General features: G+C 54.3%; 204 protein-coding genes, 2 tRNA genes, 1 pseudogene and 1 other annotated feature (1 of these 208 cut by a window edge). Of the genes and pseudogenes, 105 read left to right on the top strand and 102 right to left on the bottom strand.

All coding sequences use genetic code 11. The annotated features are described in order from the left end of the window. The 4 genes from FHW71_RS01040 to FHW71_RS01025 all read left to right on the top strand — a co-directional run. Nucleotides 1-458, top strand: the 3' portion of a protein-coding gene (locus FHW71_RS01040; protein WP_179450667.1) for an NAD(P)H nitroreductase. Its footprint begins 94 nt before the window's first position; the window shows 458 of its 552 coding nt (coding positions 95-552); its start codon lies beyond the left edge, outside the window; the stop codon is at nucleotides 456-458. A 153-nt stretch (nucleotides 459-611) separates the two neighbouring features. After that, complete coding sequence (selD, locus tag FHW71_RS01035) at nucleotides 612-1,655, top strand: selenide, water dikinase SelD (protein ID WP_179450668.1); 1,044 nt, start codon at nucleotides 612-614, stop codon at nucleotides 1,653-1,655. 21 nt (nucleotides 1,656-1,676) lie between these two features. After that, nucleotides 1,677-3,599 carry a DNA topoisomerase III gene (locus FHW71_RS01030; RefSeq protein WP_061718760.1) on the top strand — a complete coding sequence of 641 codons (1,923 nt, stop codon included), beginning with the start codon at nucleotides 1,677-1,679 and terminating at the stop codon, nucleotides 3,597-3,599. Then, nucleotides 3,599-3,895 carry a YnjH family protein gene (locus FHW71_RS01025; protein WP_008110345.1) on the top strand — a complete coding sequence of 99 codons (297 nt, stop codon included), beginning with the start codon at nucleotides 3,599-3,601 and terminating at the stop codon, nucleotides 3,893-3,895. The genes FHW71_RS01030 and FHW71_RS01025 overlap by 1 nt, the downstream gene beginning before the upstream one ends. Before the next feature lie 32 nt (nucleotides 3,896-3,927). Here FHW71_RS01025 and xthA read toward each other — a convergent pair whose 3' ends face one another. The 5 genes from xthA to FHW71_RS01000 all read right to left on the bottom strand — a co-directional run bounded on the left by xthA (nucleotide 3,928) and on the right by FHW71_RS01000 (nucleotide 6,702). Continuing rightward, a complete protein-coding gene (xthA, locus tag FHW71_RS01020) occupies nucleotides 3,928-4,734 on the bottom strand; it encodes an exodeoxyribonuclease III (protein ID WP_179450669.1) in 807 nt (268 codons plus the stop codon). A 125-nt stretch (nucleotides 4,735-4,859) separates the two neighbouring features. Beyond that, nucleotides 4,860-4,944: transfer RNA gene (locus FHW71_RS01015), tRNA-Tyr, on the bottom strand. Between the two features lie 42 nt (nucleotides 4,945-4,986). After that, nucleotides 4,987-5,071 (bottom strand) — tRNA-Tyr (locus tag FHW71_RS01010). A gap of 144 nt (nucleotides 5,072-5,215) precedes the next feature. Beyond that, nucleotides 5,216-6,064, bottom strand: coding sequence for a formyltetrahydrofolate deformylase (gene purU, locus FHW71_RS01005; RefSeq protein ID WP_036648946.1), 849 nt, complete (start codon nucleotides 6,062-6,064; stop codon nucleotides 5,216-5,218). A gap of 182 nt (nucleotides 6,065-6,246) precedes the next feature. After that, the gene (locus tag FHW71_RS01000; RefSeq protein WP_179450671.1) at nucleotides 6,247-6,702 is read right to left on the bottom strand and encodes a YchJ family metal-binding protein; all 456 of its coding nucleotides are present in this window, start codon (nucleotides 6,700-6,702) and stop codon (nucleotides 6,247-6,249) included. A 96-nt stretch (nucleotides 6,703-6,798) separates the two neighbouring features. On the opposite strand from FHW71_RS01000, the gene rssA reads away from it, so the two are divergent. From rssA to FHW71_RS00975, 5 genes are all read left to right on the top strand, one after another. After that, nucleotides 6,799-7,704 (top strand): patatin-like phospholipase RssA, encoded by a 906-nt coding sequence (gene rssA, locus FHW71_RS00995; protein ID WP_008106599.1) that lies wholly within the window; start codon nucleotides 6,799-6,801, stop codon nucleotides 7,702-7,704. 102 nt (nucleotides 7,705-7,806) lie between these two features. Next, the gene (gene rssB / locus FHW71_RS00990) at nucleotides 7,807-8,823 is read left to right on the top strand and encodes a two-component system response regulator RssB (protein WP_179450673.1); all 1,017 of its coding nucleotides are present in this window, start codon (nucleotides 7,807-7,809) and stop codon (nucleotides 8,821-8,823) included. A gap of 193 nt (nucleotides 8,824-9,016) precedes the next feature. Further along, the gene (galU, locus tag FHW71_RS00985) at nucleotides 9,017-9,925 is read left to right on the top strand and encodes a UTP--glucose-1-phosphate uridylyltransferase GalU (protein WP_008106595.1); all 909 of its coding nucleotides are present in this window, start codon (nucleotides 9,017-9,019) and stop codon (nucleotides 9,923-9,925) included. Between the two features lie 23 nt (nucleotides 9,926-9,948). Then, a complete protein-coding gene (locus FHW71_RS00980) occupies nucleotides 9,949-11,292 on the top strand; it encodes a UDP-glucose/GDP-mannose dehydrogenase family protein (RefSeq protein WP_008106593.1) in 1,344 nt (447 codons plus the stop codon). Between the two features lie 10 nt (nucleotides 11,293-11,302). Next, the gene (locus FHW71_RS00975) at nucleotides 11,303-12,310 is read left to right on the top strand and encodes an NAD-dependent epimerase (protein ID WP_179450675.1); all 1,008 of its coding nucleotides are present in this window, start codon (nucleotides 11,303-11,305) and stop codon (nucleotides 12,308-12,310) included. 95 nt (nucleotides 12,311-12,405) lie between these two features. On the opposite strand, the gene hns is transcribed toward FHW71_RS00975, so the two are convergent. Beyond that, nucleotides 12,406-12,813 (bottom strand): histone-like nucleoid-structuring protein H-NS, encoded by a 408-nt coding sequence (gene hns / locus FHW71_RS00970; protein ID WP_179450677.1) that lies wholly within the window; start codon nucleotides 12,811-12,813, stop codon nucleotides 12,406-12,408. A 412-nt stretch (nucleotides 12,814-13,225) separates the two neighbouring features. Here hns and tdk point away from each other — a divergent pair, with 412 nt between their 5' ends. Continuing rightward, nucleotides 13,226-13,846, top strand: a complete 621-nt coding sequence (gene tdk / locus FHW71_RS00965; RefSeq protein ID WP_061718768.1) for a thymidine kinase — start codon at nucleotides 13,226-13,228, stop codon at nucleotides 13,844-13,846. 55 nt (nucleotides 13,847-13,901) lie between these two features. Here the strand turns inward: tdk and adhE are convergent, their stop codons facing one another. Then, nucleotides 13,902-16,577, bottom strand: a complete 2,676-nt coding sequence (gene adhE / locus FHW71_RS00960; protein ID WP_179450679.1) for a bifunctional acetaldehyde-CoA/alcohol dehydrogenase — start codon at nucleotides 16,575-16,577, stop codon at nucleotides 13,902-13,904. 446 nt (nucleotides 16,578-17,023) lie between these two features. Here adhE and FHW71_RS00955 point away from each other — a divergent pair, with 446 nt between their 5' ends. The 7 genes from FHW71_RS00955 (at nucleotide 17,024) to oppF (ending at nucleotide 25,636) form a co-directional block, all read left to right on the top strand. Next, a complete protein-coding gene (locus tag FHW71_RS00955; protein WP_008106584.1) occupies nucleotides 17,024-17,671 on the top strand; it encodes a YchE family NAAT transporter in 648 nt (215 codons plus the stop codon). A 636-nt stretch (nucleotides 17,672-18,307) separates the two neighbouring features. After that, nucleotides 18,308-19,879, top strand: coding sequence for an ABC transporter substrate-binding protein (locus tag FHW71_RS00950; RefSeq protein ID WP_286176071.1), 1,572 nt, complete (start codon nucleotides 18,308-18,310; stop codon nucleotides 19,877-19,879). A 159-nt stretch (nucleotides 19,880-20,038) separates the two neighbouring features. Further along, nucleotides 20,039-21,679: an oligopeptide ABC transporter substrate-binding protein OppA gene (oppA, locus tag FHW71_RS00945; protein WP_179450683.1), complete on the top strand. Its 1,641-nt coding sequence runs from the start codon at nucleotides 20,039-20,041 to the stop codon at nucleotides 21,677-21,679. Nucleotides 21,680-21,759: 80 nt separating this feature from the next. Further along, the gene (oppB, locus tag FHW71_RS00940) at nucleotides 21,760-22,680 is read left to right on the top strand and encodes an oligopeptide ABC transporter permease OppB (RefSeq protein WP_007892378.1); all 921 of its coding nucleotides are present in this window, start codon (nucleotides 21,760-21,762) and stop codon (nucleotides 22,678-22,680) included. 15 nt (nucleotides 22,681-22,695) lie between these two features. After that, nucleotides 22,696-23,604 (top strand): oligopeptide ABC transporter permease OppC, encoded by a 909-nt coding sequence (oppC, locus tag FHW71_RS00935; protein WP_008106577.1) that lies wholly within the window; start codon nucleotides 22,696-22,698, stop codon nucleotides 23,602-23,604. An 11-nt stretch (nucleotides 23,605-23,615) separates the two neighbouring features. Beyond that, a complete protein-coding gene (locus FHW71_RS00930) occupies nucleotides 23,616-24,635 on the top strand; it encodes an ABC transporter ATP-binding protein (protein ID WP_061718771.1) in 1,020 nt (339 codons plus the stop codon). Then, complete coding sequence (gene oppF / locus FHW71_RS00925) at nucleotides 24,632-25,636, top strand: murein tripeptide/oligopeptide ABC transporter ATP binding protein OppF (RefSeq protein ID WP_154156320.1); 1,005 nt, start codon at nucleotides 24,632-24,634, stop codon at nucleotides 25,634-25,636. The genes FHW71_RS00930 and oppF overlap by 4 nt, the downstream gene beginning before the upstream one ends. A 43-nt stretch (nucleotides 25,637-25,679) precedes the next feature. Here oppF and FHW71_RS00920 read toward each other — a convergent pair whose 3' ends face one another. Then, a complete protein-coding gene (locus tag FHW71_RS00920) occupies nucleotides 25,680-26,009 on the bottom strand; it encodes an HI1450 family dsDNA-mimic protein (RefSeq protein ID WP_196761379.1) in 330 nt (109 codons plus the stop codon). 37 nt (nucleotides 26,010-26,046) lie between these two features. Further along, complete coding sequence (gene cls, locus FHW71_RS00915; protein ID WP_008106571.1) at nucleotides 26,047-27,507, bottom strand: cardiolipin synthase; 1,461 nt, start codon at nucleotides 27,505-27,507, stop codon at nucleotides 26,047-26,049. A 162-nt stretch (nucleotides 27,508-27,669) separates the two neighbouring features. On the opposite strand from cls, the gene FHW71_RS00910 reads away from it, so the two are divergent. Further along, nucleotides 27,670-27,843 carry a YciY family protein gene (locus tag FHW71_RS00910; protein ID WP_007892390.1) on the top strand — a complete coding sequence of 58 codons (174 nt, stop codon included), beginning with the start codon at nucleotides 27,670-27,672 and terminating at the stop codon, nucleotides 27,841-27,843. Nucleotides 27,844-28,033: 190 nt separating this feature from the next. On the opposite strand, the gene FHW71_RS00905 is transcribed toward FHW71_RS00910, so the two are convergent. Next, entirely contained in the window at nucleotides 28,034-28,330 is a 297-nt protein-coding gene (locus FHW71_RS00905; protein ID WP_008106569.1) for a YciI family protein, read from the bottom strand. A 204-nt stretch (nucleotides 28,331-28,534) separates the two neighbouring features. On the opposite strand from FHW71_RS00905, the gene tonB reads away from it, so the two are divergent. Beyond that, nucleotides 28,535-29,263 carry a TonB system transport protein TonB gene (tonB, locus tag FHW71_RS00900; RefSeq protein ID WP_179450685.1) on the top strand — a complete coding sequence of 243 codons (729 nt, stop codon included), beginning with the start codon at nucleotides 28,535-28,537 and terminating at the stop codon, nucleotides 29,261-29,263. 54 nt (nucleotides 29,264-29,317) lie between these two features. On the opposite strand, the gene yciA is transcribed toward tonB, so the two are convergent. Genes yciA through FHW71_RS00880 form a run of 4 tightly spaced genes read right to left on the bottom strand, consistent with a single transcriptional unit; the run spans nucleotide 29,318 to nucleotide 31,569 of the window. Continuing rightward, nucleotides 29,318-29,737 (bottom strand): acyl-CoA thioester hydrolase YciA, encoded by a 420-nt coding sequence (gene yciA / locus FHW71_RS00895; protein ID WP_007892397.1) that lies wholly within the window; start codon nucleotides 29,735-29,737, stop codon nucleotides 29,318-29,320. A 54-nt stretch (nucleotides 29,738-29,791) separates the two neighbouring features. Then, on the bottom strand, nucleotides 29,792-30,331 hold the full coding sequence (locus FHW71_RS00890; RefSeq protein WP_008106564.1) for a septation protein A: 540 nt from the start codon (nucleotides 30,329-30,331) through the stop codon (nucleotides 29,792-29,794). A 59-nt stretch (nucleotides 30,332-30,390) separates the two neighbouring features. Beyond that, nucleotides 30,391-31,125 (bottom strand): YciC family protein, encoded by a 735-nt coding sequence (locus FHW71_RS00885; RefSeq protein ID WP_008106561.1) that lies wholly within the window; start codon nucleotides 31,123-31,125, stop codon nucleotides 30,391-30,393. Between the two features lie 27 nt (nucleotides 31,126-31,152). Further along, the gene (locus FHW71_RS00880) at nucleotides 31,153-31,569 is read right to left on the bottom strand and encodes a YkgJ family cysteine cluster protein (RefSeq protein ID WP_179450687.1); all 417 of its coding nucleotides are present in this window, start codon (nucleotides 31,567-31,569) and stop codon (nucleotides 31,153-31,155) included. Between the two features lie 245 nt (nucleotides 31,570-31,814). Between FHW71_RS00880 and ompW the strand changes: the two genes are divergently transcribed. Next, entirely contained in the window at nucleotides 31,815-32,447 is a 633-nt protein-coding gene (gene ompW, locus FHW71_RS00875; RefSeq protein WP_008106557.1) for an outer membrane protein OmpW, read from the top strand. Between the two features lie 46 nt (nucleotides 32,448-32,493). Here the strand turns inward: ompW and FHW71_RS00870 are convergent, their stop codons facing one another. Further along, entirely contained in the window at nucleotides 32,494-32,808 is a 315-nt protein-coding gene (locus FHW71_RS00870; protein ID WP_008106555.1) for a BON domain-containing protein, read from the bottom strand. On the opposite strand from FHW71_RS00870, the gene FHW71_RS00865 reads away from it, so the two are divergent. Continuing rightward, nucleotides 32,795-33,043, top strand: coding sequence for a hypothetical protein (locus tag FHW71_RS00865; protein ID WP_179450689.1), 249 nt, complete (start codon nucleotides 32,795-32,797; stop codon nucleotides 33,041-33,043). The two genes, FHW71_RS00870 and FHW71_RS00865, sit on opposite strands and share 14 nt — an antisense overlap. A 14-nt stretch (nucleotides 33,044-33,057) precedes the next feature. On the opposite strand, the gene trpA is transcribed toward FHW71_RS00865, so the two are convergent. The 5 genes and pseudogenes from trpA to FHW71_RS00835 form a co-directional block, all read right to left on the bottom strand. Continuing rightward, the gene (gene trpA, locus FHW71_RS00860; RefSeq protein ID WP_179450691.1) at nucleotides 33,058-33,861 is read right to left on the bottom strand and encodes a tryptophan synthase subunit alpha; all 804 of its coding nucleotides are present in this window, start codon (nucleotides 33,859-33,861) and stop codon (nucleotides 33,058-33,060) included. Further along, nucleotides 33,861-35,054: a tryptophan synthase subunit beta gene (gene trpB / locus FHW71_RS00855; RefSeq protein ID WP_007892408.1), complete on the bottom strand. Its 1,194-nt coding sequence runs from the start codon at nucleotides 35,052-35,054 to the stop codon at nucleotides 33,861-33,863. Before trpB ends, trpA begins: the two co-directional genes overlap by 1 nt. A gap of 46 nt (nucleotides 35,055-35,100) precedes the next feature. Next, the gene (gene trpCF / locus FHW71_RS00850; RefSeq protein WP_179450693.1) at nucleotides 35,101-36,468 is read right to left on the bottom strand and encodes a bifunctional indole-3-glycerol-phosphate synthase TrpC/phosphoribosylanthranilate isomerase TrpF; all 1,368 of its coding nucleotides are present in this window, start codon (nucleotides 36,466-36,468) and stop codon (nucleotides 35,101-35,103) included. Nucleotide 36,469: 1 nt separating this feature from the next. Continuing rightward, a pseudogene (gene trpD / locus FHW71_RS23970) lies at nucleotides 36,470-38,063 on the bottom strand (bifunctional anthranilate synthase glutamate amidotransferase component TrpG/anthranilate phosphoribosyltransferase TrpD). Next, a complete protein-coding gene (locus tag FHW71_RS00835; RefSeq protein WP_008106546.1) occupies nucleotides 38,063-39,625 on the bottom strand; it encodes an anthranilate synthase component 1 in 1,563 nt (520 codons plus the stop codon). Before FHW71_RS00835 ends, trpD begins: the two are co-directional and overlap by 1 nt. 23 nt (nucleotides 39,626-39,648) lie before the next feature. Next, nucleotides 39,649-39,757 (bottom strand) — a sequence feature (Trp leader region). Between the two features lie 154 nt (nucleotides 39,758-39,911). Here FHW71_RS00835 and FHW71_RS00830 point away from each other — a divergent pair. After that, entirely contained in the window at nucleotides 39,912-40,796 is an 885-nt protein-coding gene (locus tag FHW71_RS00830; RefSeq protein WP_179450695.1) for a PHP domain-containing protein, read from the top strand. A gap of 12 nt (nucleotides 40,797-40,808) precedes the next feature. Next, nucleotides 40,809-41,429, top strand: coding sequence for an L-threonylcarbamoyladenylate synthase (locus tag FHW71_RS00825; protein WP_008106539.1), 621 nt, complete (start codon nucleotides 40,809-40,811; stop codon nucleotides 41,427-41,429). Here the strand turns inward: FHW71_RS00825 and FHW71_RS00820 are convergent, their stop codons facing one another. Continuing rightward, nucleotides 41,430-42,086, bottom strand: a complete 657-nt coding sequence (locus FHW71_RS00820) for a serine protease (protein ID WP_175501684.1) — start codon at nucleotides 42,084-42,086, stop codon at nucleotides 41,430-41,432. An 818-nt stretch (nucleotides 42,087-42,904) separates the two neighbouring features. Between FHW71_RS00820 and rluB the strand changes: the two genes are divergently transcribed. After that, complete coding sequence (gene rluB, locus FHW71_RS00815; protein ID WP_008106535.1) at nucleotides 42,905-43,780, top strand: 23S rRNA pseudouridine(2605) synthase RluB; 876 nt, start codon at nucleotides 42,905-42,907, stop codon at nucleotides 43,778-43,780. A gap of 37 nt (nucleotides 43,781-43,817) precedes the next feature. Here the strand turns inward: rluB and cobO are convergent, their stop codons facing one another. Further along, nucleotides 43,818-44,405, bottom strand: coding sequence for a cob(I)yrinic acid a,c-diamide adenosyltransferase (cobO, locus tag FHW71_RS00810; RefSeq protein WP_154156305.1), 588 nt, complete (start codon nucleotides 44,403-44,405; stop codon nucleotides 43,818-43,820). Further along, nucleotides 44,402-45,166 (bottom strand): YciK family oxidoreductase, encoded by a 765-nt coding sequence (locus tag FHW71_RS00805; RefSeq protein ID WP_061718782.1) that lies wholly within the window; start codon nucleotides 45,164-45,166, stop codon nucleotides 44,402-44,404. The genes cobO and FHW71_RS00805 overlap by 4 nt, the downstream gene beginning before the upstream one ends. 173 nt (nucleotides 45,167-45,339) lie before the next feature. On the opposite strand from FHW71_RS00805, the gene sohB reads away from it, so the two are divergent. Further along, complete coding sequence (gene sohB / locus FHW71_RS00800) at nucleotides 45,340-46,386, top strand: protease SohB (RefSeq protein WP_179450697.1); 1,047 nt, start codon at nucleotides 45,340-45,342, stop codon at nucleotides 46,384-46,386. A gap of 26 nt (nucleotides 46,387-46,412) precedes the next feature. On the opposite strand, the gene FHW71_RS00795 is transcribed toward sohB, so the two are convergent. Further along, complete coding sequence (locus tag FHW71_RS00795; RefSeq protein WP_179450699.1) at nucleotides 46,413-46,661, bottom strand: DUF2498 family protein; 249 nt, start codon at nucleotides 46,659-46,661, stop codon at nucleotides 46,413-46,415. A 370-nt stretch (nucleotides 46,662-47,031) separates the two neighbouring features. Between FHW71_RS00795 and topA the strand changes: the two genes are divergently transcribed. The 5 genes from topA (at nucleotide 47,032) to acnA (ending at nucleotide 54,758) form a co-directional block, all read left to right on the top strand. Continuing rightward, nucleotides 47,032-49,629, top strand: coding sequence for a type I DNA topoisomerase (gene topA / locus FHW71_RS00790; protein WP_179450701.1), 2,598 nt, complete (start codon nucleotides 47,032-47,034; stop codon nucleotides 49,627-49,629). A 193-nt stretch (nucleotides 49,630-49,822) separates the two neighbouring features. Continuing rightward, nucleotides 49,823-50,797, top strand: coding sequence for an HTH-type transcriptional regulator CysB (gene cysB, locus FHW71_RS00785; RefSeq protein ID WP_007892425.1), 975 nt, complete (start codon nucleotides 49,823-49,825; stop codon nucleotides 50,795-50,797). Nucleotides 50,798-51,290: 493 nt separating this feature from the next. After that, nucleotides 51,291-51,449, top strand: a complete 159-nt coding sequence (locus FHW71_RS00780) for a YmiA family putative membrane protein (RefSeq protein ID WP_071531660.1) — start codon at nucleotides 51,291-51,293, stop codon at nucleotides 51,447-51,449. Between the two features lie 3 nt (nucleotides 51,450-51,452). Beyond that, a complete protein-coding gene (locus FHW71_RS00775; RefSeq protein ID WP_036648922.1) occupies nucleotides 51,453-51,632 on the top strand; it encodes a hypothetical protein in 180 nt (59 codons plus the stop codon). 444 nt (nucleotides 51,633-52,076) lie between these two features. Next, the gene (acnA, locus tag FHW71_RS00770; RefSeq protein WP_179450703.1) at nucleotides 52,077-54,758 is read left to right on the top strand and encodes an aconitate hydratase AcnA; all 2,682 of its coding nucleotides are present in this window, start codon (nucleotides 52,077-52,079) and stop codon (nucleotides 54,756-54,758) included. A gap of 49 nt (nucleotides 54,759-54,807) precedes the next feature. Here the strand turns inward: acnA and ribA are convergent, their stop codons facing one another. Continuing rightward, nucleotides 54,808-55,401: a GTP cyclohydrolase II gene (gene ribA, locus FHW71_RS00765; protein WP_008106521.1), complete on the bottom strand. Its 594-nt coding sequence runs from the start codon at nucleotides 55,399-55,401 to the stop codon at nucleotides 54,808-54,810. Nucleotides 55,402-55,629: 228 nt separating this feature from the next. On the opposite strand from ribA, the gene pgpB reads away from it, so the two are divergent. The 5 genes from pgpB to yciH all read left to right on the top strand — a co-directional run bounded on the left by pgpB (nucleotide 55,630) and on the right by yciH (nucleotide 59,238). Next, the gene (pgpB, locus tag FHW71_RS00760) at nucleotides 55,630-56,394 is read left to right on the top strand and encodes a phosphatidylglycerophosphatase B (protein WP_179450705.1); all 765 of its coding nucleotides are present in this window, start codon (nucleotides 55,630-55,632) and stop codon (nucleotides 56,392-56,394) included. Between the two features lie 128 nt (nucleotides 56,395-56,522). After that, the gene (locus tag FHW71_RS00755; RefSeq protein WP_008106517.1) at nucleotides 56,523-56,828 is read left to right on the top strand and encodes a LapA family protein; all 306 of its coding nucleotides are present in this window, start codon (nucleotides 56,523-56,525) and stop codon (nucleotides 56,826-56,828) included. Between the two features lie 6 nt (nucleotides 56,829-56,834). Further along, nucleotides 56,835-58,004 (top strand): lipopolysaccharide assembly protein LapB, encoded by a 1,170-nt coding sequence (gene lapB, locus FHW71_RS00750; RefSeq protein WP_008106516.1) that lies wholly within the window; start codon nucleotides 56,835-56,837, stop codon nucleotides 58,002-58,004. Nucleotides 58,005-58,207: 203 nt separating this feature from the next. Then, a complete protein-coding gene (gene pyrF, locus FHW71_RS00745; RefSeq protein ID WP_179450707.1) occupies nucleotides 58,208-58,915 on the top strand; it encodes an orotidine-5'-phosphate decarboxylase in 708 nt (235 codons plus the stop codon). Beyond that, complete coding sequence (yciH, locus tag FHW71_RS00740; protein WP_179450708.1) at nucleotides 58,915-59,238, top strand: stress response translation initiation inhibitor YciH; 324 nt, start codon at nucleotides 58,915-58,917, stop codon at nucleotides 59,236-59,238. The genes pyrF and yciH overlap by 1 nt, the downstream gene beginning before the upstream one ends. A 69-nt stretch (nucleotides 59,239-59,307) precedes the next feature. On the opposite strand, the gene osmB is transcribed toward yciH, so the two are convergent. After that, entirely contained in the window at nucleotides 59,308-59,526 is a 219-nt protein-coding gene (gene osmB, locus FHW71_RS00735) for an osmotically-inducible lipoprotein OsmB (protein WP_008106509.1), read from the bottom strand. Nucleotides 59,527-59,772: 246 nt separating this feature from the next. Here osmB and araD point away from each other — a divergent pair, with 246 nt between their 5' ends. The 3 genes from araD (at nucleotide 59,773) to FHW71_RS00720 (ending at nucleotide 62,698) form a co-directional block, all read left to right on the top strand. Beyond that, on the top strand, nucleotides 59,773-60,471 hold the full coding sequence (gene araD / locus FHW71_RS00730; protein ID WP_061718788.1) for an L-ribulose-5-phosphate 4-epimerase: 699 nt from the start codon (nucleotides 59,773-59,775) through the stop codon (nucleotides 60,469-60,471). A 231-nt stretch (nucleotides 60,472-60,702) separates the two neighbouring features. Next, on the top strand, nucleotides 60,703-61,686 hold the full coding sequence (gene kdgT / locus FHW71_RS00725; protein ID WP_007892437.1) for a 2-keto-3-deoxygluconate transporter: 984 nt from the start codon (nucleotides 60,703-60,705) through the stop codon (nucleotides 61,684-61,686). A gap of 145 nt (nucleotides 61,687-61,831) precedes the next feature. Further along, entirely contained in the window at nucleotides 61,832-62,698 is an 867-nt protein-coding gene (locus tag FHW71_RS00720) for a crotonase/enoyl-CoA hydratase family protein (protein ID WP_007892438.1), read from the top strand. Nucleotides 62,699-62,713: 15 nt separating this feature from the next. Here FHW71_RS00720 and pdeR read toward each other — a convergent pair whose 3' ends face one another. From pdeR to FHW71_RS00695, 5 genes are all read right to left on the bottom strand, one after another. Beyond that, a complete protein-coding gene (gene pdeR / locus FHW71_RS00715; RefSeq protein WP_008106502.1) occupies nucleotides 62,714-64,699 on the bottom strand; it encodes a cyclic di-GMP phosphodiesterase in 1,986 nt (661 codons plus the stop codon). 156 nt (nucleotides 64,700-64,855) lie between these two features. Next, nucleotides 64,856-65,152, bottom strand: coding sequence for a CstA-like transporter-associated (seleno)protein (locus FHW71_RS00710; protein ID WP_073980729.1), 297 nt, complete (start codon nucleotides 65,150-65,152; stop codon nucleotides 64,856-64,858). Further along, on the bottom strand, nucleotides 65,145-67,211 hold the full coding sequence (locus FHW71_RS00705) for a carbon starvation CstA family protein (protein WP_179450709.1): 2,067 nt from the start codon (nucleotides 67,209-67,211) through the stop codon (nucleotides 65,145-65,147). The genes FHW71_RS00710 and FHW71_RS00705 overlap by 8 nt, the downstream gene beginning before the upstream one ends. A 184-nt stretch (nucleotides 67,212-67,395) precedes the next feature. After that, nucleotides 67,396-69,330: an exoribonuclease II gene (locus FHW71_RS00700; RefSeq protein WP_179450710.1), complete on the bottom strand. Its 1,935-nt coding sequence runs from the start codon at nucleotides 69,328-69,330 to the stop codon at nucleotides 67,396-67,398. Nucleotides 69,331-69,454: 124 nt separating this feature from the next. Next, complete coding sequence (locus FHW71_RS00695) at nucleotides 69,455-71,761, bottom strand: FdhF/YdeP family oxidoreductase (RefSeq protein ID WP_179450711.1); 2,307 nt, start codon at nucleotides 71,759-71,761, stop codon at nucleotides 69,455-69,457. Between the two features lie 243 nt (nucleotides 71,762-72,004). On the opposite strand from FHW71_RS00695, the gene FHW71_RS00690 reads away from it, so the two are divergent. Both FHW71_RS00690 and FHW71_RS00685 read left to right on the top strand, forming a co-directional pair. After that, entirely contained in the window at nucleotides 72,005-73,594 is a 1,590-nt protein-coding gene (locus FHW71_RS00690) for a PTS transporter subunit EIIC (RefSeq protein WP_179450712.1), read from the top strand. Nucleotides 73,595-73,674: 80 nt separating this feature from the next. Further along, entirely contained in the window at nucleotides 73,675-74,571 is an 897-nt protein-coding gene (locus tag FHW71_RS00685; RefSeq protein ID WP_179450713.1) for a LysR family transcriptional regulator, read from the top strand. On the opposite strand, the gene FHW71_RS00680 is transcribed toward FHW71_RS00685, so the two are convergent. The 8 genes from FHW71_RS00680 to pspF form a co-directional block, all read right to left on the bottom strand. Next, nucleotides 74,568-75,689 (bottom strand): oxidoreductase, encoded by a 1,122-nt coding sequence (locus FHW71_RS00680; RefSeq protein ID WP_179450715.1) that lies wholly within the window; start codon nucleotides 75,687-75,689, stop codon nucleotides 74,568-74,570. The two genes, FHW71_RS00685 and FHW71_RS00680, sit on opposite strands and share 4 nt — an antisense overlap. Before the next feature lie 198 nt (nucleotides 75,690-75,887). Next, a complete protein-coding gene (fabI, locus tag FHW71_RS00675) occupies nucleotides 75,888-76,676 on the bottom strand; it encodes an enoyl-ACP reductase FabI (RefSeq protein ID WP_007892455.1) in 789 nt (262 codons plus the stop codon). A gap of 128 nt (nucleotides 76,677-76,804) precedes the next feature. Then, complete coding sequence (gene sapF, locus FHW71_RS00670; RefSeq protein WP_179450717.1) at nucleotides 76,805-77,608, bottom strand: putrescine export ABC transporter ATP-binding protein SapF; 804 nt, start codon at nucleotides 77,606-77,608, stop codon at nucleotides 76,805-76,807. Between the two features lie 2 nt (nucleotides 77,609-77,610). Then, nucleotides 77,611-78,606 carry a putrescine export ABC transporter ATP-binding protein SapD gene (gene sapD, locus FHW71_RS00665; RefSeq protein ID WP_008106483.1) on the bottom strand — a complete coding sequence of 332 codons (996 nt, stop codon included), beginning with the start codon at nucleotides 78,604-78,606 and terminating at the stop codon, nucleotides 77,611-77,613. After that, nucleotides 78,606-79,496: a putrescine export ABC transporter permease SapC gene (gene sapC, locus FHW71_RS00660; protein WP_008106482.1), complete on the bottom strand. Its 891-nt coding sequence runs from the start codon at nucleotides 79,494-79,496 to the stop codon at nucleotides 78,606-78,608. Before sapC ends, sapD begins: the two co-directional genes overlap by 1 nt. Next, on the bottom strand, nucleotides 79,483-80,448 hold the full coding sequence (gene sapB / locus FHW71_RS00655; RefSeq protein WP_008106480.1) for a putrescine export ABC transporter permease SapB: 966 nt from the start codon (nucleotides 80,446-80,448) through the stop codon (nucleotides 79,483-79,485). The genes sapC and sapB overlap by 14 nt, the downstream gene beginning before the upstream one ends. A 2-nt stretch (nucleotides 80,449-80,450) precedes the next feature. Further along, nucleotides 80,451-82,073 (bottom strand): ABC transporter substrate-binding protein SapA, encoded by a 1,623-nt coding sequence (gene sapA / locus FHW71_RS00650; protein WP_008106478.1) that lies wholly within the window; start codon nucleotides 82,071-82,073, stop codon nucleotides 80,451-80,453. Between the two features lie 462 nt (nucleotides 82,074-82,535). Beyond that, entirely contained in the window at nucleotides 82,536-83,534 is a 999-nt protein-coding gene (pspF, locus tag FHW71_RS00645; protein WP_179450719.1) for a phage shock protein operon transcriptional activator, read from the bottom strand. Between the two features lie 164 nt (nucleotides 83,535-83,698). Here pspF and pspA point away from each other — a divergent pair, with 164 nt between their 5' ends. The 7 genes from pspA to tyrR all read left to right on the top strand — a co-directional run bounded on the left by pspA (nucleotide 83,699) and on the right by tyrR (nucleotide 89,519). Then, on the top strand, nucleotides 83,699-84,364 hold the full coding sequence (gene pspA, locus FHW71_RS00640) for a phage shock protein PspA (RefSeq protein ID WP_008106471.1): 666 nt from the start codon (nucleotides 83,699-83,701) through the stop codon (nucleotides 84,362-84,364). A 60-nt stretch (nucleotides 84,365-84,424) separates the two neighbouring features. Further along, on the top strand, nucleotides 84,425-84,652 hold the full coding sequence (pspB, locus tag FHW71_RS00635; RefSeq protein WP_007888081.1) for an envelope stress response membrane protein PspB: 228 nt from the start codon (nucleotides 84,425-84,427) through the stop codon (nucleotides 84,650-84,652). Next, entirely contained in the window at nucleotides 84,649-84,996 is a 348-nt protein-coding gene (gene pspC / locus FHW71_RS00630; protein ID WP_008106469.1) for an envelope stress response membrane protein PspC, read from the top strand. Before pspB ends, pspC begins: the two co-directional genes overlap by 4 nt. A 47-nt stretch (nucleotides 84,997-85,043) precedes the next feature. Beyond that, the gene (gene pspD / locus FHW71_RS00625; RefSeq protein ID WP_007888070.1) at nucleotides 85,044-85,292 is read left to right on the top strand and encodes a phage shock protein PspD; all 249 of its coding nucleotides are present in this window, start codon (nucleotides 85,044-85,046) and stop codon (nucleotides 85,290-85,292) included. Next, nucleotides 85,273-86,670: a YcjX family protein gene (locus FHW71_RS00620; RefSeq protein ID WP_154193556.1), complete on the top strand. Its 1,398-nt coding sequence runs from the start codon at nucleotides 85,273-85,275 to the stop codon at nucleotides 86,668-86,670. The genes pspD and FHW71_RS00620 overlap by 20 nt, the downstream gene beginning before the upstream one ends. After that, complete coding sequence (locus FHW71_RS00615) at nucleotides 86,667-87,740, top strand: YcjF family protein (RefSeq protein WP_179450721.1); 1,074 nt, start codon at nucleotides 86,667-86,669, stop codon at nucleotides 87,738-87,740. Before FHW71_RS00620 ends, FHW71_RS00615 begins: the two co-directional genes overlap by 4 nt. 213 nt (nucleotides 87,741-87,953) lie before the next feature. Next, nucleotides 87,954-89,519, top strand: a complete 1,566-nt coding sequence (gene tyrR, locus FHW71_RS00610; RefSeq protein ID WP_154193552.1) for a transcriptional regulator TyrR — start codon at nucleotides 87,954-87,956, stop codon at nucleotides 89,517-89,519. A gap of 147 nt (nucleotides 89,520-89,666) precedes the next feature. Here the strand turns inward: tyrR and FHW71_RS00605 are convergent, their stop codons facing one another. The 3 genes from FHW71_RS00605 to tpx form a co-directional block, all read right to left on the bottom strand. Beyond that, nucleotides 89,667-91,703, bottom strand: a complete 2,037-nt coding sequence (locus FHW71_RS00605; protein WP_179450723.1) for a glycoside hydrolase family 31 protein — start codon at nucleotides 91,701-91,703, stop codon at nucleotides 89,667-89,669. Continuing rightward, entirely contained in the window at nucleotides 91,700-93,079 is a 1,380-nt protein-coding gene (locus FHW71_RS00600; RefSeq protein ID WP_061718803.1) for a glycoside-pentoside-hexuronide (GPH):cation symporter, read from the bottom strand. The genes FHW71_RS00605 and FHW71_RS00600 overlap by 4 nt, the downstream gene beginning before the upstream one ends. Before the next feature lie 287 nt (nucleotides 93,080-93,366). After that, nucleotides 93,367-93,870 carry a thiol peroxidase gene (gene tpx / locus FHW71_RS00595; RefSeq protein ID WP_061718804.1) on the bottom strand — a complete coding sequence of 168 codons (504 nt, stop codon included), beginning with the start codon at nucleotides 93,868-93,870 and terminating at the stop codon, nucleotides 93,367-93,369. Between the two features lie 143 nt (nucleotides 93,871-94,013). Between tpx and ycjG the strand changes: the two genes are divergently transcribed. Beyond that, a complete protein-coding gene (gene ycjG, locus FHW71_RS00590; protein WP_179450725.1) occupies nucleotides 94,014-95,000 on the top strand; it encodes an L-Ala-D/L-Glu epimerase in 987 nt (328 codons plus the stop codon). Here the strand turns inward: ycjG and mpaA are convergent. Next, on the bottom strand, nucleotides 94,969-95,682 hold the full coding sequence (gene mpaA / locus FHW71_RS00585; protein WP_008106450.1) for a murein tripeptide amidase MpaA: 714 nt from the start codon (nucleotides 95,680-95,682) through the stop codon (nucleotides 94,969-94,971). The two genes, ycjG and mpaA, sit on opposite strands and share 32 nt — an antisense overlap. 210 nt (nucleotides 95,683-95,892) lie before the next feature. Between mpaA and FHW71_RS00580 the strand changes: the two genes are divergently transcribed. The 3 genes from FHW71_RS00580 to FHW71_RS00570 all read left to right on the top strand — a co-directional run bounded on the left by FHW71_RS00580 (nucleotide 95,893) and on the right by FHW71_RS00570 (nucleotide 99,034). Continuing rightward, nucleotides 95,893-97,512, top strand: a complete 1,620-nt coding sequence (locus FHW71_RS00580; protein WP_061718806.1) for a peptide ABC transporter substrate-binding protein — start codon at nucleotides 95,893-95,895, stop codon at nucleotides 97,510-97,512. Between the two features lie 136 nt (nucleotides 97,513-97,648). Next, complete coding sequence (zntB, locus tag FHW71_RS00575; RefSeq protein WP_008106446.1) at nucleotides 97,649-98,632, top strand: zinc transporter ZntB; 984 nt, start codon at nucleotides 97,649-97,651, stop codon at nucleotides 98,630-98,632. A 255-nt stretch (nucleotides 98,633-98,887) separates the two neighbouring features. Then, the gene (locus tag FHW71_RS00570) at nucleotides 98,888-99,034 is read left to right on the top strand and encodes a hypothetical protein (RefSeq protein WP_179450727.1); all 147 of its coding nucleotides are present in this window, start codon (nucleotides 98,888-98,890) and stop codon (nucleotides 99,032-99,034) included. A 51-nt stretch (nucleotides 99,035-99,085) separates the two neighbouring features. On the opposite strand, the gene ttcA is transcribed toward FHW71_RS00570, so the two are convergent. The 3 genes from ttcA to FHW71_RS00555 all read right to left on the bottom strand — a co-directional run bounded on the left by ttcA (nucleotide 99,086) and on the right by FHW71_RS00555 (nucleotide 104,654). Next, nucleotides 99,086-100,021 (bottom strand): tRNA 2-thiocytidine(32) synthetase TtcA, encoded by a 936-nt coding sequence (gene ttcA, locus FHW71_RS00565; RefSeq protein ID WP_008106443.1) that lies wholly within the window; start codon nucleotides 100,019-100,021, stop codon nucleotides 99,086-99,088. Nucleotides 100,022-100,331: 310 nt separating this feature from the next. Next, nucleotides 100,332-103,859 carry a pyruvate:ferredoxin (flavodoxin) oxidoreductase gene (gene nifJ, locus FHW71_RS00560; RefSeq protein ID WP_179450729.1) on the bottom strand — a complete coding sequence of 1,176 codons (3,528 nt, stop codon included), beginning with the start codon at nucleotides 103,857-103,859 and terminating at the stop codon, nucleotides 100,332-100,334. A 138-nt stretch (nucleotides 103,860-103,997) separates the two neighbouring features. After that, a complete protein-coding gene (locus FHW71_RS00555; protein ID WP_008106437.1) occupies nucleotides 103,998-104,654 on the bottom strand; it encodes an MgtC/SapB family protein in 657 nt (218 codons plus the stop codon). A gap of 189 nt (nucleotides 104,655-104,843) precedes the next feature. Here FHW71_RS00555 and FHW71_RS00550 point away from each other — a divergent pair, with 189 nt between their 5' ends. After that, nucleotides 104,844-105,116 carry a DUF333 domain-containing protein gene (locus FHW71_RS00550; RefSeq protein ID WP_061718809.1) on the top strand — a complete coding sequence of 91 codons (273 nt, stop codon included), beginning with the start codon at nucleotides 104,844-104,846 and terminating at the stop codon, nucleotides 105,114-105,116. 16 nt (nucleotides 105,117-105,132) lie between these two features. On the opposite strand, the gene FHW71_RS00545 is transcribed toward FHW71_RS00550, so the two are convergent. Continuing rightward, a complete protein-coding gene (locus tag FHW71_RS00545; protein ID WP_179450731.1) occupies nucleotides 105,133-106,125 on the bottom strand; it encodes a 2-hydroxyacid dehydrogenase in 993 nt (330 codons plus the stop codon). 171 nt (nucleotides 106,126-106,296) lie between these two features. Between FHW71_RS00545 and FHW71_RS00540 the strand changes: the two genes are divergently transcribed. From FHW71_RS00540 to FHW71_RS00525, 4 genes are read left to right on the top strand one after another with little or no spacing between them, the layout of a single operon-like run. Next, nucleotides 106,297-108,915 (top strand): YdbH family protein, encoded by a 2,619-nt coding sequence (locus tag FHW71_RS00540; RefSeq protein ID WP_179450733.1) that lies wholly within the window; start codon nucleotides 106,297-106,299, stop codon nucleotides 108,913-108,915. After that, entirely contained in the window at nucleotides 108,912-109,100 is a 189-nt protein-coding gene (locus FHW71_RS00535; RefSeq protein ID WP_008106429.1) for a YnbE family lipoprotein, read from the top strand. Before FHW71_RS00540 ends, FHW71_RS00535 begins: the two co-directional genes overlap by 4 nt. 11 nt (nucleotides 109,101-109,111) lie before the next feature. Continuing rightward, nucleotides 109,112-109,432 carry a YdbL family protein gene (locus tag FHW71_RS00530; RefSeq protein ID WP_008106428.1) on the top strand — a complete coding sequence of 107 codons (321 nt, stop codon included), beginning with the start codon at nucleotides 109,112-109,114 and terminating at the stop codon, nucleotides 109,430-109,432. 37 nt (nucleotides 109,433-109,469) lie between these two features. Then, the gene (locus tag FHW71_RS00525) at nucleotides 109,470-110,783 is read left to right on the top strand and encodes an MFS transporter (RefSeq protein WP_179450735.1); all 1,314 of its coding nucleotides are present in this window, start codon (nucleotides 109,470-109,472) and stop codon (nucleotides 110,781-110,783) included. A 5-nt stretch (nucleotides 110,784-110,788) separates the two neighbouring features. On the opposite strand, the gene FHW71_RS00520 is transcribed toward FHW71_RS00525, so the two are convergent. The 3 genes from FHW71_RS00520 to azoR all read right to left on the bottom strand — a co-directional run bounded on the left by FHW71_RS00520 (nucleotide 110,789) and on the right by azoR (nucleotide 112,944). Beyond that, nucleotides 110,789-111,448, bottom strand: a complete 660-nt coding sequence (locus FHW71_RS00520) for an NAD(P)-binding oxidoreductase (protein ID WP_179450737.1) — start codon at nucleotides 111,446-111,448, stop codon at nucleotides 110,789-110,791. A gap of 48 nt (nucleotides 111,449-111,496) precedes the next feature. Beyond that, entirely contained in the window at nucleotides 111,497-112,198 is a 702-nt protein-coding gene (locus FHW71_RS00515) for a GNAT family protein (RefSeq protein ID WP_353620981.1), read from the bottom strand. Between the two features lie 146 nt (nucleotides 112,199-112,344). After that, complete coding sequence (gene azoR / locus FHW71_RS00510; protein ID WP_008106416.1) at nucleotides 112,345-112,944, bottom strand: FMN-dependent NADH-azoreductase; 600 nt, start codon at nucleotides 112,942-112,944, stop codon at nucleotides 112,345-112,347. Between the two features lie 230 nt (nucleotides 112,945-113,174). Between azoR and hrpA the strand changes: the two genes are divergently transcribed. Further along, nucleotides 113,175-117,071 (top strand): ATP-dependent RNA helicase HrpA, encoded by a 3,897-nt coding sequence (gene hrpA / locus FHW71_RS00505; protein WP_179450741.1) that lies wholly within the window; start codon nucleotides 113,175-113,177, stop codon nucleotides 117,069-117,071. 49 nt (nucleotides 117,072-117,120) lie between these two features. On the opposite strand, the gene FHW71_RS00500 is transcribed toward hrpA, so the two are convergent. The 5 genes from FHW71_RS00500 to rstA form a co-directional block, all read right to left on the bottom strand. Beyond that, complete coding sequence (locus FHW71_RS00500) at nucleotides 117,121-117,927, bottom strand: serine protease (RefSeq protein WP_061718815.1); 807 nt, start codon at nucleotides 117,925-117,927, stop codon at nucleotides 117,121-117,123. Between the two features lie 277 nt (nucleotides 117,928-118,204). After that, complete coding sequence (gene asr / locus FHW71_RS00495; protein ID WP_008106410.1) at nucleotides 118,205-118,681, bottom strand: acid resistance repetitive basic protein Asr; 477 nt, start codon at nucleotides 118,679-118,681, stop codon at nucleotides 118,205-118,207. 170 nt (nucleotides 118,682-118,851) lie between these two features. Next, the gene (locus FHW71_RS00490) at nucleotides 118,852-120,339 is read right to left on the bottom strand and encodes a carboxypeptidase M32 (RefSeq protein ID WP_179450743.1); all 1,488 of its coding nucleotides are present in this window, start codon (nucleotides 120,337-120,339) and stop codon (nucleotides 118,852-118,854) included. A gap of 12 nt (nucleotides 120,340-120,351) precedes the next feature. Then, a complete protein-coding gene (gene rstB / locus FHW71_RS00485; protein WP_179450745.1) occupies nucleotides 120,352-121,662 on the bottom strand; it encodes a two-component system sensor histidine kinase RstB in 1,311 nt (436 codons plus the stop codon). Further along, nucleotides 121,659-122,384 carry a two-component system response regulator RstA gene (gene rstA / locus FHW71_RS00480; protein ID WP_008106404.1) on the bottom strand — a complete coding sequence of 242 codons (726 nt, stop codon included), beginning with the start codon at nucleotides 122,382-122,384 and terminating at the stop codon, nucleotides 121,659-121,661. The genes rstB and rstA overlap by 4 nt, the downstream gene beginning before the upstream one ends. 176 nt (nucleotides 122,385-122,560) lie before the next feature. Between rstA and FHW71_RS00475 the strand changes: the two genes are divergently transcribed. After that, on the top strand, nucleotides 122,561-122,974 hold the full coding sequence (locus tag FHW71_RS00475; protein WP_008106403.1) for a hypothetical protein: 414 nt from the start codon (nucleotides 122,561-122,563) through the stop codon (nucleotides 122,972-122,974). On the opposite strand, the gene FHW71_RS00470 is transcribed toward FHW71_RS00475, so the two are convergent. Both FHW71_RS00470 and ydgH read right to left on the bottom strand, forming a co-directional pair. After that, a complete protein-coding gene (locus tag FHW71_RS00470) occupies nucleotides 122,971-124,362 on the bottom strand; it encodes an amino acid permease (protein ID WP_179450747.1) in 1,392 nt (463 codons plus the stop codon). The two genes, FHW71_RS00475 and FHW71_RS00470, sit on opposite strands and share 4 nt — an antisense overlap. 224 nt (nucleotides 124,363-124,586) lie before the next feature. Next, nucleotides 124,587-125,543: a DUF1471 family protein YdgH gene (gene ydgH / locus FHW71_RS00465; RefSeq protein ID WP_008106399.1), complete on the bottom strand. Its 957-nt coding sequence runs from the start codon at nucleotides 125,541-125,543 to the stop codon at nucleotides 124,587-124,589. A gap of 539 nt (nucleotides 125,544-126,082) precedes the next feature. Here ydgH and pntA point away from each other — a divergent pair. Next, nucleotides 126,083-127,612 carry a Re/Si-specific NAD(P)(+) transhydrogenase subunit alpha gene (gene pntA / locus FHW71_RS00460; RefSeq protein WP_179450749.1) on the top strand — a complete coding sequence of 510 codons (1,530 nt, stop codon included), beginning with the start codon at nucleotides 126,083-126,085 and terminating at the stop codon, nucleotides 127,610-127,612. A gap of 11 nt (nucleotides 127,613-127,623) precedes the next feature. Further along, complete coding sequence (gene pntB, locus FHW71_RS00455) at nucleotides 127,624-129,012, top strand: Re/Si-specific NAD(P)(+) transhydrogenase subunit beta (protein ID WP_008106395.1); 1,389 nt, start codon at nucleotides 127,624-127,626, stop codon at nucleotides 129,010-129,012. 78 nt (nucleotides 129,013-129,090) lie between these two features. Here the strand turns inward: pntB and uspE are convergent, their stop codons facing one another. Together uspE and FHW71_RS00445 are read right to left on the bottom strand one after the other, a co-directional pair. Continuing rightward, a complete protein-coding gene (uspE, locus tag FHW71_RS00450; RefSeq protein WP_179450751.1) occupies nucleotides 129,091-130,047 on the bottom strand; it encodes a universal stress protein UspE in 957 nt (318 codons plus the stop codon). Nucleotides 130,048-130,165: 118 nt separating this feature from the next. Then, nucleotides 130,166-130,918, bottom strand: coding sequence for an FNR family transcription factor (locus FHW71_RS00445; protein WP_008106391.1), 753 nt, complete (start codon nucleotides 130,916-130,918; stop codon nucleotides 130,166-130,168). Nucleotides 130,919-131,214: 296 nt separating this feature from the next. Between FHW71_RS00445 and smrA the strand changes: the two genes are divergently transcribed. Then, entirely contained in the window at nucleotides 131,215-131,781 is a 567-nt protein-coding gene (smrA, locus tag FHW71_RS00440; protein WP_179450753.1) for a DNA endonuclease SmrA, read from the top strand. Here smrA and FHW71_RS00435 read toward each other — a convergent pair. Beyond that, the gene (locus tag FHW71_RS00435) at nucleotides 131,778-132,698 is read right to left on the bottom strand and encodes a LysR substrate-binding domain-containing protein (protein WP_008106387.1); all 921 of its coding nucleotides are present in this window, start codon (nucleotides 132,696-132,698) and stop codon (nucleotides 131,778-131,780) included. The two genes, smrA and FHW71_RS00435, sit on opposite strands and share 4 nt — an antisense overlap. 321 nt (nucleotides 132,699-133,019) lie before the next feature. On the opposite strand from FHW71_RS00435, the gene FHW71_RS00430 reads away from it, so the two are divergent. Then, entirely contained in the window at nucleotides 133,020-134,354 is a 1,335-nt protein-coding gene (locus FHW71_RS00430) for an aromatic acid/H+ symport family MFS transporter (RefSeq protein WP_179450755.1), read from the top strand. Nucleotides 134,355-134,442: 88 nt separating this feature from the next. Then, entirely contained in the window at nucleotides 134,443-135,780 is a 1,338-nt protein-coding gene (locus FHW71_RS00425; RefSeq protein ID WP_179450757.1) for a VOC family protein, read from the top strand. 54 nt (nucleotides 135,781-135,834) lie between these two features. On the opposite strand, the gene FHW71_RS00420 is transcribed toward FHW71_RS00425, so the two are convergent. Then, nucleotides 135,835-136,269: a DoxX family protein gene (locus FHW71_RS00420; protein ID WP_061718824.1), complete on the bottom strand. Its 435-nt coding sequence runs from the start codon at nucleotides 136,267-136,269 to the stop codon at nucleotides 135,835-135,837. Between the two features lie 192 nt (nucleotides 136,270-136,461). Between FHW71_RS00420 and FHW71_RS00415 the strand changes: the two genes are divergently transcribed. Continuing rightward, entirely contained in the window at nucleotides 136,462-137,979 is a 1,518-nt protein-coding gene (locus tag FHW71_RS00415) for a carboxylesterase/lipase family protein (RefSeq protein WP_179450759.1), read from the top strand. Between the two features lie 213 nt (nucleotides 137,980-138,192). Beyond that, entirely contained in the window at nucleotides 138,193-139,860 is a 1,668-nt protein-coding gene (locus tag FHW71_RS00410; protein WP_179450761.1) for a methyl-accepting chemotaxis protein, read from the top strand. Here FHW71_RS00410 and FHW71_RS00405 read toward each other — a convergent pair. Further along, on the bottom strand, nucleotides 139,857-140,699 hold the full coding sequence (locus FHW71_RS00405; RefSeq protein ID WP_179450763.1) for a LysR substrate-binding domain-containing protein: 843 nt from the start codon (nucleotides 140,697-140,699) through the stop codon (nucleotides 139,857-139,859). The two genes, FHW71_RS00410 and FHW71_RS00405, sit on opposite strands and share 4 nt — an antisense overlap. Nucleotides 140,700-140,825: 126 nt before the next feature. On the opposite strand from FHW71_RS00405, the gene FHW71_RS00400 reads away from it, so the two are divergent. After that, entirely contained in the window at nucleotides 140,826-141,992 is a 1,167-nt protein-coding gene (locus FHW71_RS00400; protein WP_179450765.1) for a methionine aminotransferase, read from the top strand. A 16-nt stretch (nucleotides 141,993-142,008) separates the two neighbouring features. After that, the gene (locus FHW71_RS00395; protein ID WP_179450767.1) at nucleotides 142,009-142,788 is read left to right on the top strand and encodes a transporter substrate-binding domain-containing protein; all 780 of its coding nucleotides are present in this window, start codon (nucleotides 142,009-142,011) and stop codon (nucleotides 142,786-142,788) included. A 403-nt stretch (nucleotides 142,789-143,191) separates the two neighbouring features. On the opposite strand, the gene pepT is transcribed toward FHW71_RS00395, so the two are convergent. Beyond that, complete coding sequence (pepT, locus tag FHW71_RS00390) at nucleotides 143,192-144,418, bottom strand: peptidase T (protein ID WP_154156221.1); 1,227 nt, start codon at nucleotides 144,416-144,418, stop codon at nucleotides 143,192-143,194. Between the two features lie 126 nt (nucleotides 144,419-144,544). Between pepT and FHW71_RS00385 the strand changes: the two genes are divergently transcribed. After that, nucleotides 144,545-146,140: an ABC transporter substrate-binding protein gene (locus tag FHW71_RS00385; protein ID WP_179450901.1), complete on the top strand. Its 1,596-nt coding sequence runs from the start codon at nucleotides 144,545-144,547 to the stop codon at nucleotides 146,138-146,140. A 1-nt stretch (nucleotide 146,141) separates the two neighbouring features. Here the strand turns inward: FHW71_RS00385 and FHW71_RS00380 are convergent, their stop codons facing one another. Beyond that, nucleotides 146,142-147,068 (bottom strand): LysR family transcriptional regulator, encoded by a 927-nt coding sequence (locus FHW71_RS00380; RefSeq protein ID WP_179450770.1) that lies wholly within the window; start codon nucleotides 147,066-147,068, stop codon nucleotides 146,142-146,144. Between the two features lie 148 nt (nucleotides 147,069-147,216). Here FHW71_RS00380 and FHW71_RS00375 point away from each other — a divergent pair, with 148 nt between their 5' ends. Together FHW71_RS00375 and FHW71_RS00370 are read left to right on the top strand one after the other, a co-directional pair. Next, entirely contained in the window at nucleotides 147,217-148,638 is a 1,422-nt protein-coding gene (locus tag FHW71_RS00375) for a M20 family metallopeptidase (RefSeq protein WP_179450774.1), read from the top strand. Beyond that, nucleotides 148,635-149,909 carry an MFS transporter gene (locus FHW71_RS00370; protein WP_179450777.1) on the top strand — a complete coding sequence of 425 codons (1,275 nt, stop codon included), beginning with the start codon at nucleotides 148,635-148,637 and terminating at the stop codon, nucleotides 149,907-149,909. Before FHW71_RS00375 ends, FHW71_RS00370 begins: the two co-directional genes overlap by 4 nt. A gap of 41 nt (nucleotides 149,910-149,950) precedes the next feature. Here FHW71_RS00370 and aldA read toward each other — a convergent pair whose 3' ends face one another. The 3 genes from aldA to FHW71_RS00355 form a co-directional block, all read right to left on the bottom strand. Then, entirely contained in the window at nucleotides 149,951-151,387 is a 1,437-nt protein-coding gene (gene aldA, locus FHW71_RS00365; protein ID WP_179450780.1) for an aldehyde dehydrogenase, read from the bottom strand. Between the two features lie 202 nt (nucleotides 151,388-151,589). Beyond that, on the bottom strand, nucleotides 151,590-151,688 hold the full coding sequence (locus FHW71_RS00360; protein WP_008108862.1) for a YoaK family small membrane protein: 99 nt from the start codon (nucleotides 151,686-151,688) through the stop codon (nucleotides 151,590-151,592). 14 nt (nucleotides 151,689-151,702) lie between these two features. Continuing rightward, on the bottom strand, nucleotides 151,703-152,026 hold the full coding sequence (locus FHW71_RS00355) for a hypothetical protein (protein WP_008108864.1): 324 nt from the start codon (nucleotides 152,024-152,026) through the stop codon (nucleotides 151,703-151,705). 366 nt (nucleotides 152,027-152,392) lie between these two features. Between FHW71_RS00355 and rhaT the strand changes: the two genes are divergently transcribed. After that, the gene (rhaT, locus tag FHW71_RS00350; RefSeq protein ID WP_179450782.1) at nucleotides 152,393-153,427 is read left to right on the top strand and encodes an L-rhamnose/proton symporter RhaT; all 1,035 of its coding nucleotides are present in this window, start codon (nucleotides 152,393-152,395) and stop codon (nucleotides 153,425-153,427) included. A 25-nt stretch (nucleotides 153,428-153,452) separates the two neighbouring features. Here the strand turns inward: rhaT and rhaR are convergent, their stop codons facing one another. After that, complete coding sequence (rhaR, locus tag FHW71_RS00345; protein WP_008108868.1) at nucleotides 153,453-154,319, bottom strand: HTH-type transcriptional activator RhaR; 867 nt, start codon at nucleotides 154,317-154,319, stop codon at nucleotides 153,453-153,455. Between the two features lie 15 nt (nucleotides 154,320-154,334). Further along, complete coding sequence (gene rhaS / locus FHW71_RS00340) at nucleotides 154,335-155,156, bottom strand: HTH-type transcriptional activator RhaS (protein WP_061718835.1); 822 nt, start codon at nucleotides 155,154-155,156, stop codon at nucleotides 154,335-154,337. A gap of 290 nt (nucleotides 155,157-155,446) precedes the next feature. Here rhaS and rhaB point away from each other — a divergent pair, with 290 nt between their 5' ends. The 4 genes from rhaB to rhaM are packed head-to-tail and all read left to right on the top strand — an operon-like array spanning nucleotide 155,447 to nucleotide 159,325. Then, the gene (gene rhaB, locus FHW71_RS00335; RefSeq protein ID WP_179450784.1) at nucleotides 155,447-156,919 is read left to right on the top strand and encodes a rhamnulokinase; all 1,473 of its coding nucleotides are present in this window, start codon (nucleotides 155,447-155,449) and stop codon (nucleotides 156,917-156,919) included. After that, nucleotides 156,912-158,168, top strand: a complete 1,257-nt coding sequence (locus FHW71_RS00330; protein ID WP_008108874.1) for an L-rhamnose isomerase — start codon at nucleotides 156,912-156,914, stop codon at nucleotides 158,166-158,168. Before rhaB ends, FHW71_RS00330 begins: the two co-directional genes overlap by 8 nt. Nucleotides 158,169-158,178: 10 nt before the next feature. Continuing rightward, nucleotides 158,179-159,021: a rhamnulose-1-phosphate aldolase gene (gene rhaD / locus FHW71_RS00325; RefSeq protein WP_154193504.1), complete on the top strand. Its 843-nt coding sequence runs from the start codon at nucleotides 158,179-158,181 to the stop codon at nucleotides 159,019-159,021. After that, the gene (rhaM, locus tag FHW71_RS00320) at nucleotides 159,011-159,325 is read left to right on the top strand and encodes an L-rhamnose mutarotase (protein ID WP_179450786.1); all 315 of its coding nucleotides are present in this window, start codon (nucleotides 159,011-159,013) and stop codon (nucleotides 159,323-159,325) included. The genes rhaD and rhaM overlap by 11 nt, the downstream gene beginning before the upstream one ends. A gap of 67 nt (nucleotides 159,326-159,392) precedes the next feature. Here the strand turns inward: rhaM and FHW71_RS00315 are convergent, their stop codons facing one another. Then, nucleotides 159,393-160,046, bottom strand: coding sequence for a TetR/AcrR family transcriptional regulator (locus FHW71_RS00315; protein WP_179450788.1), 654 nt, complete (start codon nucleotides 160,044-160,046; stop codon nucleotides 159,393-159,395). A gap of 295 nt (nucleotides 160,047-160,341) precedes the next feature. Between FHW71_RS00315 and FHW71_RS00310 the strand changes: the two genes are divergently transcribed. Further along, complete coding sequence (locus tag FHW71_RS00310; RefSeq protein WP_179450790.1) at nucleotides 160,342-160,599, top strand: YdgH/BhsA/McbA-like domain containing protein; 258 nt, start codon at nucleotides 160,342-160,344, stop codon at nucleotides 160,597-160,599. Nucleotides 160,600-160,682: 83 nt separating this feature from the next. On the opposite strand, the gene FHW71_RS00305 is transcribed toward FHW71_RS00310, so the two are convergent. The 3 genes from FHW71_RS00305 to FHW71_RS00295 form a co-directional block, all read right to left on the bottom strand. Next, on the bottom strand, nucleotides 160,683-161,867 hold the full coding sequence (locus FHW71_RS00305; RefSeq protein ID WP_061718841.1) for a sugar transporter: 1,185 nt from the start codon (nucleotides 161,865-161,867) through the stop codon (nucleotides 160,683-160,685). Between the two features lie 365 nt (nucleotides 161,868-162,232). Then, a complete protein-coding gene (locus FHW71_RS00300; protein ID WP_008108886.1) occupies nucleotides 162,233-162,490 on the bottom strand; it encodes a hypothetical protein in 258 nt (85 codons plus the stop codon). Nucleotides 162,491-162,658: 168 nt separating this feature from the next. Further along, nucleotides 162,659-163,915: an MFS transporter gene (locus FHW71_RS00295; protein WP_179450792.1), complete on the bottom strand. Its 1,257-nt coding sequence runs from the start codon at nucleotides 163,913-163,915 to the stop codon at nucleotides 162,659-162,661. Between the two features lie 94 nt (nucleotides 163,916-164,009). Here FHW71_RS00295 and FHW71_RS00290 point away from each other — a divergent pair, with 94 nt between their 5' ends. The 4 genes from FHW71_RS00290 (at nucleotide 164,010) to FHW71_RS00275 (ending at nucleotide 168,617) form a co-directional block, all read left to right on the top strand. Further along, nucleotides 164,010-164,906: a LysR family transcriptional regulator gene (locus FHW71_RS00290; RefSeq protein WP_061718843.1), complete on the top strand. Its 897-nt coding sequence runs from the start codon at nucleotides 164,010-164,012 to the stop codon at nucleotides 164,904-164,906. Between the two features lie 134 nt (nucleotides 164,907-165,040). Next, nucleotides 165,041-166,258, top strand: coding sequence for an ROK family protein (locus FHW71_RS00285; protein WP_179450794.1), 1,218 nt, complete (start codon nucleotides 165,041-165,043; stop codon nucleotides 166,256-166,258). A gap of 102 nt (nucleotides 166,259-166,360) precedes the next feature. Further along, nucleotides 166,361-167,065 (top strand): dethiobiotin synthase, encoded by a 705-nt coding sequence (gene bioD, locus FHW71_RS00280; RefSeq protein ID WP_179450796.1) that lies wholly within the window; start codon nucleotides 166,361-166,363, stop codon nucleotides 167,063-167,065. 178 nt (nucleotides 167,066-167,243) lie between these two features. Next, complete coding sequence (locus FHW71_RS00275; RefSeq protein ID WP_154156195.1) at nucleotides 167,244-168,617, top strand: nucleobase:cation symporter-2 family protein; 1,374 nt, start codon at nucleotides 167,244-167,246, stop codon at nucleotides 168,615-168,617. Between the two features lie 140 nt (nucleotides 168,618-168,757). On the opposite strand, the gene osmV is transcribed toward FHW71_RS00275, so the two are convergent. From osmV to FHW71_RS00255, 4 genes are read right to left on the bottom strand one after another with little or no spacing between them, the layout of a single operon-like run. Continuing rightward, complete coding sequence (gene osmV, locus FHW71_RS00270) at nucleotides 168,758-169,894, bottom strand: osmoprotectant ABC transporter ATP-binding protein OsmV (protein WP_061718847.1); 1,137 nt, start codon at nucleotides 169,892-169,894, stop codon at nucleotides 168,758-168,760. Then, entirely contained in the window at nucleotides 169,894-170,541 is a 648-nt protein-coding gene (osmW, locus tag FHW71_RS00265) for an osmoprotectant ABC transporter permease OsmW (protein ID WP_008108902.1), read from the bottom strand. Before osmW ends, osmV begins: the two co-directional genes overlap by 1 nt. Nucleotides 170,542-170,550: 9 nt before the next feature. After that, a complete protein-coding gene (locus FHW71_RS00260; protein WP_008108905.1) occupies nucleotides 170,551-171,477 on the bottom strand; it encodes a glycine betaine ABC transporter substrate-binding protein in 927 nt (308 codons plus the stop codon). A gap of 16 nt (nucleotides 171,478-171,493) precedes the next feature. Continuing rightward, nucleotides 171,494-172,210, bottom strand: coding sequence for an ABC transporter permease (locus FHW71_RS00255; RefSeq protein WP_008108907.1), 717 nt, complete (start codon nucleotides 172,208-172,210; stop codon nucleotides 171,494-171,496). A gap of 386 nt (nucleotides 172,211-172,596) precedes the next feature. Between FHW71_RS00255 and FHW71_RS00250 the strand changes: the two genes are divergently transcribed. Further along, complete coding sequence (locus tag FHW71_RS00250; RefSeq protein WP_179450797.1) at nucleotides 172,597-174,057, top strand: MDR family MFS transporter; 1,461 nt, start codon at nucleotides 172,597-172,599, stop codon at nucleotides 174,055-174,057. A gap of 31 nt (nucleotides 174,058-174,088) precedes the next feature. On the opposite strand, the gene FHW71_RS00245 is transcribed toward FHW71_RS00250, so the two are convergent. Beyond that, nucleotides 174,089-174,385, bottom strand: a complete 297-nt coding sequence (locus FHW71_RS00245) for a DUF1161 domain-containing protein (protein ID WP_179450798.1) — start codon at nucleotides 174,383-174,385, stop codon at nucleotides 174,089-174,091. A 52-nt stretch (nucleotides 174,386-174,437) separates the two neighbouring features. Then, the gene (locus tag FHW71_RS00240; RefSeq protein WP_179450799.1) at nucleotides 174,438-174,773 is read right to left on the bottom strand and encodes a DUF1283 family protein; all 336 of its coding nucleotides are present in this window, start codon (nucleotides 174,771-174,773) and stop codon (nucleotides 174,438-174,440) included. Nucleotides 174,774-174,906: 133 nt separating this feature from the next. On the opposite strand from FHW71_RS00240, the gene FHW71_RS00235 reads away from it, so the two are divergent. Next, nucleotides 174,907-175,233: a YnfA family protein gene (locus FHW71_RS00235; protein ID WP_218889112.1), complete on the top strand. Its 327-nt coding sequence runs from the start codon at nucleotides 174,907-174,909 to the stop codon at nucleotides 175,231-175,233. An 82-nt stretch (nucleotides 175,234-175,315) separates the two neighbouring features. Here the strand turns inward: FHW71_RS00235 and ydfG are convergent, their stop codons facing one another. Next, nucleotides 175,316-176,062 (bottom strand): bifunctional NADP-dependent 3-hydroxy acid dehydrogenase/3-hydroxypropionate dehydrogenase YdfG, encoded by a 747-nt coding sequence (gene ydfG / locus FHW71_RS00230; protein WP_008104194.1) that lies wholly within the window; start codon nucleotides 176,060-176,062, stop codon nucleotides 175,316-175,318. Between the two features lie 385 nt (nucleotides 176,063-176,447). Between ydfG and guaD the strand changes: the two genes are divergently transcribed. The 5 genes from guaD (at nucleotide 176,448) to dcp (ending at nucleotide 184,461) form a co-directional block, all read left to right on the top strand. After that, nucleotides 176,448-177,776 (top strand): guanine deaminase, encoded by a 1,329-nt coding sequence (guaD, locus tag FHW71_RS00225; protein WP_179450801.1) that lies wholly within the window; start codon nucleotides 176,448-176,450, stop codon nucleotides 177,774-177,776. Beyond that, complete coding sequence (gene xdhA / locus FHW71_RS00220) at nucleotides 177,773-179,215, top strand: xanthine dehydrogenase small subunit (RefSeq protein WP_179450802.1); 1,443 nt, start codon at nucleotides 177,773-177,775, stop codon at nucleotides 179,213-179,215. Before guaD ends, xdhA begins: the two co-directional genes overlap by 4 nt. Further along, a complete protein-coding gene (xdhB, locus tag FHW71_RS00215; RefSeq protein WP_179450804.1) occupies nucleotides 179,205-181,571 on the top strand; it encodes a xanthine dehydrogenase molybdopterin binding subunit in 2,367 nt (788 codons plus the stop codon). The genes xdhA and xdhB overlap by 11 nt, the downstream gene beginning before the upstream one ends. After that, nucleotides 181,558-182,340: a xanthine dehydrogenase accessory protein XdhC gene (gene xdhC / locus FHW71_RS00210; RefSeq protein WP_179450805.1), complete on the top strand. Its 783-nt coding sequence runs from the start codon at nucleotides 181,558-181,560 to the stop codon at nucleotides 182,338-182,340. Before xdhB ends, xdhC begins: the two co-directional genes overlap by 14 nt. A 72-nt stretch (nucleotides 182,341-182,412) precedes the next feature. After that, nucleotides 182,413-184,461: a peptidyl-dipeptidase Dcp gene (gene dcp, locus FHW71_RS00205; RefSeq protein ID WP_179450806.1), complete on the top strand. Its 2,049-nt coding sequence runs from the start codon at nucleotides 182,413-182,415 to the stop codon at nucleotides 184,459-184,461. Nucleotides 184,462-184,485: 24 nt separating this feature from the next. On the opposite strand, the gene hpxO is transcribed toward dcp, so the two are convergent. After that, the gene (hpxO, locus tag FHW71_RS00200; RefSeq protein WP_179450807.1) at nucleotides 184,486-185,643 is read right to left on the bottom strand and encodes an FAD-dependent urate hydroxylase HpxO; all 1,158 of its coding nucleotides are present in this window, start codon (nucleotides 185,641-185,643) and stop codon (nucleotides 184,486-184,488) included. Nucleotides 185,644-185,893: 250 nt separating this feature from the next. Between hpxO and FHW71_RS00195 the strand changes: the two genes are divergently transcribed. Next, entirely contained in the window at nucleotides 185,894-186,133 is a 240-nt protein-coding gene (locus FHW71_RS00195) for a hypothetical protein (protein ID WP_154156175.1), read from the top strand. A 75-nt stretch (nucleotides 186,134-186,208) separates the two neighbouring features. Continuing rightward, nucleotides 186,209-187,471: a phosphatase PAP2 family protein gene (locus tag FHW71_RS00190; protein WP_179450808.1), complete on the top strand. Its 1,263-nt coding sequence runs from the start codon at nucleotides 186,209-186,211 to the stop codon at nucleotides 187,469-187,471. A gap of 56 nt (nucleotides 187,472-187,527) precedes the next feature. Here the strand turns inward: FHW71_RS00190 and FHW71_RS00185 are convergent, their stop codons facing one another. The 6 genes from FHW71_RS00185 to FHW71_RS00160 all read right to left on the bottom strand — a co-directional run bounded on the left by FHW71_RS00185 (nucleotide 187,528) and on the right by FHW71_RS00160 (nucleotide 193,131). Beyond that, a complete protein-coding gene (locus FHW71_RS00185; protein WP_179450809.1) occupies nucleotides 187,528-188,028 on the bottom strand; it encodes an RES family NAD+ phosphorylase in 501 nt (166 codons plus the stop codon). Further along, nucleotides 188,028-188,510: an antitoxin Xre/MbcA/ParS toxin-binding domain-containing protein gene (locus tag FHW71_RS00180; protein WP_154193487.1), complete on the bottom strand. Its 483-nt coding sequence runs from the start codon at nucleotides 188,508-188,510 to the stop codon at nucleotides 188,028-188,030. The genes FHW71_RS00185 and FHW71_RS00180 overlap by 1 nt, the downstream gene beginning before the upstream one ends. Before the next feature lie 103 nt (nucleotides 188,511-188,613). Beyond that, entirely contained in the window at nucleotides 188,614-188,943 is a 330-nt protein-coding gene (locus tag FHW71_RS00175) for a DHCW motif cupin fold protein (RefSeq protein ID WP_179450810.1), read from the bottom strand. A gap of 65 nt (nucleotides 188,944-189,008) precedes the next feature. Further along, nucleotides 189,009-190,493: an FGGY-family carbohydrate kinase gene (locus tag FHW71_RS00170; RefSeq protein ID WP_179450812.1), complete on the bottom strand. Its 1,485-nt coding sequence runs from the start codon at nucleotides 190,491-190,493 to the stop codon at nucleotides 189,009-189,011. Nucleotides 190,494-190,553: 60 nt separating this feature from the next. After that, on the bottom strand, nucleotides 190,554-191,393 hold the full coding sequence (locus tag FHW71_RS00165) for an aldolase (RefSeq protein ID WP_061718863.1): 840 nt from the start codon (nucleotides 191,391-191,393) through the stop codon (nucleotides 190,554-190,556). Continuing rightward, nucleotides 191,377-193,131 carry a glycerol-3-phosphate dehydrogenase/oxidase gene (locus FHW71_RS00160; RefSeq protein WP_179450814.1) on the bottom strand — a complete coding sequence of 585 codons (1,755 nt, stop codon included), beginning with the start codon at nucleotides 193,129-193,131 and terminating at the stop codon, nucleotides 191,377-191,379. Before FHW71_RS00160 ends, FHW71_RS00165 begins: the two co-directional genes overlap by 17 nt. Before the next feature lie 217 nt (nucleotides 193,132-193,348). Here FHW71_RS00160 and FHW71_RS00155 point away from each other — a divergent pair, with 217 nt between their 5' ends. From FHW71_RS00155 to FHW71_RS00140, 4 genes are all read left to right on the top strand, one after another. Continuing rightward, on the top strand, nucleotides 193,349-193,744 hold the full coding sequence (locus FHW71_RS00155; protein WP_179450816.1) for a VOC family protein: 396 nt from the start codon (nucleotides 193,349-193,351) through the stop codon (nucleotides 193,742-193,744). 32 nt (nucleotides 193,745-193,776) lie between these two features. Continuing rightward, entirely contained in the window at nucleotides 193,777-194,289 is a 513-nt protein-coding gene (locus tag FHW71_RS00150; protein ID WP_179450818.1) for an AAA family ATPase, read from the top strand. Nucleotides 194,290-194,467: 178 nt separating this feature from the next. Beyond that, nucleotides 194,468-195,730 (top strand): DUF1479 domain-containing protein, encoded by a 1,263-nt coding sequence (locus tag FHW71_RS00145; protein ID WP_179450820.1) that lies wholly within the window; start codon nucleotides 194,468-194,470, stop codon nucleotides 195,728-195,730. A gap of 42 nt (nucleotides 195,731-195,772) precedes the next feature. Further along, nucleotides 195,773-196,513: a DNA-binding transcriptional regulator YciT gene (locus tag FHW71_RS00140; protein WP_179450822.1), complete on the top strand. Its 741-nt coding sequence runs from the start codon at nucleotides 195,773-195,775 to the stop codon at nucleotides 196,511-196,513. A 13-nt stretch (nucleotides 196,514-196,526) separates the two neighbouring features. Here the strand turns inward: FHW71_RS00140 and FHW71_RS00135 are convergent, their stop codons facing one another. The 6 genes from FHW71_RS00135 to FHW71_RS00110 all read right to left on the bottom strand — a co-directional run bounded on the left by FHW71_RS00135 (nucleotide 196,527) and on the right by FHW71_RS00110 (nucleotide 203,279). After that, on the bottom strand, nucleotides 196,527-197,774 hold the full coding sequence (locus FHW71_RS00135; RefSeq protein ID WP_179450824.1) for a HipA domain-containing protein: 1,248 nt from the start codon (nucleotides 197,772-197,774) through the stop codon (nucleotides 196,527-196,529). Further along, nucleotides 197,764-198,111, bottom strand: a complete 348-nt coding sequence (locus tag FHW71_RS00130; RefSeq protein ID WP_179450826.1) for a helix-turn-helix transcriptional regulator — start codon at nucleotides 198,109-198,111, stop codon at nucleotides 197,764-197,766. The genes FHW71_RS00135 and FHW71_RS00130 overlap by 11 nt, the downstream gene beginning before the upstream one ends. 165 nt (nucleotides 198,112-198,276) lie before the next feature. Then, nucleotides 198,277-199,230 carry a sugar-binding transcriptional regulator gene (locus tag FHW71_RS00125; RefSeq protein ID WP_179450828.1) on the bottom strand — a complete coding sequence of 318 codons (954 nt, stop codon included), beginning with the start codon at nucleotides 199,228-199,230 and terminating at the stop codon, nucleotides 198,277-198,279. 15 nt (nucleotides 199,231-199,245) lie between these two features. Further along, a complete protein-coding gene (locus FHW71_RS00120) occupies nucleotides 199,246-200,184 on the bottom strand; it encodes a TIM barrel protein (RefSeq protein ID WP_179450830.1) in 939 nt (312 codons plus the stop codon). Between the two features lie 10 nt (nucleotides 200,185-200,194). Then, on the bottom strand, nucleotides 200,195-201,721 hold the full coding sequence (locus tag FHW71_RS00115) for a glycerol-3-phosphate dehydrogenase (protein WP_179450832.1): 1,527 nt from the start codon (nucleotides 201,719-201,721) through the stop codon (nucleotides 200,195-200,197). A gap of 10 nt (nucleotides 201,722-201,731) precedes the next feature. Beyond that, nucleotides 201,732-203,279: an FGGY-family carbohydrate kinase gene (locus FHW71_RS00110; RefSeq protein WP_179450834.1), complete on the bottom strand. Its 1,548-nt coding sequence runs from the start codon at nucleotides 203,277-203,279 to the stop codon at nucleotides 201,732-201,734. Nucleotides 203,280-203,703: 424 nt separating this feature from the next. Between FHW71_RS00110 and FHW71_RS00105 the strand changes: the two genes are divergently transcribed. The 6 genes from FHW71_RS00105 (at nucleotide 203,704) to FHW71_RS00080 (ending at nucleotide 209,959) form a co-directional block, all read left to right on the top strand. Continuing rightward, nucleotides 203,704-204,357: a DUF2291 domain-containing protein gene (locus FHW71_RS00105; RefSeq protein ID WP_179450836.1), complete on the top strand. Its 654-nt coding sequence runs from the start codon at nucleotides 203,704-203,706 to the stop codon at nucleotides 204,355-204,357. After that, the gene (locus FHW71_RS00100) at nucleotides 204,354-205,892 is read left to right on the top strand and encodes a sugar ABC transporter ATP-binding protein (RefSeq protein WP_176970455.1); all 1,539 of its coding nucleotides are present in this window, start codon (nucleotides 204,354-204,356) and stop codon (nucleotides 205,890-205,892) included. Before FHW71_RS00105 ends, FHW71_RS00100 begins: the two co-directional genes overlap by 4 nt. A gap of 22 nt (nucleotides 205,893-205,914) precedes the next feature. Beyond that, nucleotides 205,915-206,970: an ABC transporter permease gene (locus tag FHW71_RS00095; protein ID WP_008104141.1), complete on the top strand. Its 1,056-nt coding sequence runs from the start codon at nucleotides 205,915-205,917 to the stop codon at nucleotides 206,968-206,970. Nucleotides 206,971-207,043: 73 nt separating this feature from the next. Further along, nucleotides 207,044-207,991 (top strand): D-ribose ABC transporter substrate-binding protein, encoded by a 948-nt coding sequence (locus FHW71_RS00090; RefSeq protein ID WP_007888383.1) that lies wholly within the window; start codon nucleotides 207,044-207,046, stop codon nucleotides 207,989-207,991. Nucleotides 207,992-208,142: 151 nt separating this feature from the next. Then, nucleotides 208,143-209,003: a DeoR/GlpR family DNA-binding transcription regulator gene (locus tag FHW71_RS00085; RefSeq protein ID WP_008104138.1), complete on the top strand. Its 861-nt coding sequence runs from the start codon at nucleotides 208,143-208,145 to the stop codon at nucleotides 209,001-209,003. A 200-nt stretch (nucleotides 209,004-209,203) separates the two neighbouring features. Beyond that, complete coding sequence (locus FHW71_RS00080) at nucleotides 209,204-209,959, top strand: YoaK family protein (protein WP_154156145.1); 756 nt, start codon at nucleotides 209,204-209,206, stop codon at nucleotides 209,957-209,959. Between the two features lie 49 nt (nucleotides 209,960-210,008). On the opposite strand, the gene FHW71_RS00075 is transcribed toward FHW71_RS00080, so the two are convergent. Together FHW71_RS00075 and FHW71_RS00070 are read right to left on the bottom strand one after the other, a co-directional pair. After that, a complete protein-coding gene (locus FHW71_RS00075; RefSeq protein WP_179450838.1) occupies nucleotides 210,009-210,554 on the bottom strand; it encodes an NUDIX hydrolase in 546 nt (181 codons plus the stop codon). A gap of 323 nt (nucleotides 210,555-210,877) precedes the next feature. Beyond that, nucleotides 210,878-211,780: a ParB/Srx family N-terminal domain-containing protein gene (locus FHW71_RS00070; RefSeq protein WP_061720088.1), complete on the bottom strand. Its 903-nt coding sequence runs from the start codon at nucleotides 211,778-211,780 to the stop codon at nucleotides 210,878-210,880. A 132-nt stretch (nucleotides 211,781-211,912) separates the two neighbouring features. Here FHW71_RS00070 and FHW71_RS00065 point away from each other — a divergent pair, with 132 nt between their 5' ends. After that, nucleotides 211,913-212,545 (top strand): DapH/DapD/GlmU-related protein, encoded by a 633-nt coding sequence (locus FHW71_RS00065; RefSeq protein ID WP_154193439.1) that lies wholly within the window; start codon nucleotides 211,913-211,915, stop codon nucleotides 212,543-212,545. Nucleotides 212,546-212,628: 83 nt separating this feature from the next. After that, entirely contained in the window at nucleotides 212,629-213,921 is a 1,293-nt protein-coding gene (locus tag FHW71_RS00060) for a Fic family protein (RefSeq protein ID WP_286176024.1), read from the top strand. 58 nt (nucleotides 213,922-213,979) lie between these two features. On the opposite strand, the gene FHW71_RS00055 is transcribed toward FHW71_RS00060, so the two are convergent. From FHW71_RS00055 to FHW71_RS00045, 3 genes are all read right to left on the bottom strand, one after another. After that, nucleotides 213,980-214,945, bottom strand: coding sequence for a GT-D fold domain-containing glycosyltransferase (locus FHW71_RS00055; protein ID WP_179450903.1), 966 nt, complete (start codon nucleotides 214,943-214,945; stop codon nucleotides 213,980-213,982). A 257-nt stretch (nucleotides 214,946-215,202) separates the two neighbouring features. Next, nucleotides 215,203-216,525: an LLM class flavin-dependent oxidoreductase gene (locus tag FHW71_RS00050; protein ID WP_179450842.1), complete on the bottom strand. Its 1,323-nt coding sequence runs from the start codon at nucleotides 216,523-216,525 to the stop codon at nucleotides 215,203-215,205. Continuing rightward, the gene (locus FHW71_RS00045) at nucleotides 216,522-217,451 is read right to left on the bottom strand and encodes an aliphatic sulfonate ABC transporter substrate-binding protein (RefSeq protein WP_179450844.1); all 930 of its coding nucleotides are present in this window, start codon (nucleotides 217,449-217,451) and stop codon (nucleotides 216,522-216,524) included. The genes FHW71_RS00050 and FHW71_RS00045 overlap by 4 nt, the downstream gene beginning before the upstream one ends. A gap of 367 nt (nucleotides 217,452-217,818) precedes the next feature. Here FHW71_RS00045 and FHW71_RS00040 point away from each other — a divergent pair, with 367 nt between their 5' ends. Beyond that, nucleotides 217,819-220,179 (top strand): membrane-bound PQQ-dependent dehydrogenase, glucose/quinate/shikimate family, encoded by a 2,361-nt coding sequence (locus FHW71_RS00040; RefSeq protein ID WP_061720084.1) that lies wholly within the window; start codon nucleotides 217,819-217,821, stop codon nucleotides 220,177-220,179. Nucleotides 220,180-220,239: 60 nt separating this feature from the next. Here the strand turns inward: FHW71_RS00040 and idnD are convergent, their stop codons facing one another. The 4 genes from idnD to FHW71_RS00020 form a co-directional block, all read right to left on the bottom strand. Further along, nucleotides 220,240-221,280: an L-idonate 5-dehydrogenase gene (gene idnD / locus FHW71_RS00035; RefSeq protein ID WP_218889041.1), complete on the bottom strand. Its 1,041-nt coding sequence runs from the start codon at nucleotides 221,278-221,280 to the stop codon at nucleotides 220,240-220,242. An 11-nt stretch (nucleotides 221,281-221,291) separates the two neighbouring features. Continuing rightward, nucleotides 221,292-222,647: an MFS transporter gene (locus tag FHW71_RS00030; RefSeq protein ID WP_154156516.1), complete on the bottom strand. Its 1,356-nt coding sequence runs from the start codon at nucleotides 222,645-222,647 to the stop codon at nucleotides 221,292-221,294. A 20-nt stretch (nucleotides 222,648-222,667) separates the two neighbouring features. Then, entirely contained in the window at nucleotides 222,668-223,957 is a 1,290-nt protein-coding gene (locus FHW71_RS00025) for an MFS transporter (protein ID WP_179450846.1), read from the bottom strand. 63 nt (nucleotides 223,958-224,020) lie between these two features. Beyond that, nucleotides 224,021-224,788: an SDR family oxidoreductase gene (locus FHW71_RS00020; RefSeq protein ID WP_179450848.1), complete on the bottom strand. Its 768-nt coding sequence runs from the start codon at nucleotides 224,786-224,788 to the stop codon at nucleotides 224,021-224,023. A 286-nt stretch (nucleotides 224,789-225,074) separates the two neighbouring features. Between FHW71_RS00020 and FHW71_RS00015 the strand changes: the two genes are divergently transcribed. From FHW71_RS00015 to FHW71_RS00005, 3 genes are all read left to right on the top strand, one after another. Continuing rightward, nucleotides 225,075-225,776, top strand: a complete 702-nt coding sequence (locus FHW71_RS00015) for a FadR/GntR family transcriptional regulator (protein WP_008104106.1) — start codon at nucleotides 225,075-225,077, stop codon at nucleotides 225,774-225,776. A gap of 85 nt (nucleotides 225,777-225,861) precedes the next feature. Further along, nucleotides 225,862-227,118, top strand: a complete 1,257-nt coding sequence (locus tag FHW71_RS00010; protein WP_255348924.1) for an enolase C-terminal domain-like protein — start codon at nucleotides 225,862-225,864, stop codon at nucleotides 227,116-227,118. Between the two features lie 236 nt (nucleotides 227,119-227,354). Continuing rightward, the gene (locus tag FHW71_RS00005) at nucleotides 227,355-230,342 is read left to right on the top strand and encodes an autotransporter outer membrane beta-barrel domain-containing protein (protein WP_179450850.1); all 2,988 of its coding nucleotides are present in this window, start codon (nucleotides 227,355-227,357) and stop codon (nucleotides 230,340-230,342) included. The last annotated feature ends 344 nt before the right edge of the window (nucleotides 230,343-230,686 follow it).

The raw sequence follows: 230,686 nt of genomic DNA, 5'->3' as shown, positions 1-230,686 counted from the left end.
CCGCGATGCGCGCACCCGATCACGGCACATTACAGCCCTGGCGTTTCATTATTGTCGAAAATGAAGGGCGCGAGCGTTTTGCTAACTTGCTGGAACAAGCCGCGCGAGACAGCAACCTTGAGCAGAAGGCGATCGACAAAGCAGCTTCCGCGCCTTTTCGCGCGCCGATGATCATCACCGTGGTGGCGCATTGTGAAGAGAACGCCAAAGTGCCTCATTGGGAACAGCTGGCGTCTGCAAGCTGTGCGGTGATGGCGATGCAAATGGCAGCCGTGGCGCAAGGTTTCAACGGCATCTGGCGCAGCGGACCCTGGACCGATAATCCGTCCGTGCGCGAAGCCTTTGGCTGCCGCGAGCAGGATGCAATTGTCGGTTTCCTCTATCTCGGCACGCCGCAGCTGAAAGCCAACACCACCGTGGTGGCGCCGGACACCGCGCAGTTTGTCAGTTATTTCTGACAGACAGCGGCGGCCATTTACGGCAGGTTAGGCGCCGTTGCAGAGATTGCACAAAGCCTGTGCGAAAGATCGAGGTTAGGTCGTGCAGCACTTACTCCCAACTGACAGCCAGGCTAACATAGCGCCTTCTGTTCATCGCATAAGGAAGTCGCCATGAGTGAACCTCTTCGTTTAACGCAATACAGCCACGGCGCGGGTTGCGGGTGCAAAATTTCGCCGCAGGTTTTGGAAACCATTCTGCGCAGTGAGCTCAGCCCGTTTCACGATCCGCAACTGCTGGTGGGGAATGAAACGCGTGATGACGCCGCGGTATACGATCTCGGGAACGGCACTGCGGTGGTAAGCACTACCGATTTCTTTATGCCGATCGTTGACGATCCTTTCACCTTTGGTCGTATCGCCGCCACTAACGCCATCAGCGATATTTATGCCATGGGCGGGAAACCGATAATGGCGATCGCTATTTTAGGCTGGCCGGTGAACGTACTGAGTCCGGAAGTGGCGCAGCAGGTGGTCGAAGGCGGACGTGCTGCTTGTCAGGCGGCGGGAATTGCGCTGGCGGGCGGGCACTCGATTGATGCGCCAGAGCCGATCTTCGGTCTGGCCGTGACCGGTATCGTCGATGTAGCGCGAGTGAAAAAGAACAGCGCGGCGCAGGCCGGCTGTCAGCTCTTCCTCACCAAACCGTTAGGCATTGGCATTCTCACCACAGCCGAGAAAAAAGGCCTGCTGCGACCTGAACATCAGTCGCTGGCGGCTGATGTGATGTGCCAGCTGAATAAAGCCGGAGCGGAATTTGCCAAACTGGCGGGCGTCAGCGCAATGACCGATGTCACCGGTTTTGGCTTACTCGGCCATTTGAGTGAAATCTGCCACGGTTCCGGATTGCGTGCTGAAGTGATTGCGTCGCAGGTACCGCGCCTGGAGGGCGTTGATGACTATATCGCTGCGGGAGCGGTGCCTGGCGGTACCAGCCGCAACTTTGCCAGTTATGGCGAGCAGGTTTCCCCGCTTGATGACGCCACCCGCGCGCTACTGTGCGATCCACAAACCTCCGGTGGATTGCTGGTGGCGGTTCAACCCAGCGCTATTGATGCGTTCCAGCGCTGTGCCTCTGCTGCTGGCGTACAAGCAACGTCGATTGGCGAACTGTTTGCCGCCGAAGCCGATCGTCCACTGATTACCGTAGTTACCTGACGTTAAGGAACGACGCCATCCATGCGTTTGTTTATTGCCGAAAAACCCAGCTTAGCGCGTGCGATTGCCGACGTGTTGCCGAAACCGCATCGACGTGGAGACGGCTATATTGCCTGCGGAAATGACCAGGTTGTGACCTGGTGTGTTGGGCACCTGCTCGAGCAGGCGCAGCCCGACAGTTACGACAGCCGCTATGCGCGCTGGAATCTGGCTGATTTACCAATTATTCCGGAAAAATGGCGCTTGCAGCCGCGTCCTTCCGTGGCGAAGCAGTTAAAAGTGATTGAAGGCCTGCTGCAACAAGCCAGCGCGGTGGTGCATGCGGGTGACCCCGATCGTGAAGGTCAACTGCTGGTGGATGAGGTGCTGGATTACCTGCAGCTCGCGCCAGAGAAACGCAAAACGGTGCAGCGCTGCCTGATTAACGATCTCAATCCCTCGGCGGTTGAGCGCGCGGTTGGGCGTTTGCGCGAGAACCGCGAATTTATTCCGCTGTGCGTGTCAGCGTTAGCGCGTGCGCGCGCTGATTGGCTGTATGGCATCAATATGACCCGCGCTTTTACCCTGCTGGGGCGTAACGCCGGGTACGATGGCGTGCTGTCGGTTGGCCGCGTGCAGACGCCGGTGCTTGGTCTGGTGGTGCGTCGCGATGAAGAGATCGAAAACTTTATCCCGAAGGACTATTTCGAAGTTAAAGCGCACATCGTCACGCCAAAAGAGGAGCGTTTTGTCGCGACATGGGTACCAAGCGATGCTTGCGAGCCGTGGCAGGATGAAGAGGGCCGCTTGCTGCATCGTCCGCTGGCGGATCACGTGCTTGAGCGCATTAACGGTAAGCCCGCGCTGGTCACCGGCTATAACGACAAACGCGAGTCGGATACCGCGCCGCTGCCATTCTCGCTTTCTGGCCTGCAGATAGAAGCCGGCAAACGCTTTGGCCTCAGCGCGCAGAACGTACTCGATTGTTGTCAGCGGTTGTACGAAACCCACAAGTTGATCACCTATCCGCGTTCCGACAGCCGCTATCTACCCGATGAACACTTTGCCGGACGCCATGCGGTATTGAATGCCATTCAGGCGCATCAGCCCAATCTGACGCCGCCAGCAGATTTCAATCCCGATCAGAAGAACCGCTGTTGGGACGATAAAAAGGTCGATGCGCACCACGCCATCATTCCTACCGCGCGTGCCAGTAAGGTCAATCTGACCGAAAATGAAGCCAATATTTACGGCCTGATTGCCCGCCAATATCTGATGCAGTTTTGCCCGGATGCGGTGTTCCGCAAATGCGTGATTGACCTCGATATCGGCGGCGGTAAATTTATCGCCAAAGCGCGCTTTCTAGCCGAAGCCGGCTGGCGTGCGCTGCTCGGCAGCAAAGAGCGTGACGAGGAGAACGACGGTACGCCGCTGCCGGTGGTCGCCAAAGGCGATGAGCTGCTGTGCGAGCGTGGCGAAGTGCTGGCGAAGCAGACGCAGCCGCCGCGTCCGTTTACCGATGCGACACTGTTATCTGCGATGACGGGCATCGCCCGCTTTGTGCAGGATAAAGAATTAAAGAAAGTGCTGCGTGCAACCGATGGTTTAGGTACGGAAGCGACGCGTGCGGGCATTATCGAATTGCTGTTCCGCCGCACTTTTCTGGTGAAAAAAGGCCGCTATATTCATTCGACGGATGCAGGCAGGGCGTTGATCCATGCGCTGCCAGAAATGGCCGCCCGGCCGGATATGACCGCGCAGTGGGAATCAACGCTGACCCGAATTAGTGAGAAATCTTGTCGCTATGATGAGTTTATGCAGCCTCTGGTCAGCACCTTGATTGGGCTGATTGGTGAAGCACGCCAGCGACCGTCGTTACAGGCCTTTCGCGGATTGACTGCGCCTGGGCCCAAAAAGAGAGCCAAGCCAAAAACGGCTCGTCGCAAAACCAAGGAGACAGAGTGATGCGTTATGCAATGATGTTGCTGGGCGGATTATTGTTATGCAGCACCTCGGCGCTGGCCAACCGCCAGCCGGAAAATAATCGTACGGGTAATACCGATGTGGTGGTGGATCTGCCACCCGAAGTCTGGACGCAAGGGCAAAATAATCGTCAGAGCAACTGCATGCAGTGCTGTACCTATGAGAACCGCAGTTATTCTGAAGGCGCGGTGGTTAAAGCAGAAGGCGTGTTATTGCAGTGCGGCAGGGATGAGAAGGTATTAGGCACCAATCCGCTTATCTGGAAAATCATCAAATAAAAGCGCGTGGCGTATGACGCCACGCTGCTTCATCACAACTTAAACGTCGACCAAACTGGGGCGTGATCCGACGGTTTTTCCATGCTGCGGATATCGTAATCAATGCCACTCTCAATACAGCGCGAGGCGAGCGGCTGGCTCGCCAGCAGCAGATCGATACGCAGACCACGATTGTCATCGAAGCCTTTCGAGCGGTAATCAAACCATGAGAAACGATCGTTGGTTTCCGGGAACTTATCGCGCCAGGTATCAACCAAACCCCACTGCAGCAAGCGATCCATCCACTCCCGCTCTTCAGGCAGGAACGAGCACTTGCCGGTGCGCAGCCAGCGTTTACGATTATCTTCACCAATGCCGATGTCAAAATCAGTGCTGCTGATATTCATGTCACCCATGATCAACACCGGTTTATCCACGGCCAACTGCTGCTCAAGATAGCTTTGCAGATCGCGATAAAACTTCTCTTTCGCTGGGAACTTGGTGGGATGGTCGCGGCTTTCACCCTGCGGGAAATAACCGTTGATAACCGTGATATCGCCAATTGGACTCGGGATTTCCGCCATGATTATACGGCGCTGAGCATCTTCATCATCGCCGGGAAAACCGCGCGAGACGATGACGGGCTCAGCTTTGGTCAGCAGCGCGACGCCGTAATGACCTTTCTGTCCGTGATAAAACACGTGATAACCCAGTTTGCTGACGTCCTCAAGCGGGAACATATCGTCATGAACTTTGGTTTCCTGCAAGCCGATGACATCAGGTTGATGCTGTTCAACCAGCGCGGCTAATTGATGAGGACGCGCACGCAAGCCGTTGATGTTGAAAGAGACAAATTTCATTTCGCTGCCATTTTTATCCGCAAAAGTATGGCGCGATGGTAACGAGTTTTTGGGCAAAAGTCATGGTGTGAATCAGGAGGTTACAACGATTAAAACAAGTGGGAAAAACAGGAGAATGGTAATGATGGTGGTGGGAGAAGGATTCGAACCTTCGAAGTCTGTGACGGCAGATTTACAGTCTGCTCCCTTTGGCCGCTCGGGAATCCCACCGGGGATATTACGTATTGTGGCTTCAAGCAGAGACGATTCAGATGGTGGTGGGAGAAGGATTCGAACCTTCGAAGTCTGTGACGGCAGATTTACAGTCTGCTCCCTTTGGCCGCTCGGGAATCCCACCACTGGCCTGAATCATTGCGTCTTAAAGCGGGGCGCATCATAACAAATGCGCTCAGCCTGTAAAGCGCCGTCACTGAAAATAAAAACTGTTTGCCCACTTTTTACGCGTGGCGCTGAAGAGTTGTGCAGTTCAGCGCCAAAGTGGTTAAAGAATGATCGTGCGGTTACCGTAAACGAATACGCGCTGGCCTAACACTTTGTACAGCGCGCGGCTCAACACATTCTTCTCAACGTCGCGTCCTGCACGCATCATCTCTTCTGCGGTGTAGCTGTGATCGACGTTGATCACGTCCTGCATGATGATTGGGCCTTCATCGAGGTTATCGTTCACGTAGTGCGCGGTAGCGCCAATGATTTTTACGCCACGCTCATAAGCCTGATGATAAGGACGCGCGCCAATGAACGCCGGCAAGAAGGAGTGGTGAATATTGATGATCTGATTTGGATAACGTTGCACGAAGGCGGGCGTCAACACGCGCATATATTTCGCCAGCACCACGTAATCAGGCTGATAACGGTCAATTTCGTCCGCCATGCGGTTATCGTGCTCTTCACGCGTGTGGCCTTCGTGGCTCACCAACACAAACGGAATATCAAAACGTTCCACCAATGAGCGCAGCGTTTCGTGGTTACCAATGACTGCCGCAATCTCCATATCCAGACCGCCAAATGCGCTTTTCATCAGCAGATCGCCAAGGCAATGCGCCTCTTTGGTCACCAGAATCACCACACGACGACGACCGGCACTTTGCAGTTCACGCACAGAACCCACTGGCAGCGCGCTATCGAGATCGGCCAGCAAGGTGTTGTCGTTGAAAATGCCTTCCAGCTCGGTGCGCATAAAAAAGCGTCCGGTACGGTGATCAACAAACTCATTGTTCTGCACAATGTTGAGTTCGTGCTTGTAGCAAATGTTGGTGATCTTGGCGATCAAACCTTTCGCATCAGGGCAAATGGTTCGTAAAACTTTTCGTTGGATGGTTTGCGCTTGCATCTCGATCAGAGTCCTGTCAAAGCGATGAATGGTAAAGCCGTTGTGAATACCCGTCATACTTTGCGCTGCAGCTGCGTTGGCTGCGCATGCTCACCCCAGTCACTTACTTTTGTAAGCTCCTGGGAATTCACATACTTGCCGCCTTGCTGCAACTCAAATTATTTAGGGTCTATCTGTCCAGATTAACCACAACATTTTTTGTATTTTTTATCGGCGCCACAAGGACAGCGATCGTTACGTCCCAACTCAGGCGTTGTTCCGTCGACATAGTACCAGCGTTGATCCTCGCGAAGAAAGCGCGAACATTCATAGATGGCTGAAGTGCGGCCTTTTTCGAGGTAACGCGCAAAAAACGTCACGAAGGCTTCATTCTCGTGGCTTCCATGATTACAACGAGTTACATTCAAGCCCAGCCATTCAGTACCGCTAAAACTTTCGGATAATAACGTCTCGAGGTCAGCCACGCGTTTACTGGAGTGCCAGGTTTTTGCCAGCCACGCAGCATCTTTCACGACGTAGGCGGTATAGCGTGAGCGCATTAATTGCTCCGCGCTGGACGGGTTCGCTTGGCCATTCAGAAAGGGTTGGCAACATAGGCTATACTCCTTTCCGCTGCAGCAAGGGCACTTTTCAGACACGTCATCTCCTGGAAGTGATTAAAGTAAATTAAAGCGTGCGCTATGGTAGCCGACTGTCAGGCGTGATGCTACGTACCATGCCAATCATGAGGTGAGATGAGAAAAGTCAGGATCGGGCTGGCACTGGGCTCAGGTGCTGCCAAAGGTTGGTCGCACATCGGCGTGATCAATGCGCTGGAACGCGCGGGGATTGAAATCGATGTGGTGGCGGGTTGTTCTGTTGGCGCGTTGGTCGGTTCGGCTTACGTGAATGGACGGCTGGGCGTGATGGAAAAATGGGTGAGCGCATTCCGTTACTGGGACGTCATCCGACTGATGGATCTCTCGTGGCAGCGCGGCGGTCTACTGCGCGGCGATCGGGTGTTTAGTCATATTCGCCAGCTGATTCCTAATGATCTGATCGATGAGTGCGACAAGCCGTTTGGCGTGGTGGCAACCAATCTAAGTACCGGACGTGAAGTGTGGTTAACCGAGGGCGATTTGCATCAAGCTGTGCGTGCGTCCTGTAGTATGCCAGGCTTATTACCACCCATCGCTTACAATGGATATTGGTTGGTGGACGGTGCGGTGGTGAATCCTGTACCGATCTCATTAACCCGCGCATTAGGTGCTGACATCGTTATCGCAGTGGATTTACAGCATGACGCGCACCTGATGCAGCAAGATCTATTGTCAGTCACGCCGCAAAGCGGTGAAGAGGCGGCGGCAGTTGAAGCGCTGAGCTGGGGAAAAAAACTGCGTCAACGCCTGATTGGCCTGACGCAACGCCGTGCTAATCAAACGCCGGGTGCGATGGAGATTATGTCGACATCCATCCAGGTTCTGGAAAATCGCCTGAAACGTAACCGCATGGCGGGCGATCCGCCGGATGTGCTGATTCAGCCGTTTTGTCCACAAATTTCCACACTGGACTTCCATCGTGCAGAAGAAGCCATCGCGGCTGGCAAGGCCGCCGTTGAGAAAAAAATGGATGAACTATTACCGCTGGTCCGTGGCAGATAGTCAGGTTGTTCATTCACAGGTGTTGCTACTTCAGCCAATTCTGAAAGGCGCAACTGCATTTTATGAACCACTATTGAATTATCTGGTACGCAGGGGGAGAGAATGGAAAAACCGCTAATCGGCAAAAAGATACTCATTGTCGAAGATGAGGTCGTTTTCCGTTCATTGATAGACAATTTATTAACCAACTTAGGCGCCAGTACGCTTGAGGCGGGAGATGGCGTTGATGGCTTAACACTGTTGTCGGCGCAGTCAGTGGATTTGGTCATTTGCGATCTTGAAATGCCGCGTATGGGCGGTATCCCGTTCGTTGAGCGTCTTCGCACGCGCGGCAACAATGTGCCCATTCTGATTATCTCCGCCACACAAAATATGGCGGATATCGCCCATGTGTTGCGTTTGGGCGTGCAGGATGTGCTGCTCAAACCGCTCAAAAATCTTGAACGTTTCCGTGAAGCGGTGTTTGAGTGTCTCTATCCCTCAATGTTTACCTCCAAAGTGGAGGAGGATGAGCAGCTATTTCAGGATTGGGATGCGCTGGTCAGCGATCCGCTGGCGGCCTCTAAATTACTTAAACAGCTTCAGCCGCCGGTACAGCAAACCATCGCCAATTGCCGAATCAATTACCGCCAGCTCACCATGGCGGAACAGCCGGGCTTAGTGCTGGATATCGCGGCGCTGTCTGATAACGATTTGGCATTCTATTGCCTTGATGTGACACGCGCTGGCGATAATGGCGTGTTAGCCGCGCTGTTACTGCGCGCGCTGTTTAATGGCTTGCTGCAGGAGCAACTCTCCGGCCAGAAGCAGCGATTGCCTGAATTAAATGGGTTGCTACGGCAGGTCAACATGCTGTTGCGGCAAGCCAATCTCAGCGGTCAGTTCCCGTTGCTGGTGGGCTATTACCACCGCCAGTTGAAAAATCTGATCCTGGTTTCAGCAGGACTTAACGCCACATTGCATATCAATACTCATCAAATCCAACTCAGTAATGGTGTGCCACTTGGTACTATGGGCAGCACCCATCTCAATCAAATCAGTCAACGTGCCGACGCCTGGCAGTGCCATATTTGGGGCGCTGGGGGCAGGCTACGTTTGATGCTATCAGCTGAAGAATGACCAGTCGGATTTAAATTTTCCACGGGTTGAAGACAGGACCAGGGGCAAGCTTTACACTTGGGTAATAGTCCTAAATTCCGTGGATTAACTTCTTCCAGGATAAATCCACCTGATAGTAACTGATATACTCATTTCGTTTTTAAACCGACATATCAAGTATTAACTTGAACGGCCTATTAAGAGAGGTATTTTGATGTCTGCCTATAAGACTAAAGTTAAAAAAGCGGTAATCCCAGTTGCAGGCCTCGGCACGCGTATGCTGCCTGCGACCAAAGCTATTCCAAAAGAGATGTTACCGCTGGTCGATAAGCCGTTGATCCAGTATGTCGTGAATGAGTGCATTGCAGCAGGCATTAACGAGATTGTGCTGGTTACACACTCTTCTAAAAACGCCATCGAAAACCACTTTGATACCAGTTTTGAGCTGGAATCTATGCTGGAAAAACGTGTTAAGCGTCAGCTGCTGGATGAAATCCAGTCAATCTGCCCTCCACACGTCACCATCATGCAGGTTCGTCAGGGTATCGCGAAAGGTCTGGGCCACGCAGTAATGTGTGCACATCCGCTGATTGGTGATGAGCCATTCGCCGTAATCCTGCCCGACGTAATCATCGATGAATACGAATCTGACCCAACCAAAGACAACCTGGCAGAGATGCTGGCGCGCTACGAAGAGAGCGGCCGCAGCCAGATCATGGTTGAGCCAGTTGCGGATGTAACCGCTTACGGTGTGGTTGACTGCCAGGGTGCTGATCTCTCTGCAGGTCAGAGCGCGCCAATGGTTGGCGTGGTTGAGAAGCCTAAAGCTTCTGAAGCCCCATCAAACCTGGCCGTTGTTGGTCGTTACGTGTTGTCTGCTGAAATCTGGCCACTGCTGGCGAAAACACCTCCAGGTGCAGGTGGCGAAGTTCAGCTGACTGATTCCATTGCGATGCTGATGGAAAAAGAGACCGTTGAAGCGTATCACCTGAACGGTGTTAGCCATGACTGCGGTAACAAGCTGGGTTACATGCAAGCGTTTGTTGAGTACGGCGTTCGCCATCCAGTCCTGGGTAAAGATTTCACTCAGTGGCTCGAAGGCGCGGTAGGCAACAAAAAGTAACTCAATAAACACAGGATAATTCAATGAAAGTCACTGTATTTGGTATCGGCTATGTCGGTCTGGTTCAGGCTGCGGTGTTGGCCGAAGTCGGACATGACGTTCTCTGTATTGATGTCGACGAAAAGAAAGTCGAGAACTTAAAGAAAGGCAATATTCCGATCTTTGAACCGGGCCTGACGCCACTCGTTATGTCCAATTACGAGTCGGGTCGCCTGAAGTTCAGCACGAATGCGGAAGAGGGCGTTAATCATGGCGTGATGCAGTTTATCGCCGTGGGTACGCCACCGGATGAAGACGGTTCTGCCGATCTGAAATATGTGACAGCTGTTGCGCGCACAATCGCGCAGCACATGAACGATCACAAAGTTGTTATCGACAAATCAACTGTACCCGTAGGTACAGCGGATCGCGTTCGTGCGGTGATGACTGAAACTTTGCAAAAGCGTGATGTGAACATCGCCTTTGACGTGGTTTCAAACCCGGAATTCCTCAAGGAAGGTGCAGCAGTTAATGACTGTATGCGTCCTGAGCGTATCGTTGTCGGTACCGATAATGATGAAGTGGTTGAGCTGCTACGCGAGCTGTATGAGCCGTTCAACCGTAATCATGATCGTATGATTTTGATGGATATCCGCAGTGCAGAGCTGACCAAATATGCGGCGAACTGCATGCTGGCAACCAAAATCAGCTTCATGAACGAGATCTCTAACCTGGCAGAACGTCTGGGAGCCGACGTTGAGAAGGTTCGCCAGGGTATCGGTTCAGATTCACGTATCGGTTATCACTTCATCTATCCAGGCTGCGGCTATGGCGGTTCTTGTTTCCCGAAAGACGTGCAGGCGCTGATTCGTACTGCTGAGTCAATTGGTTACACTCCGCGTCTGCTGCAGGCGGTAGAAGACGTTAACGATTCGCAGAAGAACAAGCTGCCAACCTTTATTAAGCGTCATTTTGGCGACGATCTGCGCGGCAAAACCTTTGCTTTGTGGGGATTGGCGTTCAAACCGAACACTGACGACATGCGTGAAGCCTCCAGCCGCGTGCTGATGGAAACACTGTGGGAAGCTGGTGCAACGGTTCAGGCGTTTGACCCAGAAGCGATGGACGAAGCGCAACGCGTTTATGGTCATCGTAACGATCTGAAGTTGATGGGCACCAAAGAAGCAGCGCTGCAGGGTGCGGATGGCTTAGTTATCTGTACTGAATGGCAAAACTTCCGTGCACCAGACTTTGACGTCATCAAAAGTGCGTTAAAAGAACCCGTGATTTTTGATGGTCGTAACCTGTATGATCCAGAGCGTATCAGCAAGCGCGGTTTCACGTACTATGCAATCGGCCGCGGAGCATCAATTAAAATCGTAGAATAATGAGGGATGTATGAAGTTTCTGGTCACCGGCGCGGCAGGTTTTATTGGATTTCACGTCAGTCAGCGCTTGCTGGCCGCTGGTCACCAGGTTGTCGGTATCGATAACCTGAATGACTATTATGATGTCAGCCTTAAACAGGCCCGTTTAGACCAGAACACACAACATTCTGATTTTATTTTCGTAAAAATGGACCTGGCGGATCGCCAGGCCATTTCTTCTTTATTCGCTGAGCATGCGTTTGAACGCGTTATTCATTTGGGCGCTCAGGCTGGCGTACGTTATTCGATCGAAAATCCCCATGCTTATGCCGAAGCAAATTTAATCGGTCATCTCAATATTCTTGAAGGCTGCCGCCATCATAAAATCGGCCACCTTTTGTATGCCTCATCCAGTTCAGTTTATGGCCTGAATCGCAAAATGCCTTTTTCAACGGACGATTCCGTTGACCATCCGGTTTCACTCTATGCGGCCACTAAAAAAGCTAACGAATTGATGTCGCATACCTATTCACATCTTTATCAATTGCCCACTACAGGATTACGCTTTTTCACCGTTTATGGTCCGTGGGGCCGTCCGGATATGGCGCTGTTCAAATTTACCCGCGCGATGTTAGCGGGTGAACAAATTGACGTTTATAACAACGGACAAATGACGCGTGACTTCACTTATATTGATGACATTGCAGAAGCGATCGTACGTTTGCAGGATGTAATTCCTCAGCCGGATGATAGCTGGACAGTTGAAGCAGCTTCACCTGCAAGTAGTTCGGCACCTTATCGCGTTTACAACATCGGTAATAGCCAGCCGACCAGCTTAATGACCTATATTGAGTCGCTGGAAAAAGCATTGGGCATTCAAGCGAAGAAAAATATGCTGCCGATGCAACCCGGCGACGTGCTGGGCACCAGCGCGGATACACAACCTTTGTATCAGGCGATCAATTTCCGTCCTCAAACTAGCGTTGAGCAAGGTGTGCAGCATTTTGTTGATTGGTATCGCCGCTTCTATCAACAATAATTAAGCATGAAAAAAGGAAGCCATTGGCTTCCTTTTTCTTACCTGGTCAAAGTGAATTAGTGGTGAACTAATTACAATTCTGAGCGCTGGAATGATTACATTAGGAAATCGTCCAGTTGTTTACCTTGTTCTTCAATTGCTTTTTTAATCACAGCAGGCGTGCGGCCCTGGCCAGTCCAGGTGCGGTTTTCACCGTTTTCATCAACGTAAGAATATTTAGCGGGGCGCGCAGCACGCTTGGCTTTACCCGGAACTTTTGTTTCAGATAATGCCTGCAATAGCTCATTTGGGTCGATACCATCGGCAATTAGCATCTCGCGATATTGTTCAAGCTTGCGTGTGCGCTCTGCATTTTCCGCTTGTGCATGAGTATCATCTTCACGACGCTCATTGACCACAACTTCGAGTTTTTCCAGCATCTCTTCCAATGTTTCCAGAGAGCATTCCCGAGCCTGTGCGCGCAATGTACGGATATTATTAAGAATTTTAAGTGCTTCGCTCATTGTCCTAATCTCAAAATATAATAAATGGAGGTTGTTCTGCCGACTCATAATAGTGGTGCGAAAAAATAACTGCAATAGCCGGATTTAAAAGCAAAACGTAAAAATAAAAAAGGAGTGTGATTTTATAACGCTATTCAGAATATATTTACTTATCTGGCAATCTTTTTTAACTGGCTTTGTAGGCTGAACGCTTAGCCCACGCTAATCCTGACGCTTCGGCTTTAATTAAAACGAATAAAATATCGGCTTAATCGCTACTTTGTCAAAACGTGCTCTCTTTTTTGGGCGCTGTGATATCCATCTTGATGGTGATGTTAATTTGAGCAAATGATAAAAATAATGCATCGCTACAGGTATACAGCTTTATGGTAAACTGCGGCGCAACAGATATAGGCTACGATGAGATTTTCTAATGGCTCAACTTTATTTTTATTACTCTGCGATGAATGCGGGTAAATCAACGGCTTTGCTGCAATCTTCTTATAATTATCACGAGCGCGGGATGCGATCGCTGGTTTATACCGCCGAGATCGATAACCGCTTTGGTGCAGGCAAAGTCAGTTCACGCATCGGTCTTTCGTCTCCTGCATTTTTATATAACGATGAGACGAAGCTTGATGAAGAAATAGCGGCAGAGCATGCGAAGCAACCCGTGCATTGTGTGTTGGTCGATGAAAGCCAGTTCCTGACGCGCGAGCAGGTGAAAGCGTTATCTGATGTTGTCGACAATCTGGATATTCCAGTGCTTTGCTATGGCTTGCGCACGGATTTCCGTGGAGAGCTGTTTGTGGGTAGCCAATATTTACTGGCATGGGCGGATAAGTTGGTTGAGCTTAAAACCATCTGTCATTGTGGCAGAAAAGCCAGCATGGTCCTTCGTCTCGATGCAAAGGGTAAGCCTTTTAGCGAAGGCGAGCAGGTAGTGATTGGTGGCAATGAGCGCTATATATCGGTTTGCCGTAAACACTATAAACAAGCGATTGATGAAGGTTCCCTTCAGGCGATTTACGGCTCACAATCGCCGCAGATTTAACTGCTCAGCAAGCCATAAAAAAACCCGCCGAAGCGGGTTTTTTGTTTAAAGCGCTTTACGCTTTCTTCATTTTCTTATCAACTTTTACTTCGGCTTTAACTTCTTCAGCTTTCTCATTCAGTGACTCAGAGAATTCACGGCCGTAGAAGGTATCCAGCATGATTTGTTTTAACTCAGCAATCAGCGGATAGCGTGGGTTCGCACCGGTACATTGGTCATCGAATGCATCCTCAGCCAGCTTGTCAACTTTCGCAAGGAAGTCCGCCTCTTGCACACCCGCTTCGCGGATAGAGGTTGGGATACCCAACTGCGTTTTCATCTCTTCAAGCCAGGCGAGCAGTTTTTCAATTTTCTGCGCGGTACGGTCGCCAGCAGCGGAAAGTCCCAGATGGTCGGCGATCTCAGCATAACGACGACGTGCTTGTGGACGATCGTACTGGCTGAAAGCCGTCTGCTTGGTCGGGTTGTCATTGGCGTTGTAGCGAATGACGTTTGAAATCAGCAGGGCGTTTGCCAGACCGTGAGGAATGTGGAACTCAGAACCCAGTTTATGCGCCATTGAGTGACATACACCCAGGAAGGCGTTAGCAAACGCAATCCCCGCGATAGTCGCCGCATTGTGAACACGTTCGCGAGCAACTGGATTTTTCGCGCCATCGCGATAGCTGGCAGGCAAATTCTCTTTCAGCAGTTTTAGTGCTTGCAAAGCCTGGCCGTCAGAATACTCGTTCGCTAATACGGAAACGTAGGCTTCAAGTGAGTGTGTTACCGCATCCAGACCACCGAAGGCGCAGAGTGAACGCGGCATATCCATCACCAGGTTGGCGTCAACAATCGCCATGTCTGGTGTCAGAGCATAATCCGCTAATGGGTATTTCTGGCCGGTTGCATCGTCCGTCACCACGGCAAATGGTGTGACTTCAGAACCGGTACCGGAAGTGGTCGTGATGGCAACCATGCGCGCTTTGACGCCCATTTTCGGGAACTTATAGATGCGTTTACGGATGTCCATAAAGCGCAGGGCCAGCTCTTCGAAATGCGTTTCAGGATGCTCGTACATCACCCACATGATTTTTGCTGCATCCATAGGTGAACCACCGCCAAGTGCGATAATCACATCAGGTTTAAAGCTATTCATCTGCTCTGCACCTTTACGGACGATGCTCAGCGTTGGGTCAGCTTCGACTTCAAAGAAGACTTCGGTTTCGATGCCGTGTGATTTCAGTACGCGAGTCACCTGGTCGGCATAGCCATTATTGAACAGGAAGCGGTCAGTAACGATAAAGGCGCGTTTTGCACCATCAGTTGCCACTTCTTCCAGAGCAATCGGCAGTGAGCCGCGACGGAAGTAAATAGACTTCGGAAGTTTATGCCACAACATATTCTCAGCTCGCTTGGCCACGGTTTTCTTGTTGATGAGATGTTTTGGTCCCACGTTTTCAGAAATGGAGTTACCGCCCCATGAACCACAGCCCAGCGTCAGTGACGGAGCCAGCTTGAAGTTGTACAGGTCACCGATACCGCCTTGTGACGCCGGCGTATTAATCAGAATACGCGCGGTCTTCATTTTGTCGCCGAAGTAGTGCACGCGTTCGATTTGGTTATCCTGGTCGGTATACAGGCATGAGGTGTGGCCGATACCGCCCATCGTTACCAGCTTCTCAGCTTTATCGACCGCGTCGTGGTAATCCTTCGCGCGGTACATCGCTAAAGTTGGAGAGAGTTTTTCATGTGCGAAAGGCTCAGACTCATCAACCAGTTTCACTTCACCAATCAGAATCTTGGTAGTTGCAGGCACGCTAATCCCCGCCAATTCGGCAATCTTCGTCGCTGGCTGGCCTACAATCGCCGCATTCAACGCGCCATTCTTTAGAATGATATCCTGAATGGCTTTCAGCTCCTTACCTTGCAGCAGGTAGCCACCGTGGCTGGCAAAACGCTCACGAACCGCGTCATAAGCCGAATCAACCACAATCACGGATTGTTCAGAAGCACAAATCACACCGTTATCGAAGGTTTTCGACATCAGGATAGACGCGACGGCGCGTTTGATATCCGCTGTTTCATCAATCACGACTGGCGTGTTACCTGCACCTACACCAATTGCCGGTTTACCGGAACTGTAGGCCGCCTTCACCATGCCCGGACCGCCGGTTGCAAGGATCAGGTTGATATCGGGGTGATGCATTAACTGATTAGAAAGCTCGACAGAAGGGGTATCGATCCAGCCGATGATATCTTTTGGCGCACCCGCCGCAATCGCTGCTTGCAGTACAATGTCAGCGGCTTTGTTGGTCGCATCTTTTGCACGTGGATGTGGAGAGAAGATAATGCCGTTACGGGTTTTCAAGCTAATCAGCGCTTTGAAAATAGCTGTAGAAGTTGGGTTGGTGGTTGGAACGATACCGCAGATCAGGCCAATCGGTTCAGCAATGGTAATAGTGCCGAAGGTGTCATCAGTGGCGAGGATACCGCAGGTTTTTTCGTCTTTGTAAGCGTTGTAGATGTATTCAGAAGCAAAGTGGTTCTTGATCACTTTATCTTCAACAATACCCATGCCTGATTCGGCAACAGCCAGTTTGGCGAGAGGAATTCGTGCGTCTGCCGCAGCAAGTGCGGCAGCGCGGAAGATGGCATCAACTTGTTCCTGACTGAAATTAGCATACTCACGCTGTGCCTTTTTTACACGCTCAACCAGTGCATTAAGTTCGGCAACATTAGTAACGGCCATAGTGCTCTCCTGAAGGAAGTTAAACTCTTTTAGTAAACAAGCCTGAATCCAGAAGTATAGTCACGCTATGCTTATATTTTGGTCAGGTTGGCGACTGTTTTGCCTTTGCTTACTAAAAGGGTTTCCTGGTCAAGATGCTTAAGCGTCAGGAAGTTGTTTCGACGGGGTAAGATTACCCCTGATGGGGTAGTTAAATTTTGATGCAGATCAATCCTGATCCAAGCTGACACCTTTCAGCACTAACTGTTGCAAGTAAAGTTAGCGTGATGTGCCACATATGCGGTACCCGCTGGCTTCATTGCGATAACCCAACGTTAACAGTAGTTGAAAGAACTGACTAGAAGCTTTGCCGGCAGCATAAATTTCTGTCGGCGCCTCTGGTTTTCCGCCCGGCTTATGCACTACATTAAGCGCGTTTTTCTACTCAGACCTTACCGGAGCCCACTTTGAACCCCGTGCTACTTGATCTATCCGGCTACATTAAGTTTTTTGTCGGTTTGTTTGCCCTGGTAAATCCGGTAGGTATCATCCCGGTCTTTATCAGCATGACCAGCTATCAGGCTGTGGTTGAGCGCAACAAAACCAACCTCACCGCGAACCTGGCCGTCGCCATTATCCTGTGGACGTCACTTTTCTTAGGTGATGGCATCCTGCATCTGTTTGGTATTTCGATAGATTCGTTCCGTATTGCCGGCGGGATTCTGGTCGTCACCATCGCGATGTCGATGATCAGCGGAAAACTGGGTGAGGATAAGCAGAACAAGCAGGAGAAGTCAGAGAGCGCCATTCGTGAAAGTATCGGCGTGGTACCGCTGGCGTTACCGTTGATGGCCGGTCCCGGCGCAATCAGTTCAACCATCGTCTGGAGTACGCGTTATCACAGCTGGCAGAACTTAATTGGCTTTAGTATCGCGATTGCGATTTTCGCGTTTTGCTGTTGGCTACTGTTTCGCGCAGCACCATTAATGGTGCGAGTACTTGGCCAAACCGGGATCAACGTTATCACTCGTATCATGGGATTGTTGTTAATGGCATTGGGCATAGAATTTATTGTCACCGGCATGAAATCAATCTTCCCCGGATTACTCAATTAATAGCCCTTAATTTTTAATCTTAACCAGCAACGCGATCCACAATGGTGCAACGTTAAACTTAATTGCACCATTTTGGTAATTTCATTCATCCTTCTTAACGCATTAACCTCCGCATCACTTTTACTACTAATCCTGGTAAAAGTATCCAGCAGTTCACATTAAACTGTGATAATTATCACAGATAAATACTCTGTATAATTCTTTCTTGTTAGCATTACGGGAAAGTCATTGGCGCGGTGATGAAATCATTATGTTGTTAAACGATGATTTCTCAGTTGTATTCGTAAAAACTATAACTTAATAACAATAATGAATAAACTTTATGCGATAACGTTATTATATTGATGTTAATCAGTGCCTTAATTGATATTTCATCCCAATAATTAACACTTTTCCTACTTGGCTGAACGTGATAAAAGAGAATCTGCTAACATTTTTGCAGTTTAGCTTTGGCGTGCGGGCATCGGTTCTGATAATTTTCGGCACATCACAAATTTTTTATCTGATAGCGACAAATGTGTACGCTTCTTGCTTACAGGCTATCAGGCTTATGATTAAGGTTGATATTTGTTGATGAAATGCATGGTAGCGAAAACGGCCGTACGTTCAGTGCTTGCCTTATGTCTCACAGGCGCAATGGCCTCAAGCCAGGCAGCACAAATTCCCGCAGGCACTGAATTATCCGAATTACAGCGAATCGTAATTAATAATGGCAGCGAAGTGGCAACGCTCGATCCGCAGAAAGGGGAAGGCGTGCCGGAATCCAATGTCATGCGTAATTTGCTGGAAGGTCTGGTTGAAACCGATAATAACGGTCAACTCGTCCCCGGTGTCGCTAAGCAATGGAAAAGCGAAGAGGGGCGCATCTGGACTTTCACGCTGCGTGACGATGCGCGCTGGAGTAACGGCCAGCCCGTTACCGCCCAGGATTTCGTCTACAGTTGGCAGCGCCTGGCCGATCCCAAAACGGCCTCGCCTTACGCCAGCTATTTACAGGCGGCCCATGTCGCCAACGTTGATGCCATCTTGTCTGGCAAAGCCGCGCCAGCTGAACTTGGCGTTAAAGCCCTCGACGATCGTCATCTACAAGTCACCCTTTCTGAACCCGTTCCCTATTTTGTTGCCATGCTGGCCCACAGCGCGATGAAACCGGTCTATCGGCCGGCGATAGAGCAGTGGGGCGAGCAGTGGACGCAGCCGCAACACTATGTTGGCAATGGCGCTTTTACGCTGTCGGACTGGGTGGTGAATGAAAAAATTGTGGTGAAACGCAATCCGCAGTATTGGGATAATGCACACACGGCGATTGAAGAAGGCGTGTTCTTACCGCTCTCTTCAGAGAACAGTGATATCAACCGCTATCGCAGCGGTGGCACGGATATGACCAACAGCGCGGTGCCGCCAGAGCTGTTTAAAAAGTTACAGCAGGATCTGGGCGATGAGGTCAAAATCAGTCCGCTGCTGTGCACCTTCTACTACGAAATCAACAACAAAAAAGCGCCGTTCGATGATGCCCGAGTACGCGCCGCCCTGAAGTTAACCCTTGATCGCGACATCATTGCGCAGAAGATCATGGGCCAGGGGCAAATTCCTGCGTACGGATTGACGCCGCCGTTTACCCACGGCATCACGCTTTCCCCACCGGCCTGGGCGCAACAAACGCAGTCCGAGCGTAATGCCAGCGCCAAACAGTTATTAGCAGATGCCGGCTTTAATCAACAAAACCCGCTGCGTTTTACGCTGCTGTACAACACCTCCGAACAGAACAAAAGACAGGCGATTGCTGCGGCCTCAATGTGGCAAAAAAATCTCGGTGCGGTGGTGACATTACAGAATCAGGAGTGGAAAACGCTGCTGGAGACGCGTCACCAGGCGCAGTACGACGTGGTACGCGCGACATGGTGCGCAGATTACAACGAGCCCTCAACCTTCCTGAATATGCTGTTGAGCGGTTCATCAATTAATACCGCGTTTTACCAAAGTCCGGCGTTTGACCAGTTAATGAAGCAAACATTAACCACTTCAGATGAAGCAAAGCGCGCCGCTCTTTATCAGCAAGCGGAAGCGCAACTCGATAAAGACTCGCCGATCGTACCTGTCTACTACCGCGTTAGCGTGCGGTTGGTCAAACCGTGGGTGGGCGGTTTTACCGGTAAGGATCCGCAGGACATGCTGGCGTTGAAATACTATTACATAAAGAAACATTGAGTAATGGGCCGATCCGGCGCTACAGTCGGGCGGCACTTTACCGTGGTAAACCCTGAAGGGTGATTAGGGTCTTCGTTCAGACACGCGAAGATCACCTGGAAACGGGGTACGCCGGGCGTTAAATCGACCCGGTAAAGATAATAAAACTGGAGCGTAATAATGAACAACATCACAAAAAAAAGCCTGATTGCAGCGGGCATATTAGCAGCAATCGGCGCGCTGGCAGGGAATGCCGCGCTGGCAGCAACAGTGCCAGCAGGCGTTGAATTGGCAGCAAAACAGGAACTGGTTCGCGGTAACGGCGATGAAGTACAGTCGCTGGATCCACACAAGATTGAAGGTGTTCCGGAAGACAACATTGCGCGTGACCTGTATGAGGGTTTGATCACCAGCGACAGCGATGGCAAACCAGTTCCGGGCGTGGCGGAAAGCTGGGAAAACAAAGATTTCAAAGTCTGGACTTTCCACCTGCGCAAGAACGCCAAATGGTCCAACGGTGAACCAGTCACCGCACAAGATTTCGTTTACAGCTGGCAGCGCCTGGTCGATCCGAAAACGGCATCGCCTTATGCCAGCTATCCGCAATACGGCCACATCGTCAATGTTGACGACATCATCGCCGGTAAAAAGCCGACATCCGAGCTGGGTGTAAAAGCCATCGACGATCACACGCTGGAAGTGACGCTGAGCGAGCCCGTACCTTACTTCTATAAGCTGCTGATCAACTCAGTAATGTCTCCGGTTTATAAACCTGCTATCGACAAATTCGGCGATCAGTGGACCCAACCGCAGAACTGGGTGGGTAACGGCGCATTCAAACTTGAATCACACGTGATCAACGAACGCGTAACGCTGGTGCGTAACACGCAGTATTGGGATAACGAGCATACCGTTCTGAACAAAGTTACCTTCCTGCCAATTAACTCCGAAGTCAGCGACGTTAACCGTTACTTCTCTGAGAACGGCAGCGATATCACTTACAACAACATGCCAATCGAGCTGTTCAAAAAACTGCAGCGTGATAACGGCAAAGAGTTGATGGTGAAGCCATATCTGTGCACCTATTACTACGAAATCAATAACCAGAAAGCACCATTCACCGATCCACGCGTCCGTACCGCGCTGAAACTCGGTCTGGATCGCGACATCATGGTGAACAAGGTTCTGGCACAAGGTCAGCAACCGGCTTACAGCTTCACCCCGCCAGCCACCGATGGCATGGAACTGCTGCCGCCGGATTGGTTCAAGTGGGATCAGAACAAGCGTAACGAAGAAGCGAAAAAGCTGCTGGCTGAAGCGGGTTACACTGCGGATAAACCGCTGACCTTCAACCTGCTGTACAACACCTCCGATCTGCATAAGAAACTGGCGATCGCCGCCTCTTCTATCTGGAAGAAAAACATCGGCGTCAACATCAAGCTGGAGAACCAGGAGTGGAAAACCTTCCTGGATACGCGTCATCAGGGCAACTTTGATGTCTCTCGCGCGGCATGGTGCGCAGATTACAACGAACCGACTTCATTCCTGAACATCATGCTGTCTGACAGCAGCAGTAACACCTCGCACTATAAGAGCGCTGACTTCGATAAAGTTATCCACGATGCGGTTAAAGCCACAGACGATAAAGCGCGCGTAGCGGATTATCAGAAAGCTGAGCAGATTCTGGATAAAGACAGCACCATCGTGCCGGTTTACTACTACGTCAATGCGCGTCTGGTGAAACCTTACGTGGGCGGTTACACCGGCAACGATCCGCTGGATAAAACCGTCGATAAAAACCTGTATATCATTAAACATTAATAGCACTCAGGCTATCGATAGTGGCGGTGCTGCGGCACCGCCTTTTTACTTTGTGAAGCAACAGCCTGGTAGGTACGGCAATGTTAAAATTCATCCTGCGTCGGCTCCTTGAAGCCATCCCGACGCTGTTTATCCTCATCACCATCTCATTCTTTATGATGCGACTGGCACCCGGCAGTCCATTTACCGGCGAACGTGTTCTGTCGCCGGAAGTGATGGCGAATATCGAAGCGAAGTACCATCTCAACGATCCGATTGGCAAACAGTACCTGAGCTATCTGGTGCAGTTGGCACATGGTGACTTTGGTCCCTCGTTTAAATACAAAGATTACTCGGTCAATTATCTGGTCGGCCACGCCTTCCCGGTATCAGCCAAACTCGGTCTTGCGGCATTCTTCCTCGCCGTGGTGCTAGGCGTAACGGCTGGCGTGATCGCCGCCCTGAAGCAGAACAGTTTGTGGGATTATGCCGTGATGGGGGTCGCGATGACCGGCGTGGTGATCCCCAGCTTTGTCGTAGCACCGTTACTGGTGCTGGTATTTGCGATTACCTTACGCTGGCTGCCAGGCGGCGGCTGGAACGGCGGCCAATGGAATTACATGTTGCTGCCGATGGTGGCGCTCTCGCTGGCCTATATCGCCAGCATCGCGCGTATTACCCGTGGTTCGATGATTGAAGTGATGCACTCAAACTTCATCCGCACGGCGCGCGCCAAAGGCCTGCCGTTGCGCCGTATCGTGCTGCGTCACGCGCTGAAGCCCGCTATGTTACCGGTGCTTTCCTATATGGGACCGGCGTTTGTCGGCATCATCACCGGTTCCATGGTGATTGAATCCATCTATGGTTTGCCGGGCATCGGCCAGTTGTTCGTCAACGGGGCATTGAACCGTGACTACTCGCTGGTGATGAGCCTGACCATTCTGGTTGGCGTGCTGACCATTCTGTTTAACGCGATCGTTGATGTGCTGTACGCCGTGATCGATCCGAAAATCCGTTACTGATTGTGGAGCTCGCCCATGATGTTAAGTAAGAAAAACAGCGAAGCTCTGGATGCCTTCAGTGAAAAACTGGAAGTCGAAGGGCGCAGCCTCTGGCAGGATGCGCGTCGCCGCTTTATTCACAACCGCGCCGCCTTTATAAGCCTGCTGGTGCTGCTGGTGATCACGCTGTTCGTGGTGTTCGCCCCGATGTTGTCGCAATTTAAATATGACGATACCGACTGGGCGATGATGTCTGCCGCGCCGGATACCGTTTCCGGTCACTGGTTTGGCACTGATTCGTCTGGCCGTGACCTGCTGGTGCGCGTTGCGATTGGTGGCCGTATCTCGCTGATGGTGGGCATTGCCTCCGCGCTGATCGCGGTGCTGGTGGGCACGCTGTATGGCTCACTGGCGGGTTATCTGGGCGGAAAAATCGACTCGGTGATGATGCGTATTCTGGAGATCCTCAACTCCTTCCCATTCATGTTCTTCGTCATCCTGCTGGTGACCTTCTTTGGTCGCAATATCCTGCTGATCTTTGTGGCGATCGGCATGGTGTCGTGGCTGGACATGGCGCGTATCGTGCGCGGGCAGACCCTGGGCCTGAAGCGCAAAGAGTTCATCGAAGCGGCTCAGGTCGGCGGTGTCAGCACCTTCAAAATCGTATTGCGCCACATTGTGCCGAACGTGTTGGGCGTGGTGGTGGTGTATGCCTCGCTGCTGGTGCCAAGCATGATTCTGTTCGAATCTTTCCTCAGCTTCCTTGGCCTCGGCACGCAGGAACCACTGAGCAGTTGGGGCGCGTTGCTGAGTGATGGCGCCAACTCGATGGAGGTGTCGCCGTGGTTGCTGATGTTCCCGGCCGGTTTCCTCGTGGTCACGCTGTTCTGTTTTAACTTTATCGGCGATGGCTTGCGTGATGCCCTCGACCCGAAAGATCGTTAAGGAGTTTCCCGATGACCATTCATGAATTTCAGCCAGCCATGGCTGCACGTGCGGGAAACAATAACCTGCTGCTGGATGTAAAAGATCTGCGCGTCACCTTCAGCACCCACGATGGCGATGTCACCGCTGTGAACGACCTCAACTTTTCACTGCATGCGGGTGAAACGCTGGGCATTGTTGGCGAATCCGGCTCGGGGAAATCGCAAACCGCGTTTGCCTTGATGGGGCTGCTGGCAAAAAATGGGCGCATTGGCGGATCAGCAAAATTCAACGGCGCAGAGATTCTCAACCTGCCAGAAAACAAGCTGAATAAACTGCGTGCTGAGCAGATTGCGATGATCTTCCAGGACCCGATGACGTCGCTGAATCCGTATATGCGCGTCGGCGAGCAGTTAATGGAAGTGCTGAAGCTGCATAAAGGCATGAACAGCGCCCAGGCGTTTGAAGAGTCGGTACGCATGCTGGACGCCGTGAAAATGCCGGAAGCGCGTAAGCGCATGAAGATGTTCCCACATGAATTCTCTGGCGGCATGCGCCAGCGTGTGATGATTGCGATGGCGCTGCTGTGTCGGCCGAAGCTGCTGATTGCCGATGAGCCGACCACAGCGCTTGACGTCACCGTGCAGGCGCAAATCATGACGCTGCTGAATGAGCTAAAGCGCGAATTCAATACCGCGATTGTGATGATTACCCACGACCTCGGCGTGGTAGCGGGTATTTGTGACAAAGTGCTGGTGATGTACGCCGGCCGTACCATGGAATATGGCCGTGCACGCGATGTGTTTTATCATCCAGCACATCCGTACTCGATTGGCTTGCTGAGTGCGGTGCCGCGACTGGACGCTGAAGAGGGCGAGTCGCTGACCACTATTCCAGGCAACCCACCAAACCTGCTGCGCCTGCCGCAAGGCTGTCCGTTCCAGCCTCGCTGCGCTTACGCCATGGACATTTGCGCCAAGGCACCGCCGCTGGAGCCTTTTGCTGAAGGGCGCTTGCGTGCCTGCTTCAAGCCGGTGGAGGAGTTAGTATGAGCACCGTAGTCGAAGAGAAAAAAGTCCTGCTGGAGATCGCCGACCTCAAGGTGCATTTCGAGATTAAGGATGGCAAACAGTGGTTCTGGCAGCCACCGCACACGCTCAAAGCGGTCGACGGCGTCAGCCTGCGTTTGTACGAAGGTGAAACGCTGGGTGTTGTCGGTGAATCAGGCTGCGGTAAATCGACGCTGGCCCGCGCCATCATCGGCCTGGTGAAAGCCACGGAAGGGCGCGTCGCCTGGTTAGGACGCGATTTGCTGGGGCAAAGTCAGGAGCAGTGGCGTCAGGCGCGCAGCGATATCCAGATGATCTTTCAGGATCCGCTGGCATCGCTTAATCCGCGCATGACCATTGGCGATATCATTGCCGAACCACTGCGCACCTATTACCCGAAGATGCCGCGTCAGGAAGTGAAGGATAAGGTCAAAAGCATGATGATGAAGGTTGGGTTGCTACCTAACCTCATTAACCGCTATCCGCATGAGTTCTCGGGCGGTCAGTGTCAGCGTATTGGCATTGCGCGTGCGCTGATTCTGGAGCCGAAGCTGATTATCTGTGATGAACCGGTATCGGCGCTCGACGTGTCGATTCAGGCGCAGGTCGTTAATCTGTTGCAGAAATTGCAGCGAGAAATGGGCTTGTCACTGATCTTTATCGCGCACGATTTGGCGGTGGTAAAACACATCTCCGATCGCGTGCTGGTGATGTATCTCGGTCATGCGGTTGAGCTGGGTACTTACGATGCGGTGTATAACAATCCGCAGCATCCTTACACCCGCGCGCTGATGTCCGCGGTGCCGATTCCCGATCCGGATCTGGAGAAGAACAAGGAAATCCAGCTGCTGGAAGGGGAGCTGCCATCACCGATCAATCCACCATCAGGTTGCGTGTTCCGCACGCGTTGCCCGATTGCCGGACCAGAGTGCGCGAAAACCCGGCCGCTGCTGGAAGGCAGTTTCCGACATGCGGTGTCTTGTCTGAAAGTTGATCCGCTGTAAATGAAAACGCCGGGCGATTGCCCGGCGTTTTTCGTTCTGTCTCTTACTCGCGCCACAAAATGTGGCAGAGTTTGTGATCTTTCTCGCGGCACAGCAGGACGCGTGCGAACACATCAGTGATCGGCTCGCCGTCGGCTTCACCCAATCCAATCACCACTTCTGCGAAGAAGTCTGGGTTGAGATCGAAATCAACATGTTCCTGCCAGTCTTCCGCAGGATCGAACAGTTCCGCGCCACCGCGCTCTTCAAACTGCAGATTGAACAGAATAATGTCAGCGGGATCGAGATTGTCGCCAGCCAGCTCAAGAAAAATATCGTAAGCCTGTTCCAGCGTTTCATCTTCAGTAAGGCGATTATTTAAATCCATGGTCATTCCTGCTTGCCCTGAGGCGGTAATATTTTCGCTCGTTTTACAGTAAAGGACTAAAGAAGTAAAACAGTCGTTCAACGATGCGTTGCCACCAGGCACGTTTAGCCCAGCGAGCGCCATCCAGTAAGCGTGAGCGGGCGATGTAATCGTCCTGCACGGTAGCGAGATCGCTGCCAAAGCCATCATCATCAACCACCAATGTGATCTCAAAATTAAGCCACAGGCTGCGCATATCCAGATTAACAGTGCCGACCAAACTCAGCTGCCCATCCACCAGCACACTTTTGGTATGCAACAGGCCATCTTCAAACTGGTAAATTTTTACGCCCGCTTCCAGCAACTCGGTAAAGAAGGCCCGGCTTGCCCAGCCTACCAGCAACGAATCATTGTGGCGCGGCACAATGATGCTCACCTCCACCCCGCGTAACGCCGCGGTACAGATGGCGTGCAGCAGGTCATCGCTCGGCACAAAGTAGGGTGTGGTCATGATCAGCTGCTCGCGCGCGGAGTAAACCGCCGTGAGCAATGCCTGATGGATCATATCTTCCGGGAAACCAGGGCCAGAAGCGATCACCTGAATGGTATGACCGCTCTCCTGTTCGAAGGGCATCACGTTGGCATCTGGCGCGGGCGGCAGAATGCGTTTCCCGGTTTCAATCTCCCAGTCGCAGGCATACACAATGCCCATGGTGGTTGCCACTGGACCTTCCATGCGCGCCATCAGATCAATCCACTGGCCCACGCCCGCTTCCTGCTTAAAGAAGCGTGGATCGACCAGGTTCATGCTGCCGGTATACGCGATGTAGTTATCGATCAGCACCACTTTGCGATGCTGACGTAAGTCCATGCGGCGCAGGAACACACGCAGCAGGCTTACCTGCAACGCTTCAACCACGTCGATGCCAGCGTTGCGCATCATATTGACCCACGGACTGCGGAAGAAGGTGACGCTGCCTGCTGAATCCAACATCAAGCGGCAATGCACACCGCGACGCGATGCGGCCATCAACGATTCCGCTACTTCATCAGCCAGCCCGCCGGGATGCCAGATATAGAACACCATCTCGATATTGTGACGTGCCAGTTGGATATCACGAATCAGCGCGTGCATCACATCGTCGGAGCTGGTCAGCAACTGCAGCTGATTACCTTTCACGCCAGCAATGCCCTGACGATGGCGGCACAAATCAAACAGGGAACGCGCCACGTCGCTGTGTTCGGTGGCAAAGATATGCCGACACTGTTTGAGGTCGTTGAGCCATTTGGCGGTAGAGGGCCACATGGTGCGTGCGCGTTCAGCACGCCGTTTACCTAAATGCAGCTCACCAAAGGAGAGATAGGCGATTATACCCACCAGCGGCAGAATGTAGATGATCAGCAGCCAGGCCATTGCAGAAGTGACTGCGCGGCGTTTCATCAGAATACGTAGCGTGACACCCGCAATCAGCAGCCAGTAACCGAACAGCAGCAACCAACTGATGAGGGTATAAAATGTGGTCATTAAGTGGACATCCTGTTCGCGCTTTGTTGTGCAAAGTTTACGTGCTGATCACAGGTAGTGAAACCTTTAATCGTGAATGACGTTTCGATGAAGCTTTCGATTTGGCATTTCCCAACAGATCTTTATAATGCCTGCCGAGTTTAGCCTGTCTGAGAGGATGTGATGAGACGCAGCAAAAATGAAGTGGCGCGCTGGAGAATGTTACGTCAGGTACACCGTCGTCGTTCTCGCTGGCTGGAAGGGCAGTCGCGTCGTTATAAACGCATCCACACCATTCGTCATCAGGTGGCGCAGCAGCATCGCCGCTCTATCCTGTTTATCTCGCAAATGGTCTGATGGGCTTACGCGGCCACTATGCGCCGCGTAGCACCCGAATGACATTGACCATCTCTACTGCCGCTGCCAGCACAATTAACATCACAATGTGCTGCCGAGCGTTGCGCCAGCCTTGCTGACGCCATAGCCAAAGTGCTCTGCCGATGAGAGCGAAAGCTATCACCAGCAGTAAAACTGACTGCCACATAGATTAGAAAACGCGTTTGAACGGTTTGACCGCGACTTTCTCATACACGCCTGCGGCAATGTAGGGATCGTCCTTGGCCCATGATTCCGCGACTTCCAGTGAAGAGAATTCGGCGATGATCACGGAACCGCTGAAACCGGCCGGGCCTGGATCGTTGCTGTCAACCGCTGGCAGCGGACCCGCAGCAATCAGACGACCTTCATCTTGCAACAGCTGTAAACGAGCAAGATGCGCGGGACGTACCGAGTTGCGTTTTTCCAGTGAATCAGCGGTATCTTCCGCATAAATGACGTAAAGCACGATGGGATACTCCCGTTAGACTTGCCGAAATTGCGTGACACGTTAAGTGATCGTTAATCAGAGTGCAAACGAAAGATAAATACGCTGTCATTCAGCGCAATCAGGGTTAAAAAAGGCCTTTCTGCAGCCACATTTACATCGCTTATTGAAACTGATTGCTATTTGCATTTAAAATCTGCGCTTCACTCAATGAACATGAATGATATGACCACGTTGACTACGCCTTTACCTACACGTACCCCCATTGCTGTAATTTTATCCGTGGTACTTCACGGTTCGTTGATCGCTGGCATTCTCTATGCATCGTTTCATCAGGTCATTGAAGTTCCAAAAGCGTCGCAGCCTATTAGCGTTTCGCTGGTGGCGCCTGAAGTGCAACCCGAACCTGCACCTGCCCAGGTTACGCCACCACCTCCCGAGCCTGAGCCGGAACCTGAAGTAGCGCCAGAGCCGCCGAAGGTTGAGCCGGTGCCGATTCCTAAACCGGAACCTAAGCCGAAGCCAAAACCTAAACCGAAGCCAAAGGTGGAAAAGAAGGTTGAGCCGAAACCGCGTCAGGAAGTGAAGCCGCAGGAAAATCCGGTGAAGCAGGACGCGCCAGCTACGCAGACGCGTCCAACTACCGCGCCGAAAGCCAATCCAACCGCAACGCCAAGCATCTCTGATGGCCCGAAAGCGATGAACGTCAGCAAACCAGCCTATCCAGCACGCGCTTTCGCGCTGCGCGTTGAGGGACGTGTACGCGTGCAGTTTGATGTTGATAGTGACGGTCGTGTCGATAACGTCCAGATTTTATCGGCTGAACCGCGCAACATGTTCGAACGCGAAGTGAAGCAGGCGATGAAGAAATGGCGTTATCAGCCGGGTCGTCCTGGCAAGAATCTGACCATGAATATCGTGTTCCGCATCAACGGCGGCGCCAATATCGAATAAGCATTCATGTTTGAGAGGCAAAAAGAAAGCGGTCAGATGACCGCTTTTTTAGTCTTAGAGATCGCTTAAATTGCTTCTGCCGGGCGGTAATGGGCGAGATTGCCCGGTATTGTCGACGGCAACGTAGACAAATACCGCTTCGGTTGCGCAGTAAGTCTGTCCAATGGGTTCCGACGACACTTTCTTGATCCACACTTCGACGTTAATGGTCATGGAACTGTTGCCGGTGCGGATGCAGCGTGCGTAGCAGCTCACCACATCGCCAACCGCTACAGGTTTAAGGAACGTCATTCCATCCACGCGCACGGTAACAACACGTCCTTCAGCAATCTCTTTCGCCTTGATTGCGCCGCCCATATCCATCTGCGACATCAACCAACCACCAAAGATATCACCGTTGGCATTGGTATCCGCTGGCATTGCCAGGGTACGCAACACCATCTCGCCTTGCGGCGACTTATGTTTTTCGTCCATTGCTCAGTTCTTCTGCAGGTGAAGAGAAGCCCGACGCTGTCGGGCGGAGTGGCATTATTTTTGTTCTTGTTGCGGCATCTGTCGCCAGATATACACGCCGCTTAACAGGGTAAAGAGTAGGGTCAGGCCGGTCAGACCGAACACTTTAAAGTTAACCCAAAATTCCTGCGATAACCAAAACGCAACATAAATATTCGCTAAGCCGCAGGCGAGAAAGAATATTGCCCAGGCAATGTTGAGATTGCGCCACACGCCTGACGGCAGTTGCAACTCTTTACCCAGCATGGTTTGGATCAGCGGTTGCTTCATAAACCACTGGCTGTAGAGCAGCGCGACGGCAAACAGCGAATAAATTACCGTAACTTTCCATTTGATGAATTCATCGTTATGGAACACCAGCGTCAGCGTGCCGAATACCGCAACCAGCACAAAAGTAAAAATGGTCATCTTTTCCAGCTTGCGGTAAAGCACCCAACTGACGACCAGCGCCAGACCGGTGGCAACAATCAGTGCGCCGGAGGCGACAAAAATGTCGTACAGCTTGTAGAAGATGAAGAAAACCACCAGGGGAAGAAAATCGAGTAACTGCTTCATAGCGTTTCCAATTAGGGCAGGAGCGTTCAGTTATGGCGCCCGGGTGAGCGCCACAACGATTAACGTAACAGCATATACAGCCGGTACAGATAAATGATCAGTACAGCGGAGACCAGATTACCCAGCGCGTTCAACACCACGGAGGCGATGTTGGCGGGCAGCACGGTCAGCGATGAAAAGAAGAACATCAGCACAATTTTGGCCAGCAGCCACAGCACAATGGCCGGTGCGATAACCTTAATATTCTTCCATGCGAGACGCATGCTGGCGCGCATCGCGCCAATCACGCCGAGTTTCTCATTGGCGAGAATCACTGGCGCCAGTGAAAACAGGATGGCCAGAATCACGCCCGGCACCATCAGCACCATAAAGCCCAGCTGTACCAGCAAGGTGATCAGGAAGGTCTGCAGCAGCAGCTTTGGCAGGATCGGCGCAGACGCACCAATAGCACGCAGTGCGCTCACGCGTTGTCCGCCCGACACCATTGGGATCAGGAACAGCATGCCACCCAGCAGCAGCGTATTACCAATCAATGCAGCAAACGTGCCTGCAGCGGAAGCGCGCAGCAAAATACGCTGCTGATCCGGAGACATATTTTGTACCAGCTCAAACAGCGATGATGCGCTGTCATCTGACTGGCTCAACAATGAGAGCTGGTCTTCACCTGGCGTTAACGCGTGGCCGACGATCACAGTAATGAACGAGGTCAGCAGCGCCAGCAGTAAAATAGTAACCAACTGATGGCGCAAAAAATTTCCTGTGTCACGGTATAACGAGCTTGCCGTGATAGACATGTAAACTCCTTGAAAGAACCGGATTAATTAACCCGGCGATTGTACATGTTCTACTGGCGTGCTGGCACCCGCATTGGGATAACTTTCTGTCATAACAGGTAAAGAAGGGTGAAAAAGCGCAGGAAGACCATAGCGAGCACGGGCGCGATCGCAGGCTTCGTTCAGTTCACCGTTCTCGCCGGACATTGAAAACTCCCGACAAGGTGACGGACGCTGCTGATAAATGCCGCAGGAGACGCAGCCGCCGACCTCTCCCTCTAGCGCAACACAGCGCGGTTGGTGTTGGTTGGTGCCGCGCATATTGCCCATAAACAGGCCTAACGGCTCAGTTAATTCAACGGGAACGGCACCGGCGCCATCATCGGCTTCGGCCCAGTAAAAAGAAACACGGAAATGCGCGCAGCATGCGCCACAGGTTACACAAGGGTTTAGTAAATCGCTCATCTGATCGCCCGCCACCTCTAAGGCATCGAACCAAAATCACACAGGGGAAAGGTAAAATAATCATGGCGGAAAATTTTCGCAAGCGGACTTTTATTACGCGGTGTAAGGCCCAAATTGATCTGAATCAATCCACTGTTTTTTAAGTGATTAATTTAGATTGATGCAGATGATCTTTTACCAAAAAAGGGGTAAATGTTGTGCCGCATTCAACATCGAGACCCATCTTTTTTGGCAAAGGAGTGATTATGAAACTGGCAAAATGCGCACTGCTGATGGCGCTGGCAATTCCGCAACTGGCTCTGGCTCATGAAGCCGGTGATTTTTTTATGCGCGCAGGTAGCGCCACCGTCCGTCCGACCGAAGGCTCTGACAATGTGCTGGGTATGGGCGGCTTTAACGTCAGCAACGATACGCAACTGGGTTTAACCTTTACCTATATGGCGACGGATAACATCGGCGTTGAGCTGCTGGCCGCCACACCTTTTCGTCATAAGGTTGGACTGGGCGCCACCGGAAATCTGGCCACCGTGCGCCAGCTGCCGCCAACCTTAATGGCGCAGTACTATTTCTTTGATAGCAAAAGCAAAGTCCGCCCGTATGTGGGCGTCGGTATTAACTACACCACCTTCTATGATGCCAAATTCAATCAGACTGGACAGGATGCCGGTTTAAGCGACCTGAGCGTAAAAGACTCGTGGGGCATGGCCGGACAAGTTGGTCTGGATTATCAAATCAACCGCGACTGGATGCTGAACGCATCGCTGTGGTACATGGATATTGATACCGAAGTGAAATTCAAAGCCGGTGGTGAGCAGCAAAACATCAACACGCGTATTGATCCGTGGGTGTTCTTCTTTGGTGCGGGATATCGATTCTAATCGGCAACCAGAAATGAAGCGGGCGACCAGAAGGTCGCCCGTTGTGTTATTTGATCTGCATATTGTTAACCACAGACTTCACGCCTGCCACGCTACGCGTTACGGCCACTGCGCGATTTGCCATCTGCGGTGAGCTGACAAAACCGCTCAGCTGAACTTTACCCTTGAAGGTTTCAACATTGATTTCGGTCGATTTCAGCGACTCGTCATTCAACAGCTGAGCCTTAACTTTGGTGGTTACTACGGTATCGTCGATGTAACCGCCAGTGCCTTCTTTGGTTGCTGTGGGTGCACACGCGCTAAGAGCCAGCGCCATTACCGCAGCCATCATAAATCCTGCAACGACTTTGAAAAAATTCATTGGTTATCTCCCTGTCTTAGATGATGTTTCGCCGCAATGGGGCGGCGCAGTTAATTGTGGTCTGGCGATGCGAAATCGGCAAATCGGCGGGTGCAAAAAAGTGAGAAATAGGGATTTTTTGCCACTTATTGATCCAATCCCAGTTTTAGCTGGGTATGAAAAGCTGAGAGTGGCCGAGAAAATGAGCAGGGGGGAGGTTTATGACGGTAAAAAGGCCTTATCCGCGCGGGAATAAGGCCTTGAAGGATTTTAGCGAGTGGCCGCTTTCAGGCTGCTCACAAAGGCTTTCAGCTCGCTGAGCAGCGTTGCCGGATCATTCTGGTTACGCTCAATGATTTTCACAATCGCCGAACCGGAAATGGCGCCCGCCGCACCCGCAGCAATCGCTTCTTTAACCTGGCCAGGCTCAGAGATACCAAAGCCCTGCAGCGGTGGCGCAGCGTTAAGCTCACGCAGTTTTTCGATCAGGTGATGCAGTGGCAGGCTGGCACGATTTTCTGAACCGGTGACGCCTGCGCGTGACAGCAGATAGGTATATCCGCGACCGTGCGCAGCAATCTCGCGCAGCAGTTCATCGTCGGCATTTGGCGGACAGATAAAGATCGGTGCCACATTGTGGCGCATCGCAGCCTGACGGAACGGCGCAGACTCTTCCAGCGGCACATCAGCAACCAGCACGGAATCGACGCCCACCGCTTCACACTGCGCATAAAAGTTGTCGATACCTTTGCTGAACACCAGATTGGCGTACATCAACAAGCCAATCGGCAGGTCGGGATATTTTTGGCGCACGGCGGCCAGAATTTCAAAACACTGCGCAACGGTGGTGCCGGAAGCAAAGGCACGCAGGGTCGCGCCCTGAATGGTTGGGCCATCGGCCAGTGGATCCGAGAACGGAATACCGAGCTCTAACGCGTCCGCACCGCCCTCCACCAAAGTATCGATAATTTTCAGCGACAGTTCAGGTGACGGATCGCCGAGGGTAACGAAGGGGACAAATGCGCCTTCTTTCTGCGCCGACAGACGTTGAAACAGCTGATTATAACGTTCCATCAGATCTCTCCCTTGGCTTTCAAAATATCGTGAACGGTGAAGATGTCTTTATCGCCGCGTCCGGAAAGATTAACTACCAGCAGCTGCTCTTTTTCCGGATTCTCGCGGATCATTTTCAGCGCATGTGCCAGCGCGTGTGAGGATTCGAGTGCAGGAATAATCCCTTCAGCACGGCACAGCTCTTTGAAGGCGCTGAGCGCTTCATCATCGGTGATCGACACATATTCCGCGCGGCCAATACTGTTCAGATGCGCATGTTGAGGTCCCACCGATGGGAAGTCCAGACCTGCAGAGATGGAGTAGGATTCTTCAATCTGCCCCTCTTCGGTCTGCATCATCGGCGCTTTCATGCCGAAGTAGATCCCGACGCGACCATGTTTGAGCGGCGCACCGTGTTCACCGGTTTCGATTCCGTGACCCGCCGGCTCTACGCCGATCAGACCAACGCTTTCTTCTTCGATGAAGTCAGCGAACATGCCGATAGCGTTCGAACCACCGCCCACGCAGGCTAACACTGCATCGGGCAAACGACCTTCGCGCTCCAGAATCTGGGCTTTGGTCTCTTCGCCAATCATGCGCTGGAATTCACGGACGATAGTCGGGAACGGGTGCGGGCCTGCGGCGGTGCCGAGCATGTAGTGCGCGGTTTCATAGCTGCCAGACCAGTCGCGCAGCGCCTCGTTACAGGCATCTTTCAGCGTGGCTGAACCGCTATGCACTGGAATCACTTCCGCGCCCATCAAACGCATACGGAATACGTTTGGTGACTGACGTTCAACATCTTTCGCGCCCATATAGATGCGGCACTTCATACCCAGCAGGGCACAGGCTAACGCTGATGCGACACCATGCTGACCGGCGCCGGTTTCTGCGATGATCTCGTTTTTACCCATACGCTTAGCCAACAGCGCCTGACCCAGCACCTGATTGGTTTTGTGCGCGCCACCGTGCAGCAAATCTTCACGCTTCAAATAGAGGCGGGTTTTGGTGCCTTTGGTCAGGTTGCTGCACAGCGTCAAAGCCGTTGGGCGTCCAGCGTAGTTTTTCAGCAGGTCAGTAAACTCGGCCTGAAACTCGGGATCGCGCTGCGCTTCAACAAACGCATTTTCCAGCTGGCGCAAGGCTGGCATCAGGATTTGCGGCACATATTGGCCGCCAAACTCGCCAAAATAGGGATTCAATAACGTGGTCATTTTTTCATCTTCCTTATTCGGCCCGCGCGATGGCGGGCAAGCGAAATTAATAGGCGCGCAGCGTGCGGAATACCGCCGCGACTTTGCTGGCATCTTTAATGCCTGGCGCAGATTCTACGCCGGAGTTGAAATCGAGGCCGGCACAGCCCAACTGCGCGGCTTCAACGCAGTTGTCAGCGCTTAAGCCACCGGCCAGCAATACGTTGCTGAGATCCTGGCCTTGCAGCAGTGACCAATCGAAACGCTGGCCGGTGCCGCCCTGGCCGTTATCGAACACGTAGCGATCGACGTGCGGCCAGTCGCGCGCAGGTAGGTGATCTTTGATGCTCAGCGCTTTCCAGATTTTAGTGTCTGCTGGCAGCGCCTGACGCAGTTGTGCGACAAACGCCTGATCTTCATCGCCGTGCAATTGTACTGCGGCCAGTTTTAACGTCTCCGCAAGCGTGACAATGTCACTTAAAGCGTTGTTGCGGAACACGCCAACATACTTCAGCGGGGCAGCAGCCTGAACCAACTGCGCCTGCTCAATGCTGATTTTACGCGGCGAGCCTTCTGCGAAGATCAAGCCACCGTATATGGCGCCAGCTTCCTGCGCTGCACGCGCATCTTCAGCGCGGGTCAGGCCACAGACTTTGTTATCGCCAAGCAACACGCGACGAACGCCAGCGGTGAGATCCGCTTCTTCCATCAGCGCGGAGCCAATCAGGAAGCCGTTAGCGAAGTGGCTTAATTCACGTACCTGCGCGTAATTGTGGATGCCGGATTCGCTAATGACGGTGACGCCATGTCCGAGACGCGGCGCTAATTGACGTGTGCGGTTCAGGTCGATCGACAGGTCGCGCAGGTCGCGGTTATTAATGCCGACGACTTTGGCTTCCAGCGCGATGGCACGTTCCATCTCTTCTTCATTACTCACTTCGGTCAGCACGCCCATTTTCAGGCTGTGCGCCACGGCGGCGAGCTGACGATATTGCTCATCATCCAGCACCGACAACATCAGCAGGATGGCATCGGCTTGATAATGGCGCGCCAGATAGATCTGGTACGGATCGATGATGAAGTCTTTGCACAACACCGGTTGCGTGATGGCGTCGCTGACAATCGGCAGGAACGCAAAATCGCCCTGGAAGTATTTTTCATCGGTTAACACCGATACCGCAGAAGCGTGGTGACGGTAAACGCCAGCAATAGTCGCGGGATCAAAATCCTCGCGAATCAGCCCTTTGGAAGGTGAGGCTTTTTTGCATTCCAGGATGAATACGGTGCGTGAGCCACGCAGTGCATCGTAAAAATGACGTTCCGCAGGCTGTAAATCGTTCTGGAAGGTGGCCAGCGGCTGCTGTGCTTTGCGCGCTTCAACCCAGACGGCTTTATCTTGTACGATTTTCTCTAAAACAGTGCCCTTAATACTCATCTCATCCTCTCGCTGCCAGAGCGACAACGCGCTCGTAAGCCTGTCCGCTGCGAATGGCAGCGATGGCGCGTTGTGCGTTGTCGCGCAAATCTTCATTTCCGAACACTTTCAGTAACATTGCGACGTTCACCGCAACCGCCTGTTCATGGGCGGGCTGGCCTTTACCCTGGAGTAAACGGGTCAGAATGTCACGGTTTTCTTCCGGCGTGCCGCCTGCCAACGCGTCTTTATCATGGAAGCCAAAACCGAAGTCTTCTGGCGTCAGCTGATAGCCGGTGATTTCGCCATCACGCAGCTCAGCGACCTGCGTTGGGCTGTGCAGCGCCACTTCATCCATGCCACCGCCATGTACCACCGCGGCACGTTGATAGCCGAGCACTTTCAGCGTTTGAGCGATCGGTAGCACCAGCTCCGGGCTATAAACGCCAATCACCGCCAGCGGTGGACGCGCAGGGTTGATCAGCGGACCCAGCACGTTAAAGATCGTACGGGTTTTCAACTGCTGGCGTACCGGCATCGCGTGACGAAAACCGCTGTGATACTGCGGGGCAAACAAGAAGCAGACGTTGAGATCGTCCAGCGCCTGGCGTGCCTGTTCAGCAGGCATATCCAGATTGATGCCAAAAGCCGCCAGCAGATCGGAAGATCCAGATTTGCTGGAGACGCTGCGATTGCCGTGCTTCGCCACTTTCAGGCCACAAGTTGCCGCGACAAAGGCGCTGGCGGTCGAAATATTGATGCTGTTGCTGCCGTCACCGCCGGTACCCACGATATCGGCAAAGGTGTAATCCGGACGCGGGAACGGTTTCGCATCGGCCAGCAACGCGGAAGCGGCACCAGCGATCTCTTCCGGACGTTCGCCACGGACTTTCATGGCGATCAGCGCGGCGGCTAACTGCGTCGGCTCCAGCTGACCGGTGATAATCGCGCTAAATAGCTGGTGGCTTTCGCCCTGGCTCAGCGTCTCGGACTGATAAAGTTTTTCCAGAATAGTTTGCATCATAATCTCCCTATTACTTCGCCAGCGCCCAGGCCAACGTCTGTTCTAACAAGCGCGCGCCCTGAGTGGTGAGAATGGATTCGGGGTGGAACTGGAAGCCACACACACGGTCGGCATCGTGGCGCACGGCCATCACCATGCCGTTGTAGCTGGCGTTAACGGTCAATTCGGCTGGTGTATTGCTGCCGACCAGCGAGTGATAACGTGCCACCGGCAGCGGATTGCTCAGGCCCGCGAACATGCCTTCGCCATCGTGGGTAATAGAAGACGCTTTGCCGTGCAGGATCTCGCCGGCCTGGCCGACATGTCCGCCGTAAGCTTCAACAATCGCCTGATGACCGAGACAGATCCCGATAATCGGCAGGCGGCCGCGCAGCGCTTGCAGTAAATCTGGCATGCAACCGGCATCTTTCGGCGCGCCCGGACCCGGCGACAGCATCAGAATCGGATTTTCCATCTGCTGCAGGCGTTCAATCAGCACTTCAGCGGGCACGTTGTTGCGGTAAATCACCACGTTGTGGCCGAAAGTACGCAGCTGATCAACGAGGTTGTAAGTAAAGGAGTCGATGTTATCTAGCAGCAGGATATCGGCCATCAGAAAATCTCCTTGCAGTGATGGGCTGTTGCGATGGCACGCAATACCGCGCGCGCTTTGTTGCGGCTTTCGTCCGCTTCTGCCTGTGGCTGTGAATCCAGCACCACACCGGCGCCGGCTTGCACGGTAGCAACGCCGTCTTCGACCCACGCAGAGCGGATAACGATGCAGGTATCCAGATCGCCGTTAGCGGTGAAATAGCCCACTGCGCCGCCGTAGCTGCCGCGACGTGTGCCTTCTTTCCCGGCAATCAGCTGCATCGCACGTACTTTTGGTGCACCACTCAGCGTGCCCATGTTCATGCAGGCGCGGTACGCGTGCAGTACGTCGAGGTCTGCGCGTAGCGTGCCGACCACGCGTGACACCAGATGCATCACGAACGAATAGCGGTCCACTTTGGTCAGGTCAGCCACGTAGCGGCTGCCCGGCACGCAGATGCGCGCCAAATCGTTACGCGCTAAATCCACCAGCATCAGGTGTTCGGCCATCTCTTTATGATCGGTGCGCATTTCCAGTTCAATGCGGCTGTCGAGATCGCGATCCAGCGAGCCATCAGCATGGCGGCCGCGTGGGCGTGTGCCGGCAATCGGGTAAATCTCAATCTGGCGCGAGGTCGCGTCATATTTCAGTGAGCTTTCTGGCGAGGCGCCAAACAATGCGAAGTCCTGATCCTGCATAAAGAACATATAAGGGCTTGGGTTGCTGTTTTTCAGCGTGTCGTAAGCGGCCAGTGGAGAAGGACACGGCAGCGAGAAGCGACGCGAAGGGACAACCTGGAAGATTTCGCCGATGCGAATCGCTTCCTGCATCTCACGTACCACGTTGCAATACTCTTCGTCGCTTTGACTGGTGCTCAGCGTCATTTGCTCGACGCGCTGGACCGGCAATGCTGGCGCAGCTTGCGTCATCTGGCCGCGCAGTTGTTCGATGCGGCCTTGCAGACGCTGGAACTCGCTGGTCGATGGGCTGAACAAGCTGGCCTGCAGGCGCGCCGTGCGTTGCTGATGGTCGATCACCAGCAAAGTTTCGGCCAGATAGAAGCAGTAATCCGGGCAACGCTGTTCGTTGCGCAGTTCCGGCAGATCTTCGAAACCGGCTACCAAGTCATAGGCGAACAAGCCACCAAGCAGCATCGCTTCGCGCTCTTCTTCCGGGCTGTTCACCAATTGCGGAATCAGGCGCAGCGCATCAAAAACCGAAAGGGCTTTCAGGCGGGAATCTTCGTCCTGCATACCTTGCGGCTGAGTGAAATGCAGCTCGCGGCCATCGGGGCGCACATCGATGCGCACTTCAGGTGGCAGCGCTTCGTCCAGCAGTGGCAAGATGGCGCGACCATTTTCCGACAGCGCTTTGATGGTGACGATGTTGCCCAGCGCGCTGACGCGCAGCGCGCTATCGACGATTAACAGGCTTTTCAGGTTTTGTTTGCTGTCGATATCAGCGGATTCAAGCAGCAGAGTTGCTGGACGTGCGCCGCATAATTGATGAAACACTGCGGCCGGATCTTCGCGGTAGGGCGCGGTACCGGTTATCAACTTCAATGTAGGTTTCGCAATAGCCATAATGGATTCTCTGAATTTCGCTCAAAAAAAAGCCCGCTCGGTGGCGGGCTTAGGTATCAATCTGCACTGCGGTTACGCGAGTTGTGCACGACGATGTCGCCCGATAAAGGGATCTTCGCGCCACCAACCATTTAAAAGCGTACCGAAAATAGTCATGATTAAATACCCGTTACGTGTGAACTTGTGTACTAGTTAACTGGTTCGGGCGAAAAATGTCAATACCCTTTTTCAGCCAGGGACAAAATCGTTATCATGCCTGCCGGTTTATGCAGTTGCTGGAGTTATCTTGTCGGACATCGCTCGTTTTCCCCTTTATGATTTACACAGCCATACGCTGGCTTCTGACGGCTTATTAACGCCAACCGCGCTGGTGCAGCGTGCGGTTGAGATGAAAGTCGGCGTGCTGGCGATCACCGATCACGACACGGTGGCGGGCGTGGCAGAAGCGCAGGCGGCAGTGGCGCAACAGGATCTGCCGATCCGCGTGCTAGCCGGTTTAGAAGCGTCAACCTTATGGGAAAATCACGAAATCCACATTGTGGGGCTGAATGTCGATTGCCAGCATCCCGCGTTGACTGAATTCCTCGCACAACAGCATCAGACACGTGTAGATCGCGCGCAGCAAATTGCCGAACGCCTTGAGCGCGCGCGTATTCCTGATGCGCTGGCCGGAGCCCAACGTCTGGCACAAGGCGGCCTGATTACGCGTGGCCATTTTGCGCGTTATCTGGTGGAGATTGGCAAAGCCGATAATATGGCGCAGGTGTTCAAGAATTATCTGGCGCGCGGGAAAACCGGCTACGTGCCTCCGCAATGGTGTACAATTAAACAAGCCATTGATGCTATTCATCATTCTGGCGGCTATGCCGTTTTGGCGCATCCCGGTCGTTATGGTTTGTCAGCTAAATGGTTAAAGCGGCTGATTGCGCATTTTGCCGACGTGGGCGGCGATGCCATGGAAGTCGCGCAGTGTCAGCAAGCGCCAAACGAGCGCACGCAGCTGGCAACTTATGCGCGTGACCATCAGTTAGCCGGGTCGCAGGGATCAGATTTTCACCAACCTTGTCCGTGGATAGAACTGGGACGCAAGTTATGGTTACCGGGCGGCGTGCAGCCGGTTTGGGAACGCTTCCCCGAGTTGGCGCCCAGCATTGCTGTTGCAGACAGGTGATATGAGGTTTTTATGAGTCAATATTTTCACATTCATCCCGACAATCCGCAGCCGCGCCTGGTGAATCAGGCCGTTGATTATCTGAACAAAGGCAGCGTGATTGTATATCCAACCGATTCTGGCTATGCGCTGGGTTGTCGTTTGGAAGAGAAAAATGCCATGGAGCGCATTTGTCGCATTCGTCAATTGGATGGCAATCACAACTTCACGCTGATGTGTCGCGATTTGTCGGAGCTGTCGACATACGCGCAGGTGGATAACTCCGCGTTTCGCATCCTGAAAAATAACACGCCGGGCAATTACACCTTCATTTTGAAGGCGACGAAAGAAGTGCCGCGTCGTCTGATGAATGACAAACGTAAAACCATCGGTCTGCGCGTGCCGTCGAATCCGGTAGCGCTGGCAATATTGGAGCGCCTCAATGAACCGATGATGTCGACTTCGCTGATGCTACCGGGAAACGATTTTACCGAATCCGATCCGGAAGAGATTCAGTACAGCATTGGCAAGCTGGTGGATCTGATCATAGATGGCGGTACGCTGGGACAGCAGCCGACCACGGTGATCGATCTCACCAGCGATGCGCCAGTAGTGGTGCGCGAAGGCGTCGGTGACACGCGCCCGTTCGAGTAATCATGCATGGTCAGGCGTGGCGTTCTGCGTCTGACCAATATTGGATTCCAGCCAATTTTTGAAATCCCCGTACGGAATATACAGAGAGACATCTTTTAAGATGACTTTCTTGCTGCGCACATTGGATATTTCATGGCTGTAACCGACAATCACGCCACCAATAGTTTGGTCAGCATTATATACCGCGCCACCTGACATTCCTTGCACAACACCAGCATTTGATGCCATCGCCATGCAGGGCTTTTTATTCCATTTATTGGTAATTGCGGTGCGCGCTAAATTAACGCCGCTCGATTCCACCGGCATAGCGGAAATAAAGCTGTAACCGTACATTTTAATCGGTTCACCAATCGCACCGCTGCGGAATTTAGCCAGCGTTTCTGGGCTATTCTTATGATAAATAATCGCGACGTCGCAATAGGGATGATAAGCCTTCACGCGCTGCACGGCGGTTTTTGCCACGTGCGCCGCCGTCAGGCTGTATTCTGGCGTCAAAGGAATGGTTGTGCCGAGGATGCCTAAACCCAGTACAGTCGGGATGCCAGTCACGCTCATATCAACGTGTTGCATCGCAGTACGACTGTACTCAGTGTGGCCCACGGAACAACCGCTCAGTGCCAGCGCAGCAAGCGCAGGCCAAAGCAGAGAGGTTTTCATGGCAGTGATCTTCATTAAAGCATGCCCGTAAAATCCCTGGTGAAGACTTTCGACATGCAAATTAAATTCATTCCGTAAATGAATAAACGCGTCAAATCCCGCGCGCGCCGGTTTATAATATCAGTGAAATTACACAGTGTTCGTTAATGGTTTGTTAGTTGAACGAATATAAATAGTAAATAAAAGCTATGTTATTATGACGGCTCACTGGATTTCAGGCTTAAATTTTACACAGTTTTTTCTTCAGAACAATTCATCAAATTTAATATTAATCAAAAAATACAAAAATACAGACTTAATCCAACCTGTAGTGCCAATAAACTATCAATTTACATTTATTGCCAGAAAAGGGCTTATTTAACACCATTAAATAGTGTTTTATGCTGTTTTGTCTTTTTTAATTAGATTTAAAGTTTGCAATTATCCTTAAGCGTGGCGCGCAATACTGCTCTGGCAGTCTTGCGAAGCGCTAATGTATCAGGTGGCTTAAGTCGGGCGCAGATTCAGGCGGGAACGGTAAGCGGCAAGTAACAATATTTCAGTGACTTGGCGTGAATGCTGATGACGAAAAGGAGATCAATCTATCAGTCAGCTGAATGTTTATTGTCGTGGTGCTAATTAAGCCGTTTTTAACGGACCCTCTGTTATCGGCAGCAAAGGAAAAGGTGTTAACAAAACTTGCGTTAGTGTAAAATCGCGGGCCGTCTGAGATTGCAGCAGCGATGCAGAGCGGTAACAGATTCTGATATGGGAATTGGTAATCCCTGTATCGCACCTCTTCCTTACCACGACGCCTGGGAAGGCGACAACGAGGCTCCATGAGCGAAAAATTACAGAAAGTATTAGCGCGCGCCGGTCACGGTTCGCGTCGCGAAATCGAAACCATGATTTCAGCCGGACGCGTCAGCGTTGACGGCAAACTGGCGACGCTTGGCGATCGTGTTGAAAGTGATAAATCCCTGAAAATTCGTATTGATGGCCATCTGGTGTCCATCGCTGAGTCGGCGACCGAAGTGTGCCGCGTACTGGCATATTACAAACCGGAAGGTGAACTCTGCACGCGTAACGACCCGGAAGGGCGTCCAACCGTGTTTGATCGTCTGCCGCGTCTGCGTGGTTCACGCTGGATTGCCGTTGGTCGTCTGGATGTGAATACCTGCGGTTTGATGCTGTTTACCACTGATGGTGAACTGGCTAACCGTCTGATGCACCCAAGCCGTGAAGTTGAGCGTGAATACGCGGTTCGCGTGTTTGGCGAAGTGGATGACGATAAAATCCGTCAGCTGAGCAAAGGCGTACAGCTGGAAGATGGCCCGGCATCGTTCAAAACCATTAAGTTTGCCGGTGGCGAAGGCATTAACCAATGGTACAACGTGACGCTGACCGAAGGACGTAACCGCGAAGTGCGCCGTCTGTGGGAAGCGGTCGGCGTGCAGGTTAGCCGACTGATGCGTGTGCGTTACGGTGATATCCAGTTGCCAAAAGGCTTGCCGCGCGGCGGCTGGATCGAGATGGAATTACCGGCGGTCAACTATCTGCGTACGTTAGTCAGTATGCCGGAAGAGACGGTGACTAAAGTTGCCGTCGAAAAGGATCGTCGTCGCACCAAGGCTAACCAAATCCGTCGTGCGGTAAAACGTCACGGTGTGGTGAGCAACAATCCGCGTCGTAATAACACCAAACGCGGTTCCTGATGCGAAACCTGACGCCGTAATTTGCGGCGTCAGCGTTTTACCAGTCTATTCCTTGCTGTGCCTGAATTCCCGCATCGAACGCATGCTTCACCGGACGCATTTCCGTCACGGTATCCGCCAAATCCAGTAACGTACGATGGCAGCCGCGACCAGTAATAATCACGCTTTGCTGTGCAGGGCGCTGGTTCAGCACATCCACCAACTCATTTAAATCCAGATAATCCATGCTCACCATGTAAGTGATTTCATCCAGAATCACCAGATCGACGCTGTCATCGGCCAACATGCGACGCGCCTGCTGCCACACCAACTGACAGGCGGCGGTATCGGTCTCGCGGTTCTGCGTATCCCAGGTAAATCCCGTGGACATCACCTGAAATTCGACGCCGTGCTGCTCCAGCAAGTTGCGTTCACCGTTTGGCCATTCGCCTTTAATAAACTGAACCGCCGCCACTTTTTTGCCGTGCCCGCAGGCGCGCAACGCGGTGCCGAAAGCGGCGGTGGTTTTGCCTTTGCCGTTACCGGTGAACACCATCAAAATGCCGCGCGTTTCGGTAGCGGCGGCGATACGGGCATCGACCTGCTCTTTAAGGCGTTGCTGGCGTTGCTGATGGCGATCGCTCATGCGGTTGCTGGCCCCGCTTTACGTCCCGGCTGCGCATCGAAGCTGGTGCCGGTTTTACGACGACTGTCATCGCCCATTAAATAGAGGTAGAGCGGCATCAAATCAGCCGGGGTTTTGAGTAAATTGGCATCCTCTTCCGGGAAGGCGCTGGCGCGCATTTTGGTGCGCGTGCCGCCAGGATTGATGCAGTTCACTCGCAGATGACGGTTTTTATACTCGTCTGCCAGTACCTGCATCATGCCTTCAGTGGCAAACTTCGAAACCGCATACGCGCCCCAGCCGGCACGTCCGGTGCGGCCTACGCTGGAGGTGGTAAACACCAGCGATCCGGCATCTGATTGCAGCAGCAGCGGCAGTAATGCCTGGGTTAAATAGAAGGTGGCATCAAGGTTAATCTGCATCACGTCACGCCAGATCTGCGGATCGAGTTCTTCCAGCGGCACAATCTCGCCCAGAATGCCGGCGTTGTGCAGCACGCCATCCAGACGCGGCACCAGAGCAGCGACCTGATCGGCCAGCTGCTGGCAGCTTTCTGGCGTGGCTTCAGCCAGATCCAGTAATAAAGAAGACGCAGGCTGCTTGTTTAACTGGTTGATGGCTTGCTCAGTTTTCTGCAGCGTGTCGGCGTTGCGTCCCAACAGGATGACGCGCGCGCCGTAGCGCGCGTAGGTCAGCGCCGCTTCACGGCCAATGCCGTCGGAAGCGCCGGTAACGAGAATGATGCGATTTTCCAGCAGATCGCTTTTCGGTTGATAATGCACAGCGATGTCCTTTGCTCGGGTCAGGAGGTTTTTGGCTTTATGCCTGAATTTGCCGCGCGGTGCAATCGCTTAGCCTCGCATTCTGTGCCGCCTGCGGGCATTTCAGGCGACGACAGCGCGTAAAGCGGGTAAACTTGAAGCTGTTGTAATTTACTGTTTAATAAGGCGGCAGAATGGATTTTTTCTCCAGTTACGGATTATTTCTGGCTAAGGCCGTCACCGTGGTGGTGGCGATCGCAGCTATTGTTCTGATTGTGCTCAATGCCGCGCTGCGTAAACGTCACAGCAGCGGCCAGCTGCGTTTGACGCATCTTGATGATGACTATCGTGAGATGAAGGAGGATCTGCAGCTCGCCAAAATGAAGCCACAGGCGCAAAAAGTGTGGCTCAAGCAGCATAAGAAAGAAGAGAAGCAAAAGGCGAAAGCCGATAAACGCAATGCCAAAGCGGGCGTGAGCGAGACGCTGAAGCCCACGCTGTATGTGCTGGAGTTCAAAGGCAGCATGGACGCGAGTGAAGTCACTTCATTACGTGAAGAGATCTCCGCGGTGCTGGCGGTTGCGCTGCCGGGTGATGAAGTGCTGCTGCGTCTGGAAAGCCCAGGCGGCGTGGTACACGGCTACGGTTTGGCGGCTTCGCAGCTGCAACGTCTGCGTGATGCCGGGCTGCAATTGACAGCAGTAGTGGATAAAGTCGCTGCCAGCGGCGGGTACATGATGGCTTGCGTGGCGGATCGTATTGTGGCGGCACCGTTTTCTATTATTGGTTCGATTGGCGTGGTCGCGCAGATCCCTAACTTCAACCGCCTGTTAAAGCGTAACGATATTGACGTTGAGCTGCATACCGCCGGTCAATACAAACGTACCTTAACGCTGTTTGGTGAAAACACCGACGAAGGGCGCGAGAAATTCCAGGAAGATCTCAATGAAACGCATCAGCTGTTTAAGGATTTCGTACAGCAGATGCGTCCGTCGCTTGATCTGAATAAAGTGGCGACCGGCGAGCATTGGTATGGCCGTCAGGCGCTGGATTTAGGTCTGATCGATGAAATCGGCACCAGTGATGCGTTGATTATAAGGCATATGGATCGCTTCACCGTGTTAGGCGTGCACTATGCACGTAAGCGTAAAATGATGGATCGCTTTACTAACAGCGCCAGTCTGGCGGCAGAGCGGTTGATTCTGAAAATTTGGCAGCGCGGCGAGAAGCCGCTGTTGTAACCGAGCCCGGCAATTGCCGGGCTTTTTTATGCCAGATGATATTGAGAGGAGAGTTCGACCGCGAGGTGTTTAAACACATTAAATACCGTGGTGGTTTTGGCCGTAGGCAAGCCTTGATCATCAAGAAAATAGGGACCGCGAAACACTAAAACCTCACCTTGCTGAATCACATCATTAGCTTCTAATCCGACAAAATAATTGTCGTGCTGCGTGATTATCTGATTGGCTATTTCCAGTAACGCCTGGCGTGAAATAGATTCCGTTGGCACTGACATTTTTCACCTCTTTTTTGACAGCCATTTTTCTCCTTCTATATTACTTGCGAGCTATCGCGTTCAGCAAATCAGCATTGCGTCATAAAACTGGCGCAAAATTAGGCAGAATGCTAATTAAGTTGCGTAACGGATTTTATCAGGTAGAGTGTGGGCGATTCAGCTTTCAGGGAGATCACACCCGGATGTGTGGTTCTGTCAGATGGAAAACTCGCTCCTAATCATAAAGTTGCAGAAGTCGACGCAATCTGACCTGAGATTATCCCTGCTGCCTTGAAATGCGAAATGCTGGCAGCAATATTGAACCCATTGGGTTTTGGGACCTCCAATTCTCTCCCGTTTATCAGGACGTTTCATTTAGGTAAAGGTACATATGGGTAAATCACTCGTAATCGTTGAGTCCCCGGCAAAGGCCAAAACAATCAATAAATACCTCGGTAATGACTACGTGGTGAAATCCAGTGTCGGTCATATCCGTGATTTGCCGACCAGCGGTTCAACTGCCCGTAAAAGTGCCGACGGGGAAAAAGCGAAACCTGGAAAAAAGGTAAAAAAGGATGAGAAAGCCGCACTCGTAAACCGCATGGGCGTTGATCCATGGCATGGTTGGGAAGCGGATTATCAAATTCTGCCGGGCAAAGAGAAAGTTGTCGCTGAGTTGAAAAACCTGGCTGCCGATGCAGACCACATCTATCTCGCAACCGACCTTGACCGCGAAGGGGAAGCCATTGCCTGGCACCTGCGGGAAGTGATCGGTGGGGACGACAAGCGCTTTAGCCGCGTGGTGTTTAACGAAATTACCAAGAATGCGATTCGTCAGGCGTTTGACAAGCCGGGCGAGCTCAATATTGAACGTGTTAACGCACAGCAAGCGCGTCGTTTTATGGATCGCGTGGTGGGTTACATGGTATCGCCACTGCTGTGGAAGAAAATTGCTCGTGGCCTGTCAGCCGGTCGCGTTCAGTCGGTTGCTGTGCGTTTGGTGGTTGAGCGCGAGCACGAAATCAAAGCCTTTGTGCCAGAAGAGTACTGGGAAATAGATGCTGATTTCGCCACGCCGAAAGGCGCCGATCTGGCTATGCAGGTTACGCATCAGAATGACAAAGCGTTCCGCCCGGTTAATCGTGAGCAAACTCACGCGGCGGTGGCGATTTTGCAGAAAGCGCGTTACGAAGTGCTGGACCGCGAAGACAAACCGACCAGCAGCAAGCCTTCTGCACCTTTTATTACCTCAACGCTGCAACAGGCGGCGAGTACGCGTCTGGGCTTCGGCGTGAAGAAGACCATGATGATGGCGCAGCGCTTGTATGAAGCGGGCCACATCACCTATATGCGTACCGACTCCACCAATCTGAGCCAGGATGCCGTGGCGATGGCGCGTGGCTATGTTGAGAGCAGCTTCGGTAAAAAGTACCTGCCAGAAGCGCCGAATACCTATGCCAGCAAAGAGAATTCACAGGAAGCGCACGAAGCGATTCGTCCTTCTGATGTAAATATCGTCGCTGAGCAGCTGAAAGATATGGAAGCTGACGCGCAGAAACTTTATCAGCTGATCTGGCGCCAGTTCGTTGCCTGCCAGATGGTACCGGCTCAGTACGACTCCACCACGCTGACCGTGGGCGCGGCTGAATACAAATTGAAAGCCAAAGGTCGTACGCTGCGTTTCGATGGCTGGACGCGCGTGATGCCTGCGCTGCGTAAAAATGATGAAGATCTGACGCTGCCGCCAGTTGATGTTGGCGACATGCTGGATCTTAAAGAGCTGATGCCAAGCCAGCACTTCACTAAACCGCCAGCGCGCTTCAGCGAAGCGTCACTGGTCCGTGAGCTGGAAAAACGCGGCATTGGTCGTCCATCTACTTACGCCTCGATTATCTCCACCATTCAGGATCGTGGTTACGTGCGTGTTGAGAATCGCCGTTTCTACGCTGAAAAAATGGGTGAAATTGTTACCGATCGTTTGGAGTCTAACTTCCGCGAGCTGATGAACTATGACTTCACCGCGCGCATGGAAAATAGCCTCGATCAGGTGGCAAATAATGAAGCCGAATGGAAAGCGGTGCTCGACTCCTTCTTCAGTGATTTCAGCCAGCAGTTAGATGATGCTGAGAAAGATCCGGAAGAGGGCGGCATGCAGCCGAACCAGATGGTGTTGACGTCGATTGACTGTCCAACCTGTAGCCGTCCGATGGGAATTCGCACCGCCAGTACCGGCGTGTTCCTCGGTTGCTCGGGTTATGCGTTGCCGCCGAAAGAGCGCTGCAAGCAGACCATCAACCTGATTCCGGAAAATGAAGTGCTCAACGTGTTGGAAGGCGATGATGCTGAAACCAACGCGCTGCGCGCCCGTCGTCGTTGCCAGAAGTGTGGCACCGCGATGGACAGCTATCTGATCGATAACCAGCGCAAGCTGCACGTCTGCGGAAATAACCCAGAGTGCGACGGCTACGAGATCGAGCAGGGCGAATTCCGCATTAAGGGCTACGATGGTCCGATTGTTGAGTGCGAGAAATGTGGTTCTGAGATGCACCTGAAAATGGGTCGTTTCGGTAAGTACATGGCCTGTACCAACGACGAGTGCAAAAACACCCGTAAGATTCTGCGTAATGGTGATGTCGCGCCGCCGAAAGAAGATCCGGTGCCGCTGCCAGAACTGCAGTGTGAAAAATCGGATGCTTACTTTGTGCTGCGTGATGGTGCCGCAGGCGTGTTCCTTGCCGCTAATACCTTCCCGAAATCACGTGAAACGCGCGCGCCGCTGGTGGAAGAGCTGCAACGCTTTGCCGACCGTCTGCCAGAGAAGCTGAAATATCTGTCAGAAGCGCCAGCCGCCGATCCGGAAGGGAATAAGACGATGGTGCGTTTCAGTCGCAAGACTAAACAACAATATGTCTCTTCCGAAAAGGATGGCAAAGCCACTGGCTGGTCAATGTTCTATATTGACGGCAAATGGCAGGAAGCTAAGAAGTAATTCCCCACAAGGCCAGCATGCGCTGGCCTTTCTCTTATCCTTATAGCTAATCGTTCTACATTCTTCCTTTAACTGATATAGTAGTTATAGAACTCTTTTCGTTTCGCTGACTCGCTTTCCCTCCCTCACCGCAATCAAGGCGGAAACACGCCTGCCGGGAATGCACCTCTGTCGCTACCAGGAAGATATAACTATGAAATTGCAGCAGTTGCGTTACATCGTCGAAGTGGTAAATCACAATCTTAATGTCTCATCGACCGCCGAAGGCTTATATACCTCGCAGCCAGGCATCAGTAAGCAAGTCCGTATGTTAGAAGATGAGCTGGGCGTGCAGATATTTGCGCGCAGTGGTAAGCATCTGACGCAAGTAACGCCTGCAGGCGAAGAGATTATTCGGATTGCGCGCGAAGTGCTTTCCAAAGTTGATGCGATTAAATCGGTTGCCGGTGAACATACCTGGCCGGATAAAGGTTCGTTATATGTAGCCACCACGCATACGCAAGCGCGTTATGCACTGCCTGGCGTGATTAAAGGCTTTATCGAACGTTATCCACGCGTCTCATTACATATGCATCAGGGATCGCCCACACAAATAGCTGAGGCGGTTTCAAAGGGTAATGCGGACTTTGCCATTGCCACCGAAGCGCTGCATCTGTATGACGATTTGATCATGCTGCCGTGCTATCACTGGAATCGCGCCATCGTCGTGACGCCCGACCATCCGCTGGCAGGTAAATCGAATGTGACGATCGAAGAGCTGGCGGATTTCCCGCTCGTGACCTACACCTTCGGCTTTACCGGCCGTTCAGAGCTGGATACCGCGTTCAATCGCGCAGGATTAACACCACGCATCGTCTTTACTGCGACAGATGCTGACGTAATTAAGACCTATGTGCGTTTAGGCTTGGGCGTTGGCGTGATTGCCAGCATGGCGGTGGACCCGATTGCAGACCCCGATTTGGTGCGTATTGAAGCATCAGAAATCTTTACGAATAGTACGACCAAGATTGGTTTTAGACGTAGCACCTTTCTGCGCAGCTATATGTATGATTTTATTCAACGTTTCGCACCGCACCTCACGCGTGATGTGGTGGATGCGGCGGTCGCACTGCGCTCCAATGAAGACATTGAAGCGATGTTCCGCGACATCAAATTACCCTTCAAGTAAATTCCTAACTCATTCTTTTGCCAAGGTGTCCAGTGGGCACCTTCGGAATCCCTTAGCGCTTAGCGCCACGAGTACTTCAAAAAAAATCATTATTTTTATGTAAATGAAACATGGGTCACATGTTTTTTCATTGTTATCTATTAAATGCGAATCAGTACACAATTTTTACGATGCTACTTTGCAGCTCGCCAGGAATATTCCCATACTCTAGTTAAGAGTTGATGGAGAAGGGCTTTTTTACTGGGTTGGTAAATTAAACTCAAATTTAGATTGGATCTAATTTGCTGTTAACCCAAATTTACAATGTAACGATTTAATTAATAGTTATGTTGGCAATTAAATTTATCTCATCAATCTTTTGTGTTTTGATAAATAGCGTTAATCGTTGTGCTCAATAAAAATAACTGGATTTTCGGTCTTAACAAGTTTAGGATTCGTCCTAAATCTTAATCGTTGTCATCAATCGTTTTATTGAGAGTGATTATCAAAAACTATGAATACGAGAATAACTGTACAGCCGGGCTTCCGGACTAAAAGCACCAAAGTTGAGCGTACTGGCAATACCCGTCGCAAAGCTTGGATGACTGTCTTCGCTGCTTCAGCACTGTTCTGGGTAGTGGTGGCGTTAATGATTTGGCGTATGTGGGGTTAAGCCATGTGGGCAAATACACTCAGTCGTAAGCATCCGGTTTCTGCGCGTCAGCCGCAAACGCCTGCGTGCAAAGTGAAAGACGTTGTATCCACTGAACCACAAGTGACCATTCCTGTTTCGTGGGAACTCAGTGAGAATCAGCGCAATTTTATTGAATCCTTCATGGATATGAAGTCCAAATAACGCGGTATGCGTTCTGTTCCATATTTAGACATTTAGTCCCTCTTTTTGCCGGATTATCCGGTGGGCAAGTTAAAAGCCCGTCCTTTAACACTCAGCATTAAAAAAACGGTGTCATCAGTACAACGCTGAAGACGGTGGACTTTTTTTGCCCGGAATCCGGGAGGGAGTGAATTATGAGCATCAATACAACGACATTATCCTGGGTGAGTGTATATACCTTTTCCCTGGCTTTTTGGGCTGCCGCCTTTTGGGCGATGATTTAAGCTCTAACTCAAATTAAACTGAATTATATAAATGCCCTGACAAACGTCGGGGCATTTTTCATTGTGCTTTAATGTGTCAATTCGTGTTGTTATCAAAACGTTAACGGTAATGTGGTCTATCTTTAAGTTAAACCTTGCAGTCACTGAGGTTTAAAAAGAGATTCACTTACATGGAGGCGCTATGTCGTTAACGTTACGCGAGCAGAGTCAGGACACGCTGGATGTTCGGGCAAAAAAATATCATTACTACAGCTTGCCCAAAGCAGCTCAGCAATTGGGCAATATTGATCGCTTGCCCAAGTCAATGAAAGTCCTGCTGGAAAACCTATTGCGCTGGCAGGATGGTGATTCTGTCACGCTCGAAGATATTGAAGCGTTGGTCGCCTGGCAAAAAGATGCTCACGCCGATCGTGAGATTGCCTATCGTCCAGCGCGTGTATTAATGCAAGATTTTACCGGCGTGCCGGCAGTGGTGGACTTAGCCGCCATGCGCGAAGCGGTGAAACGCCTCGGCGGCGATGTCGCCAAAGTCAATCCCTTATCCCCGGTTGATCTGGTCATCGACCACTCTGTCACCGTGGATCATTTCGGTGATGACAAAGCCTTTGGTGAAAATGTGCATTTGGAAATGGAGCGCAACCATGAGCGCTACGTCTTCCTGCGCTGGGGGCAAAAAGCCTTCAATCGATTCCGCGTCGTGCCGCCGGGCACCGGGATTTGTCATCAGGTCAATCTGGAATATCTCGGTAAATCTGTCTGGCATGAGACGCTGAATGGGCAAGAGATTGCTTATCCGGATACGCTGGTGGGCACCGATTCGCACACCACTATGATCAATGCGCTCGGCGTATTGGGTTGGGGCGTAGGCGGAATTGAGGCTGAAGCGGCGATGCTTGGCCAGCCGGTTTCGATGCTAATTCCTGACGTAGTTGGTTTCAAACTCACCGGTAAACTGCGTCCCGGTATTACCGCAACGGATTTAGTGCTAACCGTCACGCAGATGCTGCGTAAACACGGAGTGGTAGGTAAATTCGTTGAGTTTTATGGTGATGGATTAGCGGACTTGCCGCTGGCCGATCGCGCAACCATCGCCAACATGGCACCGGAATATGGTGCAACCTGCGGCTTCTTCCCGGTTGATGACGTTACCTTAAGCTACATGACGCTCACCGGCCGCGATGCGGAGCAAGTTGAACTGGTTGAGGCTTATGCCAAGCAACAAGGTATGTGGCGCAATGCGGGCGATGAACCGGTGTTCACCAGCTCTTTAGCGCTGGACATGGGTGATGTTGAATCCAGCCTTGCCGGACCAAAACGCCCACAGGATCGCGTATCGCTGGGCGATGTTCCTTCAGCCTTTGATGCCAGCAATGAACTGGAAGTCAATCAGGCGCAAAAACCGCATAAAACTGTCAGCTATCGCGATAGCGAAACCGGAGAAAGTTATCAGTTGGATGACGGTGCAGTAGTGATCTCGGCGATTACCTCTTGTACTAACACCTCGAATCCTAGCGTGCTAATGGCCGCCGGTTTGCTGGCGAAGAAAGCCGTTGAGCGCGGTCTGATGCGCAAGGCGTGGGTTAAAGCCTCGCTGGCGCCAGGTTCTAAAGTGGTTTCTGATTATCTTGCTGTAGCCCAACTTACGCCTTATCTGGACGAATTAGGGTTCAATTTGGTCGGTTACGGTTGTACCACTTGTATCGGCAACTCCGGTCCGTTACCCGATGCGATAGAAAGCGCGATTAAAGAGGGCGATCTCACGGTTGCTGCCGTGCTTTCGGGTAACCGTAACTTTGAGGGCCGCATTCATCCGCTGATTAAAACCAACTGGCTGGCTTCGCCGCCGTTGGTGGTGGCTTATGCCTTAGCGGGTAATATGAAGATCAATCTGCAATCTGATCCGATCGGCCAGGATCGACAGGGCAATGATGTCTTCCTCAAGGATATCTGGCCGTCGCCGGAAGAGATTGCGGAAGCGGTGCAGAAAGTGACCAGCGATATGTTCCACAAAGAGTATGCCGAGGTATTTGACGGCACGCCGGAGTGGCAGCAGATTAAAGTTAGTGAAGCGGCAACCTATGATTGGGATGGCGATTCTACTTACATTCGCCTGTCGCCATTCTTTGATGACATGGAGAAAACGCCGAAGCCGGTGCAGGACATCAAAGGCGCGCGCATTCTGGCGATGCTGGGTGATTCCGTCACCACCGACCACATTTCTCCGGCGGGTAGCATCAAAGCGGAAAGTCCAGCCGGACGCTATTTGCTGTCGCATGGCGTCGAGCGCACCGATTTCAACTCTTACGGTTCGCGTCGTGGTAACCACGAAGTGATGATGCGCGGCACTTTCGCTAACATCCGTATTCGTAACGAAATGGTGCCGGGTGTGGAGGGCGGTTATACCAAACACTTCCCCACTAACGAGCAGTTGGCGATTTACGATGCGGCGATGAAGTATCAGCAGGAAGGCGTACCGTTAGCCGTGATTGCCGGTAAAGAGTACGGTTCCGGCTCCAGTCGTGACTGGGCAGCAAAAGGGCCGCGTTTACAAGGCGTGCGCGTAGTTATTTCCGAATCCTTCGAGCGTATTCACCGCTCTAACCTGATTGGTATGGGGATTCTACCGCTTGAGTTTCCGGCTGGCGTGACGCGTAAAACGCTGCAGCTCACCGGTGAAGAGTTTATTGATGTGGCGAACCTGTCGCAGCTGAAACCGGGTGGCACTGTAAACGTGACGCTGACGCGCGCGGATGGCAGCAAAGAGACGCTGGAAACGCGCTGCCGTATCGATACGGGTAACGAACTAACCTACTACCAGAACGACGGTATTTTGCATTACGTGATCCGCAATATGCTGAACTAAAATAAAAAGCCGGGAATTCCCGGCTTTTTTTATCTGCTTTAAAATCTGCTTAAGACTTCGGTAGCAAATGACCCATTTTCTCGGCTTTCGTATCGAGATAGTGCGCGTTTTTCGGGTTACGCCCGACAACCAACGGCACGCGTTCAACGATATTGATACCGGCTTCGGTCAGGATCTCAACTTTGCGCGGATTGTTCGTCAGCAAGCGCACTTCATTGACGCCCAACAGCTTGAACATATCCGCACACAGCGTGAAGTCACGCTCATCAGCGGCGAAACCGAGCTGATGGTTGGCTTCGACAGTGTCGTAACCTTTATCCTGTAACGCATAAGCACGAATTTTATTCAGCAAACCGATGTTACGTCCTTCCTGACGGTGATACATCAGAATGCCACGACCTTCTTCCGCAATCGCCGTTAACGCGGCTTCCAGCTGGAAACCACAGTCGCAGCGCAAGCTGAACAGGGCATCGCCAGTTAAACATTCGGAATGGACGCGCGCCAGCACCGGATTGTGATCGCTAATATCACCATAAACCAGCGCGACATGGTCGTGGCCGGTTGCCAGTTCTTCAAAACCAACCATCAGGAAATCTCCCCATGGCGTGGGCAGTTTGGCTTCTGCTACCCGTTTAAGCTGCATGTGACTCTCCAGAACCTTCAGAGGATGCGCTATCATCATGATAACGCACGGGCCATGTGGCCCGATGAAACTTACACTATTGTGCCACAACCCGAACGGCTGCCGTTAATCGGTCAGAGTGATTGTAGTGATAAAGCACAATTATCCAAGTCGCAATGGGTATGTTATTCTTTTTTCAGCTAAAGTTATGCTAATCGCGCGTAGTAATGCGGATCTAAAAGGAAGCGAATGTTAAAAATCATTCAGCGCACCACTTTAGGGGCGTTTTTATTGTTGCTCATGCCGTTGGGCGTATGGATATCCAACTGGCAATGGCAACCAGGGGAAAGTGGCAATCTACTTCGCGTGCTGTTTTGGATGACAGAAACCGTCACCAATCCGTGGGGCATTCTCACCAGTATCATCCTCAGCGCCTGGGTGTTGTGGTGTTTACGCTTTCGGCTTAAACCCGCGATTCTGCTCATCCTTATTATGAACGGCGCAATTCTTGCCGGTCAGTACACCAAATCCACCATCAAAGAGCAGGTGCAGGAACCGCGCCCGTATGTCATCTGGCTGGAAAAAAGTCATGGCATTAACGGTGATGAGTTTTATCAGCTGCATCGTCAGCAGCGTGGCGAAATGGTCTCAACTTTGCTGGCCAACGATACCCAGCTGCCGCAATGGCTGAAGAATCACTGGGCGTTTGAAACCGGTTATGCGTTTCCTTCCGGGCACACCATGTTTGCCGCCAGCTGGGCGTTATTGGCGATCGGGTTATTGTGGCCGCGCCGCCATTTCGCCACGGTTGCCGTATTATTTGTTTGGGCGACCGCGGTGATGGGCAGCCGTTTAGTGTTAGGTATGCACTGGCCGCGTGATTTAGTGATGGCAACGCTGATATCCTGGTTGCTGGTCACCGTTGCCACTTTACTTGCGCAGCGTTTCTGCGGCCCGCTCACCATCCCGCCAGAAGAGCATCGTGAGATCGCGCAACGTGATGATGGATTGTAATTACGCTATTCGTCCCCATATGATTGATTGTGCTTGCAGAAAAAAGCGCTATCAGATGTGGGGATAAGCAGCATCGACGGCGGTTTTTTGGCATACTTCTTTTGGATAACCTCTCGACAGGACGCATTGTGAAATATTTGCTTATTTTTCTCGTGGTATTGGTCATTTTCATCATCTCTGTCACGCTCGGAGCGCATAACGACCAAGTCATCACCTTTAACTATCTGCTAGCGCAGGGCGAATTCCGCATTTCAACACTGCTCGCCAGCTTGTTTGGCGCTGGATTCCTGCTGGGATGGGCAATTTGTGGCCTGTTCTGGTTACGCTTACGGGTTTCACTGGCCAATGCACAGCGTAAACTTAAACGTATGCAGGCACAGAATGAACAATCAACCGCAGTGACCACATCACCAACTGCCAGCCGTCGGGATTAATTTTCGATGCTTGAATTGCTGTTTTTGCTTCTTCCTGTTGCTGCGGCGTATGGCTGGTATATGGGCCGCCGCAGTGCACATCAGGATAAGCAACAGGAAGCGAACCGCCTGTCGCGTGATTATGTGACCGGGGTAAACTTCCTGCTCTCCAATCAACAGGACAAAGCGGTTGATCTCTTTCTCGACATGTTGAAAGAGGACAGCGGCACGGTTGAAGCACATCTGACGCTCGGCAACCTGTTCCGTTCGCGCGGTGAAGTTGATCGCGCCATTCGCATTCACCAATCCCTGATGGAAAGTGCGTCGCTCAGCTACGAGCAGCGTTTACTGGCGATCCAGCAACTCGGCCGTGATTACATGGCGGCGGGATTGTACGATCGTGCCGAAGATATGTTTGGGCAACTGGTGGAAGAGACCGATTTCCGCATCGGTGCGCTCCAGCAATTGTTGTTGATTCATCAGGCAACCAGCGACTGGCAAAAAGCCATCGAAGTGGCGGAAAAGCTGGTTAAGCTCGGCAAAGACAAACAGAAAGGCGAAATTGCCCATTTCTACTGTGAATTAGCGTTGCAGGCATTAAGCAGTGACGATCTTGATCGGGCGATGAGTTTGTTGAAAAAGGGCGAGTCAGCCGATCATCAAAGTGCGCGCGTCTCTATCATGATGGGCCGCATTTTGATGGAGCAGGGCGAGTATGCAAAAGCCGCCAGCCGACTGCAGCGCGTACTCGAGCAGGATAAAGAGCTGGTGAGTGAAACCTTACCGATGCTGGAAACCTGCTATCAGCGGCTGAACCAACCTGAAAACTGGGCGCAATTCTTACAACGCTGTGTCGATGAAAATACCGGCGCCGCAGCAGAGCTTTATCTCTCCGATATTCTCGAGCAGCAGCAGGGCCCCGAAGCGGCGCAGCTGTATATCAATCGCCAGCTCCAGCGTCATCCAACCATGCGCGTGTTCCATCGTTTAATGGACTTCCACTTACATGAAGCGGAAGACGGACGCGCGAAAGAGAGCTTGATGGTGCTGCGCGATATGGTCGGCGAGCAAATCCGCACTAAGCCGCGATATCGTTGCCAGAAATGCGGCTTCACTGCACATGCACTTTACTGGCATTGCCCATCTTGCCGCGCCTGGTCTTCCGTAAAACCTATTCGTGGACTCGACGGCCAATAAATGGCCGTATTTGTATTCTATCTAAAGCTTATTAGTTACAACATACTATTAGTATTTAATACTAATACTCCTTCAGCATCGTGCAGCAAGCGGTCAAACAGGCAAGTTCTGGCGGCAGCGTGATTGTCGGCACCGGCCTGCGCAGGTAGAATGCTTGCCGTTTGTCCATCGCGCCTGCGGGTGCCTGTTACTGAGGAAACGTTATGCCTGTAACCACTTCACCTATTCTGGTGGCACTCGACTATCATGATCTCAACAGCGCGCTGCAGTTTGTAGACCGCATCGATCCAAGCCAGTGTCGCCTGAAAGTGGGCAAAGAGATGTTCACGCTGTTTGGTCCATCGCTGGTGAAAACGCTGCAGGAACGTGGTTTTGAAGTGTTCCTCGATCTCAAGTTTCATGACATCCCAAACACCACCGCACATGCAGTCGCGGCAGCGGCCGATCTTGGCGTATGGATGGTGAACGTGCACGCCAGCGGTGGCGCTCGCATGATGAACGCGGCACGTGAAGCGCTGGTGCCATTTGGTAAAGATGCACCGCTGCTGATTGCGGTCACCGTGTTGACCAGCATGGATGAAGACGATCTGAAAGGTTTGGGCATTACCTTGTCTCCAGCTGAGCAGGCTGAACGACTGGCGCGTTTGACCCGCGATTGCGGCCTGCACGGCGTGGTTTGTTCGGCGCAGGAAGCCGTGCACTTTAAGCAGGTAATTGGTCAGGATTTCGCGCTGGTTACCCCAGGTATTCGTCCGGCTGGCTGCGATGCGGGCGATCAGCGCCGTATCATGACGCCGCAGCAGGCTAAACTCGCGGGTGTGGATTATATGGTCATCGGGCGTCCGATCACCCAATCCGCCGATCCGGCCGCCACACTGCAGCAAATCCTGCAAAGTTTACAGGAGGCTTAATGGCTCAGGACAATCGATTGGTGTATTCGACCGACAGCGGCCGAATCACCCATGAAGAAGAGAAAGCGCCGCGGCCGAAAGGCGATGGTATCGTGCGTATCCAGCGCCAAACCAGCGGACGCAAAGGGAAGGGCGTGTGTCTGGTCACCGGCATCGATCTGGATGATGGCGCACTCGAAAAACTGGCCGCTGAGCTGAAGAAAAAGTGTGGTTGTGGCGGGTCAGTTAAAGAGGGCGTGATTGAGATTCAGGGCGACAAACGCGATCTGATTAAAACGCTGCTGGAAGCCAAAGGCATGAAAGTCAAACTGGCTGGCGGTTGAAACAGTTCGGGCCACTTATTAGGTGGCCCGTTGTTAAGTAGATGCGCTGCGTAGCCTGATAATTATATTTTATTTGCTGATCTGGTGGCCGATGATGCCGCCTACAGCTGCGCCGCCAACAGTACCGAGTCCGCTACCGTTGGTCAGTACTGAACCACCAATGGCACCGGCACCCGCACCGATTGCGGTATTACGGTCGCGTTTGGACCAGTTTGAACAGCCGCTCAGCGCGACAACTAAAGTTGTTGCCAGGACGGCAGCAGTAAGACGTTTCATTGTTGTAGTCATTAACTTCTCCTTGATTGTTATCACCGAGGTAACTTTATAAGTATAGATGTTACGGCGCACTCGGCAGGGTAAAACGGTCCTAAACTACAAGTCTGCAATCCACGTCTTGTTTGTTGTTCGAAACCCCTTCAAGCCACAGATTTCTCGTCATAGCCACTTTCCGCAGCTTTTACAGCCATTCCTTCCATAACGCTTTTCCTCACTGCTCCGCACAATTCAGCTATCACAGTTTGCAGGAGAAAAAAGATGCTGGAAGCGTTAAAGCAGCAGGTGCTGGAAGCCAACCTCGATTTACCCCGTTACAACTTGGTCACTTTTACCTGGGGCAATGTCAGTGCGGTGGACCGCGATCGCGGTTTATTGGTGATTAAGCCGTCGGGCGTGAAGTACGAACAGATGCAGCGCGACGATATGGTGGTTGTTGATCTCGCCAGCGGTGAGGTGATCGAAGGTAACATGCGCCCGTCATCGGATACCGCTACGCACCGCGCGCTCTATCTCGCCTGGCCAGAGATTGGCGGCATCGTGCATACGCACTCGCGGCATGCCACCATTTGGGCGCAGGCTGGACGCGAAATCATCGCGTTGGGCACCACGCACGCCGATGATTTCTACGGCACCATTCCTTGTACACGGCAGATGAAGCGTGAAGAAATTGAGCAGGAATACGAGTGGAACACCGGGCAGGTGATCATTGAAACTTTTGCGCAGCGCGCAATTGAGCCAACAGCGATTCCCGCCGTGTTGGTCAATTCCCACGGCCCCTTTGCCTGGGGCAAAGACGCGCATGCTGCGGTACACAGTGCGGTGGTATTAGAAGAAGTAGCTTATATGGCGCTGCATACCGAGCAGTTGCGCACTGAGTTACCGCCGATATCGCAAACCTTGCTTGATCTGCACTATCTGCGCAAGCACGGTAAAAATGCGTGGTATGGGCAGAATTAAGGCTGATTTAGAATCATAGGCGCCTGCGGGCGCCTTTCTTTTTGCATCAAATCATCTGGTATGGCGATACGCATCATAAATACAAAATGATCAATCAATAAAAATAAAACAGTGTTTCATAAATGCATTTGTGATCACTTTTTTCCTTTCAGCCAATCGTTATCTTGCTCGCCATGCCATCTGGCAATTCATAAAAACACCTCCCTCTGGCTCAGTTAAGGTGACACTCTTATGCATATCAAACGTGCAATTGATAAAATTCCTGGCGGCATGATGCTGATTCCGCTGTTTTTGGGCGCGCTATGCCATACGTTCTCTCCCGGCGCAGGTAAATACTTTGGTTCCTTCACCAATGGGTTGATGACCGGCACCGTACCAATCCTCGCGGTGTGGTTCTTCTGCATGGGCGCATCCATCAAACTCAGCGCCACCGGCACGGTGCTGCGTAAATCAGGCACGCTGGTACTCACCAAAATTGCGGTAGCTTGGGTTGTCGCAGCGATTGCCTCACGTGTGATGCCAGAAAACGGCGTGGAAGTGGGCATGTTTGCCGGACTCTCCACGCTGGCGTTAGTGGCGGCGATGGATATGACCAACGGCGGCTTATACGCTTCTATCATGCAGCAATACGGTTCGAAAGAAGAAGCCGGTGCATTCGTCTTGATGTCGCTGGAGTCGGGGCCGCTGATGACGATGGTGATCCTCGGCACCGCAGGCATCGCCTCATTCGAGCCGCATGTCTTCGTGGGCGCAGTGCTGCCGTTTATCGTTGGATTTGCGCTCGGTAATCTTGATCCCGAACTGCGCGAGTTCTTTGGTAAAGCGGTACACACGCTAATTCCGTTCTTTGCCTTCGCATTGGGCAACACCATTGATTTGACCGTCATCGCGCAAACTGGCCTGCTGGGAATCATGCTTGGCGTCGCAGTGATCATTGTGACCGGCATTCCGCTGATCATTGCCGATCGCCTGATTGGCGGTGGTGATGGTACGGCAGGGATTGCAGCATCCAGCACCGCCGGTGCTGCGGTGGCTACGCCAGTGTTGATTGCCGAGATGCTGCCACAGTTTAAACCGGTCGCACCGGCTGCCACAGCGCTAGTCGCCACTTCTGTCATTGTCACTTCCGTCATTGTGCCAATCATTACGGCTGTTTATTCACGACGCGTTAAGCGTTCTCATGTTGCCGTGGGGCAACGCGCAGCCATCAAGTAAGCCCGCTAATGCTTCCCCGGCCGCTGGTCGGGGATATCTCTGGATTTTGCTTTATAAATCAATCTCTCATTTGGTCTGGCCTCACTCTGGATTACGCTGATGTGGCGTTTAACGCACTACATAAACATAAACAGAGGATGAGACAATGACAGTAATTAACCAACCGACATGCAGACTGTTCACCGAAGTTGGACAAACCACACAGCTCGCCGCCTACTATGAAGAGGGCCGACGTACCATGTGGATGATGCTGCGTGCGCAACCCCGTCCGAGTTTCAACCACGAATTAATTGAGGAGATCATGAACCTGAGCTATTCCGCTCAGCGTTCTGGTCTGCCGATTGATTTCTGGGTGACGGGATCGTTAGTGCCACAGATGTTTAACGCCGGAGGCGATTTGCGTTTCTTCGTGGAGTGCATTCGCAACAACCGTCGTGAAGCACTGCGCGCTTATGCACGTGCCTGTGTTGACTGCATCCACTCCGCAGCGCGGGGTTTCGATACCGGTGCGGTCACGCTGGCGATGATTGAGGGCAGTGCTCTCGGTGGCGGCTTTGAAGCGGCGCTGGCGCATCACTTCATTCTGGCGCAGAACAGCGCGCGCATGGGCTTCCCGGAGATCGCGTTCAACTTGTTCCCTGGCATGGGCGGCTACTCGTTAGTGGCGCGTCGCTCTGGCATGAAGCTGGCTGAAGAGCTGATTATGGAAGGCGAGTCACACAGCGCGGAGTGGTATGAAACGCGTGGGCTGGTCGACAAAGTGTTCCAGCCGGGCGATGGTTATCGCACCACACGGACCTTTATCGATACGTTACGTCCAAAGCTCAACGGCGTGCGTGCGATGCTGAAAGCGCGTCAGCGCGTATTGCAATTATCACGCGCCGAGCTGATGGATATCACCGAGGATTGGGTTGATTATGCCTTCACACTGGAACCGAAAGACATTGCTTACATGGAACGACTGGTACAACTGCAGAACCGTCATAGCGCATCCTTGCGCAAAGCCGGCTAATCTCGCAAACCAGCGTTAGACGCGGGCAGGATGCTTAGCCAGCCAATGCCCGAGCTCTTCTGCGGGCATTGGTTTTGCATAATAATAACCCTGACGCCCATCGACACCATTGGCCATAACAAACTTTTCTTCGGCTTTAGTTTCAATGCCTTCGGCAATCACCTGCAGCTTCAAGGCTTTGGCAACGGCGACAATCGCACGGACCAGCGACTGCGCAACAGGTTGCTTATTGATATTACGCACAAAACTCTGATCCAGTTTAATGGCGTCAATAGGAACGCGCGCCAACTGGGAAAGCGAGGAGTAACCGGTACCAAAATCATCAAGATGTACTTGCGCACCCAGTTCCTGAAACTGCTTCATCAGCATCAGTGCGCCAGCTTCATTCTCAATCAAACAGCTTTCCGTCAGTTCGATATCAATCGGACAGTCGGTCAAACCGGCTTCATTCAGCGCATGTTTCAGGTCGGTATAAATACTCTGGTCAATCAGCTGTTTAGCCGAGACGTTCACCGCGACGCGCAGATAGATGCCTTCGCTGCGCCACTTGATGATCTGCTGCAACACATTCAGCATCACCCAGCGGCCCAAAGGCACAATCAAACCGGACTCTTCGGCATACGAAATAAAGTCGCCCGGCGGCACCAAACCACGCTCCGGGGAATTCCAGCGCACCAGCGCTTCGGCGCTCAGCACATCACCTTCGGCATTGAGTTTCGGCTGGTAATGCACCACCAGATGATCCAGTTCGAGCGCTTTGCGCAGGTTGGTATCGAGCCACAGATACTCAAACACGCGCTGATTCATCTCGTTAGCGAACACACAGAACTTGCCGCGACCGTTCTCTTTGGCGTGATACATCGCGGTATCGGCGTTACGAATCAGGCTTTCACGATCTTCGCCATGCAGCGGGGCGAGGGCGATACCAATCGAGCAGCCGCTGTAGACTTCAATCAATCCAATGCGGAACGGCTGGCGCAGCCGCTCAAGGATGCGCGATGCCATCGCTTCCAGCGCCGCCTGGCTGGTGTGTTCCGCCAGCACCACAAACTCATCGCCGCCAAGGCGCGCCAGCGTCTGGTCTTTGCCAAGGCAGCTGAGGATGGCCAACGACACCGCTTGCAGCAGCTGATCGCCAAACATATGGCCGTAAGCGTCGTTCACCTTCTTAAAATTGTCTAAATCGAGGTAAACCACACCGGTTTGACTGCCATTCGCCAGCTCCAGTGCCAGACTAATCTGCTGATGGATCGCGTTGCGATTGGGCAAGCCGGTCACGGTATCGGTATTGGCCAGCACGCGCAGGCGTTCCTGAGCGCGGCGCTCTTCAGTTATGTCGGTTCCGGAACAGATGAGGAAAATTTCATTTTTTCCGCTACCGCTGTGAACGAACTTATTACGAAACAGAAACAGTCGCTGACCTTTACGGGTTTTAATCCAGCGTTCAACTTCGTAAGAACTGCCTTCACGGAAGAATCCGGCGATATTGCGGCGTGATGCCTGCGCTTCCTGCTTGGTCATAAACAGCTGGAAAACGTTGCGGCCAATCACTTCCTGCTCTTTCAGCCCGGTGTACTCTTCACTCAAACGATTGAAACGCTGAATATTGCCGCGCTGATCGAGAATCACGATCACTGAATTCGCCTCAGAAACCACTTGCTCGGCGAACGATAATCCCAGCGTTAAATCGCGCGCGACAGCCGAGGTATCGCCCCAGGCTGAAGAGGTGCCTGCCCAGGTCGATTGATTGACTTTACGGCCGACAAAATGCATCGGAACGGGTTCGCCGTGCAGCGACAGCGTGAGGTTAATACTTGAGGTAATGACCGTCATCGCACGCAATAAACTGGCTTGTGCGGGAGTCAGCGGAACCGCCATATTGGTGTTCGCGTTCTCATCTTCGGCAAAATGCAGAGCATCACTATCTGAAGTTAAACGCCAATGAGGGCTGGTGGTGCCAAACAAGGTGTATAGCAATGTTTGCCCTTGTTCATCGGTCATGGAAACTTCCTCCGGGGGAATGCTCAGCGGGCGGTATCTCATTATTTTAGCAACAGTATTCAACCTCCTGCGCCAGCACAAGATGCAATCCAAATATATTTTTGTTTTTATTAAAGAATGGCACGAAAAAGCCCCGGCAAGCGGGGCTGTTCCTGGTTAGCAAGGACACTTACCCAGTTTTCCGGCCTGGCTGGGAAAGCGGGCATCGAGGCAGTGACGGTGAAAAGCGCGTTCATCCATGGGGGCGATAGTTGGATGATGTTCGCGCATATGCTTCAGATAAGTTTGATAGTCATGAACGCCGACCATTAAACGAAAACTTTGCTGTAATCCCTGCCAGATGCGCTGCCAGCGCGTAAGATTTTGCCCAGCCGTAGCGGGTGCGATTGGTAAGCACTGCTGAATCTGCCACGCCCCGGTGGGTTTTCTCCAGTGATAAATGGACTCAGACATTTCGCACCTCTTTACGCAGTGAGATCTCGGATTCATGGGTAGTCGGCACGCTGCTGTTGAGCGCCCGACGAATCACAAAGAAGGCAGAAACCAGCATGGTCACCGCCACCAGCATGAAGAAGGCGCACAGGGCCGCGTTAATTTGATTGCTGAAGACGATAGTTTGCATGTCAGCGACGGTTTTCGCTGGGGCGATGACAATGCCGTCATCAATGCCTTTGCGGAACTTGTTGGCCTGCGCAAGGAAACCAATCGATGGCTTCTCGTGGAAAATCTTCTGCCAGCCAGCAGTCATCGAGGTAATAAACAGCCAGGCGGTCGGCACAATTGTCACCCACGCATAACGCTGCTTCTTCATTTTGAACAGCACCACGGTGCCGAGAATCAGCGCCATCGACGCCAGCATCTGGTTGCCGATACCAAACAGCGGCCACAGCGTATTGATGCCACCGAGCGGATCGACTACGCCCTGATAAACGAAGAAGCCCCAGCCCGCCACCGCAACGGTGGTTCCCGCCATGTTGCCCAACCATGAACGGTTATTCGCCATCGATGGCACCACGGTGCCCACCAAATCCTGCACCATAAAGCGGCAGGCGCGGGTACCGGCGTCCACAGCGGTGAGGATAAACAGCGCTTCAAACAGGATGGCAAAGTGATACCAGAACGCCATCATGGCGCGGCTGTTAAACACTTCGGTGATGATGTGCGCCATGCCGACCGCAAAGGTGGGTGCGCCACCGGCACGGGAAAGAATGGTGCTTTCGCCGACGTCACGCGCAATGCCGCTCAGCATTTCTGGCGTTACCACGAAGCCCCAGCCGTTAATCACCTGCGACGCATTTTCCACCGTGGTGCCAATCAGCGCGGCAGGCGAGTTCATAGCAAAGTAAACGCCCGGATCAAGCACCGAGGCACAAATCAGCGCCATGATCGCCACGAAGGATTCCATCAGCATCGCGCCGTAGCCGATAAAGCGGATATGGCTTTCGCGCTCAACCAGTTTTGGTGTGGTACCGCTCGAAACCAGCGCATGGAAACCTGAAATGGCGCCACAAGCGATAGTGATAAACAGGAACGGGAACAGCGCGCCGGAGAAGACCGGCCCGGTGCCATCAATAAATTTGGTTACCGCAGGCATTTTCATCTCGGGCATGGCAAACACGATGCCGATGGCCAAACCAATGATCACGCCGATTTTCAGGAAGGTGGAGAGATAATCGCGCGGCGCCAGCAGCAGCCACACCGGCAGCGAAGAGGCGACAAAACCGTATATCACCAGCACCCACGTCAACTCCGTGCCTTTCAGCGTGAACAGCGGGCCCCAATAGGGATCGGCCGCCACGTTACCGCCGTAAATAATCGCCGCCATCATCAGCACGAAGCCAATAATCGACACCTCCGCGATTTTGCCCGGACGCAGGAAACGCATATACACGCCCATAAACAGCGCAATCGGAATGGTCGCGGCGATGGTGAATAAGCCCCAGGGACTGTTGGCCAGCGCCTTCACCACCACCAAGGCCAGTGCGGAGAGGATGATGATCATCACGCCCAGCGCGCCGAGCATGGTGACAACGCCAGCGAATGAACCGAGTTCCTGGCGGGCCATCTCACCGAGCGAGCGGCCGTCACGGCGCGTAGAGATAAACAGAATCAGGAAATCTTGCACCGCTCCGGCAAACATCACGCCAACCAGAATCCAGATGGTGCCAGGCAGGAAGCCCATTTGCGCCGCGAGGATCGGGCCGACCAGCGGGCCCGCGCCGGCAATCGCCGCAAAATGGTGGCCGAACAGCACCCATTTATTGGTGGGCACATAATCAAGGCCGTCACTTAAGCGCTCCGCCGGCGTGCGACGGCGATCGTCCAGTTCGAAGATGCGCTTAGCGATAAACAGGCTGTAAAAGCGATAGGCAATGCTGTAGCAGGCGACGGAGGCAATCACCAGCCAGACCGCGTTGACGTGTTCGCCACGGCTGAGGGCCAGCATGGCAAATGCGCCCGCGCCAATTAACGCCACCGCTAACCAGATGAGACTGGTTTTGACGTTGTTCATGAGTTAACTCCTTGTAGGGACCGGGAAAAGAGGCGATCGAATACAACAAGTTAAAAGTAATGTAATGAATTGTTAACGACAGGCAGAGGCGTTAGAAATGTGAAGCGGAATGCAAATTTAACATTTGCTAAAGCGGGCGGAGAGAAATGCGGGATAACGGCTGTTATCCCGCCAGTTTTCATGCTCAGGCGGCCGGACGTGCGACCACGCTGCGGGTTTCCATACGCACTTCGGCGATGGTCACGTCGATGATGTCCGTCACACGGTAAGCAACTTCACCTTTAACCTGCACGGTGCCGCTTTCCTGCGAGCACACCAGTTCATCACGCACCGCGTGGATGAACGGCGCAGGAATAAAGGCCACCGCGCCATTCTCCTGCAGACGCACGCGCATGCCGCCGCGAGAGACATCGATGATCTCGGCGCTGAACTTGCGATCGGTGCCGGCAAACGGCGAGAGGAAGCGTGCGTACAACCAGTCTCCGACATCGCGCTCTGCCATGCGGTTCAGGCGACGACGTTCGCTCATGATGGTCGTCAGCTCATCCTGCGGACGAGCGGTGCTTTCGCCGCGCACAATCGCTTTCAACAAGCGATGGTTGATCATGTCGCCAAACTTACGAATCGGCGAAGTCCAGGTCGCGTACGCGTCGAGGCCAAGACCAAAGTGCGGGCCCGGTTCGGTGCCGACTTCGGCAAACGACTGGAAGCGACGAATGCGGCTGTCGAGATATTGGGTTGGCTGCGCATCAAGTTCACGACGCAGCTGGCGGAAGCCTTCCAGCGTGGTAATTGCCTGCGGATCCACGGTGATGCCATGACCCGCCAGCACGCCTGCGGCCTGCTCAGCGTTGGCTAGATCGAAACCGGTATGCAGGTTGTAGATACCGAAGCCCAGCTTCTCCTGCAGCACTTTCGCGGCACAGACGTTAGCCAGAATCATCGACTCTTCCACGATGCGGTTAGCGATGCGGCGTGGCTCAGAGATGATATCCAGCACTTCGCCTTTCTCGCCCAACACAAAGCGATAGTCCGGACGATCTTTAAACACCAGCGCGTGGGTTTGACGCCACTCGCTGCGCGCCAGGCAAACCTGGTGCAGCAGGCGAATCTGCTGGGCGATGGCGTCGTTCTCTGGCTGCCAGCTGCCGCTGTTTTCCAGCCAATCAGAAACCTGGTCATAAACCAGTTTGGCTTTCGACTCGATCCACGCGGCAAAGAAATGCACGTCATCAGCCAGGCTGCCATCTTTCAATACGGTGACGCGGCACGCCAGCGCTGGACGACGTTCGTTCGGACGCAGAGAACAGACGTCGTCAGAGAGTTCGCGCGGCAGCATCGGGATGTTAAAGCCCGGCAGATAGTTGGTGAACGCGCGTTTTGACGCCAGCTTATCCAGCTCGCTGCCTTCCGCCACGTAAGCGGTCGGATCGGCGATGGCGATGGTCAGGATCAGATTGCCGTCGGCAGCTTCTTCCACGTACAGCGCATCATCCATATCCTGGGTGCTGGCGCTGTCGATGGTAACGAAGTTCAGCGCGGTCAGATCTTCACGCTGCAGATTTTCGTCGAGCATCTCACCAAAACCGACGTCCGGAGCCTGACGCTCGAGGTTATGGCGCGACAACGTTACCCACCACGGCGCGAGGTGATCGTCCGCGGTGACAATGAATTCGGTCAGTTCGGCATAGAAACCGCGATCGCCTTTCAGCGGGTGACGACGCATCTCTGCCACCGCCCAATCGCCGGTCTGGAAATCGTGGGTCACGCCACGTTCGGCGCGGCACTGAATCGCATCTTTCAGCAGCGGATGATCCGGCACAATTGACAGACGATCGTCTTTCTTCTGCACGCGGCCGACAAAGCTGGTCAGGAACGGCTCAACCAGGGTTTCCGGCTCGGCACTCTCGCGGTCTTTATCGGTGTGGATCACGGCAGAAATACGGTCGCCGTGCATCACTTTCTTCATCTGCGGTGGCGGAATGAAGTAGCTTTTCTGGGCATCAACTTCGAGGAAGCCAAAGCCTTTTTCCGTACCTTTAACAACACCTTCGACGCGCGGAGTCTGCGCGTGAAGCTTCTCTTTAAGCTGCGCGAGCAGCGGATTATCCTGGAACATAATTTATATAGTTTCGTGGCCTAAGAGCGGCTGACAGTTTTACGCGAATCGGGTCCGCGCGGCAAGGCCAAAACAGGCTAAAAAGCCGCTTTACGCGGCTTTTTACCTTCTGATAACGCTTTGGTCAGGCGATGCGTTGTGACGCTACGGCGGCGGTTAATGCCAGCTTCACCGGCACCGATTTTGAGGTCGGCGTGCCGCTGCCGTCGCCAAAACTGGAGAGCGGCACCAGCGGGTTGGTTTCCGGATAATAAGCCGCAAGGTTGCCGCGCGGAATGTTATACGGCACCAGTTTGAAACCGCTGACGCGACGGGTTAAGCCGTCATTCCACAGCGTCTCGATATCCACCAACTGGCCTTCAGCGAAGCCCAGCGACGCCATATCATCCGGATGGATAAACACCACTTCACGCTGACCGTACACGCCGCGATAACGGTCATCGAGGCCGTAAATCGTGGTGTTGTACTGATCGTGTGAACGCAGGGTTTGCAGGGTGAACGGCACTGCGACATCACCTAACTGCGGGAACAGTGAAGTCGGTAGGGCGGCAGCGCTGAACTCGGCACGTTTGGTTGGCGTATTGAAGCGCAGCTCAGCGGCTGCGCTACCGAGGTAGAAACCACCCGGAATGTCGCATTTGTTATTGAAATCAGCAAAGCCGGGAATGGTGGCGGCGATGTGATCGCGAATCAGATCGTAATTGCCTGCCATCGCCAGCCAGTCGATTTTATCGCTGCCTAAGGTTGCATGGGCGATGCCGGCCACAATCGCGGTTTCAGAACGCTGCGTTTCCGCCAGTGGAATGCCGACACCTTCTGAGGCGTGCACCATGCTGAACGAGTCTTCAACAGTGATGTACTGATTGCCGCTTGCCTGGCGATCGCGTTCGGTACGGCCCAGCGTCGGCAGAATCAATCCTTCATGGCCCGGCACCAAATGGCTGCGGTTGAGTTTGGTGCTGATGTGCACGGTCAAACCGCAATGCTGCAACGCTTCTTCGGTGACCGGTGAATCCGGTGCGGCCGCCGCAAGGTTGCCGCCCAGCGCGATCAGCACTTTCACTTCGTCACGCAGCATCGCGTTCAACGCTTCAACGGTGTTGTGGCCATGCTCGCGCGGTGGTTCGAAATCAAAGTGCGCGCCGAGGGCATCGAGGAACGGCTTGCCCGGTTTCTCATCAATGCCCATGGTGCGGTTGCCCTGCACGTTACTGTGGCCGCGCACCGGACACAGGCCTGCGCCTTTCTTGCCCAACTGACCAAACAGCAGCTGCAGGTTGGTGATCTCGCGAACGGTATCCACCGAGTGTTTATGCTGCGTGATACCCATCGCCCAGGTAACAATCACGCGTTCGGCACTTTGATAAATCGCCGCCGCTTCACGGATCTGAACTTCGCTCAGACCGGATTGGCGCACGATATCATCCCAGCGGGTGTTATCCACCGCAGCGAGATAGTCATCTACACCATGCGTATTCGCATCAATAAACGCCTGATCGAAAATGCCTTTCTCACCGGCTGCCAAACGTGCACGCTGTAGCTCGAGCAGGGCTTTTACCATACCGCGCACCGCCGCCATATCGCCGCCCAGATTAGGCTGGTAATAGGCAGAACTAATGGTACCCGCCATCGACGTGACAATTTCCAGCGGCTTTTGCGGATCGGCAAAACGCTCAAGGCCGCGTTCGCGCAGCGTGTTAAAGGTGACAATCTTCGCACCGTGATCGGCGGCGTGGCGCAGGCTGTGCAGCATGCGCGGATGGTTGGTGCCCGGATTCTGACCCAGCACGAAAATCGCGTCGGCGTGATCAAAATCGTCCAGACGAATAGTGCCTTTACCCACGCCGATGCTGCGCTTCAGGCCGGTGCCGCTGGCTTCGTGACACATGTTGGAGCAGTCGGGGAAGTTGTTGGTGCCCATCACGCGGCCAAACAGCTGATAAAGCCAGGAAGCTTCATTACTGGCGCGGCCGGAGGTGTAAAGCTCCATTTGGTTCGGATGATCCATCGCCTGCAGATGGCGAGCAATCAAGGCTAGCGCATCGTCCCAGCTGATCGGTTCGTAGTGGTCGGTAGCGCTGTTGTAGCGCATTGGATGGGTTAAGCGTCCCTGATACTCAAGGAAGTAATCGCTCTGCTGGTAAAGGGTGCTGACGCTATGCTGAGCAAAAAATTCTGGCTCAACCACACGACGCGTGGCTTCCCACGTCACCGCTTTTGCCCCGTTTTCACAAAAGCTAAAGGTGCTTTTGTTGTCATCGCCCCAGGCGCAACCTGGGCAGTCGAAACCGCGTGCTTTGTTCATGCGCATCAGGTTACGCATATTTTTCAGGGCAGCTTTACTATCAAGGACGAAACGGGTGGTGGCTTCCAATGAACCCCAGCCGCCCGCAGCAGCGCGATAGGGTTGAATCTTACGTTTAAATTTCATAGTTGCAGGCTTATTTGTTTATGAGTTGTTATCAGAATATGTCTTCTGTTAGCGGAAAGTGTGCGACTCTCCTTAAAAGTTGTCTAATTGATTGGTTTAATGGTGCGATAGGCGGCGTTTATCGCGGGTCGGGCGTAAAGCGTGACCTAAGTCAAACTTTTCCGGCTGATAAAGGGCGGCGGTTACGTGCTGCTGGGATAACTGGCTAATAATTGCTCTTTCCATTCTGAAAAGGGCACGCGCATGAAGAATCTGGCAAGCCAAATTCACGCCTTCGGCAAAGCCTTGATGATGCCCATCTCGGTGATCGCTGCCGCAGGGATCTTTCTTGGCCTGGCCGCCGCAATGCAAAACCCGGCGATTACTGGCGATGCCTTCGCCAATCTGCAGGTACCGCAACTGATCATCGGTTTTATCCGCAAAGTGGCGGGCGCGCTGTTCGCCAATCTGCCGCTGTTCTTTGCGGTGGCCAGCGCCATTGGGCTGGCCAAAGCGGAGAAACCGACCGCCGCCTTTGCCGCCGTGATTGGCTATATCGCCATGAACGTGGGTATCAGCTCTACACTGGCCTCGAAAGGATTGACGGCCGCCACCACCACGCCAGAAGCACTGCAGAAAGCGGGCATGGACCAAACTGCAGCAATGATGACGTCCGCCGAATACATCGACATGCTTGGCATCTTTACTTACAACATGAGCGTGCTGGGCGGCGTGATTGCGGGATTGATTACCGTGGTGCTGCACAACCGCTTCTACACCCAGCAACTGCCCACAGCGATCAGCTTCTTTGGCGGACGCCGCTTTGTGCCGATCGTTACCGTGGTAGTGCTGCCGCTGGTGGGCGTGCTGCTGGCGTTGATTTGGCCGACCATCGGCGAAGGCATCGCGTGGGTTGGCCTGATGATTGGTAAGAGCGGGCAGTACGGCGCCTTTCTGCTCGGCACCAGTGAACGTTTGCTGATTCCGACCGGTTTGCATCACATTCTCAACGAAACCGTGCGCTTCACGCCGATTGGCGGCATGGCAACGGTAGATGGGCAAAGCATCGTCGGCGCGCTCAACATCTTCAACACTTCGCTGACGCATCCCGGCGCCATCCCGGACGATACGGTGCGCGGTGCCACACAGTTCCTCGCTCAGGGCAAAATTCCGGTAATGATGTTTGGCTTGCCGGCCGCCGCACTGGCGATTTACCACACCGCGCGCCCCGAACATAAGCAGCGCGTCAAAGCGCTGGTGCTGGCCGGTGCGCTGACCTCCTTTACCACCGGCATCACCGAACCGCTGGAGTTCTGTTTCATTTTTGTTTCGCCGGTGCTGTATATCCTGCATGCGCTGTTAACCGGCCTGTCATTTATGTTGATGTCGATGCTGCATCTGATGATTGGTAACGTGCAGGGCGGCGCAATCGATTTGGTGGTGTTCGGCATTCTCGGCGGCAGTAAAACGCACTGGTGGTGGACGATTGTCCTTGGCGTGATTTATGTGCCGATTTACTACTACGGCTTCCGCTTTGTGATTAAGCGGATGCGAGTAGAAACGCCGGGGCGCGAATCTGATGAGGAGCACAAACCGGAACAAGTAGCGGCGGATGAGCGCACCAAAGTGATCATCAGCGGGCTGGGCGGCGAAGCCAATATAGAGGACGTCGATTGCTGCTTCACCCGGCTACGCGTGCGGGTTAAACAGATGAATGAAGTGGTTGATCAAACGTTACTCACCACCGGCGCGAACGGCATCAATCGCGTCAGCGAACACGACGTGCAGGTGATTTACGGGCCGCAGGTCGAAAAGATCGCCAATGACGTTAAAAGTGCTTTGGGCGTGGCGTAACTCAATGGCCGCTGCGCGTGGACTCAGCGCAGCGGCAACCGCCATGATACACTGCCGTTTTCCAGCCAATTCTGCTTTCCATGGACATCAAACAATTAATTTACCTATGTAATCTGGAACGCGAACGCCACTTTGGCCGTGCAGCAGAAGCCAGCTTTGTCAGCCAGCCGACGCTGTCGATGCGTCTGAAAAACCTTGAGCGCGAATTAGGGCTGTCGCTGATCAACCGCAGTAACAATTTCGATGGCTTTACGCCGGAAGGCGAACGCGTGCTGACCTGGGCGCGGGAAATTGTCTCGGTGTATCAGGGATTGAAGCTGGAAGTGGAGTCGCTCAAACATGGCGTCAACGGCACCTTGCGGCTTGGTGTTATGCCGCAATGCAGCGTGGCGCTGCCCGCATTGTTGAAAGCGGTGGAAGCGCGTTATCCGCAGCTCGACTATCGCGTTGCCGCGATGAGCGCCGATCAGTTACTGGAAGCGCTCAACAGCCACACCGTCGATGGCGGTATCGGCTTCTTTGAACTGACGTCATTGCGCGAGCTGCATTTCCAAACCGCTCTGCTGAAAGATCCGGGCGTCGAAGCGCTGTTTAATCCGGGGCATTTCCCGGTGCTGCTGGAGCAAGAGAGCATCTCGCTCACCACGCTTGCCAGCCAGCCGCTGTGTCTGGCGGAACCGACGCGCTATTTTCGTCGTTATCTTGATGGGCAATTGCGTGAAACCGGCTTGATTCCGCGCGTGATTGTTGAGAGCGCGTCGATTATGCAACTGCTGCAAAGTGCGCAGGTTGGCCTCGGCGTGATGGTGTCGCCCTGCGGGCATCTGTTGCCGGAGCTGATGCAGAATCTGGCGCGGCGGCCGATTGAAATTGCGCCGATGGGCAGGCAGGCGGCGTTAGTGATTGCCGAGCCGGGCAGAGCATCGCCGCTGGCTCAGCATTTCTTTGATGAAGCGCGGCGGCATCTTCCCGATTAACGGGTTTCGCCGAGCGCCATCAGCACGCGATCCTGCCAGCTGGCGAAAGCCACCGCTTGTAACAAGGTGAAGATGCGTTCGCTGCCCCAGCCGGCATTCAACAGTGGCTGCAGATGCGCAGCGCTGAAGCGGTCGGGCAGGCGAGTGAGCTGGGCGCTGAGTAAAATCACCGGCGAAGCTGCGGCAGCGCCTTCGACATCCTGCAACAGCGCGGCTCGCCATTCATCAGAAACACGATGAAACTGACGTCGACAACCCAGCACCCGCGCGCTGACCGCCTGCGCCAGCGCTTCATCCTCGGCAAAATGTTCACTCAGCCGCTGCTTCAGAGTGGCAAAGCCATACAGCGCTTGCGCATCGTGCACCAGCAGCCAAATGGCATCATCCAATCCCTCAATGCCCTGACAGAAGGTGACCGCCGCCAGCTGATCGGCGCTGGCGTAGCGCAGTTCAACCGGTTTCAGTGCATGCTGCCAGCCGTCGTTGCGTGTGAACAGCTCTGCGCTGGCATCCGGCGGCGGTGAAACGCCCGGAATCCAGCGCACCGGCAAGCCCATCATCGCCTGCAGCGCGGCCACCACGCGCGACTGATAGCTGACATATCCCACCAGCTGATTCAGCGTGACGATATCCGGCTCGGTTAAACCCACCGCGTCCAGCGCGCTGATGCTGTTGGCGGTGATCAGTTCCGGCTGCATTGCCAGCTGGCGCGCATACTGGGTGATTTGCGTCAGGCGATTATTACTTTCGCGTGATGAGTCCGGGCCAGGCAACGGATTGAGCCGGGCGGAGTAGTGATTGCACAGGCGCTGCACGCCGGCGACCTGCGCCACCGTCAGCGCGGTGCTGAGGCGATCGTACAGCGTTAAGGTGTGGGTCAAACTGGTGGCAAGCGTATCGGGAAACAGAATCTGGCTGAGATCGCGCGCGGCCAATAACGCAGGCTGAAAACGCGACAGCAGCGGCTGTAGCGCGGTCGCTTCCTGTTGCAAACCGAGTAAGAAACGATCGTCGATATAGGCGGCTTCGGGCACCAGCGGCGCAGTGGCGGTGCTATTCGGGCGAGTCTGGCTTTCATAAAACCAGTGGTCATGGCCGGGAGAACGGCGTTGTTCCATGGTCATTCCTTGCGCTAAAAACGGACTTGCTGCATAGCGTGCGAATCTGAAAAGCAGGCATGCAACAAAGGGCTAGCTTATCGTCGCTGAACGGCCGTCCGCGGCAAAAGAATGATGGGGAATAATTAATAGCTTACGAGTATAAGGGGGGATTTTTTTGAAAGAGAGGTCGCCATGAATGGCGACCCTACGTAAATCTTATTTCAGTTCCAGCTCGTTCATTGCGGCAATGCTGAAGCCGCCATCAACGTGTACCACTTCACCAGTGATACCACCCGCCAGATCAGAGCACAGGAATGCCGCTGAGTTACCCACGTCTTCGATGGTAACGGTACGACGAATCGGGGTAACCGCTTCGCAGTGTGCCAGCATCTTACGGAAATCTTTGATGCCTGATGCAGCCAGCGTACGGATTGGACCGGCAGAAACGGCGTTAACACGCGTGCCCTCTGGACCCATTGCGTTCGCCATGTAGCGCACGTTAGCTTCCAGAGAGGCTTTCGCCAGACCCATCACGTTGTAGTTCGGGATGGCGCGCTCTGCACCCAGGTAAGACAAGGTCAGCAGGGCAGAATTCGGGTTCAGCATCGCACGGCACTCTTTCGCCATCGCCACAAAGCTGTACGCGCTGATGTCGTGAGCGATTTTGAAGCCTTCACGGGTGACGGCATTCACGTAGTCGCCATCCAGCTGATCGCCAGGTGCGAAACCGATGGAGTGAACGAAACCGTCAAATTTCGGCCAGGTTTTTGCCAGTTCGGTGAACAGCGCAGTGATGCTCTCGTCTTCAGCCACATCGCATGGCAGAACAATGTCTGAACCCAGATCTTTAGCAAACTCTTCCACACGACTTTTCAGTTTGTCGTTCTGGTAGGTGAAAGCCAGTTCTGCGCCCTGTTTGTGCATCGCCTGCGCAATACCGTAGGCGATTGAGAGTTTACTGGCAACGCCAGTAATCAGAATGCGCTTACCGGAAAGAAAACCCATAGCTGTAATCCTTTTGGTCATTGTTGTTGGCGGTCGCGATGGTTGAAAATTAGGCGACCGACGTTAATCTCGTGCGAAGTCTAGCACGTCTGTATAAATGCGGTAAATCGCACCGCGTTTTCCGCGCCTTAACGCTCGCGGCGCCAGGCTTCGGCGGTTAAGGCTTCACCAAAGTGGCTGGTGATCAGGCGTTTGGTGAGATCGTGCAGCGGCGAGGCCAGGACATCGGCGGTGCCGCCGCGCTCAACCACTTCGCCCTGATGCATCACCAGCACCTGATCGCTGATGTGCTTCATCATGCCGAGATGCTGCGTGACATAAATATAGGCGATGCCGTGCTTCTCCTGCAGTTCCAGCATCAGGTTCACCAACTGCGAACGCATGGTCATATCCAGCGAGGCGAGGGCTTCATCGGCGACGATCACTTTCGGCTGCAGAATCAGCGCACGCGCCAGCGCCAGACGCTGCTTCTGGCCGGGCGCCAGCATGTGCGGATAGTATCCGGCGTGATCGCGCAATAAGCCGACCTGACGCAGCGTGGCAATAATGCGTTTTTCGCGCGCTACATCATCCAACTCGGTATTCAGGCGCAGCGGGAAATCGAGAATCTGGCTGATGCGCTGACGCGGATTGAGCGAGGTTGAAGGATCCTGAAAAATCATGCGAATGCGCTGGCTGCGATAGCCGTAATCGCCGTACTCCAGCGGGTGATCGTCAATCAGCATTTCGCCTTCGCTCGGCTCGACCATGCCGCTGAGCATCTTCGCCAGCGTCGATTTCCCCGAACCGTTTTCACCAATCACCGCCAGCGTCTGTTTCTCACGCAGGGTAAAACTGACGCCTTTCACCGCCTCAACGTGCTGACGACGAAACAGGCCGGTGCGATAGCGGTAGGTTTTACTCAGGTTGCGCACTTCCAGCAGCGTTTCCATGTTTACTGGCTCTCCATATTCAGTGGGAAGTGGCAGGCAAACAGATGCGCTTTATTGCCGGTCAGACGCGGCGTTTCGATGCACTTACGCTGCGCATACGGGCAACGCGGCCCCAAACGACAGCCAATCGGCAAATGTTCCAGCGAAGGAATCGCGCCAGACAGTGTGTTCAGGCGGCTTTTGTGCGGCAGCGCGCTACCGAAATCGGGCATCGCACGGATCAGCGCCTGAGTGTAAGGATGATGCGGCGACTCCATCAAATCTTCGCTTTGCGCACTTTCCACTGTTTGCCCGCAATACATCACATTGATGCGGTCGGCCCAGTGGCTCATGGTGCGCAGATCGTGGCTGATCAGCAAAATGGTGGTGTTGTTATTCTGGTTGAGGCGACTCAGCAGACGGAAAATCTGCGCCTGCGTGGTCGGCTCCATCGCATTGGTCGGTTCATCAGCGATCAGCAAACGCGGCTGGTTGGCCAGCGCGATGGCGATCATCACTTTCTGGCATTCGCCGTCGGTGAGTTCGTACGGGAAACTGCGCATGATGTCTTTATGATCTTTGATACCGACGCGGTGCAGCAACTCAATGGCGCGCACTTTGCGCCAGAACCACAGCCGTTTAAACCAGCGACCTTTATGCGTCCAGCGCGGAATCGCCTGCATCAACTGGCGACCGATACTTTCCGACGGATCAAGACAGGATTGCGGCTCCTGGAAAATCATCGACACGTTATGACCGACAATCCGACGGCGTTCGCGCGGTGACAGGCGCAGCAGATCGATATCATCAAACACCATGCGATCGGCGGTGACGCGCCAGTTATCTTTGGTGACGCCGCAAATCGCTTTGGCGATCAGACTTTTACCTGAACCTGATTCGCCGACCAGCCCACGGATTTCGCCTTCGGTCAGCGTTAGGTTGATGCGATCGACCGCTTTGACCGGACCGTCAGCGGTCATAAATTCGATGGTCAGGTTACGGATATCCAGTAGCGGCATTATTCAACTCCCGCTTCTACAGCGCGACGAATGCCGTCGCCCAGCAGGTTAACGATCAATACGCTGACCATCAGCGCCACGCCCGGTAGCATCACCGTCCAGGGCGCAACGTAGATCAGCTCCAGCGCGTCACCCAGCATCGCACCCCATTCGGGTGACGGTAGCTGCGCGCCAAGATCGAGGAAACCAAGTGCGGCGATGTCGAGAATCGCCATCGACAGCGAGCGGGTAAATTCGCTCACCAGCAGCGGCAGCACGTTAGGCAGCACCGCATTCCACAAAATATTCAGGTTGCGCGCGCCATCAAGACGCAGCGCCACCACATACTCTTTTTCCATCTCATCATGCACAGCAGTATAGATCTCGCGCACCAGACGTGGGATCAGCGCGAGAAACACCGCCAGCATCGCGTGTTCCAGGCGCGGGCCGAGAAACGCCACCACGATAATCGCCAGCAGCAGCGAGGGAATCGACAGCAAGGTATCCAGCACGTGATTCATCACCGCCGAGCGCACGCCGTGCGTGATACCGGCAAACACACCAAGCACCAGCGCGCAAATCGCCGCCAGCACCGTCACCAGAATCGCCGAGCCGACGGTTGGCGCTACGCCGCTCAGCAGGCGGCTCAGCACATCGCGACCTAAATCGTCGGTGCCGAGGAAAAAGGAGACATCGCCATAGCGTGACCACGACGGCGGCAGCAGCTGATAACCGAGGAATTGCTGATCGATGCCATACGGCGCCAGCAAGCCGCCAAACAGGCACAGGAACAGCAGCAGGCCAAAGCCGTACAAGCCGACCATGCCGCTGGTATCGCGGTACAAGCGCTGCCAGCTGCGACGCAGCGTGCTGGGCAGCCGCTTTTCGTCGTAGACATTATCTAAGGGCATACCATTCCTTATGTTTCAGCGGGTTAAGTGCCGCACCGAGAATATCGGACAACACGCTGACCAGAATCACCAGCCCGCCAACCACCATCACGCCAGCGGAAATCGCCGCGTAATCCTGCTGGCGAATGGCGTTAATCAGCCAGCGGCCAATTCCCGGCCAGTTGAACACCACTTCGGTGATCATCGCCAATGTCAACATGGTGGAAAATTGCAGGCCAAGGCGCGGAATCACTGGCGGCAGCGCGTTGTGCAGCACGTGGCGGCGGATCACCGTGAAGCGTGACAGCCCGCGTGTGGCGGCAGCTTTGACGTAGTTTTTGTCCATCACATCGCTGGTGCTGCTGCGCAGCAAGCGAATCATCTCAGTAGCAGGTGCAACCGCCAACACCACCACCGGCAAAATCATGTGCGTTAAGGCGCTGATCAGCATTTCATGCCGCCACGGCGATGGGCTCAGCCAGGCATCAATCAGCGCAAAGCCGGTAACGTTTTGCACCGGATAGAGCAGGTCGAAACGCCCGGAAACCGGCAACCAGCCGAGCGTTAATGAGAAGAACAGCGTAAACAGCAGCGCCAGCCAAAACACCGGCATCGAGAAGCCGAGCAACGCCAGCGCGCTGATGGCTTTATCCTGCCATTTTTTGCGCATCACGCCGGCGCAAATTCCCAGCGGAATGCCCACCAGCAGCGCCAGAATAAACGCCATCACGCACAGCTCCAGCGTGGCGGGGAACACTTCGCGCAGCTGAAGATCAATCGGCTGGCCGTTGGTGCTGGAGACGCCGAAATCAAACTGCAGTAATCCTTTAAACCAGAACCACCACGCATCAAACAGCGACGCGCCTTCGAGCGGGGCGTTTGGCGTGAAGTAGCTCAGGCTAAAGCTCACCAGCGACAGCAAAAACAGGGTGATCAGCAGCAGCACCACGCGACGCAGAATATAGATAATCATGCCTACTCCTCGCTGCTCTCATCGCGGTAAACGCCGGCGAACGAGGCGTTACCAAACGGGCTTAACACCAAACCTTTGATGTCATGCCGATAGGCTTGCAAACGCAGCGACGACGCCAGCGGCAGCACCGGCAGCTCTTGCGCCAAAATCTGCTGCGCCTTGTCGTAGCTATCAATGCGTGCCGACAGCTGCTGGGACAATAGCGCGTGCTGCAACGCCTCATCAAAGGCAGGCGAGCACCAGTGTGCGTAGTTGGTCTGCGAACGGATCGCCGCGCAGCTTAATAGTGGGCGGAAGAAACTGTCGGGATCGTTACTGTCGGTCGCCCAGCCGGTAAGCGTGAGATCGTGATTCATCTCCATTAACTGCGCTTCCTGGAAGCGGCCTTCCACCGGCGCGATGGTGACGCGCACGCCAATCTGCGCCAAATCCGCCTGCAACAGCTCGGCGGTTTTCAGCGGGCTGGGATTCCACGACTGCGAGGAAGAGGGCACAACCAGACGTAAATGCAGATCTTCCAGCCCCAGCGCTTTCAACTCTTCACGCGCTTTGGCCGGGTTGTATTCGGTGACGCGCGCATCATTGTCATAAGCCCAGGACGCCCGCGGCAGAATCGAGGCGGCAGTTTCGGCGGTACCGTAATAGATCGACTCCATCAGGCGTTCGTTATTGATCGCTAAAGCCAGCGCGTGACGCACTTCCGGGCGATCGAGTGGCGGCTTGCGGGTATTGAACGCCAGATAGGCGATGTTCATACCAGGACGCAGCGTCATGCGCAGACGCGGATCGTCACGCAAAATGCTCAACTGGCTGGCGGCGGGATAGGCCAGTACATCGCATTCGCCGGTCAGCAGTTTAGACAGACGTCCGGTGCCGCCAACGCCCAAATCAATCACCACCTGCTGCAGACGCGGCACGCCTTTCCAGTATTGTGGATTGCGCGCGAGGCGCAGATATTGTCCGGTGCGGTATTCGCTCAGTTGGAACGGGCCGGTGCCGACCGGTTCGCGATCCAGCTGTTCCTGCTGGCCTTTGGCGCTGAGATTATTGGCGTACTCCTGCGACAGAATCGGCGCGTAATGCGTCGCGATGTGCCACAGGAATGAGGCGTCCGGGCTGTTGAGGCGGATTTCAACCGTATCGCTATCGAGCTTTTTCACGCTCTGCACTGAATCGGCAAACTGCAGGCTATCAAAATAGGGATAGCTGCCGCCGTTGACGTTATGCCACGGATGTTTGCGATCAAACATGCGCGCAAAGCTGAACACCACATCATCGGCGTTCATTTTACGCGTCGGTTTAAACCAGTTGGTGTGCTGGAAGGCGACATCTTTGCGCAGGTGGAAACGGTAGGTTGCGCCGTTATCCCGCACTTCCCAGCTCTGGGCGAGGTCGGGAATCAATCGATAAGTATAAGGATCCACGTCCAGCAGCCGGTCATACAGCTGGGCCGCCAGAGTGTCGACGACTAAGCCGCTGCTGACCATTTGTGGGTTGAAGGTATTAACCGTGCCGTTAACGCAATAGACAAAGCCGCTATTGCGGATGTTGTCCGTTGGCGCGGCCCACGCTGACGCGCTCATCATGCTGAGACCAAGCAGCAGAGAGGGGAATAATTTTGGCATAGAACTCAACGATTCTGAGGCAATAGCGTGAGTGTATCTTAAACGTCACGTACTCCCCAAATTCGCGACATTTCTGCTGAGTTTTTCGCCAAAATGGCGATGGGGTAATCACAATCTCTGTGTGGAAATGAGAAAAATTCTCAATTAGGGGTTTACAGATGATAATAAGAATGATTATTATTCTTCTGCGCTTCGACGGTGGCTCTACCGAAGAAGAGCACGACATTGCTCACATTGCTTCCAGTATTAGTTGCCCGCGTTAATCCGCGGGCCTTTTTTCGTCCTGTTTCGAGCGGCTGCTGCGTTGGCTGCGCTCGTCCACCCTGGTCACATACTTATGTATGCTCCCAGGGATGTCCTCGCTTGCCGCCTTGCTTCCACTCGAAACAGTTAGAAAAAAACACCGTGCGGTTTGCTTAAAAAAACAAATTACACGTAGGGGCGCCACTTATGGCGACCTGGCTAATCCTCGTCGCGGGCTTGAATCCCGTGCTTTTTCATCATGGCCCGCAACTGATGGTAGGTCACACGCAACAACCCGGCGGCGCGGCGCTGATTGTATTTGGCCTGCTGCAAACTCGCTTCAACCATCTCGCGTTCCTGCTGATTTTGCCACTGACGTAAATCCAGCGGCAGGGAAGGCAAAGTAGAGGTTTCGGGTGAAGCGACAACGTTGGCTGGCGGCGTGCGTGGTGCAAACGGGTTAATGATGATGTTATCCAGCTCCTCGTCGGCGCTGTGGTGGCGATAGACCGAACGCTCGACCACGTTCTTTAGCTCGCGCACGTTGCCGGGCCAGCTGTGATTCAGCAGTGTCAGCTGGGCGCGATCGCTGAAGCCTGGGAACAGCGGCAAGCCCAACTCGCGGCACATCTGAATAGCGAAATGGTTGGCCATCACCAATATGTCGCTGCGGCGTTCACGCAGCGGCGGCAGCTGCACCACATCAAAGGCGAGGCGATCGAGCAGGTCGGCGCGAAATTTTCCGGCGGCGGCAAGGGCGGGCAGATCTTCATTGGTGGCGCACACCAGCCGCACATTGACCTGCAAAGATTGATTACCGCCCACGCGCTCCAGCTGGCCATATTCAATCACGCGCAGCAATTTCTCCTGCACCAGCATCGGTGCGGTGGCGAGTTCATCGAGAAACAGCGTGCCGCCATCGGCGCGTTCGAAGCGTCCCAGATGGCGTTTTTGCGCTCCAGTAAACGCGCCAGCTTCATGGCCGAACAGTTCGGAATCGAGCAGGTTTTCATTCAGCGCGGCGCAGTTCAGCGAAACAAACGGGCCTTCCCACCGGTTTGACAGGTAATGCAGGCGGCTGGCGATCAGCTCTTTCCCTGTCCCGCGTTCGCCAATCACCAGCACCGGTTTTTCCAGCGGTGCCAGGCGCGAAACCTGTTCCAGTACTTCAAGAAAGTTATTCGATTCACCCAAAAGGTTGTCAGAACTATTCGACATGATGAAATTCGCCACTGATTAATCAATTTCACTACCTTAAGGGATGTTCTGGCGGATGTAAAATAAACAAATGGTATAAAATCAATGAATTAAAAGTTGGCACGCGAATTGTATTAGTGATGAGCGCCTCGCGCACCTACACACAAAATTTGAGGAACATCATTATGGGTATTTTTTCTCGTTTCGCCGACATCGTGAACGCTAACATCAACTCTCTGCTGGAGCGCGCCGAAGATCCGCAGAAACTGGTACGCCTGATGATTCAGGAAATGGAAGACACGCTGGTAGAAGTCCGTTCAACCTCAGCCCGCGCGCTGGCCGAAAAGAAACAGCTGCTGCGCCGCAGCGAGCAGGCTGAAATTCAGCAGGCCGAATGGCAGGAAAAAGCGGAGCTGGCAATCAACAAAGGTAAAGAAGATCTGGCGCGTGCTGCTTTAATTGAGAAGCAGAAGCTGACTGATTTGATTGCTGCGCTGCAGCAGGAATCTACCCAGGTTGAAGAGACGCTGGACCGCATGAAAGGCGAGATTGGTGAGCTGGAGAAAAAACTCACTGAAACCCGTGCACGGCAGCAAGCGTTAACGCTGCGTCATCAGGCGGCATCGTCATCACGTGATGTGCGTCGTCAGCTCGATAGCGGCAAGATTGATGATGCAATGGCGCGTTTCGAATCTTTTGAACGTCGCATCGATCACATGGAAGCAGAAGCAGAAAGCCAGCGTTTTGGTAAGCCAAAAGGTCTGGATCAGGAGTTCGCCGAGCTGAAAGCCGATGATGAAATCAGCCAGCAGCTGGCCGCGCTGAAAGCCAAAATGAATCGCCCTGAGTGATCGCCACGGGCCTGATTGCAGGCCCGAGTTAAAAATGGTGTTAGTGATTAAGGAGAGTCAATGAGCGCACTTTTTCTAGCCATACCCTTAACGATTTTCGTGCTGTTTGTCGCACCAATCTGGTTATGGCTGCATTACAGCAACAAGCGCAACGGCGGCGCCGATTTATCGTCGAGTGACCTGCAGCGTTTGCAACAAATTACTCAGGATGCACGCCGCATGCGTGAGCGTGTGGAAGCGCTGGAAGCCATTTTGGATGCCGAACATCCAAACTGGAGGCAACCATGATGAATGGCCGTAAACTGTGGCGCATTCCGCAGCAAGGCAAAGTGCGCGGCGTGTGTGCGGGTATTGCAGAGTACCTCGATATCCCGGTGCGCTTGCTGCGTGTGATTGTGGTGCTGTCGCTGTTCCTTGGGCTGTTTATGTTCACCATCGTCGCCTATTTTATTCTGGGCTTTGTGCTGGACGAGAAACCCGTCGATGCTTCATCTGAACGGGCACCCAGCGCACGTGAACTGCTCGACGAGCTGGAAACAACGCTGCAAAGCGATGAGCGAAAAGTGCGTGAAGTAGAACGCTATGTCACTTCAGAAACGTTCAGCGTACGCAGCCGCTTCCGCCAGATCTAAATTCCCGGGCTTTCGGGCCCACTTCTTCTATTGTGATAAGAGGCTCTATGCAAACTCAACGTTTTACTGCTCTGCGCCGTCGCGCGACACCTGCGTTGATGTCGGCGGGGAAATTTATCATTATTAGCGCAGTAACTTACGGGCCCGGCGGGATCGCTGGCTGGGCAGTGAAATCGGTGGCGCGCCGTCCGCTGCGCCTGTTGCTGGCGGCCGCCCTGGAACCGTTGCTGAGCAAAGCGTTTAAACGCTTATCGGCACGATTCATCAGGGAGAACGATGAAAAGACTGCAAAATGAATTTGTGGCGTTGATGAACCGCGGTGTTGATCGCCATCTTCGCCTCGCTGTAACCGGTTTGAGCCGCAGCGGCAAAACCGCGTTTATCACTTCGCTGGTTAACCAGCTTCTTAATGTCCACAGCGGCGCACGTTTGCCGCTGTTTTCCGTGGTGCGCGAAGATCGCCTGCTGGGCGTCAAGCGCGTACCGCAGCGAGAACTCGGCACGCCGCGTTTCACCTACGATGAAGGTCTGGCGCAGCTGTACGGCACGCCGCCGATGTGGCCGACGCCCACGCGTGGCGTAAGCGAAATGCGCCTGGCGCTGCGCTATCGTCCGGATGAATCGTTGCTGCGCCATTTCAAAGATACCGCCACGCTCTACCTCGAAATCGTCGATTATCCCGGCGAATGGCTGCTGGATCTGCCGATGCTGGCGCAGGATTATCTCAGTTGGTCACGCCAGATGGTGGGCTTGTTGCAGGGCGATCGCGCCGAATGGTCAGCGCAATGGCGCAGCCTGTGCGCCGATCTCGATCCTTTTGCACCCGCCGATGAAAATCGTCTGGCAGCGATTGCCGCAGCCTGGACCGATTACCTGCACCAATGCAAAAGCGAAGGCTTGCACTTTATCCAGCCGGGCCGCTTTGTGTTGCCGGGCGATATGGCTGGCGCGCCGGCGCTGCAGTTCTTCCCGTGGCCGCAGGTCGATGAGATGCAGGTTAGCAAGCTGGCGCAGGCGCCAGCGGGCAGTAACTTCGCTATGCTGCAGCAGCGTTTTAACTATTACTGCCAGCACGTGGTGAAAGGATTCTACAAAAATCATTTCTTGCGCTTCGACCGCCAAATCGTGCTGGTCGATTGTCTGCAACCGCTGAACAGCGGGCCGCAAGCGTTCAACGATATGCGCCTCGCGTTGACGCAACTGATGCAGAGTTTCCATTACGGTCAGCGTACGCTGTTCCGCCGCCTGTTTTCTCCGGTCATCGATAAGCTGCTGTTTGCCGCCACTAAGGCCGATCATGTGACTTCCGATCAGCACGCCAATATGGTGTCGCTGTTGCAGCAGCTGGTGCAGGACGCGTGGCAAAACGCGGCGTTCGAAGGCATCAACATGGATTGCCTCGGTTTGGCCTCGGTGCAGGCAACGGAAAGTGGGCTGGTTGATCATCGCGGCGAGAAGTTACCGGCGTTACGCGGTCATCGTTTAGCCGATAATGAAGCGCTGACGTTCTATCCCGGCGAAGTACCGCCGCGCTTGCCGGGCCACAATTTCTGGCAGCAGCAGGGATTTCAGTTTGAACAGTTCCGGCCACAGCAGCTGGATGTCGATCGTCCGCTGCCGCACATTCGCATGGATGCCGCGCTGGAATTTTTACTGGGAGATAAATTGCGATGAGCGACGAAACACCTTTAAAAGGACGCATTGATTTCGCCAGGCCGCTGACGGTGGAAGCGGAAAAACCGCTGCGCGCAGCACAAACCTTTAGCGCGGATAGCGAGAAGGCCTTTCTCGCCACGGCAGAAGCCGAGCCGCTGGAGGAGGGCGAAGGCGAAAAAGTGGTGGAAGCTGCGCTGCGGCCAAAACGCAGCCTGTGGCGCAAAATGGTGGGCGTTGGCCTCGCCATTTTCGGCGTCAGCGTGATGGCGCAGGGCGCGCAGACGCTGCACGATGCGTGGATGGTGCGCGACTGGTTTACCCTCGGCACTGGCGTGGCCGGCACATTGATTGTCGCTGCGGGTGCAGGCGCGCTGATTGGCGAATGGCGTCGTTTATATCGTCTGCGTCAGCGGGCTGAAGAGCGCGATATTGGCCGCGAACTGCTGCACAGTCACGGCGTGGGCAAAGGTCGCGCGTTCTGTGAAAAGCTGGCGCAGCAGGCTCAGCTCGATCAGGCGCATCCTGCACTGCAGCGCTGGCATGCGGCGCTACATGAAACCCACAACGATCGTGAAATCGTCACCTTATATGCCCAACTGGTGCAGCCGGTGCTGGATCGTCAGGCACGCCGGGAAATCAGCCGTCACGCCGCCGAATCGACGCTGATGATCGCCGTCAGCCCGCTAGCTTTAGTGGATATGGCGTTTATCGCCTGGCGCAATCTGCGGCTGGTGAATCGCATCGCAGCGATTTATGGCATTGAGCTGGGCTACTTTAGCCGCATCCGCTTGTTCCGTTTAGTGCTGCTCAACATGGCGTTTGCCGGTGCTTCCGAACTGGTGCGTGAAGTCGGAATGGACTGGATGTCGCAGGATCTTGCCGCGCGCCTGTCAACCCGCGCCGCGCAAGGGATCGGTGCCGGTTTGCTCACCGCGCGCCTCGGCATTAAAGCGATGGAATTGTGTCGTCCATTACCGTGGCTGGAAGATGATAAGCCGCGTCTCGGTGATTTCCGTCGTGAGTTAATTGGTCAGCTGAAAGAATCCCTGGTAAAAAGTGGGGATAAAGCAGGGCAGGCTGCTAAATAATCAGCACTTGCTTACCTTTCACGCTGCAACTGGCGTGAAAGGTAAAATTATCTGTGTTACCACGCATATTCGGCGGAATTTTTGTTGGTCGCTCCGCTACACTTCCCTCTATCACCTGCCTCTGGCTGTCAACTTTTCCTGACAGGCCTCTTCTGAGGCGCTGCAAGTTAGCGTATTATCACTAAAATCAAAACCTGACTAAGGCTCATCGCAATGCGTTTGGAAGTTTTCTGCCAGGACCGAATCGGTCTGGCGCGCGAGTTGCTCGACCTGCTGGTTGCCCGCAATATCGACCTGCGCGGCATCGAAATTGCGCCACTCGGTCGCATTTACCTCAATTTCACCGCGCTGGAGTTTGAACCCTTCAGCAATCTGATGGCGGAAATACGCCGTACACCTGGCGTGACAGATGTGCGTACCGTTTCGTTTATGCCCTCCGAGCGTGAGCATCGCGCATTGAGTGCGCTGCTGGTGGCGATGCCGGAACCGGTGTTATCCATCGATCTAAAATGCAAGGTCGAGTTGGCCAATCCGGCGGCACAAAATCTGTTTACCCTTGATGAACAGAAGCTGCGCAACCAAAACGTTGGCACCTTAATCACCGGCTTTAATTTCCAGCGCTGGCTGGAGAATGAACGCGTTGACGCGCAGGCGCAGCATGTGGTGATTCAGGGGCGCGATTTCCTGATGGAAGCGCGGCCGATTTATCTGGCAGAAGAAGAGGGCCAGAGCGATCTGCCGGTCGGTGCAATGATCACCCTGAAATCGACGGCGCGTATGGGCCGACAGCTGCAGAATCTTACCGTTACCGATGAATCGGAGTTCGATCACATCGTGGCGGTTACGCCAAAAATGCGTCAGGTGATCGATCAGGCGCGCAAGCTGGCGATGCACGACGCGCCGCTGTTGATTGTCGGCGATACCGGCACCGGCAAAGATATGCTGGCACGCGCCTGTCATCTGCGCAGCGCACGTGGCAAAAAACCGTTCCTGGCGCTGAACTGCGCCTCATTGCCGGATGATGTGGCTGAGAGCGAGCTGTTTGGTCACGCTGCCGGAGCTTATCCCAATGCGCTGGAAGGCAAAAAAGGCTTCTTCGAGCAGGCTAACGGCGGCTCGGTATTGCTGGATGAGATTGGCGAAATGTCGCCACGCATGCAGACCAAACTATTGCGCTTCCTCAACGACGGCACCTTCCGCCGCGTGGGTGAAGAGCATGAAGTGCACGTTGATGTGCGCGTTATTTGCGCCACGCAGAAGAATTTGATCGAGCTGGTACAGCGCGGTGAGTTCCGTGAAGACCTGTTTTATCGCCTGAATGTGCTGACGCTCAATCTGCCACCGCTGCGTGAACGTCCGCTGGATATTTTGCCGCTGACCGAAATGTTTGTCGCCCGTTTTGCCGACGAACAAGGCTTGCCGCGTCCGCGCCTCTCATCGCAACTGACGCCGTTTCTGACGCGTTACAACTGGCCGGGTAACGTGCGCCAGCTGAAGAATGCGCTGTATCGCGCGCTGACGCAGCTGGAAGGTTACGAGTTGGGACCACAAGATATTGTGTTGCCAGAGCAGGCGCTGGATGTGTCATTGGGCGAAGAGGCGATGGAAGGTTCGCTGGATGACATCACCAGCCGCTTCGAACGTTCAGTGCTGACGCGTCTTTATCTCTCTTATCCCAGCACGCGCAAACTGGCGAAACGCCTCGGCGTCTCGCATACCGCAATTGCCAATAAGCTGCGCGAATATGGGTTAGGGCAGAAGCGTAACGACAGCGAGTAATAAGGCGCGTACATCCCATAACGTCGTTCCGCCCGTAGGGTCGCCATTCATGGCGACCTGGTCCGCAAACGTGCATCAACCTTGGCAAGCGGATATCTTTGTCATTGGTCGCCATGAATGGCGACCCTACGTTTTTTTTAGCTGGTTTTAGCCGGGTGCGCGAATATCTACCTGACTTCCTTCCCGCTTAAACACCGGAATCTCGCTCAATGGTGCGGCGACGCTAATGCGTTGTCCGCCTTGATAGCACTCGCCGTTACGCGCAATCCATTGCTCACCAGCAGGTAACCATACTTCACGTTCACGCTGCCCGTCATGCAGCACCGGCGCTACCAGCAGGTCACGGCCCAGCAGATACTGATCTTCCACTTGCCAGCTCTCTGGCTGCTGCGGGTAGTGATAGAACAGCGGACGCATCACTGGATCGCCGAGCTCATGGGCTTCGCGCATTAGGCCATCAATATAGGGGCGAATCTGCTCACGTTGCAGCAGGCAACTTTTCATCAGCGCGTAATTCTCCTCACCGTAGCTCCAAACCTCGTTTGGTGAGCCGCTGTTACACTGCGCAATACCATCACGCCAGGATTCTTCAGGTGCAATCTGTGGCTCGCGGTATCCATGCAGACGCATCACCGGACAGAATACCGCCCACTGGAACCAACGGATTAGCAGTTCATGAAACGCCGGGTCATGAATATTTCCGCCCTGAAAACCGCCGATGTCGGTGGTCCACCACGGAATTCCCGCCATTGCCATATTCAGCCCGGCTGTGAACTGATTACGTAAGGCATGGAACGAGGAGTGAACGTCGCCCGACCAGGCAAGCACGCCATAACGCTGGCTGCCCGCCCAGGCGCAGCGCACCAGGTTGACGATCTCGCTCTCGCCTTGTTGTTGCAGACCTTCATAAAATCCGCGGGCAAACAACTGCGGATAGATATTGCCCACTTCCTGAACCGGACCGAGATGATAGCGGTAGTTATCAAAATCGTAGGCGCGATATTCCGGTTCCGCTTCATCGAGCCAGAAGGTGCGGATGCCGTGGTCATAATAGTTGCGCTTAACTTCTTGCCAGACGAACTCGCGTGCGGCGGGATGCGTGGCGTCAAAAAAGGTGGTGTTGCCCATGAAATCGAGGTTCACGGATACGCCGCGTTCGCTGTTGACCAGCAAGCCTTTGGATTTCATCAGACGATAGTTATCACTGCGGCTATCCACCGTGGGCCACACCGACACCATAGTTTCGATGCCCATCTCTTTGAGCTCCTGCACCATGGCTCGCGGATCCGGCCAGTCGCGCGCATCGAAACACCAGGTTCCCTGATTTGGCCAGTGGAAAAAGTCGATGACAATCACCGAGAGCGGCAGCTGCAGACGGCGATATTCGCGCGCCACCTCCAGCACTTCCTGCTGAGTGCGATAGCGCAGTTTGCATTGCCAGAAGCCGGTAGCAAAGCTAGGCATCATCGGTGCTGTGCCGGTAGCGCGGCCATACTGGCGCACGATCTCAGCCGGTGTATCGCCTGCGGTGATCCAGTAATCCATCTGATCGGTTACTTCGGCCTGCCAGCGTGTGCCATTTTTACCAAAGGTCACTTCGCCGATGGCCGGGTTATGCCACAGCAAGCCATAGCCGAGGTTGGACACCATAAACGGCACGCTGGCCTGCGAGTTGCGCTGTGCCAGCTCCAGCGTGCAGCCTTTTAGATCGAGACAATCCTGCTGATACTGGCCCATGCCATAAATTTTCTCCTCCGCACGCGCTTCAAAGCGCACGCTGAGCTGATATTTCCCTCCCGGAATTGGTCGAAAGGCGCGCGCATCCAGCTTCAGGGCGCTGATGTATTTGTCCTGACTCTTTTCGCTGGCACCGATGCCCACGGTGCTGCGCTGACGCCAGAACTCCTCCAGCAGCAGTTCTCCATGTTGATTGTAAAAAGCCAGCTGGCCGCGAATATTCAGCGTGGCGGTAATGTTGCCGTTACGCAGGCTGAGAGATTCCTGCTCGCGCTGGATCTGCACCTCACAAATCGCAGGCGCCAACAACGCCCAGTCATGGTCGATCAGTTCAGGCTGACAGGTGGCTCGTACTCGCAGGCTATGCGCGCCCCAGGGTTCGATAACCAGCGTCTGACGGTCAAATGTCCAGATAATACGCTGGGATTCGGCGCGTAATTCACTCATGACAACTCCTGTGGTTGTAAAAGGGTGGAAGCCGTTGCAGCCGGTTGGGCTGACACTTTGTTCTGATTGATGGTGCGCATGGTGGCATCGTTAAGTTTGTAGCCGCGCATCGCCAGCGCGCTTAACAGTGACAGCAGACCGGGAACCACTGAAAACAGCGCCACGATGGCCATCATCGCGGCAGGCTGCTGATGCGGTGCCTGAGCAACGTAACCGCTCAGACCAAGCGTCCAGCCAACAATCGCGCCGCTGATCGCCATGCCCATTTTCAATACGGCGAGTAGCGTGGAGAAGACGGTGCCATCGAGGCGCTTGCCCTGACGATATTCACCGTAATCCACCACATCGGCCATCATCACCCACATCAGCGTGGTGGTGACCTGATAGAAGCTTGATACGATGAACGTCATGCCGACTAACAGCGCCAGCGATCCCGGCAGGAACACGATGCTGATACTTAACACACCGGCAGTGATGGCGCTGAGGGTAAAGGCGGTGATTTTGTTTAGGCGGCGCGTCAGCAGTTTTGCCAGCACGCTACCGACGCTTTTGCCGACGATATGCGCGGCCAGCAGCCACATGAAGAGGCTGGCATTACCGAGAAAATAGGTGACGTAATACATCATCGCGCCGAGCCGCACCACGCCGAACGAGATATTGCAGAACACCAGCAATGCGACCACACGCCACTGATCGTTCCGTAGCAAATCGCGCAGATCGGCGAGAAAATTGCCGTGGTTGGCGGGCGCATTGATACGTTCGCGGGTGTTGAGGAAGCAGATAAAGAACAGCAAGGTTGCCAGCGTCGCCATAATCGACATTGCCGCGAAGTAACCGTCCAGTTTGTTGCCACCGCCCAGCCAGGTGGCGAGCGGGATCATCAGGAAAGTGGACATCGCGCCGCCCAGCGTGGCCAGGAAGAATCGCCAGGATTGCAGGGAGATGCGTTGATTATCATCGGCGGTAATAATCGCGCCCATTGAGCAGTAAGGAATATTGATGGCGGTGTACATCAGCATCATCAGGCTGTAGGTCACGGCGGCGTAAATCATCTTTCCGGTGAGCGACAGGCTTTCCGGCACCGCATAAATCAGCATACAACTCACGCCGAACGGTACTGCCAGCATCAATAACCAGGGACGAAATTTGCCCCAACGTGAACGGGTTCGGTCAGCCACCATTCCCATTGCCGGATCGATCACCGCATCGGCAACGCGCGCCAGTAAAAACAGCGTGCCGACAAAGATCGCTGGCAGGCCCACCACATCGGTGTAATAAAAGGTGAGAAAAATAATGACGTTATCGATGGCGATATGGCTGGCCATATCACCAAGGCCGTAACTGATTTTTTCTTTAATGGATAAGCTTGCTTGCATAAAGATTCCCGCCTGTCTCTGAATCGCTTAAGGGCAATTGACGGTTAGTTATAGGTAGCGAAGCGGATGGGAACAATTGCGGGATCTGTTACGGGTTTTATGTTTTTTGATTAATGTGATACGGGTAACAAGAATCACAGTAAAAATGCAACAGGGCAGGAAGAAGTGCTGCGTATCACGAAAAATCAACGGGTTAAAAAGGGAGTTGAGTTGAAGGCGGGCATAAAAAAAGCACCGAAGAATTAATCATTCGGTGCTTTCTGTTTCGCCTAAACAGCGAGCAAAAATTACTTCAGCGCAGCCAGCGCCGCATCGTAGTTTGGCTCTTCGGTGATTTCATTCACCAGCTCGCTGTAAATCACTTTATCGTTTTCATCCAGCACCACCACGGCACGCGCGGTCAGGCCTTTCAGCGGGCCATCCGTAATCGCCACGCCATAGTTTTCTTTGAACTCAGCGCCACGCAGGGAAGAGAGCGTGATCACGTTGCTGACGTTCTCTGCGCCACAGAAGCGTGATTGAGCGAAAGGCAGATCGGAAGAGATGCACAGTACGACCGTGTTGTCCGCTTCACCTGAGCGCTCATTAAACTTACGCACCGATGCCGCACACACGCCAGTATCAATACTTGGGAAAATGTTCAGAACTTTGCGTTTGCCTGCATAATTAGCCAGGGATACGTCAGCAAGATCTTTGGCGACCAGGCTGAAAGGTTTAGCTTGCTCGCCAACTTGTGGGAACTGGCCTGCAACCGGCACCGGATTGCCCTGAAAGTGAACAGTCTGAGACATGTGATTTCCTTTTTTTAACGATGAAATATCTGACTTTTAAGATATAGCGTGTGTTTATGACATAATTTTTAAGGGTTTACGAGCGCATTTCCTGGCGATAATCGAGCCGGCTCGCATTTAAGCGACGGATTTAAGGAGAAATAATGAGAACAGTGAAGAGTTATCCGGAAGCCTGGCCGTTACATTCGCCGTTTGTTATTTCACGCGGCAGCCGCACTGAGGCGCATGTTGTGGTGGTAGAGATCGAGCAGGATGGCGTTAAAGGCGTCGGGGAAGCCACGCCGTACGCGCGCTACGGTGAAAGCGAGGAATCGGTGCTCAAGCAGATCGCTTCTCAACTGAGTGCGTTGCAAAGCGGCATGACGCGTGAAGCGCTGCAACAGGCGTTACCGGCGGGCGCGGCGCGCAACGCCATCGACTGCGCACTGTGGGATTTGGCGCGACAGCAGCAGGGCGAAAGTCTGGTGCAATTGTGCGCTGTGCCACTGGCCGACGAAATTGTTACCGCGCACACCATCAGCATCGATACGCCTGATGCGATGGCCAGCAGCGCGCAGGCATTGTGGCAGCATGGCGCGCGTTTATTGAAGATCAAAATGGACGATCACCTGATCAGCGAACGTTTAGTGGCGATACGCAGTGCGGTACCGGACGCCACCTTGATTGTTGATGCCAATGAATCCTGGCATGCCGAAGGCCTGGCGGCACGCTGTCAGCTGCTGGCCGATCTCAACGTCGCCATGCTGGAACAGCCGCTGCCTGCCGCAGAAGACAGCGCGCTGGGCAATTTTATTCATCCGCTGCCGATCTGCGCCGATGAAAGCTGTCACACGCGTGAAAGCCTGGCGCTGCTGAAAGGGCGCTATGAGATGGTGAATATCAAGCTGGATAAAACCGGGGGATTAACCGAAGCGCTGGCGCTGGCAGAGGCGGCGCAGCAACAGGGATTCGCCATTATGCTTGGCTGCATGCTCTGCACGTCACGGGCGATTCGTGCGGCATTACCGCTGACGGCGCAGGCGACATTCGCCGATCTCGACGGTCCAACCTGGCTTGCGGCCGATGTTGAACCGTCGCTGCACTTCTCTCACGGCGTACTCAAGCCGCTGGCTGCCAGCGCAGCAGATTGATCATCGCTTCCAGATAGACTTCGGTGGCTTCGTCGACTGAAATCGGCGGCATCTCGGCGGTAATGCATAACAGGCCGAGATCGTCACACCAGCTGCCAAACGAACCCGGCGTGGCATAACCCACGCTACTCACCACCGGCAGCGCGGTCTGCTGCGCCAGCCACTTTGCTAAATCGCTGTGGTGTGGATCGTCAATGCAGGCCAGCGGTTCATGCCACGAAACCACCCAGCGCGGTTTAATCTGATGAATCAGCTGGCACAGCGCGCGGGTTTCCGGTTCGGAAGAGGGACCTGATCCGGTTGAAAGCACCACATCGCGCTCATCCGCTTCACTGTTCCAGCGATACACCGTGTCGCCATTCTGCCAGTTAGCGGCGGGGAAATTACGGTTGAGATCGACGCCGTTGGCGTTGGCGCGCAGCCCCAACTGACAACCATCGGGATTGACGGCCAGAACAACGTGATGACGCCGCAGCGCCTCCGGCAAGGTGCGCATCGCACCGGATAAAGTGGCAATCGCAGCATTCTCGTCGCCGTGCGTGCCAGCAATAATCAGCCCGCTTTCGGCATCGGCGGCGGGTGCCGGAAACCACAGCAGCGGCGCGCCCAGCACCGATTGCCCGTATTGTTGCCAGACAGCGTCCAGCTTGCCGCGCAGCGGACGTGGATGGTATGACGACATGACGTTCCTCTCTGAAATGCTTCCAACACCGCCAAAAACCTTCTGGCGCTCAAGGTAAAAAATGTGACCGGGAATCCAGCCTCAACATAACGGTAAATAGCCTGCGGGGAAATAGCTATATATCAATCAGCAATTTGCGATAAAGTGCCAAACGTTGCTGGCGACACAATCTCTTCGCGGTCGCCATTTTTTTCGCGTAAAGGAGTGGTGATGAAACTAACGTTCCGCAAGACGCTGACTGCGTTAATTGTAGCCAGTGCAGTCTCACCCGCATTCGCCGCCAACGTGCCGTCGGGCGCACAGCTGGCCAGCACCCAGGAAATCGTTCGCCATATCAAAGATGAACCCGCTTCACTCGATCCGATGAAGGCGGTTGGCCTGCCGGAAATTCAGGTGATGCGCGATCTGTTTGAAGGGCTGACCAATCAGGATGCCCACGGAAAGATCGTTCCCGGCGTGGCGCAAAGCTGGAGCAGCAACGATAACAAAACCTGGATCTTTACCCTGCGCAAAGATGCGCGCTGGTCGAATGGTGAGCCGGTTACCGCACAGGATTTTGTCTATAGCTGGCAACGTTTAGTTGAACCGAAGAACAGTTCGCCGTTTGCCTGGTTTGCTGCGCTGAGCGGCATTGAAAACGCGGAAGCGATCACTAAAGGACAGATGAGCGCCGATAAACTGGGCGTGACGGCGACCGATGCAACACACCTCAAGGTGACATTGTCACGCCCTGTGCCGTGGTTCCCGAGTATGGTTGCCAATGCCGCGATGTATCCGGTATCGCAGAAAGTGATTGAAAAAGAGGGTGATAGCTGGACGTCTCCGGGCAAGCTGGTCGGCAATGGCGCTTATCAGCTGCAGGATCGCGTAGTAAACGAAAAAATCGTGCTGGTGCGCAATGCCAACTATTGGGATGACAAAAAATCGGTGCTGACCAAAGTCACCTTTATCCCGATTAATGAAGAGTCCAGCGCCACTAAGCGCTATCGCGCCAATGATATCGATATCACCGAATCCTTCCCGAAAAACATGTACGCGCTGCTGAAGAAAGAGTTGCCTGGCCAGGTGTATACGCCGGATCAGCTCGGCACCTATTATTACGCATTCAATACCGAGAAAGGGCCAACCGCCGATGTACGCGTGCGTAAGGCGCTGTCGTGGAGCATCGATCGTCGTATTATCGCGGAGAAAGTATTGGGCACCGGCGAGAAACCGGCCTGGCACTTTACGCCGGACGTTACCGCCGGTTTCACTCCGATGAAAAGCTATCTGCAGCAACATAGCCAACAGGAGCTGAACGCGCAGGCCAAAGCGTTGCTGACGGCGGCAGGTTATGGACCCGGCAAACCGCTGCATTTGTCGCTGCTCTACAACACCTCGGAAAGCCATCAGAAAATCGCTATCGCGGTAGCTTCAATGTGGAAGAAGAATCTCGGCGTGGATGTCACCTTGCAAAATCAGGAGTGGAAAACCTATATCGACAGCCGTAACAGCGGCAATTTCGATGTGATCCGCGCCTCGTGGATCGGCGATTATAATGAGCCTTCAACCTTCCTTAGTCTGCTGACCTCGACCCACACCGGCAATATCGCGCGCTTCCGCAGTGCCGATTACGATGCGGTGATTACCAAAGCCAGCACCGAAACTAGCGTGGCGGCGCGTAACACCGATTACAACAAAGCCGAGCAGATCATCGCCGATCAGGCACCGATCGCGCCGATCTATCAATATACCAACGGCCGCTTGATCAAGCCGTGGGTGAAAGGATATCCGATCACCAATCCTGAAGACGTGGCGTACAGCCGCGAACTGTGGATTGAGAAGCACTGAGTCTAATCGGTCGCCATAAATGGCGACCCTACAAATGATTGTGACCGCCTGTCATCTTTGCTCACAGCCTGATGATTGCAACTGGTCTGCGCCACGCTAGACTGTATCGTATTGATTTTGATAGTGAGGCGAGTTCGTGAACGTCATTGAAGGAAAAGCGTTACAAGTATCCGATGCCATTGTGTCCTGTCAGCTGGATGGCGCAGGCGGCATGATCCCCATCGAAGATAAAGATGTCATCAACTGCGAACGTCCCTGCTGGTTGCACCTTAATTACACCCAACGTCAAAGTGCGGAATGGCTGCAAAACACGCCGCTGATCCCCGATTCAGTGCGTGATGCGCTGGCGGGCGACAGCATGCGTCCACGCGTGACGCGCCTTGGCGACGGCTTCATGATTGTACTGCGTAGCGTGAACCACAACGCCGATTCGCGTCCGGATCAGCTGGTGGCAATGCGCGTGTTTATCAACGACAAGCTGATTGTCTCGACGCGCCGTCGCAAAGTGTACGCCATTGATGCCGTGCTGACCGATCTGCAAAACGGTAATGGTCCGGTTGATGGCGGCAGCTGGCTGGTGGATGTGTGCGATGCGTTAACCGATCACGCCAGTGAATTTATCGAAGAGATGCACGATAAAATTATCGAACTGGAAGATGCGTTGATGAATCAGGAAGTGCCTGCGCGCGGCGATTTGGCGCTGCTGCGTAAGCAATTGATTGTGATGCGTCGTTATATGGCACCGCAGCGCGATGTCTATGCGCGGCTGGCTATCGAAAAGATGGCGTGGATGAATGACGACGACCGCCGCCGCATGCAAGAAGTTGCCGATCGTCTCGGACGTGGACTGGACGATCTCAATGCGGGCGTGGCGCGAACCTCAATTCTGGCGGATGAAGTGGCGTCAATCCTTGCGGAATCGATGAACCGCCGCACTTATACTATGTCGTTGATGGCGATGATCTTCCTGCCGGCCACGTTTCTTACCGGTTTATTCGGCGTCAACCTCGGCGGCATTCCCGGCGGCAATTGGGCGCTGGGCTTCACCGCCTTCTGCGTGCTGCTGCTGGCGATGGTGGGCGGTGTGGCGATATGGCTGAAACGGCGCAAATGGTTGTAAGGCATAAAAGCGGAATAAACCTGATCGATATCAATATCCCGCCAGGGCAATCGGGGCAAACTCTTTCCCGCAGGTGAATGCAACGTCAAGCGATGGGCGTTGCGCTCCATATTGTCTTACTTCCTTTTTTGAATTACTGCATAGCACATTTGATTCGTACGACGCCGGCCTATCCGCCGGCTTTTTTTTGCCCGCTTGGCTTGAATACTCATCCTTTCCTATGCTTAAAGGACATTCAGTGACAAGGAGAAGGGCATGCAAGCGATCATTGCCAGCGAACCAATTCCTACCGATCCACCACCGATTCCCGAACCGATTCCACAACCGCAGCCGATACCACCCGTACAGCCGCCGTACGATCCCGAATTTCCACCGATCCAGGATCCACCACCGCACCGCTAATAAAAAAGGCGCGTAGCCGAAGCGACGCGCCTTATTTCACAGCAAATCCGATTATTTAATTTCCAGCACATCAAGACGCACGCTGAGATTGGGCGCGTCGTCCTCTTCTGGCTGCCAGCCCGCAGGCTGCACCGGTAAGCTTTCGCGATCAAACGCCAAATCACCGCCATCTACCACGGCATCACCGTGTTTGATGCCTTTGAAATCGAACAGATTGATGTCGGCCATATGTGATGGCACCACATTCTGCATCGCGGTGAACATGGTTTCGATACGGCCCGGATAACGTTTATCCCAGTCGCGCAGCATGTCGGCAACCACCTGACGTTGCAGATTCGGCTGCGAACCGCACAGGTTGCAAGGAATGATTGGGAACTGGCGCGCTTCTGCAAAACGAATAATGTCTTTCTCACGGCAGTAAGCCAACGGACGAATCACGATATGTTTACCGTCATCGCTCATCAGTTTTGGTGGCATGCCTTTCATCTTGCCGCCGTAGAACATGTTGAGGAACATGGTCTGCAGGATATCGTCGCGGTGGTGACCTAAGGCGATCTTGGTACAGCCCAACTCGGTGGCAGTGCGATACAGAATACCGCGGCGCAGACGCGAACAGAGCGAGCAGGTGGTTTTGCCTTCAGGAATTTTATCTTTAACGATGGAATAAGTGTCTTCGTTAACGATGTGGTATTCAACGCCCTGTTGTTCCAGATAAGCCGGCAAAATATGCTCTGGAAAACCGGGCTGTTTCTGATCGAGATTTACCGCCACCAGCGAGAAGTTGACCGGCGCGCTCTGCTGCAAATTACGCAGGATTTCAAGCATGGTGTAGCTGTCTTTACCACCAGACAGACAAACCATGATGCGATCGCCTTCTTCAATCATGTTGAAGTCAGCAATGGCTTCGCCCACGTTGCGACGTAAACGCTTCTGCAGTTTGTTGAGGTTGTACTGCTCTTTTTTTGTTACTTCTTGATTTTCTGACATTATTTTCACGCTTGAGAGTGAAGGCGAGGGCCGTTAGCGGCTGAAGCAATCTTCAGCGGCAATAAACCCTATAAACATGACTGCGTATGGTACGGATTGCGGGCGCGAATGCTAGCCTGAAGTGATCTCTTTTCTGATGATAACGCAGTAGCACGCCTTGCCATAACGACGGTAATGCTCATCAGTTAATCGTCTTTCGGTCGCCATGAATGGCGACCCTACAGCGGTTTGGCGAGGTTTTCGTAGGGTGCGCATTCATGCGCACCTTCATACATAGGCAATTTACTGCTTAAGCGTCGGGCTTTTTAATCTACTCGCTTTTCTCCGTTTTACCTGCTAACTCCGCCAGCCGCTGATAACGCTGACTGGCGGCTTCGGTTGCATCACGCCACAACTGCGACGCTTCTTCAGGCCGCTGGGTTTGCAACTGGCGGAAACGCTGCTCATTCATCAATGCCTGTTCCAGTTCGGAATTTGGCGGACGCGAATCCAGCGCCAGCGCGGCTTTACCTTGCTCGGCGCGTCGTGGATCAAAGCGATACAGCGGCCAGAAACCGCTGGTGGTTAGCAGGCGCATCTGTTCGTGACTATAAGCAAGATCGTAGCCATGCTCTTCGCACGGGCTGTAAGCGATGATCAGTGACGGCCCCGGCCAGGCTTCCGCTTCCTGAATAGCTTTTACGGTTTGATTGAGTTGTGCGCCCAGTGAAATCTGCGCCACATACACATGCCCGTACAGCAGCGTCGACATGCCAAGATCCTTCCGCGCCTTACGTTTACCTTGTTCGCCGAACTTGGTCACCGCGCCGAGCGGCGTCGCTTTTGATGCCTGTCCGCCAGTATTCGAGTAGCACTGCGTATCCAGTACCAGCACATTGACGTTTTCGCTCAGGCTCATTACGTGATCGAGTCCGCCGTAACCAATGTCGTACGCCCAGCCATCGCCACCAATCAGCCAGACCGATTTCTCTACCAGCGCATCGGCTGCTTCGTTTAACGCTTTAGCTTCCGGTTGCGATGACGCAGCAAGCAGGGCGCGCAGCTGTTCAATTTGCTCGCGTCGTTGCGATATCGTGACATTGTCACCTTTTAGCGCGTCAACCAATTCCGCCGGTAACTGCGCCGCGCATTGATCCAGTAATCTGAGCGCGCGCTGTTTCTGCTGGTCGACGCTTAAACGGAAGCCCAGGCCAAATTCGGCGTTATCTTCAAACAGCGAATTCGCCCACGCGGGACCGCGACCTTCGGCATTGGTGGTGTAAGGTGTAGAAGGCAGATTGCCGCCGTAAATGGAGGAGCAGCCGGTGGCATTGGCAATCAGCAGGCGATCGCCATACAGCTGCGTCAGCAGTTTGATATAGGGTGTTTCCCCGCAGCCCGAACAGGCACCAGAATACTCAAACAGCGGCGTGATCAGCTGAGAGGTGCGGATATCAATGCGTTCCAGCTGCTCGGCGGTGATCTCAGGCAGCGCGAGGAAGGCATCATAATTGGCCTTTTCCGTCTCAACATGCTCGAGGCGTGATTTCATGTTGATGGCTTTGATTTCCGGATGCTGGCGATCGCTGGCCGGGCACACTTCTACGCACAGGTTACAGCCGGTGCAATCTTCCGGTGCCACTTGCAACACGTATTTCTGTCCGCGCATATCGCGCGATTTTACATCCAGTGAAGCGAGCGAAGCTGGCACATCTGCTAGCGCTGCAGGATCAACCACTTTGGCACGAATCGCCGAGTGCGGGCAGGCGGCAACGCAATGATTGCACTGGGTACAGAGATCGGGCTGCCAGATCGGCACGGCTTCGGCGATATTACGTTTTTCCCACTTAGTGGTGCCAACCGGCCAGGTTCCATCCGGCGGCAGCGCCGAAACCGGCAGTTTATCGCCAAGGCCGGCCAGCATCGCGGCGGTGACGGTTTTGACAAAATCGGGTGCGCTATCCGAGACCACCGGCGGGCGATGCGGACTGCGATCGTCTACCGGCTGCAGCGGCACCGCCTGGAGCGCTTGTTGTGCCATCGCCAGCGCTTGCCAGTTGCGCTGCACCAGCTCTTCGCCTTTGCTGCTGTAGCTGCGGGCAATGGCGTTTTGCAGTTCGGTTAACGCGCTATCGCCAGGCAAAATCTGGGTCAGATGGAAAAAGGCCATCTGCATCACGGTGTTGATGCGCGCGCCCAGCTGGCATTCGCGGGCGATACGCGCCGCGTTTATCGCATAGAATCGCGCCTGTTTATCGTTGAGCTGGCTCTGCACTTCCTGCGGCAGGCGCGACCACACTTCATCAGCGCTGTAAGGCGTATTGAGCAGAAAAATCCCGCCCGGCTTAAGCTGATCGAGCATGGAATACTTATCGATAAACTGCAGCTGATGGCAGCCAATGAAGTCGGCTTGCTGAATCAGATAGGCGGATTGAATCGGATATTCACTGACGCGCAGATGGGAAACCGTCAGGCCGCCAGCTTTCTTCGAGTCGTAGACGAAATAACCCTGCACGTGCCACGGCGTGGCGTTGCCGATTATCTTCAGGTTGTTTTTGCTGGCGCTGACGCTGCCGTCGCTGCCCAAACCATAAAACAGCGCTTCGAGCCGCGCGCGATTCGGCACGATATTGGCTTCGATCGGCAACGAAAGATGGGTGACGTCGTCATAAATGCCGACGGTAAAACGCGCCGGCGGTTGATCACGCAACAAGGCACGAAACACTGCCAGCACCGCATCGGGTGCGAACTCTTTCGACGACAAACCATAGCGACCGCCGATCACCTTCGGCAGCGACGCGCGATCGCCACGGCTGTAGGCTTCAGCCAGCGCGGTCATCACATCCAGGAACAGCGGTTCGCCGAGCGCGCCGGGCTCCTTGGTGCGATCAAGCACCGCAATACGTTTGGCGGAAGCGGGGATCTTTTGCAGCAAATGCGCTGCCGAAAATGGGCGATAGAGGCGTACTTTAACCAGCCCGACTTTCTCGCCGCGTTGCAGCATCTCATCAATCGCTTCTTCGGCGGTGCCGCAGCCGGATCCCATCATCACAATGACGCGCTCGGCCTGCGGATGGCCGTAATACTCAAACGGCTGATAGTGGCGGCCGGTATTTTCGCCAAACGCAGTCATCGCGGCTTCTACGTGCTGGGTGCAATCGTCATACCAGCGGTTAGTGGCTTCGCGTGACTGGAAATAGGTATCAGGATTGGCGGATGTGCCGCGAATCGTCGGGCGATCCGGTGTTAACGCACGGGCACGATGGGCGTTAATCGCTTCGGCGGGCATCAGCGCCTGTAAGGTTTCATCGCTGATCGGCACGATTTTATTGATCTCATGCGAGGTGCGGAAGCCATCGAAGAAGTGGATAAAAGGGATGCGGCTATTTAGTGAGGCGATTTGTGAAATCAGGGCAAAATCCTGCGCTTCCTGCACGCTCGAGGCGCAGAGCTGCGCGCAGCCGGTTTGTCGCACCGCCATAACATCGGAGTGATCGCCAAAAATCGACAGCGCGTGCGTCGCCACGGTACGCGCCGCGACGTGCAGAACAAACGGCGTCAGCTGGCCCGCCAGTTTGTAGAGCGTCGGGATCATCAACAGCAATCCCTGCGACGAGGTGAATGTAGTTGAGAGTGCGCCGGTTTGCAGCGCGCCGTGCACGGTGGCGATCGCGCCGCCTTCCGATTGCATCTCAACCACGCGCGGCACATCGCCCCAGATATTACGGCGGCCTTCGCCTGACCAACTATCCGCCAGCTCGGCCATGGTCGAGCTGGGCGTGATGGGATAAATGGCAATCACTTCGCTGGTGCGGAAGGCGACTGAAGCCACTGCACCGTTACCGTCGACGGTAATCATAAATCGTCCTTTGCTACGCTGAGAAACCCGCAAAATTTACGGGGGTTATCAGTTCAGTTTAGCAAAGGGCTCTGACGCGACTTTTTCATCTGTGTGCTTGCGAGATGGCAGCGCACCGGAATCTAACATTGCTGATTTTTACATCATCTCCAGCGACTGAACGCCTTTGATTTCCATCACTTTGTCATAGATGTTGTGCATCGGCGTGCGTCGTGACAATGTCACCTCTACGCTTAATTCGCATAGGCCAATCTCTTCATCACGGTTCACCACGGCGATATGGCCGTAGCGCACATTCTCGCGCTGCAGCACCAGTAGCACCAGCGGCACGCTTTTCGGTTTGAGATGCACCAGCAGCGTATGATGACGGCCAATCAGCCAGTGACTGATGCGACGAAACGTTTCCAGCACCACCAGCGCCAGCACGGTGCCATAAATGCCGATCTCATACATGCCGCTACCGATCACCAGACCAATCGCCGCAGTAACCCATAAACCGGCGGCGGTGGTGAGACCTTTCACCACTTGCTTCTGAATAATGATGGTGCCGGCACCAAGAAAGCCCATGCCGCTCACCACCTGCGCTGCAATACGGCTGGGATCGAGCGCCACATGATCGCTGACTAACATATCGGCAAAGCCATATTTCGATACCAGCATAAACATCGCGCTGCCGATACCGACCAGAATATGGGTGCGCAAACCGGCCTCTTTGGCGCGCAGCTGCCGTTCCAGGCCAATCAGTCCGCCGAGAATCCCGGCCAGCGCGATGCGGATAAGCATATCCGTCAACATCGTTCTCTCCTTAGTGGTTGATAAACAAACAATCCGCCGGGTGAAAAGGGCGGAAATATCTCAAACAGGATAATTCTGCTTGTAAACAATGAAATTAAATTTTGTAAAAAGCTGTGTCGCCTATCGATCCCTCACCGCACCTGACATATTCTGGTGCGACTTTTTCGCTCAATCCCCGGAGCCCCATCGATGAAAGCCGCTCTCTTCCTGCTGGCTGGCGCTACCTTGTTACTTTCTGCCTGCAGCAGCAACAGTGACAACGAACCGCCGCAACAAGCTACTGCCGCCCACGTACAACCGCGCGTTGTGATGTCATCAATGGCTGAAGTGAATTGTAGTAATGCCGGGGGATCGCTGGCGTTTTCGCGTCAGTTAGACGGCTCACGCATCGGTATGTGCCAGTTGGCTAATGGTCGTCGCTGTGACGAGCAGGCGCTGATGGGTGGAAGCTGCGCCCGCTAAGGCAGGCGCAGAAAGATTAAGCAGTGACCTGATTCGGGCTGGTTTCGCCGCGTTCCAACTGCTGCAAGTTGCTGAGCGTGGTTTCTGAAATCGCTGTCAATGCTTCGGCGGTCAGGAAAGCCTGATGGCCGGTGAACAGCACGTTGTGACAGGCCGACAGACGACGAAACACATCATCCTGAATCACGTCATTCGATTTGTCTTCAAAGAACAGATCGCGCTCGTTTTCGTATACATCCATCCCCAACGAACCAATCTTCTGCTGTTTAAGCGCATCGATCGCTGCCTGTGAATCAATCAAACCGCCACGGCTGGTGTTGATGATCATCACGCCATCTTTCATTTGGCTGAACGCCTGTGCGTTAAGCAGATGGTGATTTTCCGGCGTAAGCGGGCAGTGCAATGTAATTACATCGGCTTCAGCGAACAGCGTTTTGAGATCAACATACTCCGCACCCAGCTCCAGCGCCGCTTGGCTTGGATAGGGATCGAACGCCAGCAGGCGCATGCCAAATCCCTTAAGGATTCTCATCGCTGCGATACCAATTTTGCCGGTCCCGACCACGCCCGCAGTTTTGTTGTGCATGTTGAAGCCGGTTAAACCATCCAGCGAGAAGTTGGCATCGCGCGTGCGTTGATAGGCGCGATGAATGCGACGATTCAGCGTCATCATCAGGCCAATCGCATGTTCGGCCACCGCTTCCGGTGAATACGCCGGAACGCGCACTACGTTTAAGCCCAGCGCTTTCGCTGCCGCGAGATCAACGTTATTGAAACCGGCACAGCGCAGCGCAATGTGCTTCACGCCCAGCGCCGCCAACTCTTCCAGTACCTCTTTGCTGGCATCATCGTTGACGAAAATACACACTGCATCACAGCCCGCGGCGTTTTTCGCCGTCGCCGGTGTCAGCAGGAAGTCAAAAAACTGCAGCTCAAATCCGTAGCTGCTGTTGACGTGTTCAAGGTATTTCTGGTCGTAATGCTTGGTGCTGTAAACCGCAACTTTCATTGTTTCGCTCCTGAAAAATGCAACGTCGGTATCACAACAGGATAACGTTTTCCGCGTCATTTTGCTGTTCTTCAGCCAGACTATGTCGCTAACACCTTCATTTGCCGGACGTAACATGCCATCATTTGGCTCCTCGTCAGGATTGTGTAAAGAACAGGAACGTTAACTGCCATGACGCGTGGCCTTCGCCGAACACTTGCTGCGCTGCTGGCGCTGATACTGCTGCTATTGGGATTGCTGCTGACGCTCACGCAATGGTTGCCGCGTCTGGCCGGTATCTGGCTGCCCGCAAATACCCGCGTGGAACTCAACGGCACGCCGCGCTGGCAGCAAGGTGCGCTGCATTTCCCAGCGGTGCGTTATCTGGCGGGCGATTGTGAACTGGCAAACGTCAGCGATGCGGCGCTTGGTTGGCAGCAAAAGCGCTGGCAGCTCAGCGCCGATGAAGTGCAACTTAACAGCGACTGCCTGCAATCGCTGCCGCACAGCGAAGCCAGCGGTGCGCCACGCAGCCTGGCCGACTGGCAGAAGATGTTGCCTGGCGCCGATGTGCATCTGCAAAAAATCACCATTCTGCCGTGGCAACAATATGCCGGTCGTTTTGACCTCACCTTAGATAAAGATGTGCAGCAGCTGCATTATCAGGGCGACAACCTCAATGTGGATGCGCGTTTGCAAGGTCAGTTGCTGCAGATTGCCCAGCTCCAGCTCAGTCATCCTCTACTCCCAAAACCGCTCAATCTGCATGGCGATGTCACTTTGCCAACTTTTGCTGATGGCTTGCCGGTGGCGGGCGAACTCAGTGCCGATCTCAATGTTGTGCAGTGGCCGCAGCCGCTGGCGCTGACGCTTAACTGGCAGCAACAGCAAGGCACATTGACGGTGAAACAGCAGGATGACGATCAGCCGCTGCTGCAGCTGCCGTGGCAGGTCGACGAGCGGCAGATTCGTATTACGCAAGGCCAATGGCGCTGGCCGCAGGCCGATCAGCCGCTGTCGGGCGGCATGGCAGTGACGCTGGAAAACTGGCAGCAAGGGCTGGAAAACACGCTGGTCAGCGGGCGATTCAATCTGCTGACGCAAGGGCGCGGCGGCAAAGGCAATCTGGTATTAAGCGTTGGCCCAGGCAAACTGAGCATGGTCGACAGCGTTTTGCCTTTCCAGTTGACCGGCGAAAGCAAATTCGCCGATCTGCAGCTGTTTGGCAGCATGCCCGGCTTGCTGCATGGCGTGCTGACCGATCCGCAGTTGAGCCTAAAACAAGGCGCGTTGCTGCGTTTGCGCGGTCGCTTGCTCTCAACGCTGGAAGTGGATGAAGCGCGCTGGCCGTTGGCGGGCGTGACGGTGGCGTCGCGCGGCATTAATGGTCGCCTGCAGGCGATCCTCAAGGCACACGATCCCAGCTTTGGTCGCTTCAGGTTGCATCTCGATGGCCGCGCCAGCGATTTCTGGCCGGACAGCGGCGTGTGGAACTGGCGTTATTGGGGGGACGGTCAGATCGAGCCGCTCTCTGCCAAATGGGACGTGAAGGGCACCGGCAGTTGGCAGGACACCTTGATCAGCCTCGACACGCTGAATACCGGTTTCGATCAGCTGGCGTATGGCATGGTGCAAGTGGCTAAACCGCGCCTGACGCTCAACGCGCCGGTGCGCTGGCAGCGTGATCCTGAGCATCCGGCGTTTAACGGTGGCTTCACGCTGAAATCAGGTCAAACTCAATTCAGTTATGGCGGCTGGCTGCCGCCATCAGAACTCAATTTTGAAGCCAAAGGCAGCGATCCCAGCCAGTTTATCTGGCGCGGTCAGCTGACGGCGGAGGATATTGGCCCGGTACGCGTACATGGCCGCTGGGACGGCGAACGTCTGCGTGGCGAAGCCTGGTGGCCAGCGCAATCATTGACGGTGTTCCAGCCGCTGCTCAGCAGCGATTTAAAAATGAGGATTCAGTCGGGTGAACTGCGCGCGCAGGTAGCATTCTCGGCGGCCAGCGAGCAGGGCTTCGAAGCAGGCGGTCACTGGACGGTGAAAAACGGTAGCCTATGGATGCCGGACAGTGAAATCAACGGCATCGATTTCTCGCTGCCGTTCCGCCTGAAGGATCATCAATGGCAGCTTGGACGGCGCGGTCCGGTTTCACTGCGTATCGCCGAAGTGAAAAATCAGTTCTCGCTGCAAAACATCACCGCTGATTTGCAAGGTCACTATCCGTGGCAGGAGCGCCAGCCGTTAACGCTCAGCAACGTCAATCTGGATTTGTTGGGCGGACACGTCAGCATGCCCGAGCTGCGCATGCCGCAGCATGAAGCGGCCCGCGTCTCGCTGAAAGAGATCAATCTCAGCAAGCTGGTCAGCGCGATTAAACCCAAGCAATTTGCCATGTCCGGCAAGGTCAATGGCGAGTTGCCGCTGTGGGTGAATAATCCGCAATGGCTGATTGAAAAGGGCTGGATCGCCAATAGCGGCCCGCTGACCTTCCGGCTGGATAAAGATATGGCGGATGCCATTGTCAGCAATAACTTTGCGGCTGGCGCGGCGCTGGATTGGCTGCGCTACATGGAAATCTCGCGCTCGTGGGCCACTATCGATCTGGATAACTTCGGCAATCTGATCATGCAATCCGAAGTAAAAGGCGTGAGCCAGTTCAGCAACCGCCGACAGACCGTTAATCTGAACTACCGGCATCAGGAAAATTTGTTCCAGCTGTGGCGCAGCCTGCGCTTTGGCGATAATTTGCAATCCTGGGTGGAGCAAAATGCCACCTTACCCTCGAAGAAGGATCCCCAACCATGAGCCTCAGGGCATTACTGGTGCTGGCAGCCTGGCTGCCACTGATTGGCTGCGTGCCGCGCATTGAAGTTGCGGCGCCAAAAGAGCCGATCACCATCAATATGAACGTCAAAATTGAGCATGAGATTCACATCAAGGTGGATAAAGATGTGGAAGCGCTGCTGAAGAACCAGAGCGGACTGTTTTGAGGAGAAGCATGATGAAACGCAAGGGGATCGCGCTGCTGGCGGCGCTGCTGCTGATGCCTTCTGCCTGGGCGCTCACGCTGGATGAGGCGCGTCAACAAGGGCGCGTGGGCGAAACGCTCAGCGGCTATGTGGCGGCGCGTCAGCAGGACGAAGAAACGCTGGCGCTGGTCAAGCGCATCAACGATGGCCGCCTGCAGCAGTATCAGCGTGTGGCGCAGCAAAATAACCTGAGCGCCAGTGAAGTGGCGCGCATTGCCGGCGAGAAGCTGGTGAATCGCGCGGGTAGCGGCGAGTATGTGCGCGGCATCAATGGGCAGTGGCTGCGTAAGTAAGATTTATCAGCGGATAATCTTTTTCTGGGAGCGTTAAATGCCAATGCCTCAAACTACAACGGATGCACAGAAGGGCGCCTTAATCGCCGGTTCAGTGGGCAATTTCATTGAATGGTACGAGTTTGCGGTGTATGGCTTCCTCGCGACGGTGATCGCGCAGAACTTCTTTCGCCTGCAGGGTGAAGCCGAGCTGACCGGCATTATTCTTACCTACGCCTCCTTCGCCATCGCCTTTTTCTTCCGTCCGTTGGGCGCGATATTTTTTGGCCGCATGGGCGATCGTATTGGGCGCAAGCCTACGCTGATTTTTGTCTTGATCATGATGACGCTGGTGACGACTGCGATCGGCGTTATTCCCACCTATGCCAGCATTGGCGTGGCGGCACCACTGATCATTACCGGGCTGCGTATTCTGCAGGGCTTGTTTGCCGGAGGTGAATACGGCGGCGCGGTGTCACTGATGACGGAATTTGCCCCCAAGGGGCAGCGTGGGCGTTACGGGGCATGGCAATCATTCACCGTGGCGTTGGGCCTGCTGGCGGGCGCTGGCATTGTCGCATTGCTGTCGGCGGTGCTGAGTGCAGATGAGATGCACAGTTGGGGCTGGCGCATTCCTTTCTTCCTCGCCTTGCCGATGGGGATTGTGGCGCTGTGGCTGCGCTACAGCATGGAAGAAACGCCCAGTTTTGTGCGTCAGCAACAAACGAAAAATGCGCATCAGCCAGCGGCGGTGAGCGCCAGTTTTGCCGCAACGCTCAGGATTATCCTGCTGGCAATCAGCCGCGTGATGGTGTGGTCAGCGGCGGGTTATACCTATCTGGTGATCATGCCAACCTATCTGCAATCTTCGCTGCACACCGGCTTTAACCAGGCGCTGTTGATTGCGGTGATTTCCAACCTTGGCTTTGCTGCGACCATCATCCCTGCAGGCATTCTTAGCGATAAAATTGGACGCCGCAGCGTGATGGTTCTCGCGGCATGCTTGTTGCTGGTGCTGGCATTACCGTTACTGAAAGTGTTGCAGGCCGACTCTTCAACGCTGTTGATCAAGGCGCTGGTGGTGTTTGTTGCGGGTGGAATTGTTGGATTGCTGGCAGGACCAGGCCCGGCGATGCTAGCTGAAATGTTCCCGACGCGCGTTCGCTATACCGGGCTGGGTCTGGCTTATTCACTCTCTAACGCGGTTTTCTCAGGTTGTGCCGGATTGATTATCACCTCCCTGATTAAGCAAACGGGGAATCTCGATATCCCCGCCTGGTACATCATGGTTACGGCTGCGATCAGTATTCCGGCGCTGATGACGCTGAATAAAAAGGATCATTTGCGTTCATTGGATGAAGCCGAGAGTTGAAGGCGCTAGCGTGATGCCAGTGGTTTAATCGCTTCGCGCACCGGCATTTCTCCGCTGGTCAACTCAATGATCACGCGGCTGACAGCCGGTTTTGCGATGAGTTCAGCCAGTGTCGCCGCTACGTCATCGCGAGGAATGTCGCCATAGGGGATCGCCAAACCGGCACGCACCTTGCCTTGGCCTTTCTCATCCGTTAGCGTTCCGGGGCGTAAAATTACCCAATCCAGATCGCTTTGCGCCAGCTCGACATCGGCTGCTTTCTTCACGCGCATGTAGTTCTCGAAGGTGGCGGAGAGGTTTTTGTTTCTGCCAGCTTCGGGGAAGGCTGAGACCAGCAAAAAGCGCGAGATGCCAGCCTGCTGCGCGGCAGCAACCGCGGTGGTTAATCCTTTACCATCAATGACGTTTGTCATCTCTTCACCACCTTTGCCACCGGCACCAGCGGTAAACACCACCACATCGCTGCCCGCCATTAGCGCGGCCAGGGATGTTGCGTCCAGCGCGGTTAAATCGCCGTTAACCGGCTCAGCACCCAGTTCACGCAAAGGCTGTTCCTGTTCCGCCTTACGAAACAGCGGGCGCGCAACGTGCCCGTTTGCGGCCAGCAGTGATGTCAGACGACGGCCAATGTTGCCTGCGCCGCCAATGATAAATACGTTGGACATGAGTACCTCTGCAATTGCGTAGATAAAAGCTAGTCAGTATAGACAACGTCAATCCGCCGGGAAAAAGCTGCGCAGTTTTTGCGTTTCGCGGCCGTGATGATCCATATTCTCTACCGCCAGCCATTGGCGTAAGGCCTGCTGAATCGCTGGCCATTCGCTATCAATGATCGACAACCAATCGGTATCGCGATTGCGCTGTTTACGCGTCATGGCCTGACGAAAGCGGCCTTCAAAGGTAAAGCCGATACGCTCTGCTGCGCGTCGTGAAGCCAGATTAAGGGAATCACAACGCCACGCCACGCGGCGATAACCGAGCGCAAAAGCCTGCTGCAACAGCAGATATATTGCTTCACTGCCCAACACGTTGCGCTGCATCAGCGGCGACCAGGTGACATGACCAATCTCAATCGCGCCATTCTGCATCTCGATATTGGCGAAACAGACCGCGCCAACCGCTTGCTGCTTAACCTGATCGAACACCGCATAACTGACTAATCCACTGTCGCCGATTTTGTTGGCGACCCAGTCGGTCATTTCAGCTAACGATTGCGGCTGCGATGCGCCGAGCCAGGTCCAGTCGCGATCGTCGGCTGCCAGTGAAAAGGCGGCAAAAAGGGCGGGCGCGTGACTGAGTTGAAGCGGTGCGAGATGGCAAAAACGGCCAGTGAGAATAACGGCGGGCGGGAAGGTGGCGGGCTGCCAGTCGGGTAACGCAAAACCGATGGGCTGACCATATTGATTGTGGTGTATCACTTCATCTCCTTTCGCTGTGCTGAAATCGACCATTCAGGGGCTGGCAAAGAAGTGCAGTATGGAGCTTTAAGCGCTTAGAAAACAACAGCAAAAAAAATGCCCGTCAGATAAGCCTGACGGGCATGCATCATAGTGAAAAATGATTACGCAGCAACAATTTGCTTGATGGCGTCTTTTGCATCGTTAGCCGCTTTGGTCGCCACTTCTGGACCATAAGCGATGCCTTCTGCGAACACGAAGTTCACGTCAGTGATACCGATGAAGCCGAGGAACAGTTTCACGTATGGCGTCAGCAGGTCGCTGGCCGTATCTTTATGGATGCCGCCACGGCTGGAGAGGATCACCGCACGTTTGCCGGTTACCAGACCTTCCGGGCCTGCTTCGGTGTAACGGAAGGTCACGCCAGCGCGGGCAATCAGATCGAAGTAGTTTTTCAACTGAGTTGGAATGTTGAAGTTGTACATTGGCGCGGCGATAACCACGGTGTCATGGGCTTGCAGTTCAGCAATCAGCTCATCGGAGAGAGACAACGCTTCCTGCTGACGTGGAGACAACGGTGCGTCGGATGGACGCAGTGCGCCAACCAGCTCACCATCCAGCACCGGAATCGGCTGTGCGGCTAAATCACGCACGGTAACTGAATCACCTTTAGCGCGTGCTTCGTCAGCGTAGAAGTCAGCCAGTTGATTTGACTGAGAGTAACCAGCGAGGATGCTTGATTTCAGAACTAAAACTTTGCTCATGGTATTTTCCTGTGCGTTACGCGGTTGGCTTACCGCTCAATGCTTTACACTGTACGGAGTTAGCCCGCGAGGTAAAAGCGCAATATTTCGAGATCTATGTTCGAAATAATTGAATAACCTCGCACGTCCCGTTCAGGCAGGTGTTCCAAATTGTGCTATGATGCCGACCATTAATTGCTTGAATCCGCCGGGAAATCATCTGCCCGCTGTAACAACAGGTACGCATCGCTATGTCATCATCCGACTCTTCACCTTTAGCCTCCCTTTGGCCGCGGCTCGATAATCTGACGCTGCGCGACAGTCAGCGTCTGCGACGTCGATTGCTGGGCGCTGCAAAGGTGAAAAATCCTGCGGCGCAGCAGGGCATTATGGCTGAACTGGAGCCGGAATTTGTCGCGGCGGAGCAGCGCCTTGCGCAGCGCACGGCGGCGACACCACGCATCACTTTCCCAGACAACCTGCCGGTCAGTCAGAAGCAGCAGGACATTGCCGATGCGATCTGTCAGCATCAGGTGGTGATCGTTGCGGGTGAAACCGGATCGGGTAAAACCACGCAGTTGCCAAAAATCTGTCTGGCGCTGGGGCGCGGAGTGAAAGGGCTGATTGGTCACACGCAGCCGCGTCGTCTGGCGGCGCGCACCGTGGCGAACCGCATTGCCGATGAGCTTGAAACCTCGCTCGGCGGCACCATCGGTTACAAGGTGCGCTTTAACGATCAGGTGAGCGAAACCACCCAGGTTAAGCTGATGACCGACGGTATCCTGCTGGCGGAAATCCAGCAGGATCGCCTGTTGCTGCAGTACGACACCATCATTATCGATGAAGCGCACGAACGCAGCCTGAATATCGATTTCCTGCTTGGTTATCTGCGCGAACTGTTGCCACGTCGTCCCGACTTAAAAGTCATCATCACGTCTGCCACCATCGATCCGCAGCGCTTCTCACGCCATTTCCACAATGCGCCGGTGATTGAAGTTTCGGGCCGTACTTATCCGGTGGAAGTGCGTTATCGTCCGATGGTCGAGGACGCTGACGATACCGATCGCGATCAGCTGCAGGCGATTTTTGATGCGGTCGATGAGCTGGGACAAGAGAGCCGCGGCGACATTCTGATCTTTATGAGCGGCGAGCGCGAAATCCGCGATACCGCCGATGCGCTGATGAAGCGAGATATTGCGCACACCGAGATTCTGCCGCTGTATGCGCGCCTGTCGAACGCCGAGCAAAATCGCGTGTTCCAGTCGCACAGCGGACGCCGCATCGTGCTGGCAACCAACGTAGCAGAAACCTCGCTGACCGTGCCTGGCATCAAATACGTTATCGATCCCGGCACCGCGCGTATCAGCCGCTACAGCTTCCGCACCAAAGTGCAGCGCCTGCCGATTGAGCCAATTTCGCAGGCGTCCGCCAATCAGCGAAAAGGGCGCTGCGGACGCGTTTCGGAAGGTATCTGTATTCGCCTTTATTCCGAGGACGATTTCCTCAGTCGCCCGGAATTTACCGATCCCGAAATTTTGCGTACTAACCTCGCCTCGGTAATTCTGCAGATGACCGCGCTGGGGCTGGGCGATATTGCTGCCTTCCCGTTTGTCGAAGCGCCGGACAAGCGCAATATTCAGGACGGCGTGCGCCTGCTGGAAGAGCTTGGTGCCATCACGCTGAGTGAAGACGAAACCTACAAGCTGACGCCTTCGGGTCGCCAGCTCGCCCAGTTGCCGGTCGATCCGCGTATGGCGCGTATGGTGCTGGAAGCGCAAAAATTTGGCTGCGTGCGCGAAGCGATGATCATCACTGCTGCGCTATCGATTCAGGACCCGCGCGAGCGCCCCTCTGATAAAAAGCAGGCATCTGACGAAAAGCATCGTCGTTTTGAGGATAAAGAGTCCGATTTCCTCGCCTTCGTGAATCTGTGGAATTACCTGCAGGAGCAGCAAAAAGCGCTCTCCAGCAATCACTTCCGCCGCCTGTGTAAAACCGAATTCCTTAACTATCTGCGCGTGCGTGAATGGCAGGATATCTACACCCAACTGCGTCAGGTGGTGCGGGAACAAGGTATGCCGGTCAACAGCGAACCTGCGCCTTATCGTGAAGTGCACTGCGCTTTGCTGACCGGCTTGCTGTCGCACATTGGGCAGAAAGATAACGAGAAACAGGAGTTTACCGGCGCTCGCAACGCGCGCTTCTCCATCTTCCCCGGTTCCGGCCTGTTTAAGAAGCCGCCAAAGTGGACCATGGTGGCGGAGCTGGTGGAAACCAGCCGTTTATGGGGTCGCGTTGCCGCACGTATCGATCCGGAATGGATCGAGCCGCTGGCGCAGCATCTGATTAAACGCAGCTATAGCGAACCGCACTGGGAAAAAGCGCAGGGCGCGGTGATGGCGACAGAAAAAGTGACGCTTTACGGCCTGGCGATTGTGCAGGCGCGTAAGGTCAATTACAGCCGCATCGATCCTCAACTGAGCCGCGAGCTGTTTATCCGTCACGCGCTGGTGGAGGGCGATTGGCAGACGCGTCACGCGTTCTTCCGCAATAACCTGAAACTGCGTAACGAAATTGAAGATCTGGAACACAAATCGCGTCGTCGCGACATTCTGGTCGATGACGAAACGCTGTTCGCTTTCTACGATCGCCGCATCGGCAGCGATGTGGTGTCTGCGCGCCATTTCGATGCATGGTGGAAGCAAGCCAGCAAAGAGAATCCGGACCTGCTGAGCTTTGATAAGCAGATGCTGATCAAAGATGGCGCGGACAAAGTCAGCCAGCTCGATTACCCCAACTTCTGGCATCAGGGCAACCTGAAACTCAAGCTGAGCTATCAGTTTGAACCGGGCGCGGATGCCGATGGCGTGACGGTGCATATTCCGTTGCCGCTGCTGAATCAAATCGAAGAGACCGGATTTGAGTGGCAAATTCCTGGCGTGCGTCGCGAGTTGGTTATCGCGCTGATCAAATCGCTGCCCAAGCCGGTGCGCCGCAATCTGGTGCCCGCGCCGAACTACGCCGAAGCGTTTCTTGGTCGTGTCACTGCGATGGAGCTGCCGTTGCTGGATGCGCTGGAACGCGAATTCCGCCGCATGACCGGCGTCACCATTGACCGTGAAGCCTGGCAGTGGGATCAGGTGCCCGATCACCTGAAAATGACTTTCCGCGTGGTAGACGAGCACAACCGTAAGCTGCAGGAAGGCAAAAATCTGCATCAGCTGCGGCTGCTGCTAAAAGGCAAAGTGCAGGAAACGCTGTCGAAAGTGGCAGACGATGGCCTCGAGCAGAGCGGTTTGCACATCTGGAGCTTTGGCGATTTGCCGCAAAGCTACGAGCAGAAGCGTGGCAGCTATCAGGTCAAAGCCTGGCCGGCGCTGGTGGATGAAAAGGACAGCGTAGCAATTCGCCTGTTCGATAACGAAGTGGAACAGCAGAAAATGATGTGGCGCGGCCAGCGTCGCTTGCTGCTGCTCAACATTCCGTCGCCGACCAAGTATCTGCACGAGAAGCTGCCAAACAAAGCCAAACTCGGTTTGTACTTCAATCCGTACGGCAAAGTGCTGGAACTGATCGATGACTGCATCGCCTGCGGTGTGGATAAGTTGATGGCGGAGGCGGGCGGTCCGGCATGGCAACAGGAGAACTTCGAACAGCTACGCGACAAAGTGCGTGCCGATTTGAATGAAACCGTGGTCACCATCGCCAAACAGGTCGAACAGATCCTGACCTGCGTGTTCAATATCAACAAGTTCCTTAAGGGTCGCGTGGATATGTCGCTGGCGCTGGCATTAGGCGATATCAAAGCGCAGCTGAATGGCCTGGTGTATCGCGGTTTCGTGACCGGCAATGGCTGGTCGCGTCTCGGTGATACGCTGCGCTATCTGCAAGGTATTGAGCGCCGCCTCGAGAAACTTCCGGTGGATCCACACAGCGATCGTGCGCGCATGCTGAAAGTGCAGGCGGTGGAGCAGGCCTGGCAGACGTGGCGCAATAAATTGCCGCCGCAACGTCAGGATGATGCCGAAGTACAGGCGATTCGCTGGATGCTGGAGGAGTTGCGGATTAGCTATTTCGCGCAGCAACTGGGCACGCCTTATCCGATTTCGGATAAGCGTATTCTGCAGGCGATGGAGCAGTTGAGTTAATCAAGAGAGTGATGTGATGGAGGTCGCCATGAATGGCGACCCTACGTGATTATTGCGCTAGCTCTTCCAGCTTATCTTTAAAGGACGGCACTGCGATGGCGCGGTTATCGGCACGGTAACGATCGGCCGGCGCGGGTGCTGAACTCTGCACCGCAATCAACTGCCACTCATCACCGTTCTTCAACAGCAGAGGCGAACCGCTGTCGCCTGGCAAGGTATCGCACTGGTGCGACAGCACTGCGCGTTGTGCCCAACCGGTCACCAGACAATCGCTGTGCGAATAGAGCGTATCAAGATGATCGGCCGGATAACCGGCTTGTGTCACTTTACGTTGAGTGGTTTTCAACGCGGTGGTTAAATCGCCACGCGAACCGTCAAACAACGGAATCGGCACAATACCGGATGGCGGATTATGCAGAATAACCAGCCCATAATCGTAGGGCGCGGCGCCCGGCGGCACGATCCAGCCTTCGCCGTCTGCCTGCAACCGGCGCGCTAAAGAGGGTTCAACGCGCGCATCAATATCATGAATCTCGTAACGCCAGCCTTTGGCGCTGGCCATAAAACGCAGCGCCACCGGCTTATCAAACTTGCCGGGCGGAGCCAATAAACAGTGTCCGGCGGTCAACGCCAGATGGGCAGAAATCAGGGTGGCGGTGCAGAGGTTACCGCTTTCGGTCTCTAACTGACCGATGGCATCCCAGGGCGCGGCGCTTACGTCGCTAATCGCCTGGCGATGATCTTTGCCAAAGAACAACGTTTTGATGTCTTCCGGGCTTGGCCCATCTTCATCATCGGCATGTGCTGTATGGTTAAAACTGAAAAGACCAACAAGTAACAGGATAGCCAGGCGCATAGTTCTCTCAATGGCGAGAATAAGTAGAAGTTGTTGTCATCACGCTTGAGCGATAACTATAGTCGGTGAGCGGTGAAAAAGGGAGAAATATTGGAGTAATCAGCACGCTACAACGACTAGATAAAAAAGCTGGCTGCAACTATGCCACAGAGGATCATCACAATCAGAATAATTTCGAAGCGATAGCGACGCACCATTTTTCGCTACTCCAGTAAATAAACACCCGGCATAACCGGGTGTTTTCAATCATCAATACGGTGTTGGCGCTAAGCGAATCTTATTTAGCTGCTTTTTTCACTTTGTGATGCTTTTTAGCTGCCTGAGCTTTCTGCGCAGCGGGTTTGGTTACTTTTTTGTGGTGCTTTTTAGCAGCCTGAGCTTTCTGTGCAGCTGGCTTGGTTGCTTTGTGGTGCTTTTTAGCAGCCTGGGCTTTCTGTGCAGCTGGTTTGGTTGCTTTTTTGTGGTGCTTTTTAGCAGCCTGGGCTTTCTGTGCAGCTGGCTTGGTTGCTTTTTTGTGATGCTTTTTAGCGGCCTGAGCTTTCTGTGCAGCTGGCGCTTTCTTCTCTACTTTCTTGTGTTTCTTAGCAGCCTGCGCTTTCTGAGCAGCTGGTTTTTTGTGGTGAGCCATTTTGTGTTTAACTGGCGCAGCAGTTGTGGTTGCAGCAGCGGCTGGAGCAGCAGTTGTTTCAGCAGCGAAAGCAACAGAAGACATACCCATAGCAGCGGCGATCACCAGTGCAAATAATTTTTTCATTGCAAAATCCTCGAACTATTTTTTCATGTGTAGCCCACTGCGGGGCCGGTGAAAACACTATATGAAAAACAATTCAGGCTTTCCGTGAGGCATTGGTATCGGCGTGTAACGGATTGTACAAAGCGGCGTAAAGGAAGTGAAAAGGGCGGCCGCATGGGCCGCCGCGCAGTTTACTCAGAGAGATAACGTTGTTCAAGGTGCTGACGGAAATAGTGCGGATTCAGCGCTTCGCCGGTGGCATTGACCAGCAGCTGCTGCGTCGGGAAACGGCTACCGTGCTGCCAGATGTTCTGCTGTAACCAGTCAAACACCGGCTGCAAATCACCTTGCTGGATCAGCGTCTCGACCTGCGGAATCGCACGCTTAACCGCCTGGAACAGCTGGGCCGCGTACATCGCGCCCAACGTGTAGGTTGGGAAATAGCCAAACGCGCCGTCGGTCCAGTGAATATCCTGCATGCAACCGTCGCGGTAATTACCGCGCGTATCAATGCCTAACGATTGCTGCATCTTCTCGTCCCACAGCGCCGGGATATCTTCAACTTCAATCTCGCCCTCAATCAGCGCGCGCTCGATCTCGTAACGTAAAATCACGTGCGCTGGATAGCTCAACTCGTCGGCGTCGACGCGAATAAAGCCCGGCTTCACGCGCTGCGTCTGACGGATGAAGTTGTTTAACTCCAGCGCAGGCTGGTCGCCCATCAGCGCCACCACCTGCGGATGTATATGCTGCAGGAAGGCTTTACTGCGCCCCAGCTGCATCTCCATAAACAGGCTTTGAGATTCATGAATCGCGGTAGAACGCGCCTGCGCCACCGGCTGACCGCGCCACTGTTTTGGCAAATTCTGCTCGTAACGCGCATGGCCGGTTTCATGGATCACGCCCATCATGGCGCTGAGGAAATCGTTCTCGTTGTAACGCGTGGTGATGCGCACATCTTCCGGCACGCCGCCGCAGAACGGGTGCGCACTCACATCTAAACGGCCGTGATTGAAATCGAAGCCCAGCGTTTTCATCACGCTCAGGCCCAGCTGTTTCTGTGATTCGATGGCAAACGGACCAACAGGCTGCGCGATCGGCGTTTGCTGCTGCTTCGCCACTGCTTTTTGCAACAGATCGGGCAGCCAGCTTTTCAAATCGCCAAAGGTTTGATCCAGCTGCGCGCTGGTCATGCCCGGCTCAAACACATCCAGCAGCGCGTCGTAACGCGATACGCCGAGCGCATCGGCACGCAGCTGCGCCTCTTCACGGCTCAGCTTCACCACTTCTTTCAGATTGGCGGAGAAACCTTGCCAGTCGTTCGCTGGACGCTGCTGACGCCAGGCGTGCTCACAGCGCGAACCGGCCAGCGACTTGGCTTCCACCAGTGACGCAGGCAGCAGCGTGGCTTGCTGCCAGGCGCGCTGCATTTCGCTCAGGTTAACCTGCTCGACATCATTCAGAGATTCCTGCTGCGCGGCATCAAACAGCCCGCCGAGGCGTTTATCGGTCAGCACTTCGTGCATGAACACGCTCAGTTCGGCCATCGCTTCACCGCGTGCCTGGCTGCCGCCCGGCGGCATGGTGGTTTGCATATCGACACCGGCAATGGCGCCTAAATGGCCAAAGCGGGAGAGACGCTGAAAAGTGCGGCTAAGTTCTTGATAAGCTGAAGTCACGTAAAAAGCTCCTTATGACGGTAAGCGTGGCGCAATGTCCCGCAAGGGTAGATCAACCGGCCAGCAAAAGCGAACGCTGGCGCCGCCGAGCGGGCTGCTCTCAATCGAGACATTTCCCTGCATCGCCAGCGCAATAGAGTGGACGATCGCCAGACCCAAACCACAGCCGCCGGTGGCGCGATCGCGGCTCGGATCGAGGCGGACAAAAGGTTCAAACACGCGTGCGCGCTCTTCCTGCGGAATGCCCGGACCGTCGTCTTCCACCTGCAAACAGCCCAGCGCGCCATCAAACCATAAGCTCACGCGTAAACGCTGTTGCGCATAGCGCAGGGCGTTATTCACCAGGTTATCCAGCACGCGCTCCATCAGGCGCGTATCGGCGCTGCCAACGTTTTCCAACTGCGGGATATCCAGCGCAATCTGCGTCTGCGGATTCATGGTTTGCACATCTTCGATATGCACCCGCAGCCATTGCGCCAGATCGAAGGATTGCAGATGGAGATCAACGCGTGGCCGATCGAGGCGCGCATACGTCAGCAACTCCTCAATCAAACTCTCCAGCTGGCCAACATCGCGGTTCAGCGCGGCGGATTCCGCATCGGTGAGGTTATCGCTCATCTCCAGCCGGTAACGCAGCCGCACCAACGGCGTTCGCAACTCGTGCGCGATGCCGTCAATCAGCTGTTTCTTACTGGCAACCAGCGTGTTGATGTTCTCCGCCATCTGATTAAACGCCACGCCAAGACTGTGCAGGCTGGAGGTGCTTTCAAAATGGGTGCGCACGTCGAGTTCGCCACGGCCAAAACGCTGCGCGGCTTTCTCCAGCCGCTGCATCTCTTGCCAGTGCGGACGTAGCCAGATAAATACCGGCAGCGCCAGCGACATACCAATAAACGCCAGCAGCGCGATATCCAGAATGCGCATCTGGTGCAGATAGAAAAGGTAAGGGATTGGGCCGACGGAAAGCACGTAATGGCTGCGCGGAATATGCTGTAAGAAGGTGTACTGATCGTCAATCGCCACGATCTCGCCAGCGCGCAGGCGCTTCATGTCCGCGTCACCCAGCTGATATTTGCTCATCGGCTCAATATTCAGATCAAACGACAGATCGAGATCGAGGCTGCGAATGGTTTTGCTCCAGTCGCGCGGCGGGATCTCGCGCAGTTCGCTGCGCATCAAAAACAGCGAACTGGCCATCAAATCGTTCATTGACTGGCGTCCGGCGCGTTCGGCGGTGAATTTGTACACTAGCCCAACCAGTAATGTCATCACCAGAAAACAGACGAACAGCAGCAAATAGAACTGAATGAAGAGCTTTCTCATGCGGAACGGGTATCCCAGGCCTGCGGCGCGAACAGATAGCCTTTGTTGCGGATGGTTTTGATGCGGAACGGCTCGGTGGCGCTGTCGTACAGTTTTTTACGCAGGCGAGAAATCGCCACATCAATGCTGCGATCCATGCCATCGTAGGTGACGCCGCGCAGGGTTTTCAGCAGCGCATCGCGATTGAGGATTTGCCCGGCATGATTCGCCAGTTCCCACAGCAGATCAAAATCGGCGGTGGACAGTACAATATTTTCCTCGAACAGCGTTACCTGACGATTGAGTGAATCGATGGTCAGTGAACCGAAGCGCAGCACGCGCTGCGAGCTTTGAATGGCGGGCGTCACTTCCGGCTGACCAACGTGCGCCTGACGCAGATGCAAACGCAGACGCGCCAGCAACACCGCCGGCGGCGTGGTTTTGAGGATGTAATCGTTAGCGCCCATTTCCAGTGACAGAATATGGTTCATGTCGCTGTCGAGTGAGGTGAGCAAGACAATCGGACCTTGCCAGCTGGCACGCAGATCGCGGCACAATGTCATGCCATCCTTGCCGGGTAACATGATATCCAGCATCACTAAATCGGGATCGTGCAGGGCGATGGTGGCTTCAGCGCGGTCACCGCGCGTTTCAACAATAACTTCAATATCGTGGCGGCCAAGGTAAGCGGCGATCAATTCGCCTACTTCTGGCTCATCTTCCACATAGACGATTTTGTTCATAATTCACTGTGACGGATGAGAATGCCAGCAGCATAGCTTTTCCTGGTCCTGAGCTCTACGTTACCGCACGAAATATCCCTGCGTTACTGGTATGTATACCGTGAAATGTGCCATCATTAGCGGCGCGTTGTAGCGCAAGGTTCGGAACCGTAACGAAAAACAGGAGGAGTGCGAGAGTGTCTGATAAAGAGCTGGCTTCAGCCGGATACAGTGATCGCATCTGCTTCAATTACAGTGATTTTCTCTCCGCTTCCTGCAAAAAACGCTGGAGTTTTGTCGATGCCATTTATGGCGTGATGCCTATTTTTGGCATGGTAACGCGTAAATCGGCGCACAACCTTCAGGCCAGCGACGATCATCTCAAAGAATTAGCATTACAAATCATTTCAACGCAGGTGAGCGATGAGATTAATATCGCGCGCCTTATCACGTTGGCCGAGCAACAGCACATCAGCCGCTTTGATATTCAGCTGCCATATCCGCTGTCAGCCGAGCAGCTTGACGCTATTCATCAGGAATACCGTAAACCGCTCAATCTGACACAGCAGGATGACCTGCTGTGCGTTTCCATTCCGGTCCAGCCGCACTAATTCGTTAGCTGCCACAACGCGGGCAGTGACGCCGCCATCAACAACACAATCGCGATGCGCTCCAGTTGTGACAACACGTTGTCGCCACGACCGCCGCGTCGTGCGTACAGGAACAGCAGCAATCCGGGCGCATAAAGCACCACTGAAAGCAGCAGATGCAAGGGACCTGACGCATACAGCAGCCAAATGCCATACGCGCTGGCACCGACGCCGGTAAACATCGCCCAGGGTTTGTTCTGCCCGCGCACCACCTTAATCAGATACAGACCCACCAGCAGATAGGGCACCAAAATCATTTCTGAAGCGATGGTCAGCAGCGTGTTGTAATCCGCGCCGGTTAAGGCGATCAAGATCAGGCAAACCTGCACGCTGCCGTTGGTCAGCCATAACGAGGCAGAAGGAGAGTTGTGGCGATTCTGGCGCGCGATGCTGCGCGGGAAGGCACCTTGCTGCGCGGCAAGGAACGGCACTTCAGCGGCCATAATCGTCCAGCTCAGATAGGCGCCGCACACCGAAATAATCAATCCGACCGCAATCACCGCATCGCCCCAATGACCCAGCAGATGCTTCATCAAACCGGCCATGGAAGGATTGCGCATCTGTGCCAGTTCGGCTCGCGGAATCACGCCTAACGACAGCAGCGTAACCAGCAAATAAACCAACAGCGCGGCCAGCACCGCCATCAGCGTAGCGCGTCCGACATCCTGCTTATTACGCGCACGCGCAGAAACTACCACCGCGCCTTCCACGCCAATAAACACCCATAAGGTGATCAGCATGGTTTGCTTCACCTGCTGCCACAGCGGCTGACCGAGCTCGACACCGCTGAAATCAAAGCGGAAGCGATCGTAGTTGAATGCCAGCAGCGCCAGGACGACAAACAGCAGCAGCGGCACCAGCTTGCCCAGCGTTGCCAGCAAGTTAATGCTGGCCGCTGTTTGCACGCCGCGCAGCACCAGGCAATGCACCAGCCACAGCAGCACCGACGCGCCAAGCATTGCCTGCCACGTATTGCCATCGCCAAATACCACGCGATCCGGTGTGTCGGTAAAGAAACTCAGCGCCGAGAAGACAATCACCAGATAAGAGACGTTGGCGATTACCGCACAGAGCCAATATCCCCACGCCGAGCAGAAGCCCATCAGCTCACCAAAGCCGGCGCGCGCATAGGTAAAGATGCCGCCATCCAACTCGGGTTTCAGCCGCGTCAGTAATAGCATGGCAAGTGACAGGAAGATGATGCCAACGCCGGTGATCAGCCAGCCGATCAGCAGCGCCGCCGGGCCGGCAACTGCCGCCATATTTTGCGGCAGGCTGAACACGCCAGCACCCAGCATTGAGCTGAGTACCAACGCGGTGAGCGCACTAAGACCTAATTTTTTATCCAAAACGCCCATCCTAAGCAGCAGAGTATGCTGGGTGGTGGCGATTCCGCTGGAGTCTCGCGTGGCAGTTAGCCAACTTTGAAACGGAATCCCCTAAAAACAGGCGGCAGATTTTACGGAGTGCAAAGGGGGAAGGCAATGCAAGACTATGCAAATCTGCGCACGGATTATGCAGTCAGTATGAGGGAGATTTTGAAAAGGGCGACGGAAGTCGCCCTTAATCGGAATTACTTGAACAGATCCGCAGTGACGGTCAGGTTACCGCCGCTCTGGTTCTGCCATTGACGCGTGATGTGATAGTACTTAGCGCCTTTTTCTACGGCACGTTTACCAACCGCTTCAGAGATTTCGGTTGGGGTACCGAAGTGATCGGAGAAGGTGATGGTGTCAAACGGCTGCATCTGCGCAGCAGTAATCGCATTCACTTCCTGCACGCTGCGGCCATCGGCGGTTTTTACCGTGTAACGTTGACCGGTTGAGCTTTGCGTTTCGAAGAAACGACCTACGTTACGGCTTGGCGTCTCAGAAGAGGCCACGCCTGGAATCGCCACTTTCGCTGCCGCCGCACCGCCAGCAGCCAGAGCTGCTTTACCGGCTTCAGAATCCGCGGGGATTGAATCAGAGGTGTTCTGAACTTTGCGTTCTGGCGCATCTGCCTTGTAAACATACGCGGTCACGTATTGGTTGCCGCCGTTGTTAGCATCAACCTGACGCACGATAAAGAAGGATGCCGCACCTTTATTTTTAGCTGCCTTGGCAATCGCTTCATTAACATCTGGCTGGCTTGAGAAGAAACCATTAACCGATACGGTATCGTAAGGCTCAAGGCGATACGCTTCTGCTTTCGGCAGCTCTTTCACGCCGGAGAAGGTGCGGTATTTAGTGGAGTCATCCGCTTTTGGTGCGTTGGCTTTGTACAAATCAGCCGTTACGCGCCAGTTACCGCCGTTGCCGTTGCTATCATTAATACCCTGAACATAGAAAGAGTCAGCGCCTTTGGCATCGGCTTGTTTGGAGATGGCATCAGTTGCATCGCCAATGGCATTGAAACGGCCGCTGATATTAATACGTTCGAATGGTTTCAACGCGGCCGCTTGCTCTGGCGTTAACTCTTTAGCAGCAAACGCATTTGCCGCCAGCAGTGATAACAAGGTTGACGCCAGAATGGTGTTCTTCAGCTTCATAAAAATGATCCTTCGCCTTACGCAAAATGAGTACGAAAACGTGCTGGACTCTTGATGTATAACAGATTAGCCGCTGATTATTGCATGTAATAATCGGCCTGTCTCAGCCAATTTAAGCGCATAACATTGACAATCTCTGCCATTTATTCATCGACCTGTCATTGACTTCTGTTACGGCTCTTTTTTGCACAGATAACCACTTATTCTGGTAACACTTAGTGCCATAATAGTTATCGCATTGTTAAATAAAGGTTTTTAATAATACTTAATTCGACATGACACGATTTTGCGCAGCAGAATATTTTTTAATAAACACCAAATGCAGTGGCAAAACGTGGCATTCAATCTTTGCGTCTGAATATTTGTGTGAATGTCATAAGTAGGCGTTATCGCTGTGGATCACTCTTCATATTTTCAGTAGGTTATAAAGACTTTGTTACATTGTGCATTTTGCTCATAAAAAGCTGAAACACTGTTTCGGCTTTTGAGCTTTTTGCCACTTACAGAACCTCATCCTTTAATTGTTGAAAGGAAACAGTATGTTAATTGGGATACCCAAAGAACGGTTAGCCAATGAGTCGCGCGTGGCCGCCACGCCAAAGACCGTTGAGCAGCTGATCAAACTGGGATTTAGCGTCACCGTTGAACAGAGCGCAGGACTTCGCGCCAGCTTTGATGATGAAAGCTTTATCGCCGTCGGCGCCACCATCACCAACACTCACGACGTCTGGCAGTCAGACATCGTGTTAAAAGTGAATGCGCCTGACGATCAGGAGATCGAACTGACGCGCGCCGGTAGCACGCTGGTGAGCTTTATCTGGCCTGCACAGAATCCAGCGCTGCTGGAGAAACTGGCAGCACGCAACGTCACCGTGATGGCGATGGATTCGGTGCCGCGTATTTCACGTGCCCAAGCACTGGATGCGTTGAGCTCAATGGCGAACATCGCGGGCTATCGTGCCATCGTTGAAGCCGCGCATGAATTCGGTCGCTTCTTCACTGGTCAAATCACCGCTGCCGGTAAAGTGCCGCCAGCCAAAGTGATGGTGATCGGTGCGGGCGTGGCGGGATTAGCAGCCATTGGTGCTGCAGGCAGTTTGGGTGCCATCGTGCGTGCTTTCGATACGCGTCCGGAAGTGAAAGAGCAGGTGCAGAGTATGGGCTCCGAGTTCCTTGAGCTGGACTTTGAAGAAGAAGCGGGCAGCGGCGATGGTTATGCCAAAGTAATGTCTGAAGCCTTTATCAAGGCGGAGATGGAACTGTTTGCCGCGCAGGCGAAAGAAGTCGACATTATTGTCACCACCGCGCTGATTCCTGGCCGTCCGGCACCGAAGTTAATTACTGCTGAGATGGTTGCCAGCATGAAGCCGGGAAGCGTGATCGTCGATCTGGCGGCGCAAACCGGCGGTAACTGTGAATTGACGGTTGCCGATCAGGTGACCTTAACCCCCAACGGCGTGAAGATTATCGGTTACACCGATTTGCCAAGCCGCCTGCCTACGCAATCCTCACAGCTTTACGGTACCAACCTTGTCAACCTGCTGAAACTGTTGTGCAAAGAGAAAAACGGCGAAATTACCGTTGATTTCGAAGACGTGGTAGTGCGTGGCGTGACGGTGATTCGTGATGGCGAAGTGACATGGCCAGCGCCGCCGACTCAGGTTTCCGCCGCGCCGAAAGCGCAACCTGCCGCACAGCCGCTGCCGAAGGCTGAAGCCAAGCCGGTTTCACCGTGGCGTAAATATCTGCTGCTGGCGTTGGCGGTGGTGCTGTTTGCCTGCCTGGCCAACGTGGCGCCAGCGGACTTCCTGTCGCACTTTACCGTCTTCGCGCTCTCTTGCGTGGTCGGCTATTACGTGGTGTGGAACGTGAGTCACGCCTTGCACACGCCGTTGATGGCCGTCACCAACGCCATTTCCGGCATTATTGTGGTGGGTGCGGTGCTGCAGATGGGCCACGGCGGTTGGGTAACGATTCTGTCGTTTATCGCCGTACTGATCGCCAGCATCAATATCTTCGGTGGTTTCACCGTCACCCAGCGCATGCTGAAAATGTTTCGTAAGAATTAAGGGGTAGCAACATGTCTGGCGGATTAGTTACTGCAGCATATATTGTTGCCGCGATTCTGTTTATTTGCAGCCTTGCCGGTCTCTCGAAACACGAGACCTCGAAGCAGGGTAATATTTTTGGCATGAGCGGCATGGCAATTGCGCTGCTGGCCACCATTTTTGGCCCGAACACCGGTAACGTTGCCTGGATTCTGGTGGCGATGGTGATTGGTGGTGCGATTGGCTTGCGTCTGGCGAAGAAAGTCGAAATGACCGAAATGCCGGAGCTGGTTGCCATTCTGCACAGCTTTGTAGGTTTGGCGGCGGTGTTAGTGGGCTTCAACAGCTACATCGATCACGCGCCGGGCCTCGCGCCGGTGATGGAAAATATCCATCTGACCGAAGTGTTCCTGGGCATCTTCATCGGTGCGGTGACCTTTACCGGTTCACTGGTGGCGTTTGGCAAACTGCGCGGCAAGATCTCCTCTTCAGCGCTAATGCTGCCGCATCGTCATAAAATGAACCTCGCGGCGCTGGTGGTTTCCTTCCTGCTGATGCTGTGGTTCGTGCAAACCGATAGTACTGGCGCGCAGGTGTTTGCGCTGCTGCTGATGACCATCATTGCGCTGGTGTTTGGCTGGCATCTGGTGGCGTCGATCGGCGGTGCGGATATGCCGGTTGTGGTTTCGATGCTGAACTCTTACTCCGGTTGGGCAGCGGCGGCGGCGGGCTTCATGCTGAGCAATGACTTGCTGATCGTTACCGGTGCGCTAGTCGGTTCTTCCGGTGCCATCCTCTCTTACATCATGTGTAAAGCGATGAACCGCTCCTTTATCAGCGTAATCGCCGGTGGTTTTGGTACCGACGTAAGCGTGGGCGGCGAAAGCGATGAAGTCGGCGAGCACCGCGAAATTACCGCAGAAGAGACCGCAGAGATGCTGAAAGCCTCTTCTTCTGTGGTGATCACGCCGGGTTATGGCATGGCGGTGGCTCAGGCGCAGTATCCGGTGGCTGAGATTACCGAAAAGCTGCGTGCACGCGGTATCAAAGTTCGCTTTGGTATTCACCCGGTTGCTGGTCGTCTGCCTGGTCACATGAACGTACTGCTGGCGGAAGCGAAAGTACCTTACGATGTGGTGCTGGAAATGGACGAGATTAACGATGACTTCAGCGATACCGATACCGTGTTGGTAATCGGCGCGAATGACACCGTTAACCCAGCCGCACTGGAAGATCCGCGCAGTCCAATCGCTGGCATGCCGGTGCTGGAAGTGTGGAAAGCGCAGAACGTGATTGTCTTTAAACGCTCGATGAGCACTGGATACGCGGGCGTACAGAATCCGCTGTTCTTTAAAGACAATACGCAGATGCTGTTTGGCGATGCGAAAGCGAGCGTGGAAGGCATTCTGCGCGCGCTGTAAAAAAGAAGGGCGGTGATGTGACTCACCGCCCTGAGTAAATATAGAAAGGGCGGCCATTGTGAGCCGCCCTTTTTTTAATCAATCGTCTTCATCTTCTTCGTCATCGTAATCAATCGGCGATTTGAAATCGTCTGGCTTGATCGCCAGCAAATCACAGCGCAGATGATCGATCACTTGTTCCGCGGTGTTACCCAGGAACGCAGCTGACAAACCGGTACGGCCGATGGTGCCGAGCACCACAATGCCGGCATCCAGATGTGAAGCGATATCCGGAATCACTTCCTCGGGCAAACCTTTAGCCACATGAGTGAACTCTTCGCCGATCGAGAATTTTTGTCGCAGCGCTTTCATCGCCACTAAATGCTGGCCGCGAATTGCGTCGTTATAAACGCTCGGATCAAAGTCCGGCAGTTCGATAGCAATGTTGATTGGCGTGATGGGATAAGCACCGACCAAATGCACTTCGGTGTGATTCACCATCTCGGCCAGCAGCGTGGTTTCACGAATCAGCTTCTGATTAAGCTCATCGTGATGCGGTTCTTCGCTGGCGAGATTGACTGCCACCACCGCTTTGCCGCCTTCAGGCCACGCCTGATCTTTCACCATCCACACCGGGCAAGGGCATTTACGCAGCAGATGCCAATCCGTAGGAGTAAATATCACCGCTTCCAGGCGATCGTGCTGGTGCGCCATTTTCAGCACTAAATCATGCTGATGCGCCATAATTTCCTGAATGATTGCTTCATACGGACGGTTATGCCAAACCACTTTGATTTCAATTTCAACGCCAGCCTCAATATATGCCTGGGACTGTTGGCGGATCCATTCGGTACGTTGGCTGATCACCCCTTTGCGCATATTTGAGCGCTCGTCGGGCGACAGCAGCGTGGTCATTTCATATGAGAAGTCGTAAATAGGCAGGAAAGCTTTGATTTTTCCGCCGATACGTTGATTGAGATAAACCGCACGACGCAGCGCGGGCTGATCGTCCTGCTGGGCATCAATAGCCACCAGAATATTTTGGTACCGGGACATAGGCCGATCTCCTAAAACCAAAGCAAGTTGGATTAAAGATAGCCTAAGTTTGGACAGGGCAGAAGCGGAAAAGTTGTTGCCGGATCAATAAAATAACTTTTATTAACCCGGCACAGAATCACGCGGCTTGTTCGGTCTGGCCAGCTAATTCTGCCAGCAAAGCGTGGTTCTCGATGGTGATATATTTGCCTTTAACGGCCAGCATGCCACTTTTCTGGAAGCGACCCAGCAGACGGCTGATGGTTTCTACGGTTAGTCCCAAATAGTTACCAATGTCGCCGCGCGTCATGGTCAGACGGAATTCACGCTGTGAGAAACCGCGCTGTCCGAAACGGCGCGACAGATTCCAGACAAACGCCGCCAGACGCTCTTCGGCATTTTTCTTCGACAGCAGCAGAATCATATCCTGATCGCCTTTGATTTCACCGCTCATCAAACGCATCATCTGCTGACGTAGCGCCGGCATTTTACCGGAGAGATCGTCGAGGGTTTCAAACGGGATTTCGCACACCATCGCGGTTTCCAGCGCTTGCGCAAAGCTTGGATGTTTTGCACCGACAATGGCGTCAAAACCGACCAAATCGCCTGCCAGATGAAAGCCAGTAATTTGCTCGTCGCCTTGTTCAGTGATGGTGTAGCTTTTGATAGTGCCGGAGCGGATTGCGTAAAGCGATTTCAGTTCATCACCGGCTTTGAACAGCGTCTGGCCTTTCTGAATCGGCTTTTTGCGCTCAATGATGTTATCCAGCTGATCCAGTTCGTGCTCGTTCAGCGTGAAGGGAATACACAATTGGCTGATACTGCAATCCTGACAATGGATGGCACAACCGCCAGACTGAATACGTCGAATGCTGCGTTTTTCCTGGATCATATAGTTACGCTCGATGATTATTGACTGCGGTCAATTTTAACATTTTTCTAAGCGAAGGGAACTCATCCGAGCAGTAAATGTCCTTAAAACCCCACAAATGTCAGGTATTACAGGGTTTGCGCTGGTCTGGCTCAAGGGCATTTATTGATCTGGAACGTTTTGTTGCCAGGTTTACAGTTAGACACAGCTTAATACAGCGCAAAAAGTGACAGATGTTTTGCCAATAATCCTTTGCTACTCTTTTGCTTTGGCGTCGAATTGGACGCTCAGGTAAATACCAGGCGAGAGGAAACACCATGAACCTTGATGATGAAGACCTTTTCCGCGATGCCATGGGTGATGTGACACCATTAAAAAACTGCGCTAACACCCAATGGCTACGCGCCCCTTCGCCTAAAGCGCCGCGCGCGCCGCAGGAAAGTGACGAGCAGGAAAATTTCCTCACGCGTGGCTTTCTCGACATTATTCCGCTGACAACACCACTGGAGTTTAAGGTTGAGGGCGTACAGCAAGGCGTGCTGGATAAGCTGCGGCTGGGCAAATATCCGCCCGAAGCCAGCCTTAATCTGCTGCGTCAGCCGGTGGAAACCTGTCGTCAGGCGCTGTTCAGCTTTATGCAACAAGCCAACAAACATGGATTGCGCAATCTGCTGATCATTCATGGCAAAGGGCGTGACGATGAGTCGCACGCCAATATTGTGCGCAGCTATGTGGTGCGATGGTTGCAGGAGTTTGCAGAAGTGCAGACCTTTTGCACGGCGCAGCCGAAAGATGGTGGGGCGGGCGCGCTCTATGTCGGTTTACGTAAAACCGAACAGGCGCGCCTCGAGAACCGTGAACGTCATGCCAAACACAGTCGTTAGCTGTGGAATTTGCGGATGGTCGCCATCAACACTTCGGCGCTCAGGCTTAGCGGGCTGCCGCTGCGCGTAATAATGCCAACCGGTTCGCCTGGCCCCGGCGAGGCAATTGGTAGCGCGCACAACGCATCGTGATTTAAATCTTCTTTAATGGCGCCGGAAGGCACAAACCACACATAGTCGTAGCGCAGCGCCAGCTGGCGCGCCAGGGATGTCGATGAGGTTTCGACGCAGTTTGCTGGCAAGGTACAACCTTGCTCATTCAGCATATGCTGCGCAATACGACGCGGCGCCGTACCTTCCGGAGAAATCACCACTGGCCATTGCATCGCGCGCGACAGCATAACGTTCTCGCTTAATAGCGGATGATCCGGGCGCACCACCAATTTAAGTGATTCCAGAAACAGCAATTCATAGGTCAGTCCGGCCATCATGTCGCTATCCGCCATCCGACCAATGCCAACATCAAACTCACCAGCACGTAAACCGGCCAACAGCACGTTATTGTGCAACGTTGCGACCTGCACCGTAGTATTGGGTTGCTGCTCATGGAAGCGATCGAGAATTTGCGGCAGCATGCCCATCGCAGCGGTAGTCAGCGCGCCGAGTCGAATCACCACCGGCCGGCCAGGCTGCTGTGCGTTGAAGCTCTGACCCGCATGATTGAGCGCATCCAGCACTTTCACTGCATGAATCAAAAACTGTTCGCCCAGCGTGGTGAGCTGCGCACCGAGCCGTCCGCGTTCAAACAGCCGCGCGCCGGCAAGCTCTTCCAGCTCATTCAGTGTTTTCGACAAAGCAGGCTGGCTCAAATTGAGCGTTTCAGCGGCACGACCGAGCGTGCCTTGCTGCGCTACCGCCACAAAGGTATGTAAATGACGCAAGCGAATGCGCTGATTGAAAAGGATATTTTTGTCCATACGCCCAACATAATGAGTTATGACGAGAAGCAGCAATGAGGAAACGTTAATTATGTTAACTTGCCTGCAAATTTATATTAACAAAAATGCCGCGACACAACCTTTATGCCTAACCTGCTGAATTTAAGCGTAATGCTGCAAATGACACCTTTTGCCGAATATTCAGGTCACGTAAAATCAACAACATAATTCGGTAAAAGTTGAATAATTCTCAATTACATCCAAAAACAGTGCCCGATATTGTTAACGATGAGCTATGATAAGCGCCGTTTTTTTTACTAAAACTGATGCCCTAAACGGTAAAAGTGCAGGAGTCGTTACGTGACCAGCGTTGAAGCAGTAGACGTTCGCCAGCTTATTAATAAGAGTGCGCTTAGCAGCTGGCAGAAGCGCTTAATCGCGCTGTGCTTCGTGGTAGTGGCGCTGGACGGCATGGACATTGCGCTAATGGGATTTATTGCGCCCACGCTGAAAGCCAGTTGGGGCGTGACTAATCATCAACTCGGCTTGGTGATCAGCGCGGCGTTGATTGGTCTGGCATTAGGTGCGATGGTCGCTGGACCGCTGGCCGATCGCTATGGTCGCCGCGTGATGATCCTGATCAGCGTACTGTTTTTCGGCCTGTGGACGCTGGCCACGGCGATGGCGCAGAACATCGAACAGATGATGCTGTTCCGCTTTCTCACCGGCTTAGGGCTCGGCGCCGCCATGCCTAACGTTGGCACTCTGGTGGCCGAATATGCGCCTGAACGTCGCCGCTCCTTCATTATTACCGTGGTGTTCTGCGGCTTTACCTTTGGTGCCGCAACCGGTGGTTTTGCCGCTTCGTGGCTGTTGCCACGTTATGACTGGCACTCGGTCATGCTGATGGGTGGCGTGCTGCCGCTGTTGGTGTTGCCCTTTTTAGTGCGCGGCTTACCGGAATCGGTACGATTTCTGATTAGCCGTCGCGCGCCTGCCGCACATATTCACGCCATCCTCGAACGTATGCTGCCCGGCACCGTGCAGCCGGGTAGCCATTTCCAAAGCACTGAGCTGCCCACAGCGCGCAAAGGTTCGGTTGCAACCGTGGTGTCGCGCCGCTATCTGTTTGGCAGTTTGATGTTGTGGGGCGGCTACTTTATGGGGCTGTTTCTCGTTTATCTGATTGGCAGCTGGATGCCTTCGCTGATCAGCACGCTTGGCATGTCGGTGACGGAAGCAGCGATTGTTACGGCGATGTATCAGGCCGGTGGAACCATTGGTTCGTTGTTTGCTGGTTGGTTGATGGATCGCATCAACGCCAATCTGGCGCTGGCGGTGATCTATTTCTGCGGCGGCATTGCCATCGTGGCGCTGGGTTTTTCTCCTGCGCAGGTTGGCTTAATGAGCGCCATCGCTTTCTTCAGCGGCTTCTGTTTTAACGGTGCTAATACCGGCATGAATGCGCTTTCTGCCAGTTATTATCCAACACACGCTCGAGCCACCGGCTCCAGCTGGATGCATGGAGTTGGCCGCATCGGCGCCATCATCAGCGCGTTTGTGGGTGCCGAGTTGTTAACGCTTGGCTGGACGTTCAGTCAGATCTTCCTGCTGCTGGCGATTCCTGCGGTATTAACCACCATCATGCTGGTGCTGAAATGTCGCTTTGGTGACCAGTCAAACCTCACTGAGTGACAAGGCGATCACAGTTCCACGAAATTGTTACCCGCCGCTAAAGGGTTGATCTACAGTAGCAACAACCCGTAAGCCCAAGGTGATGATGATGCCAAACTTTCTCAGCAGCGATGCCATCCGCACGCTGTTCTCGCAGGCAATGTCGACCATGTATCAGCAGGAAGTGCCGCAATACGGCACGCTGACGCAGTTGGTCACCGCCGTTAATGAACGTACGCTGGAAGCCAATCCCGAGTTAAAAAACCGTCTGTCAGCCGCCGATGAACTGAGCCGACTCAGCGTAGAGCGTCACGGTGCAATTCGCGTCGGCAAAGCTGAAGAACTCAGCACGTTGCGCCAGATGTTTGCCGTGATGGGCATGGAAGCGGTGGGATATTACGATCTGTCGCAAGCCGGTGTGCCGGTGCACTCCACGGCGTTTCGACCGGTTAGCGACCGCGCATTGCGCCACAATCCGTTCCGCGTGTTCACCTCGCTGCTGCGTCTCGAACTGATTGATGATGCGGCGCTGCGCGAGAAGGCCGCTGCGATTCTCGCCGCGCGCGATATCTTTACGCCGGGTTGCCGTGCTTTGATTGCCAAACATCAGCAGCAGGGCGGCTTGAACGCAGCGGATGCGGCGACTTTCGTGCAGGAAGCGCTGGAAACTTTCCGCTGGCATGCGCATACCACTGTAGACAGCGCCACTTATCGTGCATTGAGTCAACAGCATCGTCTGATTGCCGATGTGGTGTGTTTCCGCGGTTGCCACATCAACCATTTGACGCCGCGCACGCTGGATATTGACCGCGTGCAATCGCTGATGCCTTCGCGCGGTATCGATCCCAAAACCTTGATTGAAGGCCCGCCGCAGCGCAAGGTGCCGATTCTGCTGCGCCAGACCAGCTTCAAAGCCCTGGAAGAAGCGGTGCACTTTAATGATGGCACGCCGGGCACGCATACCGCGCGCTTTGGTGAGATTGAACAGCGCGGCGCAGCGCTCACGCCGAAAGGGCGCGAACTCTACGATCGTTTGCTAGCCGAAGCCGGTACCGGCAGCGATAACCAACATCACCAGCAACATCTCAGCGCGGTGTTTAGTGATTTCCCCGATGACGAAGAGAGCTTGCGCGAGCAGCAGCTGGCGTGGTTCCGCTATCGCCTGACTGACAAAGGCGAGCATCTGCCGCCACGCGCGGGCGAAAGCGTGACGCAGTTGCTGGCAGAAGGGCGATTGAGCGCCGAACCTATCGTTTACGAGGATTTCCTGCCGGTGAGCGCAGCGGGGATTTTTCAGTCGAATCTGGGCGATGTGGCGCAAACGCGCAGCGCAGGTAACGCCAGCCGGGCGGATTTTGAAACTGCGTTAGGGACAGCGGTTCAGGATGAGATGGCGTTATATCAACAGATGCAGCAGCGCAGTCTTGAACGCTGTAGTGTAGCGTAAGGAGAAAATTTACAGCCGGTCTGAAATTCAGCAGACCGGCTGCTTTTCTTCTCGTTATTGCAAGCGCGAGTCACGCACCAGCGTGTACTTCCCGGCACCCAAAAACATAATGGCGAGCGCACCCAGCAGGTAGAGAGCTTCTGTCTCCAGCGCCCAGGCACCGACATCTGTGCGATGCCAGACAGCGCCCATTTTTACCAGCAGTGTCGCAACAATCATGTTCACCGCAATAATGAACGCCGCAGGGCGCGTCAGTAATCCGATGATCACCATTACCGGTGCCGCTATTTCCCCGATGTAAGCACCGTAAGCGATGAAACCTGGCATCCCTTTGACGGCGAGCATATGCGCAATCCAGCCCACGCCATGCACTACCTTGAACGCCCCATGAAACAGCAGCAATCCGCCAAAAGTCAGGCGTAACAGCAGTTTGCCGAAGTCCGGGTGATCGCACATCCGGTTGAACATCTGGTTAATGCCACCAAACATGGTATTTCTCCGTCGCGCCAGGTTAACTTGCAACCTTAAAACAAATGGTCTCAATGGGGTTAGCCAAAATATTTGATGGAGTTGTTCAAAGAATCGCGCCACGGTTCGGCATAATCTGCAAATGCTTTCAGAACATGGACATTCGTCCAAGGCCTGCAAATAATGGAACGATGCATTATCAGGGAACCCGAGATGAAAAATGAACGACGTCTGAGGATCATGACCGCAGAAGGTGAACTCAGAGGCCTGATGGACGAAGATCTTTTTGTCTTCAAAGGAATACCGTACGCAGCCGCACCCACTGGCGCTTTACGCTGGCGACCGCCGCAGCCGGTTCAGCCGTGGCAAGATGTGCGTGACGCGACCGAATGGGGCGCGGCAAGCTGGCAGAACCGTGACTATTGCGTGGCCGCTGGCGGTGGCGATCCCGGTCACTTCAGTGAAGATTGTCTCTACCTCAATATCTGGACACCGGATGTTGAGCCATCGCGGCCGTTGCCGGTGATGGTGTGGTTGCACGGCGGCGGTTTTGCCATCGGCGCGGGCAATCTCGATCCCTATCGCGGCAAAGCGCTGGCGGCGCAAGGCGTGGTGGTCGTAACGCTCAACTATCGCCTTGGCCACTTCGGTTTCTTCTCTCATCCGGCGCTGGATGCGCAATATCCCGCCGGGCGCGTGATCAACAACTTTGCCTTACTCGATCAAATTGCCGCCTTGCAGTGGATTCAGCGCAACATTCCTGCCTTTGGCGGCGATCGTCATAACGTGACGCTGTTTGGTGAATCCTCCGGTGCGCGCAGCGTGTTATCGCTGTGCTGCTCGCCGCTCTCCGAGGCGCTGTTTCACAAAGGCATTGTACAAAGCGCCTACAGCTTGCCCGACATCCCGCAAAAGCAGGCACAACAGATTGGTTTGCAGGTGGCGGCGCATTTTTCATTACCCGAAGATGCCAGCGCCGAGCAACTGCGCGAGCTGCCGGCTGAACAATTCTGGCCGTTAGAACGCCCGCTAGCGCTTGGCCCGGTGCCAATTAGCGGCGATGCGGTGCTGCCGAAGCCGATGTTAACCACCTTTATGAGCGGTAAACAGCATCGCATCCCGTTAATGATTGGCAGCAACAGCGATGAAGCCAGCGTGCTGGACTATTTTGGCGTGGATGCCACGGCGGTGTTGCGGCAGATGCGTAGCAAGAACCGCGTCAGCTATCGCCTGATGAAGTGGTTGTACGATATTCATGATGATGCGCTGCTGGGACGTGCGGTGGCGCGCGATATGGCGTTCACGGTGTTACCGTTGATGGTCGCTCAGGCGCAGCATAATATCGGCATGCCCGCATGGCGTTACTGGTTCGATTACGTCTCCGAAAACGCGCGCGATCTCTATCCGCACGGCACCTGGCACGGCAATGAAATTCCTTATGTCTTTAACACGCTGGATACGCTAACGCCGCCTGCGGAACGCAGCTACAGCGAGCAGGATAAAGCGTTCGCCGCCGCAGTCAGCGCCTATTGGGTCACCTTCGCACGGGAAGTCAGCGAGTTCAGTGCGCACTTACCCGGAAAGGTTGATTGGCCCGCCTGGCGACCGGGCGAAGATCTGACGCTGGCATTGGGCGATCAGGGCAAAGCCCAGGCGGTGGTGAAGGCGCGCTTTATGCGTGGACGGCTGCGTTTGTTCCGTTTGATGATGCGCAGCCACGTTAAGCTTTAATGAGCCTGCTAATGGTTTAAGCAGGTAAATGAATTCTTAAGACAAATTCACGCCTATCTTACTGATTAATCATCAAAGCGCCTTTTCCTCACCTGCGTCAGTAAGCAATTAATTAGCTTTCAAAACCGTTACATTTTCCCCATCCGATGCCGATAAACGCAATATGCCCGATTTTATCGGGCCTCCTTCGCGTTTCACACCACGGGATTATGTATGGGTATCTTAAAAAATTTCACCATCCGCGCCGTATTGCTCACCATTCTTGGGCTGTTTTGCCTGCTGTGGTGTGCCGTTGGGCTGTTTAGCGTCCACTCACTGAATGCCCTCGGCGAGGGCAACGAGATTGACCGCCAACTGGTCAATCAAATGACGGTTTTGAGCAAAGGAAACGATCAATATTTTCGTGTGGTTACGCGTTTGTCGCGTGTGATGGAAGGCCGTGCTTCAGGCAATGCAGTCAGTGCTGATGCGTTCGCGCCGGTACAGCAAGCGCTCGACAATATGAAAGATCTGCTGGCGCAGTTTAAAACCATGGCGCCGGGTCCAATGGACGCGGAGACCGCCAATAGCGTTATCGCCAACTGGCAAAAACTGCTGGATGAAGGTATCGCCCCACAGGTTTCGCTGGCGCAGCAAGGCACGATTGAAGCCTATCGCGCGCAAGCCAATAATGTCACGCCGCCGCTCAGTCGTGCATTTGGTGCCAGCGCTGAAGCCTTCAATAAAGCCGCAGGCAGCAAGCTGGATGAAACACGTGTAACAGTCGATAAGCTCACCAGCATCACCAAAGTGATCATTCTGGTGGCGGTGGTAATTGGTTTGTTCATCCTACTGTTTACCGATCGCTATTTGGTGGCGATGCTGGTGAAACCGCTGGAACGCATCCGCAACCATTTCTCTATTATTGCGCAGGGCGATCTCAGTCAGCCGGTGGAAGATTTTGGCCGTAACTGCGTCGGCAAGCTGGTGCCGCTGCTGCGTGCCATGCAGGATAGCCTGCGCGAAGCAGTAAGCGCGATTCGCAGTGGAACTGAAAACATCTATCGCGGTGCGGCGGAGATCTCCTCCGGCAACAACGATCTCTCTTCGCGCACCGAAGAGCAGGCGGCCGCGCTGGAGCAAACGGCGGCCAGCATGGAGCAGTTAACCGCCACCGTGAAGTTCAACGCCGACAACGCGCGTCAGGCCAGTTCGCTGGCAGAAACTGCCACCGGCACCGCGCAGCAGGGCGGCAAGTTGGTGGGCGAAGTGGTCACCACCATGCAAGGCATCTCCGGCAGCTCGAAGAAGATCGCGGAAATCACCAGCGTGATTAATAGCATCGCCTTCCAGACCAACATCCTGGCGCTGAACGCTGCGGTGGAAGCCGCACGCGCCGGTGAACAGGGCCGAGGTTTTGCCGTGGTGGCCAGCGAGGTACGCAATCTGGCACAGCGCAGCGCCGGTGCGGCGAAAGAGATCGCCACACTAATTGAAGATTCCGTGCAGCGCGTGGAAAAAGGTTCGGAGCTGGTGAGCAGCGCGGGCAGCACCATGCACGACATTCTTAAATCGGTGCAGGATGTGAATGAGATCATGAAGCACATCGCCGCAGCGTCGGAAGAGCAGAGCAAAGGCATTTCGCAGGTCGGCACCGCCGTCACCGAAATGGACAGCGTAACCCAGCAGAACGCCTCGCTGGTTGAAGAGGTTTCTGCCGCCGCCAGCGCGCTGGAGCGTCAAACGCAGGAGCTGCAAGCTTCGGTGGCGAAATTCCGTCTGTCGGACAGCGCGCCGGTGAACAAGGCCGTGGTTTCGACAACCGCGCTACGTCGTCCGGTATTGTCAGGCGCCGGTCTCGCGCAGCCGAAACCAGCCTCTGACGAATGGGTCTCTTTCTAAACCTCAGATAACCACGCCACCAGTTCCGGCAGGAACGGTGGCGCATCTTTTTCCGCCCGTTGTAACAGGCTGTAGCTTGCGCCAGTCCCCACACTCTCGGCAAACGGCGCAATCAATCGCCCATTTAACACATCGTTCTGCACCAAGGTGACGTCCGCCACCGTGACGCCAAATCCCTGAATCGCGGCGCTGATCGCCAGATCCATGGTGGCGAAATGCTGATTGCGCGCCATCGGCAATGCGGCATCGAGCCCGGCCAGCCACAGCTGCCAGTCGCGTGAATCCGGTGTCGGATGCAAAAAAGTAAACTTCGCCAGTTCATCAATCTGGCTGGGCGGCGTGACGCTGCTGGCCATCACCGGCGTTAAACGCTCCTCAAACAGGCAAATCGATCCGGCTGGCGTTGGGCCAAACACAATCGCCGCGTCAAAATTATCCAGCTGCGATCCATGATCGAGCGTTGTGGTTAACGCCACGTGAATATCCGGACGCTGTTGTTCCAGCGCCACCAGACGCGGCACCAGCCAGCGCATGGCGCAGGTGGGCGCTTTCAGGCGAATGGCGGCGTTGCTGCGGCTAGCTTTTTCTGTGGCATTCACCAGCATGGCAAAACCTTGCTGCAGTTCCGGCAGCAGCGCGGCACCTTGTTCGGTGAGATGCAGGCCACGGGCGTGACGGGTAAACAGCGCGAATCCCAGCCAGCTTTCTAGCGTGGCGATTTTACGGCTCACTGCGCCTTGGGTGATGCACAGTTCGCTGGCGGCTCGCGTCAGGTTGAGATGGCGCGCGGTCACCAGAAACGCGTGAATGGCATTGAGCGGCAGAGCAGAGCGGGACATAACAACCTCAAGCTATGATTTTTAATCATGGCTATTATGACAACAATTCGCTTGTCGACTCAAGCCGCACGCCGTTGAATAGAAATCTACTTTCGATACGTGGTTATGCAACCTCACGAGGCACCGATGACCCTGAATAGCAGTGTTAACATCTCTTCCAAACAGCCCGATGTCGGCACGACGATTTTTAGCGTCATCGGCCAGCTGTCGGCGCAACACAAAGCCATCAACCTGTCGCAGGGCGCACCGAACTTCCCATGCGATCCGCACCTGGTTGAGCTGGTGAGTAAGGCGATGCGCGACGGCCATAACCAATACGCCTCAATGACCGGCCTGCCGTCACTGCGTGAAGCGCTGGCGGAGAAAGTGCACACGCTGTATGGCCAGCAATATGATGCCGGCAGCGAAGTGCTGATCACCGGCAGCGCCAGCCAGGGCATTTACATGGCGATTTCCGCGCTGGTGCATGCGGGCGATGAAGTGATCTTCTTCGAACCGGCTTTTGACAGCTACGCGCCGGTGGTGCGTCTGCAAGGCGCTACGCCAATTGGCCTGAAGTTGCAGGTGCCTGATTTCGCTATCAACTGGGACGAACTGCGCGCCACTATTACGCCGTGCACCCGCATGATCATCATCAATACGCCGCACAATCCCAGCGCGCAGGTGCTGTCAGCGGCGGATCTGGATCAGTTAGCCGCGTTGACGCGCAACACCGATATCGTGGTGCTGTCTGACGAAGTCTACGAACATATTCTGTTTGATGGCCGTAAGCACTGCGGCATGGCAACGCATCCTGAGCTGGCGCAGCGCAGCGTGGTGGTTTCATCCTTCGGCAAAACCTTCCACGTAACCGGCTGGCGCGTGGGTTATGCGCTGGCACCGGCAGCGCTGATGGAAGAGATTGTCAAAGTGCATCAGTTCATGATGTACGCCGCCGATACGCCGATGCAGGTCGGATTTGCTCACTATCTGCAAAATCCGCAAAACTATCTGCAGCTGTCACCGTTCTATCAGGAGAAACGCGATCGCCTGCTGACGTTGATGCAGGATTCGCCATTTAAGCTGCTACCGAGCGCCGGTTCGTTCTTTATGTTGGCCAGCTACGGACATTTCAGTGACGAAAGTGATAGCGAAATGGTAAAACGTCTCATCGTCGATCACGGTGTGGCCACCATTCCGTTGTCGGCGTTTTATATGGACGGCACTGACAATAAATTAATTCGCCTATCATTCGCAAAAGACGACGCAACACTTCAGGCCGGTGCAGAAGCGCTCTGCCAGGTCAAAGGGTAACTTAGGGGTAAATATAATGAAAAAATTGAACGCACTGTTTGTCGCTCTGGGCATGCTGACCTCGGCGCACGCGCTGGCGCAGGAAACCTTACGCTATGGTCTGGAATCGCAGTATCCGCCATTTGAGAGCCGCAACGCGCAGGGCGAACTGGAAGGTTTCGATATCGAACTGGGTAAAGCGATTTGCCAGGTAGGTAACTTCGACTGTAAATGGGTGGAAAGCAGCTTCGATTCGCTGATTCCGGCTCTGCAGGCGAAAAAATTTGATGCCATCAACTCCGCGATGAACATCACCGAAGCGCGTGCGAAAAGCATCGACTTCACTAAGCCGATCTACCGCATTCCAACCATGCTGATCGTGAAAGAGGGCGAGAAGCTGCTGCCAACCGCCGAATCACTGAAAGGCAAAAACATCGGTGTGCTGCAGGGTTCGATTCAGGAAACCTATGCCAAGAAACACTGGGAAGCGCAGGGCGTTACAGTGACTTCTTATCAGGATCAGAACCAGGTTTACAACGACATGGTTGCGGGTCGTCTTGATGGCACGCTGGTGATGTCTGCGGCGGGTCAATCAGGCTTCCTCGAAAAGCCGCAGGGTAAAGGTTTCGCCTTTGTCGGCAAGCCGGTGGAAGATGACACCATTCTCGGTACCGGTATTGGTTTTGGCCTGCGTAAAGGCGATGCCAAACTGAAACAAGAGCTGGATGCGGCAATCACCAAAGTGCAAACCGATGGCACCGTTACCAAGCTGGCAGCGAAGTTCTTCCCTGGGATTGATGTTTCAGCTAGCAAATAACGTAAAACAGGTCGCGTAATGCTTGCCGGTTTAACCAACGGTGTTTGCGCAGGCCGGGGATGAAGCTTCAGTGCGTTTTGTTGAAAGGGGCACATTTTCCAAAGGCGCTGGCACGTCTGCTGTGGCAAAACGGCTATTCGCAGCGCTGAGGCTTTTACGTTGGGCCAGGAGCCTCACGCATGGATGCGTGAGGCAGTTCGGGGCCGGCCAGGACGGCCGATCCGCGAACGGTCCGTTGGCACGACGCGGAAGCCGAAGGCACCGCGCTAGCGGCGCGAGGACGGCCCGTGACGCAGCAGATGTGTCAGGGCCCGCACGAATAGCAATCCTAAAGAAAAATGCAATCAGGTCGCCATGAATGGCGACCCTACGGGTGGATTGAGGTGGTCGCGAGCTTTCTGCATTATTTCGCGGCTAAATAACACAGCGCTTCTGCCACCTGATACGACTTCACAAACGAGGGAACCGGTAAAAATTCAAAGCGCGAATGGAAATTGTGCGCGCCGGTGAAGAAGTTCGGCGTCAGTAATCCTTTCGCTGACAGCGCTGCGCCGTCGGTGCCGCCGCGCATCGGGATCACTTTCGGCTCCACGCCCACCTGCTGCAGCGCGGCAAAAATCAAATCAATCGCGCGACGATCCTCACCAATCGCATTACTGATATTGCTGTAAGTATCGTTAATCGTCAGCGCCACATGGCCGGTGGGATAACGCGCGGCGATTTCATCGGCCACTTCCACTAATTGCTGTTTCTTCGCGTCAAAACCCTGCAAATCGAAATCACGAATTGAGGCTTTCAAAACCGCGCGACTGGCGTTGGCATTCATATCGTTAAACCAGATATAACCTTCGCGGCCTTCGGTATGTTCGGGGGTTTTTAAGCGATCAAAGCGCGAGATGAAGTCATGCGCCATCAGCAGCGGATTGACCAACACGCCTTTGCCCGACATCGGATGCGCTGGTACGCCGGTAAACACCAACTCCGCTGCAGCAGCATTGAAGTTTTCATACACCACTTCACCCAATTCGCAGCAGTCGATAGTCCAGGCGAAATCGACGTTAAAGCGCTGCTCCAGATCGAGCGCTTTAGCGCCGCGCAGGCCAATCTCTTCATCGGGCACAAACGCCACCACAATATCACCGTGATCGCCGCGCAGGTTCTCCAGCAACGTCATCACCACCGTTACGGCGGCTTTGTTGTCGGCGCCCAGCACGCTGGTACCGTCGCTGAAGATAATCTCCTGACCAAGATAGGGTTTGATCTCTGGATGTTCCGCCACGCGCAGCCAGATGTCCTGCGTGCTGTTAAGGCACAAATCTTCGCCGGTGAACGTGAGCGTTTGCGGATGGATGTCCGGTGAGAGGCCAACATCCACGGTATCGATATGGGTGATAAAACCGATACGCGGCGCATCTGGACGATTGCCAGGTTTCACCGCCGTGACCGTAGCGTGCTGGTCAATCACAATATCCTGCAATCCCAGTTCGCCCAGCTCCTTTGCCAGTAACTCTGCCATCGCATGTTGGGACGGCGTACTCGGCAGCGTGGTTGATTTGGCATCGCTCTGGCTGGAAACCGCCAGATAACGGTAGAAACGCTGGGTCAATTGGCTGGCAAGTTGGTCTGTCATCACAATTCCTTATTAGCATTGCGGCGTCTGTAGTACGCGTGCTGGTTAAATCATGTTATTTATTAATCAGATGAACATTAAATAACGAAGCAGACTCATGGAAGTCAATAAAAAGCGAGGATCATGATGAAAAAAATGATGGCAAATCTCACTCTCACGGCAATCGGCTTGGCGGTCGCGGGCGGGGTTTCGGCAAAAACGCTGGTTTACTGTTCTGAAGGATCGCCAGAGAACTTCAACCCGCAGTTGTACACCTCGGGAACCAGCGTCGATGCCAGCGCAGTGCCGATTTTTAACCGCCTGGTGGACTTCACGCCCGGCACCACCGAACTGGTGCCCAGCCTCGCCGAGAGCTGGGATATCAGCTCAGATGGTAAGGTCTACACCTTCCATCTGCGCAAAGGGGTGAAATTCCAGAGCAACAAACTGTTTAAGCCATCGCGCGATTTCAACGCCGATGACGTGATCTTCTCGTTTATGCGCCAGATGGACCCCAAAAACCCGTACCACAATGTCTCCGGCGGTAACTACGCCAACTTCGAAAGCCTTGAGCTGGCCAAGCTGATCACCAGCATTGAGAAGGTCGATGACAATACCGTGCGCATCACTTTAGCTCACGCTGAAGCGCCATTCCTCGCCGATTTGGCGTGGTATTTTGCCTCGATCCATTCGGCTGAATACGCCGATCAGATGCTAAAAGCCGGCACGCCAGAAAAGGTCGATATGGAGCCGATTGGCACCGGACCGTTTGAGCTGGTGCAGTATCAAAAAGATTCGCGCATCCTCTACAAAGCCTTCCCGGAATACTGGCAGGGCAAGGCGAAACTCGATCGCATTGTCTTCTCCATCACGCCGGACGCCTCGGTGCGTTACGCTAAGCTGGAGAAAAACGAATGCCAGATTATGCCGTTCCCCAATCCGGCCGATCTGGAGAAGATGCGCACCAATCCCGATTTAACGCTGCAACAGAAATCGGGCCTGAATACCGGTTTCCTGTCGTTCAACACCACCAAAGCGCCGCTGGATAACGTGAAGGTGCGTCAGGCGCTGGCGATGGCGATCAACAAGCAGGCAATCATCGATGCCATTTTTAAGGGCACCGGCACGGTGGCGAAAAATATCCTGCCACCGGACGTGTGGAGTGCGGATAAAGATCTGAAGGATTACGACTACGATCCGCAGAAAGCCAAAGCGCTGCTGCAGGAAGCGGGAATTAAGCCAGGCACCGAAATCGCCTTGTGGGCGATGCCAGTTCAGCGACCGTATAATCCGAACGCGCGACGTATGGCGGAGATGATTCAGGCGGACTGGGCCAAAGTGGGCATCAAAGCCAATATCGTCAGCTATGAGTGGGGCGAATATCTTAAGCGCGTGAAAGGCGGCGAGCATCAGGCGGCGCTGATGGGCTGGACCACCGCGACCGGCGATCCGGATAACTTCTTCGGTCCGCTCTACAGCTGCACCTCAGCGAACGGCGGCTCCAACTCATCGAAATGGTGTTATCAGCCGTTCGAGAAGATCATCACCGAAGCGCGTGCCGAGCAGAATCACGACAAACGCGTGGCGCTGTATCAGCAAGCGCAGCAGATCATGCATGACCAAATGCCCGCGGTGATGATTGCTCACTCAACCATCTTTGAGCCGGTACGCAAGTCGGTGAGCGGTTATCAGGTCGATCCGTTCGGTAAACACATCTTCTATCCGGTGGATATCAAGAACTGAGTTACGGCTTCCAGCGCTGGCGCAGCGGTTCTTCCAACGCGTCCAGCTGTTGCAGTAAAAAAGAGAGAAACACATTCAGGGCGGCACTGCGAGGTCGCCCTGATTGCGTCTGCAGCTGCAAAGTGCGCTGGCTCAGCTGATCGATGCCTACCGAGCGCAAAATCAAACCGTGCGTTTCAGCCTCCTGCAGCACGGTGAAGGCGCTGCAAATCGTCACCGCCTGCGGCGTACGCAGCAAAAATTGAAACAGCATCGAAAAGGTATCGCAGGTCATCACTGGCTCGACCAGGCTGCCATTCATGTGGCTGGCGAGTTCGAACAGTTGCCGCACGGTGGTGTTTTGCTGCGGCAAGGCCAGCGGATAGTGGCTGAGATCGGCGAGCGTGACCTGCGGCGCAGTCGCCAGCGGATGCGTTTGATGCATAACGATTAATACCGGTGCCGGCCACGAACCCATCACTTCGACACCGCGTTCAGCGTGCAGACTAAACTGCAGCGCTACGTCACACTCGCCGTTGCGCAGTGCTTCCGCCACGCCTTGGGTGCTGGCGACTTTCACATCAAACAGCACGCCCGGATTGTCATTGCGGAAATCCGCGATCAAACGGGGTAGCAGCGTAAACGCCAGCCCATCGGTGCAGGCCACGCGGATCAGCGTGCGGCGCACCGCTTTTAGCCCCTTAATCTCCGCCAGCGCGTACTCCATATCAAGCAGGTTCTTACGTACGTGATGCGCGAAAATCTCGCCCGCTTCATTCAACACCATGCCGCGCGCATGACGTGCAAACAGCGGCACGCCAACCTGATTCTCCAGTCGCTGAATTTGCCTGCTGATCGCCGACACCGCCACATACAGCTGCTCGCTGGCGGCGCTGAGCGAGCCGGTATTGGCGACGGCGAGAAAATAGCGGATTTCACTGCTTAACATGCGGGTGCCTCATGGTGGTGCATGCCTCGAAATCGGGCAGGCTAGCTTTGCCATAAAAGCAAATCTTACTCGATAAATTGATAATTGTGGCAAAGCAGCGTTTCCGCAAAGATGAATTAACGACAAAACAATAAAAGACAGGGCAAACATGACAGCACAACAGGCGGTTCAACAGGCCACCGCTTATTTTGACAGCGGGGAATTTCAACGTATTTTGGCGCGTCGTGTGGCGCAACGCACCGAAAGCCAGCGCGAGGATCGTGACAGCGAGCTACAGCGTTATTTGCAGGATGAGATCGGCCCGCAGCTGATTGCACTGGGCTTTACTTTGCACTTCATCGACAACCCGGAAGCCGCTAATCGACCGTTCCTCGTGGCGGTACGCATTGAAGATCCGCTGCTGCCAACCTTGCTCAGTTATGGTCACGGCGATGTGGTGTTTGGTGATGATGAAAACTGGCGCGACGGCTTATCGCCGTGGCAGATGGTTGAAGAGGGCGATCGCTGGTATGCGCGCGGCAGCGCCGATAACAAGGGCCAGCACTCTGTCAATCTGGCGGCGCTGGAGCAGGTGTATGCGTTGCGCGGTGGCAGCCTGGGCTTTAATTGCAAAATGCTGTTTGAGATGGGCGAAGAGATCAGCTCGCCGGGACTGGCACAGCTGTGCCAGCAGCATGGCGAATTGCTGCAAGCCGATCTGTTTATCGCCTCAGACGGCCCGCGCCTCAACGCGATTCGTCCCACGCTGTTCCTGGGCTCACGCGGCGCGGTTAACTTCCGTTTGACCGTCAACGCGCGTGACAACGCCTATCACTCCGGCAACTGGGGCGGATTGTTGAGCAATCCGGGTACGCAGTTGGCCAACGCCATCGCCTCGCTAGTCAACGCGCAGGGCGTGTTGCAGGTTGAGGCGCTGAAACCCAACTCTCTGACGCCGCAGGTGCGCGATATTCTCGGTGATATCGAAGTCGGCGGCATGCCGGGCGATCCCGACATTGACGTGAACTGGGGCGAGCCGGGACTGACGCCGACCGAACGCCTGTATGGCTGGAACACGCTGGAAGTGTTGTCATTCCTCACCGGCAATCCGGCACGTCCAATGAATGCCATTCCGGGCAGTGCTACGGCGGTTTGTCAGCTGCGTTTTGTGGTGGGCACCGATTGGGAGAACCTCGCCCAGCATGTGCGCGCCCATCTGCAGCAGCACGGTTTTGACTATGTGGACGTGGAGTTTATGCGCGGATCGCCCGCGACACGCCTTGATCCCACCGATCCGCTGGTCAATTGGGTGCTGACCAGCATGGCGGAAACCAGCGGTAAAAAACCAGCGCTGCTGCCTAACCTCGGCGGCTCGCTGCCCAATGAAGTGTTCTCTGACATTCTCGGTTTGCCCACCTTATGGGTGCCGCATTCGTATCCGGCCTGCGGCCAGCATGGCGTTAACGAGCATATGTTGAAATCGATTGCCCGCGAAGGTTTGCAGATTATGACGCGTCTGCTGTGGGACCTCGGTGAGCATGGAACAGAACTGGTGGCGCAGCATCGTGCGCACGTTGGAGGTGGCCAATGAGTACATTGAATACGGCGATGCCGTTGAGCGCGGCAAAACCCAATCTGCACAAAACGCTGTTCGCCACCTGTATCGGTAATGCGCTGGAGTGGTTTGATATCGCTGTGTACGGCTTTTTTGCCAGCTACATTGCGCATGCCTTCTTTCCTACCAGCGACCCGTCGGTCTCGATGTTGCTGACCTTTGGTAGTTTTGGCGTGTCATTCCTGATTCGTCCGCTCGGCGCGATTGTGCTGGGCAACTATGCCGATCGTCACGGTCGCAAAAAAGCGCTGCTGTTATCGATTAACCTGATGATGCTCGGCGGTGCGGTCATCACCTTTATGCCGAGCTACAGCAGCATTGGCCTGATGGCGCCGCTGTTGATTTTGCTGGCGCGTCTGGTGCAGGGTTTCTCTGCCGGCGGTGAATTTGGCAGCTCGACGGCGTTCCTGGTTGAGCATTTCCCGGAGCGTAAAGCCTTTATCGCCAGCTGGCAGTTCGCCACGCAGGGCGCCAGTACATTGATGGCATCAGCGTTTGGCCTTGGATTGACGCAGATTCTCACCGAAAGCCAGATTCAGGATTGGGGATGGCGCATTCCGTTCGCCTTCGGCCTGCTGATTGGTCCGCTGGGGATTTATATTCGACGTCATGTACATGAACCGGCGAGCTTTGCTGAGCATAAACCGGAAGCCGCACCGCTGAAAAGTCTGTTTGGTCGTCAGAAGGAGTTGATGCTGTTAGCAATCGGCCTGATGGTGATCTCGACTGCGGTGAACTACATGCTCAACTATGTGCCGACTTACGCCACTAAAAATCTGCACTTGTCAGGCAGCGTAGCGTTTACCGCCACCTTGTTGGCGGGCGTGATTCTGACGGTGGTCACGCCAATCATGGGGTTATGGGCAGAGCGCGTAGGGCGCGTGCCGCTGATGTGGGGATCGTTGATTCTGCTGATCGTTACCATCTATCCGGCATTTAAGCTGGTGGTTGATCACACCACGCCAACTACCTTGATTTTGCTGGTGTGCTGGATGGCGCTGCTGAAGTCGATCTACTTCTCTACGGTGCCATCGGTGATGGCGGATTTGTTCCCGATTGGTACGCGCGCCAGTGGCATGGCGATCAGCTATAACGTGGCGGTGACGGTGTTTGGTGGCTTTGCACCGCTGATTTGTACACTGCTGATTAGCGCGACGGGTACCAGCCTGGCGCCCGGCTATTATCTGATGGCGATGTCGGTGTTAAGCGGCCTGGCGCTGCTGCGCAGCCAGAAGCGGGTTTCTTAACGGTTTCAGGTGCGCAGGGATGCGCACCTGAACATGGATCATTACGAGAACTGCAAATACGCCACGTGTGTCTGCAAAAACTCTTCCAAACCGTGACGGCCATCGGCACCGCCAATGCCCGATTTACGCCAGCCCGCATGGAAACCTTGCATCGCCTCGAAATTCTCGCGGTTGATGTAGGTTTCGCCAAACTTCAACTTACGCAGGGCAACCATTGCAGTGTTGAGGTTCTGGGTGAAAATCGATGAAGTCAGACCGTATTCACAGTCATTCGCCAGCGCTACGGCTTCATCAAGAGTTTTAAAGGTCATCACTGGCAGCACCGGACCAAAAGTCTCTTGCTGCATGATCTCCATATCCTGGCGCACGCCCGTGATGATAGTTGGCTCAAAATAGAAGCCTTTGCTGCCTGCACGCTTGCCGCCCAGCACTACTTTGCCGCCATCCGCGACCGCGTTCGCCACTTTCTGCTCAACGCGCTCCAACGCGGCCGCCGTGATCAGCGGACCCATATCAATATCATTCTGCTCAGCCGGATTACCGAACTTCACCTGCTGCATGGCGGTGGTCAGGGCGCTGATAAAGCGGTCGTAAATGCCTTCCTGCACGTACACGCGCTCAGCACAGTTACAAACCTGTCCGGTATTGATCACACGGGAGCTGACGATTGCTTTGACCGCCAAATCGAGGTCAGCATCATCCATCACGATAGCCGGCGCTTTGCCGCCCAACTCAAGTGATACTTTGGTGACGTTTTTCGCCGCAGCTTCCATAGTGGCGATACCGGCGTTGACGCTTCCGGTCAAACTGACCAGACCGACTTTCGGGTTGCCTGCCAGCTCCTGACCAATCTCCGGGCCATAGCCGTAAACAAAGTTGATCACGCCTTTTGGCAGACCAATTTCATGGATGATTTGCGCAAAAATCGCCGCATTGTTAGGCGTCAGCTCACTGGGCTTGATAACAATGGTATTGCCGGTTACCAGCGCTGGCGCGGCTTTGCGTGCAATCAGGAAGAATGGGAAGTTCCACGGCAGAATGCCGGTGGTGACGCCAATCGCTTTCTTGAACACGAAGATGTTTTCGTTAGGACGATCGCTGTTAACGATCTCGCCATCATAACGACGTGCCCATTCGGCCATGTACTCAAGATAATCGGCGGTAAACAGCACTTCAGTTTGCGCCAGCCCCTGGGTTTTTCCGCCTTCGGCGACGATAGTGGCGGTGAGTTCCGGCTCACGCTGACGAATAGTGACGGCAATTTTGCGCAGCCAGTTGCCGCGTTCCACGGCAGGAAGTGCTTCCCAACCCGGCTGCGCCAATTCAGCAGCGTCGATGGCCTGCGCGGCATCGTGTTTGCTGCCTTCCGGGACGCGCGACAGCAACGCCTCGGTTGCCGGGTTAATCACTTCTATCCACTTGTCATTCTGATCGGCAACAAACGCGCCATTAATGTAATGTTGATGGTGTGTTGTCATGTGCAGGTTCTCCGCGATCGGTTTCGTTAAAGATTTGTGAAGTGCAGAGTGAAACAGATCGCGGTGTGGCACCTTTTTGTTATTGCCAATGCGACTTGAGGGATGGCAAAGAAGGGAAGAACAGCACGACAGACGCAGCATTCCTGGCGAAATGCTGCGCTTTCAGCGGCTTAGAGGCGATTCAACGTGTGTTAAATAAATGTCAGGAACCCGGCATCGCCGCGCCGCTGGCAATAAACCACGCCAAAAAACTGACGCCAGCAATGATGATGGCAATAGGGAAAAGCAGTCCGATTTTCATAGTCATCCCGAGAGTTAAGCGATCTGCACGATCGCGCGATGGGTTTTCATCATACTGAACAGCTGGAATTGCGTGGCGTCATCGACCTGACGAAGATGCTCACCTTTCTGATAATGAATCGCATGAATGTGACCCAGCTGGCGCCACACCACAATCACCGACGCCAGCAGGGCGCAATTCTCTTCGCTCTGCACGCAATCCAGCGTGGCGTAGTGCGTCTCATCTAATCCATTAATAAAGACGTTAAGCGCCTGCGCTGGCACGATGGCGCGGATGTCATCCAGCATCACGCGGCTCACTGATTGTGACAGCAGTAGCCGCAATCTTTTGGTATTCATCTCAATCCTTCGTCCTGATGATTTTCCCAACGTTATACGGATTAAACGCCTGCGGGGAAAGTCTGGTGCGCGGCTTTGTGTGACTGCCATGTTAACTGTTGCAGTGGCAGTGAATCAAAAACTGTGCTGATCGACACAGCACAATAGAAAAATATGCTGAATAATAAGCGACTTATAAAAAACACCTCGTGATCTACCTGCAAATGCGATTTTGTGATCCTTATGTTGACGACCCACCGAATTTTGCCAGCAACCTCCGCTTTCCGGCAGCCATCCAAAGGCTGACGAAAAGCTGCCCACCGTAGACTGCCGGTAATCGGGAGACCGCCGGTTTCCTGTTGGCCTCAACCTTACGAAGGAATAACAATGAACAGTGCCATCATTGCAGGTATTTTCTGGCATCTGGTGGGTGCCGCCAGTGCCGCCTGTTTTTATGCTCCATTTAAGCAGGTGAAAAAGTGGTCCTGGGAAACGATGTGGTCGGTGGGCGGCATTATGTCGTGGCTGATTCTTCCCTGGGCAGTCAGTGCGGTATTACTGCCGAACTTCTGGGCGTATTACGGCAGCTTTAGTTTCTCTCAACTGATGCCGGTGTTTCTGTTTGGTGCCATGTGGGGCATCGGAAACATCAACTACGGGTTGACCATGCGCTTCCTCGGTATGTCGATGGGCATCGGGATTGCCATCGGTATCACCTTAGTGGTGGGTACCTTAATGACGCCGCTGCTGCAGGGGCGTTTTGTTGAGTTATTCAACTCTACCGGTGGACGTATGACGCTGCTCGGCGTGTTTGTTGCGTTGATTGGTGTGGCGATTGTTTCACGTGCTGGTCTGTTAAAAGAGCGCGCGCTGGGCATCAACGCCGAAGAGTTCAATCTGAAGAAAGGGCTGATTCTGGCGGTGATGTGCGGCATCTTCTCCGCTGGCATGTCATTTGCGATGGATGCCGCCAAGCCGATGCATGAAGCCGCAGCCAATCTGGGTATCAATCCGTTGTATGTGGCGTTGCCAAGCTATGTGGTAATTATGGGCGGCGGTGCATTAGTCAATCTGGCTTATTGCTTCATCCGTCTGGCGGTAAAAACCGATCTCTCAGTACGCCGCGATTTCTCCGTCGCCAAACCGATGCTGCTGGCCAATATCGCGTTTGCGGTGCTGGGCGGCACCATGTGGTATCTGCAGTTCTTCTTCTACGCCTGGGGCCACGCCAAAATCCCAGCACAGTACGACTTTGTCAGCTGGATGCTGCATATGAGTCTCTACGTGCTGTGCGGTGGCTTGGTTGGTCTGGTGCTGAAAGAGTGGAAGTCAGCGGGTCAACGTCCGGTGCGCGTGCTGTCACTGGGTTGTGTGGTGATTATCATTGCCGCCAACATTGTAGGATTAGGATTAGCAAACTAATAAAAGGCCTGACGCACACCTCGCGTCAGGCTTTAACTTTCTCAGATGAGAGTTCGCGATGCGGCAGGAAGCGCTGCCGCCACGCACTCGGCGTTAAACCGGTTTCCCGCGTAAACACCACCGAAAAGTAGTTACTGTCATCGAAACCGCAACGCGCGGCCACTTCACTGATTAAGCAATCCTGTGTACGCAGCAGATACTTAGCCTGGCACAGCTGGAGCTGCCGCAAATAGTGTCCCACGGTCATACCGGTTTGCTGGCGAAACAGCTGCTTTAACGCACGCTCGCTTAATTGATTCTGCTGGCAAAACACTGCCAAATCGAATGGACGGCTGATGGCACCTTGCAGCGCCGACATCAGCAGATCCAGTTGCTCACCTTCAGGCAATGCCCAGGGCCGATCGGCAGCATAACCGTGACGACGCAAAATCAGCGCGAGTTGCAAAAACAGCGCTTCGGAGAGTTGAATCGATAGCGAATCACTTTTGCGGCTCTCGCGCTCTAGCTGGCTAATCACGCCGCGCGCTAACGCCATCCCGCGCGTGGTCAAACGCCAGCAGCCCGGCGAATCTTCTTCTTGCGGCGGCAGCAACTGGCTCCAGTCAAGGCCAAGACGAAAGCGATCGCGGCAGTAAAGAATGTTATCCAGCGCCAGATCGTTGACGCTGTCATAACTGTGACAGTCGTTATCGTGAATGTAAAAAACGTCGCCGCAGGTTATCAACCATGGACGATCGTTGAGCACATGCAGGCCGTTGCCGCGCCAGACGATAACGATTTCACTGAATTCATGACGGTGCGGAGGGAAGGAGGGCTGTGGCATGCGCTCGGCCACAGCAATCGGCAGATTGGTGGCCGGAAAATAGTCTTCGCGCGTTAAAATCAGCGACATGAGGAAACGCTCCCGTTATAGCATCTGCTGGCGCTCCGCTCTGGGCGCGCAGCCAAATTCTCGCCGGAACAGTGTGGAGAAATGGTTGCTGTCACCAAATCCGCACTGGTAGGCAATGTCTGTTATGCGCATATCGCTATGACGCAGTAAATGCCGCGCCTGTAACAGGCGAAGCCTATTCAGGTAACGCTGCGGTGTATTGCCGGTTTGCTGCTTCATCTGGCGGTGCAGGGTACGCAGCGACAATGAAAAACGATCGGCTAAGGCATCCCACACAATCTCTTCACTGTAGTGCTCATTGAGCCAGTCGAGCAACCGATGTAAGCGGGCTTCCTGATCCTGTGATTGATCGTTGTGAGCCGCTTCGCGCAACAACACCAACAGTTGCAGAAAAAGTTGCTCCTGACGTGCGTGACGTTCCAGCGACCACACATCTTGCTGCTTCATCTGCGTAACGATTTGCAGCGCCTGCGCCATTACCTTGTGATTAATGCGCCAGTGCGACGCGTAGTGATCCTCTTCTTCGCGTGGCAGGAGCTCCTGCAAACCCGAGAGAAAACGGAATGCCGCCGGACTGCGATACAGCACGTTGGTCAGACATAAATTCTCCGTTTGCTCATAAAGATGGCGATCGTGATCGCGCACGAAGCACACGCATCCTGCAGATAAAGCCTGTGGCTGACCGTTAAACACATGAATACCAGAACCTTGTTCCACTAACACAATTTCATGGAAATCATGATGGTGCTCCGGAAATGCCTGCTGTGGCACGCGCGGCTCAATGGCGATGGCGTAATTCCCTTCTGGGAAGAAATCTGCGCTATGTAAAACGGTCATGATTCGCCTCTTTATTAACTCAACTGTTGCCGAGTCTACGCAGGCGCCCCGCACCTTACCTTGAATTTTCAACTTAGTGGCGCAGGAAAATGGCTAATTTTTCAAGATCTCACCAGTGATTGACGGAAATGCGGCAAGGCTCACATCTCTCTTCTTGTGTGGTTCTGTGAGCTTTCTCACGAACTTCTTTGTTAGCGTGCCAGCGACTATTACGCACTGGCAGTAAGGGGAAGGTGGCAAAAAGCAGAGATTTCTAATCTGTAGTCATCTCATCACAGGAAGAACACGCCATGAGTATGCGTAACATTGTTGCCATTGATTTAGGCGCATCCAGCGGGCGCGTGATGCTCGCACAATGGAGTTCAGCGAATCAGCAGATCAGCCTGCGCGAAGTCCGTCGCTTCACCAATCAGCGTGTGCGCCGTGCAGATTATGATTGTTGGGATTTGGATCGACTGGAGCAGGAGATTCGTTTAGGGCTGACCCAGCTAGATGATGAAGGTATTGTGCCGGACAGCATCGGCATCGATACCTGGGGCGTTGATTTGGTGTTACTGGATGCCAACGGTGAGCGCGTCGGCGAGGCGGTAAGCTATCGCGACAAGCGCACGGAAGGGCATATGGCTCAGGCCATTAATGATCTCGGCAAAGGTGCGATCTATCAGCGCACCGGTATTCAGTTCTTGCCTTTCAACACGCTCTATCAATTGCACGCGCTGCATCAACAGCAGCCAGATTGGCAGGAAACAGTGCAGCATGCGCTGATGATTCCAGACTATCTGCACTATCGCCTTACGGGCCAGATGAACTGGGAATACACCAACGCCACCACCACACAACTGCTCAATATTCACAGCGGTGAATGGGACAGCGATTTACTCGGCTGGGCTGGCGTACCGGCTAAATGGTTCGGTAAACCAACCTCGCCAGGCAATACCGTTGGTTATTGGACCAGCGCCAGCGGCAACAACATTCCGGTGATCGCGGTGGCGACACACGATACAGCGAGTGCGGTTTTGGCCACGCCGTTAATGCAGGATGATGCCGCTTATCTCAGCTCGGGAACCTGGTCGCTGATGGGGATTGAGAGCTTGCAGCCTTGTGTCAGCACGGCGGCGCTCAATGCCAACATAACCAATGAAGGTGGTGCTGAAGGCTACCGTGTTCTGAAAAACATTATGGGTTTGTGGCTGCTGCAACGTGTCTGCACCGAGTTGCACATTACCGATCTCTGCTCGCTGATCAAAGACGCTGAAAATGAACCTGCCTGTCGTGCGCTGGTTAACCCCAATCACAGCCGTTTTATCAATCCAGACAGCATGGTTCAGGAGATTCAGAACGCCTGCGCCGAACAGAACATGCCCGTTCCTCAGACGCCTGCCGCGCTGGCCCGCACCATCTTTGACAGTCTGGCCTTGCTCTATCGCCAGGTGATTGGCGAACTCGGCACATTGCGCGCTGCACCGCTGCGTCAGCTGCATGTGGTGGGCGGTGGCAGTCAGAACCCACTGTTAAACCAATTGTGTGCCGATGCCTGCGAGTTGCCGGTATTAGCCGGGCCAATTGAAGCCTCAACGCTCGGTAACGTCGGCTGCCAGCTCATTGCCTTAGGCGAACTGCGAGACGTCAGCGATTTACGCCGCTGCATTAGCCAAAACTTCCCGTTAGAAAAATTTGAACCGTTGAACAACAGCGCCTTCGCTGCCCATCAGGCACGCTTTGCCGCGCTCAGCCAACCTGCTAAGGAACTTGCATATGACTAAGCTGATTGAACAGGCCTTCGAACTGGCCAAACAACGCTACGCCGCCATCGGTGTGGATGTGGAACAGGTAATGGCACAGCTGGATGGCATTCCGGTCTCGATGCACTGTTGGCAAGGCGATGACGTGCGAGGCTTCGAAAATCCAAACGGTGAACTGACCGGCGGTATTCAGGCCACCGGTAACTATCCGGGCCGCGCCCGTAATGCTGATGAGCTGCGTTCTGATGTTGAAAAAGCGATGTCACTCATTCCGGGGGCAAAACGCCTTAACCTGCATGCAATTTACCTGGAGAGCGATAAGCCGGTTGATCGCGATGCGATTGAACCGAAGCACTTCAGCAACTGGGTGGAATGGGCTAAGACGCACAAGTTGGGCCTCGACTTTAATCCAAGCTGCTTCTCCCATCCACTGAGCGCCGATGGCTTTACCTTGTCACACGCCGATAAAGGGATTCGCCAGTTCTGGATCGATCATTGCAAGGCCAGCCGTCGCATCTCGGCACACTTTGGTGAGCAACTGGGTACTGCATCTGTTATGAACATCTGGGTGCCGGATGGAATGAAAGATCTCACCGTCGATCGCCTTGCACCGCGTCAACGCCTGGCAAGTGCGCTTGATGAAGTAATCAGTGAAAAGCTCAACCCTGCGCATCACATCGATGCGGTAGAGAGCAAACTTTTTGGTATCGGTGCAGAAAGCTACACCGTGGGCTCCAATGAATTCTGCCTGGGTTATGCCAGCAGCCGCCAGACCGCACTAACTCTCGATGCCGGCCACTTCCATCCAACCGAAGTAATTTCCGACAAGATCTCCACGGCGATGCTTTATGTGCCGCGTCTGCTGCTGCACGTAAGCCGTCCGGTGCGCTGGGACAGTGATCACGTGGTGATTCTCGACGATGAAACCCAGGCTATCGCCACCGAGATCGCGCGCCACAAGCTGTTCGACAAGGTGCATATCGGTCTCGACTTCTTTGATGCGTCTATCAACCGCATCGCGGCGTGGGTAATTGGCACACGCAATGCCAAAAAAGCGTTGCTGCGTGCACTGCTGGAACCTACCGATCAGTTACGCAAACTTGAGAACGAAGGGGATTACACCGGTCGCCTGGCGATGCTTGAAGAACAAAAATCGTTGCCGTGGCAAGCGGTTTGGGAAGCCTGGTGTCTTCGCCACGATGTCCCTGCTGATGCCAGCTGGCTGAGCGAAGTCCGTCATTATGAACAACAAACACTGCGTCAACGTTAAGGGACACACCATGCAAAATATTCTCTCTTCCGCTTTTGTTCAGGGAATGGTTAAAGCGACCAGCGACATGTGGTTGAAGGGCTGGGATGAGCGTAACGGCGGCAACGTCAGCTTACGTTTACTGCCGGAAGAAGTTAAAGATTTCGCCGGTGATTTCTATGCAGAGCCGCGTTGTATTGAGCTGACCAAACCTGCTCCAGCACTGGCCAATGATTGGTTCCTGGTCACCGGATCGGGTAAGTTTTTCCGTAACGTACAGATCGACCCGGCCGATTGTCTGGCGCTGTTGCAGGTCGATGACAAAGGCTTGTCATACAAAATCCACTGGGGTTTGAGTAATGGTGGCCTGCCAACCTCTGAACTGGCGGCTCACTTCCAGTCACACAGCGTGCGCAAGCAGGTCTCAAACGGCGTTGATCGCGTGATCATGCACTGCCACGCCACCAACTTTATGGCGCTGAGCTATGTGGTCGATCTGGATTCCGCACGCTTCACACGCCTGCTGTGGGAAGGCAGTACCGAGTGTCTGGTGGTGTTCCCGGATGGCGTCGGTATTCTGCCGTGGATGGTGCCAGGCACTGACGGAATCGGCCAGGCAACAGCCGACGCGATGGCAAACCACAGCATTGTGATGTGGCCGTTCCATGGCATCTTTGGCGCCGGTCCAAACCTCGATGAGACCTTTGGCCTGATCGACACTGCGGAGAAATCTTCCGAAGTGGTGGTGAAAGCGCTGTCGATGGGTGGCATTCGTCAAAGCATCACCACTGAGCAACTGATCGCGCTGGGTGAACGCTTCAACGTTAAGCCATGGCAAGCCGCTCTGCAGGCGGAGCGCAGCGATGTTGCGTAAAGCCTTTGTGATGCAGGTGCATGCACACTGCCACGATGAGTATCTGCGCCGTCACACACCCATTTGGCCGGAGCTGGCCGATACGTTAAAAGCGCATGGCGCGCACAATTACGCTATCTGGCTTGATGCTGAACGCAATCTGCTGTTTGCCAGCGTGGAAATTGAGTCTGAAGCGCGCTGGGAAGCAGTGGCAAAAACGGAAGTGTGTCAGCGTTGGTGGGCATCCATGAAGGACTTAATGCCATCGAATCCGGATAACAGTCCGGTGAGCGCGGCGTTAAAACCGATGTTTTTCCTGCCTTAACGCTCGCTCGTCTCACTATTCGTATTGAGGCAATAATTTCAGGCCGAAAGGGAAGTCGGCCTGAAATTTATTTGGTGCTCAACTCACAATATCCCGCCAGAGCGGGCCAGATTGCCATCTGCGTATCCACAATCTGGTCAAGATCCTCACGATTAGCTCCTTCACGAGCACGTACCGACATTCCCTGTAGTAAGCACGCCAGATAGCTAGCTAAAGTTGCACAATTGGCACATTGCGGTAATTCGCCGCGCTGCTGCCGGGTGTCAAGGAATGATTTTAACGCTGATTCCTGCGCATGATGCTGCTGCGCCAGCATTTGCGCCACTTCTTCCGAGCCGGAAGAGAGCGCGCTCGAAGTACAAATGAAGAAACAGCCTGCTGGCTTATCACATTCTGTGAAGCACGCTGCGGTTGCACGAAAATAGGCTTCAATTGCCGTTTTCACGTCTGATGCATCATCGTTCAGCACTGCGTTGCGTTGTGCGCTGAAGGTTTCAATGTATCGCTGCATCGCCGCACGGAATAAACCCTCTTTATTCTCAAACTCAGCATAAAGGGTTGGGGCTTTCGCGCCGGTTGCATTAACCAAATCGGACAGCGACGTGCCTTCATAACCATGCGCCCAGAACAACATCAATGCCTTGTCCAGGGCATCATTGCGATCAAACACTTTCGGGCGACCGCGCGTTTTCCTGTTCACTACATCGATCAATTCTGTCATTGGGCACCTCAAAGCTTAGAAACACCCAATTAAATTACCGATCATTAAATAAATATGCAAGCGCAGCCCGGAATGAGCCTGTTCGTCTTTGCCCGTTTGTGCTTTTAGCTGTCGAAAGCACCCAAATGGATAAGTCGAAAAGGGCTGGGAAGCCCATAATCACGCCACTTCCGATTAAAATAATGACCGTTAATAAAATGATTGACGCGCGCACCCTTTCGGCAGTAGCATTTAATTAACGGTTGTTAACTTAATCGCGACCGACCCCAATTCATCTGTTTAAGAGAGCAAAATTATGAAAAGCATCAAACTGACCCTGGCCGCTGTAGCATTGTCTTCAATCGCGTTTGGTAGCATGGCTGCAGACTTAGTAAACGAAGCGCCAATGAATCAACAACAAATTGGTGTGGTTAGCGCTTCAGGCAGCACCAACCTGACATCGCTGGAGAATCAGCTATCGGAAAAGGCCAATGCTGCCGGAGCAAAGTCATTCCGCATCACTTCGACCTCTGGCAACAACAAGCTAAATGGCACAGCAGTAATTTATAACTAAGAGAATTGAGCGGAGTGCGATTAAGCATTCCGTAAGAAGTGAATAAAAGGCTTCAGAAGATAATCCTTCTGAAGCCTTTTTTCTTATCCGTTAGAACGCAGTTGAGGATAGCGGCGGAAGATAGCGATACACCAGAACAGTGCAACAAGACCAATAATGCCGCCGACGTTACCAACGTCCGACATTTGCATATGCAAACTGACCTGGTTACCCAGCAGCGCACCTGCGCCGATTCCGATGTTGTAGATACCAGAGAACAGCGACATTGCGACGTCGGTAGCATCCGGCGCCAGCGCCAGCACGCGCACCTGCATCGCCAGACCAATCATCATCATTGCCATGCCCCAAACGATACACAGTACGGTGATCGCAGCGGGACGTACGGCGGCAAACACCAGCAAGCCCATGCTTAGCGTGATCATCGCAATCGCGGCGATCAGCATCGCCGACGGGAATTTATTGCCCAGCGTACTAAACAACACGCTGCCAATAATGCCCGCCGACCCGAACAGCAGTAAAAGCAGGGTGGTGAAATTGTCATCCGCATTAGCGACCACCTGCATAAACGGTTCGATGTAGCTATAAGCGGTGTAATGCGCCGTCACCACCACGGTAACCAGCACGTACATTGCTACCAGCGCCGGACGACGGAAGAGCATCGGCACGCTGCTCAGTGAACCGGTATGTTCACTCGGCAGACGCGGCAGGATGCGCATCAGCAAAATCAGCAACACCAATGCAGACAAACCGATCATGCCGAAGGTGGTGCGCCAGCCAAGATATTGACCGACGATGCGCCCAATCGGCACTCCCAGCACCATTGCCAGCGCGGTACCGGTTGCCAGCATACTCAACGCCTGAGTTTTCTTACCCGCAGGCGCCACGCGAATGGCCAGCGAAGCAGTAATTGACCAGAACACCGCGTGCGCTAAGGCAATACCAATGCGCGAGATCACCAGCGAGGTGAAATCCCATGCCACAGATGAGAGCACATGGCTGGCGACAAACACGATGAACAACACGGCCAACAGCAGGCGACGCTCAATATTGCGCGTCAGAAGCATCAACGGCAGCGACAATAGTGCGACGACCCACGCATAGATGGTCAGCATGATGCCAACATCGGCAGTCTTCATGTCATAGCTGGCGGCGATATCTGACAGCAGACCGACAGGCACGAATTCTGTGGTGTTAAAGACAAAAGCAGCAATAGCCAGCAGAACAACGCGTAGCCAGGCCGTTTTACGGGAAACAGTAGTAGATTGCATGGAGTTCAAATCTGTCAGACGGCGAGTGAAAGGGCGAAAAGGCACCCCAGAAAGTGACCGGAGTCACAAATTGCCGCTATTGTGGAGCATTAATGAGCGAAGGGAAACCGTTTGTCGGGCTTTTATTACTGATTATTTTTTATCGTGGAAGGCGTTGTTAATAGCCTGAGGTTATTACGCTTTCTGGCATGGGGTCGAGAGTAATCAGGGGTGATGAAATGAGAGAAGAGGCGACTGGACCTGACGCCGCAATGAACGTCTTAAGGTCCAGTTATTATTACACTTAAATTTATAGTTATTATGAAACGCCCCAGCGGTGCTTAACAAAACAGCGGGGACACCTTACCACTCTCAAATCATGATTATCAGAGTCTCACCATGTGTTTTAGTGCCACGCTATTTTGAGTCGTCATGTTTTTTTTTACCCCAACCGGACAACAGTGCTCGCAGCCCAGCGCGCTGGCATAAAATTTACGTGCTTGCTGGATGGCGGCATTTGGCGTGTAGAATGTACCAAGAAAACGGCGTGCCTCATCAGTGGGTAAAAACGGGCATCCCGTTGCATGTACTACATGGTTGTCGTTATAGCCGGCGTGCTTATCGACGTAATAATAGAGTCCCATCTAACGACCTCATTGCTGTGAAATAAAAAAAGTCTAACTATTGTTGGAATGGAATGAATTATAGCGACGAATAGCCGTTTTGTTTTATCTGGGACTGTGAGATCGCCGTATGGCATACACTTGAGATGAGAACGGGGCGCATTAGCCCCGTTTGACAGATGAAAGGTATTACAGTTTCCGGCACTGCAAACGCCAGCCGACCAGCAAAGCCATTAATAATAGCAGGCTAATGAATAGCGTTACGCCCATCCAGCCGTAGCTGTGCCAGAACACGCCGCCCAAGGTACCGGCCACGCTGGAACCGACGTAATAACTGAACAGATAAAGTGACGATGCCTGGCCTTTAGCACGGCGCGCGCGCGGGCCAATCCAGCCGCTGGCAACCGAGTGTGCCGCAAAGAATCCGGCGGTGAACAGCATCATGCCAGGCAAAATCAGCCACAGCGAGTTAAACGCCGTCAGCAGCAATCCCGCCAGCATTATTGCTGTTGCACCGATCATCACCGGACCGCGCCCAAAGCGGCTGGTCATCGCGCCCGCTTTTGGTGAACTCCATGAACCAGTCAGATACACCACCGACAGCAATCCGACCACCGCCTGGCTCAGTGACCACGGCGAACTTAACAGGCGATACCCGATGTAGTTGAACAGCGTGACGAACGCGCCCATCAGCAGGAAGCCTTCTGCGAACAGCAGCGGCAGACCTTTATCGCGCCAGTGCAGACGGAAGTTGATTAATAAACTGCGCGGGCGCAGCGACGCCGGGCGGAAATGACGAGATGCAGGCAGAATTTTCCAGAACATCAGCGCGCCCGCCAACGCGAAGCAACCAATAACACCCACCGCAACACGCCACGAGAAGAAATCGGTCAATACGCCAGTTAACAGGCGTCCGCTCATGCCACCAATCGAGTTACCGCTGATATACAGCCCCATGGAAAAGGCGATAACGCGTGGGTGAATCTCTTCACTCAGATAGGTCATACCAACCGCCGCAACCCCGCTCAGAGATAAACCTATCAGCGCGCGCATCAGCAAAATGCCTTGCCAGCTGCTCATGGTAGCGGAAATCAAGGTGCAGATGGCGGCGAGCAACAGCGCGGTAACCATCACCGATTTACGGCCAATTGCATCCGACAGCGGCCCAGTAAACAGCAATCCTAACGCCATTAAGCCGGTGGAGAGCGAGAGAGAAATACTGCTTTGCGCCGGAGAAACGCCAAACTGCTGCGAAAGCACCGGCAGAATCGGCTGTACGCAATACAGCAAGGCGAAAGTGGCAAGACCAGCGGAGAACAGCGCTAGCGTCACGCGCATAAACTGCGGCGATCCGCGTTCAATCCATTCTGAAGGGGTTGCAGCTGAAGCAGGCTTTACGGACAACTCGTCTTCATCGAGTATCACCGCCTGGGAAGAGCGACTCACGGAACATCCTCGTTTGAACCATTATGGCGTTACTGTAGGAAAGGGTTAATAGGTTGTACAATATATTAATAATCTCAAATGAGACGTTTAAAATATGAATGTCGAATTACGACATCTACGCTATTTCATTGCTGTCGCGGAGGAGCTGCATTTTGGCCGCGCTGCGCAGCGCCTGAATATTTCGCAACCGCCGTTGAGCCAGCAGATTCAGCAGCTGGAACAGGAAATTGGCGCGCAGCTGTTTACCCGCACCAATCGCAGCGTACAGATCACGCCTGCTGGCGCGCTGTTTTTGCAGGATGCGCGTGGCATTTTGTTGCAGGTTGAACAGGCAGCGCGCCGCGCCGCACGCGTGCACACCGGTCAGGAAGGCGAGTTGCGCATTGGCTTTACCTCGTCAGCGCCGTTTACTGGTTTGGTTTCAGATGCGTTGTATCAATTCCGCCAGCGTTGGCCGCAAGTGCACATTCATATGCAGGAAAACAACACGCGCCAGCAGCTTGCGCCCCTTCATGACGACCGGCTGGATCTCGGTGTGATGCGCAATACGCCGCTGCCTAGCGATCTGCAGCATCGCGTGTTACTGCGTGAGCCGCTGTGCGCGGTAGTGCATTGGGCGCATCCGCTGGCCGATGCGGAGTCGATTTCCATTCAGGCGTTAGCCAACGAGCCGTTTGTATTTTTCGATCCGCAAGGCGGCACCGCGTTGTACGGTGAGATCCTGGCGCTGCTGCATCGGTATCAAATCAAACCTTTTATTACTCAGGAAGTGGGCGAGGCGATGACCATTCTGGGGTTGGTGGCGACCGGACTCGGCGTGTCGATTCTGCCGGCATCGTTCCGCCGTGCGCGTTTGGCCGATGTGGTGTGGATCCCTTTGCAGGAAAGCGACGCGATTTCTGAAGTTTGGCTGGTCTGGTCGGCGACGCGAGAACCGACGGCACAAATGACCAATATGATGTCGCTGATGCTCCAAAACGCGGAGAATTGAACCAGCGGGTGAAGCAGGGCATAAACTTTATGTGCGATAAATCACATTTCTAATCAAATATTTGACGCTGCTGGTCAATCTGCATCACCATAGCTGCTGTTTATTTAGAAGCGCGAAAATAATGGGAGCAGGGCGTGAATCTGTACAGTCAACCTGGTCATATTGATCAGATAAAACAGACCAACGCAGGTGTGGTTTACCGACTGATTGACCTTTACGGCCCGATTTCGCGTATTGAGCTTTCTAAACGTGCCCAGTTAGCACCCGCCAGCATTACCAAAATCGTGCGTGAAATGCTCGATGCCCATCTGGTACAGGAAACCGAATTTCAGGAACCGGGCAGTCGCGGTCGTCCAGCGATTGGTTTGATCCTTGATACGCTTGCCTGGCACTATCTCGCCGTACGCATTCAGCCCGGATACATTACGCTGACGCTGCGCGATCTCAGCAGCCGCGCGCTGCAGGAAGATCGCTTGCCGCTGCACGCCAGCGCCGAAAAACCGCTGCTGCAAACCTTGCTGGATCTGGTGAATGACTTCTTTATTCGTCATCAAAGCAAGCTGGAGCGTTTGACCGCCATCGCCATTACTTTGCCGGGATTGATCAACGCGGCTTCTGGCGTGGTACATCGTATGCCGGGTTACGACGTGCAGGATATGCCGCTGGGAGAAACGCTGGCGCAACGCACCGGTTTGCCGGTATTCGTGCAGCATGATATTTCTGCCTGGACGTTAGCCGAAGCACTGTTTGGTGCTTCCAGCGGCGCACAGCATGTGATTCAGATTGTGATCGATGAAACCGTCGGCGCGGGCGTGATCAGCGGCGGACAACTGCTGCATAAAAATGGTCGTACGCTAGTGGAGATTGGTCATACGCAAATCGATCCTTACGGCCAGCAATGTTATTGCGGCAATAATGGTTGTCTGGAAACCGTCGCCAGCATCGGAAGCTTGCTTACTCTCACTGCCCAGCGCTTGCCATCGCAGCCGGACAGTTTATTGCATCAGGCACCGCTGACGATTGAGAGCTTATGCGCCGCCGCACAGCAGGGCGATCGTCTGGCGCGTGATGTTATTGCTGGCGTCGGACATCATATTGGCAGGATGCTGGCGATGATGGTTAACATCTTTAATCCTCAACAAATTCTTATCGGTTCGCCGCTAAATCAAGCCGCCGATGTGCTGTTCCCTGCGGTGAGCAGTACCATTCGTCAGCAGGCGTTGCCCGCTTACAGCAGTGAAATCCAGCTCACACCAACGGCTTTCAGCGATCCCGGTACTTTTGGCGGTGCAGCCCTGATAAAAGACGCGCTTTATAGCGGCCATTTATTGGTAAAACTGTTGCAGGGATAATTACAGCTCGCCTTAAGTTTGTCCTAACGCAATCTGCCCGCGAAAACATTTCCTTAAACTGCCTCCTTCGCACGTTACACATCGCTTCAATGAAGGAGGAGAATGGTGAAAACGCTTTTTGTCACCGGTACCGACACCGCGGTGGGTAAAACCGTGGTATCTCGCGCGTTATTACAGTGCTTTGCCAAGGCGAATATCTGCGCCGCAGGTTTCAAACCTGTCGCCAAAAGCGCGCAGCGCACACCCGAAGGCTTACGTAATAAAGATGCACTGCTGTTGCAGCAGGTTTCGGGCGTCACTCTCACTTATTCCGCCGTTAATCCTATCGCTTTGGAAGAGGATGAAATCAGCACCAGCCCGACACAGCGCATTGATTATCCGTTACTCACTCGCAGTCTGAAAGATTTGCAGGCGCGCGCGGCACGCGTGGTGGTGGAAGGCACCGGCGGCTGGCGCAGTTTAATGAACGACTTGCAGCCTTTATCCGATTGGGTGCGGCAGGAGCATTTGCCGGTTGTGCTGGTTGTGGGCATTAAGGAAGGTTGCATCAGCCATGCTTTACTGACCGCCGAAGCCATTGCGCAGGATGGATTGCAACTGGCGGGTTGGGTAGCAAACCGTATTAATCCCGGCCTGGCGCATTACGCTGAAATTATTGATGTTTTGAGCGGCAAGCTAGGTGCACCTTTATTAGGCGAGTTGCCTTACCTGCCGCGTGCAGAGCAGCGGGAATTGAGCGGTTATCTGGATATTTCGCTGCTCAATGAGAATTTTACGCACGACAACAGTGCAAAGCCTGCGGCCTGATGAAACAAATTGCCGCAAATGATCAATGGCTGAATCTAATGATTCAGATTCAGCCATCCTTTTAACGAATTAATTCCTCTATTATTCAATCCTTTACTCCCTGCATTTTATTGAACACTCTTCTCTGGCGTGATTCATGCATCAGCTGCTCTGATGAATATCTTGCCGGAGCACCTGTATGTCGCAATCAGATGAGAAAGGTTTGTTGTATGGGCTGAATGACCGCATCGGTCCATTGCCTGCATTTTGTGCCGCACTGCAACATGTGCTGGCCAGCGTCGTCGGCATTATTACGCCGCCGCTGATTATTGGTTCCGTTTTGGGATTACAAGCGTGGATCCCTTATCTGATCAGTATGTCGCTGTTGGTTTCCGGTCTGGGTACTTTCCTGCAGGCGCGTCGCTTTATGGGCATTGGTGCCGGTATGATCTGCCTGCAGGGCACCAGTTTTGCCTTTCTTGGTGTGATTCTGTCGGGCGGGTTAATGGTCAAAGCGCGCGGCGGATCGCCTGAAGAGATCATGGCGATGATCTTTGGCTGTAACCTGGTGGCGGCGATGATTCCGATGTTAATCAGCCGCTGCATCGCGCCATTGCGCAAAGTGTTGACGCCGGTGGTCACCGGCACCGTGATCACATTGATTGGCATCAGCCTGATCAAAGTCAGCATCACCGATTGGGCTGGTGGCCATAACGCCAGCGATTTTGGCGCACCCGGCAATCTGGCGCTCGGCGCCTTGACGCTGCTGGTGATTATTGTACTTAACCGTTCGCAAAATCGCTGGACGCGGCTGGTTGCCGTGGTTGCCGGCATTGCTGCGGGCTGTATCGCCGCAGCGTTAACCGGTCATCTCACCCTCAAACCAATGGGCGATACGCCGTGGCTGGTGTTGCCAGAACTGTTCCGCTTTGGTTTTGCCTTTGACTGGACCATCTTCATTCCCATCGCGCTGGTATCGGTGATTGCCGTGATTGAAGCGGTAGGCGACCTCACGGCGAACTGCATGTTGTCGCAGCAGCCGATTGAAGGCGAAGCGTTTGAGCGCCGCATGCAGGGCGGTATTTTTGCCGATGGCATCAGCTGTTTGCTCGCCGCCGTATTCTCGGCATTTCCCAACACCACCTTTGCGCAAAATAACGGCGTCATCCAGATGACCGGCGTCGCCAGCCGGTACGTTGGCATGGTTATCGGCGTGATGCTGGTGCTGCTTGGTATGTTCCCGGCGATTGGCACCATGCTGCAGCAGATTCCGCCGCCGGTGCTAGGCGGCGCGACCATCGTGATGTTTGGTAGCGTGGTGGCGGCCGGTATCCGCGTGATGACGCAAACGCCGCTTGGCCGTCGCGAGATGCTGATTGTTGCCGTGTCGTTTGGTATCGGCTTAGGTGTTGAAGCAGTGCCTGATGTGCTGAAACAGTTCCCCACGCTGATTAGCAACCTGTTTGGTCACGCGGTCACCACCGGCGGGATGCTGGCGATTATTTTGAATGTCGTGCTGCCTTCAGAGCGTAACGAAGCGGTAGCAGCAAAAACGGCTGAGGAGTCGCATTAACGTGCAGGGTGCATACGCAAGAAGAGGCGGCAGATCGTAAAGACGCCATAAACCATCCCTGGGGCTTGGCCCGCGCCATCCATGGCGCGGGACACTTTACTCCTCTGCCGCCTCTTCCTGCGTTTCAAGTATCGTGCGGTTTATGGATTCAATCGACGGCGCGTACGTCCAGAACTGAGATAATCGGCAATGTAATCCTGCGATATCTCACCGCTATAACGACCTTCCTCATCGACGATTGGCATCCACACCGTGTTGTGCTCATACAGCTTCGACAGCACCACGCGCAGATTCTCTTCCGCTTTGCCGGTTACTTTAAAGGTATGCAGCATCTCTTCGCAGCGGCCCGTGGATCCGCGCGCTTCACGACGCTTCACAAATCCCAGTGGCTTGCCATCTTCATCGACTACCGTCACCGAGCGCATATCGTTATCGTCCATGGTAGCGAAAGCGTCCTGCAATGGCGTATTACGCTGCACGGTGATGGTCGGCTGCTGATCGGTGACATCGCCAGCTTGCACCAGCAACAAACGTTTCAGCGTACGGTCTTGCCCGACAAAGGAGCCCACAAAGTCGTTCGCTGGTTTGGCTAACAGCTCATCCGGGCTGGCGCACTGCACAATTTTGCCCTGACCAAACACGGCAATGCGGTCACCGAGCTTCAACGCCTCATCAATATCATGGCTAACCAGCATCACGGTCTTCTTCAACTGACGCTGCATCTCCAGGAATTCGTTCTGAATCACTTCACGGTTAATCGGGTCGACCGCGCCGAAAGGTTCATCCATCAGTAATACCGGTGGATCAGCGGCCAGTGCGCGAATCACGCCAATACGCTGCTGCTGACCACCGGACATTTCACGCGGATAGCGATGAAGGAACTTGGTCGGATCGAGCGCCACCATGCTCATCAATTCCGTAGCGCGTTCGCGGCAACGCTTCTTATCCCAGCCCAGCATGCGCGGCACCACAGTAATGTTCTCCTCGATGGTCATGTTCGGGAACAGACCAATCTGCTGAATCACGTAACCAATATTGCGGCGCAGGGTAACGGTATCTTGCCCGCTGGTGTCTTCACCATTGATCAAAATCCTGCCGCTCGAAGAGGGAATCAGGCGGTTAATCATCTTCAGCGTGGTAGTTTTGCCACAACCCGATGGGCCGAGCAGCACACACATTTCCCCGGCAGGTACTTCCAGGCTGACGTTATCCACGGCATTCAAGGACGTGCCGTTCTTTTGCGTAAAGGTTTTCGTCAGGTTTTCCAGTTTTATCATTATCGAATCCCCTTAGGAGTCAGCGCCGACTGCAAACGGTGCAGCAGCCAATCAAGCACAATCGCGAGCAAACAAATCATCAAGGCACCGGCAATCAGCATGCGCACATCGCTGCCGCTGATACCGTCGAGCAGTTGCAGGCCCAAACCGCCCGCACCAATCACGGCGGCAATCGCCATCACGCCGACGTTCATCACCACCGCCGTACGAATACCGCCAAAAATCACCGGCAGCGCCATCGGAATTTCCACCCAGCGCAGACGCTGCCAGAAAGTCATGCCAATCCCGCGACCGGCTTCGCGCAGTCCGGGTGACAAATTCTCTAGCGCTGTGTGGGTGTTACGTACAATCGGCAGCAACGAGTAGAGAAACACCGCAGTAATCGCGGGAAGGGCGCCAATGCCCTGACCGATCATTGAAAACAGCGGAATCATTAAACCAAACAACGCAATGGTCGGAATGGTTAACACAATGGTGGCGATGCCGAGCACCGGCGTGGCCAGCCACTTAAAGCGCACAATCAAAATGCCCAGCGGCACGCCAACGATAATGGCGAAACCCACCGCGACCAGCACCAGCCAGGTATGTTGCCAGGTGAGCGACATCAAGGTGTGCCAGTTATTCATGATGTAATGCAAGGTATCCACAGCGCCTCCTTACAGCATGTTCTTAGATTGAAGGAAATCACGCGCCACCTGTTGCGGCGACTGATGATCAATATCGACACGTTTGTTCATCTCGGTGATCGCTTCGTCATTAATCAATGCGGAAAGCTGATTAAGCGCCGTATCCAAGCCTGGATGGCTCTCCAGCACATCCTGACGCACCACCGGCGTGACGTTGTAACTCGGGAAGAAGTGCTTATCATCTTCTAACACTTTGAGTTCAAACCCTTTCACGCGGCCATCGGTGGTGTAGATCAAACCTGCGTCAACAAAGCCATCGCGAATCGCGTTGTAGACTAAGCCTGGATCCATCTGGCGTATCTGCGGACGATCGAGCGGCATGTTGTAGGCTTTCTGCAACGGCTTCAGGCCATCGGAACGGCCAGAGAACTCCAGGTCCAAACCGAGTTTCCAGTTATGATCCGGATCGTTCTTGCGCACCTCTTCCAGCTTCGCCACCAGTTGCGACATGGTGTTGATGCCTTCTTTCTCCGCGCGATCGCGTTGCATAGCAAACGCATAGGTATTGTTCATCGGTGCCGGATTAAGCCAAACCAAGCCCAACTTCGCATCCAGCTGTTTTACCGTTTTATAGGCGTCTTCCGTCGACATCGGCTTATTGATGTGGTTAAAGATGATCAGCGAGGTGCCGGTGTATTCCCACGTCATATCAATCTGTTTATTGATCATCGCGTTACGACCGATGGTGGTAGCGATGTTGGTTTTGGGGATCACCTGAAAACCTTTCTTCTGCAACCAAATCACCGTCATCGCGGAGAGGATGTGCTGCTCGGTAAAGCTCTTGGTTGCCATGGTGATTGGTGTTGCGGCAGCGGCGCTTTGGCTGATTGCCAGCGTCGCGGTGAGTGCCAGCGCAGTACGTTTTACCCAGCGCGCCAGCTTATTGGCAGTGGCCATCACAAAACTCCTTGTGTTAAGCCGCAGAGTGCGGGCTGAGATAACGTCCCAATGCTGCAAGCAGCATGTCGAGCACCAGCGCAACCAGCGCGGTTGCCACGGCGCCGAGGATCAGCGTAGGGAAGTCGTTGAGGTAGATGCCGGGGAAGATCAGTTCACCAAAGCTGCTGGCGCCGATCAGGAACGCCAATGGCGCTGTGCCGACGTTAATCGCCGTGGCGATGCGCACGCCTGCCAGAATCACCGGCAGCGCATTAGGAATTTCCACCTGACGCAAACGCTGAAACTTCGTCATACCTATACCGTTGGCGGCTTCGATTAGCGACGGCGGTACCGCGCTTAAACCGGCAAAAGTATTACGCACAATCGGCAGCAGCGAGGCGAGGAACAGGGCAATCAGCGCGGGACGATCGCCGATACCGACAATCACCATCGCCAGCGCCAATACCGCCAGCGGAGGCAACGTGTTACCCACGTTGAAGATTTGCATCACGTACTCTGCCCAGCGACGGGCAAACGGACGACTCAGCAGGATCCCGCTGGGAATCCCCACCAGCAGCGCAAAGAACATTGACCAAAACACCAAAAATAGATGCTGCTGCCCGAGATAAATCAAATCCTCCCGGCGGTCGCGCAGCGTATTCAGCCCCAGCCCCCAAACAAGCAGGGCAATCACCGCAACAATCGCGAGCAGAGCCAGCCCAGCGCGGCGGGCGAGCGATGCATTTTGCATAGCCAGTGTCTCCCTGATTCAAAAAATCGTTCGATGTGGTGATGTCATTCCCAGGATGGCGGCGCAGTGTCAAAAACGCACACATACGAAAATCCTTCACCCCGTTAAATTGCAGTTAAAATGACTATTAGCAGATGCTTTTTCAGTGAATAACTGGAAAGCACCGCTTAGACCTATAGCAATGCTTGTCGATAAGCGCCAGTTTCTGCGGCAAAATCAGACAGATAGAAATAATCAAAAACCGCATCTAACCCGCATGGAATAAGGCATCATTCGACAATAAAAAATTTTCATCGAAATAAGTGACGTCGTCACAGATGGGGCGCACGCAGAGGAAACTGGTCTGGTGAATTTTCAGCTAGCCTTGTTAGAAATTAGGGAGACGTATGACTGAAACTGCAGAATTGAACACGGAACATCGCCACTGGATTCTCATCGGCTGCATGCTCGCTATGTTTATGGCGGCGATTGAAGTCACCATCGTGGCCACCGCGATGCCGACCATCATTGCCGATCTTGGCGGCTTTTCGCAGTTTGGCTGGGTATTTTCCATCTATTTACTGACACAAGCGGTCAGCGTGCCCTTGTATGGCCGGCTGGCGGACATGTGGGGCCGCAAGCGGCTGCTGTTTATTGGCGTTTCGCTGTTCCTGTTGGGATCGATTCTGTGCGGATTCGCCCACAGCATGACGTGGCTGATCCTGTTTCGCGCTTTTCAGGGTTTGGGTGCCGGCGCGATTATGCCGCTGACCTCCACCATTGTGGCTGACGTCTATTCGCCGCGCGAACGCGCGAACGTACAAGGCTGGCTCTCCAGCGTCTGGGGCGTGGCGGCAATTATTGGCCCACTGAGCGGCGCGTGGCTGGTGCAGCACTTTAGCTGGTCGGTGATTTTTTGGGTTAACGTACCGATTGGCGTGATTGCCATGCTGCTGCTGGCGCGTTTCCTTCCATCGCGTGAGCAAAATCAGGCCACCACGCTCAATCTCACCGGCAGCTGCTGGCTGATGATCTGCGTGACGGCATTATTAGTCGCGTTGTTGCAGGCTGAAGTGCTCGGCTTCTGGTTGCTACCGTTCCTGCTGCTGGCAGTCATCGCCGCCTGGCGTTTAAAACATCATGAACAGCGTGCCGATGCACCGCTGTTTCCGCTGGAGATCTGGCGCAGTCGGCTCATTGTCGCTGGTAACATCGGTAACCTGATTATCGGTGCCAGCATGATGGGCATCAGCGCGTTTCTGCCAACGTGGATTCAGGGCATCACCGGCGGCACGCCGCTGCAGGCCGGCAGCGCACTGGCGATGATGTCGATTGGCTGGCCGCTGGCGAGCACCTTAAGCGGCAGATTAATGCTCATCACTTCCTATCGCTTCACCGCGCAGTTGGGAGCGCTGCTGCTAATTGCTGGCAGTGCGTTGCTGCTGTTACTGCGCAGCGATAGCTCGATTATGCAGGCGGGCTTCACCGCCTTTGTGATTGGTACCGGCATGGGCATGACCAGCACCACGTTTTTGGTATCGGTGCAAAACCATGCGCATTACGACATTCGCGGCATTTGCACCGCATCAATCATGTTCAGCCGCATGATCGGCTCAGCAATTGGTACCGCGTTGTTGGGTGCGGTACTGAACCTGAACTTGTCGCTGCGTTTGCCGCAGGCCGACGATCCGATGCAGAAAATCATGTCGCACGAAAGTCGCCAGGCGCTACCGGAAGCGACATTGCATGACTGGACCGGACAAATCGCCAGCTCATTACATTGGGTGTTTGTGGTGTCGTTGCTGATTGCGCTGTTAACGCTGTGGGTGGCGTGGATGATGCCGCGGCAAAGGCCGGAAGTGGAGTAAAAGCAGGGCGGCCAGAGAGCCGCCCGAAGGGTTACTGCGCGGGCGCATCCTGAGAGCTGCCTGCGCCGTCTGGCACGTTGCTGTCGCCATCACGGCCATTTTTCTTGTAGACGATTTTCTGTGTGTCGTTCTCGCAATGACCCACAACCTGGCCGCCAGTCTGATCGGCTTGATCATTGGCCACGATATCCAGCGTGAAGTCCGATTCGGCGACGCCGTTATTAATGATTTTTTTGCTGATGTCCGCTTTGACACTTTCACAAGAAGCCTGCGCCAAAACCGGCAGCGACAACATCGCCATCAGCAGCACTGCATTACGTTTTTTCATCATTCACTCCTTTGGTCAGAAATCCTGTCAAAACTATAGCAGCGATAAACGATTAGGGTGCAAGTGGACGTCCGGTGCGGCGGTCGAGGCAACGCAACGTATTCGGTTCCCAATAAGCGTTAACGTTGTAGCTCTTTTCGCAGGAGTCGCGGGTATCAAAAGCTTTATCCGTCTTATCGAACTCTTTCTCAACGCGCGTATTGACCTTGTTGCGCAGATTTTTAGTATCGTTCCACTGCTCTTTACTCTGGCGAGCGGCTTCATTGCTGGAGGCGCTGCTGCCATCTTCAATGATCAGGCGATCGGTTTTGGCCGACGCAATTGGCGCAGCCATTAACAGGCTCGACGTCACCACGGTCGCCAACAGGGCGGATAACAGTTTTTTCATCGTCATTTCCTTCAGTTAACACCAGCACAGCCGGGATCGCGGCTGTAACAACCATGGGCGCTAGTATATCATCGCTGCTTCTTTGCTCACCAGCGGTGAGCGCTTTGTTTAGCTTAGTGAGAGATTTTCTATGCTGGTAAAAACCGCCTTGCTGTTTTTTATCACTGCGATAGCGGAAATTGTTGGCTGTTTCCTGCCGTGGCTATGGTTGAAGAAGGGCATGACGGCCTGGCTGCTGGTGCCCGCCGCAGCGAGTCTGGCGCTGTTTGTTTGGTTGTTGACGCTGCATCCCGCCGCGAGCGGGCGCGTCTATGCGGCCTATGGCGGCGTATACGTGTTGACGGCATTGATCTGGCTGCGCGTGGTGGATGGCGTAAAACTCAGTACATGGGATTGGGTTGGCGCGCTGGTCGCCTTTAGCGGCATGTTGATTATCGTGACAGGTTGGGGTCGCACCTAAATCGTAGGGTCGCCATTAATGGCGACCTCACTCGCATTGAGGTTGACCTGGTGCGCATGAATGCGCACCCTACAAAATCACCTTAACCTTTATGCACTTTCAATCCTGCGGTGGTTTGCGTTACCGGCATAATCTCCAGCGTATTGATGTTGACGTGTTTCGGCAGCGTCGTCACCCAATAGACCGCTTCGGTCACATCTTCCGCCGTTAACGCGGTGGTGCCTTCGTAAACCTGGCCCGCTTTATCGTCATCGCCCTTGAAGCGCACGTTAGAGAACTCGGTGCCGCCCACCAAACCTGGCTCGATATCGGTCACGCGCAGCGCGGTGCCGTGCAGGTCGGTACGCAGATTCAGGCTGAACTGGCGCACGAACGCTTTGGTCGCGCCATACACGTTGCCACCCAGATAGGGCCAGCTGCCCGCAATCGAACCGATATTCACGATATGACCGACGTTGCGCTCAACCATGGCAGGCAGCACCGCACGCGTCATGTACACCAAACCTTTGTTGTTGGTGTCGATCATATTTTCCCAGTCCTCAATATTGGCTTTGTGCGCCGGTTCAACACCCAACGCCAGGCCAGCATTGTTCACCAGCACATCAATATTGCGCCATTCAGCGGGCAGGGAGGCAATCACTTCATCGATGGCGGCGCGATTACGCACGTCCAGCTGAACGGTATACAGGTTATCGCCCAACTCATCTTTCAACTCTTTTAAGCGCTCAGCGCGACGTCCGCTGGCGATCACTTTATGACCTGTAGCAATGAAGCGGCGGGTGATACTTTGACCAAAACCAGCAGTTGCGCCAGTAACAAAAATAATCATCTCACTGTTCCTTAAACGATTTCAGGTTATCAGCCACACCTTAGCATTAACCTCGAACCCATGCTCATGAAAACCAAAGGCAGCTTGTTGCAGGATTTTTCCTGCACATTGCGAGTGCATCAGCGCACCACAAAGACGCGCGTTTGCGGGCAATAAATTCGCCATATCAGGCAAAACTCACCGCAATGTTAAATCGCAACCGTTTGCGAACCCAGGCAACCGGTTGCGCATACGTTTGCCAGCTAAGTTTGACACACAAACCTGCAAGATCAACCTATTATATTGAAAGTAAACAGTATTTTTTGTTCTTTGCATTGGCATGCGCTTTGCAAACTATCTTTAAGGCAATCACCTGCATTAATAAAAAAAGCACCAAGGAACCATTATGCCTTACGCACCCGAAACGCTGCTGCGCGCCAGCTTCTTTGATTTCACCGCTCTGGCCGCGCAGCCAGACGACATCGCTGCCAACGCGCGCTATCTCGAAGATGGCTTATTAACGCTGCGTGACGGCAAAGTGGTCAGCCTTGAAAGCTGGCAAATTGCGGAAGGGCGCGTCGATCACACACGCGTCACCGATCTGCGCGGCAAACTGATCGTGCCCGGCTTTATCGATACCCATATCCATTATCCGCAAACCGAGATGATCGGCGCCTTTGGCGAACAGTTGCTGGAGTGGCTCAACCAGTACACTTTCCCGGTGGAGAGCCAATATCACTGTCCCGATCACGCGGCAAAAATGTCGGCGTTCTTCCTGCATCAGCTGTTGTCGAACGGCACGACAACAGCGCTGGTGTTCGGCACCGTGCATAAGCAGTCGGTGGATTCCCTGTTCAGCGCGGCACAGCAGCTGGATATGCGGCTCATCGCTGGCAAAGTGATGATGGATCGCAACGCACCGGAATACCTGACCGAAACGCCGGAAGAGAGCTATCAGCACACGCGTGAACTGATTGAACGCTGGCATCAGCGCGGTCGCCTGAGCTATGCGCTTACGCCGCGCTTTGCGCCGACCTCGTCGCCCGAACTGCTGGACAAAGTGCGTCAACTGCGCGAGGAGTTCCCTGACGTCTGGATGCACACGCACTTAAGTGAAAACCAGCAGGAAATCGCCTGGGTAAAAGCGTTATTCCCGGAGCGGGCGGGCTACCTTGATGTCTACCATCATCATCAACTCACCGGCAAACGCAGCGTGTTTGCGCACTGTCTGCATCTGGAAGATACAGAATGGCAATGCCTGCATGACACCGACTCATCAATCGCCTTCTGCCCGACGTCAAACCTGTTCCTCGGCAGCGGCTTATTCAACATCAAACGCTGCTGGCAGCAGGGCGTGCGCATGGGCATTGGCACCGACGTTGGCGCAGGCACCACCTTTAATCTGCTGCAAACGCTGGGCGAAGCGTACAAAGTCGGCCAGCTACAGCAGTACAAACTCAGCGCCTGTGAAGCGTTCTATCACGCCACCTTAGGCGGCGCGCACGCGCTCGATCTCGATGACGTTATCGGCAACTTCAATCCCGGCAAAGAGGCCGATTTTGTCGTGCTCGATCCGGCCGTGTCGCCGCTGCAGAAGCTGCGTAACGCCAACAGTAAAGATATCTGGGAGCGGCTGTTTGTGATGATGACGCTCGGCGACGACCGCAACATTGCGCAGACCTGGGTGAGCGGCAAGCCGGTTTGGCAGCGCGAAAGTGAGGAGCAAATCGCATGATCCAGTTCTTACTCAACGATCGTTTAGTCACCGAACGCGAGATCGATCCCAATCTCACCGTGCTTAACTACCTGCGCGGCCAGCAGCAGCGTCGCGGCACCAAAGAGGGTTGTGCCTCTGGCGACTGTGGTGCCTGCACCGTCACGCTCGGTAAAGTGGTGGATGGAGAGATGCAGTATCAGGCGGTCAACAGCTGTTTAACGCTGGTAAGTAGCCTGCAAGGCAAGCAACTGATCACGGTGGAAGATCTCAAGCAGGGGCGCGAACTGCACAGCGTGCAGCAAGCGATGGTCGATTGCCACGGTTCACAATGCGGTTACTGCACGCCGGGGTTTGTGATGTCGCTGTTTACCCTGCAGAAAAACAGTGCTGGCTGGAACCGTCATCAGGCGGAACAGGCGCTGGCGGGCAATTTGTGTCGCTGTACCGGCTATCGTCCGATCATGGATGCGGCTCAGCAGGCATGCGAACAACCTGTTGCGGATGCCTTCAGCGCCAATGCACCCGCGCTAGTGCAGCGTTTACAGGCGCTCAGCAACACAGAAGTCCAGATTATCGAAGCCGCGGGCAGCCGCTGCTATCTGCCAAAAACGCTAGCGCAGCTCGCCGATCTCTATCAGCAACATCCCGAAGCCCGTTTGGTGGCCGGTGGCACCGATTTAACGCTGCAAATTACCCAGCAATATAAGCGCTTGCCGCTATTGATTGCGCTGGAGCAGGTCGATGAGTTGAAGGTCTGCCACGAAGATGAAACACATCTTTATCTCAGTGCTGCCGCTTCATTGCATCATTGCTATCAGTTTTTAGCGCAGTACATTCCGGCGTTTAGCAGCATGCTGGAGCGTTTTGCCTCGTTGCAAATCCGTAATCAGGGCACGCTTGGCGGCAACATTGGTAACGCATCGCCGATTGGTGATTGCGCGCCCATGCTGCTGGCACTGAATGCGCGTCTGGTTTTGCAGCAGGGCGACAAGCAGCGAGAAGTCCCGCTCGATCAATTCTTTACCGCGTATCGCCAAACGGTTTTGTTGCCGGGGGAATTCATTCGCAGCATCACCATTCCTAAAGTGACGGTGTCACCCAACTTTACTGCGTGGAAGGTGGCGAAACGGCTGGATGATGATATTTCCGCCGTGTTTGCCGCCATCAATCTGCAAATCAAGGAAGGGTTGATTGTGGAGGCACGACTGGCTTTTGGTGGCATGGCCGCCACGCCGAAGCGTGCGCTGGCGGCTGAGGCACAATTGCTGGGCCAGCCGCTGAATCTCAGCGCCATCGAAAAAGCCTGCGCCGCATTGAGCGTTGATTTCCAGCCGCTGAGTGATTTCCGCGCCAGCGCCGATTATCGCCTGCAGGTGGCGCGCAATCTGTTGCGCCGCTACTACGCACAAGCGTCTGGTGAGCTGACCATTACTGAGGTGTCGCGCTATGTCTCATAACCGTCCGGAACTGAACGAAACGCTGCTGAAAACCCAGTTCGCCACTGGCATGCAAACGGGCGTGGGGCGCAGCAACAAACATGAAAGTGCCGACAAACATGTCTCCGGTGAGGCGCTGTATATCGACGACAAGCCCGATCTGCCGGGATTGCTGCATCTCTGTCCACGACTAAGCGAGCACGCGCATGCGCGCATCACCAAACTGGATGTGCAGCCGTGCTACGCGGTGCCGGGCGTGGTCAGCGTGCTAACCTGGCGTGATGTGCCAGGCCTCAATGATGTCGGTCCGCTGGAACCCGGCGATCCGCTGCTGGCGCAGGACAAAATCGAATATTTCGGTCAGATCGTGATTGCCGTCGCGGCTGATTCACCGGAAGCAGCGCGTGCCGGTGCTGCAGCGGCAATTGTTGAGTATGAAGCGCTGCCCGCAGTGCTCGACGTACGTGAAGCGCTGGAACAACGCTTCTTTGTGCAGCAGCCGCATATTCACCAACGCGGTGATGCCGAAGCCGCGCTGGCGCGGGCGTCGCGGCGTATTCAGGGTAAATTTCACATCGGCGGTCAGGAACATTTCTATCTGGAAACCCAGACGGCGCTGGTGATCCCCGGCGAAGATGACACTTTGCAGGTGTTCTCCTCGACGCAAAACCCCACTGAAGTGCAGAAGCTGGTGGCGGAAGTTATGGGCATCACCATGAACAAAGTTACCATTGATATGCGGCGTATGGGCGGCGGCTTTGGCGGCAAAGAGACCCAGGCGGCGGGCGTGGCGTGTTTGTGTGCCATCGCCGCGCGTCAGCTGCGTAAACCGGTGAAAATGCGCCTGGCGCGCCGCGACGACATGCAGATCACCGGCAAACGCCATCCGTTTTTTGTCCGCTACGATGTCGGCGTCGATGACGACGGTCGCTTCTGCGGTGTGAAGATCGATCTGGCTGGCAACTGCGGTTATTCGCTCGATCTCAGCGGATCGATTGTCGATCGCGCGATGTTCCACGCCGATAACGCGTATTACCTCGGTGATGCGCTGATTACCGGCTATCGCTGCCGCACGCATACCGCTTCGAACACCGCGTATCGTGGCTTCGGCGGGCCGCAAGGCATGGTGGCGATTGAGCAGATCATGGATCACGTCGCGCGCGAAGTGGGCCTCGATCCACTTGAGCTGCGCAAACGTAACTATTACGGCAAAACCGATCGCAACATCACTCATTACCACCAGCATGTGGAAGACAATCTGCTGGATGAGATGACCGCGCAATTGGAAACCAGCAGCGAATACGCCGCGCGCCGTGCCGAAATCAGTGCGTTTAACGCCAGCAACCGTTTTATGAAACGCGGATTGGCGCTGACGCCGGTGAAATTCGGCATCTCATTTACCTCCAGCTTCCTCAATCAGGCCGGCGCGCTGATTTTAATTTATACCGATGGCACGGTGCAGCTCAATCACGGCGGCACCGAAATGGGTCAGGGCTTAAATACCAAAGTGGCGCAGGTTGTGGCGGAAGTGCTGCAGATTGATATCAGCCAGATTCAAGTCACTGCCACCGATACCGGCAAAGTGCCCAACACCTCGCCAACTGCAGCGTCCAGCGGAGCCGATCTCAACGGTAAAGCGGCGCAAAATGCGGCGCAAATCCTGCGTGACCGCATGACCGAAATGCTGTGTCAGCAGCATCAATGTGCGGCAGAAGCGGTGCATTTCAGTAACGGCATTGTGCGCGTTGGCGAGAAACATTTCACCTTCGCCCAGGTTGCACAGCAAGCGTGGCTCAATCAGGTGCCGCTTTCCGCCACCGGTTTCTATAAAGTGCCGGGCATCCATTACGACCGTGCCGCCGGGCGCGGCAAACCCTTCTATTACTTCTCCTACGGCGCGGCCTGCTGTGAAGTGCTGGTGGATACACTGACCGGTGAATACCGTTTGCTGCGCGCCGACATTTTGCATGACGTGGGCGCATCGCTGAATCCGGCGATTGATATCGGCCAGGTTGAGGGCGGTTTCGTGCAGGGCATGGGCTGGCTCACCTGCGAAGAGCTGGTGTGGAACGACAAGGGCAAATTGCTCACCGATGGCCCGGCCAGCTACAAAATCCCGGCGATTAGCGATGTACCGAGCGATTTGCGCGTCACGCTGGTAGAGAACCGCAAAAACCCGCAGGACACGGTGTTCCACTCCAAAGCCGTCGGCGAACCACCGTTTATGTTGGGCATCGCCGTGTGGTGTGCGTTGCAGGATGCGGTTGCCAGCGTCGATAACTATCGTCGCCATCCGCAACTGGACGCGCCCGCCACGCCGGAGCGGGTGTTCTGGGGGATTCAGCGCTTATCAGGAGCGGACCATGATTTATCATGACTGGATCAGCGTGTTACACACCTTGCGGGAGAAACGCGAAAGCTGCGTGTTAATCACCGTGCTCAGCGAGCGGGGCTCCGTGCCGCGCGATCGCGGCAGCAAAATGGTGGTCAGCGCCACTGACACCTTTCTGACCATTGGCGGCGGCCATCTTGAGTATCAATGCATTGCGCAGGCGCGTGAGATGCTGCAGCAGCGCTGCACTAAACCGCGCAGTGAAGAGTTTGCGCTGGCTGCGCGTCTCGGCCAATGCTGTGGCGGTCACGCCACTTTGCTGTTTGAACCGCTGATGCAGCAGCAGCCGGAAATCCAGGTGTACGGCGCAGGCCACGTTGGCCAGGCGCTGGTGAACTTGCTCGCGACCTTGCCGTGCCATATTACGTGGATTGATAGTCGCGCCGCGCAGTTTCGTGCCGTGCCGCCCGGCGTAACGGTGCGCCAGGTTGAGGATCCAATTGACTGCGTGCGGGAAGCCGCGCCCGACAGCTACTTTGTGGTGATGACGCACGATCATCCGCTCGATCTGGCGCTCAGTGAGGCGATCTTACGGCGCGGCGATTTTCGCTATGCCGGTGTGATTGGTTCAGCTACCAAAGCCCAGCGTTTTCGTTATCGCTTAGAGGGCAAAGGCATTGCGGCAGATTCTCTCGCACGTCTGCGCTGCCCGATTGGTTTAGCGGATGTGAAGGGCAAGTTACCGGCGGAAATTGCCGTCGCGGTGGCAGGGGAAATCATCAGCGTTTATCAGCAGCAGGCGATAAGTTGTTGAGTGACGAGGAAACTGCCAGGATAGAACCATCCCGCCGCCACTGTGCGGCGTTGCTGATTATCAGGAGCGATAATGAATTCACGAGCCAATCCGTTTTTCACCGCCAGCACCTTGCCGTATCAAACCCCGCCATTTGACCAGATTCAGGAAGAGGATTTTCTGCCAGCGCTGGAAGCGGGTATTGAAGAGAAACGGCGCGAAGTGGCGGCGATCGCCAGCAATCCTGACGCGCCAACCTTTGCCAACACCTATGAAGCGCTGGAGCGCAGCGGCCAGTTACTGAAGCGCGTAAATCTGGTGTTTGGCGCCATGACTTCCGCCAACACCAGCGATCGTTTGCAGGAAATCGATGAATTGATTACCCCGCAGCTGACCGCGCTCAATGATGAAATCTGCCTGAACAGCCAGCTGTTTGCTCGCCTCGATGCGGTTTACCAGCATCGCGGATCGCAGTGTCCGGATGCTGAAGCGATGCGTCTGGCGGAAGTCACCTGGCAGCATTTCCAGCTGGCCGGTGCCAGCCTGAGCGACGCGGATAAAACCCAGCTACGTGCCTGCAATCAGGAGCTGGCAAGCCTCAGCACCCGTTTTGGCAACAAGTTGCTGGCGGCCACCAAAGCCGGCGCTTATGTGGTGAGCAATGTGGCGGCGTTGGCCGGATTAAGCGAGGAAGAACTGGCGCACGCCAAAGCGGCGGCCGAAGCGCGCGGTTTACACGGCGAATGGCTGATTGCACTGCAAAACACCACGCAGCAACCGGCGCTGCAAGCGCTGGAAGTGCGCGCCACGCGTGAAGCGCTGTTCCAGCAGGCGCTAACGCGCAGCGAGCAGGGCGATGATAACGACACGCGCGACATCGTGTTACGTATGGCACAACTGCGTGCGCAGCAGGCGAGTTTGCTCGGCTTCAAAACCTATGCGGAGTGGAGCATGCAGGATCAGATGGCGAAAACACCGGAAGCGGCTTTTGCCTTTATGCGCAATATCGTACCTGCCGCGCGGGCCCGCGCCGAACGCGAAGCCGCCGATATTCAGCAGGCGATTGAACAAGAGCATCACAGTTTCCCGCTGCGTGTCTGGGACTGGAATTTCTACGCCGAGCAGGTGCGCAAAGCCCAATACGCGCTGGATGAGAGTCAAATTCGTCCGTACTTTGAGCTGAATAATGTGCTGGAAAAGGGCGTATTCTGGTCGGCCAGCCAGCTATTTGGCATTCGTTTTAGCCAGCGCCACGATCTGCCGGTTTACCATCCGGACGTTAACGTTTACGAGATTTTCGATGCCGACGACACGCCGCTGGCGCTGTTCTACACCGACTTCTTCAAACGCGATAACAAAAGCGGCGGCGCGTGGATGAGTAATTTCGTTGACCAAACCACGCTGCTCGGCACTAAGCCGGTAATCTACAACGTGTGCAACTACACCAAGCCGCAGGCAGGCCAGCCAGCGCTGCTGAGCTGGGATGAAGTGATCACGTTGTTCCACGAATTTGGTCATGCGCTACACGGCTTGTTCGCCACGCAACGCTATCCGAGCTTGTCGGGCACCGCCACGCCGCGCGACTTTGTCGAGTTCCCGTCGCAGATTAATGAGCATTGGGCCAGCAACGAAGCGGTGTTTGCCAACTATGCGCGCCACTACAAAACCGGTGAGGCGATGCCGGCTGAGCTGCGCGACAAAATGGTGCGCGCCGCGAAGTTCAACAAAGGTTACGACATGACCGAGCTGTTGGCCGCAGCGCTGCTGGATTTGCAGTGGCATTCACTCACCACGCACGACAATCCGCAGGACGTCAGCCACTTTGAATTACAGGCGTTGGCTGCCGAAAATATTGCGCTGGCGGCGGTTCCACCACGCTATCGCTCCAGCTATTTCCGTCATATCTGGGGCGGCGGTTATGCAGCCGGTTATTACGCCTATATCTGGACGCAGATGCTGGCCGATGACGGCTATCAAGCCTTTGCCGAACGCGGTGGATTAACGCGAGAAAACGGTCAGCAGTTCCGCGATCATATTCTGTCACGCGGTAACAGCACCGATTTACAGCATCTGTGGCTGGCGTGGCGCGGCAAAGAGCCGGAAATCGGCCCAATGCTGAAAAACCGTGGATTAGAATCGTAGGGTCGCCATTGATGGCGACCTGATTTAACCGAACGGACCGCCTTCAATCGTATCGCACATGCCGGCCAGCACTCGCTCGCCGGTTTCGTTTTTCAAATCCGCATACCACGCCGCCGTGACTTCCGCATCTTTCGCATGAGTAACATCACAGCGTTTACGGGCCTTCAGCACCAAATCTTTGGTGCGCTCCACGCGACGACTTTCATAGCGCAACAGCGCATCCTCAATCCCCAAAGAGTGTGACGCCAACGTCTGCGCCAGCACCACCGCATCTTCCATCGCCGCACAACCGCCTTGCCCGATATCCGGCGTGGTGCTGTGTGCTGCATCGCCCAGCAACGCCACACGACCTTTAACGAAACGGCTAAACGGTTCGATATCGTGGATTTCCACGCGATTGGTGGTTTCCGGATTGAGGCGTTCTATCAGGCGCTGCACCGGTTCGGCCCAGCCGCTGAAGTAGCCTTTAAGGTCACTTTTCAGCGTGGCGCGATCTTCCGGCAAGCCCTTTGGCAGCGGGACATCAAAGAAGAAGTAGAAGCGGTTGTCGCTGACCGGCATCAGCGACACGCGTTTGCCTTCGCCGACAAAAGTGGTCCACTGATCGGCGGGCGCAATCGCTTCATCAATCGTCACCAGGCCGTTCCAGTTGACGTAACCGGCGTAACGACGTTCGACGCTTTCGCCCAGCACATAGTGGCGGATCACCGAGTGCGTGCCATCGGCGGCAATCAGGAAATCGCCTTCGGCCTGGCTGCCATCATCAAACCAGGCGGTTACGCCATGTTCAGTTTGCTCAACCTGCGAGACGCGTTTGCCAAAGCTAATGCGCGAACGTCCGTAGGTATCGATTAGCATCGCCTGCAATTCCGCGCGCGCCACCGGATAGGGATATTCACCTACCTGTTGCACCAGTGGTTCCATGCTGAAGCGGGTAAGCGTGCTACCGCTGTGCGCATCGTTGTAGGCCATATACGCCATGTTGCCGCCCAGCGCGCGCAGCGGCTCTTTCATACCCAACGCGTTGAGGCATTTCACGCCGTTGGGCCAGATGGAGATCGCCGCACCCACCGGCTTCATCTCTTTCACTGCTTCAAATACCGCGGTGTCAAAACCCGCTTTCTCCAGCGCAATCGCAGCACTCATACCGCCAATGCCCGCGCCAATCACAATCGCTTTCATATCCGTCTCCTTTGCTATGCATAAGAGACTGCAACTTTTGTACCAGATTCGCGGGCAAGCCGAATTTCGGCTATCTCTTTGATTTTACAATGTCGCAACAGCTTCTAACTTTGCTGCCCTGCACTACGGTGGCGCACATTCATGCACTGAAGAAGGGCAATTTATGCCGGGTGTTGAATCGATTGTTTCAGCATGGTAATTGGCGCCGCAGCAGCCATACTCTTTACACCCTTCCTGCGAGGACTCAATCATGAAATGGATAATGGCTTTAGCCTTGCTGTTTAGCGTTAGCGTGCTGGCACAACCGCAATGGCAGCCGGAGCGAAAAGCGCCAGTGGTCCAACTGACGCCGATTGCCGCCAAGTGCGATGTTTCAGCCTGTCAGCAGAACTGTTATGTGCAGCAATCACAGTGCAAAAACGACAATAACGGCGGCTGCGGCTCGCTGGCACAAATTTGCGTACAAAACTGTGCCAGTCAGTGTCGTTAAGTGAAATAAATCTGTCATAACCGAGTGCTAGCGTGTTTCCCCGGCAAGGTAATATTTTGATAACAGGGGAAAATAATGAAAACCCGCTTTACACTGATTGCAACGGTTCTTCTGCTGGCACAGCAGGCACATGCGGTTTCACTGCCCGATGCGGCCGCGCTGGCAGGCTTAACCTCCACCGGTTCCACCTCCGCTTATAGCGATCTCGAGCAGCAATCTTTACAGGCTGAACGTCAGGCGCTGCAAGGCGACAGCAGCAAGCTGACGCGCGAGCAACTGGAAAAAGCTAAACAGAACGCGAAACAAGCTGACAAGCAGTGGCTGAAAAACAGCGGCTACGATTTCAAAACTAAAGAGAACCAGCAGGCCGGAATTGCGCTGCTGTCGGGCTTTAGCGCGTTGCCCGCCAACGTGCTTGATGCTAGCCAGGCCACCGTTACCAATATCAATCTGAACGCCACGCAAAATGTGCGTCATCAGGCACTGGCCGATGCGGAAGCGATCAGCTATCTCTATTTCCTCTCTGATGCGCTCGGCCCGCGTCTCGGCAAAGCCTTCCTCGCGGCTTACGATAAAGGTGAGATCGGCAAAGCGGCGGCGTTGATCAAAGCCAGTGAAGTCAGCACCAGCGCAGCTAAGAAACACTTTAACTATCCGCGACCATTCCTGCGTGAGGGCAACAGCATTCATCTGGTGCCGGACGATGTGGTGGTTAAAGACAATGTGCGTTACACCGCCGACGGCGGCTCTTTCCCGAGCGGCCACACCAATACCGGTTATACCGATGCTTTGTTACTGGCCGAAATGGTGCCGGAACGTTTTGAAGCATTGGTAACACGCGGCGCGCGCTACGGTTATTCGCGTTTAGTATTGGGCGTGCATTACCCGCTGGATGTGATGGGTTCGCGCATGGTGGCGCAACGCAACGTGGCAAATTATCTCAACGATGCGCGCTATCAGGCGCTGTTTAGTGAAGCGCGTGACCAGCTGCGTGCCGCGCTAGAGAAAGAGTGCGGAACGTCGCTGGCAGAATGTGCGCGCAGCGATGGCAAGGACGATCCTTATCGTTCACCTGCAATGAAGCAGTTCTATCGTTTCACCATGAGCTACAACCTGCCGAAAGCCAATGTGCAGAACACGCCAGTTAAAGTTCCGCAGGGCGCGGAGATCCTGCTGAAGACCGCGTTGCCGCAGCTGTCTGATGCGCAGATTCGTAGCCTGATGGTGAAAAGCGCGCTGCCAAACGGTTATCCGCTGTCCGGCAACAGTGCGGATCAGTCATTCTGGCAACGTGTCGATTTAACGGCGGCATTTGCTTTAGCGAAACCGACTTTGTAGGGTCGCCATTTATGGTGACCAGATGCGCATGAATGCGCACCCTACGAAAACCCTCGTCACGCTTTTATTCGACGATCAAGCGCGAAGGGGGCTGAAGTGGCTTGTGCAAAGAGGGCGGCGGCGGCAGGATGGTCGGGATTGAGAATGGCGTTGTCTTCACCGGTCAAAATGCTGGGTACCGTCAACAGCAAAGGAAAGCCGCCTTGCAAATCAAGGAACGCGGCGCCAATCGCTTGCGTCTCTTCCTGCTGCTGATACTTTTGCCAATCGCTGGGCAGCTTACTGCTGTCCAGCGCCATGATTTCGCTCTCAGGGATCGGCAGGGTAAAAATCACAAAGCGGCTCTTCTCCAGCATCGCTTTACCGGCATGCACCACCAGTTCCAGCGTGGCGAGTGCCTTTGAGCTGCTGAGGTAAACCGTTTTAATGCCGGGCGGATTCCAGCGTCCGCCCCATTTTTCAGCGCCAGCGCCGCTAAATGCCTCGCTGGCATATTCTTCTTTCACTAAACGATAAAACAGTCGATAGGGAGCATCCGGTTCCTTCCGTTGCGTCATTACACAATCACTCCGTGTTCCAGGCGACCAATCAGCGTTAACACCGCATCGCAGCCCGCAGGCGTGCTCAGCATCTCCATTGGCAAGGCATCATCCAGTGCCAACGCAGGTTGATACATCCAGTGCATGGCAGCGTCAACGTCACCGGCAAATAATTGCAATACGGCATCCAGAATTTCGAATACCTGATACACGCGAGCACCTTGCTCCACCGAGAGTTGCGATCCGGCCTTCTCACGGCGGCGATAGGTATTGCGATCGATCGAGACCATCTGGGCCACATCCAGCGGCGTTGCTTTCAGCACCGTGGCAGCGCGCTCAACGATGCCAACGTCCAGACCTTCGGTGATCAACTGATGTGCTTTCAGCGGATTACGCGGCAAGCCCATTTGATCCATAAAAGATTGCTGAGCGTGCTGAATCAGCGTCGGGTCGAAGACGCGTGCGGCATTGCCGTGATTGAATGGGGATGCAGTTGTCATAACAACCTCCTGAACAATGTTCATTTGAACATTTTGATAGTTCAAGTGTACATCACTGCGCAGAGGTTGTCATTTTTTGTACGATCATAAAACTAATGCATTGTTAATCAACAATAAACAGCTTTGCACCGCTGACGGTTGAGGAGCGGTGCGCTTCTGCATTGTCTGCGACCTGATAACTCACGCCTGGCGTTAACGTGAAGGTGCGACCATCTTCCAGTTCCGTCACCATTTCGCCTTCGAGGCAAAGCAGAATATGGCCTTTGCTGCACCAGTGATCCGCCAGATAACCGGGTGAATACTCCACCATCCTGACCCGAATATCACCGAAGCGTTGGGTGCGCCACAAAGCAAAGCCTTCATCGCCGGGATGCTTTTCAGGTGCGATGTCGTTCCAGGTAGTGATGCCAAAAGGAAGCTGATTGATCTGCATACGGATGCCCTTGAGTAGATAAGACAGCCATGATTAGCAGCGAGAGGGCAATTAAGCCAGTAAAATCAACCGGCTTCCTGCCACATCTCGCGCATCGCCAGCTCCAGCTTCTTAAACACGCGATAACGCGTATCGTGAAACGTAAAGCGATCTGGTCGTGGCAACAGCGCGCCGGGATTGATCTGCACCGCCTGCTGCGCGGCCTCGGCGAGATTACGCCACGCGCCGACGCCCACACCGGCACACAATGCTGCGCCGAGTGCACCGGTTTCTTTGCACTCCGCGACGCGAATCGGTATGTCTAACACGTCAGCAAACATCTGCGGCCAGACACAGCTGCGCGCTGCGCCGCCCGACAAAATGGCCTGAGTAAATGGGATGCCCGCCGCACGCAAGCGATCGATATGCGCCCGATGGGCAAAGGTCACGCCTTCAAACAGCGCGAACAGCATATCGGCGCGCGTATGCCAGCCGCCTAAGCCATAAAACCCGGCTTTGGCTGGTTCCGATTTACGTCCGGAATAGAGGTAAGGGTGATAAAGCGGCAACTGCGCATTGGGTTGCACATGCGCCACGCTATCGCTGCTGCGCGCCGCGCCTTGACCGCCGCGACCGTCGTCAAATTCGCGCAGGAACCAGTCGAGATTCGCCGCCGACGTCGCGCTGGCCTCAATCGCCATGTAACGATCTGACTCAATAATGGAGTTCATAAATACCGGGCGCAGATAATCGGGTTTATCCACTACCACCTGATTGATGCTCCACGTCCCGGCGACAATCGAGGCTTGACCCGTGTTCACCACGCCAGAACCGACGGCGCTGGCCACCACATCAAAGATGCCCGCCACCACCGGAATGCCCGCCGGTAATCCGGTGAGCTGTGCAGCATGTTCTGTGACATGGCCAACCACCTCGCAGGATTCACGCAGTGCGGGCAGCACGGCGAGCGCCTCTTCGATGCCGTAAAGCGCCATCAATTCACGGCTGTAGCCGCGCGCGCGATAATCAATCAATCCAGCCCCGGCGGCATCCGAAAAATCAGCGCTGATTGCACCACTGAGAAAATGGGCGATAACGTCTTTCGCTAACAGTAAATGGCCGATTTGCGCCCAACGTTCGGGTTGATGTTGTTTGATCCAACTGATTAACACTGGCGTTGCAGCTGGCCAGGGTTTTTGCAGCGAAATCTGGTAGATGCGCTTATCCGCGCCGCTCATTTCCAGCGCGTGCACCGTATCACAAGCGCGATGATCAATAGACTGAATACCAAACAGCGGCTGCTGATGCTTATCCAGCGCATACAAACCGTTGCCGTGACCGGCCGCGCCAACTGCGATCACCTCGCTGGCTGGCGTTCCCGCCTGTTGCAGGCAACGGCTCACCGCATCACTGACGCCATGCCAGATATCCGCCACCGGCCGTTCGGCGTAACCTTCCTGCGGGCGATGGGTTTCTCCCGCGCACTCGGCCACCGACAATACGCGACCGCTGAGATCAAACAGCACCGCTTTGATCATGGTGTTTCCGGCATCAATACCGACTATCTTCATATCCGACTCCGTGCAACTGGCGAAGACGGCGCACCGCTTAAGCGCCGGTGCAGGTAAGGCTCAACCCTGCTGATAGATTTCCAATGCGTCCGGGCCGCTGGCACCCTGATGAATAATCGCCATCAGCGCTTTCACCACGCGTGACGGATTATCGTGCTGATACACATTGCGGCCATACACCATGCCGCTGGCGCCTTGCGCCATTAGCGCGGCACTTTTCGTCAGCACGCCCGCCAGTTCACCTTTGCCGCCGCCGCGCACCAGCGTGGGACAGCGCGCCGCTTCCACTACGCGATGAAAATCCTCCACGTTCTCAGTGGGATCGGCTTTGATAATATCGGCACCCAACTCGCGCGCCAGCCGTACCAGCGGCACAATCTTCTCCACATCGCCCAGCGAGCCGTAAGCTGCGCCTTGCCCGGCGGGAGCCATCACCAGCGGTTCAATCATCAGCGGCATGGCGTAGCGATCGCAGGCCTGACGCAGGCGGCCAATGTTTTCAACGCACATGCGGAAAATGCCCGGTTCATCAGGGATCAGATAGAGATTAACCACCACCGCGGCAGCGTCCATCTGTAACGCAGCAAGAATCGGCTCATCAGGATTGTGCAGTACCGCCCACATTTCCCGGTGACGCGCCGCGTTGTAGGCATTGCCCACATCGGTGCGCATCACCAGCGCTGGTTTGCGTCCCGCTACACGTTGCAGCAGGTCGGCCTGACCGTAATTGACCTGAATGGCGTCCGGCTGCGCGGCGATCAGGTTATCCATCACATCTGCAATATTCTCCAGGCCGATGAGAAAATCAGGCTCGTTGGCGATACCGTGATCGATGGCGACATCCAGACATTTGCCGTGCTGAAACAGCCGCTGCATGCGCACTTTATTGGTTACTAACATGTCGTGTTTCCTCCTGAAAAACCGTGGGGTGAAGGCCGGTAAGTCCGTGCAAACGCGCCAGATTGGCGCAGCCGCGCTGCAGCTGCTGCGCGCGTTCGCTATCGCTCCAGCCGAGCGTCGCGGCCATGATTTCGGCGATCTCCTGCACCAGCGGCGCGCTAAGTTCACCGCAAATCGCCAGCGAGGTGCGGCGCACCAGCAAATCCTCCAGCTGACAAACCTGTTCATGCTCTATCAGATAACGTAACTCGACATCGCTGTAGGCGGCGTGATGCTGCAACATTTGCTCGCCGTGCTGCTGGATCAGCGCCAGCAGCGGCAGCGCGCGGCTGCCGTAACGTTTGGCGAGCTGCATCACGCGCGGCAGCGGCACGCCATAACGCTGCGCCAGTTGCGCCAGCCACGCGGTTTGTCCTGAAGGTTTGGGGAAGTTACGTCCACCGCCAATCGGCTCATCGCCGCTAGAGACATGACGTTTTTCACCGAGCAGGCGCAGTACACGATCTGCCGCCTCTTCACCGAACTGACGGAAAGTGGTCCATTTGCCGCCGACTAAACAGAGCGTGCTCCAGGCGCGATTGGCGTCAGCTGGCAGCACCACTAACGAGTGATTACGTGAGATTTGGCCGTTAAGTTTGGCCTCGCTAGCGGGCAGCGGACGTACGCCGCAGAAGGTATACACGATGGTGGAATCCGCCACCTCGATATGCGGAAAGACGAAACGCAGTGACTCAAGGATGTAATCCTTTTCCTCTTCTTCGCACACCACCGCGTCAGGATCGTCCACGCGGATATCGGTTGAACCCACCAGCACCTTGCCAAACCATGGGAACATGATGCAGACACGGCCTTCCTGGTTCTCGAAATAGACCATTTCGCCATCCAGCATATGCAGCAATTCGGGATGATCGAGGATCAGATGCGATCCTTTGGTGCCGCCAATCAGCTTTGGCAGATCGCGGCTGGAGGTGATGCGTTGGTTAAGCTGGTCGATCCATGCGCCACCGGCATTCACCAGCACATGCGGTTGCAGGCTAAAGCGCTCGCCACTCAACGCATCCTGTAAAATAATGGTTTCGCCCTCGGCGCTGACCAGCTGCAGATAATTGAGCGCCAGCGCCTCTGGGCAGGCTTTTTCGGCATCATCAATCAACTCAAATCCCAGTCTTTCTGGCGCGCTGATCCAGGCATCGTAATAGCTGGCGCTGTATTTCACCCAGGGCGCGAATCCCGGCCAGCGATCGCGCGTGGCGGCCTCATTGCGCACCTGATGCTTCGGCATCGATCCATATTGGCGGGTGTAGATGTCATACAGGCTGAGCCCGGTTTTAATTAGCAGCGCACCACGTCGTGTCGGTTTATCGCTCAGACGAAGAAAACGGCGCGTGGCATTGACTAAGCCGCCAGCGAGATTATCGATTGGCACCGTGGTACGTAAGGGAAACACATAATGCGAGGCATTTTTCAGTAGGCGGTCGCGCTCGGTGACCGACTCTTTGACCAGCGTGAACTCACCGGTTTCCAGGTAACGTAAACCGCCATGAATCATGCGCGACAGCGCACCGCTGGCGGCCTGGCACCAATCGCCTTTTTCAACCAGAATCGCCGGAATGCCCTGCAACGCCAGTTCGCGAAACGTACTGATGCCGTTGATGCCGCCGCCGACAATCAACACCGGTGTCGACGACCGCAGGCGCAGGGCGCTCAGGCGTTCTTCGCGGGTTTTGATGTTATCCATGAGATGCTCCAGTTCCAGTACGCCAGGATGAGATCGTAGTCGCTGGAGAAGTGCTGGAGGACGAAAGGTGAAGGAATTGTTAATTCGATGAGTCGTAGTTGTGATTTCGTTCACTTAAATGGTGTTTAATAGACGGCGGGATTTGAAGTGTGTGAAAGGTTTAAATGCAAAAAAATACTTATCAGAGCATGGCCGTATTTTACTAAGGAGTAATAGCATGAGAACGCAAAAGCGCTGTATGGGATATGTGGCAATTGTCGTGGATGATTATGACCGCGCCATTGAGTATTACACTCAGAAGCTGGGATTCCATTTAATTGAAGATACACCTCAACCCGGTAAGCGATGGGTTGTCGTGAACCCTAATCCGCAAAGTGATTGCAATCTATTACTCGCTCAGGCTTCCAATGATCGACAGAAAGAATCTATCGGAAATCAATGCGGTGGCCGCGTATTTCTGTTTTTACAAACCGATGACTTCTGGCGTGACTATAACCAGATGAAAGCTAATGGCGTTACTTTCAGTGAAGAGCCGCGCGAAGAAGAATACGGCACAGTGGTCGTGTTCGAAGATATATACGGTAACCGCTGGGATCTTTATCAGAATAAATAATCATAACGACCGATGTGACAAGGAATTAATGAATGCTCATCACTTTTAGCGGATTACCCGGCACTGGCAAAAGCACCATTGCGCGGTTATTAGCGCAGCAGCTCGGCGCGGCGTATTTACGCGTCGATACCATCGAACAAGCGCTGCGATCGGGTCAAGAGAGCGAGAAAGCCATCGGCCCGGAAGGGTATTTCGTCATCTACGGATTGGCGCGCGATAATTTGCTGCTTGGTTCCACCGTTATTACCGACTCGGTTAACGACCTGCAACTGATCCGCAATGCTTATCGCGATATCGCCTTGTTAAGCGGCTCGCCGCTGCTGGAAGTCGAAGTGATCTGTTCCGATCGTAACAAACATCGCTTTCGTGTCGAAAATCGCGCGTCCGATATTAAAGGTTTGAAGCTGCCGGATTGGCAGGCAGTTGAACAGCGCGAATATCAAGCCTGGGAGCGCGACCATTTGCAGCTTGATAGCGCAATGCTCTCGGCGCAGCAGTGCGTGGATGTCATTCTGCAAGCGCTACCGAAAACGTCAAAATCCTGATCTTTCAGTGGTGGCGTTCAACGCGTCGCCACTTTCACCTGAAAGCTATTTTTCAACCTTAATGTGATCAATCTCCGGATTCGGCGCTTATGGCATTGTTTATTGCTGCGCATTTGTTATGAATGAAGTGCAATTTAGTTTCGAATGAAACATACAAGTTAACGAATCGGAGCATGTCATGAATAATACTTTCACTTCATTGCAACAACCTGATGATTTCAAACAAAACGTTCGTCTGATGAAAGGCGTGCTGAGAGAGCAGATCGGTGATGTCGAAGGTCTGTTTGAACAAGTCAGAAGCAAAATCGTCAGCGAAATTGCCGCCGCTCGTGCAGAAGAGGCGCAAAACGGCAGCGCGTGGCCGCAGGTCAGTCAGCAGGATATTGCGGCGGGACGTATTAGCGATGAGGTGGAGGATCATATCCGTCGACGCGGTTGTGTGGTGGTGAAGCAGACTTTCCCGCGCGAACAGGCGCTGGCGTGGGATGAGTCGATGCTCAAGTACCTCGATGACAACGATTTCGACAACGTCTATCAAGGGCCGGGCGATAACTTCTTCGGCAATCTGGATGCGTCACGCCCGGAAATCTATCCGATTTACTGGAGCGATGCGCAGATGTCAGCGCGCCAAAGCGATGCCATGGCCCAAACGCAATCATTCCTCAATCGCTTGTGGAGGTTTGAGTCACGCGGCACACGTTGGTTTGAACCCGACGTCAGCATTATTTATCCCGATCGTATTCGCCGCCGCTTGCCTGGCACCACCTCCAAAGGCCTCGGTGCGCACACCGATTCAGGCGCGCTGGAGCGTTGGTTATTGCCGGCGTATCAGCAAGTGTTCAGCAAAATTTTCACCAACCAGTTTGATCAATACGATCCCTGGGATGCGGCGCATCGCACCGAAGTGAATGAGTATCAATCGGGCACCACCACCAAGTGTTCGGTATTCCGGACCTTCCAGGGTTGGACTGCGTTGTCGGATATGCAGATTGGTCAGGGCTTGCTGCACGTGGTGCCGGTGCCGGAAGCGATGGCCTATTTGTTACTGCGTCCGTTGTTGAAAGATGTACCGGAAGATGAGTTGTGCGGCGTAGCGCCGGGCAAAGTGTTGCCGGTATCAGCGCAGTGGCATCCGGAACTGATTGAAGGCTTATGTTCGATTCCCGCACTGCAGGCCGGCGATTCGGTATGGTGGCACTGCGATGTGATCCATTCGGTCGCGCCAGTAGAGAATCAGCAAGGCTGGGGCAATGTGATGTACATTCCCGCCGCACCACTGTGCGAGAAAAATGCCGCCTACGCGACCAAAGTGGCGCAAGCGCTGGCCACCGGTGCATCGCCAGGCGATTTCCCGCAGGAGGATTATGAAACGCAGTGGCGCGATCGCTTCTCCCTCGATGCGTTAAATGCCCATGGTCGCCGCAGTCTGGGATTAGGCTAAATTTCTGGTAAGCTTGGCAAAAATTTCACAGCAGCGGGTGTTATGAACGCACGTCATCAGCAGATTATCCAACTGGTTAGCGAGCGCGGCAGCGTCAGCGTAAATGAGCTGGCGCACACCACCGGCGTCTCGGAAGTGACGGTGCGTCAGGATCTCAATCTCCTCGAGAAAGGCGGCTTTCTGCGCCGCGTGCACGGTTCTGCCGTGGCGCCAGAAAGTGATGACGTCGGCGCGCGTATGCAAACCCGCTTCGCGGTGAAAAAGCGATTGGCCGAATACGCGGCGTCGCTAGTGAACAGCGGTGAAACGGTGTTCATCGAAGGCGGCAGCACCAACGCCTTGCTGGCGCGTGAACTGAGTGAACGCAACGACATCACCATCATTACCGTGAGCCATTACATCGCCGGATTGCTGCGCGAAAAGGGCGGCGATGTGATCATCCTTGGCGGCCTGTTCCAGAAAAGCAGTGAATCGGTGGTGGGGCCGCTGACGCGTTTGTGTATTCAGCACCTCAATTTCCACAAGGCGTTTATCGGCATTGATGGCTGGGATGCGGTCACTGGCTTTACCGGCCGCGATATGCTGCGCTGTGACGTAGTTAACGCCATCATGGAAAAACCCACGCACACCATCGCGTTGACGGATTCCTCTAAGTTTGGCCAGATTCATCCGTTTGCGCTGGCACCGCTTCAGCCGTTTAAACAGCTGATCACCGATGCCGAACTTGAGGGAAGCTATCTAAAAACGCTGCGTGAGAAGGGTGTGGAAGTGAGTGTGGTTTAACTTAAGCGATCAGTTATTCAAGTGAAAAAGGATTGATGAATTGCCTGTTCCACAGACTTTCCCGATCCACCTGGCTCAGTTCGGCTTCATCACAAACATGATGCCAATAGGTTTCGATAGCCGTTTTTAACATCATGAAATGCGCATGAGCGTCAGCGCGACTCAAAGCAAAGTGATGAGCGGCATCCAGACAACTGCTCATGCGACTCAAATTATTGTTGCCGCTAATCAGCATCGCCTGTGAGGCTTCGTTGCCAGCGCGGCCTTGCGGGCAAATATCATAAGCAGGCGTAAGACTGAAGCTGTTACCGTTCCAGAAGGCAGCATGATTGCGGGCGTGGTCATCGGTATTGCCGCAGAGAATATTGAAGCAAAGCCGTTTATACAGTTCCAGCAAAGTCTCTTTGGGCGAGGCAAAGCGCTGACGAATAATTTCAGCGAGTGTTTCGTAACTGGCATAGCGCGCCAGCATATCGTCGAGTTCAAACAAGGTCAGCGCCGAAAGCATCACTTTTCGTGTCCATCCATCGGCTTTTTGTTCGCGGTCGAAACGCTCAATCATGATCACATCGCGTCCGGCTGCTTTGACTAACTTGACCGGAGCAACATGCAAACCTGCCAACTGCGCCAATCGCATCGCCAGGAATTCGCCTTTCACCACATTCCAGATATCCGTACTGGCAGAAAACTTAGCAATGTATTTTTTTCCCTCGGCCTCGATCAGCGCTTTGGGCCGCGCGCCACCGATCGACGTCCCATGAAAAAGCGCCTGATCCAATTCAGGTGTTAGCGGTACGCCTTTTTCGACCCGATCAGCAGACTCCAGTAATTCAGGAAGGGTGACATTCGCAGCCGATCGCGGAACGTACTCCGTTGCCGAGTGCTGGAAATCAAGCGCACCAATACGATCTGAACCGGACTCGATGAGATATGTCAGCTCATCGAGTATTCCGGTATCGACATTAGCGCCTTTACGTCCCATTCGACGGTTGATAATGACACGACGTCCCCAGGCATCAGGCGCGCTATCACGAATACAGCCCGCAATCGTTAACCCATTCAGCGGCGAAATAACGCCAGTCTGCAGAGGAAGTTCATTGGGATTGAGCGGAATGCAGTTTTCTCGCTGCAGATAACTACGACCATAGTTGAAAAACAGCGTATCGCCTTCAGCCTCTAGCCTGCCCGCCACCACTGGCGATGTTTCACCTGGTAGCCATATCCATACGTAAGCGTCTCTTAAACGCGCTTCAGAAGTCATCCTTCACCTTCCTGCTGCTCTTTTTTTTGCTGGTGTGTTTAGGTAACAGCTTTAGCTTTTCCTCAACACGGTTTCGATGGCTGACTAATGAGGGCAAACTCACCTCTGTATCAAACAGGGAAATGCCCAGGATGGCCGCAATCTCGAAATAACTGCCAATCTGACATTTCACATCGCCTTGCTCAATACGATGCAAAGTCCCGCGCGAAATGCCGGCTCTTTCAGCCAACTCGGATACCGGAATTTGCTTCTCGATCCGTTCAGCACGAATCAAGGAAGCTAATAGGGCAATCGCTTCCTGCGCATAGCGTGAGGTTGGTGAAGTAAGAGAAGTCATGATTTGTTCCATACACGGTACCAATAAGCGTTATATGTACAATATATGGAACATCATAGCCTGATGTGAAGGATTTTATCAATGTTGTAAACCGCCATGGATGTTCTCTGTATGGTACCAATGATACTTATTGGTGCCATACAGAGAACATTTAACCATTCTGCTTTAACCCACCAACGCCTGCGCCGTCACCTCATCCGTAATCAAACCGGTCACCAGACCACTGGCCAGCACGGCGCGAATCGCTGCGACTTTACTGGCGCCACCCGCCAGGGCGACAATCTCTGCGCGATGCGAAAGATCGAGATCCACCGACAAGGTGCGTGCCGTCAGGTTGGTGTGAATCATCTGCCCATTGGCATCGAAGAAGTGTCCCAGCAGTTCGCCGACCGCTCCGGATGAAGAGATATCATTGATCTCCGCTTCATCAATCATGCCGGCTTCAACCAGCTGAGCGGCGGGTTCGACGGTGCCAATGCCCACCAGTTTGACTTCACTCTGCGCCGCCATGGCAAACACCTCGCTCACACCGCGCTGCGCCAGCAACACTTCACGATCTTCCTGAGTATTCGCAAAGAAAGGCACAGGCATCATGTAAGCCTGCGCACCGGTTTTCTCGGCGATACGATGCATGACGTCGTGGGGATTGAGCGCGTAGTTGCGGGTTAAACAGCCGAGCAGCGAGACAAAGCGCATGTGCGGCGCATCAATACGCGGCAATTGGTGGATGGCGGCGGAAAGGGTGCGGCCGTGTCCCAGACCTAGCGTGGTGGAAGGCGACGCGGTGAGCAGGTTACGCAGATAATCCGCGCCCGCCATACCCAGCGCACGTACCGGCAAATCTTCTTCACCAAGGTCAGGCGCGACATGACAGAAGTTAAGCGCGAATTTCGCCCGCAGCCGATCTTCTAACGCGACGCAGGCGACGATATCGCCATCAATCGACACCTTGACCGCGCCTTCCGCCACCATGCGCGCAATCATGCGGTGCGTTTTCACCGACGGCAGCCCAAGTCGTTTCGCCACTTCCGCCTGCGTTAAACCGCCGACGTAGTGCAGCCAGGCGGCGCGCAGCGCCAGAGATTCGTCGCGTTCAGTCGAGGTTGGTGCCGGTTTCATTATTTATACGTCCTGTTAATTAGACAAATGCAGATCCTGCACGCCGGTATCAATATGTCCGGCCCAGAAGGCGACGCTTTCGGCGATCTCGGCCACCACATTGCTGTCGGTTGGCTCGCGCTCTTTAAAGCTCAGTTCAAGGCAGATCTCATTATCCTGCGCGCCGCCGCGCGCCAGCGCGTCCAGCAGCGGCTGGGGCTGAATGCGGCCGCCGGCATTGTACTGCAATGTAAAAGGTCTGTGTCCGCCTTTATCCAGCATGCTCTGTTTAATATGGATAATCGGAGAATAACGCGGCACCGCTTCGGCCCACGCATAGGGATCGTAATCGCGCGGATCGGCGGAGGTAACATCACCGTGATCGATATCCGCCATCATCCACATCGGCAGCACCATCGAGGCTTCGCTCAAACGCTGCTGCAGCGCTAAACAGGCAGGAATGGTTTCACCAAACTCGCGGCCCACGCTCATCGGCTCCCAAAACAGGTATTTCAGTCCGGCGGCTTTGGCGTGTTCGGCAACGTCCGCCCAGCAATCAATGGCGATATCGATCAGCGCTTCGCGGCGTGCAATATCATTGAAATCCTGTTGAGTAAAGATGGCGAACTGCGATCCCACCGAGTCGCCGCCCAGTTCGGCGGTGATATCAGCGAAGGTTTTAAACCAGTCGACGTAATAGCGGCGCACTTCAACATCAGGATGGCCAAAGTGGTTGAGTCGACCATAAGGCCCAGTCATGCCGGAGGTGACGCGCACGCCGGTGGCGCGCAGCGCCTGTTGCATCAGGCGCGTCATGCGCGTGATGGTCGCAGCGGGCCAGCCGGGATTGATGAATTCATGGGTGAGCTGCAAATCACGGATGCGGATCTGCTGCGCCACGGTGGTAATCAAATCCTGCGGATCGGCAAAGCGATTCACCAGCGGATTGGTATTCAGTGACAGCGTTAACGGCATGTTTCACCTCTTATCCGGCATGCGCACGCAGCGGCGCGGGAGCAGCAAAGGTAGCGTTGAACCATTGGGTGAAAGCCTGTTGCTGCGCGTCATCGAGGTGCAATTTATGCTTGGTACGACGCCACAGCACATCCTCAGCCTGTTGCGCCCACTCATTTTCCACCAGATAACGCACTTCGGCTTCATACAGCTGCCCGCCAAAATGACGGCCAAGATCGCCCAGCGCATTGGCATGACCGATCAACTTATCGATACGCGTGCCATACAGCCGCGCATAGTGTTTACGCAGCGGCTGCGGCAGCCACGGCCAGCGCGCTTTAACCTGCTCTAAGAAACTGTCGAAATCGGCGTGTGGCATATCGCCGCCCGGTAAGGTGGCGCCACGCGTCCAGTCCGCGCCCATGTTGGGGAAGAAAGGTGCCAGCTTCTGAATGGCGTGTTCAGCCAGCTTGCGGAAGGTGGTGATCTTGCCGCCAAACACATGCAGCAGCGGGGCGTTTTGCTGATCGTCGAGGTCAAACACGTAATCACGGGTCACCGCCGATGGATTGCCTTTGCCGTCATCAAACAGCGGACGCACGCCGGAAAAGCGCGTGATCACATCGCTGGCGCGCAGTTTCACCTTGAAGTAGCGATTTACAACGTCGATCAGATATTGCTGTTCGCTGTCGTCGGCGGTGACCGCTTCCGCTTTGCCCTGCCACGGAATATCGGTGGTGCCGATCAGCGCTTTATCGCCTTCATACGGATTAATAAAAATCACCCGCTTGTCGGTGTTCTGCACCAGATACGCCTGCTGGCCTTCCCAGAATTTCGGCACGATGATGTGCGAGCCTTTCACCAGCCGCACGTTGCGACTGCTTTTGGTGTGCGTCACCTGATTAACGATATCCAGTACCCACGGCCCGGCAGCGTTGACCAGCACTTTGGCAAACACGGTGCGCGAGGTGCCGCTGGCATCCTGCAGGGTGATTTCCCACTTACCGTTATGACGCGTCGCCGCCACGCAGCGGGTGCGCGGCAGAATGGTGGCACCACGCTCGGCGGCATCCAGCGCATTCAGCGTCACCAGCCGCGCATCATCCACCCAACAATCGGAGTATTCGAATCCTTTGCTGTAGCTGTCCAGCAATGGCGCACCTTCAGGATCGCGGCGTAAATCCAGTGAACGCGTGCCCGGCAGTTTCTGACGGCCGCCAAGGTGGTCGTAGAGAAACAGGCCGAGGCGCACCAGCCACGCCGGGCGATCGGTTGGACTGTGCGGCAACACAAAGCGCATCGGCCAGATGATATGTGGCGCGGCGTTGAGCAGCACTTCGCGCTCGATCAGCGCCTCACGCACCAGACGAAACTCGTAATACTCCAGATAACGCAGGCCGCCGTGCACCAGCTTGCCGGAGCGCGATGAGGTGCCCTGCGCGAGGTCGTCTTTCTCACACATCATCACCGACAAGCCGCGACCGGCGGCGTCACGTGCGATACCCGCACCGTTGATACCGCCGCCAATCACAAACAGATCCAGCATGTGTTCACTCATGATTTACTCCTTAAAACTGTTTTAGCGCGTGCCAGGCGGCAGGAAGATCGTTACGCATCTGCTGATAGGTGGGGAACAGCTGGTTGTAGCGCTGCATCAGTTCGTTGGCTGGCGCTTCGGGCGCATCCAGCAGCGGCATCACCCAGGTTTTGACGCAGCTCTCCATCGACGGATAGGCGCCAATCGCTACCGCCGCCATCATCGCGGCACCGGCCGCTCCGGCTTCGTCGCGCTGGCTGATGCGCACCGGCGCACCAATGCAGGCCGACAAAATCTGGCGTAACGGCTGCGAACGCACCGCGCCGCCGGTTAAACGAATTTCGCCCGGCAAACTGCCCATCGCCTGATAGCAATCGCGCGCGGCAAAACCGATGCCTTCGATTACCGCCCGCACCAGATCGCCAAAATTGTGGGTGTAACTCAGGCCGGTAAAGCTGGCGCGCGCCTCGGCATTGACAAACGGTCCGCGCTCACCGGCAATCGAGATATAAGGGTGATAAAGCAGGCTGCCGGGCTTGGCCGCGTTGAGCCAGCGATCGATATGTCCCACCAATCGGGCATGATCGATTTCGCAACCAAAGCCATTAAGCAGATCGCTGGCGAGATTCAGCAACCAGTCGAGATTGAGTGTCGATGCCATGTTGGTTTGCACCTGCGTGACATAGCCCGGCCAAGGCAGTGGAATCACGTAGCCGGTTTGCGCCGGATTCAGCCACACTTCATCGATGGTGACGCTGCGCAGATGTACGCCGGTCGATCCGACAATCGAGCATGCGGTATTGACTTCCCCGGTATGCACGCCAGCGCCAAGCGCGGTCATCGCCATATCGACATAGCCGAGGCAGATTGGCGTGCCGGCCCGTAAACCGGTGGCCTGCGCGGCTTCAGCGGTTAATGGATGCGTGGTTTCCGTGCCTTCGATAATTTCCGGTAGCAGATGGCGACGCTGTTCCAGCCCCAGCGCGGCAATCACCTGATCGTCATAACGCTGGTGGCGGAAGTTGCCAAAGGTAAAGCTGGCCTCGGAAGGATCGGTGGCGCGAATACCAGTGAGATTGAGGTAAAGCCAATCTTTGCAGTGCAGCGCCACTTCGCTGTTGGCTAACAGCTCGGGAAAGAAGTGATCCATGTGCGCCAGCTGCGATCCCTGCTGACAGGTGTTGAGTCCGGTGCCGGTAGCGCTAAAGCGTGCGGCAGCTAACGGATGTTGATTGAGTTTTTCAACCGTCGGTGCCGCGCGCGCATCTAACCAGATCCACGCATCGCCGACCGGTTGATTATTGGCACCCACCAGCCAGCTGCCGTCGCCTTGTGCGGTGACGGCCACTGCAACAACCCGCGCGGCGAGATTGTCGACGCGCTCGCCCAGTTTACGTATCGCGGTGACCGCATCCTGCCAGGTTTGGCTCATTGACTGCTGCGCCGCGCCGCCTTCGCTGCGGTAATAACTGTTACGCACCGATGCGCATGCCAGTTGCGTGCCTTCCAGATCAAACGCCACCGCTTTAACCACCGAGGTGCCGGAATCCAGACCCAGAATGATATCGCCACTATCCACGTACACCTCCGAAAGAAGAAGAGTTCTGTTCATCGCCGTGATCACCGGAAAGGTGTTAATGGGCTGTGATGAATTTGCTAAATAATGTCTTACACCACTTCTCACTGAGATAACATATCAACTGTATTATTTTTCGATAAAACCAATAAATTTCATTTCGGATAGCGAAGCAGATCACGGATTAGCAGGTAAAACCTCACAAGAAGAAATGAGATATCACGCCGTAAAGGCTTATATGGCGGGGTTTAATGCGCTTTGTGACGAGACCGACATCAAATAAGCGATCCAGATCGCTCTCCTGAAAAAATTGCGCGTCACCTGTTGACAATTTAGTCACATCAGCACAATTCTCATCACACAAGTTATCACATTTATAACATTATCGGCGCGATTATCGCAGCTGATGTCAGTGAGAGGTCACGTTATGTCCGATGTCTCAATTCAGGCCCAGCAAATTTCCCGCAAGCGCGTCCGGCGCTACGCCACCCTCGGCGTGGTAGTGATTGCGGTGATTGCGGCGATGGCGCTCGACACCAAGGTGGTAAAAATTGGTTCCGCCGATGACGCGCAGGAACAAGGCTTCTCGCCGGACAGTTACGGCCAGAAAACCTTCCCTACCATTCAGCAGGATGTTGCATCACGTGCGGTAGAGGCCAAAACGTTAGCCGATGCGCTGCAGGCTAATCAGCAGGAAGCGGTGCAGAAGTATGGCGTTGGCGCGCCGCTGCCGGTCTTCGCCGTCAAATTCTCAGGCGTGGTGCAAGCCGGGCAGATGGGCATCTTTCCGCTGAAAATCGACGGATTGCCGACAGATATGCAGGTGCGGCTGCAAACCGGTCCGGCGATTACCGGCACCGATCTGCGTGACGCCAATGGCAAGATTCAGTTCGGCGATTTCACTAACCAAATCGAGTATCAAAATGCCGGTTCGGCGATCAATCGTGCGATGAAAAGCGCGGTGCTCGACAAGCTGGATCGCGATGCGTTGCCGGGCAAAACCGTGCAGGTAGTTGGCGTGTTCCGCTTGCTCAACGCAAAAAACTGGATGGTGACGCCGGTCAGCATGGAGGTGAAATGAAACCGTTCAACCTCAATCCCGCCTTGCTGAAAGGCGAAGTGATTCTGCAGGCGCGCAACGTCAGCAAAGTGTACGGCTCCACGCACGCGCTGAAGGGCGTCAATTTCGAAATTCGTCGTGGCGAAGTGACCACGCTGTTTGGTGAAAACGGCGCGGGTAAATCGACGCTGATGAAAATTTTGTCTGGCGTGATTACGCCAACAACCGGGGAAATCTTATTACACGGCGAGGAGAAGACCTTTCGATCCGCCACCGAAGCGCGTGACTGCGGCATCTCGATTATCCATCAGGAGTTGAATCTCGCGCCAAATATGAACGTGCGCGACAACATCTTTATGGGGCGCGAAATCATGAAGCCGGGCGGCGTTGATTATGCCGAAGAGGCGCGCGTGACGGCGCACCTGATGGCAGCGCTGGAGGAGGAGATTGATCCGCTAACGCCAGTGGAGAACCTGCGTCTGGGCCAACAGCAGATTGTGGAGATTGCGCGCGCGCTGTCGGTCAATTCGCAGATTCTGATCATGGATGAACCCACCTCGGCACTCAGCGCAGCAGAAGTGGCGGTGCTGTTCCAGGTGATCCGTGATTTAACCAGCCAGGGCGTGGCGATTGTCTATATCTCGCATCATCTGGAAGAGGCGCTGGAGATTACCGATCGCGCGGTGGTGCTGCGCGATGGCGTGATGACCGCCTACGCCAAACGCGATGAGATCGATCTCGAATGGATCGTGCGCAACATGGTCGGCGATCACTTTGATCTGGGATCGCCACCGCAGGGTTACGACTTCGGGCTGCCGGCGCTGACGGTGAAAGATCTGACGCTGAAAAGTAAAACCGGCATTCGGCTGGTGGACAACTTATCGCTGGCGGTGCAAGCCGGCGAGATCGTCTGCATTTACGGGCTGATGGGCGCGGGGCGCACCGAACTGCTGGAGTGCATCGCCGGACGTCTGCATCAAAGCAGCGGCCATATTCTGCTGCAGGACACCGATATCTCCGCGCTGAACATTTCCCAACGCATTCAAATTGGGCTGGCGCTGGTACCAGAAGATCGGCAGCGCGATGGCCTGGTACAAACCATGTCGGTGGGTGAAAACCTGTCGCTCGCCAGCATCGGCGACTTTGTGCGCGGGCTGGTGCTCTCCAGAAGCCGGGAAAAACAGCTGGTTAACGACAGCATTCGCAACGTGACGGTGAAGACCGCCGGTGGCGATGCGGCGATTGGATCGCTCTCCGGCGGCAATCAGCAAAAAGTGGTGATAGGCAAAATGCTCGCCACCCGTCCCAAAGTGATTCTGCTGGATGAGCCGAGCCGTGGCATTGATATCGGCGCTAAAGCGGAAGTGTTTCGCCTGCTGGCGGAGAACGCCAAAAAGGGGCTGGCGGTGGTGTATACCACCTCGGAAGTGGGCGAATGTCTGAGTATTGCGCATCGCATTGTGGTGATGAGCAAAGGGCGCATCTCCGCCATCTTCGACGCAAGCGTCAGTAAAGAACGCATTATGGCCGCTTCAGGCGAGTCTCTGGTGGCATGACATGAAAAGTGGAGCAAAAGGTATGACTGACAGAACACAAACGCTGGATACGCCGCCGGTGGTTAACAAGAAAAAAAGCGACAAGCAGCTGAATGTGGCGCGGCTGCTGCTGGAAGGGCGCGCGTTCATCGCGCTGCTGGTGATTATCGCTACCTTCTCAATGTTATCGCCCAACTACTTTACCGGCGCCAACTTCCTCACCATGGCATCGCACGTGGCGATTTTCGGTCTGCCGGCGATCGGCATGCTGTTGGTGATCCTCAACGGCGGCATTGATTTATCGGTGGGCTCTACGCTCGGTCTCGCCGGTGTAATGGCCGGATTTATGATGCAGGGCATCAATCTGGAAGCGCTCGGCGTGGTGCTCTATCTGCCGGTGTGGGCGGTGGCGATTTTGACGCTGGTGGTTGGCGCGCTGGTGGGATTAGTCAACGGCGTACTGATCGCCTGGTTCCGCGTTCCGGCATTCGTCGCCACGCTCGGCACCATGTATGTGGCGCGCGGCATTGCGCTGCTGATCACCAACGGTTTGACTTACAACAAACTCTCAGGCAGTGAAGCGCTGGGGAATACCGGCTTCGACTGGCTCGGCTTTAATCGCATCTTCAATATCCCGGTTGGCGTGCTGGTGCTGGGCGTGGTGGCGCTGGCATGTGGTTTCCTGCTAAGCCGCTCGGCGTTTGGTCGCTGGCTGTACGCTTCGGGTGGTAACGAACGCGCGGCCGATCTGTCGGGTGTGCCGGTGAAGCGCATCAAAATCAGCGTCTATGTGTTGTCTGGCGTCTGCGCCGCACTCGCCGGGCTGGTGCTCTCCTCACAGCTCACCTCGGCGGGCCCAACCGCCGGTACCACCTATGAATTGACCGCGATTGCGGCGGTGGTGATCGGTGGCGCGGCGCTGACCGGTGGACGCGGCAACGTGCGCGGTACGCTGCTTGGCGCGTTCGTGATTGGTTTTCTCTCTGATGGCCTGGTGATTATCGGCGTCTCTGCTTACTGGCAGACGGTGTTCACTGGTGCCGTGATCGTGCTGGCGGTATTGCTCAACACCCTGCAATACGGACGGCGCGCTCGCTAACTCACGCGCGCTGTTTCAGCAGCGCGCGGATATCCGTAAAACCTGTACCCCATATAATAACGGAGCACCAACTATGTTCACTAAACGTCTCTTCATCGCGGCCGCAGCTATGGCCATCACCACTTTTGCTGCACCCACCTGGGCAGATAACGGGTTAATGACGATTATCGTTAACGATCCTTCCAACCCTTACTGGCTGACGGAAGGTCAGGTGGCGCAGAAAGCCGCTGAAAAGCTGGGCTACAGCGCCAAAGTCAGTGCACACAAAGGCGATACCAATACCGAAAGCCAGCTGATAGATACGGCGATCACTAATAAATCGAAAGCGATTATTCTCGATCCGGCTAACGCCGATGGCTCGGTCGGCTCGGTGAAAAAAGCCATCGCCGCTAATATTCCGGTGTTTATCATCAACGCCGAACTGAACCAAAGCGGGCTCGCCAAAGCGCAGCTGGTATCCAACAACGCGCAGGGCGCGGCGGTTGGCGCGATGGAGTGGGTGAAGCAGGTGGGCGATACCGCGAACTATGTCGAGCTGGTTGGCCCGCCATCGGACAATAACGCCGCCACCCGCGCCAATGGTTTTGACACCGTGCTGACGCAATACCCCACGCTGAAGAAAGTAGGCCAGGAAGTGGCTAACTGGGACCGCACCCAGGGCTTCAATAAAATGCAGTCGCTGCTGCAGGCCAATCCCAACATCAAAGGTGTGATCAGCGGCAATGACGAAATGGCGCTGGGCGCGATCGCTGCGCTGAAAGAAGCTGGCAAACTGAATCAGATCAAAGTCGGCGGTTTTGACGGTTCACCGGATGCGGTCGACGCCGTGAAAGCCGGTACACTGGCTTACACCGTGATGCAGCCTGTGGCCCAGTTCGCGCAGAAAGCAGTCGAGCAGGCGGATAGCTTCCTGAAAACCGGCAAAACCGGAGCGGCATCGGAGAAGCAGCTGTTTGACTGCATCCTGATTACCAAAGAGAACGCCGGTAACTTTGCTTCACCGTTTGTTCTGAAGCAGTAAATAAACCAGGTCGCCATAAATGGCGACCCTACAGAAGATATCGCGCTATGTAGGGTCGCCATTTATGGCGACCTCAGCATTTGCCAAAACCCGTTTTAAACGCTGTAATGAGTGCCGAACCCGCTTTCCGCTTCACTTTCCCGGATGAAATATGGCGCACAACCCGCAGGACTCTTCCCTTGGTGTATTTATGGCCGAAACCTTACCCAGCGATAGCCGTCAGGCGCGCCAACTCGCCCGTCGTCAGCTAATCGCCGAAGCGGTAATGGCTGAAGGGGCGATCCGCATCGAAGATATCACCGATCGCTTTGGCATCAGTTTGATGACCGCACATCGCGATATTGACGAGATGGTTGAACGCGGTTTGCTGCATAAATCGCGTGGCGTGGTATCCGCGACGCCAACCAGCCTGGTTGAATCCAGCGATATCTACCGCGCCACGCGTCAACTGGAAGAGAAGCAGGCGATTGCCGATGTCGCCGCCACCTATCTCGAACCGGGGCAGGCGATTTTCCTCGATGATTCAACTACCGTGCTGCAGATGGCGCGACTGCTCTCCGCACGCGCGCCGCTAACGGTAATCACCAATTCACTTACTTTGATGAACGAGCTACGCAACGGCCGCGATATCACCTTGATGGGCTTAGGCGGACAGTTCTATCACTGGTGCAATGCGTTTATGGGCCGTATGACGCGGGATGAAATTGCCAGCCTGCGTGCCGACGTGTTTTTCGTCAGCATGTCAGCGATTATCGACGATGCGGTGTTCCATCAATCTGCTGAAACGGTAGAGACCAAACGCGCGATGTTTGACGCCGCGCAGAAGCGCATTCTGATGATGGATAACACCAAATTTGAACGTCGGGCGCTGCACCGCTTTGCGCATCTGAGTGAATTCGATGTGGTGATTGTCAATCAGGGCACGCCGGTGCCTATTTTGCGTCGTATGCAGGATTTAGGGGTAAATGTGGTGGTCGCCCCAATGAAAATAAATCATTCGGTTAATTCGTAAAAAGGTGGTCACCATAAATGGCGACCCTACGATTATATGGCATGCCAATCTTTACATTAATTTAAATATATTCCCGCCACGTTGATTTTTTTACTTTCTTTAATATGTTCAGCGTCTTATTCGGGAATTTCCTGGTCATGAACGCGGCGTAGTGCTCTATGGTTATTATTCGGCCCTGGTTCAGAATAATGAGGTATCTGATGCTGATTAAACTTAAACGCACACGAACGCATGACGAGGACAGGAATCTGGCCATGTGGCTTGCCACCGCAGCCGGCGTGCTCAATGCTATCGCTTTGGGGGCGTTTGGCTTTTTCCCCTCACACATGTCAGGTAATACCTCACAATTATCCAGTGAAGTATCGAACGTTAATTTCCGCGATATCACCTTTTTAGCCACCATTCTGTTTGCCTTTGTTTGTGGTGCGGTCACGGCGAGAATGGTGGTGATCAGCGGATTAGCCAACGGCAATCGTATTATATTCTGCCAAATACTGTGGGTTGAAGGGCTGGCCTTAATCGCGTTATCGCTGTTTGAAATGTTCTTTTATTCATCGGCCAATAACCGGGAAGTTATTGTTATTCTGGGCTTCCTGATGGGCGTGCATAATTCAACCTCTACGCAGTTATCCAATGGCCGCGTGCGCTCAACCCATATTACCGGCACGCTGACCGATGCCGGGATTTCACTGGCATCTGTATTAGCCGCGCTGTTCCGCCGCGATCCGTCAAAGCAGATCTCGGGCCAGAAACGCCAGCTGTGGACGCATCTGACCACCATTTTCTCTTTCCTGATTGGCGGGATTGTCGGGCTGATGATGTTTAAACATCTTGGTTTTAAAGCCATGGCGATGGTGGGCGGCATATTGCTCATTGTTGCCACGCTGGCGATGGTGAGAACGGTGGTGCGCGTAAAGAACAACCGCTCACTGGCCTTGAAACCGTCCAGCAAGTAAGGCCGCAACCTTAGCAGCCGCATTGATCAAGCGGCTGCTAAAGACGAGATTAGTCGATAAGATTCTTCGCTCTGGCCAGCAGAAACGCGGTCACAGACGTTGCGTCGGTGATCTTGCCTGCCAGAATTAATTCAAGAAATTCGACAGTTTTGATTTTTCTCGCGGTTAATCCTACTTCTTCTGCATCCAGATTTTGTCCCTGATAGCTCAGGTTACTCGCCAGATAAATGTGATAGCCCTGCGCGGAATAGCCTTGCGCTAATTTTTGATAACCCACGTGTTCAAGCTGCCCGGCAATGAGCCCGGTTTCTTCTAGTAGCTCGCCAGCGGCAAGATCTTCAGGCGCGGCATCGGGCGCAAGTTCCCAGCTTCCCTGTGGCAGTTCAATGGTGCGTTCACCCAGCGGATAGCGGAACTGTTCAACCACATAGATGTGATCACCCTCAACTGGCAAAATCACCACAAAATCATTCTTCTCAATCACCGAATAGATGCCTTCGCTGCCATCGGCGCGCTGGATCTTGTCCTCTTTCAAGGTCAACCAGCGGTTACGGTAAATCTCAGTTGAAGCAAGCGTATAGATTTCAGGTTTCACTGTTGGCCTCCGTGATCTCAATAAGTGAATAACTATAACCACGATCGCCGTTAGCTTTTTCTGAATTCTCACGCCATCGCCTGTTTCAGGGCATTCAGAAGGACCGTGACGCGCGTTGGCAAATGGCGAGCGGTGGGAAACAGCGCCCACACGCCGAGCAGCTGCGGTTGCGCATCTCGCAAGGCAATCTCAATAGCACGCGCGGATTCCAGCCCGGCGGCGCAGGAGCAGGGCGCGGATTATATGTCGATTGGCAAAAGCGCACTGGCGAATCCCGACTGGCCGATGCGAATGTAGGGTCGCCATTTATGGCGACCGTATGGTTATTGCGCAAAGGCCCACGTCAATTTGCCGTTGTCGGAGACCAGCTTTTCCAGCTTCTTCTCGTTCACTTTCTTGCGTGCGCCTAACCGATCCGCCGTCAGCGCGCCGCTATCGCTGTGCGCAATTACCGTGTCTTTCGGCACGCTGGTCATCTTCTCAGCGATGGTTTCCAGCGCTTTGGCGTAACCGCCGCGATTGTTGAGATCAAAGTTTTTAAGCGGGAGCTGTGTTTCCAGCCATTTGCCCCAGTAGAATTCAAGGAACGGCGGCGGATTTTGCTCTTTATCAAAGCCAATATCGCGCACGAAATAGACCAGCGAGCGATATTCATCATTCTGCATGTGCTGGCGGCCCAGCTCTTTCGGCAGCGCATCCGGTTTAATTTTGCCGGATGGCGTGTCCAGCCACACCAGATGTGCCGCTTCCATTTTTTGCCAGAAGGCGGACATGGTTTTCAGGCTGCGGAAGTCATTAGTAATGCGTACCTGCACCGGCGTGTTGAGACCGGCGATATCGGCGAAATTACTGAAAGTATGATGACCATCGGTAAGGTACAGCACATTATCCGGTGCAATCACCGCCGTTTTCATCGGGCCAGGTTCGCTGCCAACCGGCGCTTTACAACTGAAGCTGCTGGGCTGCGAGAGACGTGATTTACTATCAAATTTATCGACGCCTTTCTGACCCATGCTTTCGCAATAATCATCAAACAGCTTTTTCGGTTCGGCTTCATAACGATGTTGTTTGTAATCCAGCTGACGATAGCCAATCGCGGCCTGCGTCGGATGGAGTTGCGCTAACTGCACTTGCACAATATCACCGGCTTTGATGTCGGCGGGCAGCGCGGCAGATGCCTGTCCGGCTGACCACAACAGCGCCAGTATTGACCACGGTGTTCTCATTCCCTTTCCTCAAATCGCCCATTGCAGATGCGCACAATAGCATTTCTGTCATCTTGTCGCTGTAGCGTGATGGCTCGCGGTTGCCCAGTCGCAACCGCTTATCCAGACATCTGACCACACGGAGCTTTGATTATGGCACTAGCTGCTGTGCAACCGGCAAAACTGCAACACACCGTTATCGATCCCAGCGTGCGTATGCGCGAAACCCAGATTGGCGCGCAATGTGAAGTGCTGGCCGAAACCTATATCGAATATAGCGAACTCGGCGATTTCTCCTATCTCGGTGAGCACTGCTGTGTCGCCGATGCGCAAATTGGGCGCTTTACCGCCATTGCCAATCATGTGCGGATTGGCGCGCCCAATCATCCGATGGACCGCGCTTCTCAGCACCGTTTCACCTACTGCCCGGAATACTACGATGGGCAGGCGGAGCGCGATAATGGCTTCTTTGCCGAGCGACGCGCCGATCGCGTGATTATTGGTAATGACGTGTGGATTGGGCATGGCGTGATCGTTCTGCCGGGCGTAACGGTGGGGGATGGCGCGGTGCTGGCGGCCGGTGCGGTGGTGACGAAAGATGTACCGCCTTACACCATTGTCGGTGGCGTGCCAGCCAAAGTGATCCGTGCGCGTTTCGCTGCGGATATTGCCGCACAACTGCAGGCAATTGCCTGGTGGAACTGGCCGCTGGAGAAATTGATGACGAATCTGGCGGATTTCCAGTCATCCGATCTTCGCACATTCTGCCAGCGACACGGCAGCTAACCGCGCTGTAAGCGCCATTTGTCGTCGCAGCTAATCTCAAGTAAACTCAAAATACACTGTTTTTGAGATTGCTTGAGATGAAAATGCGTCGTCCGCCTGCTCAACTTATTGATTCGTTGAGTATCAGTGAGATTAATTCGCTCCTCGCTAGTCATGCCGAGTGGGATGAGCGCTATCTGCATTTCGATGAATTGTATCGTCGAGTCAGTGATGGCCAGATGCGTGAGAAACTGTGGAGCGCATTGAAATTCAAGCGCCGCAGCAGCGCGCAGCACTTTGTGATCGCCGATCAAACCGTGACCTGTAACCTCACGGCCAAAATCACGGCGGCGATGTCGGCAGTCGATCGTATGACCTTTGCGCGCAATGGCGAACCGACGGATGAGGACGCGGCTTCTTACCTGATGTCTCAGCTGATCATGGAAGAGGCGATCTCATCCAGTCAGTTGGAAGGCGCGGCGACAACCTCGCGGGTGGCGATGGAGTTGCTGGCGGTGGGGCGTGCACCGCGCAACGAAGATGAAAGCATGATCATGGGCAACTGGCGGCTAATGCAGCACATTGCCACGCTGGGTGATGCGCCGTTAACACGCGCCGATATTCTGGAAATTCATCACATCGCCTGCGCTGGCATTAATGATGACAAATATCGGCCCGGTGCCGTGCGTGACAATAACGATGTGTTTGTTGCCGGGCGAGACGGCGAAATCATTCATCAACCGCCGGATTATCAGCGGCTGAATAGCCTGCTGGACGCGTTATGCGCCGAAGTTGCGTGGCTGGAGCAGCAGGGCACGCATCCGTTGCTGGTCGCCAGCGTAATGCACTTTGCCATCGGCTACATTCATCCCTTTAATGATGGCAACGGTCGCACCGCGCGCGGGCTGTTCTACCATCATCTGATTCGTCACGGTTACAGCGCGTTCCGCTACATCTCTATCAGCAAGCTGTTGAAAGCCGCAGCGGTAAAGTACGGCATCTCCTATCTGTACAGCGAAACCGATGAGATGGATCTGACCTATTTCGTGCAGTTTCAGTGTGAAGTGGTGATGCGCGCGGTTAATGCATTTACCGAGCAAATCGCCACGCTGCACAAAGAGCGGGAGCGTCTGGTGACGTGGGTGGAAGAGAATATGACCTTAGCCAAAGGTGAGCTGGATATCATGGCAATCGCACTGAATGCGCCGGGTTCGTTACTGAGTTCTGCCGGAATTAAATCGCGGCTCGGCATTGCGGATAACACCGCGCGTGCGCGCCTGAAAAATCTCACCGAACAGGGATTGTTACGTCCACTCAAGGAGGGAAAAGGAACGGTGTATCAGGCGCCTGTTTCACTTCGCAAGCTGCAAGAGTGGCTGAAAAAGCGCGAAGGGTAACAACGTCATCGCAAGCAATCTCAAAACACCCTGTTTTTGCGATTGCTTGCGATATGGATTAGACCGGCGGATGCATCACCATCGCCGACAGCACCGCTTCCTGTGGCAGCCCGACATGCAACAAAATCTGCTGGCGATAGTGCTCATCGGCGTCGCGCGCATTGTCGCTGAGCAACACGCCAACTTCATTGACGTTCTTGCCAGCCACCTGCACCTTGTCACGCGCGGCACTGCGCATCCATTCATACTCGATATCAATGTGGCCGGTATCAATACAGCGAATGCCATGCTGGCTGAGATCGTAAGCCAGCACCGTTGCGGTGGGGCCGAGCGACATCAGTACCATATCGTAATCGCGTGCATGCGCCAGGACGGCGCTGTAGAGATCGTTGTAAACCGAGAAAGCGTTGCGATTGAGCGTGGTGATACGCTTAATCTCCCGCGCGCCGCCGAGCAAATCGTTGCCGATGCCGAGACGCGTGCCGCTACCTTCCACAATTAATATCTTTTTGTCACTGAACAGTTGCCTGAACTTATTAAACACGCGAGCAGCCTGTTGCTTATCCTTATAGTCATGATAGGGACGCGTAACAGAGGTATTACCATAGCGATAATCTTTCTTTAATAACGCTTCATAATGGCGGAAATAAAACGCTTTATGAAAAAACCAGAATAGGGCCGAACCAAAACGCATATTCGAGGTGCCGCGAAACGCATCGGGCAAACACAATAAGCACGTATTCTTCGGCTGGCTTCCGCGACGTAATATCTCTTTAAGGCGAATCGAGAGACGTTCATCGAAAGATTGAAAACCGATATTCTTGAACAAGGTCATTTCCAGTTCGCCGTCGCCATAGCGGCTTATGGAGAGCTTGTCGTTGTTGAGCAGCAGGTCAATGGTTTGCTCAGGCGATATCACCTGATATTGCCTGGCACGCGCATTGGCAACCGGAAATTTAAAAGCAGCATGTGTGAGTTTAAAAGGAAAACGTAATTTACGATAAAAGAAATCTGCGCTAATCATCATAACCTTCTTTTTTATAGCGGACTTGCCGCAGAGCAGTTATGTGATTTATATCACGCTCAATTGGGGATAACAGGCTGAGGAAACTCTCAAAAAGATATTGCGGTGTAATAGCTTATCAATTCAAAAAATCTTAAATAAAGACTGCGGAAATGAAAGTGTAATAAAAATGCGCTTATTCGCACCGCTGCGATAATCGTTGCCAGGAATAATCGCAGCGGTACTTTTATGATCTATTAAGTTATTTCAATTAATGTCTAACTGTGAAAGCGATTTTCCGGCTTTACTAAGCCTAAACGATCGCGCAGCGTGCCCGGCTGATAGTCTCTGCGGAAGACGCCCGCGTCCTGCAATCGCGGTACAACCTGTTCGAGGAAGCGATCTTCGTTCTCATCAATGTAGGTGGGCAGAATGACAAAACCGTCGCAGGCCTGATGTTGATACCAGTCAATCATCTGCTGCGCAATGCTATCCGCTGTGCCGGTCGGCGCCGGGAAAGACAAGCTTTCCGCGTAGCGTTTCGCCATCTCACCCAGCGTCAGGTTCTGCTCAATGGCGCTGGCAATCACATACTGGAAACGGCCTTTGCTACCGGTAATCTTTTCACGCAGATCCGGCACCGGACCATCAATCGGATACTGCGACAGATCGATATTCATGCTGGCCGAGACAAAGCTCAGGCCCGATTCCACAGTAATCAATGATTTGAGGTATGCCGCACGCTCCTCGGCATCGCGCTGCGTGGTGCCGACAATCGGCACCATGCCAGGCAGAATGCGCAGTTGATCGGGCTGACGCTGATACTGCTGCGCACGCTGTTTCAGGGTTTGATAGAACTGCTGCGCGCGTTCCCGATTGGGTTGCACCACAAACAGCACTTCCGCCTGTTGCGCCGCCAGATCGATAAAGGCCTCCGAGACGCCAGCCTGAATCACCACCGGATGCCCTTGCGGCGGGCGCGGCAGGTTCAGCGGGCCCTGCACGTCGAAAGATTCACCCTGATGATCAAGTCGATGGAAGCGTGCCGGGTCGGCAAAGCGCGCCTGGGCTTTATCCAGAATCAGCGCGTCCTCTTCAAAGCTGTCCCACAGCGCTTTCATTACGTCGATAAATTCGGCCGCGCGGCGATAGCGATCCTCATGGCTGAAGTGTTCGCTGCGACCAAAGTTGCGCGCTTCGGCGTGGCTCAGCGAGGTAACCACGTTCCACGCCGCGCGCCCGCCGCTGATGTGGTCGATGTTGGCCAACTGACGCGCGGTGGTATACGGCACCGAATAGGAGGAGGAAACCGTGCCGCCGAGTCCGATGTGGTCAGTCACCGCCGCCAGCGCGGCTAATAATGTTAAAGGTTCAGACCAGCCAACCTGACGATGCTGCACGGTGTGCGTCAGATGACCGCCATAAACATCATCAATCGCCAGCTTGTCAGCGACAAAAATCATGTCCAGCTTCGCGGCTTCGGCGCGCTGGGCAATTTTGCGATACAGCGGCCAATTGCTGCCGCCAGTCGCGGCCGAATCGGGATGACGCCAGCCGCCCTGATGAATGCCAGAGTCGAGGTAGAGCGCCAGATTCATCATGGTTTGGCGGCTCCGTTGGCGTTAAAGAAGGAGGCATCCACCAGTTTGTCGGCTTTTAAGCCGGGTTTGATCAGGCCGCCGCGGGTAAAGGTATCAATCGCCAGCTGCTGGCGTTTTTCCACCAAGGCGTAATCTTCTACCGGCGCGTTGTTTTCACGCTGTACTTTGCTCAGCGCCACCGCATCTGGCAGACGCAGCAGTTTGGCGATCTCGCTGGCGTACGCTTGTGGATGAGCCACGCCCCACGCGCGTGCGCGGATCAGGCGCTGACGGAAGTCTGCGAGCTGCTCTCGCTTGCTGGCGATGGCGCTATCGGTCGCCACCAGATAGTTTGAAACCGGAGAGTTTTTGCCGTCGATGGCGATACGATCGCCGGATTGGGCCACGGCAAACGACACATAGGGTTCCCAGGTTGCCACCGCATCCACCGCGCCATTATCCAGCGCCAGCGTTGCTTCCGACGGCGTAGTAAAGACAAAACTGACGCTGTCGTCTGGCAAACCCGCTTCGTGCAGCGCATTCAGCACCATATTTTGTCCGGCCGAACCTTTTACCGTCGCCACTTTTTTGCCTTTTAAGTCGGCGATGCTGTGCAGGGCGCTATCCTTTTTCACCACGATGGCATTGCCGAGATATTGCGATGCCTGAATGGCGCGGATCTGCGCGCCCGCCGCTACGGCAAATGACAGCGGACCATCGCCGACCAATCCGGCATCCAGATGCTGGGAGTTGAGCGACTCCAGTAGCGGCGCAGCGTTGGGGAACTCATACCATTTGATTTCATATGGCACATTGTTGAGCTCGCCGGCGGCGGACATCACTGCGCGAGCATTACCTTTTTGATCGCCAACGATCAGTTCGTTGCTGGCAGCCTGTGAAGTCACCGTGAGGAGCAACAATGAGCAAGCTAATAAAGTGATTTTCATAACGTTTCCCGGGTAAAAAGAAAACAGCGTAAGTTTTCAACTACAGCGGGCGTAGTAATAAATCCGCACAAGGTTATGTCTCAGGCGCAAAAGCCAGCAAATCGCGTACTCTCGCCATTTACCGTTATCAAAAAATGCGAATTTTCCTCACTAATGATTAATTCTCTCAACGAAAATGAAACGTGATTTCAGTCACACATTGAGCGAGGCGGTAGCTGGCAGCCATTAGCCAAACTACATTCATTAGCGGAGCTAACGACACACCTCGCAACGGGTTTTTACTAAACGGTAACGTACGTTAAAATTCTGTTGATTTTATGTGGGGTTATTTTTGAGGTTTTTCGATGAAAATGGTTGAGGGATTAGCATGGTTAACAAACTAACCAGTATCGTGCTCGCGATTCTGGCGATTGCCTTGCTGTACATGGGCGGCAAGCTGTTAATGCTGGGCGGCAGCGCCTTCTATGCACTGATGGCGGTGGGCTTACTCATTACCGCAATTTTACTGTTCCGCAACCAGCGCAGCGCGCTGGCTCTGTATGCGGTGCTGATGTGGATTACGCTCGCCTGGATTATCTGGGAAGTGGGCTTTGATAAATGGCAGTGGATCCCACGCGGTGACCTGTTCGGTGTGATCGGCCTGTGGCTGGCGATGCCGTGGGTGGTGAAACCGCTGTATCGCGGTGAACGCCGTTTCCACGGCTTCCTCGGCGGCACCGTGATTATCATGATTGTGGTGGTGATTGGTCTGTGCTTCTACGATCCGGTTCCGCAGCAAGGCACCATCAGCAATGCCCGCGAACAGAACAGCGAGCAGGGCGCTGCTAACGACTGGACTGCGTACGGTGGTTCGTCTGACGGCCTGCGTTTCTCATCGCTGAATCAGATCAGCAAAGAGAACGTCAAAAACCTCGAAGTTGCCTGGACTTATCATACGGGTGATCTGCGTCAGGATGCGGATGCCAGCGAATACACCTTCGAAGCCACGCCGCTGAAAGCCAACGGCATGCTGTACTTCTGTACGCCGCATAACGAAGTGCATGCGCTTGATCCGGAAACCGGCGCGGTGAAGTGGAAATTCACGCCGAATAAAGATCGCTCTTACCTGCAGCAGCATCAAACCTGTCGCGGCGTAAGCTACTACGAAGAAACCCCGGTTGCCGCGCAGGATAGCGCAGCGAATCCGGCTATCTGCCGTAAGCGTATCTTTAACGCCACCACCGATGCCCAGCTGATTGCGCTGGATGCCGATACCGGTAAACCTTGTGCTGATTTCGGTCAGAACGGTGTGGTTGATCTGCACGCCAACATGGGTGAAGTGCGTCCACATGCGCTGATGCAAACCGCAGCACCGCTGGTCGCGGGCAAGCTGGTGATCGTTGGCGGTTCCGTGATGGATAACGGCTTCAACAGCGGCAACCCGTCAGGCGTGATTCGTGCGTATGACGTGCAAAGCGGTCGTCTGGTGTGGAATTTTGATCCGGCCAACCCGGAAAACACCGCACCAATCGCTGCCGGTCAAAACTACCCGCAGGACACGCCAGTAGCGTGGGGCACGCTGAGTGCTGACCTGAAAAACGGCGTGGTGTATGTGCCGTTTGGTAACGCTTCACCAGATGAAGTGGGCATTGAACGCGATCCGAACAGCAACACCGAGAAGTTCCGCGATGCGCTGGTGGCGCTGGATCTGCAAACCGGTGCGTTCAAATGGCGCTATCAGAGCTCCAACCACGATCTGTGGGACCGCGATAATCCGTCACAGCCTTCGCTGGTGGACATCGATTATCAGGGCCAGAAGCAGCCGGTGGTGATCCTGCCGACCAAAACCGGCAACCTGTTTGTGCTGAACCGTCTTACCGGCCAGCCGGTGTATCCGGTAAACCAGGTAAAAGTCTCTACTGAAGGTGGCGTCGCGGGTGAGAAATTTGCGGCAACCCAGCCGGTTTCCAGCCTGAACTTCATCCCGCAGCCGTTGACTGAGAAGTCAATGTGGGGAATCACGCCGTTTGACCAGATGTCATGCCGCATGGATTTCCGTAGCTTGCGCTATGATGGCAATCCGTGGACGCCAGCAACTGAAGGTGGTTCGCTGATCTTCCCTGGCAACATTGGTGTGTTCAACTGGGGTTCTGTTGCCGTCGATCCGCAGCGTCAAATGCTGATTGCCGCGCCAGTACGTCTGGCTTACAAGTACAACCTGATCAAACGCAGCGAGCAGACCGCCACCGAGCGCCTGTTCACCAAAGATGGCACGCCATACTGGAACGAAAACTTCCACGGTGATTACGCGATTCATATCCAGCAGATGGCCTCTGGCCTCGGCATTCCATGTGTTGCGCCACCTTGGGGCCGCATGGTGGGCGTTGATCTGAAGACCGGTAAAACCGAATGGTTGCGTCGCGTGGGCGTCACCAAAAACCTGAAGACCAGCTTCCTGCCTGGCCGCTTCCCAATCGGTTTCCCGATGGGCATGGTGGCGCACGGTGGTCCATTGCTGACTGCGGGTGATTTGGTGTTCCACGGTGCAACCGCGGATAACTTCTTCCGCGCCTACGACAGCACCACCGGCGAACTGCTGTGGCAAACCGAGCTGAGTGCCGGTGCGCAAGCCACGCCGTCTACCTTTATGGGTAAAGACGGTAAGCAGTACGTGGTGATTGCAGCAGGCGGTCACGGTTCGCTCGGCACCCAGGCGGGTGACAGCGTGGTGGCATTCCGTTTGAAGTAACCGAATAGTGCGAAAACGTATGACAACGGCTGGTGCATCGCATCAGCCGTTTTTTTACGCTTAGAAAACCAACTGTACTTTGGCGGCTCGATCTTTATCCGCAGCCAGTTCCAGCGCGAGTGCCGCATCCTGCATGGGCATTTCGGCTGATAGCAGCGGCAGCGGATTGATTTTGCCTTGCTCGAGCCAGCGTACCGCAGTGGTGAACTCGCTGGTGAAGCGGAAGGAGCCACGCAGCTGTATCTCTTTGACCAGCAACGGTCCGATAGGATAGTTTACTTCAGCCGCGCCCATGCCGAGTTGCACGATAATGCCGCCCGGACGGGTAAAGGCAACCAGCGAAGCCACCGCCGCGCCTGCGCCAGAAGCTTCAAAGCAGACATCAAAACTGCCGCCATTTTCTGCCCAGCGCGCAGTTTGCTGTTCGTCACGCGGATCGATCGCCGCGCTGGCGCCCATCTCGTTCGCCAGCTGACAGCAACGTTCGCTGATATCGGTAGCTACCACTTCGGTGGCCCCCGAAGCCAGTGCCGCCGCTATCACCAGACAACCGATCGGTCCGGCGCCGGTGACCAGCACACGCTTGCCGGTTAAATCACCCGCCTGACGTACCGCATGAATGCACACTGCCAGCGGTTCGGCAAAAGCCATAACTTTGGCCTCTGCATCATCGCCGTACGGTACGCACTGCACGGGATTCACCGCCACATATTGGGCAAATCCGCCGTTAACATGCGGAAAAAACTGCGCGCTGCCCATAAAGCGCATTGAGCGGCAAAGGTTCTGTTTTCCTTCCTGACACAGCGCACACAACTGGCAGGGTTGGGAAGGGTTGATCGCCACGCGCTGGCCAACTTTCAGGTCGCTGTTTTCTGGCACTTGCTCGGTGATACCAACAAACTCATGGCCTAAAATCATCGGCGCTTTCAGCACTGACATGCCCGCGCGTCCATGCTGGAAATAGTGAATATCCGAGCCACAAATCCCGCCACGCTCAACTTTGACCAACACTTGTTGCGTGTTCCACTCAATTTCCCGCGACTCACAGCGCACATCATGTGCGGCATTGACGATCACCGCGTTCACTGTTTTCTGCTGCATTATGCTTCTCTCTATGCGTTTGAAGGGGTTTCGAATTTCTTTTTATTGTCAGCGTGTTCTTCGCCGGGCGGCGTCATCACTTCAATTTTGCCAACCAGCAGCAGGTAGGCCAAAAAGCCCATCAGCGCGACGGCAGCGATGTACCACATGGCGTACTGGAAGTTGTGGGTGCGCTGCAAAATAACGCCGATGATGATCGGGCTGACAATGCCGGAAAGATTGCCAAAAATATTCAGAAAGCCGCCGATGGTGCCGATTAAGTGGCGCGGAATCACATCGCTGCACACCACCCAGCCGAGATTAGAGAAGGCGTTGGCGAAGAAAGCGATAGAGAGAATGGCAATGGCAATTACCGGGCTGTCCTGGAAGAAATTCACCAGCGCAATCGAGCAGGTAAGCAACATGCCCAGCATCACCGGCAGCTTGCGCGCAAAAGTGCGGCTGCGGCCACGCTTCAACAGGAAATCACTCAGCGTTCCGCCACACAGCACGCCCGCCATCGCCATCAGATAAGGGAACATCGCGCCAATCCCCGCTTTATCGATCGACAGATGCAGCCCTTTTTCCAGATAGACAATAAACCAGGTCAGGAAAAAGTAGAGCGTCGATGAAGCCGCAAACTGCGCAATAAACAAACCCCATGTGGTGCGCTGACGCAGGATGTATTTCACCGACTGCCAGTTAACTTTGCCGTTGCCGGTTTGCTGATTTACCGAACCATGACCGCCGCCTTTGCGGATAATATCGAGTTCCGCATCATTCACTTTGCTGCTGTGCTGCGGATCGCGATAGACAATCAGCCAGTAAATACCGAACACAATCCCAACCAGGCCAGAGAGATAAAACGACATTTCCCAGCCCCATTGGCTGACGATAAACGACAGCACCGGCGTCAGCAGCGCCAGGCCAATATATTGCGCGCTGGAGTAGGTTGCCGTTGCACGCGCACGTTCATGGTCGGGAAACCAGGTGGCGATGATTTTGGTGTTGGAGGGAAAAGAGGGCGCTTCCGCCACGCCAATCAGCGCGCGGCACACCAACAGCATCATAAATGACGCAGTGGCGGTGGTGAAAAAGTGATGCGATGCCAATCCCATCAGCAGGGTAAACAGGCTCCACAACACAATCGCGCTGCCGTACAGCCAGCGCGAACCAATCCGGTCAAGCAGATAGCCGACTGGAATTTGGCTCAGCGCATAAAACCAGGTAAACATCGAAAACAGCAAACCGAGTTGGGTGGCGGATAAGAAAAACTCGCCCTGAATATGGGAACCGGCCACCGCCAGGTTAGCGCGATCCATGTAATTAATCGCGGTGACAATAAACAGCATGAATAAAACGCTTAACCGCGTGCGCGTGGGTTTCATGGTCATGACTTCATTCTCTATTAGTATGCAGAGCGGGTTTGTGCCGTTGGCGTGCTCAGGCTGCTAAAGGTGGTGAGCGCGGTGAGTAATACCGCGACAACCAGCGATCCACCCATGAATACGTAAGATGCCGCCGGGCTGCCGGTCAGACCGTTGAGATAGCCGACAATCCACGCGCCGACGAACGACCCCAGCGCGCCGAAACAGACCACGAAGGACATCGCGCCCGCCACCACGTTGCGTGGCAGCATTTCTGGAATCGCCGCGAAGAACGGGCCATACGGCGTGTACATCGCACCGCCAGCAATCACCAACAGCACCCATGAGAGCCAGAAGTGGGTCGCACCGAGCGTAAAGGAAGCAATGAAGCACACCGCGCCCAGCCCAAGGAAAAGCAGCACGATGTTTTTACGCTGCTGATATTTATCGGAGAACCAGGATGCGGTCAGCATCAGCGGCACGGCGAGCAGATAGGGCGCGGCAGAGAGCCAACCGGTCGCGACGATGCCCATGCCGGACGCGCTCTTCAGCATTGAAGGTAGCCACATGATGAAACCGTACATGCCGATATTCCAAAAGAAGTGGATAAAGGCCAGCGCCAGCACCTTAGGCGAGCGGAAGGCTTCACGGTAATTCTTAACCGGTTTGATCGATTGCTGCTCTGCCGCCAGCGCGTTTTCTACTGCACGCTTTTCCGCTTCGCTCAGCCATTTGGCATCGCGCGGTCGGTCGGCATAAATTTTCCACCAGATAAATGCCCACAAAATGGCGGGCACACCTTCAATAATGAACATGCCGCGCCAGCCAAAGGAATTCACCAGATAGCCGGAGAGGATCGACATCCATAACACGGTAGTCGGATTGCCGAGGAACAGAAAAGTATTGGCTTTGGAACGTTCCGCGCGCGTGAACCAGTGGCTGAGGAAGATCAGCATCGCCGGCATCACCACACTTTCCGCCACGCCGAGCAGGAAGCGAATCACCGCCAGCAGCGCCACGCTGTGCACCATGCCGGTCGCAGTAGCCAATGCGCCCCACAGGATCAGGCTCCAGAAAATCAGCTTCTTCGCCGAGTGCTTTTCAGCGTAAATACCGCCCGGCACCTGAAAACAGAAGTAACCAAGGAAAAACAGTGCGCCAAGTAACGCCGAAATGGCGGGCGTGATATTGAGATCTTCAGCCAGACCTGCGGCGGCACCGAAACCGTAGTTGGCACGATCGAGGTAGGCGAGGCTATAGGTAATAAAGGCAATCGGGATGAGTTTTCCCCACCGACTGGCCGGTAAAATCCCTGCAATATTCTGGTTCATGGTATGACCTCAGGTCGCTTGAGTAGGATACAGCTGAGTCTTGATGCCCAGCTTAGGTCGCTGTTACAGGGTGGCGAGCCAGCCGCCATCCACGTAAATCATCTGGCCATTGACGTAATCGGAAGCAGAGGACGCCAGATAGATGGCGGTACCCACCAGTTCGTCGGGCTTTCCCCAGCGGCCAGAAGGATTGCTGCTGCAGACCCATTTATTGAACTCTTCGTTTTGGACCAGCGCTTCGTTCATATCGGTGAGGATGTAGCCCGGTCCGATGCCGTTGGTTTGGATATTGAACGGCGCCCATTCAGCCGCCATCGATTTAGTCAGCAGTTTGATGCCGCCTTTCGCCGCAGTGTAAGGCGCGACCGTAGGGCGCGCGGCTTCGCTGGTCAGCGATCCGATATTGATAATTTTCCCACCGCGCTGGCGTTCAACCATGCGTTTGGCTGCCGCACGCGAAACAAGGAACGCGCTGGTGAGATTGACATCCAGCACGCGCTGCCAGTCGCTCAATGCTAGTTCCAGCATCGGTTTGCGGAACTGAATACCTGCGTTGTTGATCACAATGTCGACGTGAATATTCTCTTCATCCAGCTGCTGGAAAACCGCTTCTATCGCAGCTTCATCGGCCACATTGAACAGAAAGCCTCGGGCGTCAAATCCCTGCTTCTGTAATTGTTCCAGCGCCGTATCCATATGCTCCTGACGTGTGCCATTCAGCAGCACTGTTGCACCGGCCTGCGCCAGGCCTTGTGCATAAGCGAATCCTAAGCCGCGTGTTGAACCGGTGATCAGAGCGGTTTTCCCGGAGAGGTTAAATAAGGTCTGCATAACAAAACGCCCTTCATGTAACATGACTAACAAGTTGGATGAATTACTTTTACGTCATGCGCAGAAAGGCAGCAATTGGCAGGCGAGAGATTTGTAAGATATCTCACAAATATTTAATGTCATCGCCAGAAGGCAATCATCTACCTTTGATGATTAACCCAATGAAAGTAATCATTAAATTACGGAATTATGTATTATCGCTTTTACTATACAAAAAATTGCTGCTTGTGTTGCGAGCAGTGACGCGTTAAAAAACGGTAGACATGTAGGACAAGTGAGTAACGCCGTGGCGCTGGAAAGTATCCAAAAACATAATGTGGTTGATGTCATCTACGAACAGATGAAGCAGAACATTCAGGATGGTCTGTGGGAGCCGGGCTGTAAGTTGCCCTCTGAAGCGGAATTGACCGCAACCTTTCAGGTGAGCCGCGTCAGCGTGCGGAGTGCCGTGCAAAAGCTACGTGACCTTGGCGTAGTGGTGACGCATCAGGGGAAGGGCACATATGTTACCCGCGAAGTGGCGCGCTACGGATCGTTCAGTGATAACCAGCCGATTCTGCATCTGTCGCAGGAAGAGTTTGATGATATGCGGGTTTTCCGTCAGACCGTCGAGTTCAAATGTATGGAGCTGGCAGTTCAGAACGCCACCGACGAGGATGTAAAAGTGCTCGAAAGCGCCTTGAACCGCATGCTGGTGAGTAAAGATGACTACAAAAAGTACTCGCTGGCGGACTACGATTTCCATCTGGCGATTGTGAAAGCCTCGCACAACAAGGTGTTCATCCACGTAATGGAATCGCTGAAAGGGATTTATGTGCATTACCTGGAAGAGTTAAATCGGGTGTTAGGCATCACGCTGGAAAGCGTTGAAGCCCATATCAAAGTCTTTATGGCGTTGAAAAACCGCGATGCGGCGCTGGCGGCCGAGACGCTTAATAGTGCGATGACCCATAACGTGCACGCCATTGAAGATGTACGCCATAACTGAATAACCAAAAGCCCTGAACAGGGCTTTTTACTACACATAACATGTAGGACATCATACAGCATGTTATCCAGCTACCGTGAGGATCATGATGAGTAACCTGAAAATTACCGATGTAAAAACCATCCTTACCGCGCCAGGCGGCATTGATTTGGTGGTGGTAAAAATCGAAACCAGCGAACCCGGTTTATACGGTTTAGGCTGCGCCACGTTTACTCAGCGCATCTATGCGGTCGCCGCAGCCATCGAAAACTACATGAAGCCGTTTTTGATCGGTAAAGACCCGGCGCGTATCGAAGATATCTGGCAATCGGCGGCGGTCAGCGGTTACTGGCGTAATGGTCCGGTGATGAATAATGCGCTCTCCGGTGTGGATATGGCGCTGTGGGATCTGAAGGGCAAAGTGGCCGACTTACCGGTATATGAACTGCTTGGCGGCAAATGTCGTGATGGCGTGCCGCTTTATCGTCACTGCGACGGCGCAGATGAGATTGAAGTTGAAGATAACATTCGCGCGCGCATGGAGGAGGGCTATCAATACGTGCGCTGTCAGATGGGCATGTATGGCGGCGCGGGTACCGATGATTTACGCCTGATTGCCGGCAAGCTGGCCAAGGCTCGCAATATTCAGCCAAAAGTGTCGCCGCGTAATCCTACGCACGGCATCTATTTCGATCCGGATGCTTATGCGCGCGCCGTACCGCGCCTGTTTGATCATCTGCGCAATAAACTCGGCTTTGGCGTGGAGTTTATTCATGATGTGCACGAGCGCATCACGCCAATCGCTTCGATTCAACTGGCGAAATCACTTGAACCGTATCAGCTGTTTTTCCTTGAGGATCCGGTTGCGCCGGAGAATATCGATTGGCTAAGCAAGTTACGCAGCCAAAGTAGTACGCCGATTGCCATGGGCGAGCTGTTTACGCAAATCAACGAGTGGAAGCCGTTAATTCAAAACCAGCTGATCGATTATATTCGCTGCCACGTCAGCACCATTGGCGGCATCACACCAGCGAAGAAACTGGCGACCTTTGCCGAATTGTTTGGCGTGCGCACCGCGTGGCATGGTCCTGGCGATATCTCACCGATTGGCGTGGCGGCAAACCTGCATATCGATCTGAGCATCACCAATCTTGGTATTCAGGAGTACACGCCGGTCAACGAGGCGCTGCAGGAGGTGTTCCCAGGTTGTCCGGAGATTGATCGCGGTTATGCGTATCTCAGCGATCGTCCGGGGTTGGGCGTGGATATCGATCTGAAAGAGGCAGCGAAATATCCGGTATCGGGTGGGATTCCGGACTGGACCAATGCGCGTCTGCCAGATGGCACGGCTGCACGTCCGTAAGCGTATTTGTGATTCGAGAGGAACCAATGAACGGTTCCTCTTTTATTGACTTAGTTTTCATAACGTCCCGAGGTGAGTACTTTCATTAGGATCTTTTTTGCCTTAAATCCAAGACATTTCTCGTGTCTTCAGAAGCGTCCTACAAACCTATAGGAACGGTATGATTTAACGCTGTCACTCACATCCTTACTCTTGTGCTCCATAAGTCGCCTGGGTTTGTTGAGTGAGAGAGTCTAATGAATATCATCTACCGCATTGTCTGGAATAACGTAACAGGGCAGTTTGTTGTTGCTTCTGAATTTGCCAAAGGAAAGTGTAAATCCCGCCGGGTTCGCAATATGGTTGCCTTGATTTTGACCAGCAGCATGGGAGTAGCAAATGCCGGGCTGATAGCCAATGGCGTTAGCCAAAGCTATAGCGGTCAGGATATCGTTACCAGCGCCGCAGGTGATTACGGTATTCAGGGTGTTAATGCGGGGGGTGAAATGACTTTCACCGGTGGTAGCATCAGCACCAGTGGTACAACTGCCTACGCCGTAGTCGCTTCTGATCAGGGCAGCGTCAATATCAGTGGAACGCAAGTCAGCGCGAGTGGTGCGGGCACCCATGCCATTTATGTGCCGCGTAATGCATCACTAACTGCCGATAACGTAACCGTTAACAGCGGCACGGGCTATGGTGTATACGCTGAAACCAACAGTACTGTGACTTTCACCAACGGCAGCGTAACCAGTGGTAGTCGCGGCCTGGTGGCAGGGGGACGCTCAGTCATGACAGCCAGCGACTCCACCATTAATGCCGTGGGCCTGGGGATTTATGCTAACGGAGCAACCATCAACGGTGATCGCTTAATTGTTAATACCAGCGGTCGCAATGGCCACGCTGTCTATTCCAATGCAGCAGCGGGTAACATCAGCCTTAAAAACAGTCAGGTCACGACGTTAGGTGATTATTCGAATGGCTTGTATGCATATAGCGGCACTTTAGTGTCTGAACAGAACGATGTGATGACCTCTGGCATTGATGCGCATGCGGTTTATGCCACCGGCACAACGGGAAATCTCATTATAACCGGCGGGACAATTACTACCACTGGCGCAAATGCGGCAGGCATTTTTGCCAATGGGGGCAGCAGGATTAACGCGGATAACTTATCCATTAACAGCAGTGGTGCGGCTCTTTCTGCCAGCGGTGCATCAACGCTGGATGCGCGCAATATCACGCTAAACGCAGAAGCAGGATCAACGGCGATATCCGCAGTATCCGGCGCCAATATTAGTGGAATTTCCATTCAGGGCAAGGTGGCTGATGGCGGAAACCTGGTGGCCTTCGATGGCATGGCCGGCGCTGCAAACAGCGTAACTTTGGCCGATTCTTCGCTCAACGTGACAGGCAACGGTGCGATTGGCATTAACAGCATCAACGGTAACAATAAGCTGACACTGACCAACACGCAGTTGAGCGCAGTAGAGGGTAGTGCAATTACACTGCAGAACGGTTCCGCGCTTAACCTTTCTTTGGATGGATCTGCATTAGTGGGTGTAACTCTGCTTGATGCTTCAGCCACGGGTACCAGCGCACAAGTTTCTGCCAGCAATGGTTCGGTAATGACAGGCGATGTTAATGTTTATCCGGCCGCTACAACAGCGAGCAGCATTGCGTTAAACGATTCGCAGTGGACTGGCAGCGCAGTCAACCTGCAGACGTTGACGTTGGAGAACGGCAGTCTGTGGAATATGGCTGACAGCTCTAGCCTGAATACGCTGACGCTGAATGGCAGCACACTGAGTTTTGATCACAGCAACGGACGTTCATCCACGCTAACAGTGAATGGTGATTTCAATGGCACCGGAGGTACCTTGGTGATGAACACCGTACTGGCGGGAGATGATTCAGATACCGATAAACTTCACGTCACTGGCAATACCAACGGTAGCACTGACGTAGTAATCAATAATGCCGGCGGCAGCGGTGCACAGACATTGCACGGTATTGAGTTAATTAGCGTGGACGGCAGTTCAGACGGCGTCTTCACTCAACAAGGCCGTATTGTTGCAGGAGCCTATGACTATCACCTGGCTCGTGGCGAGGGCGCGGACAATAAAAACTGGTATCTCACCAGTGACGTGAATACGGTGAAACCAGTCACACCAGTCACACCAGTCACACCAGTCACACCGGGAGCTCCTGGTGTAGATCCTGTCGTCGATCCTGTTGAGGGTACGGGAGGGGAATCTGGTCCGCAGCAACCGGTGAAGATGATTGTGCGTCCTGAGGTGGGGAACTACATCGCTAACATCGCGGCCGCTAATACGTTGTTCAACATTCGTCTGCAGGATCGCGGTGGTGAAACGCAGTACGTTGACGCACTGACGGGTGAGAAGAAAACTACCAGTTTGTGGATGCGTAATCTCGGTGGTCATCAGCAGGTGCGTGACAATAGTGAACAGATAAAAACTGAGACTAACCGTTATGTACTCCAACTGGGTGGCGACCTCGCAACCGGTAGCCTGAACGGTACCGACAGCTTGCACTTCGGCGCCATGGCGGGATATGGCAATGCACGTAGTAATAGTGACTCAACTGTAACCGGATATCGTTCTCAGGGCCACACTACCGGATATAATGTTGGCGTGTATGGCACCTGGTATCAGCAAGCACAGCAGCAGACCGGCGCATACGTGGACAGTTGGTTGCAGTACAGCTGGTTTAATAACAGCGTAAATGGCGATCACCTACCTGCAGAACGTTACAAATCGAACGGCTTCACCGCCTCACTGGAAAGTGGCTATAGCTGGAAATTGGGAGAGGACAGGGCGAGGAACAGTTACTTCATCGAACCTAATGCGCAATTTATCTGGATGAATGTAAAAACGGATAATGTTATCGAAGCAAACGGCACACGTGTCAGCAGCCAGGGTAACGGTAATCTGCAATCTCGATTGGGTTTACGCGCTTCACTTAAAACGGCAAACGAACCGCAGAAGGCTATATATCAGCCTTATATTGAAGCTAACTGGATTAACAATACCAAGAACTTTGGCAGCAACCTGAATGATGTCAGCCTGACAAGCCAGGGCCAAAAAAATATCGCGGAAATGCGAGTTGGCGTTGAGAGTAAGTTACCTTCAAGCGTCAATTTGTGGGGGAGCGTCGGTCAACAGATGAGCGGTAATCATTACCGCGACAGCAATGCGATGCTGGGTGTGAAGATCAGCTTCTGACAGCGGGCACATATTCTTGAGCCGGGTATCACGCCCGGCATTTTTTGAGTCCAACAAAATAGAGAAGAAACAGGCATTTATGTTAATGAAACGCGCTGAATGATGCCGAGCCGGTAAAGATCTTTATCTGTCATAGTCACCAACATAAAGTCTGCATCCTGAGCTGAGCCTGTGGAGATTTAAGGCTAGTTCAGAGACGACATCTGTGAGTTGTTGCGCACGACATTAGCGCTTTGGAGTAACAACCAATGTCTATCCATATTGATAATGTCACCCTGATTTCCCATTTTTAAATGTCACTTTTTGTTGTTTGCCAATGAAGAGAAAAGGGCAGCGAGCTCATT

Source organism: Enterobacter sp. Sphag1F, assembly GCF_014193275.1.
Lineage (GTDB): Bacteria > Pseudomonadota > Gammaproteobacteria > Enterobacterales > Enterobacteriaceae > Pantoea > Pantoea symbiotica.
This window is presented reverse-complemented; position numbering and strand designations above follow the sequence as displayed.

What these genes read in the sequence shown, in the direction of transcription:
- selD (WP_179450668.1), top strand. Translation starts at nt 612, where the DNA reads ATGAGTGAACCTCTTCGTTTAACGCAATACAGCCACGGCGCGGGTTGC.
- FHW71_RS01030 (WP_061718760.1), top strand. Translation starts at nt 1,677, where the DNA reads ATGCGTTTGTTTATTGCCGAAAAACCCAGCTTAGCGCGTGCGATTGCC.
- FHW71_RS01025 (WP_008110345.1), top strand. Translation starts at nt 3,599, where the DNA reads ATGCGTTATGCAATGATGTTGCTGGGCGGATTATTGTTATGCAGCACC.
- xthA (WP_179450669.1), bottom strand. Translation starts at nt 4,734, where the DNA reads ATGAAATTTGTCTCTTTCAACATCAACGGCTTGCGTGCGCGTCCTCAT.
- purU (WP_036648946.1), bottom strand. Translation starts at nt 6,064, where the DNA reads ATGCAAGCGCAAACCATCCAACGAAAAGTTTTACGAACCATTTGCCCT.
- rssA (WP_008106599.1), top strand. Translation starts at nt 6,799, where the DNA reads ATGAGAAAAGTCAGGATCGGGCTGGCACTGGGCTCAGGTGCTGCCAAA.
- rssB (WP_179450673.1), top strand. Translation starts at nt 7,807, where the DNA reads ATGGAAAAACCGCTAATCGGCAAAAAGATACTCATTGTCGAAGATGAG.
- galU (WP_008106595.1), top strand. Translation starts at nt 9,017, where the DNA reads ATGTCTGCCTATAAGACTAAAGTTAAAAAAGCGGTAATCCCAGTTGCA.
- FHW71_RS00980 (WP_008106593.1), top strand. Translation starts at nt 9,949, where the DNA reads ATGAAAGTCACTGTATTTGGTATCGGCTATGTCGGTCTGGTTCAGGCT.
- FHW71_RS00975 (WP_179450675.1), top strand. Translation starts at nt 11,303, where the DNA reads ATGAAGTTTCTGGTCACCGGCGCGGCAGGTTTTATTGGATTTCACGTC.
- hns (WP_179450677.1), bottom strand. Translation starts at nt 12,813, where the DNA reads ATGAGCGAAGCACTTAAAATTCTTAATAATATCCGTACATTGCGCGCA.
- tdk (WP_061718768.1), top strand. Translation starts at nt 13,226, where the DNA reads ATGGCTCAACTTTATTTTTATTACTCTGCGATGAATGCGGGTAAATCA.
- adhE (WP_179450679.1), bottom strand. Translation starts at nt 16,577, where the DNA reads ATGGCCGTTACTAATGTTGCCGAACTTAATGCACTGGTTGAGCGTGTA.
- FHW71_RS00950 (WP_286176071.1), top strand. Translation starts at nt 18,308, where the DNA reads ATGGCCTCAAGCCAGGCAGCACAAATTCCCGCAGGCACTGAATTATCC.
- oppA (WP_179450683.1), top strand. Translation starts at nt 20,039, where the DNA reads ATGAACAACATCACAAAAAAAAGCCTGATTGCAGCGGGCATATTAGCA.
- oppB (WP_007892378.1), top strand. Translation starts at nt 21,760, where the DNA reads ATGTTAAAATTCATCCTGCGTCGGCTCCTTGAAGCCATCCCGACGCTG.
- oppC (WP_008106577.1), top strand. Translation starts at nt 22,696, where the DNA reads ATGATGTTAAGTAAGAAAAACAGCGAAGCTCTGGATGCCTTCAGTGAA.
- FHW71_RS00930 (WP_061718771.1), top strand. Translation starts at nt 23,616, where the DNA reads ATGACCATTCATGAATTTCAGCCAGCCATGGCTGCACGTGCGGGAAAC.
- oppF (WP_154156320.1), top strand. Translation starts at nt 24,632, where the DNA reads ATGAGCACCGTAGTCGAAGAGAAAAAAGTCCTGCTGGAGATCGCCGAC.
- FHW71_RS00920 (WP_196761379.1), bottom strand. Translation starts at nt 26,009, where the DNA reads ATGACCATGGATTTAAATAATCGCCTTACTGAAGATGAAACGCTGGAA.
- cls (WP_008106571.1), bottom strand. Translation starts at nt 27,507, where the DNA reads ATGACCACATTTTATACCCTCATCAGTTGGTTGCTGCTGTTCGGTTAC.
- FHW71_RS00910 (WP_007892390.1), top strand. Translation starts at nt 27,670, where the DNA reads ATGAGACGCAGCAAAAATGAAGTGGCGCGCTGGAGAATGTTACGTCAG.
- tonB (WP_179450685.1), top strand. Translation starts at nt 28,535, where the DNA reads ATGACCACGTTGACTACGCCTTTACCTACACGTACCCCCATTGCTGTA.
- yciA (WP_007892397.1), bottom strand. Translation starts at nt 29,737, where the DNA reads ATGGACGAAAAACATAAGTCGCCGCAAGGCGAGATGGTGTTGCGTACC.
- FHW71_RS00890 (WP_008106564.1), bottom strand. Translation starts at nt 30,331, where the DNA reads ATGAAGCAGTTACTCGATTTTCTTCCCCTGGTGGTTTTCTTCATCTTC.
- FHW71_RS00885 (WP_008106561.1), bottom strand. Translation starts at nt 31,125, where the DNA reads ATGTCTATCACGGCAAGCTCGTTATACCGTGACACAGGAAATTTTTTG.
- FHW71_RS00880 (WP_179450687.1), bottom strand. Translation starts at nt 31,569, where the DNA reads ATGAGCGATTTACTAAACCCTTGTGTAACCTGTGGCGCATGCTGCGCG.
- ompW (WP_008106557.1), top strand. Translation starts at nt 31,815, where the DNA reads ATGAAACTGGCAAAATGCGCACTGCTGATGGCGCTGGCAATTCCGCAA.
- FHW71_RS00870 (WP_008106555.1), bottom strand. Translation starts at nt 32,808, where the DNA reads ATGAATTTTTTCAAAGTCGTTGCAGGATTTATGATGGCTGCGGTAATG.
- trpA (WP_179450691.1), bottom strand. Translation starts at nt 33,861, where the DNA reads ATGGAACGTTATAATCAGCTGTTTCAACGTCTGTCGGCGCAGAAAGAA.
- trpB (WP_007892408.1), bottom strand. Translation starts at nt 35,054, where the DNA reads ATGACCACGTTATTGAATCCCTATTTTGGCGAGTTTGGCGGCCAATAT.
- trpCF (WP_179450693.1), bottom strand. Translation starts at nt 36,468, where the DNA reads ATGAGTATTAAGGGCACTGTTTTAGAGAAAATCGTACAAGATAAAGCC.
- FHW71_RS00835 (WP_008106546.1), bottom strand. Translation starts at nt 39,625, where the DNA reads ATGGCTATTGCGAAACCTACATTGAAGTTGATAACCGGTACCGCGCCC.
- FHW71_RS00825 (WP_008106539.1), top strand. Translation starts at nt 40,809, where the DNA reads ATGAGTCAATATTTTCACATTCATCCCGACAATCCGCAGCCGCGCCTG.
- FHW71_RS00820 (WP_175501684.1), bottom strand. Translation starts at nt 42,086, where the DNA reads ATGAAAACCTCTCTGCTTTGGCCTGCGCTTGCTGCGCTGGCACTGAGC.
- rluB (WP_008106535.1), top strand. Translation starts at nt 42,905, where the DNA reads ATGAGCGAAAAATTACAGAAAGTATTAGCGCGCGCCGGTCACGGTTCG.
- cobO (WP_154156305.1), bottom strand. Translation starts at nt 44,405, where the DNA reads ATGAGCGATCGCCATCAGCAACGCCAGCAACGCCTTAAAGAGCAGGTC.
- sohB (WP_179450697.1), top strand. Translation starts at nt 45,340, where the DNA reads ATGGATTTTTTCTCCAGTTACGGATTATTTCTGGCTAAGGCCGTCACC.
- FHW71_RS00795 (WP_179450699.1), bottom strand. Translation starts at nt 46,661, where the DNA reads ATGTCAGTGCCAACGGAATCTATTTCACGCCAGGCGTTACTGGAAATA.
- topA (WP_179450701.1), top strand. Translation starts at nt 47,032, where the DNA reads ATGGGTAAATCACTCGTAATCGTTGAGTCCCCGGCAAAGGCCAAAACA.
- cysB (WP_007892425.1), top strand. Translation starts at nt 49,823, where the DNA reads ATGAAATTGCAGCAGTTGCGTTACATCGTCGAAGTGGTAAATCACAAT.
- FHW71_RS00780 (WP_071531660.1), top strand. Translation starts at nt 51,291, where the DNA reads ATGAATACGAGAATAACTGTACAGCCGGGCTTCCGGACTAAAAGCACC.
- FHW71_RS00775 (WP_036648922.1), top strand. Translation starts at nt 51,453, where the DNA reads ATGTGGGCAAATACACTCAGTCGTAAGCATCCGGTTTCTGCGCGTCAG.
- acnA (WP_179450703.1), top strand. Translation starts at nt 52,077, where the DNA reads ATGTCGTTAACGTTACGCGAGCAGAGTCAGGACACGCTGGATGTTCGG.
- ribA (WP_008106521.1), bottom strand. Translation starts at nt 55,401, where the DNA reads ATGCAGCTTAAACGGGTAGCAGAAGCCAAACTGCCCACGCCATGGGGA.
- pgpB (WP_179450705.1), top strand. Translation starts at nt 55,630, where the DNA reads ATGTTAAAAATCATTCAGCGCACCACTTTAGGGGCGTTTTTATTGTTG.
- lapB (WP_008106516.1), top strand. Translation starts at nt 56,835, where the DNA reads ATGCTTGAATTGCTGTTTTTGCTTCTTCCTGTTGCTGCGGCGTATGGC.
- pyrF (WP_179450707.1), top strand. Translation starts at nt 58,208, where the DNA reads ATGCCTGTAACCACTTCACCTATTCTGGTGGCACTCGACTATCATGAT.
- yciH (WP_179450708.1), top strand. Translation starts at nt 58,915, where the DNA reads ATGGCTCAGGACAATCGATTGGTGTATTCGACCGACAGCGGCCGAATC.
- osmB (WP_008106509.1), bottom strand. Translation starts at nt 59,526, where the DNA reads ATGACTACAACAATGAAACGTCTTACTGCTGCCGTCCTGGCAACAACT.
- araD (WP_061718788.1), top strand. Translation starts at nt 59,773, where the DNA reads ATGCTGGAAGCGTTAAAGCAGCAGGTGCTGGAAGCCAACCTCGATTTA.
- kdgT (WP_007892437.1), top strand. Translation starts at nt 60,703, where the DNA reads ATGCATATCAAACGTGCAATTGATAAAATTCCTGGCGGCATGATGCTG.
- FHW71_RS00720 (WP_007892438.1), top strand. Translation starts at nt 61,832, where the DNA reads ATGACAGTAATTAACCAACCGACATGCAGACTGTTCACCGAAGTTGGA.
- pdeR (WP_008106502.1), bottom strand. Translation starts at nt 64,699, where the DNA reads ATGACCGATGAACAAGGGCAAACATTGCTATACACCTTGTTTGGCACC.
- FHW71_RS00710 (WP_073980729.1), bottom strand. Translation starts at nt 65,152, where the DNA reads ATGTCTGAGTCCATTTATCACTGGAGAAAACCCACCGGGGCGTGGCAG.
- FHW71_RS00705 (WP_179450709.1), bottom strand. Translation starts at nt 67,211, where the DNA reads ATGAACAACGTCAAAACCAGTCTCATCTGGTTAGCGGTGGCGTTAATT.
- FHW71_RS00700 (WP_179450710.1), bottom strand. Translation starts at nt 69,330, where the DNA reads ATGTTCCAGGATAATCCGCTGCTCGCGCAGCTTAAAGAGAAGCTTCAC.
- FHW71_RS00695 (WP_179450711.1), bottom strand. Translation starts at nt 71,761, where the DNA reads ATGAAATTTAAACGTAAGATTCAACCCTATCGCGCTGCTGCGGGCGGC.
- FHW71_RS00690 (WP_179450712.1), top strand. Translation starts at nt 72,005, where the DNA reads ATGAAGAATCTGGCAAGCCAAATTCACGCCTTCGGCAAAGCCTTGATG.
- FHW71_RS00685 (WP_179450713.1), top strand. Translation starts at nt 73,675, where the DNA reads ATGGACATCAAACAATTAATTTACCTATGTAATCTGGAACGCGAACGC.
- FHW71_RS00680 (WP_179450715.1), bottom strand. Translation starts at nt 75,689, where the DNA reads ATGGAACAACGCCGTTCTCCCGGCCATGACCACTGGTTTTATGAAAGC.
- fabI (WP_007892455.1), bottom strand. Translation starts at nt 76,676, where the DNA reads ATGGGTTTTCTTTCCGGTAAGCGCATTCTGATTACTGGCGTTGCCAGT.
- sapF (WP_179450717.1), bottom strand. Translation starts at nt 77,608, where the DNA reads ATGGAAACGCTGCTGGAAGTGCGCAACCTGAGTAAAACCTACCGCTAT.
- sapD (WP_008106483.1), bottom strand. Translation starts at nt 78,606, where the DNA reads ATGCCGCTACTGGATATCCGTAACCTGACCATCGAATTTATGACCGCT.
- sapC (WP_008106482.1), bottom strand. Translation starts at nt 79,496, where the DNA reads ATGCCCTTAGATAATGTCTACGACGAAAAGCGGCTGCCCAGCACGCTG.
- sapB (WP_008106480.1), bottom strand. Translation starts at nt 80,448, where the DNA reads ATGATTATCTATATTCTGCGTCGCGTGGTGCTGCTGCTGATCACCCTG.
- sapA (WP_008106478.1), bottom strand. Translation starts at nt 82,073, where the DNA reads ATGCCAAAATTATTCCCCTCTCTGCTGCTTGGTCTCAGCATGATGAGC.
- pspF (WP_179450719.1), bottom strand. Translation starts at nt 83,534, where the DNA reads ATGTCGAATAGTTCTGACAACCTTTTGGGTGAATCGAATAACTTTCTT.
- pspA (WP_008106471.1), top strand. Translation starts at nt 83,699, where the DNA reads ATGGGTATTTTTTCTCGTTTCGCCGACATCGTGAACGCTAACATCAAC.
- pspB (WP_007888081.1), top strand. Translation starts at nt 84,425, where the DNA reads ATGAGCGCACTTTTTCTAGCCATACCCTTAACGATTTTCGTGCTGTTT.
- pspC (WP_008106469.1), top strand. Translation starts at nt 84,649, where the DNA reads ATGATGAATGGCCGTAAACTGTGGCGCATTCCGCAGCAAGGCAAAGTG.
- pspD (WP_007888070.1), top strand. Translation starts at nt 85,044, where the DNA reads ATGCAAACTCAACGTTTTACTGCTCTGCGCCGTCGCGCGACACCTGCG.
- FHW71_RS00620 (WP_154193556.1), top strand. Translation starts at nt 85,273, where the DNA reads ATGAAAAGACTGCAAAATGAATTTGTGGCGTTGATGAACCGCGGTGTT.
- FHW71_RS00615 (WP_179450721.1), top strand. Translation starts at nt 86,667, where the DNA reads ATGAGCGACGAAACACCTTTAAAAGGACGCATTGATTTCGCCAGGCCG.
- tyrR (WP_154193552.1), top strand. Translation starts at nt 87,954, where the DNA reads ATGCGTTTGGAAGTTTTCTGCCAGGACCGAATCGGTCTGGCGCGCGAG.
- FHW71_RS00605 (WP_179450723.1), bottom strand. Translation starts at nt 91,703, where the DNA reads ATGAGTGAATTACGCGCCGAATCCCAGCGTATTATCTGGACATTTGAC.
- FHW71_RS00600 (WP_061718803.1), bottom strand. Translation starts at nt 93,079, where the DNA reads ATGCAAGCAAGCTTATCCATTAAAGAAAAAATCAGTTACGGCCTTGGT.
- tpx (WP_061718804.1), bottom strand. Translation starts at nt 93,870, where the DNA reads ATGTCTCAGACTGTTCACTTTCAGGGCAATCCGGTGCCGGTTGCAGGC.
- ycjG (WP_179450725.1), top strand. Translation starts at nt 94,014, where the DNA reads ATGAGAACAGTGAAGAGTTATCCGGAAGCCTGGCCGTTACATTCGCCG.
- mpaA (WP_008106450.1), bottom strand. Translation starts at nt 95,682, where the DNA reads ATGTCGTCATACCATCCACGTCCGCTGCGCGGCAAGCTGGACGCTGTC.
- FHW71_RS00580 (WP_061718806.1), top strand. Translation starts at nt 95,893, where the DNA reads ATGAAACTAACGTTCCGCAAGACGCTGACTGCGTTAATTGTAGCCAGT.
- FHW71_RS00570 (WP_179450727.1), top strand. Translation starts at nt 98,888, where the DNA reads ATGCAAGCGATCATTGCCAGCGAACCAATTCCTACCGATCCACCACCG.
- ttcA (WP_008106443.1), bottom strand. Translation starts at nt 100,021, where the DNA reads ATGTCAGAAAATCAAGAAGTAACAAAAAAAGAGCAGTACAACCTCAAC.
- nifJ (WP_179450729.1), bottom strand. Translation starts at nt 103,859, where the DNA reads ATGATTACCGTCGACGGTAACGGTGCAGTGGCTTCAGTCGCCTTCCGC.
- FHW71_RS00555 (WP_008106437.1), bottom strand. Translation starts at nt 104,654, where the DNA reads ATGTTGACGGATATGCTTATCCGCATCGCGCTGGCCGGGATTCTCGGC.
- FHW71_RS00550 (WP_061718809.1), top strand. Translation starts at nt 104,844, where the DNA reads ATGAAAGCCGCTCTCTTCCTGCTGGCTGGCGCTACCTTGTTACTTTCT.
- FHW71_RS00545 (WP_179450731.1), bottom strand. Translation starts at nt 106,125, where the DNA reads ATGAAAGTTGCGGTTTACAGCACCAAGCATTACGACCAGAAATACCTT.
- FHW71_RS00540 (WP_179450733.1), top strand. Translation starts at nt 106,297, where the DNA reads ATGACGCGTGGCCTTCGCCGAACACTTGCTGCGCTGCTGGCGCTGATA.
- FHW71_RS00535 (WP_008106429.1), top strand. Translation starts at nt 108,912, where the DNA reads ATGAGCCTCAGGGCATTACTGGTGCTGGCAGCCTGGCTGCCACTGATT.
- FHW71_RS00530 (WP_008106428.1), top strand. Translation starts at nt 109,112, where the DNA reads ATGAAACGCAAGGGGATCGCGCTGCTGGCGGCGCTGCTGCTGATGCCT.
- FHW71_RS00525 (WP_179450735.1), top strand. Translation starts at nt 109,470, where the DNA reads ATGCCAATGCCTCAAACTACAACGGATGCACAGAAGGGCGCCTTAATC.
- FHW71_RS00520 (WP_179450737.1), bottom strand. Translation starts at nt 111,448, where the DNA reads ATGTCCAACGTATTTATCATTGGCGGCGCAGGCAACATTGGCCGTCGT.
- azoR (WP_008106416.1), bottom strand. Translation starts at nt 112,944, where the DNA reads ATGAGCAAAGTTTTAGTTCTGAAATCAAGCATCCTCGCTGGTTACTCT.
- hrpA (WP_179450741.1), top strand. Translation starts at nt 113,175, where the DNA reads ATGTCATCATCCGACTCTTCACCTTTAGCCTCCCTTTGGCCGCGGCTC.
- FHW71_RS00500 (WP_061718815.1), bottom strand. Translation starts at nt 117,927, where the DNA reads ATGCGCCTGGCTATCCTGTTACTTGTTGGTCTTTTCAGTTTTAACCAT.
- asr (WP_008106410.1), bottom strand. Translation starts at nt 118,681, where the DNA reads ATGAAAAAATTATTTGCACTGGTGATCGCCGCTGCTATGGGTATGTCT.
- rstB (WP_179450745.1), bottom strand. Translation starts at nt 121,662, where the DNA reads ATGAGAAAGCTCTTCATTCAGTTCTATTTGCTGCTGTTCGTCTGTTTT.
- rstA (WP_008106404.1), bottom strand. Translation starts at nt 122,384, where the DNA reads ATGAACAAAATCGTCTATGTGGAAGATGAGCCAGAAGTAGGCGAATTG.
- ydgH (WP_008106399.1), bottom strand. Translation starts at nt 125,543, where the DNA reads ATGAAGCTGAAGAACACCATTCTGGCGTCAACCTTGTTATCACTGCTG.
- pntA (WP_179450749.1), top strand. Translation starts at nt 126,083, where the DNA reads ATGTTAATTGGGATACCCAAAGAACGGTTAGCCAATGAGTCGCGCGTG.
- pntB (WP_008106395.1), top strand. Translation starts at nt 127,624, where the DNA reads ATGTCTGGCGGATTAGTTACTGCAGCATATATTGTTGCCGCGATTCTG.
- uspE (WP_179450751.1), bottom strand. Translation starts at nt 130,047, where the DNA reads ATGTCCCGGTACCAAAATATTCTGGTGGCTATTGATGCCCAGCAGGAC.
- FHW71_RS00445 (WP_008106391.1), bottom strand. Translation starts at nt 130,918, where the DNA reads ATGATCCAGGAAAAACGCAGCATTCGACGTATTCAGTCTGGCGGTTGT.
- smrA (WP_179450753.1), top strand. Translation starts at nt 131,215, where the DNA reads ATGAACCTTGATGATGAAGACCTTTTCCGCGATGCCATGGGTGATGTG.
- FHW71_RS00435 (WP_008106387.1), bottom strand. Translation starts at nt 132,698, where the DNA reads ATGGACAAAAATATCCTTTTCAATCAGCGCATTCGCTTGCGTCATTTA.
- FHW71_RS00425 (WP_179450757.1), top strand. Translation starts at nt 134,443, where the DNA reads ATGCCAAACTTTCTCAGCAGCGATGCCATCCGCACGCTGTTCTCGCAG.
- FHW71_RS00420 (WP_061718824.1), bottom strand. Translation starts at nt 136,269, where the DNA reads ATGTTTGGTGGCATTAACCAGATGTTCAACCGGATGTGCGATCACCCG.
- FHW71_RS00415 (WP_179450759.1), top strand. Translation starts at nt 136,462, where the DNA reads ATGAAAAATGAACGACGTCTGAGGATCATGACCGCAGAAGGTGAACTC.
- FHW71_RS00410 (WP_179450761.1), top strand. Translation starts at nt 138,193, where the DNA reads ATGGGTATCTTAAAAAATTTCACCATCCGCGCCGTATTGCTCACCATT.
- FHW71_RS00405 (WP_179450763.1), bottom strand. Translation starts at nt 140,699, where the DNA reads ATGTCCCGCTCTGCTCTGCCGCTCAATGCCATTCACGCGTTTCTGGTG.
- FHW71_RS00400 (WP_179450765.1), top strand. Translation starts at nt 140,826, where the DNA reads ATGACCCTGAATAGCAGTGTTAACATCTCTTCCAAACAGCCCGATGTC.
- FHW71_RS00395 (WP_179450767.1), top strand. Translation starts at nt 142,009, where the DNA reads ATGAAAAAATTGAACGCACTGTTTGTCGCTCTGGGCATGCTGACCTCG.
- pepT (WP_154156221.1), bottom strand. Translation starts at nt 144,418, where the DNA reads ATGACAGACCAACTTGCCAGCCAATTGACCCAGCGTTTCTACCGTTAT.
- FHW71_RS00385 (WP_179450901.1), top strand. Translation starts at nt 144,545, where the DNA reads ATGAAAAAAATGATGGCAAATCTCACTCTCACGGCAATCGGCTTGGCG.
- FHW71_RS00380 (WP_179450770.1), bottom strand. Translation starts at nt 147,068, where the DNA reads ATGTTAAGCAGTGAAATCCGCTATTTTCTCGCCGTCGCCAATACCGGC.
- FHW71_RS00375 (WP_179450774.1), top strand. Translation starts at nt 147,217, where the DNA reads ATGACAGCACAACAGGCGGTTCAACAGGCCACCGCTTATTTTGACAGC.
- FHW71_RS00370 (WP_179450777.1), top strand. Translation starts at nt 148,635, where the DNA reads ATGAGTACATTGAATACGGCGATGCCGTTGAGCGCGGCAAAACCCAAT.
- aldA (WP_179450780.1), bottom strand. Translation starts at nt 151,387, where the DNA reads ATGACAACACACCATCAACATTACATTAATGGCGCGTTTGTTGCCGAT.
- FHW71_RS00360 (WP_008108862.1), bottom strand. Translation starts at nt 151,688, where the DNA reads ATGAAAATCGGACTGCTTTTCCCTATTGCCATCATCATTGCTGGCGTC.
- FHW71_RS00355 (WP_008108864.1), bottom strand. Translation starts at nt 152,026, where the DNA reads ATGAATACCAAAAGATTGCGGCTACTGCTGTCACAATCAGTGAGCCGC.
- rhaT (WP_179450782.1), top strand. Translation starts at nt 152,393, where the DNA reads ATGAACAGTGCCATCATTGCAGGTATTTTCTGGCATCTGGTGGGTGCC.
- rhaR (WP_008108868.1), bottom strand. Translation starts at nt 154,319, where the DNA reads ATGTCGCTGATTTTAACGCGCGAAGACTATTTTCCGGCCACCAATCTG.
- rhaS (WP_061718835.1), bottom strand. Translation starts at nt 155,156, where the DNA reads ATGACCGTTTTACATAGCGCAGATTTCTTCCCAGAAGGGAATTACGCC.
- rhaB (WP_179450784.1), top strand. Translation starts at nt 155,447, where the DNA reads ATGAGTATGCGTAACATTGTTGCCATTGATTTAGGCGCATCCAGCGGG.
- FHW71_RS00330 (WP_008108874.1), top strand. Translation starts at nt 156,912, where the DNA reads ATGACTAAGCTGATTGAACAGGCCTTCGAACTGGCCAAACAACGCTAC.
- rhaD (WP_154193504.1), top strand. Translation starts at nt 158,179, where the DNA reads ATGCAAAATATTCTCTCTTCCGCTTTTGTTCAGGGAATGGTTAAAGCG.
- rhaM (WP_179450786.1), top strand. Translation starts at nt 159,011, where the DNA reads ATGTTGCGTAAAGCCTTTGTGATGCAGGTGCATGCACACTGCCACGAT.
- FHW71_RS00315 (WP_179450788.1), bottom strand. Translation starts at nt 160,046, where the DNA reads ATGACAGAATTGATCGATGTAGTGAACAGGAAAACGCGCGGTCGCCCG.
- FHW71_RS00310 (WP_179450790.1), top strand. Translation starts at nt 160,342, where the DNA reads ATGAAAAGCATCAAACTGACCCTGGCCGCTGTAGCATTGTCTTCAATC.
- FHW71_RS00305 (WP_061718841.1), bottom strand. Translation starts at nt 161,867, where the DNA reads ATGCAATCTACTACTGTTTCCCGTAAAACGGCCTGGCTACGCGTTGTT.
- FHW71_RS00300 (WP_008108886.1), bottom strand. Translation starts at nt 162,490, where the DNA reads ATGGGACTCTATTATTACGTCGATAAGCACGCCGGCTATAACGACAAC.
- FHW71_RS00290 (WP_061718843.1), top strand. Translation starts at nt 164,010, where the DNA reads ATGAATGTCGAATTACGACATCTACGCTATTTCATTGCTGTCGCGGAG.
- bioD (WP_179450796.1), top strand. Translation starts at nt 166,361, where the DNA reads ATGGTGAAAACGCTTTTTGTCACCGGTACCGACACCGCGGTGGGTAAA.
- FHW71_RS00275 (WP_154156195.1), top strand. Translation starts at nt 167,244, where the DNA reads ATGTCGCAATCAGATGAGAAAGGTTTGTTGTATGGGCTGAATGACCGC.
- osmV (WP_061718847.1), bottom strand. Translation starts at nt 169,894, where the DNA reads ATGATAAAACTGGAAAACCTGACGAAAACCTTTACGCAAAAGAACGGC.
- FHW71_RS00260 (WP_008108905.1), bottom strand. Translation starts at nt 171,477, where the DNA reads ATGGCCACTGCCAATAAGCTGGCGCGCTGGGTAAAACGTACTGCGCTG.
- FHW71_RS00255 (WP_008108907.1), bottom strand. Translation starts at nt 172,210, where the DNA reads ATGCAAAATGCATCGCTCGCCCGCCGCGCTGGGCTGGCTCTGCTCGCG.
- FHW71_RS00250 (WP_179450797.1), top strand. Translation starts at nt 172,597, where the DNA reads ATGACTGAAACTGCAGAATTGAACACGGAACATCGCCACTGGATTCTC.
- FHW71_RS00245 (WP_179450798.1), bottom strand. Translation starts at nt 174,385, where the DNA reads ATGAAAAAACGTAATGCAGTGCTGCTGATGGCGATGTTGTCGCTGCCG.
- FHW71_RS00240 (WP_179450799.1), bottom strand. Translation starts at nt 174,773, where the DNA reads ATGAAAAAACTGTTATCCGCCCTGTTGGCGACCGTGGTGACGTCGAGC.
- ydfG (WP_008104194.1), bottom strand. Translation starts at nt 176,062, where the DNA reads ATGATTATTTTTGTTACTGGCGCAACTGCTGGTTTTGGTCAAAGTATC.
- guaD (WP_179450801.1), top strand. Translation starts at nt 176,448, where the DNA reads ATGCCTTACGCACCCGAAACGCTGCTGCGCGCCAGCTTCTTTGATTTC.
- xdhA (WP_179450802.1), top strand. Translation starts at nt 177,773, where the DNA reads ATGATCCAGTTCTTACTCAACGATCGTTTAGTCACCGAACGCGAGATC.
- xdhB (WP_179450804.1), top strand. Translation starts at nt 179,205, where the DNA reads ATGTCTCATAACCGTCCGGAACTGAACGAAACGCTGCTGAAAACCCAG.
- xdhC (WP_179450805.1), top strand. Translation starts at nt 181,558, where the DNA reads ATGATTTATCATGACTGGATCAGCGTGTTACACACCTTGCGGGAGAAA.
- dcp (WP_179450806.1), top strand. Translation starts at nt 182,413, where the DNA reads ATGAATTCACGAGCCAATCCGTTTTTCACCGCCAGCACCTTGCCGTAT.
- hpxO (WP_179450807.1), bottom strand. Translation starts at nt 185,643, where the DNA reads ATGAAAGCGATTGTGATTGGCGCGGGCATTGGCGGTATGAGTGCTGCG.
- FHW71_RS00195 (WP_154156175.1), top strand. Translation starts at nt 185,894, where the DNA reads ATGAAATGGATAATGGCTTTAGCCTTGCTGTTTAGCGTTAGCGTGCTG.
- FHW71_RS00190 (WP_179450808.1), top strand. Translation starts at nt 186,209, where the DNA reads ATGAAAACCCGCTTTACACTGATTGCAACGGTTCTTCTGCTGGCACAG.
- FHW71_RS00185 (WP_179450809.1), bottom strand. Translation starts at nt 188,028, where the DNA reads ATGACGCAACGGAAGGAACCGGATGCTCCCTATCGACTGTTTTATCGT.
- FHW71_RS00180 (WP_154193487.1), bottom strand. Translation starts at nt 188,510, where the DNA reads ATGACAACTGCATCCCCATTCAATCACGGCAATGCCGCACGCGTCTTC.
- FHW71_RS00175 (WP_179450810.1), bottom strand. Translation starts at nt 188,943, where the DNA reads ATGCAGATCAATCAGCTTCCTTTTGGCATCACTACCTGGAACGACATC.
- FHW71_RS00170 (WP_179450812.1), bottom strand. Translation starts at nt 190,493, where the DNA reads ATGAAGATAGTCGGTATTGATGCCGGAAACACCATGATCAAAGCGGTG.
- FHW71_RS00165 (WP_061718863.1), bottom strand. Translation starts at nt 191,393, where the DNA reads ATGTTAGTAACCAATAAAGTGCGCATGCAGCGGCTGTTTCAGCACGGC.
- FHW71_RS00160 (WP_179450814.1), bottom strand. Translation starts at nt 193,131, where the DNA reads ATGGATAACATCAAAACCCGCGAAGAACGCCTGAGCGCCCTGCGCCTG.
- FHW71_RS00155 (WP_179450816.1), top strand. Translation starts at nt 193,349, where the DNA reads ATGAGAACGCAAAAGCGCTGTATGGGATATGTGGCAATTGTCGTGGAT.
- FHW71_RS00150 (WP_179450818.1), top strand. Translation starts at nt 193,777, where the DNA reads ATGCTCATCACTTTTAGCGGATTACCCGGCACTGGCAAAAGCACCATT.
- FHW71_RS00145 (WP_179450820.1), top strand. Translation starts at nt 194,468, where the DNA reads ATGAATAATACTTTCACTTCATTGCAACAACCTGATGATTTCAAACAA.
- FHW71_RS00140 (WP_179450822.1), top strand. Translation starts at nt 195,773, where the DNA reads ATGAACGCACGTCATCAGCAGATTATCCAACTGGTTAGCGAGCGCGGC.
- FHW71_RS00135 (WP_179450824.1), bottom strand. Translation starts at nt 197,774, where the DNA reads ATGACTTCTGAAGCGCGTTTAAGAGACGCTTACGTATGGATATGGCTA.
- FHW71_RS00130 (WP_179450826.1), bottom strand. Translation starts at nt 198,111, where the DNA reads ATGACTTCTCTTACTTCACCAACCTCACGCTATGCGCAGGAAGCGATT.
- FHW71_RS00125 (WP_179450828.1), bottom strand. Translation starts at nt 199,230, where the DNA reads ATGAAACCGGCACCAACCTCGACTGAACGCGACGAATCTCTGGCGCTG.
- FHW71_RS00120 (WP_179450830.1), bottom strand. Translation starts at nt 200,184, where the DNA reads ATGCCGTTAACGCTGTCACTGAATACCAATCCGCTGGTGAATCGCTTT.
- FHW71_RS00115 (WP_179450832.1), bottom strand. Translation starts at nt 201,721, where the DNA reads ATGAGTGAACACATGCTGGATCTGTTTGTGATTGGCGGCGGTATCAAC.
- FHW71_RS00105 (WP_179450836.1), top strand. Translation starts at nt 203,704, where the DNA reads ATGTCCGATGTCTCAATTCAGGCCCAGCAAATTTCCCGCAAGCGCGTC.
- FHW71_RS00100 (WP_176970455.1), top strand. Translation starts at nt 204,354, where the DNA reads ATGAAACCGTTCAACCTCAATCCCGCCTTGCTGAAAGGCGAAGTGATT.
- FHW71_RS00095 (WP_008104141.1), top strand. Translation starts at nt 205,915, where the DNA reads ATGACTGACAGAACACAAACGCTGGATACGCCGCCGGTGGTTAACAAG.
- FHW71_RS00090 (WP_007888383.1), top strand. Translation starts at nt 207,044, where the DNA reads ATGTTCACTAAACGTCTCTTCATCGCGGCCGCAGCTATGGCCATCACC.
- FHW71_RS00085 (WP_008104138.1), top strand. Translation starts at nt 208,143, where the DNA reads ATGGCGCACAACCCGCAGGACTCTTCCCTTGGTGTATTTATGGCCGAA.
- FHW71_RS00080 (WP_154156145.1), top strand. Translation starts at nt 209,204, where the DNA reads ATGCTGATTAAACTTAAACGCACACGAACGCATGACGAGGACAGGAAT.
- FHW71_RS00070 (WP_061720088.1), bottom strand. Translation starts at nt 211,780, where the DNA reads ATGAGAACACCGTGGTCAATACTGGCGCTGTTGTGGTCAGCCGGACAG.
- FHW71_RS00065 (WP_154193439.1), top strand. Translation starts at nt 211,913, where the DNA reads ATGGCACTAGCTGCTGTGCAACCGGCAAAACTGCAACACACCGTTATC.
- FHW71_RS00060 (WP_286176024.1), top strand. Translation starts at nt 212,629, where the DNA reads ATGCGTCGTCCGCCTGCTCAACTTATTGATTCGTTGAGTATCAGTGAG.
- FHW71_RS00055 (WP_179450903.1), bottom strand. Translation starts at nt 214,945, where the DNA reads ATGATTAGCGCAGATTTCTTTTATCGTAAATTACGTTTTCCTTTTAAA.
- FHW71_RS00050 (WP_179450842.1), bottom strand. Translation starts at nt 216,525, where the DNA reads ATGATGAATCTGGCGCTCTACCTCGACTCTGGCATTCATCAGGGCGGC.
- FHW71_RS00045 (WP_179450844.1), bottom strand. Translation starts at nt 217,451, where the DNA reads ATGAAAATCACTTTATTAGCTTGCTCATTGTTGCTCCTCACGGTGACT.
- FHW71_RS00040 (WP_061720084.1), top strand. Translation starts at nt 217,819, where the DNA reads ATGGTTAACAAACTAACCAGTATCGTGCTCGCGATTCTGGCGATTGCC.
- idnD (WP_218889041.1), bottom strand. Translation starts at nt 221,280, where the DNA reads ATGCAGCAGAAAACAGTGAACGCGGTGATCGTCAATGCCGCACATGAT.
- FHW71_RS00030 (WP_154156516.1), bottom strand. Translation starts at nt 222,647, where the DNA reads ATGAAACCCACGCGCACGCGGTTAAGCGTTTTATTCATGCTGTTTATT.
- FHW71_RS00025 (WP_179450846.1), bottom strand. Translation starts at nt 223,957, where the DNA reads ATGAACCAGAATATTGCAGGGATTTTACCGGCCAGTCGGTGGGGAAAA.
- FHW71_RS00020 (WP_179450848.1), bottom strand. Translation starts at nt 224,788, where the DNA reads ATGCAGACCTTATTTAACCTCTCCGGGAAAACCGCTCTGATCACCGGT.
- FHW71_RS00010 (WP_255348924.1), top strand. Translation starts at nt 225,862, where the DNA reads ATGATGAGTAACCTGAAAATTACCGATGTAAAAACCATCCTTACCGCG.
- FHW71_RS00005 (WP_179450850.1), top strand. Translation starts at nt 227,355, where the DNA reads ATGAATATCATCTACCGCATTGTCTGGAATAACGTAACAGGGCAGTTT.